This is a genomic window from Paenibacillus sp. FSL P2-0089 (assembly GCF_038595095.1).
GTDB lineage: Bacteria > Bacillota > Bacilli > Paenibacillales > Paenibacillaceae > Paenibacillus_AQ > Paenibacillus_AQ silagei.
Window position 1 is genome coordinate 6,284,271 of sequence record NZ_CP152006.1, and the last position, 230,686, is coordinate 6,514,956.

The following is a 230,686-nucleotide window of genomic DNA, read 5'->3' on the forward strand; positions in this document are numbered from 1 at the left end:
ACCGCCGAGGCCCAGGACGCGCTGAGCGTGGCTGCCGAAGACCCCGAATTCGAGGTAGGTCTCCAGGCCAAGATGGCGCTGGAGCGAATTCTGTCCGGCGAGGAAGCAGCGGGCACTGTCTGGCAGCAGATGTCAGAGCGCCGGCGGAGCTGACGTGAACCTGCCGTATTTTGTCATTGCCTGAGAAGCCGGTATGCCTTATACTGATTCCTGTTGTTCATATCGTTCAAAGATAGCCTCATCATACCTAGGATGAGGTAGAGGTCGCGGATAAGAAGAGTAAGCGCGTGGAGATGCCTAAGAGCCATCAGTGATACGCGCCCAAAGGAATATCCGCCGAAATCGTAACTGCTGCTCTTAGTCCGCAGCTACGATTGGGGCCGTTTGCCGAAAGGCGCGGAACTGTCACTGTGTATTGCCGCCTGTCAGGAGACTGCGGGAGCTGCACTGTGTTGCGCTATCTTAACAGGGAGTATGATGCGGAGCCTATAATCAGGAAACCGCAGCGTCCGTCTGCGGTTTTTTTGCGTGCAGCATGCCGGGAAGAAGACACCGGCACATGCAGGCAGCGGCACTCCCCCTGTGAACAGAACTATCAATCTAAAGGGAGTGTCTTATTCATGCAAGCACAGCAGCCTAAACGGCCGGCAGTACAGGCGGGCAACGCCAATACGCCGGGCCTGCGCAAATCCTTCAAAGCAAGACATCTGACCATGATCGCCCTCGGCGGCTCGATCGGAACCGGACTGTTCCTCGCCAGCGGCGGGGCCATCGCCTCCTCCGGTCCGGGCGGAGCACTGCTCGCCTACACGGCCGTCGGCATTATGGTCTATTTTCTGATGACCAGCCTTGGGGAGCTGGCAACCTATCTGCCCGATTCCGGTTCCTTCAGCACCTACGGTACACGGTTCGTCAGTCCCGCCTTCGGCTTCGCTATCGGCTGGAACTTCTGGTACAACTGGGCAGTAACCATTGCAGCTGAACTGTCAGCGGCCACCGTTATCATTAAGTACTGGTTCCCGGACAGTCCTTCGTTCCTGTGGAGCCTGCTCTTCCTGGCGCTCATGTTCGGCCTGAACTTCCTGTCTGCGCGGGGGTACGGCGAGTCGGAATACTGGTTCGCCATTATCAAGATTATTACGGTGGTCGTCTTCCTGACGGTCGGCGTCCTGATGATCTTCGGGATTCTGGGCGGCAAGGCGGTGGGCTTCAGCAACTTCCAGCTCGGAGGCAGCTCGTTCCATGGCGGCTTCTTCGCCTTCGTGGGGGTCTTCATGGCCGCCGGGTTCTCCTTCCAGGGAACAGAGCTGGTCGGCGTAGCCGCCGGAGAGAGCGAGAATCCGCGCCGCAACGTGCCGATCGCGATCCGCCAGGTGTTCTGGCGCATCCTGATCTTCTATATTTTCGCCATTGCCGTCATCGGTATGCTGATTCCTTATACGAATCCCGATCTGCTCCGCGGCGGTATTGATGATATCGGCGTCAGCCCGTTCACCATCGTCTTCAACAAAGCAGGGCTGGCGATTGCCGCCTCGGTCATGAATGCCGTGATTCTCAGCTCCGTGCTGTCTGCCGGGAACTCCGGGATGTACGCCTCCACCCGTGTCCTGTACGCCATGGCCAAGGATGGAATGGCACCGCGCGCGCTCGGCAAGCTGAACCGCAGAGGTGTTCCTGTAGGCGCATTGCTCGTAACTACCGCTGTCGGCATGCTCGCCTTCCTTGCCTCCTTCTTCGGAGACGGCGCGGTGTACAATTGGCTGCTTAACGCTTCCGGGATGTGCGGCTTCATCAACTGGCTCGGGATTGCCGTCTGCCATTACCGGTTCCGCCGGGCCTTCGTGAAACAGGGCCATTCGCTGGAGGAGCTGCCTTACCGGGCAAGATGGTTCCCGTTCGGTCCGCTGTTTGCCTTCGCTCTGTGTATGGTCGCCGTATTCGGCCAGAACATGGGCGCTTTCACCGGTGCGAAGATCGACTGGTACGGCATTCTGGTCTCCTATGTCAGCGTGCCGCTGTTCCTGCTGATCTGGCTGGGCTATGGCTGGTTCCGCAAGAGCAGCCTTATCCCGCTGGAGAAGTGTGATCTGAGCACCCACGCAGACTGATTCATTGCAGCAGCATATAAATTCTTATCTTTCAGCAAAAGACCGGTTTTGATCCCGCAAAAGTGGGCCAAAACCGGTCTTTTATATATTGCTAGTACCTTATCAGATTTAAAATAGTGGATCAGACGCAAGTCCCCTTCAAATAACATCTTTTTTCCAAGCGGGCCTTGTTCTTCAGGGCGTTTGGCTTAGCGTAACGGACTGAGGTGCGCTTATTTGGGAAGAAAGTCGCCTATTGGGCGAGTAACGGACTCCACAGGCCTTATCCTTTGCACTTCAGCTGCGAAACGTCTCATAGAGAGACTCTAAGGTCGCCTGAGTCCGTTACACTGCAAAAAGTGGCGTTTTCGCGGGGATAAGATCTCTCCGGTCCGTTAGATTTTGGGTTGTAACTCTGACGCTTTACTAGCTTAAATTTGCTTCTCTTCGTGGGAACCCCGGCAACTGCTGTTTATGCCCAGGTTGTGATCGTTTCAACCGGCAGACGGTAGGATGGATACCCCTCTTTGGCGGCTTTGCCTATCGAGATCAGCATGACCGGCTGGAACCGTTCTTTGTCCAGGCCGAACACTTCTGCAATATGCTCCTTGTCATAGCCGGCCATCGGGTTGGTATCGTATCCGTGGGCGCGGGCCACCAGCATTAACTGCATCGCTACAAGCCCCGAGTCAATCAGATTGACATCCCGCAATTCGGACGCGGAAATGTTCGCATAATAAGGCTTGACCTGCTGCAGCTGCATGTCCATCACTTCGCGGGGCATGTACCCAAGCTCCACAGCCTTGCCGAAAATTTCGTCAATATATTCAACGTTGTCCGTATCATAAAATACCGCAATCACAGCCGAGGAGGTGAGCGCCTGGGTCTGGTTGAAGGAGGCCAGCGGTGCAAGCTTCGCTTTGCCTTCAGCGCTGTCAATGACCAGGAAACGCCACGGCTGCATGTTAATGGAAGAGGGGGCGCGGGAAGCTTCCGCCAGAATCTCTGTCAGTTCCTCTCTGCTGATTTTCACCTCAGGATCATAGACTTTCACGGAACGGCGTTCCAGGACAATTTCATTGAAATCATTGGTTTTATGGTATTTCCCCATCATTGTGCTCATGTACATTTCTCTCCTTTTATATACGGAATGGTACGGATGAACGTGAACGTATCATCACTAGAAGAATTGTAAACTATAAAGTATACTTCATAGCAAGAACAATAAATGGGGGGATTGCCATGAAAACCAGTGAAGTTGCCAATAAGGCTGACCTTCCGATATCAACCCTGCGCTACTATGAGAAAATAGGCCTGATTACGGAGGAGTACATCCTCAGAGAAGAGAATAATTACCGGAATTATGCCCCGGAGATTATTCCGTATCTTGAAGTCATAAAGAATAGCTTAGCTGTTGGATTCTCAATCCAGGATATTAAATCGATGATCTCCAAGCAGGGAATATCGAAAGAGGAACAAAAACGGATCATCGCCGACAAAATTACGGAAATTGAAGCTGCGCAAAAAAACCTGGAGGCTTCCAAGCAGTCTCTTTACGAGCTTCTCGAAATGAATATTACCTGTGAGAACGGGTACGGAAAATACTAAAACCCCAGAGCTGTGCTCCAGGGAGTCGTATAAAGGCGCGGGGGCCGGGGGACGCTAACCTGTAATCCCAGTTCAAGGAGGCCTTTATGAAAAAAATATGGACAGTAGCCTTGTTGACGTTAGCCCTGGTCCTGAGCAGCCCGTTAAGCTGGAGCTCCGCTGCACCTGACTATGCCCGGTGGGGAACCATTGCCGTGAAGGAGACGCAGCAGAAATACAACGCCGAGATCATCGATTACAAGCACATCGGCCGGACCCAGATCAAGCCTAAGCTTGCAGAAGAGAAGTTCAAGCTGGTGGTCCGGAGCAAGGCAGGCCGGGAATTCGGCGTATTCGTGATGGTCCGCTTCAACCCTTCAACAAACAAGCTTCAGACCATCCAATTCCTGGAGACCAAGGCCTGAAGTGCACCCTGGCTGGTTCGCCGGGTAGCTGCACGCTTTTATTTCCAGGTCACATATACCTTAAGATCTCCTGTATTCTCGAACCGCGAACTGTTGAAGGCCAGGTTATTCAGTCCCAGCCCGTAGAGCACCTGCAGATCCTGCCTCAGCAGTTTGTCGCTTCCGCGATAGCGGAAGAGCAGCGACTGCTGTCCGGCCTCTGCCGCCTGCTTCGCAAGCTTCTCGAGCTGTTCCGCTGACGAGACCACCTGATTCTCCTCGTACAGCCAGTAATTCAGGTCTTTCTGCAGCCTCTTGTATGCCTCCACCCCTTGGCCCCCTTGATTGACCAGCTTAGTCAAGGTCTGGGCATAACTGGTGGAGGCCGCCGGATAGGACTTCGTCCAAGTGTGGTCAAGCCGCATCTGGGCATCGGTCCTCATATAATAGACCGTGCTGATTCCGCCCTCCGGACTCGGGTCCGGGTCATCCCAGGTGGTGTCGAGATGATACCATGCCCCGTTCAGAAGTACCAGATTCCAGGCATGCGACTGGGTCACACCGTCTGCCGCCCTGGCCGTCCCTTCCACAATTCTGTTCGGAATCCCCGCCCCCAGCAGCAGCTTATAGGTTAGCAGCGTATAGCCCTGGCAGACCGCACTCCCAGTCTGAAGTCCCTCATAAGCGGTGTATTTGCGGTGCGAGTGATCGTATTCCAGATTCAGCACGACCCAGTCGTGGATCGCTTTTACCTTCTGGTGATTGTTCATCCCCGGTGTTATGATCTGCTGCAGAATAGCCTTCACCTGCTTGTTCACATAGGCCGTCTGCTGCAGCGTCTCCCGGTATTCCACCTGAACCGTCACATGAACAGCGCGCGTGCTTCCGCGGTAGGAGAAGGCATAGCTGTCAATAATATAATACAGGTACGGATCGCTCCCCATCGCCTGATTAATTGCCGTCTGGATCTCACTCTTCAGCTTGGCGGTCTTGCCCTGATAAGTGAAGGTAATCGTCTCTCTGCGGTTACTCATCGCTCCGGCCAGCTTCTGCGTCATTCCTTGTGTCGTCTGCACCACCGCCGAATCCGCTGCAGCATACGCATGCTCGTATCCCCAGTACGTCGCAGGCGGTAAAGCAGCAAACACAAGCATAAGTCCAACCGCCGTCTTCAACAGCGATCCCTGTCTCTTCCCCATATGATCCGCGCGCCTCCTGCAATCTATATCATCGGCCGTAGCCGTATGTACTCTATAGTAAATGCCAATCATGCCATGTTTACAACTTCAACCTCAAGAACGTAAATTTGTGCCAGCCTGACCTATTCATTATATCATCTCTGACCGTCCAACTAGTACAGCATCAGATTTAAAATGGTGAAATCAGGGCCCTCTCTGCTGGAGGACTCAGTGTAATAGATGGAGGAACTCATATTTTGGATGGAGTAAAGAATGCACCCGGGTTGTAGCGAACCATCAGAGATTAGTGTATTCTGTGCAACTAAAAACAATGAAACGGATGGCTTTCCTCTTCTAACTGTATTTTGTACAACTAAATCTGCCACGTTGGGCAAAAATCCAGGTATAGAGACATTTTAATTGCACAAAATACAGCTAAACTGAGATTCGGAGGCACACCGGGCGATTTAGTTGTACAGATTGCAATTAAGCCGATCCCTTACACCCTAATCGGGGCGCGGCAAACCCTCAGCAAGCGATTAGTTAAAGTAATTTTCACAGGTTAAAATCTGATGCTCTACTAGGCGTGGATAGCACAAACAGGTCAATCATGGTGGTATCTGACCATAATCAACCTGTTCATTGTATCGGTATTGCGGGAATTGAGTTATGAAAATAAAGCTTTTAATGCAGGTACAACCGAAATGAACAAATCTTTATACAGGTATTACATGGGTTTTGGGTAGCCCCCACCAATAATATCGTCAGCTCTGTATCTTCTCCAGAAAAGCTTCAAATACTTTTTTTGTCGCTTCCCCTGAAATGGGAATTAACTCATGAATCTTCTGTAGAATTGAAGGGTTTTTTAATATCAGTTTTTTACTTTCTGAACTAGTAAAACTTCTTAATGCATCAATACAAATTTCGAATAACTCTTCATCATCAGTATTTAGCAGTATCAATAACATATTCAATTCATCCATGCTAGATTCATTATGCAAACAATATGCTAATTTTCTTTGCCACTCTACTGGCTTATTCAATACTCCATTTGATAATTCCCCCCAATCCCGTGGGGAGAATTTCAGCAGCATCTCCTGTGCAATTAAAAAACCTTCATCATACCAATAATCATCCGTAAAATATCCTGAAAGATAGTCATCAAATTCTATAAACATTAAAAATCTCCTTCGAATTAGATTACAAGTTAGGTGCTGTAAAACCACTTAAAAGTTGTGTAACTCCCCCACCTGTTGGATAGCCCGATACAACATTGTCACCTATTTTAATAACTTCAACTTGAACGCCATTAACCGTTCCTCTATGAAGAGTCGCACCATCCGAGGTACGAACTCCAACGGATGCTGTGTTACCAGTATCTTTTATACTATTAATAATTTGCGAATCACTCCATGAATCCGGGAATAAAGTACTCGTTTTAATATTAGATAAATTACCATCAGGATATTCAGTAGTAAACTTAACTTTTCTTGTTCCATCTGCATTAACTGTTATTTCTTGAACTGCATAATTAGGATTTGCATTATTGATGTTCGGAGAATGACCACCGATCAATTCATTTTTTGTAGGAACTTTTCTCTGTCCATCTAATATTTTCTTTTCCATTTCTATACTAATTATAGAAGAACCTACCCCTTCAATTGAAGGTACAGCCTGTTGGTGTCCTGGCTCACCTGACCGATCTTCGTCTGCAGGCGCCGGACTTCATCTTCGTTAAATACTAGCTTCGTTGATGCCATAGCCACCCTCCCCGCCGGACACTAGTAGAGCATCAGATTTAATTCTGTGCATAAGTTTAATCCCGGAAGTTCCAAAAACGGAACTACACCGGCTAGACGAGTGTGCTCCTAACGGACCTGAGGGACTCTATTCCCAGGAAAACGTCACTTTTTGCGGTTTAACGGACGGAGTGGACCTTACCGTCTCTCTACGAGAGGTTTAAGCGTAGAATTCCAAGAATAAGCGCCCTGCGGTCCGTTACGTTACCCAAGTGGTGACTTTCATCCGGAATAAGCGCGCCTCAGTCCGTTACGCCGGGCCAAATTCCCTAATGAACAACTCCCATCTTGATCTGGGAATGGCATCTGAAGGGGGTAGCCCACTCCTGTACTCCTTCAGGCATTATAGAGCCCCATCCACTTGTTTAAATCTGACTTTGTACTAGAACTCTGGCTTCCACTTAAACCAATAAATATCCCTCAGTTATACAGGTTTCCTCCTATTATTATCGGGTTTATTTCCCACTAGATTTATAGTTTTCCATTTTTCCTTCAATTCTCCTAATCATCACACCCCCACCGAGTAAACCCCGCCAGCCGTAACCTCAAGCGCACCGTTCAGCGCCTGGACACTCCCGTCTCCAAGCAGCAGCTTCAGTGCTTGAGCATAACTGAGCCGCAGCATCCCATCGCACTTCACTGTAATCCGCGCGGATACCAGAACCCCAGCCTGCCATTCGATGTCCACCTCATACCCGCCGCGCGCCTTAAGACCCCGGATGCGGCCATTCTTCCAGGCTCCCGGCAGCGCCGGAAGCAGCGTAAGCTCCCCCAGATGACTCTGCAGCAGCATCTCCGCAATGCCGGCCGCCGCGCCGAAATTGCCGTCAATTTGAAACGGCGGATGCGCGTCGAACAGGTTGGGATAGACGGAGCGGGTTAACAGCGCGCGAACATAGCCGTAAGCCGCATCGCCGTCTGCGAGCCGGGCATAGAGGTTAATTAGCCAAGCACAGCTCCAGCCGGTATGTCCCCCGCCGGAAGCAACCCGCTGCTCCAGCGTTAAGCGGCTGGCTTCCAGCAGCTCCGGCGTGTCCCGCCGATTAATCCGGCTGCCAGGATACAGGCTGTACAGATGGGAGACATGGCGGTGCCCCGGCTCGGCTTCAGCGAAGTCATAGAGCCATTCCTGCACCCTTCCATCCTTGTTAATCCTCAGCGGAGACAGCCGGGCAAGCGTCTGTTCCAGCTCCTCCTGTAGCTCAGCGTCCACGCCGAGAATGCGCGCAGCCTCCAGGCAGTGCTGCATCAGCTCAGCGATCAGGCTCATATCCATGGCCGAACCCATAGAGATACTGCATGCTCTGCCATCCTCCGTGATGAACCGGTTCTCCGGCGATGTAGACGGACTGGTAACCAGCCGGTCCTCCGGTCCTTCCACCAGCCAATCCAGGCAGAAGAGGACAGCTCCCTTCATTAGCGGATAAGCGGTCTCACTCAAAACCTTCATATCCGGGTTGAATTCGTAATGCTCCCACAGGTGACGGCATAGCCACACGCCGCCCATGGGCCAGAAGGCCCAGCTGGCATCTCCGCCGGACGGTGTGGAGGCCCGCCACAGATCAACATTATGATGGGCTACCCAGCCGTGCGCCCCGTAATGAATAGCAGCCGTTCTGGCCCCGGTCTCACTAAGCTCCTTAATCAACTCAAGGAGCGGCTCATGACATTCGCTGAGATTGCAGACCTCCGCCAGCCAGTAGTTCATCTGTGTATTGATATTGGTCGTGTAATTGCTGTTCCATGGCGGCTGAACATGGGCATTCCATATCCCCTGCAGATTCGCTGCCTGTGTTCCAGCCCGTGAGCTGCCCATCAGCAGATAGCGGCCATATTGGAACAATAGGGCCTCCAGCGCCGGGTCTTCTGCCCCATCCTGATATGCGGCCAGACGTTCATCGGTGGGCCGCTCATCCGCCTCGTGACCGCCAAGCTCCAGATCCATCCGGCGGAAGATCGCCTGATGATCTGCAACGTGGCGTGCGTACAGCTCCTCATAAGTCTTACCGGCCACAGCGCTTAATCTGCTCGCGCACAGCTCCGCCGGACTTAGCATAGCTGCGGAATACGGAGCTGACGCAGCGGATCTATGACTTGCTCTGGACCGCACCTCCTCATAGTCCGTTCCGGCAGCCAGCAGCAGCAGCACACGATCTACGCCGGATATCACCAGCTTGCCTGCGGAATACCGGACACTTCCCCCGGTTACCTGTGCGTGCAGGTGCAGCTCGAACGCAACTCCAAGCCCCTCTTCATAGAGCACCGCAAGCGGATGATCCTGGTGGTAATTATCTGCAATGTGCGAGGGGCAGCGCCCCTGCATTACCAGCCGAGTTCCCTCCCCCGGGCTAACCCTGTGCTGTAATTGGCTGTCCAGTTCCAGCTCTAACTGAATTCCCCCCGGCTGATCGCTTGTCAGATGCACGACTCCGACCTGGTCCGGGGTACTAATAAATACTTCACGGGTGCAGGCTCCGTGCCCGGTCTGATACGTCACTTTGGCAACTCCGCTATCCAGATCCAGCTCTCTTTCATAGGCCGTACCATTCTCTGCGCCCGGCTGCGTAAGAATCAGGTCCCCGAGCGGCATATAAGCCTGGGCGTTGACCCCCAGCATATGGGCATTCACCATATCCTCGGCCTCCCCATACTGGCCTGCAGCGATTAGCTCCCGGGTTCTTTTCAAATACCTGAGCGCTTCGTAATTATTGGTATCCCGGGGGAACCCGGACCATAAGGTATCCTCATTTAGCGAGATCAGCTCTTTATCCGTACCGCCGAATACCATAGCCCCCATATGCCCGTTCCCGAGCGGCAGCGCCTCTTCCCAGACAGCTGCGGGCTGACGGTATCTGAGCTTCCATGCGGATTTCCTTTGTTCAGTTTCCATATTCTCCTCACCCTTCGTGCTAAGTTCTGAATACAGCAAAAGGCCCTGACCTAAGTCGGGCCCTTCTGCCTTCTGCTGTACACTTGATCAACTACATCCCGTTAGAATTTACAGATTTTTTCCTGTCCACAGGGATACTCTCTTCTTCACCAGATCAGTGAATTCTTTTTCCATATCCTGAGCGCCGGCTTTGTCCAGCTCGGCCAGGAAGGCATCATAGACTTTATCGAAATCAGCCGGTTTGGACAGAATCGCTTCCGGGATACGTTTACGTACGATATCCTGGGTCTTTTTGAAGATGACCTGATATTTACCGTCTGTCGGAACCGGCAGGTTGTACAGGGCACCTGTTTCTTTTACAGGGAATTCATCCTCTTTCGGGAACAGGTCCTTCCAGGTAGTCGCCTTATATCCGGCAAGGGATTCCTTCTCAGCTTCGGAGTACGAAGCAACAATCTGCTCAGGGAAGCTTGTGGTGTAGTAGTTGTCTGTTGAATCCTTCACCCCGTCGCCATACCGTGCACCGAAGATCAGGTACTGGCCGATCCCGGTTGTTTTTTGAGTGTTCGCTGTATCATTGGCTAAGCCGTCACGGATCTCAGGCAGAACCTCGCGCTTGCCATTCGCATCCACAGTATAGTGCTTGTCTTTAATCCCCCAGGTTCTCAGCACCTGGCCTTCATCGGAGGACATCCAGTCCAGCCATTTGATGATCCGCTCAGGATCTTTGGCAGCCGTAGTGATTGCAATGCCGTAGCCGTCGATACCGGTCTGCATGAAGGAATGGTCCTTATACTCTTCGGTCAGGGTTACAGGGAAGTGTCCATAGGTATACTCGTCTTTGCCGGCAGCCTTCAGGGCATTCTCACCGTCGGAGTATTCCCATTCCTGGGAGATCAGACCGAGTACACGGCCGCTGGCCACTTTCGCTTTGTATTGGTCATCCTTTTGTACGAAGGTGTCCTTGTCGAGCAGGCCTTGATTGTACATGCCGTTCAGCCAGCGGAAATATTCCTTTTCTTCGGCGCGTTTGTAGTGAAGCTTCGCTTCGAAGGTCTCAGGGTCCACATAATATTCACCATCATCCGGTGCGCCGGTTGTAGTGAAGGCCGGGTTCGTCACGGTGATCATAATCTTCCAGTCATCGGCGTTCAGCGTCAGAGGAATGGTGGGCTGTCCATCGGTTTCCGGATGCAGCTTCACATAATCCTTAAGCACCTTTTCAAAATCAGCTACAGTCCGCACCTTCGGATAGCCAAGCTCTTTAAGCACACGATGCTGAATTTCAAATCCGCCTGTGGCATCAAAGGATTTTTGGCCGACACCCACATTCGTAGGGATCTGATAAATACTCTGGTCGTCCAGACTGTATTTCAGACGGTTCATGTTCTCGCCGTAGACTTTCTTGAGGTTGGGGCCATATTTGTCAATCAGGTCCGTCATATCAATGATCAGTCCCGCATCCACCAGGGTACTCAGACTTCCTTTAGCGAAAATAATATCAGGAACGTCGCCGCTCGCCGCCATCATCGCAATCTTCTGATCGCCGCCGCCGCTGCCTACATCGAATTCAGCTTCAAGGGTAACTCCTGTCTTCTCAGTGATCGCTTTACCTACATCATCCTGCATCTTGTTCCAGTTCGGACTGGCATCCGCACCGAAGAAAGTGAATGTAGCCGGTGAGGTATCTAGAGCCGTATCATCTGCTGCGGCAGTAGCGTCAGGTGTATTTCCTGAGTTGTTAGGAGTCGTATTGTTGGCTGCATTATTGCCGTTGCCTCCACAACCGGCGATCAGCATCGAGCTCATCAGCAGGAGTGTGAAGATCGTCTTGGTACTCTTGCGGTTCATTGTGTATCCCCCTTGTATCTTAGTATGTTGCCTCTATGCATATCAGGTGAGACCTGAATATACCATTGTGAACGCTTGCAAAACTACTATAAATATAAATTACCACTAATTAACACTTCACCCTAAGCGGGTTAGCTGCCCGGCTCTGCACTGAACCCGGCAGCTTCTCCCCCTGTCGCTCTGGGTTAAGGCCTAAGCCTTGACTGCACCCAGCGTCATCCCGCCGACAAAATACTTTTGCAGGAACGGATAGACCACGAGAATCGGCACCGTTACGACAATGGTAATCGCCATCTTGATCGACTCCGGTGAAATCTGCGCCATCTGTCTGGCCATATCATTCGCATTTGCCATGCCGCTGCCCTGATTGGTCGAAGACAGGACCTTCATCAGCTCGAACTGCAGCGTAGTAAGATGCGGCTTGTTGCCGTTGTAGAGATAGGTGGTGAACCACTCATTCCATTGCCCCACGGCCAGGAACAAGGCGATAGTCGCCAGCACCGGCTTACAGAGCGGAAGAATGATTTTGTAGAAAATCATAAAGTCATTCGCCCCATCCAGCTTAGCGGATTCCTGCAAGGCAAACGGCAGGCCGTCCATGAAGGAGCGGATAATGAAGACGTTGAACGCGGATACCATACCCGGCAGGATGTAGATCCAGAACGTTCCGATCAGATTCAGGTCCTTCATGAGAATGTACATCGGCACCATACCGCCGGAGAAATACATGGTCAGGGCCAGGAATACCGAGACGAATCTTCTGGCTCTGAACTCCGGACGGCTGAGCGTAAAGGCCAGCATGGAAGCACTGATCAGCCCCAGAAGAGTACCGGAAAGGGTACGCAGAATCGATATTTTGAAGCCTTGAATCAGCCCTGTATAGCTGAAGATCCGCTGGTAATTCTCAAGAGTCCAGACCCGCGGGAAGATATAGATGCCGCCCCGGACCGTATCTGTAGATTCATTGAAGGAAATCGCCAGCACGTTCAGAAAGGGATATAACGTCACAATCATAATCAGGATTAGAGCGATGTAGAGAAAAATATCGAAGACACGTTCACCTTTTGACATTTGGAATGCCTTGCCACCCATGGATGATCCCCTCCTTACATAATGCTTTCTTTGGCAAATTTCTTCATCAGACCGTTGGCGGTAAACAGCAGGATGACACTGACTACCGAGGTGAACATGCTTATCGCGGTACCGTAGGAGAAGCGTCCAATCTGTATCCCGTATTTAAGCGCATACAAATCCAGCACTTCCGAATAATCGGTAACCATGTTGTTCTGCAGCTGGAATTGCTTCTCGAAGCCGATGCCGACCAGATGGCCGATATTCATAATCAGCAGCACCATCACCGTTGTGCGGATACCCGGCAGCGTAATATTGAACATCTGCTTGACCCGTCCTGCACCATCGACTTTGGCCGCTTCATACAGCTCTTTATCAATGCCTGTAATCGCTGCCAGATAGATGATCGCGTTCCAGCCCGTTTCCTTCCAGATGTCAGCAGCCGTTAAGACTCCCCAGAAGTATTTCCCTTTGGCCATGAACTGAATCGGCTCATCAATCACATTCATCCAGAGCAGCAGATCGTTCACGATCCCTCCATCGATGGCAAGCGTCTTGTAGACAATCCCGCCTACAACGACCCAGGATACAAAGTGGGGCAGGTAAGATATCGTCTGAACCGATCTCTTGAAGATGTTCCCGCGCAGCTCGTTGAGCATCACGGCGAACAGGATAGGAACCACGAAGCCGAAGATCAGTCCCAGCATGCTCATCGCCAGTGTATTTCTTAATACGAGGTAGAAGCGTTCATCCTGGAACAGCTCCCTGAAGTTGTCCAGTCCGACCCATTTCTGCTCGCTGAACGACCTGACCGGCTTATAATTCTGGAAGGCCATTAGCCATCCCCATATAGGCACATAGCTGAATATAAATACCCAGATTACGAATGGAAGGGACATCAGGTATAAGTACTTTTGCTGGAGTACGCTTTTCCAAAATCCACTATTCCGTTTCGCAGGTGGGCGGGGGGTTACGCTTTCATTTGCTGTAACACCGCTTTCAGTGAGCGCTTTCACGATCATTATTCCCCCTTCGCTTTGATAGCTTTATCTTATCCCAGCGCCGGGGGCGAGAATACCCAACAGATTTCACGTAAAAACCTATAGAAATTAGACATTCTCCCCGCCTGTATCCCCTTAAGCCTTCAAACCACTGTCCTTAGGGATTGAAAATGTAATCCGGGTCCCCTCTCCCTCCCGGCTTGAGATGTTCAGCCCGTGCTCCGCTCCGTAATACAGAGTCAGCCTTTGCTGCACATTGCGCAGCCCGATCCGGCCCTGGTCCTCTTCCTCCGCCTTGGTAATGACCTCCATAATCTCGGCCAGCCGTCCTTCCTTCATGCCGATCCCGTCATCCATTACAATCACCTGAATCTCCTGATTCTCCGTGAGAGTGACGGCGATGCTGACATGCACCGTCCCTTCCTTGTTCTCCAGACCGTGAACGACGGAATTCTCCACCAGCGGCTGGATAATCAGCGGCGGAATCATCACCTCAGCGGCGGCGGGATCGAAGGCAATCTCATACTCCAGCCTGTCCTCGTACCGGAACTTCTGAATCTCCAGATAGGAGCGGATCATCTCAACTTCTTCCTTGATCGGCGCCCGTTCCCTGCCTACTTCCAGGTTCTTGCGCATCAGCTTGCCCAGCAGCCGGACAATATTGGCGATCTCCTTCTCTCCCCGCAGATGGGCGTTCATCCGGATCGACTCCAGCGCGTTGAACAGAAAATGCGGATGAATCTGGCTGGCCATCATCTTCAGCTTAATCTCCCGCTGCGCGATCTCCAGCGTACTGTTCTTCTCATTGCTCTCTATCACCTGGGTAATCAGCTGGTTGATGCTGGCTACCATGTAGTTGAACTGGCGCGACAGCTGGCCGATCTCGTCTGTTCCATCAATGTGGGAGACGATGTTCAGGTTCCCGAGGGCGACTTGATTGAGCTGGCGGCTCAGCCGCAGCAGACGGTTGCTCGTCAGCAGCGAGATAGTATAGACCAGTACAAGCGCAACCAGCAGCACCCCGATTACGATAAACAGGCCCAGCTGACTCACCTTATTAGCATCGCTAAGAATGCTTTTAGTCTCAAATACCGAGATAATCTTCAGCCTGCTGACACTCAGCTCAGGGATCATCTCATCGATGATAACGTAGGAATCCTTGTCCTTCACCTGCGTTGTGAACACGCCCTTGGACTGCGCTTGCACATCAATCCCTATATCAAAAGCATCCACCGTGCTGCCCACCAGCTGCGGATTTTTGGCGGATACAATATAGCCCTGCTCATCGATAATGATCGTCTCGAACGGCTCCTGGTGCAGCATCTGGTTCAGCTCATCCTGATTCACCTGCACCATCAGAATTCCTGACTTGCTGTATTCAGGGTAGGGAACCTGGCGGATCAGACTCAGCTTGTTGATGGTTCCTTTGGGGCTGTTGATATAAGGATCCTTGTCGTGGATATACATCCAGTAGATCTGATTGTTCTGCATAGCCTGTGTATACCAGTTTCTCGTACGGATCTCCGGCGTTACCGGCGCGATGGACATATCGTCCACCAGTGTGGGATTATCGATGAAAAAGCGGATATTGGAGATTTCCCGGTACCGCAGCACATATTCCTTGAGGTCGGTATAATTCAGATAAGCCTTGGTCAGCTCCAGAATACTCGGATAATGCGTATTGACCAGCCGCTCCAGATCCTCATCGAAATAGAGCAGATTCGAAATATCTGTAGGGACACGCAGCTTGCTGTACAACTGGCTTTTGATCTTTTCTACGTTGTTGGTGGCCTGATCAATCGCTCTGTTCAAGGCTCCCTCCCGAAAATAATTCGTCAGAATCACCCCTGCAATCAGCACAGGAATCATCACCACTATGATATAAAAGAAGATCAGCTTGTATTTCAGCTTCATGTTATTGACCATCCGCACCAGCTTCTTGATATCAATCTCCCCTCTCTATACAAACAGGCTGCTCCCGGATCTTCTGCAAGAAGGGGAACAGCCTGTATATCATAAGCCTCATACCTGAATCTCTGCAAGCTAACCGCGACCTACAGTTCCAAATTTCCCCTCCACCTCTTTTTGCTTTTCGTTAAATGCCTTAAGTCTAGTTCTCCTTGCGGTATGCGCTTGGGGAGACGCCGACATATTTGCGGAATTTGGCATTGAAATAATCGGAGTTCATGTACCCGACCTGCTCGGCCACCTCATAGACCTTCATGCCCTGGGTCAGCAGCTGCTTGGCCTTCTCGATCCGCACCTTATCCAGATATGTGTTGAAGTGCTCGCCCACCTGGTTCTTGAACATTTTACCCAAGTAGGCGCTATTGTAGTTAAAAATCTCCGCAAGTGTGCCCAGCTTCAAATTCTCCTTATACCGGCGCTGGATCAGATCCGTGATCCGCTTAATCTCATCGCCGCGTCCGCTTCCGCTGCCCGTCAGCCTGGAGAGCTGCTCCATATAGCCCGACACCAGCCGCTCTGCATCATGCAGGTATCTGCTGCTGTAGACCTCGCCCATCGGCGAGGCTTGTCCGGCAATCAGCGGGCGCAGCTCGGGACTCGCTGCCTCCAGCCGGGCAATCGTGCTGCTGACAATCCGCAGCAGCTGGTCCTTGATATAGGTCTCGTCCCGCTGGGTATGCACGAGCTTGCGGATAATCTGCAGCGTAAGCTCCCTGGCTACCTCGCTACTGCCAGCCTCTACTGCCAGCAGCAGCTGCACCTCGATATCACGCTCGGGGTCCAGCTCCTCCTCCGGTTCAACCGCGCCTTGTGCAGGCTCCTCCCACAGGTCCGGCATTCCACAGAGCAGTGTGTTCTTCTGCCCGAAGAAGGCATCCTCCAGCCGGGCGCGCGCAGCCCCGAAGGACTCTCCGGCCTCTTCCGGCCGGACAGCTGCTCCGCCCGCTGCGGCCACGAACTCCAGCCCCTCCTTCGAGATCAGGTGGTGCAGCTCCTGCCAGAGCGCCGCCCGGGCGCGTTCATCCGGGAGCGGCTCCTTCAGCAGAATTCCCATGTACGGGGGAAGGGTGAAGAAGAAGCCGTGCCCCTCCTGCTCCTGCCAATGCCGCTCCATCAGCCGCTTCACCACATCTTCGCGGGCATCCTCACCCTTGTTAAGCCCTTTCAATTCCAGCAGCACCACTTCGCAGCTGCTGTCAGTGAGGCCCAGTTCAGCCGCGGCTTCCCCGCCTTCCTTCGAATTCGACTGCAGCAGCTCCCGCACCAGCACCTCGGTAGTTCTTGCCGGCTCCAGAGCCTGCCATTCGTTGATCCGTTCCTCCAGGCTGATCTTCTCCCGCAGCTCCTGCAGATAGCTGATCAGCTCCTCCTCATCCACCGGCTTGAGTAAATATCCGTCAATATGATAGGAAATAGCCTGCTTCGCATATTCAAAATCGGCATAGCCGCTCAGAATCAGCACATGGCAGCCCGGACTTTCCTTGCGCAGCTCAGCGATTAATTCCAGTCCGGTCATTCCCGGCATACGGATATCCGCCATCACAAGTCCAGGTTGCAGCTCACGGAATTTGTCCAGCGCTTCATAACCGTTAGCCGCTGTCGCCACCACGGTATACCCCTCTTCCTCCCAGGGAATCAAGGTGCGCATCCCTTCCCTCAGCTTGGGCTCATCATCCACAATCAGTACTTTGATCAATTGGGGCCTCCCTTCATGCCGTACTCGAGCTTCCGAGCCGGAATTTATCTTACTAAATAAGGAACACTTAAAATTGTACTTGAAGCAGTGTCGTCACTGCGGTGAACATTTGGACTTCCGGCCGCTGTTGTCACCAGATAGTCTTCTTATATAGATCTTATACCCTAAAGAAAACAAGCTGCCACCCTTTACAGGATGGCAGTCATTCCGTGCGGATATTCTATTTACGGTAAGAAGCCAGCTTCTCATTCAGTTCGCGGGTCTGGCCGTATACATCCTGATACAAAGCGAAGATCCCGTCATATAGCGCCGCCTGATCTGCATTAGGGGTATAGGTCTCTGCCGGACGGATGAAGGCTTCCGCACATGCACCTAGGGACTCGAACCAGCCTGCGCCATAGGCTGCCAGCATAGCTGCGCCCATAGCCGGACCCTGCTCGCTCTCCAGCTTGATGATCGTAGCGCCGAAGATATCAGCCTGCATCTGCAGCCAGGCTTCATTCTTGGCCCCGCCGCCGATCGCCACGACCTCGGTAATCTCTTTGCCGGATTCACGCACAATCTCAATCGATTCACGCAGCGAGAACGTGATGCCTTCCAGCACAGCCCGGGTAAAGTGGGACAGGGTATGTCCGGAATCCATACCGATGAAGCTGCCGCGGATGCTCGCATCCGGGTGCGGGGTGCGTTCCCCGCTGATGTAAGGGGTGAACAAGAGACCGCTGCTGCCAGCCGGGATTTCGTTCACTCCCTGCAACAATTCGTCGAAGCTCTTGTCTGCCGCAAAGGTCTCCTTGAACCAGGTCAGGCTGTGTCCTGCTGCCAAGGTAACACCCATGATATAGAAGGCATCCTTCTCACTGTGATTGAAGAAATGCACCTTGCCTTCGAGGTTAAGATCCTTGTTGCTCTCGTAGGACAATACCACACCGGAAGTCCCGATGCTGCACATCGTCCGGCCTTCACCCAGAATGCCGGCACCCAGTGCGCCGCAGGCATTGTCTGCCCCGCCGGCGAACACCTTGGTGGTAGGAAGCAGGCCGGAGGCTTCGGCAACTGCCGGAAGCAGGGTTCCGGTCTGCTCGAAGGATTCCACGAGTCTCGGGCAGAGGGAGACCGGCAGATCGAACGCTCCGGCAATCTCTGCACTCCACTGCTTCGCGCCAACGTCGAGCAGCAGGGTTCCGGCGGCGTCGGAGTAATCCATAGCATAGTCACCTGTCAGGTGGTAGCGCACATAATCCTTCGGCAGCAGGAACAATTCAGCCTTCGCGAGCACCTCAGGCTCATGCTCCTGGACCCACAAAATCTTTGGAAGCGTGAAGCCTTCGAGCGCGCGGTTGCGGGCGATATCGATCAGCTTGCTGCCGAGCTTCTTCTCAATCTTGCGGCATTCCGCAGTCGTACGTGTATCATTCCATAGAATGGCGGGACGCAGCGCCTTGCCTTCGCCGTCAACGAGCACAAGCCCGTGCATCTGGCCGGAGAAGCTGATACCGTCGATCTGTCCAGGCTCTGCACCCGATACTTCCATCAGACGCTTCAGACTGGCGATGGTTCCCTTCACCCAATCCTCCGGATTCTGCTCACTCCAGTTCGGCTGGGGTCTGCTGAGCGGATACGCTTCAGAGTGCTCGAAAGCCACCTTGCCCTGAGGATCTACCAGTACAGTCTTTACCGCACTGGTTCCAAGATCGACACCAATTACATATTTCATAGTTATCCTCCTAAAAGTTATATGAAGCATTACTTCTCTTGGAACATCTCCGCAATATAACTCGCTTCGTAAGCATAATCTTAAGTTTTGCGGGGTTCCGCATCCTGTATTCTCTTCAAGCAAAACTCGCATCGTAAGCATCAGCCGTTCCAACGGTTTCAATCCACTGAAGATGCGGCCGCGATTGTATTTCCTGCAATAGATTCTCGTTAAATCGGCCGAAAATCGTAGGCAATTGCACTTTGTACACTAGAATTCCATGAAAAGGCTGTTTTGTACGGTATCCTCAAATATCTGTTGTACGGAATACAGCAGAATGCTATTTTCCAGCCAAATTAGAGCATTCTACTGCACAAAATACACTCACACAGTCCTAGTAGAGCATCAGAGCTAAACAAGTGAATTTATTCAATAAACAAGGTAATGTATGAAGATGCGTTTGAACCGAACCAATCGGTGATAGTTGTATTCTGTACATCTAAATAGAGTGAAAAGAAAGGTTCTCCTCTTCTAACTGTACTTTGTACAACTAAATCTGCCCGAATAGGCGAAAACCCGGGTACGGAGGCAGTTTAATTGTATGAATTACAACTAAACGGATATTCGGCGGTACATAAGATGATTTAGTTGTATAAAATGCATTTCCAGTATTAAAAAAGGGGCTGCCGAAGAATGCTCTCTTCAGCAACCCCCGTTGCGTGTCTTCTCTAATGAATCTGCGGGCAATCCCGTAAATTCGGCAGCGTCTTACTCAGCAGTCAGGATGTACTGGTTAAGTGTAGCTCTCAGCAGTTCCTGACGTCCGGATTTGTTCGGACGCGGGCTCTCATTGTTCAGCGCGTAGTCAGCCAGCGAAGCCAGTGTCGCTTTGCCGGATACGATGTCAGCGCCAACGCCTTCGTTGAAGCTGCTGTAACGCTCAGCGATGAAGTTCTCGAATACGCCGTCTTCCAGCAGCTTAGCAGCTACCTTCAGGCCCTTAGCGTATACGTCCATACCGGAGATGTGTGCCAGGAACAGATCCTCAGGCTCGAAGGAAGGACGGCGTACTTTGGAGTCAAAGTTGATTCCGCCTTTGCCCAGACCATCGTTCTTCAGTACTTCATACAGCGTCAGTGTAGCATCGTAGATGCTTGCAGGGAATTCATCTGTATCCCAGCCGAGCAATGGATCGCCCTGGTTCGCATCGAGTGATCCCAGCATGCCGTTGATACGGGCTACATGCAGTTCATGCTCGAAGGTGTGGCCAGCGAGTGTAGCATGGTTCGCTTCAAGGTTCAGCTTGAAGTGCTTATCCAGGTTATACTTCTGCAGGAATGCGATGCAGGTTGCTGCATCGAAGTCATACTGGTGCTTGGTAGGCTCTTTCGGCTTAGGCTCAATCAGGAACTGGCCGTCGAAGCCGATTTCCTTCGCATAATCCACAGCCATGCTGAACAGGCGGGCAATGTTGTCTTGCTCAAGCTGCATGTTGGTGTTCAGCAGTGTCTCATAACCTTCACGGCCGCCCCAGAATACATAGTTGTCAGCGCCCAGACGTTTACCCACTTCCAGACCTTTCTTCACTTGTGCAGCAGCGTGTGCGAATACGTCAGCGTTGCAGGTGGAGCCTGCACCGTGCATGTAGCGCGGGTTGGTGAACATGTTGGCAGTGTTCCACAGCAGTTTTTTGCCGGAAGCCTTCATGCCTTGTTCAAGGATGTCTACGATCGTATCGATGTTGCTGTAGAATTCACGCAGGGACGCGCCTTCAGGAGCGATGTCCACATCATGGAAGCAGTAGTACTGCAGGTCCATCTTCTCCATGAATTCGAATGCTGCTTCTGCACGGGCCTTAGCCTTGTCCAGCGTGCTCAGTTTGTCCCAAGCGCGGACTGCAGTTTCAGCGCCGAACGGGTCGGAACCGCCAGCTGTTAATGTATGCCAGTAAGCCATTGCAAATTTCAGGTGTTCTTCCATTGTTTTGCCGGCTACGATTTCTGTAGGATTGTAGAATTTGAATGCATAAGGGTTGGTGGAACGGCTTCCCTCGTAAGAGATCTTGCTCACTGTTTCAAAATAAGCCATTTGTAAAATCCTCCTCGATATTTTGCTTCGCCCGCAAGCGTTTACAGCATCATCTTAACACATCTCTTTGACTTTGTATATTGGTTAAACAAAGTTTTTTTATTTTTATTTTTCCCGCTGTTTCGCGTGTCTACCGGAGCTTATATTCACCTTCATAAGTTCCAGTTATTTAAAAATATGTAACGTTCGGACCGTCCAGCTCCAACGGATATAGTTGCATTTTTACGCTCTTCATTCTAGACTAGGGGGCATACCCGCGCAGCGGAGAGCGTCTTCACAGCCACCCTCTTCCCGCCTGTGCAAGGGCCCAGTAATCTACTCGGTTCTATTCTGATAAATTCTTATATTGTAAAAGGAAGTGTGCTGCTTGAAAGTTACCGGTGATCAGGCGCTGGTCAAAAAAATAAACAAATCGATTATTTTACATACCATCCGTATGCATTCCCCCATCTCACGGGCCAAGGTGTCCGAGGTGACAGGATTGAATAAAGCTACCGTCTCCAATCTGGTAGCCGAGCTATGCGGGCAGCAGCTCGTAACCGAGGCTGGACCCGGAGAATCCAGCGGCGGGCGTAAGCCGCTGATGCTGCATTTTAACGAAATGGCGGGAAGTGTGATCGGGATCGAGCTGCGCGTGAAACAGCTTAAGGCCGTACTCTGCAACCTGGGGGGCGGCATTCTTCATGAACGGGACAGTGTGCTGGAGAACCACGACTTCCCTTATGTGCTCGGGCAGATGCAGCAGATGATTTCGGAGCTAGTCGCTACGGCCCCGCCTTCACATTATGGACTCGTCGGCATTGGTGTCGGCGTCCCGGGAATGGTCGATGAGCACGGCGTTGTCCTGTTCGCGCCCAACCTGGGCTGGGAGATGGTAGACCTGCGTTCGATTCTGGAAAGCGCCTTCGCGGTGCCGGTCACCATTGATAATGAGGCCAACGCAGGGGCTCAGGGTGAGCTGAACTTCGGGGCGGCCCGCGATGTGCGCCATCTGCTGTATATCAGCGCCGGCTCGGGGATCGGGTCGGGGATTATTATCGGCGGAGAGTTGTACAAGGGCGCGCGCGGCTATGCGGGTGAGACCGGACATATGACGATTGAAGCGGAAGGCAAGCCTTGCAGCTGCGGCAGCCGGGGCTGCTGGGAGCTGTACGCCTCCGAGAAAACCTATGATAACCCCGGCCTCTCCCTCCCGGCCCGCACAACGACCGGACTGGTCAAGTATGCGCTTGAGGGGCAGCCCGATACGCTAAGCCATTTCAACTCCATTGGAGAGTATCTGGGGATCGGAGTTACCAATCTGATCAACAGCTTCAACCCAGAGCTGATCGTGATCGGCGGCGCTCTATCGGAGGCGGAGCCGTGGCTCGGCGAGCCGCTGCGCCGGGTGGTAGCTGAGCGTACCCTCCCCTACCACAAGCAGCAGCTCGAAATCACCTTCTCCAGGCTGGGAAGCCGGGGAACCATGATTGGAGCGGGTTTTTCAGCGGTGATGCATTTTCTGGGCAACATCCGCGTCACTCTATAGACCCTTAAATTCTTATATTTCTTAAAATCGCCGCATTTTTTTCTGCATTTCCTGCTCTATAAGGAGTGGCTATCCTATATAATAAGGATACTCGTGTGACATTTGTCACCACACCCCTTTTTCTGAAATGGAGAGAGAATCCATGACTTATGTTGATACGTCTGATATTTCGGCGAAGATGTTCATCGCAGTGCTGCTGCTGCTGCTCATCATTGCTCCGCTCGTCAGCCTCGGTGTCCTGCGTCTGTTCCAGTCGCGGAAGAAATCGGGATTCCTCCTTATCGCAAGCGGCATTGCCGTCTATGCTGTCTTTCAGATGTTCATGTCTCTTACCTGAGGTCTGCAAGCAGACAGAAATGACGTAAGCAAGTGGAGAAGCAGCATTTAAGATTGTTCATATTCGTTAAAGCAGATTAATGGGCAGATTTAAATGTTGTTTTTCCGCCGCCGCACGCAAAAAGCCGCCTCCCAAAGGGAAGCGGCTCTATATATTTCAGGACTGCCGGCTATTATTCCGTCGCAGCCAAAGCCTTGTCGAACTTGGTCTTGTTCATACCGACGATCTTCATATCCCCGATCACCGTAATCGGCACAGCTCTCATGCCCATATCCCACACCTGCTGGGCATACTCTTCATTCTGCTCGATGTTGCGTTCTTCGTACGCTACCCCTTTATCGCTCAGGAAGCTTTTCACCTGACGGCAATGCGGGCAATTCGTCGATGTGTACACAATTACATTCTCCATAGTATGATTTCCTCCTCGTATCTAAGTATTAGACTCTGAGCTCTATTGTAGCACCGGAATCCCTGCTTCTCCAACTGCCAGACTTACATAATTACTGCGCTGTGCTCCAGGCTCTCGATATATTTCTCGGCATCCATAGCCGCCATACAGCCGCTGCCCGCAGCCGTAATGGCCTGTCTGTAACGGGTATCCTGCACGTCGCCGCAGGCGAATACACCGGGAATGTTCGTCTCGGAGGTGCCGGGATTCGATACGATATAACCGTTGGCATCCGTAGTGATCTGTCCGCCCAGGAATGCCGTATTCGGATGATGGCCAACCGCCACGAATACCCCGCTGGCTTCAATGAACTCTTCTTCGCCAGTCTCGTTGTTGATCACCTTCAAGCCAGTTACACCCTTGTCTTCGGCAATCACTTCAACAGGGGTACGGTTCAGTCCCCAGGTCACTTTGGCGTTATCGCGGACACGGTCCTGCATAATCTTCGAGGCCCGCAGCTCTTCGCGGCGGTGCACCAGGGTTACCTTGGATGCAAAACGTGTCAGGAAGCCCGCTTCTTCAAGCGCGGAATCGCCGCCGCCGACCACCACGATCTCTTTGCCGCGGAAGAAAAATCCGTCACAGGTAGCACAAGTGCTGACCCCGCGGCCAATATTATCCTGTTCCCCGGGAATTCCGAGATACTTGGCTGTGGCACCCGTGGAGATAATCAGCGTATCCGTAATCAGTGTGCCCATACCCTCCACGTTAAGCTTGAACGGACGGTCGCCCAGCTCCACGCTGTTCACCCAGCCGGTCACGAACTGTGCGCCGAATCGCTCAGCCTGCTTGCGCATATTATCCATCAGATCGGGACCCAGAATGCCTTCCGGGAATCCCGGGAAGTTCTCGATCTCCGTTGTAGTTGTAAGCTGTCCGCCTGGCTGCGGACCTTCGATAACGAGCGGGTTCAGGTTCGCACGGGCCAAATATATAGCAGCTGTCAATCCGGCCGGTCCAGTACCGACAATAATTGATTTGTACATGATGATATCCCCCTTGAGATGGACGGAAAAGACGCCATTCCTTATTTAAAATAATTATAATCTAGTATTTATTATGATCACCTCAAGGGGAGTTGTCAATATGCCAGACCCGTTGTAAACGCTCCATTTTGTGAACAATTCAATTTTAAGCAATCTAAAGTGTTATCGCAAAAGACGCAGGCCGTTAAGGATGACGAGAATCGTACTTCCCTCATGCCCGACCACCCCGAACGGCAGCGCAATCCCCTGCACAAAGTTGCTGATCATCAAGGTGGCAATGACCGTTACCGCAAAAATCATATTCTGCTTCACAATCCGCTGTGTCCGGCGCGCCAGGGCAATCGTCCCGGCAATCTCCTCAATGTTGTCATTCATCAGCACCACATCAGCAATCTCCAGGGCAGCCCCGCTGCCCTTCATCCCCATGCCCATGCCAACCGTTGCGGTAGCGAGCGCAGGCGCATCATTCACCCCATCGCCTACCATGATGACATGCCCGTATTGCTCCCGCAGCGCTTTGATGTGTGATACCTTATCTTCCGGCAAAAGCCCGGCGAACACGAGATCGACGCCGCTCTCACCCGCAATGACACGGGCTGTAGCCTCGCGGTCACCGGTCAGCATCGCTACCTTGATCCCCAGATCATGCAGCTTGCGCACGGCAGCCGCCGCCTGGGGGCGAACGGTGTCCCGCAGGGCAATCATTCCGGCGATCGTCTCTCCGGCAAGGATCAGCGATACCGTTTTGCCTTCCTGTTCCAGCCTGCTGCGCAGAGCCTTCCAATTGTCCGTATCCCCCCCGGCAGCCGCCCCTTCCGCTTCATCCAGCAGATTCGACTTGCCGATCCGCCACAGCTGGCCGTCGATGACGCCTTCAATTCCCCAGCCGGTGACCGACTGGCTCTCTTCAATATCCCGCAGTCCGATCTGTTCCGCTTCCGCCAGCGCGACAATGGCCTCTGCCAGCGGATGCCCCGACAGCTTCTCAATAGAGGCGCTCACGGCCAGCAGCTCTTCCCGCACATAGCCTTCTCCGGCGATGAAGTCCGTGACCTGCGGGATGCCTTCCGTCAGGGTACCCGTTTTGTCAAAAGCAACGACCGAGGTCCGCGCCATATTCTCCAGATGTACCCCGCCTTTGAACAGGATGCCTTTGCGGGCGCTCTTGGAGATGGCCGACAGCATGGCGGGCATGATGGACGATACCAGCGCACACGGGGAAGCCACGACCAGGAACACCATTGCCTTGTAGAACGTATTGCTCCAGCTCCAGTCCAGCACAAACGGCGGCAAGGTGATCAGCAGGACCGTGGCAGCCACGACAACTCGGGCATATACGGATTCAAGCCGTTTGATAAAACGCTGCGAATCCGGCACCTCATTCTCAGCCTCTTCGACCATGCGGATGATTTTGGCGAACAGCGTATTCTCGGCCGTCTTCGTCACTTCTATATAGAGGGGGCCTTCTCCATTGACGGTACCGGCGAATACTTCACTGCCGGCAGCTTTGTCTACGGGAAGCGATTCTCCCGTGATGGAAGCCTGATTCACAGAGGATTCCCCCCGGCATACCTTGCCGTCAGCGGGAACCAGCTCACCCGGACGGATCAGCAGCAGATCTCCGAGCATGAGCTCATCAATCGTTACCTCACTCATCGCCCCCTGCTCAATCCGGACCGCAGTGGCAGGCTTGAGGGCCAGCAGAGCGGAGATGTCCTTTTTGCTGCGCTCCATCGTGTAGCTCTCCAGTGCTCCACTTAGGGCAAAGATGAAGATCAGCATCGCCCCTTCATTCCAGTAGCCGATGGAGGCGGCACCCAGCGCTGCAGCGATCATCAGCAGGTTGACATCCAGGTCACGTTCCTTGACCAGCGTCTCCACGCCCTCCTTCGCCTTCATCCAGCCGCCCAGCGTGTAAGAGATCACATAGAGGATGACGGATAAGACCTCCGACCAGCCGCTGGTGGCCCAGGCTATGAGCATAATCAGCCCGCTTCCCAGAGCGGCCTGCATTTCGGAGTTGCTGAGCATCGCCAGCGGATCGAAGCGGCGCGGTCCCGGAGTGCGGGGCTGCTGCGCCCCTCCTTGACGCGCTATGGATTTGGGCATTGATTTCGAGGTTGCTTGCATGAACAATCACCTTCCTGAATGGTTTTGGTTAAGCGCACACTTGAGAATGAGAGCCATTATTAACACCCTTAAAATGACACATGCTGCCCCGGCATCGCCGGGACAGCATGTTGAATGGGTATGGTAGTTGAGGATAATGACTGAGAGATAAATGAGAATGATAATCATTGTTGCAATAGAGCAACTATATTTCCTTCGTGCAACTTATAACTATACTATACCACGCCAGGCGTAAAAGTAAACCCGGGGGCAAGCCTGATTTTTGGGAAAGAGGGGGTTGCATCAACCGGCTGTCGTTGAACACTAACAAAAAGTCCCGCCGGGGCGCTGCTACAGCCGTTAGCGGGACACTTTTTATACACTGCTTATATACTCTGAATCTAACTTAGACACTCTGTCTATACAGAAAGCCTATCGTTATAATATGACCTCCACTTTCACTGATTGCTTGTGCGGATATGCGGGAATGACTGTTCCTTCGAGACGCTCGCCGTCCACCCGGATTTCTTGGACGCCTGAGCAGACATGGCTGTTGTTCTTCACGGTAATCTCATACTCGCAGCCACGGAACCGCCGGGTGACCGAGAAGCCCTCCCAGGCAGACGGGATGCACGGGTTAATGGACAGTCCGGCCAGCACCGGCTTGATGCCCATAATGTACTGTGTAGCAGCTACATACATCCACGCAGCCGTCCCGGTCAGCCAGGATACATTCGCCAGACCGAAGCGGTCGGACTCTGGCCCGAACAGGTTCGAGGCATAGACATACGGTTCTGCCTTGTAGCGCCAGATTCCGGCTTGCCCCATGGCGATGTTCGGGATCAGCTGGCGGTAATATTTGTACGCCTGATCCCCTCTGCCCAGCATGCACTCCGCAATAATGGCCCAGGTATTGGCGTGGCAGAAGACGGCCCCGTTCTCTCCGGTTCCTTTGTTATAGTTGGTTAACGGATCGGCGGGATCGGGGAAGGTGGTGATGGACGGATGCAGTTTTTTGATACCCAGCTCTGTATCGAGAATATCGCGCACACTGTCCATAGCCTTCAGTCCCTTGTCAGACTCGGCCATCCCGGACAGGGTCGCCCAAGTCTGGGCGTTGAGCCAGATCTGGGCCTCCTCATGCTCAGCGGTACCCAGATACCGCCCGTCATCCATCACCGCCCGCCGGAACCACTTCCCGTCCCAGCCCAGCGTGTTCACGAGCGACTTCTGCTCCCCGTAGAGCCGGTCATAGTACGCCGCATGCTCCGGGTAACCGGAAGCCGCCGCCAGATCCTTCATACGCAGCAGCACCGTCCCGAACTGCATTGCTGTCCAGATGCTCTCCCCCCTGCCCTCACGGCATACGCGAAAAAGCTGGTCATTCCAGTCCGAGCGCAGCATCAGCGGGAAGCCGTTCGGCCCCAGCCGGGAGACGGTGAAGTCCACCGCCCGTTTCAAATGATCATAGAGCGGCGCTTCACCGCCATCATAGAACGGAATATTTTCCTGAAGGAATGCCGCGTCTCCGGTCTCGGCAAGAATGTCCCAAACGGCCAGCGCCGTCCACAGGTGATCATCCGAATGGATGCTGGTGACCGGGTCCCAGCCCTCATTCGGGAAAAAGTAATGATTCACATGCCCGTCCTGATACTGCTGTCCCAGGAGCAGGCGGACTTTATCCTTGGCTGCTTCGGGATCGTACGGTACGACTGCCAGAATATCCTGAGCGGTATCCCGGTAGCCTACGCCCCGGAAGGTGCCGGTGGCATAGTACGAAATATTGCGCGAGAAAAGGAAATTCCGCTGCGACTGGTACGGATTCCAGGTGTTGAGCATACGCTGCGCATCCTGATCCGGCAGCTCACAGCTCCAGGCCCCGAGGTAATGCTCCCAGTTCTCCTGAAGCGCCGCATAGGAACGGGTGACGAAATCCGCCTCCCGCGAATGGCCGATGGCCCGTTCAATCTCGGCTTCGTTCATGGCTGTCCCGAGAAAAAAGTTCACGGTGCGGGTCTCACCGGGCGCAAGCCTTACCCGGACCTGAAGTGCGCCGCAGGGGTCGCCTCCCAGAATGGCCGAGCCGGTGCAGCCCCCCTGTTCTATAGCAGCCGGATTGGATTCGCTGCGGTAGCTGCCGATGAATTCTTCACGGTCGCCGTCATACCCGGCGAGCGGCGCATCGGACATCATATAGACGAGCGGAGTTTCGTCCGGCTTGGGCTGATTTTCCGCACCGTATTTGTAGATCAGCGCTTCCTTCTCATGATACTGCACCGACACCTGATGCTTGTTATAGCATTGCCATTGCAGCTCGCGCATGAATTCCATCATCCCAAATTCGGCATAGGCATACACGTTCAGCTCCTTGACCTTGCTGCTATTATTCGTCAGCGTCAGATTCCAGATCAGGGAATTCTCATAGGGCCCGACAAAATAAACCGTCTTCACCGCCAGCTCATCCGCCTGCGCTTCAAAGCGGGTATAGCCCATGCCATGGCTGCTCCGCCACTCCTGCGGCTTCCGGAAGGCCGGCTCATACGTGGGACACCAGTAGCTGCCTGTTCCGGCATCCTGCAAATAAATATACGGGCCGGAGCGGTCGGTCGGCAGATGGAAGAAACGGTAGCGGGTAATCCGCCAGATCTGCGGAGACTTATAGAAGGCCAATCCCCCGCCCGCATGGGACAGCATGGTATGGAAGGTTCCGTTGGATAAATAGTTCAGCCAGGGGGTCGGCATATCATGCCGCTTGAACTCTACCTCCCTCGCGTCATCATTGAAGGCGAAATACTGGTCCAGCTCTGTATCGCGGCCGGGAGGGCCTGCGGGTGGTGCGGATGATGTGGATGGTACGGATGATGTAGTTGATGCGGATGGTACCGGTTCATTGGCATTCATTATCGTTTTGCTCCTCTCCATTGATCTTGCTCACTTGGGCTCCACCTCATCCATCGTCAGGCGGAACTCCAGATCATTCATATACGTGCCGTCTGTATTCAGGAACACCATGCCGAAGGCAATATCCTCCTGCGCTCCCCGGACGATGGCGATCAGGCGGTTGATCCCGCTGGCCAGCGTAATCTCCTGTTCAGGATCTGCCACCAGCCTGCCATTCATATAGATCTCAAAAGCACAGGCCGAGTTCACCCGGAGTCTGCCGGTTCTCGTTCCACCCGGCTTCCCGCTGCCTGCGGCTGCTTCGGTTGCATCCCCCGTCTCCGGCAGATGCACGAAGCAGCTCAGGAACAGGGGCCGGCCCTCCGGTGCGGGGATGAGGAAGGTTCCGTCCGGGCGCCGTTCTTTTTTCTTCATCCAGCCGTATAGGCCTTCCCCCAAATTGTTCAGGGAGAATTCGGGGTCTGTATAGTAGTCCTTCATCGCCTCGTAGTCGATGTGCGGCGGACAGAACAGCGTCATTGCGGCCTCCACCGCCCACTGCGCGTCCCCCTTGTCATGGAGCAGCAGTTCATCTTCAAAAGCGGCTCCCAGATTAGCGAGCAGGCGGGTGTAGAGCCTGAGGCTCTTGTCGCTGTCCGGGTCGGCGAGCAGCTGCGAGCAGAGAATCTCTCCCGCTCCGGCCGCCTGCCGGATCACAAAAGCTCCCGGAGCAGCGGCCTGGCGGCGGTTCAGCTCGACCAGCGCCAGCCTGCTGTATTCCGCCGTATGCAGCCCGGCGAAATAGTCCTTCCAGGCTGTGCCTTCGACGCTGGTGCACAGCACCTCCGCATCTGGCACCTCCAGCCTGTACCCGGCCAGCTCCCGGTTGACGACATCCCGGGGCGAGAGATGCACCTTATCGAAGCCGAACAGGTCAACCGGGCTGATGCCGTGCACGGCGGCGTGCGCATAGTCCGCCGCCAGATGATACGTCCCGTGCGGCGCAATACGCACGGGAGCGTCCAGCAGGCGGGCGAGTGCCTCCTGCCCGCCGGGCTCTGCCGGCAGCACCAGCACGCTGCCGCCGGCCAGGGCTGCATGGCGCACGGCTTCCGCCGAGCCCGGCGCGCCCAGCAGTGCGGCCTCCACGACGAGGAGGCCAGGGGTCAGGCCGGACAAGCCTGCGGCGCTGTCCAGCCTCTGGCCCTTCAGGCGGAGCTTGCCGAGCAAGGCTGCCGCCGGACTGTCGCTGCGGACCCAGACCGCAGCGGATTGTGCCGCGGCCGGATCGCCTGCTGCGGGCTGCACCGCAGCCCGGGCTGGAGCAGTTACGGCTGCGGTAAGATCGGTGCAAGATGGAACGGTAGCGCATTGCTCCTCTACGACGGACCAGGCGGCGGTGGCAAGATCGGCTGCTGCGGTCTCCGGCGCGGCGGACCGCAGCGCAACAGCCGCCGGACCAGCGGCCGCGTGGACTGCGCGGCCCGCATACTGCAGCAGGCTGCGCAGCAGCAGCTGCGCCTGGGGAACCCGCTGGAGATGGTCCATAATCTCCAGCTGATTCGCCAGAAACATGCCTGCTCCGCTGCGGTATTCGAGCAGCGGCGACCACAAATCGCCGCCGTCTCCGAAGTCCCCTGCGCTGCATTCCAGCAGCAGGGTGAAGTCGCCGATTACCGGCTTCTCGAACGCCGCATGGATGATCGGCAGCGGCCCGTCCTCGCGCAGCTCCTCATGCCAGTACATCAGATCTTCCGGGCCTAATCCCCGGAGCACCGGATGCCCGTAATCCCCGGCATGTGCGCGGATGAATTCCCGGCGGGTGAGCGGCAGTCTGCCGCAAGAGAGATGAAGCTGCTCCAGCAGCAGCAGCCGGCCGCCCCGCTGCACGAATCCTCTCAGCCTCCGGTCAAGCGACCCATCCTTATCCTCCATTTTGCTGCCGGCAATCAGCAGGCTTCCAGCCGCAAGCTTATCTACCGCTTCCGGCTCTGCCCGGACCAGAGCGGGCACCAGCGCGTGAATCGCCTGGAAGTCCCGGTCAGAGCCGATGTATGCTGCGGACAGGGCAATCTCTACCGGCTCGGTCCGGCAGCTGCCGGACAGCAGGCGGTAGCTTACCTCAAGCTCATGCATCAGCTCTCCGGCATGGAACAGCCGGGCGGACAGCGTGGCTTCTCCTTCACCTAGTGGTGCTCCTACTGGTGCTCCTACTCCGGCCCCCTCTCCTCCTTTTGCCCCTTTTCCTACTCCTGCCCCATCTTGTACTGATGTCCCATCTCCTGCTCCTACCCTATCTCCTACTGCCACCCCCGCCCCTTCGCCATTGACCGGGTCCGGCATCCACTCCAGCCGGATGCTCCGGCGCTGAGCAGGCTCATGACGGAAGCGGAAGGTCTCGCTGTGTACCCTGCGCCCGCCCTGCATGACCTCACATTCGATCGTCACTTCCTGCGCGGACAACGTATCGTTATAGACATCGAAGCTGCGGGAGACCGGCGCATCATCGAAGAAGCAGCGGTTGTATTCGGCGGCAATCAGCGTTACCGGCTTGAAGGCCGCGGCCATAATGGCAAAAGCCGGATTAGGCCTGTAAACCGGATACTCCTCCGGCAGCAGCCCGTTATTCAGCGAAAGCGAGTAGGCCGGAATCACAGCAGGCTTGGGGCCGGGTGTGGTCAGATCAGCCTGCGGCAGCTTCAGCTCCTGCTCCGGCATCGCCCGCATGAAGTAATGGACAAAGTTAAAGGTAGAGATGCCTGAGACGCCCTGCCGCCGTGCATATTCCACGAACAGCCGCTCCTTGTGGGCCAGACCGGCAGCACTTGCGTCCGAATCCTTATATACATCCATTCCCGAGTACATGCTGCTGTTCTGCGGACAGATGTACCACCAGCCGCCATGCTCGCCGAAGGTGAGCGGAACCTGCCGGTCCCACTGCGCGATGGTGCCGTCAATGTTGTAATGACGGCTCTCTACCTCGGTCTGCTGCTTGGAGACCAGGCGGTTATCCCCTTCAACCATGACCGGACGGGTATCATCCAGTGCCTTCATCAGCTCAATCAGGCCGGGGATATGCTGCTTGTATTGATCGCGCCCGTCCACCCAGCGCATCTCGTTCTGCACACTCCACAGGATGACCGAAGGGTGATTCTTGTCCCGCAGCACCAGCCGCTGCACATGATCGCGGCAATTGCTGATGAAATCGGGATGGGCGGCATCCATGCTTTTGCTGGAGCCGTAGATGGCCGTCTCATCGACAATCAGCATCCCCTCCTCATCGGCAATCCGCAGATAGTCGGACGGATACGGCTGTGCGTGGAGCCGGATGCTGTTAATGCCTGCCTGCCGGCACATCCGGTACCAGCCCCGGATATAGTCCTCTGTCTGCTGGGCCGCCCCCTGAAAATGCCAAGAGTCCCCCCGCAGATTAACGGGAATCCCGTTCAGCATAAACTGCGGACCTTCGCACCAGAACTCCCGGAAGCCAAAGGTCTCGCTCCGGCGGTCCAGAATCTCACCGTCCGCTTGCAGCACAAGCTCCAGCTCATACAGGACAGGGGAATCCGGGCTCCACAGCAGGGCTTCCTGCCAGGGCAGACTGAATGCCGCTCCGCCCCACTCCCGGCTGCCGGTATTAACGCATAACTGTCTTCCTGCCGCAGCCTCCGCAGGGCGAAGCGCTACTGCGGCTTCCGCTTCAAGTACGGGCAGCGGATGGGCGGCCGCCAGCTTCTGCGACAGATGGGGCGGCTCTGCAAGCGAGGCCGGAACGCCAGTATTCCGCTCCCTGACCTGCAGGATCACCCGCAATCCTTCGGGTGGGGGGCCGTCTTCTGTGCCGCTGATCAGAGCGTCCACTTCCAGCCTTCCCTGCCGGACAGAGGTGCGGATCGTAAGATCCTCCAGCGATACCGGCGGATACGCCTCCAGGAAGACATCCTGCCAGATGCCACGGGCGATTCTGCCGAACCAGGAGCCGGAGAGTCCGGTGATTTTGGTCTCCCCGGAGGGAAGCACCGCCGTGTCGAAGCTGCCGCAGACCACGTGCAGCTGCTGCTCCCGGCCGGGCTTCACCAGCCCGGTGATATCCAGCCGCAAGGGCAGGAAGCCGTCCTCCCAGAGCGCAATCCGCTCGCGGTCCAGATAGATGGCCGCTTTTTGCATAATGCCATCGAACCGAAGTACGACCCGCTGCTCCAGCATTGTCTCCGGCACCTGAAAGCTGCGGTGAAGCACCCCGGCTTCGGCTGCATTCCATTCCTCCGGGTAGCTGTACACATCGAAGGGCTGAAAATTATGGTCGGCGACTTCGCCGAATTTGCTGCCAGAAGGCGCAGTATAGCTGTAGCGCCAGCTCGATGGAACCTGTATTTTACGGGCCACGTATTTCAATTTCTCCGGAAGGGCGCGAGTGCGCGGCTGGTCATAGAGCGGCATGAAATCCCACTCACCATTGAGACATATGGATGTACGTAGCATAATCATTCTCCTTTTTCCGCATAGGGGCGGGGGATGGTTAGGACGAGCGTAAGCTTTTTCCAAATGGCCTGATCCGGCGGCATCTCACTCCATTTCCTGAAATGCGGGTCCATCACCTCACCCCAGTTGTCCGGCCGGAGATTCGTGGCAAGCTTCCCGGCGTACGGGGCTGGCTCCACCGTTGCAGGCAGCTCGGAATAAAAAAACAGAAGGTTCTCATGCAGCCCGATAATCCCATATTTGTCGCCGTCCCCCGGATGCTCCTCCTGATACTGATAATGGTGATACACATAGCTTGCGACCTGCTCCGGCTTCAGCGCCGCCACTCTTCCGTAGGGGGTTCCCGCCGCATGACTGCGCTTCCAATGCTCTGCAGAGACCGGCTGCTGATAATGGAAAATATCCATCATAGGCACCCACAACCGGGGCTGCTCCCCTCCCGGCCATTCCTTGAGCATCTCTGCCGCGCCCTGAAATAGCTGCTCCGGCTCCACCTCCCGGCTGGTGCACTCATAGTACAGAAACAGCTCCTTACCATCCTGAAAAATACTAAGCCGTGCCAGGCCCAGCCTGTCCATGCGTTCATTCAGCAGTCCGGTCTGTGCGCCCCAGAACACTGACGGATTAGCACCCTCCCGGCACTCGGCTCTATATAAACAACGCTGCATCGTATCCCTCCAACCTTATGTCATCTCCCCTTTAGAGTACCGTATCCGGCGGGCCGATTCCTTGACGATCATGCCCTTCTTTAGCATAATAACGACATGCAAAAATGCAGCTATACGTGCACATGATGCGGCAACCGAATCCGGGCTTACTGTCAGCGCTGTGCAGACTACCCGCCGATGTTTCAGAATAAAGGAGAGGCTTGTTCCGGGAGAAAAATGCGAGGGGATAGTTACACCTGAGCGACTCGTGCGGCAACAATGCAATTCCAGTAAATATGGTGTATTTATCCCTTCATCCGTGCGCCAACGGTGAATTTGCGAAAATGTGGTGTATTTATGCACTTCATTCGTGCGCCGATGTTTTTTTCCAGAATGGCAGCGCCTCAGCAGCAAGCAGATGAACAAGACGGCCGGAAACCCCGGCCGTCTTGTTACACACCTATACCCCGTAGCTTCGCCAACTATAACCGGCTAATCGCTGTGCGCCCCGCTAACATCACATGGCCACATGAGCCTAACTCTCCCCATCACCCTCACTATCACCACCATGCAGGGGACTCCCCTGGGCTTTGCGGTATTCGCCCGGCGTGATGCCTTCGAGCTTCTTGAAGACGCGGATGAAGGACATGGGGTACAGATACCCCACACGCTCCGCGATGCTCTGCACTGGTTCGGAGGTTCCGGTCAGCAGGCGCTTAGCCTCCTCCATACGCAGGCGGGCCAGATAATCGACGAAGTTCTCGCCGATCTCCTCCTTGAAGATCCGGCTTACCGTCTTGGTGTTCATGGCGAAGCTGTCGGCAACATGGGTCAGGGAGAAGTCGGGGTCTGCGTAATTGCAGCCAATGTATTCGCGCACCTTATTGGCGAGTGTGTACTGCTCCCGGTTCATCCGCAGGCTGCTCAGCGCCTCCTCCATCTCCTCCAGCGAAGAGACCAGTTCCCCGTGCAGCTCCTCAATCCATTCAAAAGACTCCGGTGAATGCGGAATGCCCCGCAGCCGTCCGTTATTCCAGATCCCCTTCATCTCCGGCGGCAGCTCCTGCATCTCCCGGGACAGCCCGTTCTCCAGCAGCCTCAGCAGCCGGACGATATCCTCCTTGGAGTAGTTGCCGCCTGCCAGCAGTTCAAAAATCCGCTCGATCAGCGGCTTCCACTCTGCGTTCCCCAGCCGGTACAGCTGGGGAACGGCACCGATGGCCTGGACCAGCACATCCATTCCTTCAGCCGGAGGCAGCGGGCCGGCAGGCGCCGCATAGACGCGGCCTGGGCCAGCGGTTATTTTGCGGTCCAGCGCCCCCAGGGCCTGGCGGTACGCACCCGATAAGCCGCTGAGACCGGCGGCAGGTCCGCTGATGCCGAAGGTAGCCGTGAACTTGAGATGCTGCTTCACCCAGGACCGGGCAGATTCAGCAATGATCAGCGTCTTCTCTGTGATGTCCGCTTCCTCCTCATCCGCAGATCGGCGGAACAGCAGTCCCAGACGGACCGGTCCGATCCACTCAGTCCACAGGGACACTCCTTCCTTCTCGGAGATCTCCTGAATCACACTGCGCAGGGTGAATTTGAACAATGCCTGATCCCGTGCCGAGTAACCTGCGGCAAAAGCCTCATAGAAATCAATCTCGGCAATGCCCACCACCGCACCTGCGAATTCACCGTCCATCCCGATCCGTTCCGCTTCCCTGCTCCAGTTATCCGCCGACATCTGGCCGCTGTTCTCCAGCAGCTCCTTGAATAACTGATTCCGCCTGTGCAGAATCCCCTCGGCCTGCTGCTTCTCATAGCTGTTGGTCTGCTCGATCAGGCTCTCCAGCGCATGCCCGATGAAGGCAAATTCGTCGCCTTCCTTGCTCTGCGGCTTCCAGCCGAAGGCACGGTCCTCTCCGAACCTGTAGATCCGGCTCATGACCTGCTCAATCGGACGGTAATTCCGGTGGCTGATATAGGTCATGGCCGCAATCCCGCCAACGACAGCCGCAAAGCCCAGAATGGCCCAGATATTGGAGAAGGCCGACAGCAGCGAGAAGGCCTCCGCCCGCGCCATTCCAACCTTGATCGTCCAGCCGGTATAGGGGGACATCCGGCTAACCGCCCGATCCTGAACCTGCGGGTCAGAACAGGTATCCGCACCTGCAAAAGCAATTCCTCCGGCATCCTTCAGACAGATCTCCGTATTCGCCATGTTCATATCCTGAATCAGCGTCTGCAGAGATTCCTTGCGCACATTAATGACAATCAGTCCCTGCTCACCGGAGAAGTAAGGCACCTGCTCCACAAGTGAAATGACCGACTTCGGCTGGTCCTCCCCGGAGAAAAGCTGCAAGTCACGGATTCCGCTCCAGGTATAGCTCGGGGCATTCCCCATCGCAGTCTTAATAAAGCTGCGGTCCCCGAAGTCCGGCAGGCGGGAGGCGAAATGCTGCATCAGCACCTTGCCGTCGGCTGCGCGGTATAGATAGACCGAATCAATCATCGGCAGCGGCGACATGAAATCCAGCAGCACCTCCGCGACCCCGTAATCCTGATAAGGGTCAAGCTTCCCCGGCCGGTCGAAATAACTGCCAACCTTCTCATCCAGCAGCAGGCTTTTGATCGTGGTGTTCTCCAGGTTGCGCAGGGTGGTGTCCACAATCTGCAGCACATTTTCCGCGTACACGCCGTTTGCCTGAGCCGTCTGTCTCTCCATCGCTTCATTTAAGGTCAGGAAGAATAGAATAATGAGGCAAAATACTACGGCAAACAGAATCGGCAGGTAGGAAAGAATCAGTCGGTACAGCCATTTCTTATGCATCGGTGTCATCCCCTGTAAGTCCAGATGTTGGCTATCTCATTAATGATATGGGCTGCGCACCCGGATTCATAAGCTTATGCTGTCAATCTCCCAGCTCCGTGCTCGCATTGCGGGAGACCAGCCCGAAGTACCCCGCTTCGCCAATCGCCCCTGCGGCGGTATCCAGATAATTAAAGATCTGCACCCCGTCTACCTTCAGGATCAGACGCACACCCCCGGACTCTTGAAAAGCGCCCAGCTGAACGCGGCTCTGCACCCCGAAGGTAATGGCTGTATTCGGAATCGCCGGCCCGCCGAGGCTGGTCAGGCCGTCAATCTTGCCGTAGATCACAGTTCGTACCCCCTCGTTGAAGCGGTGCAGCTCGATGCCCGATGTCCCTATGACCACCAGATACATGCTGCCGGTGCTATAGCTCAGCTCCTTGCTCTGGTTATTGAGCATCAGGGCGTACCAGTTGGTAGAGGCTGCGCTGTCATTGATCTTCATCTTGAAATCCAGCAGCTCATTCTGGTACTTGCGGTTCTGGTAGATGACATGCCCTCCGGGGGCCCTCAGCGTAAGGCTGTCTTGCCCGGTCTCCTTCAGCCCGTTCGCCGTTGCCGATACATACCAGCCATCAGGGTCTTGCAGTTCCGCCGTCAGGGGATGTTCGTATTGGCTGGCCTCATTCCACACCTTAACTTCATATTGCCCCTGGGTCACGGTGCCCAGATATTTGGCCGATAACGTGAGGGTAGCCGAGCCGGTCTGTTGCCCCGTCAACAGGCCGGTGCCGCTGACGCTGACGATGGAAGGATTGCTGCTGGTATAGGTGACTTCCTCCAGCTCCTCGCGGTTGCCGAACAGCGTCTCGCCGTAAGGCTGCAATTGCAGGTCGGTGCCTTCACGGATATACGCCACATTGCCGTCATGCCCCTCCAGGCGGACCGTGGCTAAGGTATCGCCCACAAATACATCCGTTGTGATTGTCCGCAGAATGGAGCCGTTAATGATGTTCACGATAAGCTTCGTCTGTCCCTGGGTCAGTCCGGTGACCACGCCCGCGCTACTAACCGAGGCTACGGCCGGATCGAGAATGCTGTAATAGAAGCTGCTGGTTTCCTTGCCCAGCGGCTGGTCTTTGCCGTTCATGGCATGGACGGAGACCTGTCCGCTGCCGCCTGCGGCCAGCTTGAGCGGATCAAGCTTCCAGCGGCTGACCTGCCCTTCTGCTGCAGAGGCATATTCCGGCTCCAGCCCGGCCTGATCAATGATCGAGCGTGCCGCCTGAGGCCACTCTGCATCCGGCCGGACCGTATTGTTCTCAAACAGAACATTGCGCCCGTTGTTGGTATAGCCGTCTGTAGTTGTATAGTTGTTCACGAAATCCACATCATGGATGGTTGGCACATACGCCATCGCCCAACGGAGCGATGAATGCCATAGCGGAGCATCCTTCAGGTCGATCACATTATGCTCAAATTTCCAGTAGGCGGAGCCTTCATCCGTGTAAAGGGCGGAATTGCCGTCCATCTGGTTGCGGATGTAGTTGCCGCTGACCAGATTTTTGTCCTCTGCGGTGGCTCCGGTTGGTCCAAGACTGTAGATAGCGCCTCCGTCACGCAGGCCCATGCCCATGCGATCATAGATCAGGTTATTCTGAATCTTCACGTTCCGGGTAGCGGCATCGAACAGCTTATCCCAGCCATAACCGATATGGGTCCCGCTATAAGGCAGATTGTACATTTCATTATGGCTGATATCCATGTCCACCGGATACCCGGCAGATACGGCGGAAGCCGATTTGTAGTCAATACCGATGTCGTGGATCACATTGTTGAGCACATCATTATTCTTCATCAGCAGCCTGGGGTCTGCAGGATGGTAGATATTCCGGTCGGAGGAATTCGGCTGCCCCACATTCAACGCACTGCCAGAAATATCATAGAAGCGGTTGCCTTCAACCTGGCTGTTCTGAACCCCGTTCTGCATCCGCACCGCCGTAATGCCGAGCTTGGTGAACTCATTGTTGCGGAAATTCACCGTGTTGGCCAGCTCCAGCATTACCGCCGCATCGGTCAGCTCATCGGGGATGGAAGGATAACGCAGATGGTTATTCTGTGAATCGGAATGTCCCGCTGCCGTACTCGGGCGGTTCCAGGTGGTGTACATAAATTTCAGGCCTTCAAAATTCAGATTGCGCACCGGTTCGTCAGCAGATACACCATACACTGTGGCGAGCTGCTCCAGTACAGGAACCACAACCCCGGCCGTGGAGATATCCTCCCAGGCACGCGGTTTGTAATACAGCATACCTTCATTCCGGTTATAGTACCATTCCCCGGACTCATCCAGCAGCTCCATAGCATTCTCGTAATAGACGGGCACAGTCGCCGAGGTTAATCCCCGGTTAAAGACCGCGCTCCGGCCCGGCTCCTGCAGGACTATCTGTGCTTTGCCGCCTGAAGCGGTTACCGACTCTACCTTAATCCGGGAATTCGTCCACAGCTCATTGAATACCAGCTCCATATCGGACGTATTGCTCCACCCTGCCAGCTCCGTATTATCCGAGGTATAGCCGGTTGCCGTCTTCAGCGGATTCACGAGTCCCGCTGTGCTCCGGGCCCGGACTGCCCGGATACCATCCACGAACAGCTGCCTTGTCTGAAGGCCGGTTCCGACATTTGCCCGGTAGATGCCCTTGGCGCTGTCAAACACCGTCCAGCCTGTGACGGACCGCCCGCCGCTGATGGCCGCCTGCTCCCCGGGATAGCTGCGGTAGGTGACAAAATATCCGTTCGTCCCGGAATCCTCCGGTGTGAATTCCAGCGGTTCCGTCAGCGTGTAGGTCCCTTCCCGCAGATTGACGATGATGTCAGCGTCCATATCCTCATTCAGCTGCCGGACCTCGGCCTGCGCCCGGGCAATCGTCCGGAAGGGCGAGGCTTCCGTGCCGTCATTGTTGTTGTCGTCCCCGCCCGGAGCGACATACAGCTCCTGTCCGGTTGTCCGTCCGGTTACGGTAACGGATGTCTCGGCCCGGACGCTTCCGGTCTCATCCGTGACGAACACGGTAGTTGTTCCGGCGCTTACCCCCGTCAGCTCTCCGTAGCGGTCAATCACGGCGATGCTCTCATCCTCCGTTCCCCACAGGATGCCTGTATCCGTATTGTCTTCCGGTGTTACTGTTGCCTGTAACAGGACACGGGAGCCTGCGGGAACCGCCCGCTGAAGCGGAGCCAATACAATATCCGTGATCGGATCTTCGTAGACGGCTACCGTAGCGGTTACCGCCGGAAGCGCTTCGTTCGGCTCAGCCGTAACGGTCGTCACCCCCTCACGGATGCCGGTAACCAGACCGTTGGCGTCCACAGTTGCCACCTCCTCGCTGCCGGTGGACCAGGCTGCAGTCTGATCCGTTGCATCTGCAGGTGTGAACTGGAGCGGCAAGGACAGCTTCTCCCCTCTTCGCAGCCCGTAAGACTGCTGGGAGAAGGCTGCACTTACCGCCTGCTTGTATCCGCTTACAATAAAATTGTCAAAACCTATCTTGCCGATGCTGTCCTTATAAAAACCCATGTAGAATAAGGCTAACGCTCCTCCCTCGGCCATTGGCTCCTTCGTCAGCAGACGCTTGCCGTCAATGGACAGATCGAAGGTATGGCTGCCGCTGTCGAGGGCAACCCGTACGTCATACCACACCCCTGCCGATATTGGCAGTACGGAGGTCCATGATCCGGCACCTTTTTTCATATAACTGAACGCACCATTATTAATGGCGAATTTCACCAGCGTCACAGAACCGCTCTGCGGGGTGGGCAGGTAGATCACCGCTCCGGTCTGCTCCGCTCTGAACGAATAGCTTAACAGGCTTCTGTACGTAACATCCGTAACGGATCTGCTTATAATGTAGCTGCCCGCTGTTTTGGCTGCCTGCTGAATCTCCAGCAGCTTGCCGGCGTAGCCTTCCCAGGTCTGTACGGCAACGCTCACCCCCTGCGGCGGCGTCTTGATGGTCCAGCCGGCCGGCTTCGCACCGGGACTATAAGATTCAAAGGTCTCCTCCAGCTTATAATTACTATCCGCCCGGGCCACAGAACCAAGGTCTGCCGGGAGCAGACCCATCAGCAGAACCAAAATGATAGCGTATACAAAACACGGTTTCCGACTTGATTTTCTCATAATAGCCACCTTTCCGTATGGAAGCAAGTATAGTGTTACGGTGGAGCATCCGAAGTTAAGCAGTGAATTCATTCCATAGATGCAGCCCATAGATACGGAAATAATTAAATGCGGCCTCTATGGAGTTGCGTTCGACGCGAACATTCAGCGATAGTTGTAATTTGTACATTTAAAAACGGTGAACAGGCAGGATTTCGTCTTCTAACTGCAGTCTGTACAACTAAATTCACCCAAATGGGTGAGAAGCGGGGTATAGGGGGATTTTAGTTGTACGAAATACAGCTAAACGTATATTCGGCGGTACATTGGGCGATTTACTTGTACAAAGTGCAATTAAGTATGGTGCTCCCGCCCCCGTTTCCGCTTGCATCTCAATCGGGGCACGGCAAACCTTGCCGCTTGAACCGCGTGGTTAAGGGGCGTATGGATCAACGGTGAGCTGAACCGGGGGCTGGTCGCCCGCAGTCAGCACAATGCTGCGTATAGAGGCCCACGGCTCGCGCGGCACCTCCCGGTCATCCCTCACCGTATCCTCAATCGTCACCGTATCGAGCAACCTCTGGATATCCGCTGACTCCGCTGCTTCGTCGAGACATATCACGGCCCAGCCCGCTTCCAGGCGGGGCTGCGCCAGGACGGCACTGTCCCCGGAATAGAGCACCTGGCGGAGCTTGATCCTTCCCTCCTCGCGTACAACAGTGACGGGCAGCGCAGCTCGGGCATCTGCCCCGGCATCAATGCCTTTGAGCGCCGTGACCGCCACCGCACAGCCCGGATAACGCAGCACGAGCCATTCCCGGTCCCCCGCGGCATTCACTACCCGCTCCACCTCACCGTCATAGCGGTGGATGACCCATTCATCCGCGATCTCCGCGGCCCGGTTATGCAGCCGGGTCATAGAGCGGACCACCACCAGCGCATTCGCCTGCTGGGCCGAACGGGTCTCCACCTCCGGATAGAGCGGTTCGGCGAACAAGGCGGGCATCAGATAGGCGGTCCGGTAATCCTCCGCCGGATGCGTCCGCACGGCGGCGGAATCATCCACGTACCACCGCAGATAGGATACCTGCTGATCCTTCACGCTGAAGCTGACCGGAAAGCTCTGCCAGCCCAGACCCCAGGCGGGGTGCTGGTAGCTGCCCGGCATGACCGGAAAGCGGTTGATGCTGCCCAGCCGCGTATGCCGTCCGATCCAGGTATAGGAGCGGGCAGCATCGAATATCCGCTCCTCCAGCATCCGGGGCACGGGCAGCGCGGCCAAGGGGTCACCCCCTTGAAGCAAATCCTCTTCGAACAGGAGCAGTGCCGCCACATCATTAAGCGAGAATGTCTGCTCTGCCAGACGGTCCAGCCCCGTCACACCCGCAATCACCCACAGCAGGCTCGGCCGCTCCGTCTCTCCCCGGAAGTTGTAGCTGCGGATGGTCGGAACCAATTCCTCCCCGTCATGGAATACGAGAATGCTCTTCAGGGTATCCATCCGCTCTGACAGCTGCCCGGCCAGCTCCCGGTCATGCTGCTGAAGCACCGAACCGGCAATCCTCAGCGCATTCATCATCACTCCCTGGTAGACGAGGCTGACATTCTCCCCCCAGCCCCAGCCCCGGCGGGCCGTATATTCCTCCCATCTGGCGAAATATCCGATTGCGGTCTGCAGATACTCAGGTTCCTCCAGAAAGTGGGCGATGGCCAGCAGCATGGCGCCGTCGCTCATCGTCTTGTTCGGGTAAAACAGCTCTGGTGTCCGGCATTCTCTGGAGAACCAGGCTGCCGCATGACGGAACATCCGCTGCATCACCTCCAGATGACTGGCCGGGAATACATCCGGCTTGCAGAGGCGTACTGCCACAAGCGGCATAAGGATAAAGAATGCCGCATTCGAATCCTGAATGACGCTCTCCTCCCGGTACCAGAGGAACCCTCCGTAATCGGGATGCTCCGGATCGGTGAATTGCAGCCCGGCGATGGCTTCAAGCATCTCCAGTCCGGCCTGCTCCTCCAGCCGGCCCAACAGTGTACCATAAGCATAATAGCCTGCCGAGAAGCGGGCTTCATGGCAATACGCCAGCTGTGAGACCTGCCGGGTATGTCCGGGCCAGTTATAGCGCACCAGCCCTTCTTCCACCACAATATTCTCCGCGGCCGCCGCCCAGCTCTGCTCCAGAATGGCTCTAACCCCGTTGTTCAACTCTGCTCGCCCCCTAAGCTGTGACTCCATTTATTCAGCCGCATCCAGCTGCTTGCCCATCTCATAAATATCCTTCAGCATGATGGCATCCGCTTTATTGTCCTGATACCAGGCTGCGTAGAACTCATCGACCTTGGGTCCGCCCGCCTTCTCCCAGATGCCCTTGGCCTCCGCAATGAACTGGTCCACCGAAGCCGGATCGGAGCTGACAATGGCCTGCATGGCCCGGTCGAGAATCGTTTTATTCGCGTTCGTGTTGATCTGGGTCAGATCCTGCGGCAGCAGCGGCAGGAAGGCTTTTTGCGTAATGCCGACAATCGGGCGGTCAGGGTCCATGTACAGCTTCTCGGCCATTTCATAGATTTTGATTAAATTCTGCTCGGCAGGTGTAGGGTTGACCTTGTTCTTCAGCCCGTAATTCTTGCCGATCAGCGGAGTCAGCATCCCCATATCGCGGTTGTATTCCAGCTCCTTCTTGTTTTTCTCCGGATCAATCACCGCGGCGCGGCCGTCGGCGGTTTTGTTGTAATGCACCCCTTCCAGCCCGTTCTGAATGGTGGTGGTGTATGGGTCCGCAACCATGAAGTCGATCATCTTCATCACGGATTCCGGATCTTTGGCTGCAGCATTCACCATCCCCGTCATCTGGATCGGCGTGGTCAGGGTCGGGCTGAACTGCCCGAATTCCGTCGTCGGCAAGGCAATCGGAATGACCTCAGCTTCAGGAGAATTCTTCTTCAGCGTCTCATAGGTGCCGATATCGGCACCGTTGCCCCCGTAAATCCCCAGCTTGCCGGAGATCCAGTCCTGCTTCTGCTTCTCGCCGTTCTTATCGGTGACGAAATCCTTATCCGCCACACCGGCCGCATACAGCTGCTTCTGGAAGGAGAGCGCCGCCTGAATCCGGTCCCAGTCATGCACAACCTTGTCGTTCTCCAGCACCCACGGATACTGGTCTTCCCCGAACAGCGTGAACCCGGTGCCGAACATGTTGTTCAGAATAATGCCGGCCACGAAGCTGAGCCCGGTCCCGTACGTATCCGCCTTGCCGTTGCCGTCGGGGTCCTGCTCGGTGAACGCTTTGGCCACATTCAGCAGTTCCTCCGGCGTAGTGGGCACCTGCAAATTCAGCTTCTTCAGCCAGTCATTGCGGATAAACAGATAATGCTGCGGACCGAACTGAACCGGGCGGCCCACCGTGTACAGCTTGCCGTCCGCCATGGTGCCTGCCTTGCGCAGCGCCGGATACTTCTCCAGCATTGCCTTATATTCCGTACTGCTGCCTGCGATCAGATCATCCAGCGGAAGGAGCTGCTTCTGGTTGTAGAGCTGTCCCTGGTAAGCGGTATCAAATTCAAAGATCAGGTCGGGGGCCGACTTCGACGCGAACAGCACATTGAACTTCTGCAGGGATTCAAAACGCGGAACCGTAATGTATTTGACATTCACCGGCCCGTTCTCATTGACCCATCTCGTCCAGCGGTTGTCGCTCATCGTTCCTTCCTCTGCAGGTACTGTGCCCCGGTCATATAATGAGACGGTGATGGACCCGCGTTTCCCGGAGGTGCCTTCCTTGCCCCCGTCTGCGCCCTGCGTGGCGGCATTATTGCCGCCGCAGCCTGTGACAGCGATTGCGAGAATCAGTGTAGCTGCACCGGCAGCGCTTTTTTTGCTAAGCCAAAGTGGTTTGGACATATGAATGACCCTCCTATTGTGGTGTTCTTGTACATGCGGATATGAAGAATGATGGCTTAGCCCTTGATCGCACCGATCGTTACGCCTTTGACAAAATACCGCTGCAGCAGCGGATACACGATCAGCATCGGAATGACCATCACCATAATCCCGGCAGCCTTGATGCCCTCCGGTGTAATATTGACTACCTCCTGCGAGTTCATGGTATTCAGCTCCTGCAGGACGGCCTGGCTCTTCACCATCTGCTGGATCAACACAGTCAGATTGATTTTCTCCGGGCTGTTCATATAGATCATGACGTTGAAGAAGGAGTTCCAGTAATACACGCCGTAAAAGAGACCGATTGTCGCCAGCACAGGCAGGGACAACGGCAGAATAATGCCCGCCAGCAGCCGCCATTCGCCGGAGCCGTCAATTCTCGCCGCTTCCACCAGCTCCTCCGGGATGTTCTCAAAGAAGGAACGCATAATCATCATATTATACGTGCTGACCAGAGCCGGCAGCCACAGGGCTGCATAGGAATCGACCAGACCGAGACTGCTGACCACGAGATAGGTCGGGATCAGTCCGCCGGTGAACAGCATGGTGAACACAATCGCCAGCGTCAGCGTGCGTCTTCCGTAGAAATCACGGCGGGACAGAGGATACGCGGCGAAAATGGTGAACAGCATACTGGCCGCCACACCGACCAGGGTAATCAGCAGGCTGTTGCCGAAGGCGCGCACCACCGGCGTTCCTTCAAAGAGCATCGTATATGAGCTTAGCGTGAAATCCACCGGCCACAGGGTGACAAAACCGGACAGCACCGCATCCTTGCCGCTGAGTGACAGAGAAGCCAGATGGAGCAGCGGCAGCAGACACAGAATGCCTGCCAGGGTCAGGAGCAGATAATTGAAGCTATAGAATACTTTTTCACCGTTTGTACTTTGCATAGTGTCCCTCCTGTTACCACAAGCCTTTATTGAAGCGCCGGGCAATGGCGTTGGAGATCAGCACCAGAGTCAGCGCGACCAGGGAATCGAACATCCCCAGAGCAGCCGTCAGGCTGAACTGTCCGCCTTGCAGTCCAATCGCGTAGATGTAGGTGCTGATGACCTCGGAGATCCCCGATACAATCGAATTCTGCAGCACGTAGACATGGTCGAAGCCCACCTCCATCACCCGTCCCATGGCCAGAATCAGCATAATGACGATGGTCGGACTGATCCCGGGTAGCGTGATATGGCGGATCTGCTTCCATTTGCCTGCTCCGTCCATACTCGCCGCCTCATAGAGACTGGGGTCGATGGAGGTCAGCGCAGCCAGATAGATAATTGCATTGAAGCCCGCATCCTTCCAGATTCCCGAGCCGAGGAAGATCGAGACCCAGGACCACTCCTTGAACAGGAAGGGAAAAGCCTGGCCGGTCAGCTTCTCAACTACCGCATTGGCTACCCCGGTCTGGGCAAAGATCGTTACTACCAGCCCGCCGACAATGACCCAGGAGAAAAAGTACGGCAGGTAGACGAGGGTCTGGACTGATTTTTTGAACCACTTGTTCCTGACTTCATTCAGCATAATCGCCAGGGCTATCGGGAACGGAAAGCTGACCAGCACGGATAATATACTGAGCACAAGCGTATTGCGGATAATCTGCACCGACTGTGCCTGGGTGAACAGATTGGTGAAATTGTCCATGCCGACCCACTGGCTGCCCCATACCCCTTCATAGAAGGTATAGTTCTTGAAGGCGATAACCAGCCCCAGCATGGGGGTGTATTTGAAAATCATATAAAATGCGATAACCGGAACGAACATGACCCACAGGGGAACATTGTTCTTGAACCGCCGGGTCTGCCAGAAGCGCTTACGGCTGCTTCCGCTCTGCCGTGAAGTGTCCAGCCGCAGCACCGCTTCACTTCTTGTATTCGCTTTCATTTTCGGTGCCTCCTTTCGCTTGCATGTTGTGCGTGATCCTGCTCGTGCGTGATTAAGTCTTGCGATGGAGCTGAAATGGCCGATTTCATGTCCTCACCATAGCCGCTTCAGCGGGTTAGGGCAATATTCAGTTTTTCTGTTAATCGGCGCGGACCCTTATACCGCCTGGGGTTACAGAATTCCGACCAGCTCCCGGGCCAGATTCTCACCCATCCGTATATGTCCCTCATCCCCCGGGTGAATCAGGTCGCAGGACAGCCCGGCCAGATCATCCAGCACCCGGCTTCCCTCGATCAGGCTCAGCTTGGGGCGGGAAAGACGCTGCACATGACTTCGCAGAATGTCGTTGAACTGAAGATCCTTCTCCGCTATTCCACTGCCGAGGAACACCGCAAAGTTGGGATACATCGTGATCACCGCTACCGGCTTCCCGGGATGTCTGCTCACCAGCTGGTCAAGCAGGTAGCCGCTCCGCTCACGGAATTCATCCGGCGACAGGTGGTCACGCATATTCACGCCCAGCTCCAGCGTCATGAATGACCAGTCCTCCTGCGCCGCAAGATAGTTGCTCATCTCCCGTTCACAATGGCAGGAGCCGCTCATGCCGAGATTGAGTACATCGGCCGCCAGCCTTCTTGCCGCGTGGGCAATATACGGCAGGCTGCTGTTCTCTCCATACGTGATGGATGAGCCGTAAGCAATCCAGCGTGTGCGGGGAATCTCCCCTTCCACCGGCGGGCGGAGCGGATGGCCGAAGGTCTCGATGCCACAGACCACACAGGCATACCGTCCGAAGCAGATCCGCCATACCTCCGGCGCGAAGCCCGCTTCCATCAGCAGCTCACGCTCCGCCATCGCCAGACGCGGCGGTTCGCTTAGCTGGAGGGTGCGTATGCTCCCGGCCTGAAGCTCATGCCTGGAGTGGAACAACCCGCCCTTGTATACCGTTACGCTGCCACCCGTCTCCGGCAAGGTCAGCGTGACACGGATATTCGGAGCCGGTGTGACGAACCTGAGCTCACAGCCGCCCGCTTCCCCGGCGATGAACCGGCCCCGCTCGTTCAGATGCTCCCTGACGCTGCGGGGAATGCGGCGGAGGTGCACGCCGTAGCCCGCTGCCGGCTCCAGCTCGGCCACGTTATGGAAGGCAATCCGGTCCAGCCCCGGCAGCCCCTTGGTGGCGGAATTGATGCTGGCAGAATGGGTGCTGGCGGGATTATACATGCTTCATCGCCTCCACCAGCAGCAGCAGGGCCATGGATTGCCCGTAGGGCATCGGGCAGACCGGAATCTCCCGGTAGTCGTCAAGCGTAGCGCCCATCCCCGTGCCGTAGGAGACGCCCTGCACCACCCCTTCTTCATCGATCTGGCCCAGCACATAATGCAGTGCCGCCATTGCAGGCTTGCGGCAATCCTCAGGCAGCAGTCCTTGCCGCACCGCCTTCAGCATCCCGTAAGCAAAAGCGGCGGTGGCCGAGGTCTCCAGATACGAGCTGCTGTCGTCCAGCAAGGTATGCCATGCGCCTTCCGGGGCTTGCAGCTCTGTCAGCTTGCGTACCTGCCGCGCAAGGGAGGACAGCAGGAAGCTGCTCACCCCTGACGGCAGCTCCACCATCTCCAGATAATCCACGAGCCCGGCGGTATACCAGGAATTGCCGCGTGCCCACAGGGCCCGGGCAAAGTGATGGCCGCCCTCGAAGGTCCAGCCGTGGAAGAACAAGCCGGTCACGGGATCGGTCAGATACTTCAGGTGGACGAGAAACTGGCGGATGCTCTCCTGGATACACGCCTCCTCCTTCAGCACGATCCCCATCCGGGCCACAAACAACACCGTCATATACAGCGTGTCGTCCCAGAGCTGCCCGGTATTCGGACTGCCGGTCACTTCATGCTGAAGACCGCCTTCCTCCGTGCGCGGCATATCATGCAGCGCATACTCCAGCCATTCCCGGCACAGCTGCATATAATCCGCGCGCCCGGTCTCCTCTGCCAGATAGCTAAGGGTAAGCATCGGACACATCGTATTAACATTTTTCGCCGGAATGCCTCCGGCAAGCTTGCTGTCGAACCAGCCCGTCAGGTAGTGTAGAATCTCCTGCTCCCCGGTTTCCCGGTAATATCTGTATAAGGCAAATAATCCAACCCCCTGGGGCCACTCCCAATTGTCCATAGAGATGATGCCGATGGGTGCGGTTTCCTGAATGGAGCCTCTCATATCCTTCATCCGCTCAATGACGCGGGCGATATGGCCTTCGAGTACTGTCCGTGATACTGCTTCCATAATGCTCCTCCTTCTACAATGTCCTGTTCTGAACCGGAAACCTGTAGCCTGAAACCTCAAACCTCAAACCTGGAGTCTGGAGCCTGTTCCCGGCTGTTTAGCCCTGTTCGCAACCCCAGTGTAGTCAAGCGCCGCATTGCCGTCCATTAACAAGAATCTTGCTAATCGCTTTCACTTCTGGCATTGTTCATAATAGAGCTGTATTCCTCAGTTGGAGGAGTACATGAGTAGAAGGAGTACATGCTCACGTTCTAATTCTGTATAAAGAAATCTGGGAGGGTAACAGGAAATGAGAATTAAGTTTGATCTTTTTCCGGGCGGAGTTTCTAAAGCGCTAACAACGAGCTGGGATGATGGAAGAACCTACGACCGGAAGCTCGTAGAGATTCTGAATCAGCATGGGCTAAAGGGGTCTTTTCATCTGAATTCGGGGTTGTTCGGCAAGGAGGGATACATCTCACAGGACGAGGTGGCCGCGCTCTATGACGGGCATGAGATTTCCGCGCATACCAGCACACATCCTTTCCTCACCATGACTCCGCGCGAGGGGATCGCCGACGAGATTCTGACGGACCGCAAGGCGCTGGAGGCGCTGGCCGGTTATCCGGTCCGGGGCATGTCCTATCCGTTCGGCAATTACGATGATCAGGTGATCGCCTTGCTTCCGGCTCTGGGTATTGAATATTCCCGCACGGTGAATTCCCACCGCAGCTTCAGCCTGCCGGACAACCTGCTGGCCTGGCATCCTACCTGCCATCACAAGGAGATGCTGGCCCTGGGCAAGAAGTTCCTGGAGGAGAAGCCCCGCTTCTCATATATGCAGCTTCTCTATGTCTGGGGACACAGCTATGAGTTCAATGACGATGACAACTGGGGAGAGCTGGAGCAGTTCGCCGCCATGATGGGCGGCCATGAGGACATCTGGTATGCCACCAATATCGAGATCGTAGACTATCTGTCCGCGCTGCAGGGACTGCGCTTCTCCGCTTCGCAGGAGATGGTTTATAATCCGTCAGCTACGGAGGTGTGGGTCTCTGTGGGGGATGAAGCCCGCCGCATCCCGGGCGGGGTGACGGTGAAGCTGGGGTAGGATTGGAGTGAGACTCGGGAGCTGAATGAGGGCTAGAGAGCTGAATAGAGAGAAAATTCGGGGGAGACTGTGGCTAAACTTGGACGGTGGCTGGGCTGAGATTGGGGCTGGGCTGAGACTTGGGGCTGTCGTTGAAACTGAGATTATAGCTGTAACTGGGGCTGTGACAATGCAGTCAAATAGTTCCAATCCCGATCAGCTCCCACCGAGCCGCCACAAGAGCCCTCAGCACAGCCCCAGCTATAACCATAACCGTGCCGTGCCCGAGTAATGTGCATTCGGCATACTTAATTGCACTCTGTACATCTAAATCGTCTGTTGTACCGCCGAATATTCGTTTAACTGTATTTCGTACAATTATATTAACGCTATAGCTGGATTCTTGCTCATTCGGGCTAATTTAGTTGTACCAACTACACTTAGAAGAGAAAAGTCTTCCTTTTCGCTGGTTTTAAATGTACAGAATACAACTACCGCTGAATGATCGCTGCGAATGAAAACTTGGAGCTCCAAGCATAGCCGCATTACGCCGCAAAATGGAGTGAGCTTCCCTAATCATATGAATTTAAAACACATTACTTAAAACACATGAGATAAATCATACGACATAAAACACACCTATAAGTTAGTTTAAAAACCCGATTCCGCGCAGCCCCAGGGCTTGGCGAAATCGGGTTGTTGTGGGTTTTCGAGTGTTTTGCGGGTATTTCGTTGGCATACGTTTGTGCAGATGGTGGAGAATAGAGCGCTGTATCAGTCGTTGCCTGGCCGATCCCGCTACTCGCGGCAGACCAGACAGTGTAGTCAGGCCAGGCCGCCGCTACTTCCAGCTACCGCCAGATACTTCCACCTACTGCCAACCTCCGGCGGCAGCATCAGGATGCTCCTGCCTCGCTATCCAGGTGAGGCAGGCCGCCCGCAGCAGCGCGTCGGTCCGCTGGGCCGCGCCGCAGAAGACCCCGCTCAGGCCGATCTCATACAGATCGGCCAGCGCGTACGCCGCCGGTGCCCCCGCGGCGAGCACTGCCGCCGCCGGCCGCACCCGGCGCACGGCGGCCAGCACCCCAGCCGCCGCCTGCGCGAAGCCCTCGGCGGCGTTCTCCCCGGGCGCGGCCTCCTCCGCCGCGCCGTCCAGCACCAGGAAATCGGCGATACGCGCGATTTCCCCTGCGGCAGCCGGCCCCACATCGGGCGCGAGCAGCGCCCCGATGCGGCAGGCTGCCGCATAAGCGTGGCCGATAGTCTGCTCGGCCACGCCCTCAATGAATTCGCGCTGCGCCGCGAATTCCTCCAGGCTGGCGGGGTACGGCGCCAGCAGGTCAATGCGGCTGTCGCCGCCCAGCCGCTGGCTGTGCAGGGCGGCGGCGAACAGCGCGCCAAGCTGCGCATCCTGCAGCGTGGCCAGCCGGTCCGGGCGGGCGGCGAGCTCCGCCGTGTAAGGCAGAGTGACTGCGGCCCATACGCCGTCCGCCGACTCCAGGAGGTCGGCAGCAGCAGCCCGCAGCCGGTGATAGATCCGCTGCAGGATACGCTCAGCCTGCACCGGCTCCTCATCCCCGCACGACATCCAGCGCGAGTAAAGCGCCGACAGTTCCGGCTCGTGCAGCCATTCCTCGCCCCGGATCAGGCAGGGCCCCGCAGGGTAGACGCCGGGCGGCTCACGGCGGACAGCCCCGTCCCCCCTGCCCTCGCGCAGCACCAGGAAGGCCTGGCGCTCCCCGGGACGGCGGATATACGTGCGGCTCGTACTCACGTTACTCTTGCGCCGGTCCCCCTCAGCAAGAAATTCCGCTGCGGCGGAGGCTACAGATGCGGACTGGCTCATCTCTGCACCAGCCGCCCGGCCACCGGGGTCAGACTGGAACGGATGCTCCTCATACTTTGGACCCTCATTCTGCTGGCGTTCAACCTTCATCCTCGCACCCACCTTTTCTCACTAGGATTACTGCCGTGCTGTTCCTCTCAGGACTGCTGTCAACACCTCACATGCTTCATTCTATAGTTACGGGCAATGATGCTGAAATATGCAAACGGTATCAAATGAATGCGGCTGCGGCACCTTATCCGAATGGGTAGTGGACACGGTGGGGCGACGAGTTGAGGGAAGTACGCGAGTTGGAGTAGGCGGGCGAGTTGAAGTCGGTGAGTAAGCTGGAGTAAGTCGGGCGAGCTGGAGTGGGTGAGTAAGCTGAAGTAAATCGGGCGAGCTGAAGTGAGTGAGTAAACTGAAGTAAGTGGAGCGAGCTCAAGTGGGTAGGAAATAACTTTCACATATTTTGTTGTCAGTCTCTAATGGCTTTGAACTGGGGTTCGGGTTCGGGTTCGGGTTCGGGTTCGAGCTAGGCTTCGAGTTCTGCTTTTGCTTGGCGCGCACAGTGATCTAATGTATTTACTACAGCAGATCTTCTCTTTAGCGGTTGTAAAAAGCGATCTGTTGCAGTTTGTACAGCAGATTTTTGCGGGAGAGGTGTTTTGGGGCCGTATGCCGGAAATCTGTTGTATGGAATACATTAGAACGGATTTTAACGCCGAAAATGGCCTAATCCATTGCAGAAAGTACAATTGCCGTGCAACTTCAGCGCGAACACATACCTCACCAACCGTTTTACTCACAAACGATTCCCCCGCTGACACTCCTCTCTCTTCCCATTACTCCCAAACCCACCTCCTGCTCCTGCTAAAAAAACAAGACCACTGCCTAATGCAGAAATACGCTGCATCAAACAGTGGTCTGTAATTCCTCTTCCTATGCTGCAAGGAACAGCGCCTAAGCCTGCTGGCTGGCAGCGATCGCCTGCTCCAGATCATAGAGGATATCATCGATGGATTCAGTACCGATGGACAAGCGCAGCAGCTCCGGTGTAACACCGGCGGTAATCTGTTCTTCGTCCGACAGCTGCTGGTGAGTGGTGCTGGCCGGGTGGATGATCAGCGACTTGGAATCGCCGACATTGGCCAGATGGGAGAACAGCTTCACGTTCTCGATCAGCTTCACCCCTGCGGCGGCCCCGCCCTTAATTCCGAAGGTCAGAATCGCGCCCTGGCCCTTAGGCAGATATTTCTGTGCCAGCTCATACGAAGGGTGACTCTGTAGTCCAGCGTAGCTGACCCACTCTACCGAATCATGCGCCTCCAGATACTGGGCAACCTTGAGTGCATTCTGGCTGTGACGCTCCAGACGCAGGTGCAGCGTTTCGAGACCCTGCAAGAGCATCCACGAGTTAAACGGTGAAATGGCCGCGCCCAGGTCACGAAGCAGTTGAACCCGCGCCTTGATGATATAAGCAATCGGACCGACCGCTTCAGTGTAGACTACCCCGTGGTAGCTCGGGTCCGGCTCGGTCAGGCCCGGGAACTTGCCGCTGGCCTTCCAGTCGAACTTGCCGCCGTCCACGATGACTCCGCCGATAGAGGTACCGTGGCCGCCAATGAATTTGGTCGCCGAGTGTACGACGATATCCGCCCCGAATTCAATCGGACGCAGCAGATACGGACTTGGGAAGGTGTTGTCTACAATCAGCGGAATCCCGTGCTCGTGGGCGATGGCTGCAACCTTTTCGATATCCAGAACGTTCCCTTGCGGATTACCAATCGTCTCAGCGTAGAGCGCCTTGGTCTTGTCCGTAATAGCTGCCCGGAAGTTCTCCGGGTTATCAGAATCCACAAAATTCACCTTAATGCCCAGCTTGGGCAGCGTCGTGGAGAACAAATTATAAGTTCCGCCGTACAGGCTTGCGGAGGAGACAATCTCATCCCCTGCCCCGGCAATATTCAGAATAGAGAAGGAAATCGCTGCTGCTCCGGAAGCGGTCGCCAGTGCCCCTGCCCCGCCCTCCAGCGCGGCAAGACGCTGCTCAAACACATCGGTGGTCGGATTCATCAGCCGGGTATAGATGTTGCCGAACTCCTTGAGCGCGAACAGATTAGCAGCATGCTCCGCATCCCGGAAACCGTAGGATGTAGTCTGATACAGCGGCACGGCACGGGCTAAAGTAGTGGGATCAATCTCCTGGCCTGCGTGGATGGCGAGGGTTTCAAAGGACAGCTTGCGCTCTTCTGACATGGGTATTTCCTCCTCTAAAATAGGTAATGTCAAATGTTAACTCTATAAGATTGTACCTATTCTCTCACAAACCATGTCATTTGAAAAGATAAAATTCTTATTAATTCACTGTGTTTTATTAAGTTTAGTAAGCCCCGGCATAGCCTCATGGCTGCTGCGCTATCCCCTTCATGAAGCTCATGAATTTCTCCGCAATTTCTTTGGGGTGGGAACGGTACAAATAATGATTGGCATCCAGCAGCTCCATGTCTGCATGTACGGAATTCTGGATCAGCTTCTCATGCTCAGGAATCCATTGATCGGTTGCCGGATGCTCTGCTTGAACAAAAAGAAGGACAGGAAGATTAGGAGGGAACGTTACCCCTCGCTGTTCAGCCCCTCTAAAGCTGGAGTACATGTTTTCTGCCTCATTTAACAGAGTGGTGTTATACATATTTCTCTGTATCAGCAGTTTCAATTGTTCTTTGGTATGTTCATCATACGGCAGTCCCTCATAAGGGTCAGCACTCAGCTTCAATTGCAGCCGGGCGAAGCCCAGATTGCGGAACCATTTAACCATGCTTGTCTCTGAAGACTCTATTTTCTTCTCGCTCAGCGAGGGTACACTGCTATCCAGTCCGACAAATGTACTTACTTCATCTGAGTATTTATTCACATAATCCAGACTGTAAATTCCTGAAATAGAATGGCCCATAAGGATATAACGGTCAATATCGAGCTGCTGCAGCGCTTCATGGATTTCACTTACGATATTCTCTGAGGTTCGTTCTTTCTTCGTTGCGTCGCTTAAGCCGTAGCCGAAAGGCTCAACCACTACAACCTTGTAATGCGGAGACAGCTCATCGATGAGCAGCTTGAAATCAAGCGCCGGTGAAGCTGTTCCGAAGCCGGGAAGCAGCACGACCGTGTCCGGGCCATCTCCTTGAATGAACACATTCATATTCTTGCCGTCTACGGATACATGCTGGCCGTAAGGCTCTATCCTTTTGGCCTCCGCATTGCTGCTGATTACATTCGTGATATACACAATCCCCACAAAAATCACAATAGCGAGCAGGATGGCTCCCAATATTTTAAGCAGAATCTTGCGCAGTTTCTTGAGCCCCGTTTGATTTCCCATTATGTTATTCGCCGATGGTCTCATGTTCATCTTCCCCTATCTTAAATGGTAGTAAGCTTGCTTCATTGACGTTAATGCAAGCTTACCGAACGAAGATGTACTCTTTATGACGACAATATGAACAGAATATGAACCGAATATGTACTATCAGGCGGACGCTACCGCTCCTACAGTTCCAAAATTCCCCTCCGCCACTTTCCCTTTCCGTATATTTTCAAGTTCAATCTATATAAGCAAAAATGCTACAGTTACCTACAAGCGAGCTTGTGTGCAACCGTAGCATAGAATGAGAGTGACGAGCCTCAGGTGTCGTAGCTGACCAGATAATGATGGAGCTCCGTATTATAGCTGCCGATGCTGTGTTCGATCAGCCTGCCTTCCCCGTCATAGGAGTTGCGCAGGCGCTTCAGCACAGGCGTCCCCGGCGGAAGCTTCAGCAGCAGGCATACCTCGGGTGGTGCTGACTCGACAAAAAACCGGTCCCTGAAGTTCTCCAGCACGATGTCGTTCTCCTCCAGCGAGTCGTACAGGGACTGGATGTCCTCCCCCAGCTCTGCCGACCCTCCGCCCGGCAGGGCTGCTGCCGTCAAGAAGTGCACCAGATGGATATAAGGCTGTCCATCCAGAATATACAGACGTTCAATCCGCTGGCAATACGGCCCGTAGCGGCTGTATTCCTCTGTCCCAGTCTCATTGGTGACCAGACTTGTGCTCAGCAGCTTCTTTTCCAGCTTATGACCTGCTTCAACCAGCAGCTCTGTGAACCGTTTGCCCTTGGAGAGCTTCTGATAGGCGGTATTGCGCATGACAATGGTTCCGACACCGCTTTTCTTCTGCACATAGCCTTCCTGGGCCAGCTCCTGGACCGCGCCGCGGACCGTCATTTTGCTGACACCGAACTCTTTCTCCAGCTGCGGCTCGGAAGGGATAATGCTGCCGAGCGGGTATACCCCGTGCAGAATCCGGTCCTTGAGGATCTTCTGGATCTGCTGGTATAAGGGGCCTTGCTTGCGTTTCAGAGACACCTTACGTTCACTACCTTTCAACATCTGAGGTATGGCCATCCAGCGCGCGGAGCACCTCGCTCTCGGTGAACAACGCTGTATCGCCCGGGATGGTATGGGCCAGCATCGCTGCGGCCGCTGCCATATCCACCGTCTGCTGCTGCGGATAATCCTGCAATTCACCATGAATAATGGCACTGGCAAAAGCATCCCCGGCACCGATCCGGTCATACACCGGAAAGGTCAACTTACGGGAGAACGCGAACGTACCTTGACGGTACAGATATCCTGTAAGGGAATGCGTATTGTCTGCGTTAATCTCACGGTGGGTGCCCGCTGCCGCTGCAATTCCGAAGCGCTCCGCCACAGCGGGAACCGCTTGCTTCAACTGTGTTATTCTATCATAATCTCCGGCACTCTGGCCAAGAATGTACAGCGCATCCTTCTCGTTCATCAGCACCAGATCCGCAAGCGTGAGCAGCTCCTCATAATGCGGACGGGCCTTGGCATAACCCTCCTCACCCCATAACGCCGGACGGTAGTTGCAGTCGAATACCACCTTGCCCCCCGCACGCTTCACCTCCGCCGCAAGCTGCTTCATCTGCCCGCGCACCCCGTCATTCATTGCCAGCGTAATGCCGCATAGATGAAGCACATCCACCCGGGAAGCCAGCGCCGCCATATCATACTGACCAGCCTCAGCGGTATTGAAGCTGCTGCCCAGCCGGTCGGTATACGTGACTCTTCCGGGACGGGCACCGAACCCGTTCTCCAGGAAGTACATCCCGAGGTGCTTGCCGCCCCGGCGGATCAGTGACGTATCTACCCCAAGCTTGCGCAGATAAGCAATCGCGGCTTCCCCTACCGGAGTCTCCGGCAAGGTCGTGATTAATGCTCCGTTATGGCCATATCTGGCCAGCGCTGCCGTTACATTTACCCCGCTGCCCGAAAAAGAGTACTCCAGCCTGCTGCTCTGGGCCAGTGTCTCCACCCCCGGAACCTGCAGCCGCATCATCACTTCGCCAAATGCAGCGATTCTAGGCATAACGGTCCACCAGTGATTTCATCGCGCTGAGCAGCGTGCGGACATCCTGGATGTTCGTGTTCCCGGTCTGCGGATCGATGATCGAGGAATAGACATGCGGGATCACCTGCGGTACACCCGCCTGAAGCGCAATCTCCAGAATGGGCGCGAAGTTGTCCAGATCGATGCCGCCCGTAGGCTCAAGGGCAAATCCCTCTTCTCCGCAGGCCTTGGCTACCGCACGATACTCTTCTTCCAGCTCCAGCCCCTTCATCGGATAATATTTGAGCGCATTGCCGCCCATGTCCCGGACCAGGGCGATGGCAGCGTGCACCGGAACGATGGCCTGCGAAGCATTCCCCGCGCTGAACGGGCCGGTGGATATATTGACATAGCCCGGCTGTCCGCAGGGAGAGACCAGGCTGTTAATCCAGCTGTCCTTGGCTCCCAGATTGGCCCGGGTCGCGCCTACAGCCGGAAACACCTGATTGATATGGCTGCCCGCATAGCTTGAAGCAATCTCTGCGACTACCGCCGCCTGGCGGTTGTCCCCGGCTCCAAGCCCGATGGATACGGCGTCCTGAATCACCTGTCCATATTCCGTCATAGCGGCGGATGCTTCCCTGGCGTTGGCGTAATTTTTGGAGAGTACGCCTACCAGAACATGCCCTTCGGCAGCCTCGTAAATATCCTTGGCATTCCTGATACTGCCGGCCAGTACATTCAGTGCCGCTCTGTTCTTATAGAATCGCTCCTGAATCTTGCTCATTATGATCTGCCCCCTATAATCTCATGAATTCTGCTGACAATAACCTGGAGATCATCTCCTTGGAGCGGCCTTGGATCAATATCGAAATACCCCTGCTTCACCCCATAGTCCCGGGTATACACCGCAATCTCGCCTTCCCGCAGGCGGTCATTGACCTCCCTTGCATCCATTCCCGCAGCAGCGGCATCAATCTGGATGCGTCCCCGGTAAATCGCCCGGCCTGCTTCATCCTGCACGGTGCGGACCGACACTCCGGGAAGACCCGCCAGCGGCTGAAGCGCCTCCAGCGCCTGCTTCTCCTGCTGGCTGTTGTCCGCCTTGTCCTGATATTCGTCCAGAGCCTGGAGCAGTCCGAAGGTCGTCTCTTTGCCGACCTTCATGCTGCGGCCGATCCCGTGCAGCTGCACCTTCAGCCAGCCGATGTATTTTTTCCCGCCGGCTACAATGCCTGAAGTAGGACCTTCCACCGCCTTTGAGCCGCTGTAGATGGCCAGATCAGAATACTGGACATATTTGCGCAGATCCTCCTCCGCAGCCGCATCGACAATCATCGGCACGCCCCTGCGCTGTGCAACCTCCCAGGCTTCCTCTACTGAGATCATATTCTTCTGGACGGCGTGATGGGATTTCACATAGAGGATCGCTGCGGTACGTTCCCCGATGGCCTGTTCAATATGCTCTGCGCGGCCTTCGTTGGCATATCCTACCTCGACCACCCGGCCGCCGCCGAGGAAGACCATCGTCTCAACAGGCGCTCCATACTGCACATTATGGCCCTTCAGCATAATGATCTCATTCTTCAGCACCGGCTCCTGGTGCAGGCGCAGACTGAGGCGGGGATCTCCGGCGGTCACAATGGCTGCCACCGACAGCGCAATGCCGCTGGAGGCCGAATTCACGACAACAGCCCCTTCCGAGCCGAGCAGACGGGCGATGTACGCTCCCGATTTGTCCACCAGATCCGCAATCTCCACGTACTGCTGCCCGCCCTGCTTCATTGCCTCCATCACCGAATCTGTTGGCGCAGATACACCAAGGATGCTCATTCTTCCACTGGCATTAATCACACGCTTCAATCCATATTTAGCTTGTAATGAGTGATCCATTGATAAAGACTCCTTTTGCTTCAATATAGTGATTCGCGGTCCGGACATCGCCCTCCGAGTCCATAAGCTGCTTCTCTCCGGCTTCCATGGAGAATAAGGTCAGATTCGCCTGCTCCCCTACCCGGATCTGCCCAAGCTCCGGCTTGCCGAGCCACGCCGCGGCGCTGCTGGTGACTGCACGGATGACCTCTTCCAGGCTGTAGCCGAGATAGAGGAACTTGGTCAGTACATCTGCCATACTGTACACCGGACCGTTCAGCCGGTTGCCCCGGTAGATGTCTGTGCTGATCGTATTCAGCGCAATCCCGGCCCGCTTGGCCTGCTCCGCCACCCGGAAGGAGAAGCTTGCTGTGCCGTGTCCTACATCCAGCCGGACGCCCCGGGCCACCGCATCCAGCAGCTCCGGCAGCGGGGTGCCGTCTGCCCCGAACAGATTATTGGCTTTGCCGTTCAGGTAGTGGGTAATTACATCGCCTGCCCGCAGCAGCTCCAGCACTTCGGAGATCGCAGGCGGAGCGGAGCCGATATGCACCATGAGCGGGAGCTTCATCTCATCCGATAAGGTACGCGCCAGCTTAAGCGGCTGTATGCCGCTGTCTTTGACGACGCTTTGGCTGATGCGGGCTTTCAGGCCGACGATGAATTCAGGATAAGCCTCTACTGCTGCAAGTGCGCAGTTTCGGTCAATCCAGTCCAGCTTGGAGAGCTCATCGGTCCGCGTAAGGCCGATTCTTGAGATATTGAGCAGCGCGAATACCCGTGTATCCGCCAGAAGACTGGCACTATAAAAAGCCCCGATCCGGTCTGCCCCGCAGCTTCCGGCATCCACCACTGTCGTCACTCCCTGCTTCACCCCGATCTCGTCGATCACATCACCATAGGGGTCAAGCTCCGGCACAGCATGTACATGCAGATCAATCCATCCGCTGGAGCCGTATAACCCGGAGCAGTCCAGCAGGGTCCTGCCTTCTGCCTGGCCCGGCGGGGTAATCGCGGTGATGATCCCATCCTGAATGGAGATATCTACCGTCCGGCCGTCCACCAGCCGCAAATTGCGCAGCACGTTCTCTGTGCCCACTTGTCCCATCTCCTTTTTTCCAAATACAGATTTACAGGGGAATTACAAAAAATGATTAATGACATGAACTCCATACATCCTTATATTTAACAAGTAGTAACGGACATGCCGTCCTCTTAGAAAAATATAAAGCTGCTTCACTCCAAAGATTATAATGTTATAATGTTTATAGTAGCACAAGTGTAATCCAGAAGAGAACTGCAATTTCTAAGTCAAGAGGTTCCATCCTAGATTTCTAGTCCGAATATCTTAACACTGGAGGTACTGCTGTATGGCTAATTCCGCACCCAAGCCATCCTTGCTGAACCGGTTCCGGCTGACCTGGAATCATTTCAAGTCAAGGCTGCTGCTGAAATACGCTTTTTCCTATATCCTCATGTTCCTGATCCCGCTCACAGGTGTTACCATCTTCGTCTATGAAAACGCCGTCAAGGGCCTGCGGGTCGAAATTGAACAGTCCAATGTCAATCAGCTCAATCAGGTGAAAAGCACCATCGACGGCCGGATGAACGAGCTTCAGGAGATCGCCGGAAGAATCGCCTATGACAAGCATCTGACTCCTTATATGGTCCGGCATCCCTATTACAGTCTGGAGGCGATTCAGGCACTGGCCAATTACAAGGCCAGCAGCAGCATCGCGGAGGATCTGTTCCTCTACTTCCACGGTGATTCCAATATCTATTCTTATCGCGGCCTGGCTGATCTTCATGTCACCTTCGATACCCTCTATCAGTTCGAGCGCTGGACCTCGGAGGAGCTGCGGCGCGACTTGAACGAGACCCGTCAGCCGCTCGTCCGTCCTGCCGAGAATGTGACCGTCAATTCCCGGATGGAGCCGATGCTCGCCATGCTTGTCCCGGTGAAGCCGAATGACCCTTTCCCTTACGGGACGGTCGTCTATCTGATGAAGGAATCCAATCTTACCGGCGTTATGGATTCGGTTCTGAGCGATTTCTCAGGCAGCAGCTATATCTTCGGCCCCTCCGGCGAGGTGCTGACCGCGAACAGCCATGGCGTCAGCTTTCCCCAGAACGAGCTTCAGACCCTATCCGCCCTTGAGCCGGGGATACACAATCTGGAGCTGGACGGGGAACAGTACTCCGTCGTGTCCGTGCAGTCGGAGGAGAATGGCTGGACCTACGTCACCACGATGCCCAGCTTCCAGTTCTTCAGCCGGGTTGCCCATGTCCAGACACTGATTCTGATTGTCTTCTGTATTACAGTCGTTACCGGCATAGCGGCCGCGCTGCTGCTGGCCAAGCGGCAGTATCACCCGATCCGCGATCTGATGGAGTTCGCCAAGCCGAGAGGCAACAGCAATGAGGCTCCGAAGCTGCGCGATGAATGGGAGTCCATCCGGCAGACGCTTCATGACTACAGTGCCCGGATTGATCTCCAGGAGCCTTTTGTCCGCAACCAGTGCATGCTGCTGCTGCTCAAGCACGGCCAGCCGGATGATCCCGAGATTGAACAGATGATCCTGAGCGCAGGCTTCCGGCATCCGCAGGGACAGGGTCTCTACTTCTCGGCCATCCTGTCCTGGGATGATACCGCTCCGGGCGGCAAGTCCTGGCAGGAACGCCATCTGCTGCAGGAGATGCTGAGCAATATCTGCCTGCCGGGCCCGGATGCGCAGATCTTCGGGATTGAATTCTCGGTCAAGGACCAGTTCGCCCTGATCATCTCCCTTCCAGGGGAGGGAGAACTGCCCGTTCAGAGCCGGATGGAGCAGGTGATTGAAGCGATTCAGGATGTGATCCGTGAACACTCGCAGCTTGCGCTGAGTATCGGTGTCGGTATGGCCTACCGTGATCTCGCCCGGCTGAACCAGTCTTTCATTGAAGCCGCCGCCGCGTTGGAGCACCGGATGATCCGGCGCAGCGGCCAGGTCACCTACTTCGAGCAGCTTGCGGAGCTGAACCCTGCCGCTGCCGAGAGCTTCTGGATTCCGCGCAAAACCATGCTGAAGCTGGAGCAGAGTCTGAAGCAGGGCAACGAATCGGTAGCGGCCCAGATGATTACCGACACCATTGACACGATCAAGGACGAGCCGCTGCAGGTTCATCTGTTGCGGTGTATCTGCTTCGATCTGCTGAACGCTTTTCTGCGCACCGCCTCCGAGCTTGGAATGGATGAGGTGTTCACCAATATGCCGGAGCTGACCTCCTTCGAGACATTAGAGGAGCTGGAGAGCCGGCTGCTCTCGCTGGCTTCCGCCATTTGCGCGCAGGTCGAGCGGAACACAGAGACCAGTGAGTCTTCCCTGATGGATGACATTCTGGAGTATGTGGACCAGCAATTCGCAGACTACACCCTCAGCCTGGAGCATGTAGCGCTGAAGTTCGCCATCTCGACCTCTTATTTAAGCCGGAGCTTCAAGGAGAAGACCGGCAGCAATTTCTCGCAATATATCTGGCAGCGGCGTGTGGACGAGGTCATCCGGCTGCTGGAGAACACCAGCGCTCCGCTCAAGGAGATCATCGAGCAGGTCGGTTACCTGGATGCGCCCAATTTCATCCGCAAGTTCAAAAAAGAAACCGGTCTGACGCCGGGGCAATACCGCAAGGAACATGCCTTGAAGGGGGCCGCTGCGAAAAGACCGGTTTGAGGCGGGGCTTCCGCCCTGTGGATAGGCTGAACCGTGGATAGGCTGAACCTGAAATTGCGATGTCCAAGCAATTATTTATCCTGTGAATAGTTAATAGCCTGAACCCCTGAAATCTGGTGAGCACCCCTATAATTCTGCAACAAATGCAACATTTCCCGTATCGGTTTGGCCCGAATCCGCGATTGTTGCAAAAAGGGCAGGATTTCACCTTTTTCAGGCCGCTTAGCAGGCAGATTGTTGAATTCTATGCAACAATCCGCCTGTACACCTGGCTACGTACGAACCGAAGCTGCAAAAAGTGCAACATTTATGTCCTCAATGCCTTATAAAGGAGTTCCCTGGCAGTTGGGAGTGAACCCCTCGCCCGTAGGGGAACTGGGACTGGTTGCTCCACTTCATTGCCTACTCCGATTTCTGAAGCTGCCGCCTACTCCGCTTCCTTCAGAATATGCTCCACCAATTCATCCAGCGGCACCGTGGCGAGCGCGATCGCTGTGTCCGTTACGCCGTAGTAGATATAGAGCAGACCGTCCTTGACCACATTGCCGGTCGGGAAGATGACATTTGGAATCTGGAAGCCGAATTTCTCGTAATACGTCTCCGGCTCCATAATGAAGTTATGGGTCCGGGCAATGATCTTCTCCGGCTGCTCCAGATCCAGCAGCATCGCCCCCACGCGGTAGACGATCTCTTCATCTACGCCGTGATAGAGCACCAGCCAGCCCTTGTCTGTACGGATTGGAGGCGTAGAGCCGCCGATCTTCCGCGATTCCCAGGACAGGTTCCCGGCGGTGGCGAGCAGCTTGGGCTCTTCCCAATTCACGAGATCCTCGGAATAGGTAATCCACATGGCGGCTTTCTCCGTTCCGTAAGCCTCGCCCACATATTCTTCGGGGCGGCGGAGCAGCACGAATTTGCCGTTTATTTTCTCAGGAAACAGGATGTTGTCCCGGTCGTTAATGTCCAGCGGCGTGGTGTCCGCGACGAACTCCCAGTCCAGCAGATTGGTTGACTTCAGAATCGAGGAGCGGGTCAGCCAGTGGCCCTCCTCTTCCCCCCAACCGTCCGGGTAGGTCGGAATGGAGCGCTCAGGGACGCCGCGCCCGGTAGGATAATAGCTCATGGCGCAAGGGCGCAGGGCGTAGTTGAGGTAGAAGGTTCCGTCAATCTTCACAATACGCGGGTCCTGCACGCTACCGTACGGGAAGCCTAGCATATCCGGGGTGACAATCGGCTCATCCTTCACATGGGTGAAGTTCACGCCGTCCTCGCTCTCCAGTAGACCCAGAAAGTTCTTGCACGGAGTCAGGGACCCGGCTGTACGCTCAATCATATAGAACTTGCCGTTATCGATGATAACCGCAGGATTGAACACGGTCACCTTGCGCCACTCATAGCCGCCCGGGACGACAATCGGATTATTGGGATGTCTTGTAATTTGCATGTCTATTCCTCCTGCGAATGATGTTCGTGGTATATAGGAAGCACTGTGGTATACAAGAAATACTTAGGATTTGAACTTGAAGCTTGATCGTCACTGCGGTGAACATTTGGACTTTCGGCCGCTGCCCGTATACAGATTTCTTGATTCAAGCCGCTGGTCGCGGTTGAAATCCGGTGACAGCTTATGCTTCCGATGCTAGCTTTCCTACGGAAAGCTTTCAGGCGGACGCTACCGCTCCTTCAGTTCCAAATTTCCCCTCCGCTTCTTTGCTTTCAGTTAATTTCATTCGTGCTTCTTATATAGCTTAAGCGTCTGGACCTCATAAGGCCGGAAGGACAGCGGAATCACACCGCCGGATGTCTCCACAGAGCCGGTCTTGCTCTCCAGCAGGTTGACCCTGCAGGCGAGGACGTCCTCGTCCTGCCAGTCCAGCGTGGCTGTCTCTCTGCTGCCTGCCGCCTCATACAGCCGGACAATCGTGCCGCTGCCGTCCTCGGCAGGCTTGATCGTGTCGAGCATGACGTGCTGGCTCTGGAAGGCAAGCCAGGCATGGGTGCTTGGATAGCGGCCGGAATGTGCAGCTTCGCTAATGGCCAGCAACGGCTCATTCAGCTCCGCCGCTTCCCGTACCACATCGGCCTGACGCCATTCTCCGCTGTGCGGATAGAGCGAATACGTGAATTCATGCTCCCCCTGGTCGGCATTACGGTCCGGCCAGCGCGGGGAACGCAGCAGCGAGAGCCGAAGCACGCCGTCATGGATGTCATAGCCGTATTTGCAGTCGTTCAGCAGGCTGACGCCATAGCCGCCCTCGGACAGATCAGCCCAGCGGTGTCCGCAGACCTCGAATTGCGCCTGCTCCCAGCTGGTGTTGCGGTGGGTCGGCCGCTCCAGCGCGCCGAACGGGATCTCATACGAAGCCTTCGCGGCCACAATGTCCACCGGAAAAGCGACCTTCAGCAGCTTATGCTGCTCCCTCCAGCTTACGCTGGTGCGGAAATCCACTCTCAGGCTGTTCCGGGGCAATACAATCTCCTGCTCAATCTGTGATTCACCGAGCTGCCAGCGGAACTTCAGCACGGTCTGCACGAGTCCGCTGCTGACCACACAGCGGTCCAGCAGCTTCGCCTTGCCCGCAGGCTGCTGCTCATAACGCGGGTCTATATCCCAGGCATCCCACAGCGGCGGGGTGTCATGATAGAACTGAAGCTGGTTGCCGGTCTGGCCGGGCTGGAGCAGCTCGCGGCCCGCGCTTGTGTCATACCAGCGGCTGATCTCGCCGTCTTCATTGAACTTCAGGATATAATGGTCCGTCTCCCATTGCTCCGGGAAGCCGTCTCCCGCGGCTGAATCAACCTGCCGCTCAAGCCTTACTCCGGCTGGTTCCCCAGCCTCCCGCAGCCAGACCGTCCGGCAGCCGAAGGCCGGGACCTTACGGACCTGCACAGCCAGCGTGTAGCTGTCTCCTCCAGCCTCCGTGTTCCAACACTCACTCGGCAGCAGGCCGTCTTCATCGAAGGCCTGCATAGCAGCCAGCTCAGGACCACCCTCCAGCCGGATGACCTCCGTCCGCTCCCAGCCCAGGCTGTTGAAGACCACATAAGGACGGCCTTCGCCCGAAGTATTCACCCGGCCTGCCAGAGTGTGCAGAGCAGTGTCCAGCACCTGCCCGCCCAGACGGAAGATCTCAGCGTATTCCTCACGCGAGGTTGTATACACCTCCGGGATGGAAGTCCCCGGAATGATATCATGGAACTGGTTGAGCAGCAGTAGCTTCCAGCCCTCGGCCAGCTCCCCGGCGGGCAGCAGACGCTGCACATCCGGCTGATCCGGTTGCTCCAGCTCCAGCGCACCGTCCTTCTGCGCCAGCACACTCCAAATCTCCGCCTGCCGGTACAATATCTCCGCCTTGCGGTTGCTGCGCTTATTGAAGGCATGGGTCGTGAAGGTGCCCCGGTGCAGCTCCAGATAGAGGTCGCCGTGCCACGCCGGAAGCTCCGGCTGACACGCACCGATCTCCGAGAAGAAGGCTTCGGCCGTAGAGAATCCGCTGACCGGCTGGCCCGGCGCGAGATCAGTACGGGCCACATATTCCAGCATCTCATGAGTGACTCCGCCGCCTCCGTCTCCGTGGCCGTAGAGCAGCATCAGCTCATCATGCTCTTCCTTCTGGGCGTAGGCCTCCCAGTGCTCCTGCACATCCTTCGGGTGGGTATGCTCGTTCACCCCATGGTTCTGATAGGCCACAATCTTCGTTCCGTCTATGCCGACCCAATGGAATAAGGTATGCGGGAAGGGATTGGTATCATTCCAGCCCAGCTTGGTGGTCATGAAATAATCGATGCCCGCCTGCTTCAGCAGCTGCGGCAGGGAGGCGCAATAGCCGAAGGTATCCGGCAGCCATTCAATCGTAGAATGCTTGCCGAATTCCTTCATATAAAAGCCCTGGCCGTACAGCATCTGCCGGACCAGCGACTCCCCGCCGGGAATGTTCAGATCCGGCTCTACCCACATGCCTCCGACCAGCTCCCACCGGCCTTCAGCGATCCGCTCCTTGATCCGCCCGTACAGCTCGGGATAATGCTCCTTGGCGAAGGCATAGAGCTGGGGCTGGCTCTGCGAGTACCGGAAGTCCGGGTACTTGTCCATTAGGGTGCAGACGGTGGAGAAGGTCCGGCTGACCTTGCGCACCGTCTCCCGGACCGGCCACAGCCAGGCCACATCAATATGCGACTGGCCGACCATATGCATCGTCCCGGGGTTCAGCCCTGCGGACCGTTCCGCAGCCGCAGCCGACCTTAGCTGCTGTTCCGCCGCAGTCACGGCCTCAGAGTCCAGCAGCAGCTCCTCCTTCATATAGAGCGCGTCCATCACCCGCTCCAGCGCCTTAAAGCTGCGGATGCGGCGCATGTCACCCTCCGGCAGCAGGAGGGCTGCTTCGTGCACGATTCGCACCGTATGCAGCAGGCTGTATACCGGGCGATTGACGCGCACAAGCTTAATTTCAATGCCCGTCAGAGGCGGCTTAATCACTGCCTGCCGGTTCAGCGGGTCCTCCGGCTCAGGCACCGGATCATACAGCTCGATGTCCAGATTCAGCCGTTCACCCGGAGCATAAGACGGCAGCGGAATGAACCAGTGATTGCTGTCCAAGCCATGATACGGCGCTCCGCCCAGCTTCAGGAGGCCTTCCCCGCGTCCCAGATAGAGCAGCGCTGCTTCTTCCGGTCCCCAATCCCCCGGAACCGTAATCTCCCGCTGAAGGAAATACGTAGTACCATACCCGCCATCCAGCCGGGAAATGTTGTACTCCTGATGCAGTTCCTCCTCATGCTCATAGCAGCCCGGAGTGAGGTAACGGGATTTGCGCATCGTCCATTCCGCAAGCTCTATTTTCTCAGCCCACTGCCGCTTGGCCAGCCATCCGGTGAACCGCTCCATTCGCTTCATGACTTAGCCCTCCTCTCTGACCTGGAGCGGCGCGCTCAGATACTCTGCGGAGTGAGGGCCTGCCATCACCGCGAATTCTCCCGGCTCGACGATCCGCGTCAGATCCGCTGATACATATTCCAGCTCCTCCCGGCCTACACGGAACGTTACCGTCTGCGTGTCTCCCGGCTGAAGGCTGATTTTGCGGAAGCCCTTCAGCTGCTTCTCGGGCCGGGTAATGGAGGAGACCAAGTCAGAGATATAGAGCTGTACCACCTCACTGCCCGCCCGGTCACCCCTATTAGTCACATCCACGGAGACAAGCGCTTCTTCATCCGCAGAGATTACAGGAGGTTCCACCTTCAGGTTGCTGTACCCAAATTCAGTGAAGCTAAGACCATAGCCGAAGGGATATTCGGCGTGGAAGTCTGTCTCCAGATACCTTTTGCCTCTCGTCCGCCGCTTATAGTAATACACAGGAAGCTGGCCGACATGCTTCGGAACGCTGATCGTCAGCCGCCCCGAAGGATTCACCTCGCCGAACAGGATATCGGCAATTGCATGTCCGCCCTCCTGGCCCGGATACCACGCCTCCAGAATGGCGTCGGCGTGCTCTACAATCCAAGGCTCGGCAATCGGACGGCCGTTGATATAGACCACAATCAGCGGCTTGCCCAGCTTGTGAAGCTCCTGCGCCAGCTCAAGCTGCACACCCATCAGATTCAATGTGGACCGGTCGATGCCCTCCCCGCTTTCCATATCGCTCCAGGAATGTTCCGTCACGACAGAAGCGCCGGTGAGCAGATCAATCGTCCCCTCACCGAAGTCTCTGGCGCTAGAGCCGCCGATCGCCAGCACCACCGCATCGGCTTCAGCCGCACAGGCCAGCGCAGGGGCGAAGCCTTCGCGGGAATCGCCCTTGATCCGGCAGCCGGGTGCGTACTGGACCTTGTCCGCTTCGCCGCCCAGCGCCTGCCGGATGCCGTCCAGCACGGTAACAATCGCGCCTGCGGGCTGTGGCGAGGTGTAGTCGCCAAGCTGGTTGTACGGCGCATCCGCATTGGGACCGATTACGGCAAGCTTGCGAATCTCCTTGCTTAGCGGCAGCGCTGCGTTCTCATTCTTCAGCATGATGATGCTCTCACCGGCGATACGCCGCGCCAGCTCCCGGTGCTCCGGCTTGCCGATGATTTGCTCTGCCTGCTCAGGATCGGCATAGGGACGGTCGAATAACCCGAGCTTGAACTTCAGCTCCAGAATCCGTGCTGCCGCGCGGTCCAGATCGGATTCCTGCATCCGTCCATGCTCGATCGCGGACGCGATATGCTGCTCGAACATCTCGCCCGACATCTCCATATCGATGCCGGCCAGCAGTGCCTGGGCTACAGCCGTTTCTCCGCTATCTGCGGTGTTATGACCATTCGTCAGCATGCCCAGCGCTCCGCAGTCCGTGATCACGAACCCGTCAAAGCCCCATTGCTCCCGAAGCACATCCTGCAAAAGATAACGGTTCGTCGTACAAGGTACGCCGTCAATCTCGTTGTACGCTGTCATAATGGACAGCGCCCCGGCCTCTACCGCCTTACGGAACGGCAGCAGATCGACCTCATGCAGCTCGCGCAGTCCCATATGCACAGGCGCGGAGTTCCGCCCGCCTTCCGAGCTGCCGTAGGCGGCGAAGTGCTTCAAGGTGGCCAGCACGGAATCCTCCGCGTCCAGCCGTTCCCCCTGCAAGCCCTTCACGGCTTCTACACCCATCGCCGCGATCAGGAACGGATCTTCGCCGAAGGTCTCCTCCGTCCGGCCCCAGCGCGGATCACGCACCACATCAAGCACCGGCGAGTAGGTCGCCGCTCCGCCTTGGCTGCGGGTCTCGAGCGCCACCACCCGGCACATCTCCCGGTACAGCTCCGGGTTCCACATGCTGCCCAGCGCAAGCGGCACCGGAAATACAGTGGCGCCGATAGCCATATGCCCGTGGGAGCATTCTTCCCCGAACAGAATCGGTATCCCGAGCCTGCTCTCCTTCATCGCGTAAGCCTGAATTGCATTAACAGCCTCCGCCCCCTCCTTCGGGGACAGGCCGGTCTCCAGCGTGACCCCGGTCCACGGGTCGGCACGCAGCGTCCCATACAGGGAGCCGACGCCTCCGGCAGCAACCTGGCGCTTGAAGGCTTCCGTCATGCCTGTGGTTCCGTCCGCGTGCTTCTCATAGCACTGCCAGCCGAAAGGCTGGACTAATTGTCCAGCCTTCTCTCCAATCGTCATGCGCTGCAGCAGGTCCTGTACCCGATCCGCCACAGATTGTGTTTTATCCTTATAGATCATTTTTACAGCACCTTTCTGCCGGGCCTGATTTAGTTGGTTTTCCAGCGGTCATAGGCAGCCTGGTTAATCTCGGCTACACGTTCTCCGCCCATCTTCTTGACAGTGGCCACATAGTTATCCCAGCCGGTCAGCGGCTCGGCTCCGGTAATGAATTTCGCTTCCATCTGCTTCACATAGGTGCTCAGGTCCGAATTCAGACTGCTGATTTCCGTCTGCTCTTCCACCGTGAGGAACAGGGCCGGGAATGGAATCCGCGCGCCTTTATCCAGCAGCTTCTGCTTCGTCTCCTGCTCTACCCAGAGGTCGAAGTCTGTCTTCAGCCCCTTGTTAATGTCATCCATGGACAAGGTTGGGGCAGGAATACCGTAGTTCGGCGTCAGGGTGGCCCGGAAATCCTCCATTTCCTTGCCGTCCGGTACAGGCAGATATTGCTTCACGCGGTTCTCTTTGTCAGTGTACTCCCAGAGCGTACCCTCCGGCCCTTTGTTGAAGAACAGAGCGCCTTCATAGGAATAGAGGTAATCTACCCAGCGCAGTGAGGCTTCCGGTGCAGGATTGCTGTTCGTAATGGCGAATGCGCCTGTCGTAATTCCTCTGTTCTTGGCAATCGCCGGAGCGGACACCGATTCACTGCGCACCGGGGCGAACATCGGATCTGACGTGGACGGCTCTCCACCCTTCGTCATATAAGCGTGCCAGTCGGAAAAGAGCGCCACGCGGTTATTCTGCGCCTTGGCCTTCTTCTGCTCCGCTGTCTGTGAGAAGCTCTCATGATCCAGCAGCTCCTCGGACCACAGGCGGTTCATATACGTCAGGTACTCCTTATAGCCTTCTTCAAGCGGTGTATAGTGGACCTTGTCCGCATCGTCTACATAGATTTCTTCTTCATAGATGCCAAAAGCGCCCAGCAGCCAGGTGCGGATATCGCGGAGGTTCGCGGCCGTTGTCGTCACTGAAGAGATCGGAATTTCATCGGCGGTTCCGTTGCCGTTCGGATCTTCCTCCTTCACGCGCTTCAGGTAGGTGTACAGCTCCTCGGTCGTTTCCGGCAGCTTATCGATGTTCAGCGCCTTCAGGAAGTCGCCGTTATACCACATCGGGTTGCGGTACCAGTGCTGGCTCATTTCCACCACCGGCAGGGAGTAGATATGACCGTCCGGGGCGGTAATCGATTTGCGCACATCCGGGTTCTCTTCCAGCAGCGCCTTGAAGTTCGGGGCATACTCTTCGATCAGGTCCTCCAGCGGGATCAGAATCCCCTGTTCGCCGTAATTCATCTGCTCGGCAGTCGTCAGACCGGCCGCGTAGAAGATATCAGGGTAATCGCCGCTGGCGAACACCAGATTCTTTTTGGTATCGAAGCTGTCCTTCGGCGCATTTTTATATTCCATCGTAATCCCGGTCTTCTCCTTCATCTGCTGGAGCACCGGCATGTTCTCCCAGTTCTGGATGCCCACATCCGGGGCCATCATGGACAGAGTGATCGGCTCACTCACAATCGGGAAGCCCTCTTTGTTCACTGTAGCCTCTCCGGTACCCTTGTCCGTTTTACCTTCATTTGCCCCCGAGCTCCCGCAGCCTGCCAGCAGTCCAACAATCACAGCCGATGACAGCAGAATCTTCCATGGTTTACGTGTGATCTGCATTAATAATTCCTCCCTTAGGTTCATTACATTTTAACCTTTAGCCTTTCACAGAGCCAATCATGACCCCTTGGACAAAATAACGCTGCAGGAACGGGTAGACCGCTACAATCGGCAGTGTCGACACAACGATAACTCCGTATTTGACCAGCGAGGCTGTCTCTGCCTTATTATTCATGGCCATAGCTACCTCGCCGTTGATCGCAGCGCCTGTAGTTTCGGCCGACATCTCCTGCAGGACCAGGATCTGGCGCAGCACCATCTGCAGCGGATATTTGGCTTCATCGTTCAAGTAGATCAGGGACGGGAAGTAACTGTTCCAGTGTCCAACCCCGTAGAACAAGGCCATCACGGCGACAATCGGCGCAGACAGCGGCAGGATGATGCGGATGAACAGCTTCAGATTCGTACAGCCGTCAATGTGGGCCGCTTCCTGTAGTTCTTTTGGAATGGTGGACTGGAAAAAGGTGCGGGCGACCACGATGTTCCACACCGATGCGGCCACCGGCAGGATCAACGCCCCCATGCTGTTAATGAGGCCAAGGTTCTTGACGAGCAGATACGTCGGCACCAGCCCGCCGCTGAAGAACATCGTGAACAGAATGAGGCCCATGAACAGCTGGCGTCCGACAAAATCAGACCGGCTGAGCGCATACGCAGCAGGCAGTGTAACCGCCAGATTAAGCAACGTGCCCACCGCTGTGTAGATGATGGTATTGAGATATCCGTTCCAGATCTTCGGGTTCTCGAACACCAGCTTGTAGCCGTCCAGCGTCACATTCTTCGGGAACAGCCACATGGCGCCCGAATTGACATCCTGCGGCGAACTGATGGACGCGCTCAGGATGTAGATCAGCGGATAGAGGACCACTACCAGCGCAAGGCACAGATAGATGTAGGTGCTGATCAGAAACAGCTTATCTCCCCTGGATTCTTTCATCGCAGTAACCATAGACTTCAACTCCTTTCTACCAGAGGCTGTTCTCACTGGTGCGTTTGGCAATCCGGTTCACGGTAACGAGCAGTATTACATTGACTACCGAGTTGAACAATCCGACAGCTGTCGAGAAGCTGTATTGGGCGTTCACCAGACCGGCGCGGTAGACATAGGTGGATATGACATCGGAGGCTTCCATGTTGAGCGAATTCTGCAGCAGCAGGATTTTCTCGAAGCCCAGGCCCAGAATGTTACCCATGTTCAGAATCAGCATGATCGTAATCGTGGGTATAATCGTCGGCAGATTGATATGCAGCACCCGCTTGATCCGGCTCGCTCCATCCACGATGGCCGCTTCATGCAGCTGTGGATCTACGCCGGACAGCGCTGCGAGATAGATAATCGTCCCCCACCCGGTGCTCTGCCAGACGCCTGAGAAGACGTATACCGTCTTGAACCAGGCCGGGTCGGTCAGGAACTGTGCGGGCTGGAAGCCCAGGAATTCAATCGCCCGGACAATCATTCCGCTGGAGGGCGACAGGAAGGTAATAATCATCCCCGCCATGACGACCACTGAAATGAAATGCGGCGCATAGGTAACCGTCTGGACCGACTTCTTGAACGGGCCGTTGCGGACCTCATTGAAGGCCAGGGCCAGAATGATCGGCAGCGGGAACCCGATGGCAAGCTCATAGAAGCTGATGCTGAATGTGTTCCACAGCAGATCCCAGAAGAAATAAGAATTGAAGAACCGTTCGAAATGGTCGAAGCCTACCCAGTCGCTGCCCGTAATTCCTTTAGAAGGTACGAAGTTTTTGAAGGCAATCTGAATGCCGTACATCGGACCATAATGAAAGATGAAGAAATACAGTAACGCGGGAAGCATGAACAGATAGAGCTCCCAATTCTGCCAGATTCGTTTGCCAAGGGACTTGTTCCCCTTCATTCTCCCACTCCTCTCTATGTTAGTTTTCATTACACATAAATCTGTATCCGCTTCGCATTCTTGCAATGGCCTTGCCTGCTAACGCTTACATCCCAAATTGTAGTGAAACTAAGCTGACACCGTAAATATGTAGGTTGTGCATTGTCATGTTAACGGAGTGTAAAACCGCGCTGTTACGGGGCTTACGGGCTTAATAGCTTGTATGTGCCGCCGCTGGCTGTCTGCCGTAAATGTGTGAATTATGAACCCTTCTCCCCCCTGCAAAAGTTACATATTGTGATCCCCGGGCAGGTATGCAAACATTTGCTACGAATGCCGACACTACAACACCCTACTGAAGATATAGGAGGTTTCTGTCATGACCCGTACAACTGCCCACCTGATCTCACACACCCACTGGGACCGGGAATGGTATATGCCTTATGAGCGTCACCATGTGCTGCTGGCGAAGCTGATGAACGAGCTGCTGGAGACGCTGGAGCAGGACGAGCGCTACCGGTATTTCCACCTGGACGGACAGACCATTATTATTGAAGATTATTTGCAGGTGCATCCTGAGAAAAGAGAGCAATTGGAGCGGTTCATCCGCGAAGGCCGGATTGTCATCGGTCCCTGGTATGTGCTCCAGGATGAATTCCTGACCAGCTCCGAGGCCAATGTGCGCAATCTGCTGATCGGCCATCAGGACGCCGCGAAATATGGCGTGATCTCGAAGCTCGGGTACTTCCCCGATTCCTTCGGCAATATGGGACAAGCCCCGCAGCTGCTCAAGCAGGCTGACATCGAGACTGCGGTGTTCGGCCGCGGCGTGAAGCCGACAGGCTTCGATAACATGGTCGGCGAGCTGAACAGCACCAGCTATGAGTCGCCATACTCGGAGATGTACTGGGAATCCCCGGATGGCTCAGCCCTGCTTGGACTACTGTTTGCGAACTGGTACAGCAACGGCAATGAGGTGCCTGTAGATGCTGAGGATGCCAAGGTCTTCTGGGACCGAAAAATCGCGGATGCCGGCAAATATGCCTCCACCCCGGAGCTGCTGTTCATGAACGGCTGTGATCATCAGCCGGTGCAGCGTGATCTCGCGGATGCGCTGGAGACAGCCCGGAAGCTCTACCCGGACACGGACTTCGTCCATTCCAGCTTCGAGCAATACTTGAAGGCGCTGGCCCCTTCGCTGCCCGAGGATCTGGTTACCGTGCACGGCGAGCTGCGCAGCCAGCATACGGACGGCTGGGGGACGCTGGTGAATACCGCTTCCGCCCGTGTCTATCTGAAGCAGCTTAACCAGCAGGGCCAGACGCTGCTGGAGAAGGGCGCCGAGCCGCTGGCGGCACTCGCTTATCTGGTCAGCGGGCAGGCCTACCCCCATGCCCTGCTGACCTACGCCTGGAAGACTCTGATGCAGAACCACCCGCATGACAGCATCTGCGGCTGCAGTGTGGATGAGGTTCACCGGGAGATGATCAGCCGCTTCGAGAAGAGCCGCCATGTTGGCGAAGCTATTATTGAAGAGAGTCTGAAGGCGGTATCCGCACAGATCGGAACCGGGAAGGTTGCGGCCTGGGGCGAATCGGCCCGGCCAGTGACGGTGTTCAATACTACCGGCTGGGAGCGCAGCGGAACAGTTAGCGTGGAGGTGATCTTCGCCAAACGTTATTTCAAGGAAGGGCCGAATCCGGCGGCGATTGCCGAAGCGCTGGATCAGCTTACGCTTGAGCTTGCGAACGGACGGCTGCTCGACGCTGAAGGGCAGACTGTGGCTTGCCGGGCGGAGGATCTGGGCACCCGGTTCGGCTATGAGCTGCCGGACGACCAGTTCCGCAAGCCTTATATGGCTCGGATGGTCCGGCTGACCTTCGAGGCTGCACAGGTGCCGCCGCTAGGCTACAGCACCTACGCCTGGGTAGAGTCGGCGGATGAGTCCGCCGGGACTGCTGCTGAAGGTCCGCTTAAGCTGCTGGAACGTGGGATGGAGAATGAATTCCTGGCCGTTCAGATCCGCGAGGACGGTTCTTACGATGTGGCTGACAAGCGGACGGGCCGCAGCTTCACCGGACTCGGCGTCTATGAGAACTGCGGCGATATCGGGAATGAATACGTGTTCCGCCAGCCCGAGGGCGATGCTGCACTGACGACCAAGGGCCTTGCCGCCCGGATCTCGCTGGCTGAGCATAAGCCTTACCGCATCACGTATGAAATCGTGCATGAATGGGCGATTCCCGCTTCCGCCGATGCTTCGTTCGAAGATGAGAAGCGCAGAATGGTGCCGTTCCGGCAACGTAAGGCCGGACGCTCTGCGGAGCAGGTACCACTGCGGATCGTGACCCGGATCAGCCTGGAGACCAGCGGGACCGGCGTTCAGATCTCTGCCACGTTCAATAATCAGGCTAAGGACCACCGGCTGCGTGTGCTTGTCCCTACCGGGCTGGCGGCTTCCACCCTGCGGGCCGATTCTATCTTTGAAGCTGCTGAACGCGAGATTGAGCCGGCAGCGGACTGGATCAATCCGAGCAATGCCCAGCACCAGCAGGCTTATGTCAGCGTGTCAGACGGCCGCGCCGGACTGCTGGTGGCCAACCAAGGGCTGAACGAATACGAGGTGCTGCGGGACGGCAGCAATACGATTGCTGTCACCCTGCTGCGCAGCGTATCGGAGCTTGGTGACTGGGGCGTGTTCCCTACACCGGAAGCCCAGTGCCTTGGTGAGCAGACCGTAGAGTTCGCGGTCCGTCCCTTTGCCGGGGATGCGGAATGGACGGAGGCTTGTGCCTGGGCCTATCAGTACCAGGTGCCTTGGTTCGCGGTCCAGACCGGCTGGCAGGAGGGCTCCCTCCCTGCGGTCTATCAGCCGCTGGAGTGGCAGGGCCGCACCCTGGCGCTGTCGGCCTTCAAAATGTCCGCAGACCATGAGGACATCATCCTGCGCTGGTACAATCTGGCGGGCGCGGAGCAGGAGCTCGCGCTGACGCCGCATTTTCCGGTGAAGGCTGTCCATGCCAGTGATATTCTGGAACGGCGCAAACAGCGGGAAGTCCTGGATGAAGGTACTCTCCGCCGCTCTGTCGGTAAAGCTCAAATCGTCACCTATGCCCTGCAAACCGTACAACCCTAAATTGACTATGCCAGGAGGAGTTACACCATGAATCTGCCAGCTTCCATTACCGCCTATCTGAATGAGGCCGATGAACGGCTAGCGCATCACCCGAAACTGCAGCAGTTGTTCCGCAACTGCTTCCCGAACACTCTGGAGACTACAACCAAGCTGCTGGATGACGGCACGACCTTCGTGTTCACCGGCGATATTCCGGCCATGTGGCTGCGCGATTCGACGGAGCAGGTGCGGCATTATATTCCTTTTGCCAAAAACGACCCTGAATTGCAGCGGATTCTCCGCGGCCTGATTGCCCGCCAGATGTTCTATGTGAATATTGATCCGTACACCAATGCCTTCAACGAGACGGCAAATGACAAGCATTACCGGGACACGGACGACTGCAACCTGAACCCGTGGATGTGGGAACGCAAATATGAGCTGGACTCCCTCTGCTTCGTCGTTCAGCTCGCTTATATGTACTGGAAGGAAGCGGAGCAGACCGATATCTTCGATGCCGCCTGCTACCAGGCGCTGACCTCCATCGTGAACACGATCGAGACCGAGCAGCACCACGGGGAGAAATCCCCTTACCATTTCATCCGCCAGACGCTCCAGGATACGGAGACGCTGCACAATAACGGACGCGGGATGCCGGTCAACTACACGGGGATGAGCTGGTCGGGCTTCCGTCCGAGCGATGACAGCTGCGAATTCGGCTACAATATTCCCTCGAATATGTTCGCTGTGGTCATTCTGGGGTATATCAGCGAGATAGCGAGCGAGGTCTACCAGGATGAACGGCTGGCAGCGAGAGCGGCGAAGCTGCGCAAGGAGATCGACTTCGGCATCCGTACCTATGGCATCGTGACCCATCCGAAATACGGCAGAATCTACGCCTATGAGACGGACGGCTACGGCAATTACTCACTGATGGACGATGCTGGTACTCCAGGGCTGATCTCTATTCCTTACATTGGTTACGTGGGCGTAGAGGATGAGATCTATCAGAACACCCGCCGGTTCGCGCTCAGCTTCGATAACCCGTTCTATTTCGAGGGCAAGCACGCCAAAGGCATCGGCAGTCCGCATACACCGGGCGGATATGTCTGGCATATGGCGCTCTCCATGCAGGCGCTGACGGCGGATAACGATGAGGAGATCAAGGAGCTGATCGATATGCTGATCCGGACCGATGCCGATACAGGCTACATGCACGAGGGCTTCCACCCGGATAACCCGGCCGACTTCTCGCGCGAATGGTTCGCCTGGTCCAACAGCCTGTTCGCTACGCTGATCGGTAAGGCGATGGATAAGGGGCTGGTTTAGGGGATTGGTCTAGGGGGGCTGGTCAAGAGCATGGCAGCCTCGTCATCCGCGCGGACTCTAACTGTAGTTTGTACAACTAAAATGGCGCAGAATCCGGCTTGAATCGGTTTAGTTGCAGTTTGTACAGCTATAATTCCCTACTTTCCACAAAAGACGGCTAACCGCTGTTTTTAATTGTACGGAATACAGTTAAACCACTAAATCGGAGGTTTCAGCACAGTTTAGGTGTATGGAATACAATTAAGCATACGCTCCAAGGTAGCCGCCTGCTCGAATAAGCGGGTAAGATCGCCATATCCCCAGGAGAACCCTAAGCGGATAGCTTATCCTGCAACAAGCAAGTGGAATAACGTATCTTAATTCGCCCATTGGGCTGGAGTTACCGGCAACAGGTGGACAAACAGCAACTAATATAATTAGTTTATGCTACTTTGGATGAATCGGGAGAATTTAAGTGTTGTTTATCCAATTGCTGGTTCGGCAGCGCTCATTCACTCAACAGCAGGTGGAGGAAATCCATCTATTATACTTCTCTCAGCAGAAAACGGCTGCGGCTCCTTAACATCAAGGAGGCCGCAGCCGTTTCTATGTGTTTAACTCACCTCAGCTTAGTAGCCGCTCTGGCTCTGCTCGCCCTTGGCAATCGCTACGCCGCCGCTGGTGCCGATCCGGCTGGCGCCTGCGCCGATCATCACGAGCGCGTCTTCCGCGCTGCGGACACCGCCGGAGGCCTTCACGCCGATCTCAGGGCCGACGGTCGCCCGCATCAGAGCGATATCTTCCTTCGTTGCCCCGCCGGTCGAGAAGCCGGTTGAGGTCTTCACGAAGTCTGCGCCCGCTTCTACAGCAAGCTTGCAGGCACGGACCTTCTCCTCTTCAGTCAGCAGGCAGGCTTCAATAATAACCTTGGTCAGCGCTTTGCCGCGCGCGGCTTCGACTACTGCAACCATATCGCGCTTCACCAGCTCGTCATTGCCGTCCTTCAAAGCGCCGATATTAATGACCATATCCACCTCACCGGCACCATTCGCAATGGCATCCTTCGTCTCAAAAGCTTTCGTCTCAGGCGTCGATGCCCCCAGCGGGAAGCCGATTACTGTACATACCTTCACTTCCGGGGTATCCTTCAGCACGGCATGCGCCGTAGCCACCCAGGCCGGATTTACGCACACAGAGGCGAATTTGTAGGCTTTGGCCTCTTCGGCAAGCTTGATAATATCGTCTTTCCGGGCATCCGCCTTCAGCAGCGTATGATCAATAATCCCGGATATTGTAGTTTCACTCATGTTCAATTCCTCCATATAATCGGTAATAGATGTTCACATCCCTTGTATCATACCAATAGTCGGACGCTTTTGAAAGCTGGAGGGCATAACCGCTGCTAATCCTGTATCCGCTCCGGGCAGTATAGATCAAGCGCACCGAACCCTTAGCCCTATACATTCACCTGCCGGATGGCCTCCCGCAGATCGCCTGTACTCGCGCTGACGCTCAGCGAAGCCTCGTAGACTTCTTTGATTCGCGCCAATTGCAAATCAGTCAGCTCACGGATCTCCCGGGTCTGCTCCGAGACCTCTCCGGCAATATCGGCCATGCTGCCCACCGCTGCCGCAACCTCCTCCGAGCCGGCGGAGAGCTGCTCGGCGGTCGCCGACACATCAATGATCTGTCCGGCTACCTCACGGAAGGCAGTGGAAGCCTCCAGCAGAGCAGCCTCCGCTTCGGCTGACATCCGCACCCCTTCCTTCACTTCAGCGGACGCTTCCGTCATCTGAACCCCGATGCTTGCCGAAGCCTGGCTGATGTGCAGCAGCAGCTCGGTCACCCGCTCGGCCGAGGCTGCGGAGCCTTCCGCCAGCTTGCGTACTTCACCGGCTACGACAGTGAAGCCTCTGCCGTGCTCCCCCGCACGCGCCGCCTCAATGGAAGCATTCAACGCCAGCAGCTTCGTCTGATCCGCAGACTGCCTGATCGCAGCCAGCGCACCTTCAATCTCATCCGTGTACCCTTGCAGCCGCAGCACAATATCCAGCGTCTCCCCGGTGGATACAGAGATCGATTTCATCTGCTGATTGGTGTGGTTCATCGCCGTCTGTGACGCCTCTGCAATGTCCAGCGCCTTGACTGCGAATTCCGAGACCGCAGCCGAGGCCTCCGAGATGCGCGAGATGCCCAGCGCCATCTCATCCATGGCTACTGCGCTGCTCTGAGCGCCTTCCGTCTGCGAGTTAGCCCCGGCATGGATATTGCTGATTCTGCCGCTCACCGTCTCACTCATCTTCAGCACATCATCGGCATTCCTGGCGAAGGTCTCGGAGGAGCCGTAGAGACTGTCAGATGCGGTAGACACCCCGGATACCATCCCTTTCACTCTGGTATTCAGATCCCCTGACATCTGGAGCATCGCCTGATAAGCCCTGCCAATCTCATCCCGGGAGTTGACCGGACGGGCATGCAGGATACGGGCTGCCCCGGCGAGATCCCCTTCAGCCATCGTGCCCGCACTTTCTGTAATCGTCACCAGCGGACGCAAGGACCGGGAGACGAACCAGGCCAGCACCGCGAGTGCGCCCAGAGACAGAGCTAGAATAATACTATAGAGCGGCAGGCTCTCCATCAGCACATCACGGGTCAGCGTACTCAGCACAGCAACATCGGTATCAATGCCCAGCGCCCCGACCAGCTTCCCGCCGCTGTCCTTCATAGGAACGAATGCTGAGATATAATCCCCGTATTCGGGATTGCTGATCAGCGGCGTGCTGGCATTCTCTCCGGCAAGCACAGCTGTAACTGCGGCCGCTGGCATATCAGTACTCTCATTAATCCCCGAAGCCAGCGGGTCTCCCTCCGGCCTGCCGTCAATCATCAGCTGCGGCTGGCGGGCATCATCAATCCGCACAAAATATACATAACGGGCACCAATCGACTTCCGGAACTGATCCAGTTCATTGCGGAGCGACCAATACAGGTCCGACTCCTGCGGATCGGCCAGGAATTCACTGTAGCGCCCGGCATCAATCTGCGTCACATAATGGCTGGCAATACTCATGTTGTAGCTGCTGATCGTCCCTTTGACCGCTGATCCGGTGTTCACCCACTGAATGGCGGCATTGCCTGCTGTAATGCAGAGAATCACTACGGTCATAACACAGAGAATGCGGGCAATCAGTCTGGTTCGGATAAAAGAAAACATGGAGGCCTTCCCTTTCGCGCATCACAATTGCGTGGTTATAGTAGGGCCATCCGAAGAAGCAATGACAAATGTCCCTCTACCGGAAAATTTCGACAAACTTTTCAAAAACCCTTTTCCAAAGACGGCGTAGACGATTAAAATTTGTAGGATGAATCCTTTACATTATTATATTGTCAAAAAAAGACTGCTTCTGAAGCCTAATCGCTCCAAAAACAGCCTTCTGTCCTTGATCCGTCAATGGCCGCCCGAAGACGACAATCCAACCCGCTGCACCAGCCGGGCACTTTCTTCATTTAGACCCGTGAGAGTGACCTTAGTACCCAATGCCGCGTATTTGTCCATCGTCTTGGCAATGGCCCCCACTGCCGACTGATCCCACACATGGGAACGGCTGAAATCGATAATGACCTGCGCCGGATCACTGTCATACATGAATTCATTCACGAAATGGCTCGTGGTTCCAAAGAACAGCTGGCCCGATACCCGATAAGTCGTTACAGATGCCGTAGTATGAACATTCAGCTGAAGGGAAGCGATTTTCCAGGCAAAAGACAAAGCACTCAGCAGCACGCCGAACAGCACGCCGATCGACAGGTTATCGGTAGCTACTACTGTAACCACAGTGACCACCATGACCAGGGCATCGCTTAGCGGAACTCTCCGCAAGGAGGTCAGGGACTTCCATTCAAAGGTGCTGATGCAGACCATAATCATTACACCGACCAGTGCGCCCATAGGAATCTGCTTAACAACATCACCCAGCACAAGAATCAGGAACAATAGGAAGATCCCGGAGACAAAAGTGGACAAGCGTGTCCGTCCGCCCGATTTCATATTGACCATCGACTGGCCGATCATCGCACAGCCAGCCATGCCTCCGAAGAAGCCGGTCACGATGTTGGCCAGCCCCTGCCCCTTCGCTTCCCGGTTCTTGTCGCTGCCGGTGCCTGTGATATCATCAATCAGCGTGGCTGTCATCAGCGATTCCAGTAATCCGACGACCGCGAGTGAGAGCGAATACGGCAGTATAATCAGCAGTGTATCCAGCGTCAAGGGAAGGCTCGGCAGATGGAATACCGGCAGCGCTGAAGTAATAGTCCCCATATCGCCCACGGTTCTTACATCCAGACCCAGCACAATGCTGAGGACCGAGACTACGACAATGGCGACCAGCGCCGATGGCACCGCCTTGGTGATCCGGGGAACCGTATAGATGATGACCAGCGTAAGAGCCACAAGTGCGTACATGATCCAGCCCTGTCCCTCAAAATGCACGAGCTGAGCCATAAAGATCAGAATCGCCAGCGCGTTGACAAAGCCGGTCATGACCGGCTGCGGCAGGAAGGTGATGAACCGGCCCAGCTTCAGCAGCCCCATCACAATCTGCAGGATGCCAGCCAGCACCGTAGCCGCGAACAGATACTCAATGCCGTGCGACAGCACCAGACTGCCGACCAGCAGCGCCATCGCTCCTGTCGCCGCCGAGATCATCCCCGGCCGCCCGCCGGCGAAGGCTGTTACAATAGCGATACAGAAGGAGGCGTACAAACCAACCATAGGGCTTACGCCAGCAAGGATGGAGAAAGCAATCGCTTCAGGAATTAAGGCAATAGCCACGGTCATGCCCGATAAAATATCACTCCGTGTGTTGGAGAACCAACCGTTGTTGTATGAGACGATTTGCTTCAAAATTTCAGTTCCTCCTGTTACCTGAATTCACCCTGTTTCACTTAACGGTATAATCCGGAGGCCTTCACCTCATTGAAGAAGGTGTTGAACTCCTCAATATTAAGCTGCTGCGCCGCATCAGACAAGGCTGTAGCCGGATCAGGATGCACCTCCACCATAATACCGTCGGCTCCGGCAGCAAGCGCAGCCTTGGCACACGGGATCAGAATGTCCTTGCGTCCGGTGGAATGGGTGACATCGACCAGCACCGGCAGATGGCATTCCTGCTTAAGAATCGGCACCGCCGAGATATCCAGCGTATTGCGCGTCGACCGCTCATAGGTGCGGATACCGCGTTCAATCAGCATAATCTCCATATTGCCGCGGGACATAATATATTCTGCCGCATGGACGAATTCATCCAACGTGGCGGATAGTCCGCGCTTCAGCAGCACCGGCTTGTTCACTTCCCCTACCGCCTTAAGCAGCTCGAAGTTGTGCATGTTCCGCGCGCCGACCTGAATGACATCCACATAATCCAGCGCTTCTTCAATATGCCGGGGATCGACAATCTCACTGATCGTCAGCAGCCCGTATTCATTCGCCGCTTCACGCAGAATCCGCAGCCCATCCATGCCCAGTCCCTGGAAATCATAAGGGGAGGTCCGGGGCTTGAAGGCGCCGCCGCGCATAACCTTGACGCCCGCCTTCTGCAGGGCCGCAGCCACCGTACGGGTCTGCAGCTCGCTCTCCACCGAACATGGGCCAGCTACCATCAGGGAGGATAACCCGCCTACTGTAACGCCGCCCGGCAGCTCAATAACTGTATCCTCCGCATGGTCTTTACGCGCTACCAGCAGGGTCTTCTTATGCTCCGTACTTTGCAGATCAAGCGAAGCTGAGAAAATCTGCTTGAACAGCGTACGGATGGTTCCATTCGTGAACGGCCCCTTATTGCCTGCGACCATTTTCTCCAGCATCGCCTTCTCCCGTTCAGGATCGAACTTCGGCACGCCTTGCTTCTCTTTGAGCACCCCAATCTTCTGAACGATTCCGGCACGCTCCGAGATCAGCTCCAGCAGCTGACCGTTAATCTCATCCAATCTTGCTCTCAGATCATCCAATTCCACATTACTCATTCCAAGACACTCCTTTGTGTAGTTAATAGTTAAAGCTATGAACGAACGCAAAAAGACCCCCCGCCGCAAGGGACGAGGAGCCGTGGTACCACCCTTATTTAGAACTGAATCCTGCTGACGCATCAGCACATGACGGCATACCTGAAGGATACCGGCCAGTCGATTCATTCTGTCTTACATCCGTTAACGCAGGAAGCGGGCCACCCTACCCATAACTGCTGCAGCAGTGTACTTCAGGGACCGACTCGGAAGTGAACTTCGGCACTAAGCGTCTAATGGGGGTGCTCTCAGTCTCCGGCACGCCTTCCCTGTTAAAATACGCTATGAAGTGCTTACTCTCTTCGTCATTGTCATTACAAGGTATATCGGTGCTGCTTATGCACCAGTTTCTGCTATCTTAATCAAAAAGACTTCCATATGCAAGACATCACAGCACTGCATTGCAGCTTTAACTCAGCATTGTGATTATTTTATGAAGAGAGGTCTGCTTATTCCTGTTCCGCAAAAAATTTCCCGATTACTTTGGCAATGCTGTCGCTTCTCAGCGGCTTGCTGATATACTCATCCATCCCTGCTTCAAGGCATAGCTCCCGGTCGCCCTTGAGCGCGTTGGCCGTCACTGCAACAATGACCGGCTGCTGGTCTGCCGGCTGCTCTGCCCTAATGGCAGCTGTGGCCTCCAGGCCGTTCATCCCGGGCATCTGCACATCCATGAAGATCAGATCATAGCCATGCCGGGCCGTCATATCGACCGCCTGCCGCCCATCCTCGGCCACATCGACGGCGAAGCCGCGCTTCTCCAGGATTTTGCGCAGGACGATCTGGTTGATCACATTGTCCTCGGCTACCAGAATATGCAGGGACCGGCCTTCGGATTGCGGCTCCGGCAGGTTCCCCTCCGGCCCGTCAGCCGGAAGCGACTGCGCTTGCGTCCGGAGGACCACGGTGAACACAAAGGTCGCCCCCTGCCCGGCTGCTGTATCCAGATAGATCTCTCCGCCCATCCGCTCGACCAATTGCTTGCTGATCGCCAGCCCCAGACCGGTGCCTTCACCCTGGCGGCCCCTGAAATGCTCCATCTGATAGAACGGCTCGAACAAGCGGCTGCGGGCCTCCTCGGGAATCCCGCTCCCCGTATCCGCCACGGTGAACTGGAGCGTTACACCTGCCAGGCCATCGGCAATGCGCTTCACGCTTACCTTTACCCCGCCGGTACAGGTGAATTTGACGGCATTGCCGGCCAGATTGAGCAGCACCTGCTTCAGCCGCTCCCCGTCCCCGATCAGCCGCTGCGGCACATCCGGCTCCGTCTCCACGCTGAGGGTCAGCCCTTTGCGCTCCGCCTTGAGCTGAAGCAGCTCCAGTGCGGAATCCATACAGTGCTGGAGGATGAACGGCTCGTCTTGGAGTGAGATTTTGCCTGCCTCAATCTTGGAGAGATCGAGAATGTCGTTGATGATATTCAGCAGGGATTCACCGCTCTGGCGGATAATCTCCAGGAACTCCCGCTGCTGCGAACCCGGCTCACTGCTCTCCAGCAGCAGGTCGGTCATCCCGATCACCCCGTTCATCGGAGTACGGATTTCATGGCTCATCATAGCCAGGAACTCACTTTTGGCGCGGTTCGTATTCTCTGCGGTCTCCTTGGCAATCAGCAGCTTCTTCTGCTCGGTAATATCCTTGACGATAATATAAAAGCCTACGGTAGACTGGTTGATAATAATCGGCGCAAGGGTAGTCAGGACCTCCACAGAATGCCCGTCCTTATGCCAGATCAGGTTGATATCCTGTCCCACGGAGCCGCTCCGCCGGCGGGGACCGAGTACATTCTGCAGCTGCCGCTCGCCGATGATCCGGCTGACACTCATGCCCACTATCTCAGAGATCGTATACCCCGTCAGCCTTACCGCCTGTTCATTCCCGTTAATAATATGGCCTTCCAGGTCCAGCGATATGATCGCGTCATGATTATATTTCTTTAGCGAGGTATAACGCTCGACCGATTCCTGAAGCTTCTGCTCCACAATCTTGCGCCGGGTCACATCGCGGCCGACAGCCAGCACCCCGCGCTCCCCGCCGTCTTCCACCGTTCTCAGAGAGAATTCAATCCAGATATATTGGCCGTTCGCATGTAATATCCGCAGCTGGACATCAGGCGAGTCAGCCATCTGCTGCGCACTGATTAAGGCCAGATCCTTAGGATGAACCAGTCTGCTGTTATCCCGGCCGATCAGCTCCTCCGGTCTATACCCGAGCACCTCCTCCACAGAAGGGGAGCAGTAGCGGCAGACTGAACCGGGCGCAGCATAGTACACAATGTCCCTGATGTTGCCGGCAATCAGCTGGTACAGCCGCTCAGACGTCCCGGGAAGTGCCTCCACCCGTGCTTCAAGCGGCCTTCCAGCCAAGTGAACGATATAATACAGCCCCTCTCCCGTCGAAGGCTCGCTCACCCTCGCCACATGCAGCAGCACCGGAACCGCAGAGCCATCCGCATGGCGCAGCTTAATTTCGGCTTCAAAAAAAGGGGCTGCTCCTGTCCTGAGGCTCCCCATCCTGTAACTATGTATGTGCAGGCTATCTTCATCCCAGAACGCTTGGAAGCTGCGTCCCAGCAACTGCTCTTCGGAATATCCGAGCAAGAGGGTTACCGCCGGATTCACTTTCATCCATTCTTCAGCCATGGAGAGAAAGGCTACTCCGGCAGTTCCTGTCTTAAATGCCTGTTCAAATGGAGAAGACGTCTCCGTATGCTGCCCTAGCATAAGATCCACCGCCCGTTTGTGAAGTATTAGATGCAATTCCTTTATATTAAATCTGCAATATAAATATCTTGCATAATCGGGCGAAAGTCAAATCATTATGTCGAATACAGACAATTCCTTATTCAGCGGATTACAGCAGCCCGTGAACCCGCCGCCAGACAGAGATCTCCCCAGCTCCCCACCTTAATGAATCCCCTGTTGCTATTTCAAGCTAAATCTTCTGCAGGTCTTCTCCGTAGAGCAGCCTCTTCACGGTTTCGGTGAACGCTTTAACCTGAAAGGGCTTGGTGATATATTCGGCAAAGCCCTTCTTCCGGGCCTTCTCAATATCCGAGCTTTGCGCAAACGCACTCGTCGCCAGCACCGGAATATGACAAGTTGCCTGATCCTGCTGCAGTATTTCCAGAGCTTCATACCCGTTAAGTCCGGGAAGCCCGATGTCCAGGATAATCAGATCCGGCAGAGCTTCCCGCGCTATTTGCAGTCCAAGCTCTGCCGTTTCAGCCTTCAGCAGCAATACGGAGGGCAGATTTCTTTTGAAGATATGGTGTACTAAGGCCATATTGAGCTGATTATCTTCTACATATAATACCGTCCACTTACACTCCTCCATCCAGCTTATCCTCCTAAAAAGTCTCAGCACCCCTAACGGCAGATGGGCAGAAAATAAAAAAACCGAAGAAAGGGACGATTCCCCCTTCTTCGGCTCATGTTCGGCTCATTTGCATGTCCGACTCATTTCCACCTCATATATGGTTAGACTTTAGTGAAAAGTATAGGCTATCACGCTGGTATCTTTGTCGAAATCCCAATCCACATAAATATCCGCCAGCTCTTTGCCGAGCATCTGGGCTATAGTGGTGGTATCATCCAAATAACGCTTCTCCATCTTGCGCTTGGTAGTCTTAAGCGTATTCTCATAGCCGAGGCCAATCAATTCCTTCTCCAAAGGAATCATGATGCCTTCACGCTTAATAATCAGAATGCGGGGTCCCAGCCACCAGGAGTCTGTATGGACCGGTTCCTTTTGGACCTTCCTGGTCACCTCGTTAATCTGGGTATGGACTTCTTCGCGCCCGGCATAATCATCAATCGGTACGTCGTCATTCTTGATGAGCGCCACGATCATCCCCGATGCGTTATGAATGCCCCAATCATAAAAAAGCTCGCCGACCTCAATAGCCAGGCTCTCCTTCAGGTACGCTGCAAGCTCGGGAAGCAGGGACTTCATCAGAAGCTCCCGTGTATAACGAAACGCCTGTTCTTCTTCCTTATTCAATAAAAACCTCTCCACAGGTCCGATGAAATTACGGATATGCAGTGCTATACATTGCTCCCCGATAGAGGCATGTATCGATTCAGGTCCCTTCCCGAAGCGTTCCCGCAGTAGCCTTCCTGTGAAACTGGAAAGTTGGCTAGTAAGTTCTGTAATGCTCATTCAATTTCCTCCAGCATAATATTGTAGTGTCTATGTGTAGATTTGGGGAGACGCTCCGCCTGCTGAAGAAACGGTTCGTTCAACTTAGTATAATCGGTAGCCGCCCAGTTAGTATATATTAAAATAATTTATATTTTTCTGCAGCAGCTTAGCCTGCTTCTATATGTATCGGCGTGCTCCTAGTATTACCCAAATTATGTCATATTACTTAGACACGGCCGAAACGTACAAGAACATGCACCCGTCAGTCAGAAGCGATTATATACAAAAAGGTGTTCCGCTGCCGGCATGGCTGCGGAACACCTGTGAATTCACTTGCTTATCTCTTGCTACTTGCCGCGGTAAGCTTCGGTGAAGACCTCGAAGAACGGTGTCGTGTCCCGCTCTGCCATCGTGTCCTCCGCCCCCGGATTCCAGCCGATCTCCTTCCGCCAGCTGCCCAGCCGGCCGGATTCAATCAGCTCCTGCTCATCCGGGTTCGCAGACTTATCTGCCTGCGGTGCCACATACAATGCATCGACAGGACAATAAGCTTCGCACATGAAGCAGGTCTGGCAATCCTCCTGGCGGGCAATGACGGCAAGCTTGCCCTCCATCGCGAAGACATTCGTCGGACAGACCTTCACGCACAGCCTGCAGCCGATGCAGCGGTCCTGGCTAACCAGCTCAATCATATGGCCCGCTCCTCTCCCGGAATCCGCAGCTCATGGGCATGAGGCACACTTTCCGTGCGGATACCGATCGTATTAACGCCGGAGAGAATCAGGCGGTGGGTCTGGCGCGGGTCCAGCGCCGGATACTCGGCCAGGCGCTGCAGGCCGCGGCTCTCCTTGCGGGCCAGCGCAGCGGTGTAAATCCAGCGGCCGACATTCAGCATAGCGGCCGCTTCACGTGACTGCACGATGCCCTGAACCGTGGCAGGCACCTGCCCGCCCAGCTCGGGCATCAGGCGGTTCAGGCGCTGCAGGGCGGCAGCGACTACGGGCTCGCTGCGGAAGTAATTGATCCGCAGCGGCAGGATCTCCTGCTGGACCGCCGCGATCAGCGGCTTCGCGTCCAGCGTCCGTGAGGTGCCGGCGCCAGCCGGCATCCCGTAGCGGCCCGCCGCGCGGAGCATCCGGCGCTCCGCCGGATGCGGCTGCTGCAGAGCGAGCCGCGCCGCGCTTCGTCCTGCCCAGCTGCCGCTGCAGATGGCCCAGGATGCATTGTAGGCGCCGCCGCCGGAGATGGCGCCGGTCACTTTCTCGCGGGAGGCGGCGTCGCCTGCCGCATACAGCCCCGGCACCGAGGTTTCACACCCGGTGCCGGTCAGGCGCAGGCCGCCCGTTCCGCGCATCGTGCCTTCATAGCGGAGCGTAAGCGGAAATTTATCCTTGAACGGATTAATCCCCGCCCGCTCCAGCGGCATGAAGAAGATCGGGTGGGCATTGCGGAGGAATTCCTGCTTCTCGTTCGTATCAGCCAAATCCAGAGAAGCATAGACCGGGCCCTTCAGCATCAGCTCGGGAATGCTGCCGAAGGTGCGGTCGCCCCGGTGCAGCGGCCTTCCCGCAGCATCATACAGCGTGGCCCAAGCCAGCATGCGCCCGCGGGTGACCGTTCCATCCGCGAAGCTCGGAGCATATTGCCGGGTGAATTCCATGCCCGACAGCTCGGCACCGGCTTCGGCTGACATCAGCAGCCCTTCACCGGTAAGCACATTACAGCCCAGCCCCTTGCTGAGGAAGGCGCAGCCGCCCGTAGCCATAATCACCGCATTCGCCTTCACTTCCCAGCTCTCTCCGGTCAGGCGGTTGATTCCGCGGGCGCCACCCACGCCGTGCTGATCATGGAGCAGCTCCAGCGCCGGCGATTGATCCCAGATGCGCACTCCCGCCTTGCGCACCACTCTGCGCATAATCTTCATGTATTCGGGGCCATGCAGATGCGTCCGCAGCGGCCGGCCCTCCTCATCCTTCGGGAAGGGATACCCCCATTCCTCTACCAGCTGCAGATTCTCCTCGACCTGATCCAGCACACGGTATATCCAGGCATTCTCTGAGAGATAGCCGCCGGCCTTAAGTCTGTCCTGCACGGCCTGCTCCCGCAGCTCGGCTACCGGCGGAATCACCAGCAGCGTCGTTCCCCCCGGCGCGGTAGCCCCGCTGGTTCCGAGATATCCCTTATCGGCCAGAATCACCTTCGCTCCCTGAGAAGCTGCACTCCATGCCGCCCATGCTCCGGCCGGGCCTCCACCCAGCACTAGAACATCTGTTGTAGCCTGCTGTTGCTGCGGCATTCCGCTTCCTCCTCTTCACGGTTCTTTGAAATGTAGAAATAAGCTCAGGCCAGCTTCTCCTGCAAAAATGCTATCGTCGAGGTGACAGCCTCATTCAGCGCAGAGGTGGAGCCTTCGTACGGATCTACCGTTCCGAAGGTATGGTCTGCACCCCGGATGCTCAGGTACCGGTGCTGCGGCGCTTGCTCCCTGAAGACTGCATGCTGCAGCAGCAGGGCATCACGGTCCTGATCACCCTGAATCAGCAGCGCAGCAGCCGATACTCTGCTGAGCGCTTCCTCCAGATTGAAACGCTCCTTATTCCGCAGCTGATCCTCCCTGACCGCCTGCTCCTGCGGCGTAAGCGCCACAGTACCTTCACCCTGCCGTGGCTGCGGTGCAGCACCGCCGTTCCAGACTGCCAGCGCCTTCACCTCAGGATGCTCTGCCGCGAACAGGATGTTGCTCCCGCCTGCACGGCTATGCCCCAGAACCGCTATCCGCTCCGTGTCGGCTAGCCCGGCAAGCGGCAGCCTGCCTTCAAGCAGGCTATGGAGCAACTGCTCCAGATCCGCCAGCTCCCTGCTCAGCGTGGCCGCTTCGGCTGCTTCCTCCGGGCTGATCCCGTCAGCATCACGGGCAGCGATACGCGAGAAATTGAAGCTTACAGTGTAGAACCCGCTTCCGGCAATTCTGCCGGAGACCTCCGGCCAGAACGCCCAATCTTTATGCCCTCTGAAGCCATGGCTGATCAGGAGTACGGGCTTCGGTGCCGTTCCCGCAGGGACCCGTACCTCACCTTCCAGATACAGCCCATTCTCCAGCGGCAGCTTGAAATGTTCAATAGTTAAGGTTTCATGAGACATCGGCATTCCCTCCGTTTCCCTATGTTGAATTACTTGAGCTGCCAATCGCTGATATTGAAATCCTTCTTGGCCAGCTTCTCATCGACGAGGAAGTTCTTGGTGCCCTCCAGCAGCTTAATGCCGTCATCTGTGAAGGCTGTATCCTTGATATCACTGATTGGATTGACCTGCTTCGCGAGTTCCGGGGTGGTATCTCCGATCTCTGCCAGGAATGCATAATATTCATCTTCATGCTGCTTCAGGTCGGCCAGTGCCTTCTCCCGGGCCGCATTCCAGACCTTGGGGAAATCCGGGAATTTCGCAAGGTACTCCTCTGACACTACGGTAGCGCTGCTACCGAGCAGATCCGGATGCTGCGAGGCATCATCCAAATGGGTGTACCCCTGCTCAATCTGCTTAAGCGCCGCCACACCGTTATTGGTGGTCGCGTCTACATCGCCGCGGGCCAGTGCTGCGCTTGCATCGGGAATCAGCATGTGAACCAGCTTATAATCAGTTACGCCCTCCTGCTTCAGCAAGCCGACTACATAACGGTGCATAAACGAACCTTTTTGGATGGCAATCGTCTTGCCCTTCAGGTCCTGCACCGTCTTCGGCCCGTCCTTCTTGCCGATCAGATAACCGACTGTATGCGCTGAAGTCTGGGCGATCAGCCGGGTCTTGGCTCCTGAGGCGTAGGCGATAATCGCCGGGGTATCCCCGAGGCTGCCGAAATCAAGTCTTCCGCTGATTAAGGATTCCGTCTGATCCGGCCCGTTCGGGAAGCCTGTCAGCTTGATTTCGGTAATTCCGTATGGTTTCAGCTCTTCCTGAATAATGCCCTTGTAAAGGCCCCAGCCTTCCGCGCCTCCCGGCAGATTCAGCTTATTGGAGCCGATGTAGCCGAAATTCAGCACGGCCGGAACATTGCTTGCAGCCTTACCTCCAGCCGCTTCAGCGGTATTGGTACCTCCACTGCCTGCTGCCGAGTTGCTCCCCGAGCCTGTATTATTGCCGCAAGCCTGTAGTACCAGCATGATCATCACCACACCTGTAATCAGCGTGAGGCGCCCCCTTTTGTTCCATACACCCTTAATCTCTCTGTACAATCTGCTCATTGCTGTATTCTCCCCTCAGTCGTCTACTGGATGTTGTTCACGCATATCTGAAATCAGAATCCTGCCCGGGCCGCCAGCTTCACCATGAAGTCATGACTAGCCACCGGCTGTCTGCCCTTGCCCCAGCCCACCTTCTCGCGGTAGCCGCCAAGCAGGCCTTGCTGCTCCAGCTCCGCCTCTGTAATGCCGGTAATCTCCTCGGAATCCGGAGCGACATACAGCGCGTCCACCGGGCAATACAGCTCACACATGAAGCAGGTCTGGCAGTCGCTCTGCCGGGCTATCACGGGAATTCCGTTCTCTACCCGGTCGAATACGTTGGTCGGGCAGACGGATACACATTGGTTGCATTCTACGCACCGCTCAGCGCTGATGACTTCAATCACAACAATACACTCTCCTTCGCTACCTCTTCTGGCTTCACCCATACCTGATCCAGTCCGCCGCTGATTAAGCGGTGATGCTGGCTGTCATCACTTCCCTTGAAGTCCTCCCGTTTGTGCATTCCCCGGGTCTCGGTGCGGGCCAGTGCAGAGTTGTACATCCAGCGTGCCGTTGCCGTCATCGCTTCAGCTTCACGCGCCTTCACGCCTTCCGGCGTGCGCTGGATTTCCCGGCTGCGCTGCTCTTTCCATAGTCCGTCCAGACGTTCCAGCGAAGACGCCAGCCCCTGCTCTGTACGGAACAAATTGATATCGTACGCTTTGACTTCTGCCTGCACAGCCTCCACATATTCTGCAGTTCTGGCCGCCGCTCCCGCCTTCACCTCCTGGTGAACCAGCGGTGAAGAGGATAACCCGACAGGTGCGCGGTGATCCGCATGCCGGCCGAGTCCGGCTGCATAGGCGGCTGCCCCTTCTCCGGCAAAGGAGCCGGAGGACATCGCCCAAGCTGCATTATGGCTGCCGCCTCCGGTGAATCCGCCGCAGATCAGCTCGCGGGTGGCGGCATCCCCCGCTGCGTACAGGCCGGGAACGCCTGTACCGCATTGCTCATCCGTTATTCTGATGCCGCCTGTCCCCCGGACGGTCCCCTCCAGCCGCAGAGTTACCGGGAAGAGGTCCTTGAAGGGATTGATCCCCCGCCGGTCAAACGGCAGGAAGAAGTTGGTCTGCGCCACCCGCAGCAGCGGCTGCAAAGCCTCGTCAGCTCCGTCAAGCTTCGCGAACACCTGGCGGCCCGCCAGCAGATTCCTGGCAATTACCGAGCGGCCCTTCTTAGAGCCCGCTCCTTCCACCACGCTGCCGTCCTCGTAATAGAAGCTGGCATAGCTGTAATACGCCGTCTTCGTCACCGAGGAGAAGGTCGGGCAGATCGCATAGGCATTGGAGAACTCCATGCCGGACAGGCTTGCCCCTGCTTCAGCAGCGAATAAGTAACCATCACCCGTCAGGACGTTGCAGCCCAGCGCCTTACTGAGGAAAGCGCAGCCCCCGGTAGCGATAACTACCGCCCCGGCATGCACACTCCAAGCTTCTCCGTTCTGGGTCTGCACGCCGGCCGCTCCGGCTACCCCGTGCTCATCGGCGAGCAGCTCCAGCACGGGACTGTGGTCCAGAATCTTCACACCTGCCTTCTTCACCAGCTTGCGCATCAGACGCATATATTCAGGTCCCTGCAGGCCCCGCCGGTATGGATTGCCTTCCTCATCCACCGGGAACGGATAGCCGCTGACGCCCAGTCTGTTCATATTCTCATAAGTACGGTCCAGCACCCGGTCCATCCAGCGGTGCTCTGCCAGCTTACCGCCCATAGCATAACGGCTGGCCTTCGCGGCCTCGCGCAGCTCCTCCTCCGGCTTCACGTACCATACTCCTGTGCCCGACGGGGCAGTCGCGCCGCTGGAGCCGCAGTATCCTTTATCGGCCAGAATCACCTTCACTCCCTTGGCTGCGGCTGTAAGTGCAGCCCATGTTCCTGCCGGACCTCCGCCGATTACCAGTACATCTGCCGTCAGTTTCAATGCTTCCTTCAGTGCCGGTTGGCTCATGTGTTGTTGCCCCCTTGGTTTCATTAGCGTTAGCGTTTCATTAGCCCGTCTTCAACCTTGATAGCTGTCACGCCAGTACAGGAATTTGCGTTCGATGACGCGGAATAGAGAATCGATTAGCTTCCCGACCACGGCGAAAATAAGTATTCCGACAAAAATCACTGCCGTATTGGAATTCTGCTTCGCTTCATTAATGAGAAATCCAACCCCGGACTGTGATCCGATCAGTTCAGCAACCACCAGACCGATCCAGGCCACAGCCATCGACAGGCGCAGTCCCAGGAGAATGCCGGGCAGCGCAGCCGGCAGGATCAGCCGCCGCACCTTCTGCAGTGGACTGAAGCCCAGTACCCGGGCCACTTCGAACAACTTGTTATCCACTCCCCGGATGCCCATGAAGGTATTAACATAGAGCGGGAAGAAGGAGCCGCTCATGATAATCACCACCTTCGAGATCTCGCCGAAGCCAAACCACAGAATAATTAGCGGGGCAATCGCCAGATGCGGAACCAGCCGCAGAATCTGAACACTCGGATCCAGCAGATAGGCTGCGCTGCGGAACAGGCCGGTCAATGTCCCCAGCAGCAAGCCGAGAATACCTCCAATCAGGAACCCGACGCCCGCCCGTCCAATGCTGACACCCACATGATGGACGAGTTCTCCCTTAACGGTCAGATCCGCAAATGCAGAGAGGATCGTCAGCGGTGCCGGAAGAAACTCCGGCGAGATCCAGCCTGCGCTCCCGGCAAGCTGCCACACGGCCAGCACCGCTACGGGAATGGCTGCCCCGGCTCCCCAGTCATACAGAAGCTTTTTCCAGAATACTGAATCTGTCTTTCTCTTGTTGTTAGCCGTAGTAATTGAAGCAGTTCCGCTATAATCACGGGCTTCCCTTACCCCCTTGGCTGTCTTGATTATGGCTTCGATCCCTTCACTCATGCTGTTCTTCCCCTCCTATCCCTGATAACTGTCCCGCCACCGGAGCAGATGCTGTTCAATCAGGCGGACAATCGTGTCACTCAGCAGTCCGACAGCGGCAAATACAATAATTCCGACAAATACAACAGGCGTATCGGCAAACTGGCGGGCATCTGACATCATGTAGCCGATCCCCGAGGTAGAAGCAATAAGCTCCGCAACCACCAGTCCCAGCCAGGAGAGTCCCAGCGACAAACGTACGCCGAGCATAATATTCGGCACCGCCGCAGGCAGCACCAGCCTTACAATCTGCTTCCCTCTGCTGAAGCCAAGCACTCTGGCTACCTCAAACAGCTTGTTATCCGTCCCGCGTATACCGATAAAGGTATTGATATAGACTGGGAAAAACGCCCCTTTGGCAATCAGCAGCACCTTGGATTCTTCGCCGATGCCGAACCAGAGAATGAACAGCGGCACCACGGCAAGGCTCGGAATCATCCGGATCATTTGCAGCGAGGGGTCCAGCAGCTTCTCCGACCGGCGGAATAATCCGACCAGGATGCCGAAGAACAGACCGAGCCCGCCCCCAAGCAGAAATCCTGACAATGCCCGCACGACACTAATTCTCAGGTTGCTCCATAAATCCCCGGTAGACGCCAGCGTAATGAACGACTGGGCAATCGTATAAGGTGTCGGGAACAGCATCTCCGAGATCACTCCGTAATAGCCCAGAATCTGCCACAGGATCAGCACCCCTGCCGGAAGCAGCAGCCCCAGACCGGCAATGACCACTTTTCCAGGTCCATCAGGCTGTCCGGTTTTTCCGGCATTCCCTACAGCTACAGTCCGCTCTGCCATGGCTGTCCCTCCTTCTGAATTAATTAATATATTCGCATGGATTAAGTCGGATATAAATCAACACTTACCCTCACTTTTCCATAATAAGCATTTGGATTCACTTTATATTCCGGCCCCGTCCTTCAGCTCAAGCTCCTCCACCTTCTCGAAGTAATTCAATACCTTGAGCCGCAGCTCTTGAAAGGAGGTTGTTGTTTTGGAGCGCGGATACGGCAGGTCTATGGGAACGATCTTACGGATTCGGCCGGGACGAGGCTCCAGAATCACCACCCGGTTCCCCAGGAACACGGCTTCATCTATATCATGGGTCACAAAAATCATCGTCGTCCGGTTCCGCTGCCAAATGTCGAGCAGCACCGACTGCATATGCGCCCGCGTAAAAGCATCCAGCGCACCAAAGGGCTCATCCAGCAGCAGAACCTTGGGACTGCGCAGCAGCGCCCGGGCAATCGCTACCCGCTGGGCCATCCCGCCCGACAGCTCACGGGGATAGGACTTCTCGAAGCCGCCGAGCTTCACCAGCTCAATCAGCTCATCTACCCGCTGCCGGATATCCGGCCTGCCCAGCGGCAGATCCGAGGCAATATTCTTCTCTACCGTAAGCCAGGGAAACAAGCGGTGCTCCTGAAAAATAAACCCCTTATCGATTCCCGGCCCGCTGATCGCTTCCCCCTCCAGGGTAACACTGCCGGTATAGCCGGTATCCAGACCGGCAATGATGCGCAGCAGGGTGCTTTTGCCGCAGCCGCTGGGTCCAATCACCGTGATGAACTCCCCCTCCTGCACCTCCAGCTCGACATCCTCCAGCGCCTGCACCTTGCCTCCAGCGGTATCAAAGTGCTTATTCAGTTCTGTGATAGACAACAAAGCCTCTCCCATCTCTGCTCCTCCTTCTGGCTGAATTCCCTTAGCAACAAAAAAACAGAGGGACCTCGCGCAACAATCACGCAGGCACCTCTGTATGAACAGTCGGTAAAATATAATCCAAAGTAAGTTGATTGGAATTTGTAAATTTAAAATATCATCCATCAGGTAATCTGTCAATAAAAATACACAATATCCAGGCGGATTAATTTGATTTACTGCTGACATTCTTCTGAAACTATGAAACAGTAACGATGAACCAGACAATGTTAATAGCTAATCGCAAACTTCCACTCATATACTTACAATTAGTAAGTAATTGTGATATACTGGGCTATATCCTTGCACTAACGGACAAGCTTAAAAGATAACTGCTGCTCACCATTCTGGATGATAAGGGGTCTGTACCATGAACAATCAAGGGAATACACAAGCTAATGCGCAAGCAAATACACAAGCGGATGCTCAAGAAAAAGAAGCAAGCCTGCCGGAGTTTGAATTCGGCATTTATACATTGGGCGATATTGTTACCGACTGCCATACAGGGCAGCGGATCAGCCCCGCCCAACGCCTGCAGGAAGTCATTGCAGCCGCGAAGCTGGCCGATGAAGCCGGACTGGATGTATTCGGCGTAGGCGAGCATCACCGGCTGGATTTCGTAATCTCATCGGTGCCCGTTGTCCTGGCAGCTATTGCCCAGGTTACACAGCGGATCAAGCTTACCAGCGCTACGACCGTGCTAAGTACCATTGATCCGGTCCGTGTCTTCGAGGATTTCGCCACCCTGGACCTCTTGTCTGGCGGTCGGGCCGAGATCATTGCCGGACGCGGCGCTTTTCTGGAATCCTTCCCGCTGTTCGGCTACGAGCTGGAAGATTACAAGCAGCTGTTCAGCGAGAATCTCGACCTGCTGCTCACACTGAACCAGCATGAAGTCATGAACTGGAAGGGCAAATTCCGCTCCCCGCTGCATAACGCCGAGATCGCTCCACGTCCGCTGCAGCAGAGACTGCCGCTCTCGGTCGGCATCGGCGGTTCAGCCGAAAGTGCTGAGAAGGCCGGGGCCCTTGGCATAGGCATGGCTATCGCTATCCTGAGCGGCAGCCCGGAGCCCTTCCAGAATCTGGCCGGCACCTACCGCCGCGCCGGGGCAGCCGCCGGCCACCAGCCGGAGGACCTGAAGATCGCCATCACCAGCCATGGCTACATCGCCAAGACCTCTCAGCAGGCACTGGATGAGTATTACCCTTATTACTACAGCTACCGTAATGCGATCAGCCCGCGCCCCGGTCAGGAGTACCGGATCTCCCGCAGCGAGTTCGGCCGGTTCACCTCGCCGGACAACACCCTGGCCGTGGGCAGCCCGCAGCAGATTATCGAGAAGATTCTCTATCAGCATGAGCTGTTCGGCCATAACCGCTTCATGACCCAGCTCGACATCGGCGGCCTGCCTTACGCCAAAGTAGCCGCCGCTATCGAGCTGCTCGCCACCGAGGTCGCCCCGGTGGTGCGCCGCGAGGTTGCGAAGAAGCAGCGCGGAATTTCCTCCGCGCAATAGGGGCCATTGCGCTGGATGGGGCGCCGCCTAACTGATTGGCTCATTTAACTAACATCTGTTGGATTCAGGGGCACTTGTGCTCCTGATTCGCTCATTTAGCCAACTTTTGCTCGATTCAGGGGCACTTGTGCTCCTGATTCGCTCATTTAGCCAACTTTTGCTCGATTCAGGGGCACTTGTGCTCCTGATTCGCTCATTTAGCCAACTTTTGCTCGATTCAGGTGCACTTGTGCTCCTCATTCGCTCATTTAGCTAACTTGCACTCCTCATCCAGCCCACTTTCGGCGCCACCAATGGGATTTATCCCTCTAATTTCCTCGTCCGCCCCACTTTCAGCACCACCAAAGGGATTTATCCCTTTAATTCCCCCATCCAGCCCACTATTCAGCGTCATCAATGGGATTTATCCCGTTAATTCCCCCGTCCAGCCCACTTTTCAGCGTCATCAATGGGATTTATCCCTTTAATTTCCCCGTCCAGCCCACTTTTCAGCGTCATCAATGGGATTTATCCCTTTCATTTCCCCATCCAGCCCACTTTCAGCGCCACCAATGGGATTTATCCCTTTCATTTCTCCATCCAGCCCGCTCCCAGCGGAGTCCACATATCACCCTAATTCCTTATATTAGTTTGAGTTCAAGACCCGGCTGACGGAGGATGCCACGGATGTGAGTGAGCAAGCCCATCAGGAGAGCGCATAACTTCGCATTCCCTAAGTCGTTGGCCGCCGTTCCTCAAACAGCAAAAAAAGCCCCCAGCGATTGCTGGGGACCTGTTCAATAGTATGATTTAGCCAATGTTCAGGCAAATGAAGGCTTGTTATTATCCACTTTACCGCTGACCAGCTTCTTGTACTCGTCGTCTCCACCCTCCACGGATGGTGCCAAATAGACGCTTGACGCTGAGGGCGTAAGCTTGGGGCCGGATTTGCGTCTGGAGCGGCCTTTGCCTCCCGCGCTGTTGCCGTCACCGCTTGCAGACCGGCGGACAGTACTGGATACACTAACGGCATTCTTCATATTCTTCATCCTGTTAGTCCCCTCCCACTAAATGATTGACGGTGCGGAACAAATCCCGGTTATAGGCCACGACTGCTGTAATATCCTCTCCCGATAATCTCTGATTTCCCGAGAAGTGCACGGACAGCACATGGTTCTCCCCTAAAGGATAGCATAGGATATATACCTCCGCAACTTCCGTACGCTGTAAAAAAGTCCATTCTTTTGCCAGAAAAGCATCCAGCACCCCCGGCTTCACACTTCCGTCCTCGAAGGCGGCGAACGGATACATCTGCCCGCGTCCCACATTGCCGCCGACCTGCTTCAGGCCCGCTTCCGCTTCGGCCCGCCACATGGCGGCTCCGATGACCCGGCAATCCTCCGGGGGCAGGAATGAATTGCGGACGGCTTCGCTCAGTGCCTGATATTTCTCGGCTGCCTGGGGTGGCGTTACATTATTATTATATTGCCAAAAGAAGTGAAGGATACTTTCTTTTCGCCTAAGCTCTGCCCGAAGCTGCAACATCTCTACAGCCGGGTCGTGGTACATCCCCTGCGCCTGAATACTGTCGATGATCTTGCCGCAGCTCACATCCACCGCTGCTGTAACATTCTCGTGCTGCCACTCATATTCCAGCGGGGTTAGTCCCGACAGATCCGACAGCAGATGATACTCTTCCACATTCTCACCCGGAATCAGATCACTGCGCGCGGGTACCTGATCCGGCAGCAGGCAGAAGACCCGGCCGCGCCGCAGCCGCGCCCAGAACAGGCCCATTTCGAACTGGGTGTTGTCCCGGGTCACATAATAATATTTACCCCTAATCCGGGCTACATCATCCGGCGAGAACACAAAGACGGCAAAATCGCTGATATCCAGATTCCGCTCCAGCGCTTCCATGGTGTATTCATTCGGCCGGAAAGCAGCGGCATACCACGGATGGACCTCAGCGGTCCGCTTCAGCTGTTCGTGGATAGCCCTGGCATAGCGGATAGATTCTCTGGAAGAACCAATGAATAATCTAGGTCTGATCACGGCGGCACTCCTTTGTCTGTTTCCCCAATATGTAATAATTATACAGACATTTCCTGCCAACGAATAGGGCTTCAAGCGATATTCAACAGCCGTATGGGAAGATGAGAGTACTGTAATCATCATCGTTGTTATCGGTAGTTGGAATAGGTATTTATCTTCAATTTTAAATTTTCGGTATTCTCCTGCCGATGAAACGGGTAATAGATTGTTATCTCTCCGGGAAATGAGGATTTATTTGTATGCGACAAAAATTACATACTGCAGTCCTGTCAGCCTGTCTGCTGACTTCATCCATACTGGCACCTGTCCTGCCGTCTTCTACCGCTTATGCTGCAACTGCTTACACGGCCAAAGTGTTCGCCAGCTCTCTGAATGTACGCAGTGAGCCTGCTGCAAACGCTGCGGTCACAGGCTCTCTGGCTGCCGGAGCCACCGTTACCGTCACTGAAGAGCAGCATGGCTGGCTCAAGGTACGGGCCGGTGCTGTCTCCGGCTGGGTAGCCGGTTATTATCTGAAGCGTACCAGCGGAAGCTCGTCCACCAGCACTTCTTCCGCCAGCACCTCTTCCAGCTCCACCGCCTCCAAGGCATCTGCCAAGACGGCGGTTAAGACCACCTCGGCCTCCAGCGGAACGGCTGTCGTGACCGCGTCTTCCCTGCGCATCCGCAGCGGGCCGGGAACCGGCTATGAGGTGGTCGGTTCCCTGCAATCCGGCAACAAGGTGACACTCCTGCTCCGGCAGGGAGAGTGGTCGCGGGTCCGCACCGCCGGAGGAACGGTCGGCTGGGTATCCTCCGGGTATCTGTCAGGCGGAACCGTCCGCAGCGCAAGCACGGTCAGCTCAAATAGCCAGACTCCGAGTGTGGTACGGAAATCCGGCAGTATCCGGGGCAAGCTGATCATAGTGGACCCCGGCCACGGCGGCACCGATCCGGGCATGCTCGGGACAACCTATAACACGATGGAGAAGGATCTGACGCTCCAGACCTCCCTGTATCTGCGGGATTATCTGACCGCCAAGGGAGCCAGAGTGGAGATGACCCGGACCCGCGGGGACCAGAAGCCTGCGCTCTCCCAGCGGGTGCAGCTTGGGCGGCAGCTCGGTGCGGACGCTTTTGTCAGCATTCATTATAATTCATCACCGAAGAATGTCTCCGGCACGCTGACCTTCTTCTATTCGCAGCAGAACGACCTGCGGCTGGCCCGGGCAGTGGAGACCCGGCTGGGTGAGGGCATCGGCCTGCGCAGCAACGGCCTCTCCTTCGGCGACTATCATATTCTGCGGGAGAACCCGCTGCCGGCCACCCTGGTAGAGCTGGGCTTCCTGTCGAACCCGTACGACGAAGCAATTGTACGCAAGGCGTCTTATCAGCGGAAGGCGGCTCAGGCGGTCGCTGAGGGAGTGGCCGATTATTTCAACAAGTAGATTGGAATCAGAGACTGATCTCCCGGATGTTAAGCTCCGTTCTTTTGCTGAGGTCAATATATTCATCCCCGATGCGGATCAGCGGAGTCTCGATGTCATGCGGGTTCAAGTAGACAATCTCGCCGACCCGGCCATCGGTTAGGACCACTTCACGCCCAACAGACCGCTTCACGATATTTTCCAGAAAAACGGTTACAATATGCGGGTCCAGCGCGCCGAAGCTGCCTCTTCTCATCTGATCCACAATCATATGGAACGGCGTCGGTTCATGATACGGGCGCTTGCTGGACATCGCATGAAAAATATCCGCCACGGCCACAATTTTGCTGTACGGATCGATCTGTTCGTCCTTCAGCCCCAGCGGATACCCCTTCCCGTCATTTCGCTCATGATGCTGAAGCGCCACCAGGGCAATGCGTGAATTGGCTCCGGTGGTTTCTTTGAGGATCTCGTAGCCGTAGACCGTGTGCTTCTTCACCTGGGTGTATTCCTCGTCCGTCAGCTTGCCGGGCTTATTCAGCAGCTCTGAGGGTATCTTCAGCTTGCCGATGTCATGCAGGGTTGCAGCCATGGAGAGCACGGACAGCTCCGCTTCACTCATCTCCAGCCATCTGCCGATCAGGGTAGAGAGCACTGCAACGCCGATGTTATGCTCATATGTATAATCATCCTTGCCCTGCACCGAATGGAATAAGGCGAAGATATCCGGGTTGCGCGAGATCTCCTGGATGACCGGAAGCACCTCCTTGCGGATATCCGCCAGCGGGATTTTGCGGGAGATTCGGTAAGATTCGAATAATTCCTTGGACAGGTCCACTGTACTGTTGACCATCTTCTGATAGGGGGGCGCCTGGTCAGCCTCATCTGCAAAAAGAATGTCGAACCTGTCGATTTTTTGTTTGCGGATAAGCTCCAGATGCTCGGCATTCAGCCGGCTTCCCGCCGGAATTACAGTCACTCCGTAGGCATTAATCAGGTCATTCTTAATCGTTCTTCCCAGATCATTGTCCATACTATCCAGCCCTCCCCAATAACCGCAGCTATGTATTTATTGCCCATATAGCTATTATCGGTTGCAGGCCGGGAAATGCTGACAGGCAGTCCGTGAACCTTACATACTCAGGCTTCTTCCTCCTGCTTGCGGTATTCTCTTGGCGTGATGCCGGCGTTTTTTTTGAAGACACGGCTGAAATACTTCTCATCCTCATAGCCCACTAGCTCCGCGATCTGCGACAGCCGCAGATTCGTATTCAAGAGCAGCGTCTTCGCCTTATCCACCCGGAGGCCGGTCAGATAATCCGACAGATTCTCCCCGGTGATCTGCTTGAACTTGCGAGATACATTCTCCCTGCTGATGAAAAAGCGTTCCGCAATATGCTGCAGCGTCATCTCCTGCGCATAGTTCCGGTCCAGGTACTCCCTGATCTCCTGGACGAGCCGGCTATCCGGCGTCTGCGGGCTGCCCTTGGACAAGTGGTGAAGCAGCGTTTTCAGCCGGCACTGCCAGTTCTCCACCGAGAACAGCCCTTCAGCGTCATAACAGCACTCCAGGCTAATCTCTGCCTCCGGCCGCCAGCGCTTCAGAACGTCCAGCATCTCCGTCTGCTGATGCAGCAGACTGCTCTCCGTGAGCAGCGGCAGCCCTGCCAGATGTCGGGCCCACTCCTCCGCCACCCGCTCCATCCGCTCCAGATCGCCGGACAAGACGGCGACTCTAAGCTTGTCCAGCCGTTCCTCCAGGCCGTAGTCGTTTACAGGTCTACTCCCTTCCCCACGCTTCCTGAAGAGATGAATACGCCCGTCCCGCTGCAATAGATTCCGCTCCGCAAGCGCCTGGCCTGCCTGTTCCAAAGCTGGCCGCAGCCCCTCCGGCAACGGGTTCAGCGGACTAAGCCCGATATCCAGCTGAACACCGAACGCCTGGGCGATAGCTTCATTCATGCGGTTAAGTATCTCCTCCGCCTGCGCTACAGCGCTCCACAGCAGCACTACAAGCTCGCCTCCGCCCTGCCAGTTGCGGAAGGCGTAGCCGCTCTGGCCCTCTGCCATCACTTCATTGCAGACATTGGCCAGCACGAAGGCCGTCAAGGCTACATCTCCATGGAATCTCCGCAGCAGATGACAATCTGCGCCTTGCAGCGGGATTACAGCGATTCTGCACTCCTGCGCCCCAATCGGCATTCCCAGCTCTTCACAGAGGGCCAGCTTCAGCTCATGGAACGAGGCCTGCCCGCTCACCAGATCGGACAGCATCTTGTCCCAGTAGAGCGGACGCAGCGCGTTCAGCTGCATGTTCTGGCGCTGGCGCCGCTTCCGTTCCGCCTCCTCCTCCATCCACAGCTTGAAGGCATGCTCCGCAGAGGCAATCAGCTGCTTGCTGTTCAGCGGCTTCAGCAGATAATCCGTACCGCCATATACGATAGCAGGCTTCACATAATTGAAATCCTGATACCCGCTGATGACAATCGTCTTCGTATGCGGATAATGACGGTGCAGCCATTCCAGCAGCTCCGCCCCGTCCATCAGCGGCATCCGCATATCCGTGAAGACGACAGCCGGCTGATGCTCCTGCATAATCCGTGTCGCCTCCTGCCCGTTGGTTGCCTCATAGATCCCAGAGATGTTATAGCTGTCCCACGGAACAAAATACCGGATGGCCTCCCGCACATGCTTCTCATCATCTACAATCAGCACCTTCATCTCAGCCGCTCCTTCAAGAAATAGTCTCTATTCGCAAAAGCCGCCGGAATTAACCGTCGATCTCCTCCAGCGGAATAATCAGCGTAACAGTAAGCCCCTGGCCGTCTTCATTATTCTTAAGCTGCATCTCCGCTGCGCTGCCGAACTGCAGCCGCAGGCGGGCCAGCACATTGTACAGGCCGATCTCCTCCTGGCCTTGCTGGCTGCTGCCTCTGAGGCAGGCCGTAATCTCCTCCAGCCGCTCCGGGCTCATGCCCCGGCCGTTATCCTTCACGGCAAGCACCAGCCTGGCCGCCCCGTCCAGCCTGCACTCTATCTGGATCAGCCCCCCGCTTATCCCGTCAGCGAAGGCATGCTTGAAGATATTCTCTACAATCGGCTGCAGGATCATCTTCGGCAGGATCAGCTCCAGAGTCTCCGGCCCCGCCTCGACCGCAAGCTGCAGATTCTCTTCGCCGAACCGCTCCGTCTGCAGAATCATATAGTTCTGCACATGCTCAATCTCATCCCGCAGCGGCACCTGGGTCCGCTCGGTATTCATCGAATAACGCATCATACTGCCCAGGGAATAGATGAGATCATACACCTTCGGCGCATTATAGCGCAAGGACAGGCTGGCGATGGATTGCAGCGCATTGTACAGAAAATGCGGGTTCACCTGGGCCTGGAGCGCCTTCAGCTGATTCGTCTTGTTCGCCAGCTCCAGCCGGTATTCCTTAACGATCAGCTCATTGATCGTGCGGGTCATGCCGGTGATCTTGCGGGTGAGGAGCCCGAACTCGTCCTCCCGCTCGGCATCCATATGCGCATCCAGCTGGCCGGTCTGCACCTTCTGCGTGAAGTGAATCAGCTTCTTGATCGGACGGGTGAAGCCGATCGAGATCAGCACGGCACTGATGCCTCCGATCAGCAGGAACAGCAATCCGATGCCCATATTGAACCGGGTAATCACTCTCGCGTCTGTGTACAGATCCTCATAGGGCACCAGCTTGATAATGCTTCCGCTGAACAAAGGGGCCTTGATCTGCTTGTACATTACGATTCCCTGGAAGCCGTCCTTCTTCCAGGCGAAATGCCCGCTGTCCTGCTCTGCGGGGAGACGGCTCCAGCCCGCTGCGACCGGCTTCCCGATCCAGTCCGGATCGGAAGCGAACAGCGCCTCGCCTTGCTCATTCAGCACATACAGGCGCTCTGTGTCCGAATTGTACATCGACTCCACGATCCCCTCCAGCTCCCCCAGCGTATAATCGATCGACAAATCTGCCAGTACGCTGTCACTAGGGGTCCGGTAGATGGGAAAATGGGCCGTGAAGACCGGCACGCTCCCCGGCTTCAGATTGGGGAAGCCAGACTTCACTCCGTATTGATGATCCATATGCGTCACTTCGAGATATGGGCGGTAAGTGCCTCCGGCCTGCCCCTCCGCAGCATAGCTGGCATTATCCTCACGGCGGAAAAATCCCTTAAGCAGCAGATTAGACTGCCTGGCGGCCCTCACATACAGATGAATCTGATACGTATTGCGGTCGGAGAGAAACAGATTGTACAGCTGGGTGGAGATGATGGCCCGGGTGTCCGGCAGAATCGTGCCGGGCGGGGCCTGGGCAGCGCTTTTGGCGGTAAGCAGGGTGGTATAGAAGGAGCTGGGAACATTGATCCCGCTGTAGAGCGACATCGCCTGCTGGTTCATGCCGCTGAAATAGCTCCGGAGATTCGCCTCCCCCAGCGTCAGCAGCTTCGTATTCTGCTTCACGGACTGGTCCGTAACCGACTGCCTCGTATAGAGATAAGAGAAGGTCACAGAGATGCCTGACGGGATCACTGACGCCAGCAGCACTAAGGCCATCAGCCGTGTCCGGATGCTGTTCTTGAACATGGGGGAACCTCCTACAAGTTGTGTGAGCCGTATGGCCTGCAATATAATCCACTTTTCCCGGCATGAAATGAAGTGTTAGCGGTGGCCCGGGCTTTCTATAATCAAGCTGTGAACCCGTAGATATCTTACCCAAACTTACCCAAAGGAGAGTCCATATGAGAAAAACTCTAGGTATACAGCGCGGCTGGGGACAGCAAATCGTATTTCTCGGCCCCTGTCTGCTCTTTTTCCTGACCATTGTGGTCACCCCGTTCTTCCTCGGCTTCTACTACTCCTCCACGGACTGGAACGGGCTGGATCTGGACAAAGCAGTCTGGACCGGCGCGGCCAACTGGAAACGGATTTTCATGAATGACGATAAGTTCTGGGAGTCCCTGGTCTTCACCCTGCGCTTCACCGTGATCTCGGTTGTGGCTGCCAACGTGCTTGCACTGCTGCTGGCCTTCATTCTAATGACGACGCTGAAGACGAAGAAGCTGCTCCGTACCGTCTTTTTCATGCCCAATGTGATCGGCGGTATTCTGCTGGGCTACATCTGGCAGTTCATCTTCACCAAGGGCTTCGCTACAATCGGCGAGCTGACCGGGATTTCGTTCTTCCAGCTGCCCTGGCTGGGCACGCCAAGCACCGGGTTCTGGGGTCTGGTAATCGTGTTCGTCTGGCAGACAGCCGGTTATATGATGGTCATCTATATTGCCGGGCTGGCCGGGATTCCGAAGGATCTCATTGAAGCTGCCCGCATAGACGGTGCCCGCGCTCCGCAGCTGTTCAAGAGCGTCTACATCCCGCTGATTATGCCGGCGATCACCATCTGCCTGTTCCTGACGACCTCCAATGCCTTCAAAATGTTCGACCTCAACCTGTCGCTGACCAAAGGCGGACCCGGCACCTCGACTCAGTCGCTGGCCTATAACATTTATGCGGAGGCACTGATCAACAACCGGTATGGCCTCGGTACAGCCAAAGCGCTGCTCTTCTTCGCCGCCGTCTCCCTGATTACCGTCACCCAGGTCTGGCTTACCAAACGAAAAGAGGTGTCCGCCTAATGAACAGCAGCCGCTACCGCCCGGGCAACTTCATCCTCGAAATTGCCGCCATTCTGTTGGCTATTGTCTTCCTGTCGCCGTTCTATCTGGTCCTGAGCAACTCGGTTAAGGGGCTGAAGGACATCCTGATCGATGCCGCTTCCTGGCCGCAGGTGTTCCACTGGAGTAACTATTCCAAGGTCTGGGATGCCATCAACTTCCCGCAGGCCTTCTTCAATTCTCTGACCATTACGATTCTAAGCGTAATCTTCATCGTCCTGTTCAGCTCGATGGCCGCTTACCAGATTGTGCGCAAGCCGACGCGCTTCAATTCCTTCGTGTTCCTGCTGCTGGTCTCGGCGATGATCATTCCGTTCCAGTCACTCATGCTGCAATTGGTCCGGGTGACCAGCCTGCTGGAGCTGCGCGGCGAGCTGTACGGCATTGTGGCCTGTTATCTCGGCTTCGGGATGCCGCTGTCGGTCTTCCTGTTCCACGGGTTCATCAAGACGGTGCCGCTGGAGCTGGAGGAAGCCGCGCGGGTGGACGGCTCGAATCCGTACGGCGTGTTCTTCCGGATCGTCTTCCCGCTGCTGCTGCCGATTATTGTAACCGTCATTATCCTGAATACGCTATGGATCTGGAATGACTATCTGCTGCCTGTCCTGGTGATCGGCGGGAATAAGGATCTGACGACCCTGCCCGTAGCTGTGACCAAGTTCTTCGGACAGTACACCAAGAAGTGGGATCTGGCCCTTGCGGGTCTCGTCATGGCGATCACGCCTATTCTCTTGTTCTTCCTGTCGCTCCAGCGTTATATTGTGGAAGGCGTGACTGCAGGCTCCATTAAGGGATGATCACTCGGCCAGCTTTCCTTTGCAGCAATAATATCCACTTTTTCGAGCAACATATGAAGTGTAAGTCATCTATCCATTCCTTTACGCTCTAAGAGCAAGAACCACAGACCAGGGAGGTTATTCTATGAAAAGAAAGTTCGCGTTCATCATGGCAACCGTTTGCACCCTCATTATCGCAGGTTGCGGGAACAGCGGCAATACGAATTCCGCAGGCAATGGAAGCGCTACGAATGCTCCTAACGCGTCAACCGAATCCGCAGCACCGGAAGCCGGCAAAGCGCCTGCCAAGGATGTCACGATCAAGATGTTCCAGTTCAAGGTGGAGATTGCCGAGCAGCTGAATGCACTCGCCGAAGAATATGAGAAGGAGACGGGGGTGAAGGTGGAGGTCGAAACGCACGGCGGCGGTGAGGATTATGGCGCGCTGCTGAAGGCGGAGATTGCCTCCGGCTCTGAGCCTGAGATTTTCAATAACGGCGGGTATACTGCTCTTGTTCCTTATATGGACCGTGCCACTGACCTGAGCAATGAGCCTTGGGCCGCCCAGTTGATTCCGACAGCCAAGACACCGGCAACCGTAGACGGCAAGCTCTATGGTATGCCTATGAATGTAGAAGGCTACGGGCTGATCTACAACAAGGATCTGTTCGCCAAAGCCGGCATAACGGAAGAGCCCAAGACGCTCCCGCAGCTCAAGGACGCTGTAGCCAAGCTGAAGACCGCCGGCATCACGCCGTTTGAAGCGACCAATGAGTGGTGGTCGATGGGGATTCACCTCGTTAACGTGGGCATGGCGCACCAGCCTGATCCGAAGCAGTTCATTGATGATGTGAAGGCGGGCAAACAGACCATTAAGGGCAATGCCGTCTTCAAGCAATGGCTGGATCTGGTCGATGTGATCTTCGATAATGCCCAAGACAACAAGATGACTACCGATTACGCGACCCAGGTGGCTGAATTCGCCTCCGGTAAGGCCGCTATGATGCTGCAGGGGAACTGGACGCAAGGCGATATCGACAAAATCGATCCGGCTCTGAACCTGGGCCTCCTCCCGCTCCCGATCAATAACGAAGAAGGCACCATCCTGGTAGGCGTGCCTAACAACTATATCGTGAACAGCAAATCCGCACATCCGGAGGAAGCCAAGGCCTTCCTGAACTGGATGGTCAGCTCGGAAACCGGCCAGAAGTATCTGACCAAGGAGTTCAAGTTCATCCCGGCGGAAGCAAATATCACCGCAGACGCCGCTGATATCGGCCAGGTTGCCGTTGCCGTGCAGGAGAAATCCGGGAATGCGCTGGGCTGGAACTGGGATATGTTCCCTGACGGCGTGACCCAGGGCTTCGGCGCTGCCATGCAGGAATACCTCGGCGGCCAGCTGAACCATGACCAGCTACTGGAGAAGCTGGATAAAGCGGTGCAGGATATTGTGAAGCAATAGGGGGCTAATCCTTTAACAGAAAAGAGGTGTCTTCAGAAGCCGGCAAACGGCAATTGAGACACCTCTTTTCACCGACCGATTGTATGGATAGCATTGTTGCACATCTTGCAGGATTCCTCTATTAATAGTACTGGCTGCGATACAATGTTGCATTATTTGCACAAATTTCGGTTTTTATAGCAAGTTAGCGCTGAATTTGTTGCATTTGTTGCAGGATTTCAGCATCAGCCGCTTCTATGGGGCAGTATTGTTGCACTTCTTGCAGGATTTCTCTATAAATGTTACTGGCTGTGGAGCATGGAGCCCATACTTCATCGCAGCAGCACCGATTGTATTCGGATTTCCGCATACATTTGGCCGCTTACCTTAGCGGTAGCATATTGTGTTCAGTTTTTCGCATACATCCAGCCTCTGACCAGTAATATCAGGGACACCTCCTGCTCCTCCCGGCGATCCTTCAGCCACGTTCAGCAACAAAGTCACTCTACGAATCCTTCACCCTTTACTGGGATTAGGTTTGTTCAGAATCCGCTCTATTCATAACAGCGCACTTCATACACCGCCGCAGAGGGGTCGCCGTTCGTAGCTTCGATCACGATCCGCAGCTTCTCCGTCCGAATAGCGTCCGGCAGCTTGTGGCGCACCTGGCGCTGATAATTGTCCACGGCATGAATAACATCGCTCCACGCTCCGCCAGTCCATGCCTGGATACGGTACTCCTTCACACACTGCGGATCACGGTAGAAGGGCCCGTAGGCATGGTACTCACGGAATATATGTCCGGCGAAGGTGATCTCCACCGTACCTATCTGTTGTTCTTTTTCCCAGGATAGCTGCACCCACTGCGGCAACGGCTGCACAGGATCGGAGCGCCAGAGGTTGGTGTAGCGGTAAGGACGGGTAACCCCGCTCACAATATTCTCTGCGCCGAACGGCTGCTGCGGTGGAGCGATGCGGTAGCTCATCGTCATGCCCTTCTCGAAGCGCCGCATTCTGCCGCCGCCCATCTCGAAGGCGCTGATATGGCCGGGGATAATCGTGCTTGCCGCATGCCAGATGACATGCGGATTGGCGGTCAGGTCCAGCCGGACATACCTGCCCGGCTTCAGCCCCTCTGCAGCTCCGGCCGGGCTGGTCCATTCGATCCAGTGCCTGCCTCCCGGCGGAACGGTCAGGGTGCAGGAGGCCAGCCGCCCCTCCTCGGGCTCCAAACGGTAGTCCCATATATGGTCCACCTGGAGCAATACAGCTTCCACCTCCTGCGGCTGGTCCGTAATGTTGCTCAGGCAGACCGCCAGGCTGTCGAGCTGCGGGGAGGACACGGCGATCCATTGGCCGCGTCTTCGAAGCAGCAGCTCATCCTGCCCGCTCCAGTCCTTGCGGTCATTCCATTCGCTCAGCTTCGGCAGGTAAGTCCCGGTCTCCGGCCCTGCGCCGTAGACCGCTACCTCGCTGCTGGCCGAGACCGCAGCCTGCCGGGCCAGATCACCCGCATCGCGGTTCTCCGCATTCAGCAGGAAGCAGCCATCGCGCAGCAGCGTCTGCTGCAATTCCTGCATCGCTCCCGTGGTAACCGCCTTGATCCCTATGCCCTTCTTCAAGGCGATGGCCGCCGCTGTCCCCGCAGCCTGGCCCATCAGGGCGCCGGTGGCCATGACGCGCACGGTCCCCAGCGCGGCGTGCGTCACGCTGACATTGCGGCCGGCCATCATCAGATTATCCACATCCCGGGCCAGCATGATGCGGAAGGGGATGCCATAGGGGCCGCAGTAGCTTTTGACCGCATAGTCGGAAGTCTCGTTGTAGCCTTCGGAGCTGGCATGCTCACTGGTCGCGGCCAGCAGGCCACCCGGGGTATGCAAATCCAGGAACCAGCCGCCGTAAGCGATCTCGTCCTCGAACACCTTGCGGTTCACCGGATCATGCTCGGTCATGAAATATTCGCCCATAATCCGCCGGCTCTCCCGCTTGCCCGGCACCTGCCCGATCCAGTCCAGCGCGTAGTTCGCCGCAAGCTCCTTCGTCCGGGGATCACGGTTTTTAATCCAGTCCCAGATGCCCAGCGTATGCTTAGTCAGCTCATGCCGGATATCCTCGGCTTCCGTAATCGTATGCCAGGGCACGCCGATCTCGATCCACCAGTATCCGCTGCGGATATCGTAGGGTATGCGACCCTGGTCGTAGAAATACGCCGCATCCTCATATTTGGTGGCCCAGTCCGGGGCTGTGTAGGGCACCGGCCGCCCCATATCCTTGGCCTTGAAATGTATCGAGTTCCCCATCGTGTCCCCGCTCGCCTGCTCGGGCGCATGAGGCTCGTTGAACTCGTCCCGCCCTTCGGTGCCCATTCTCCACTCACAGCCGGCGAGATCGGCAATCACGCCATCCCCGGTGCAGTCAATGAACAGATCCGCCGTGATCTCCAGATTCGTCTCCGCATTAGCAACCCGGGCCAGGATGGACTGGATGGTCTTGTCATCCTTCATCACGACCTCATGAACGGAGGTATTCAAATGAAAGGACAGATTCGGCGTGCTTAAGGCCATATCATACATCGTCATATCCCAGACGCTGTTCGTCCAGCCGTTCTCGGTAATCTCCTCATGGTTGCGCGCCCGCTCCTCGATGAACAGCTCGGAGATGATCCCCGTCTCCCTCGCGTACGTATGAAAGGCCGCTGCCCCGTGCAGCGTCACCCGGATCTCCGACGAGCTGTTGCCACCGAATACCGGCCGGTCCTGAATCAGGCAGGTCTTCGCCCCGTGCCGGGCAGCAGCAACGGCTGCGCAGAATCCGGCCATTCCCCCGCCGATCACTGCGAACTCATACTGTTCCTTTTTGTGCATCATAACGTCATCCCTCTCCTGTTTGTAACTGCAAATTTGCGGCACCTCAGTTCCTCATCTCTTAACTCTCCAACGCTCCTCTTAGCTCCAGCTCCCTAGTCCTCCAGCTCTCCAACTCTCTAACGCTCCAACGCTCCTACCCTCCAGCTCCTCAGCCTTTAAGCCCCGTACTGGCAATCCCCTCAACGAACCAGCGCTGGAAGACGGTAACCACGAGCACAAGCGGTGCCAGTGCCGATACGGAAGCGGCCATAATCAGGGGATAATCCGTGCCGTTCTCATCCGTGAAGGTGGTCAGTCCAAGCGGGATGGTGAACAGATTGCGGTCCCGCAGCAGAATCAGCGGATTCTCATATTCATTCCAGTGCCAGGTGAACGTCAGGATCAGCAGGGTGACCAGCGCCGGCTTCGTCAGCGGAAGACAAATCTGCCAGAACATCCGCCAGTACCCGACCCCGTCTACCCGGGCTGCTTCCAGCAGCTCGCCGGGCAGCGTGCTGAAGAATTGCCGCATGATGAAGGTACCCAGCACCGTGAACATCCCCGGCAGAATAATCGCCAGATGCGTATTGACCATACCCAGGCTGTCGAACAATATGAACCGCGGGACAAAGAACACCTGGGCGGGAATAATCATAGTTGCCAGATACAGCAGGAAGATCGTCTCCTTGCCGCGGAACCGCAGCTTCGCGAAGGCATAGCCGGCCATCGAACTGGTTACCAGCGAGCCCAGTACCTGAAAGAAGGTGATTTTGACTGAATTCTTGTAATACACACCGAAGGAAACGGCCCCGTTCCAGACCTTCTCATAATTGGCGGTGTTCAGCGTATCCGGAATCCATTCGATCGGATAGCGGAACAGCTCCGAGGTGTTCTTGAAGGATGCCGAGAGCATCCAGATAAACGGCAGCAGCATCACAATTCCGATCAGAAGGAATCCAGCTGTAATCGATATTTTTGCGGCCACCAGATAAGTACTGCGCTTGTTCAACTACCTCACCCTTCCTCCCTAGAATTGATCCTGCCAGTTTTTCTGCGAGCGCCACTGCACCAGCGTCACAACGAAGATGAAGAGGAACAGCAGCCAGGACACCGTGGCTCCGTAGCTCATGTTCCGCAGCTCAAAGGCCTGCTCATAGATATACAGCGCAAGCACGCTGGAGGAGCGCATCGGCCCGCCACCCGTCATCACCTGCACAGAGGCGAATACCTGAAAGGATGAAATAATCAACGTAACCGCTGTCAAAAAGGTTGTCGGCTTCAGCATCGGTACGGTGATGTACAGAAAGCTTTTCAGACTGCTTGCTCCATCAATCTCTGACGCTTCGTACAAATCCTTGGAAATCCCCTGGATACCGGCCATATACAGAATCATTGCATAGCCGATATACGTCCAGATGGTCATGATTATGATTCCCGTGAGCGACCAGTCCGGACTGGACAACCAGCCCGGCGGATGGTCTATTCCCAGCGCCTTCAGCACCGAGTTGACCGGGCCCTGGGAAGGATTGTAGAGTACCCTCCAGACCACGGAAATGGCCACAATGCTGCTCATATACGGCAGAAAAATCATGGTACGGATCGCTGTCTTCATATATACGAACCTGTTCAACACCACGGCCAGCAGCAGGCCCAGCACCAGCGCCACAGGCACACTTGTCAGGGAGAACACTACGTTATGCAGCAAGGATCTCCAGACAATGGGATCTCCCCCAAGCTTGAGGATATTGTCAAGACCGGCGAAGCTGAAGCCGTCCATTCCTTTGAGGTAGTCCCAGTCCGTGAAAATAAGGACGAAGCTGAACACCATAGGGAAGAGGATGAAGGCGGCAAAGCCCAGCAGGTTCGGAAGAATAAACAGATAACCGGCAATATTCTCCCTCGTTTTTTCTCTCATACACTCAACTCCTTTTACCAGTATTATAGAGGCGGGGCCCCGCTCCCTGAATGTCATAAACTGTGCTTAAACCGTGATATTCTTTGGAGTTGCCTGCTGCTGAACCGGTGGTTCAAAAAAAGCCGCTCCCCGATATTCAGGGAACGGCCATGTATCGTATTCATCTGTCTCAGGGACTGCACCCGGGACTACTTCGCTGCGGCAATTGCCTCGTCGGCCCGTTGTTTAATCGTCTGTACGGTAGTATCCAGATCCTGCGCATCCATGAAGTATTTCTCGGCTTCTTCCATGAAGGCCTTGCGCATCTCGGTCAGCCCCGCCGTCTGGGTGATCTCTGTGTTCGTATACTGGGTGTTCAGCAGCTTCACGAAGGATTCCTTGTCAAAATACTGGGCCTTGTCGCCCATAATGGCTTCCGCCACCTGCGCGACATCGGCCTTCTTGCTGGAAGGAATACGTCCGCCGGGCAGCATTTCGGTATTCCCCCCGGTGAGGAACCAGCTCAGAAACTTCATCGCCGCCTCCTTGTTCGGACTCTTGGCATTGATCGAGGTCATATCGTTCAGCTTGCTGTTGTTGATATTGCCCCCTGCCGTCCACTGCGGCATTGGCGCAAAGGCAATCTGGTAATCGCGGTTCGGGTACGCGGTGTCATCCTTGATGTAGCGGACAAAGTAAGCGGAGGTATAGGTGGAAGCCGCTCTTCCGTTCAGCAGCTCATCCTGCGGCTGGGCTTTGTTCGCTACCCCTTCCGCATAAGGCATCACATTCTTGCCGTCAATGAGCTTCTTCTGCAGCTCAAGCCCCTTGCGGAATGCTTCATGCCCGAAGTTGGATGTGCCGTCTGCGGCATAATAAGCATCCTTCGGCTGGGCAGAATTCAGCACATCGAAGGCAATCGGCTCCCAGGTCGGCGTGAAGAACGCCCCGTACTGTCCGTCCCGGGTCAGCTTCCCGGCCAGTGCTGCGTAGTCATCCCAGGTCCAGCCCGGCTCCGGGACGCTCTCTCCGATAGTATCCAGCGAAGCCTTATTGAAGGCGATGAACTTCACATCCCTGGACCCCGGAAGGTTATAGATGGTACCGTCGACCTTCGTGATGTTCTCCGAGCCGATGATTCCCTCGAGGTCGAACCCGCTGGACTGGATCAGACCCTCCAGCGGCTCTACCATTCCGGCCTTAATGCGCCGTTCCAGATGGGCGTCCGCGTAGCTGACAAATAAGTCCGGAGCATCCGTATTCGACAGGAGCGCCGTCTCCAGCTTCACATTGCCCGGATCATCATTCACGAACCGGACATATTCCACCTGAATGTCAGTGTTCTCCGCGTTCCAGCGGTCTACAACCGCCTTGGGCCCGTTCTCTTCAGGCACGCCGCCCCACCATTTCAGTGTAACCGTTTTCGAATTCCCGGAGGTCTGTGCGCTCTGCTGCGGCGCATTGCCCGGTTCGCCGGCCTGATTCCCGTTATTGCCTCCGCAGCCGCTTAGCAGCACACTTGCCAGCAGGACAGAGGACAGGCTTAATGTGAATCCACGCTTCATTATGATTTCCCCTTTCGTTAGTTGAACAGTAAGCACACCTTAGTTATAACAAAGCGCTGCCCAATAACGAACGGCTTATTCTTTGGTCTTCGAGGGATTTTCCAAGCTGGCCGGTTTGCGGCCGATCACAGTTTTGCGGTATTCCAGCGGAAATAATCCCTCTATCTTCTTGAAATACTTACTGAAATGATTGGAATCGGCATAGCCGACCATTTCCGAAATTTCATAGATTTTATAGGTGGGATTGCGCAGCAGCTCCCGGGCCTTCTGCATGCGGATCTGCGTCAGATAATCCACAATCTTCACACCTGTCTCCTTCTTGAACATGACACTGAGATAATTCTCGGCAAACCCCGTCCTTCTGGCCAAGTCGGCCACCTTCAGTGAACTGGCGTACTCCTCCTCCATGATGGCGATCATCTGCTTCACCTCATCACGGTATACCGGCTGGCTGTTCTGTCCCGTCAGGGTTAAGGCTTCCGGAAGCCAGCCCAGAAACCAGCTGCCGATCTCCCCGAGCGTCTCCGCGTTGCGGATCACATCGAAGGGGTATCTTCCCTGATGCTCGGGCATGACATACAGAATATCCCCGGACTGCCCCATATGCCGGAAGACCAGATGCAGCCACTGTAGCCACTGCTCCCTGACCCAGGCGGCCCCCATCGCCTCTTCCGCCTGCAGCCGGGCAGTCCAGTGCCGTAATTCCTCCAGAATCACAGCCTCTTCCGCCGTTTCCAGCAAGGTATCCCAGTGCCCGCTTCTCAGAATACTCACCTTGGGCTGAACTTCCCCCGCCTCGGCCAGCGGGTATAAGATATGACGGTCTTCATGAAAAAACCGCCGCCCGAGCGCCAGCTCCGCCTGCCGGAAGCCTTCATTTAACTGATACGGGCTGCAGCTGTCCCCAGACACGCCGAAGCTTACATTGACCTTGGCAAAGGTGCTGCCTGCAGCCTTAAGCTCATCCAGCATCCCTTCCGCATAGGAGCCGGCCAGGATCACCAGCTTGCGGTTATGCATATCCACCAGCTGGCACTTTTCATATTTTTTCAATATTTCCGCAAAAATATTGCTGACCGTATAGATGAGCAGCTGCTCACTCTGGAACCGGTTCTCCTCCAGGACCTGCCGGTAATGGTCGACACCCGCCACAATCACCCGGCAGCCCTCCAGGACGAACGCCGGAAGGTTCCCGTCCCGCTGCAGATGGTCCACCTCCAGCCTCGACCTTTGCTTCACAAGCAAATCAAGCAGCGTCAGCTCGGCGGATTTCGACTCCAGCACCTTGATCCGGTAATCCAGCTTATGCTTCTCCGAGCGCTCCTGCTGTTCACTGTGGAAGGACTGCTGAAGCCGCTTGCATTTATCAAGCAGCTCTTCCGGCGTATAAGCCAGCTTCAGCGTATAATCGGCAGCCCCCAGCCGCAGCGCCTTCTGCACATATTCAAAGTCATTATGGTTGGACAAAATAATAAACTTTATATCCGGCCACTTCACCCGGACATGATTCATGAGATCCAGACCGTTCATCTCCGGCATCCGGATATCGGACAGAATGATATGGCAGGCTTCGCGTTCCAGCAGCTCCAGAGCCTCCACGCCGTTCGCGGCTTCCCCTATAATCTCAAAGCCGTGCGCCTCCCACGGAATCAGCGTCTTGAGCGCCACCCGCACCAGAATTTCATCATCCACAATCAACACGCGTGTTGTCATCCTTCCAGCTCCTTCCGATAAGGAATCCGCACGGTCACCTGAAGTCCGCCCCCGTCCGGCCGGGACAGGAGGATGCCGCAGGCCTGCCCGAAGTGGATTTTGATTCTCCTGTCCACATTCAGCAGCCCGATGCCGCTCGTCTTCACATGATCCTGCTGCAATTGATTAGAGATTACCTGCATGGTCTCCTCAGAGATCCCCTTGCCGTTATCCCTAATATGAATGAGCAGGTAGGGACCGGTGCATTCCGCCTTGATGCGGATATGCAGCGGCAGCTGCGAGCCATGGATAATACTGTTCTCCACCAGCGGCTGGAGCGTGAATTTCAGCACCGTGCAATCCAGCAGCTCTTCCGCAACCTGAATAGAGACGGTGATATTGTCGTGGTACCGGATCTTCTGCAGTGACATATACAGCTCCAGATATTCCAGCTCCTGCCCCAGCGTTACGAATAGCGTATTCTGCTTCATGGAGAACTCCATCAGCTTACCCAGCGCGGTGATCATATCGCTGACATTGCGGTTGGTCCCCGAGAGCATGGCCATCAGCTTGATGGAATTGAGCGTATTGAACAGGAAGTGGGGATTAATCTGTGCCTGGAGCGCCTGAAAATGCGCCTCCTCCTTATGCCGCTGCTCCTCTGCCACATGATGGACCAGTTCCTCCAGCTGCGCGACCATTTTATTGAAATGGCTTCCGAGTACAGCGATCTCATCCTTGCCGCGCACCTCAACCTTGGTGCTGAAATTGCCGCTCCCCACCCTGCTCATGGAGCGCACCAGTGCATAGAGCGGCTTCGTCAGGCGCAGCAGGATGTAGATCACGATCATGATCCCCACGCCGAAGAACAGCAGGAAAAGGGCAATGGACTTCGTCCGGGAGTTATCCAGCTGGGCGGAGAAATCCCCGATCCGCTGCAGGGAGACAATGGATATGCCCACCTGCGGGACTGAAGCCGCATTCATTAGATAGGTTTCCTTGCCCAAGGACAGCTTCCTCGTTACAGACGGACTTTTCCTTAAGTCTTCCAGCTGCTCCGGCGTCAGGGAATACTGCTGCTTGCCGTATATATCATAGAGGGCCCCAGCTGTGTCCATCACCAGCAGTTGCGTATTATCGGGCAGCCCTTTGGCGGGGATGCCATAGAATTGACTCACTGGAATGGCTACTACACTTAATCCCCAGTTACGGATGGAGGATTCGAACGCAAAGGAACGCGACAGCAGCATGAACTCCTTATCCGGCGCATTCTCGGTATACCCCAGGGCTGCGGGCAAGCGGTAGACCCGCTCCCAATAGGGATAGCCCTTCTGCTCCATCCCCGCCTTGAACCAGGGTTCGCGGATAATCGTACCCGTTGCCTGGCGGTTGAAATTGTATAAGGTCGTCACCACACTGCCCTCCGCATCGACAAGTCCGATGAAGGCGCTGTTATCCAGCAGGATATCCCTTAAATAGCCCATCTTCTTCTGGATTTGAAAAATAGCCCCCATCGCCTCAGCATTCCCGTAGTCCCAATTGAAGGTATTGGAGCCGAAAGACTGGGCCATATCCGCCTCCAGCAGATAAGTCGCCTGAATCATCCGTTTGGCTTTATCATTAATCGTCAAGGCTGCCTGCTCGATCAGGCTCTGATTGGCAGCATACACTTCCTGCTCCACCACGCTGACCGATGTTGTGAAGTAGCTGTACAGCACGATCAGCGTCGGCAGGGCAATCACGATGAGTACGGTAGCGATCAGCTTGCTGCGGATCGAACGCAGCCCTCTCCAGCTTCCGGTTATGGCGGCTTCCTCCCTGGATCTGCGACCTGTAATCCCGAAATATCTTAAACACATTAATTATAGCAAAGGATAGGCCGTGCGATGAATGGGATATACTGTTTAAAAACAGGGGAATTCTGTTTTGGGTCAGGCACATCACCTGTGTTCAGCAGCGCCTGCAGCAAACAGAGCAGCGACCCTCTTAGGAGGACCGCTGCTCTGTTACAATACACATGCTTCAGGTTCAATGCTTTACACAAACATCTCCACAACCAGGAACAGGTTCAGCGCGACCACCAGGGCGGAGATCATCCAGCCGAGGATGGTGGTGATCCGGTGATTCACCAATCCCTTCATGATCTTGCGGTCGCTGGTGAAGATCACGAGCGGAATCAGGGCAAAGGCAATCCCGAAGGAGAGGACGACCTGGCTCATGACCAGTGCGCTGGTAGCATTAATGCCCATGGCGATGATAGCCAGCGGAGGGATGATTGTAATCGCCCGCCGGAGGTAGAGATTAATTTTTTTATTAATGAAGCCCTGCATGACCACATCACCGGCCATCGTGCCGACCGACGAGCTCGACAGACCTGCGATCAGAAGGCCCAGGCCGAAGGAGACTGCAGTCACGGGACCGGCCAGATTGCGGAACTGCTCGAAGGCGACATCCAGATCCTGCACCACCAGACCGTTCTTGAAGAACAGCGCGGCCGCCACAATGACCATCGCCATATTGACCGCACCGGCAATCAGCATCGCGATAAGGATATCGATGAATTCCAGCCGGAAGATCTGCTTCTTCTCCCGTTCATCAATCCCGACGACCCGGCTCTGGGTCAGCGAGGAATGCAGATAAATCGCATGCGGCATCACCGTCGCGCCGAGAATCCCGGCCGCCAGCAGGATGCTGTCGACACCTTCGAATCTTGGGGTGAACATCCCGGTAAGGATACTGCCTGCATCCGGCTTCGCCATGATGACCTGGAACGCAAAGGCCAGCACAACAATCATCACCATCCCGGCAATGCCGGCCTCAAGAGTACGGTAGCCGCGCCGCTGAAGCTCCAGAATGGCGAATGAACCGACGGCGGTAATCAGTGCGGCCGGCAGCATCGGTATCCCGAACAATAGATACAGTCCGAGCGCTGCCCCGATAAACTCCGCCAGATCGGTAGCGATAATGACCAGCTCACTCTGTATCCACAGGAAGATGGATACGCCCTTCGGGAATTTCTCCCGTGCGACCTCCGGAAGATTCTTGCCGGTCGCAATACCCAGCTTGGCGGATAAGGATTGTATCAGTACAGCCATCAGATTCGAGGCAAAGATGACCCATAATAACAGGTAACCGTATTTCGAGCCTGCCGTAATATTGGTGGCGAAATTGCCGGGGTCCAGATAAGCTACGGAAGCTATAAAAGCCGGGCCCAGAAAAGGAAGAAGTCTCTTCAGTCCTTTGACATCTCCATTAAGCACGGATTGTGCCGAATGTGTATTGATATGACCTTTTAGTATAGGGGATGATTCTACTGCGGTATTTTGCTCCATCATGTTCTGTCCTCCTCTTGCCCGGAAAAAGTTGTCTATACACATGAAAGTTTCCCTGGTGCAACATTTGATCTGGTTTTATTATAATCCTCAAGTTGAGAATTGTAAATGTATTTTCATTGGGTTTTCATGTAATGCCTCGACCCATATTATGTAAGTCCACTCTGTTAAGTGAGGCTCTTGCCTTATGTTATTACCCGCTCCCATTATCGAGTTGACTCCTCTGCCGGGGGTGATTGTACTTTGTGCAGTAGATTACACAATAATTTGCGATAAAACTCACTCTGTTGTATTTCATACATTTGATTTTCGGGTTTTTGTTTTCAATGGCCATTTTCCCAATAATCTGCTGTATAAGCTACAATAGAAGCTGCTTTTTGGTCGATTATAATGAAATCTAATGTACAAAGTGCAGCCAACGCTTTACTCCCAACCCGATATTTCTCCCACTTGTCGACCATTAGCCTGGCAGACGCATACGCAAATCAGCGATCCTCCAGTAACAGGAGCACCGCTGCTTGTGTAACATTCTAAACTTTTTAAGAAGTTAGCCTGGCATAGCCCGCACAACCCGCCAAATTCTAGATTCATCCACTACTTATCCGCTGCTGCTTACGTGTCCTGCGTTGCCCTTCCAGGTGTCCTTAAGCGGAACGATTCGGTTGAACACCAGCTTCTGAGCTGTGCTATGCTTGCTGTCGATGCAGAAATAGCCGTGACGCAGGAACTGGTAGGCATCCCCAGGCTGAGGGTTGCCCGCAAGCGGCTCCAACAGGCAATCTGTAAGCAGGGTCACGGAACCCGGATTGATGTATTCCTCCCAGCTCTCTCCTTCCTCCTTCGGCCCGTTGTTATCCGTCAGCAGCTGCTCATACAGGTATACGTCACTCTTCAGCGCATGAGCAGCCGAGACCCATTGCACAGTCCCCTTCACCTTCCGGCCGCTTAGAGGGCCGCCGCTGCGGGTCTCCGGGTCGTAGGTACACCGCAGTTCGAGGATTTCTCCCGTCTCTGCGTCCTTCATGACTTCATTGCAGCGGATAATGTATCCGCCCTTAAGGCGCACCTCGCCGCCTGGAACCAGTCTGCGGAAGCCCTTCACAGGCACCTCCATGAAATCTGCCCGCTCGATGTAGAGCGTGCCGGAGAACGGTACTTCTCTTGAACCCAGTTCGGCATTCTCAGGGTTGTTAGGGATCGGAAGCAGCTCAGAGGCCCCGGCGGCGTAATTGGTAAGCACGACCTTCAGCGGGTCCAGTACTGCCATCACCGCCGGCACCTTCGCCTTCAGGTCCTGTCTCAGGCAATGCTCCAGCAGCGAGAAATCCACCATCGCCGTATTGCGGACCATGCCGATCTCCCGCACGAAGGCCTTGATGCTCTCCGGCGTGAATCCCCGTCTGCGCAGCCCGCTGAGCGTAGGCAGGCGCGGATCATCCCAGCCGTCCACGAAGCCTCCGGCTACCAGTGCTCGGAGATGCCGCTTGCTTGTAACCACTCCGGTCAGGTTCACCCGGCCGAATTCCCTCTGTCTCGGCGGTTCCGGGGTGCCCAGCTCGTTCAGCACCCATTCGTACAGCGGCCGGTGATCCTTGAACTCGATCGAGCAGAGCGAATGCGTCACCCCTTCCAGCGCATCCTGAATCGGATGGGCGAAATCATACATCGGGTAGATGCACCAGGCAACGCCCGTGCGGTAATGCGCGGCATGAATAATCCGGTACAGCACCGGATCTCGCAAATTCATGTTCGGCGAGGCCATGTCAATCTTGGCCCGCAGCACTTTAGCGCCATTCGGATAGCTCCCCGCACGCATCTCCCGGAACAGCCGCAGGTTCTCCTCCGGCGTTCGGCTGCGGTAAGGACTGTCCTTCCCCGGCTCGGTTAAGGTCCCCCGGTAAGCCGTTACCTCCGCTGCCGTCATATCACAGACATAGGCTGTCCCCTTCAGAATGAGCGTCTCTGCCCTGCGGTAGATCTCCTCCGAATAATCGGAGCCGTAGTAGATGTGTTCCCCCGGACTGCAGCCCAGCCATTCAAGGTCACGGATGATCGCTTCCACATACTCCTTATCCTCTTTGAGCGGGTTGGTATCATCGAAGCGCAGATGGAAGCGGCCGCCGTATTTACGGGCAATTTCCACATTCGTATGGATGGCAAAAGCACTCCCGATATGCAGATAGCCATTGGGTTCCGGTGGAAACCGGGTGCAGATCTCCCGGCTGAATACTCCCGCCTCCACGTCTTCTCTAACCAGCTTATCCATATAATTCTCCGGCAGAGCCGGTCCATTATTGTCCGTCATTCCAATCTCCTCCTGTTCATGGGTGGTACGCCGCCTTATCTGGATACAACAAAAAAGAACCTCACCTCCAAGACCGTAAGTCTTGGGGACGAAATTCTCGCGGTACCACCCCAGGTTCATTAATATGTCACCATATTAATCTCATCAAGTACGGCGCTGCCGTCCGGCAGGGCTTATACTCTAGCTCTGTAACAGGAGCTCCTGTCGTACCATCCCCGGCTGCTGCCTGGTTCCGGTAAGCCGCTCAGAGGCTTGTTTCCATCCAGTCTTCCCTGCTCCTTCACACCAGCCGGAGCTCTCTGTGAGGGAAGAACCTGAATGTACTCTTCTCGTCATCGCGTTTGCGTTATTGGATACAGAATAACAAAACTCACAACGGGTGTAAAGGGCTGCACCGGACTGCCGGGAGCAGCAGCCTAAGCCTCTGCCGGGTCCTGGCTTAGCGCCGCGAGCAGCTCCAGCGCTTCCTCATGCTCCGGCTCAATCAGCAGCGATCTGCGCGTATAATCCAGCGCCGCCTCATCATCCTCCTGCTCGTAGCTGCAGATCGCCAGGCAGTACAGCACGGTAATTACCGGCTCCTCCTCACTGGTCGCCAGCGAATACTCCAGGAATCGGCGGGATTCCCCGTACTGCTCCATCTCGAACAGCAGCAGGCCGCAGTCCAGCGCCAAATCATACTTTTGCGGCATCGGGTAGAAGCCCCTCCACATCCGGTCGATCCCCCGCTGAAGGTCCAGCAGCTCCTCGTCGCTGGCATCCGGCAGCAGCGCAGAGATCCGCTCGGCACTCTGAATGAACAGCTCCGCGTCATAGCCCCCCAGCCGCCAGAAGGCCAGGATCTGCTGCATGCCGATGGTGTCGTAATTCTTGTCGATCCACACCTTCAGGCTGAAGAAATCATCCGGCCCGAACCGCTCGACAAACCGCCGGTAGGCCAGCCGGGTATGCGGATGCAGCATCGGCTCCTCCAGCATCAGGATGCAGCCCACATTGAGATTTTTATAATGATGCTGGGTGAACTGAGACTGTGCACCCCTCCGTTCAAAATAATGCACCAGCGCATGATAATTCGCCGTAAGCGAGATACTTCCGTGATGAATCAACTTCGGCGGCTCGGCGAACTCCCAGTTCTCCAGCCGGTGGTCTCCCTTATCGGCAGTGAGCAGCAGGAAGCTTCCCCGGGAGAGTGCACCCAGACGCTCCATACAGGACAGGGCTGCCTCCGGGAACAACACATGTGAATCCTCCAGCTTGTCCAAATAGAACGAGATCACTTCATGATAAGGATACGAGCTGTCCTCATAGCCCGCTGCACGCTTGTAATGGTATTCCGGCACCAGATCACGGAGCACCTCGGACGGCCCCATGGTAGCAGACTGCTCAGGATATTTCAGCGAGACCTCACATTCATAGATCTTGCCTTCATCCACATAGAGCAGCTCCTGAGGGATACTGTCGAAGAAGTAGTTGGCGATCACCATCAGCGGCTGCCCCAGCTCCCCAGGCTTAATCACCAATCCGCTCTGCGTTAAGCTCAGCTCCGTATCCCGGACCGCATCGAAGCGGGCAAAGTCCAGCATTCCCTGCTCTACAAAAGGCTTCAGCCCCTCATGCTGCTGCCAGCCCTCAATGTTCTTCCACGGCAAATCGCTCATCACGTAACGGAACGGCGGCAGCGGCACGCCAGCATACTGGATCAGCTCACACAGCTGCTGCAGTACATGGAACGCCAGACGCCCCACACCTGCACCCAGCTCCAGTACCACTACCGGCTCTGTAGTGAATCCCTTCTGCGCACGGTCCTGAAGAAAGCCGAAGATGATCTCCGCATACGCTGTTCCAATCATCGGATTGCTTGTAATATACTGCGGAACCTGGTCATTGGCCCAAGCCTGGAGACCCAGCTGTTCATAATAGGTGCGCTGCAATTCCCATATAGGCGCTTCGCTGAAGCGGTAGCGTCCTTGTCCACTTAATGTCATTGGTTCTAACCCTGCTCTCTGATTATCGTACGGATCTTTGTCCGGTAGTCAAATATTATCACATTTGCGCATATATTTTCTTGAAATGCTGTGCGTTCCAGAAAGGAGCCTATGTGATGAATCCTGAGCATCCCCGTTCTCCAGGCCAGCCCGTCATCCCCCAGCCCATACGCAGTGACGGTGCAGGCAATATCGACCTGGGTCCACGTGACGTCATGCGTGACCGGGAGAATCCCGACATGTTCGTTCCTCCGGTCACGGACAACGGGCTGATCCCGAATCTAAAGTTCTCGTTCTCCGACGCCCATATGCAGCTGAATCATGGCGGCTGGTCCCGTGAGGTGACGGTCAGGGAGCTGCCGGTGGCCACTACGCTTGCGGGGGTGAATATGAGCCTGACGCCGGGCGGCGTACGTGAGCTGCACTGGCATCAGCAGGCGGAATGGTCCTACATGCTGCTGGGCAGCGCAAGGATTACAGCTGTGGACCAGAATGGCCGCAACTTTATCGCCGATGTCGGCCCCGGCGATCTGTGGTATTTCCCTCCAGGCATCCCGCATTCCATTCAGGGTCTGGCTGAGGGATGTGAATTCCTACTTGTGTTCGACGACGGAGGCTTCTCGGATCTGAACACCCTGTCCATCTCCGACTGGTTCGCCCATACGCCGCGTGAAGTCCTGTCCGCGAACTTCGGCGTACCTGAATCCGCCTTCGCCTATCTTCCCAACGAGCAGGTATACATCTATCAGGACCAGGTGCCAGGTCCAATTGCGAGCCAGCGGATCGAATCGCCTTACGGGGAGATTCCGCTGAGCTTCAAGCATCGGCTGATGGCCCAGCCGCCGCTCAAGACCCCGGGAGGCAGTGTGCGGATTGTCGACTCCAGCAATTTCCCCGTCTCACGGAATATCGCCGCAGCCCTGGTAGAGATTGAGCCTGGGGCGATGCGGGAGCTGCACTGGCATCCGAACAATGACGAGTGGCAGTATTACCTCAGCGGGCAAGGACGAATGACCGTCTTCGGAGGCAACGGCGATGCGCGCACTTTCAATGTAAGGGCCGGGGATGTCGGCTATGTGCCTTTTGCCCAGGGGCATTATGTTCAGAATACCGGCACAGAGACGCTCTGGTTCCTGGAAATGTTCAAGAGCGACCGGTTCGCCGACGTCTCGCTCAACCAGTGGATGGCGCTCACGCCACAGGAGCTGGTCAGCAGCAATCTTCATGCCGGGCCGGAGCTGATGAACGCCCTGCGTAAGGTCAAATGGCCTGTGGTGAAGTACCCGGAGCAGCAGGAGCAGGGACAGGGAAAGAAGAAGGAATGATCTGCCTTAGATGTCGAAAAAAGAGCGGTCAGACTAGGTCTGCACCGCTCCTTCTATATTATGAATTGCACACGGGATCGTGGCCCCCGGTTCGATTACCAGGTCTCTGATTAGAGCCACTTCAGCTCCAAATATAGACCGAGCAACGTGATGAACAGTGTGGGAACCGTCAGGATAATCCCTATTTTGAAATAGGAGCCCCAGGAGATCTTCACACCCTTGCCGGACAGCACGTGCAGCCACAGCAGCGTGGCCAGTGAACCAATCGGTGTAATCTTCGGACCCAGATCCGAACCGATAACATTGGCGTAGATCAGAGCCTCCTTCACCAGACCCGCGGCATGTGCCGTATCAATGGCCAGCGCCCCGATCAGCACGGTCGGCAAATTATTCATCACCGAGGAGAGCAGCGCGGCCAGGAAGCCCATCCCCATCGTGGCTGCGAACAGCCCGTGCTTCGCAATTTCGCTGATCATCTCTGCGAGCACATCCGTCAGTCCCGCATTACGCAGGCCATACACCACTACGTACATGCCAATGGAGAAGAAAACAATCGCCCAAGGCGCCCCCTTGACCACTTCCATCGTCTTCACGTAAGGACTTCTGCGGGCCATCAGCAGGAAACAGATTGCGATCACTCCCGCTACCACGGATACCGGAATGTCCAGGAATTCACTGACGAAATATCCGGCTACCAGAAGCGCGAGTACGAACCAGGATAGCCGGAACATCCGCTGGTCCTTAATGGCATCCCCCGGAAGCTTCATTCCGGCGGTGTCATACTCCTTCGGAATGCTGCGGCGGAAGTAGAGATATAAGACCAGAATGCTTGCTCCAAGCGAGAACAGGGTAGGCAGCCACATGTGTCCTGCATACTGCATGAAGGTGATGCCGAAGAAATCGGCAGAGACAATATTCACCAGATTGCTGACGGTCAGCGGCAGCGAGGTGGTATCGGCAATGAAGCCGCTGGCAATAATAAAAGGAAAGACTTTGCGCTCGTCTAGATTCAACGCCCGGACCATCGCCAGCACAATCGGCGTCAGAATCAGCGCTGCCCCGTCATTGGCGAACAGCATCGCCACGACTGCACCCAGTACAATCACATAGATGAACATCAGCGTGCCGTTGCCGCGTGCCGCCGCCGCCATATGCAGCGCCGCCCACTCGAAGAAGCCGACACGATCGAGAATTAAGGAAATTAGAATAATCGCTACAAAGGCAAGCGTTGCATTCCATACAATCAGAGTCACATCACGGACATCCCCGAAACTGACCACTCCTGCCGCAAGCGCGAGAATCGCCCCGCCGCAGGCGGACCAGCCAATTGATAAATTCCGCGGCTGCCAGATCACAAAAACCAAAGTCACAACAAAAATCAGGCAGGCTATCACAACCATAATTCAGCCCCCCATTTGATCTGCAGCATTCCCTGATGCACTCCTTACAGTAGATATAAATATAAGCCAATTTATATATACTAAAGCAGCCTCATCCGAAGTACAAGATAAAAATTGCTGGAAGGTTCACCTGCGCTACGCAAGCCTGTTCAGAGACATTGCCGCCCGACCGGCAGCCGTCTGCTGCAATAATATTTATATGCTTAAGTACTAAGTGTATGTATGAATACATAGGCTGGATTATGGGGAACGAAGCAGCTTCTTGGAGAGGAGATGCAGGTCCGTAAAGAGCCATCCTTGTTACGGGATTGGAGGTTCGGACTACCATGAGTACAGACCAGCTCATCGCACTGCTCGTTCTTGTTATTATGATTGTACAGCTTGCCGTCAAGAAGGATAAATCCTGAATCCTGAAGACAGCAGGCCGCCAAAGAGGCCGGGGCAACCCGGTCTCTTTGGCGTGAGAACAAGTATGGACCGCACCCTCGTACGTGCCCAATGTGTTAGGTTTTTCGCCTACATTGGTTGTCATGCTAATCACGGAGTCTTCCGTATACAATAATAAAAAAACAAAAATCGCTTTTTTCACTTACTAAAGTTGAGAAACATTAAAAAGTATAGTAGAATGATGACATGAAGAAAGGGGCGGATGAACATGGCCGATGATAAGAAGATTATGGAAATAGGGATAAGCACGTTTTTGGAGACTACACCTGACCCGGTGACGGGGCAGACGATCAGCCATGCAGAACGGCTGCGGGAAGCTGTCGAGGAGATTGTGCTCGCTGACCAAGTGGGCCTGGACGTATATGGAATAGGTGAGCATCACCGTAAGGATTATGCAGGGAGTGCCCCCGCTGTAGTCCTCGCCGCAGCGGCAGCGACAACCAAGCGGATCAGACTGACCAGTGCGGTCAGCGTCTTGTCTTCGGATGACCCGGTGCGGGTCTATCAGGCGTTCGCTACGCTGGACGGCCTCTCGGACGGCCGGGCAGAGATTATGGCCGGACGCGGTTCCTTCACTGAGTCCTTCCCGCTGTTCGGTTACAGTCTGGAGGATTACGATGAATTGTTCGAGGAGAATCTGGAGCTGCTGCTGGCGATCCGCGCCTCCGAGAAGGTCACTTGGCGCGGTGGGCACCGTCCGGCTATAAATAATCTGCCGGTCTATCCCCGTGCCGTTCAGGACCCGCTTCCGGTCTGGATCGCCAGCGGCGGTAATCCTGAATCCGCTGTACGGGCTGGAACCCTTGGTCTGCCTATCGCCTTCGCGATTATCGGCGGAATGCCGGAGCGGTTCGCTCCGCTAGTGAACTTGTACAAGGAGGCCGCAGCACGCGCCGGACATAATCCGGACAAACTGCAGATCGCCACACACTCCCACGGCTTCGTAGGTGAAACTAACGAACAGGCTGCGGCCTTGTTCTACCCGTCCACCCAAGCACAGATGAATGTCATCGGCCGCGAACGGGGCTGGGGCGGAACCTACAACCGCGCAGCCTTCGACGATGCCCGCAGCTTACGCGGAGCACTCTATGTCGGTGACGCAGAGTATGTCGCCGAGAAGATCATTCTGCTGCGTAAGAATCTCGGCGTAACCCGGTTCTTCTTGCATGTGAATGTCGGCTACATGCCGCACCGCGAGGTCCTGCGTGCCATCGAGCTGCTAGGCACCAAGGTTGCCCCTATTGTGCATGCGGAGTTAGCCCGTACTGAGGGGAAATAACTGCACGCAAGCACAGCAAAGCATACCAAAAACACCTCAAGGCCCATTCGGCGCCGGAGGTGTTTTTTTGACGTCATCTGAAACTTTCTATCTTATCTTCGTATCGTCCGGCGTTCCTTCTCCAGCTAAGATTGCACCAGGGCCTGAATCACAGGATACGAAACCAGATTCCGGTCCCTGTACGCCGCCGTGATTACATCCTGATGAGAGCTTAGAATCCCATTTTGCAGCAGCACCGCCTTGATTCCCCTTTCGGCAGCCCCGTTATAGGTGAACAGAACGCAATGCTCGGCGGCATAGCCGGAGAGAATCAGCAGATCGATGCCTTGCTCCCGCACAATCTTTTCCAGATCCGTCTTCCAAAAGGCATTCGAGTATTCCTTCTTCACGTTGAAATCCGTCTCCTGAATCTCAATTCCGGGGATGATCGCGAACTTCGCTTTCTCAGAGGGCTGCATCCCTTCAATGTCCTGAATATGAATCACGGCATGGCCCTTGGCCCGCAGCAGCCCGGATACATAATTGATATACTCGCAGGCGCGGTCAATCTCCTTCTGCTCCACCCCGCTGACATGGACCTCTTGCAGATCAATAATTAACAGTCCGATTTTCACTCCTGCTTCCCCCTATCCGCTGATCCTTCCACCTTACCTGATGCCGGATGTTCATTCAACCGGCCGTACACAAAAAACTGCAGTAGAATGATCCACCGGAATGGACCTTCTCTGCAGTATGGTTTGTCTTCACAGCTATCCTGATCCGGTTATTCTTTGACTCCGCCCAGTGCTACACCTGCGATAATATAGCGGGACAGCAGGAAGTAGACTATGAACAGCGGCAATGCGGTCAGCGCCAGCCCCATATAGATGGAGCCGAATTCCGTCTTGTAGATGTCCCCGCGCAATAAGCTGACCATGATAGGCATCGTATATTTCTCCTTCTGAGTAAGGAGGATTAACGGCATGAACAAGTTGTTCCAGTTGGCTACAAAAGCAAAAATGGCTTGTGTCGCAATGGCCGGCATCATCAGTGGCATAATAATCCGGTTAAAGGTACGGAACTCGCCAGATCCGTCTACACGGGCTGCCTCTACGATCTCAATGGATAGTGTAGCGAGCAGGTATTGACGCATGAAGAATACCACTGCAGGCGCTGCAATGGCCGGCAAGATCAGTGGAAGGAAGTTGTTGGTCCAGTGCAGCTTATACATGAATTGATAGAAGCCGATCGCACTGGCTTGGGAAGGAATCATCATCACGCACATAATGAAGGTGAAGAACGCGCCCCGCAGCTTCCAGCTGTAGGTTACCAGTCCGTAAGCAGCCAGTGAGGAGAAGTAGACCGTACAGAGTGTTGCACCGCTGGCAATAATGAAGGAGTTCATGAAGCCTTGCAGTGGATCAAAGCTCTTGTCGAGCAGCACCTTCAGATTGCCCATCATGTGGCTCGAAGGGAGCAAGGAGAGTCCGCTCTGAATCTCCGGTGTAGAGCGTGTAGCGTTCACGAACATAATCCAGAACGGCAAAATGCTGAGTACTGCCAAAGCGATGCAAACCACGTAGATAATCGTCTTGTTGACAGTTTGGGTGACTTTACTGCTTTCCCGATTCTTCTCCATGGATTACACCTCCCTAGCCGCTGCCTGGGCAGCATTTCTGTGTGTTTGTTTTTGGATCTTCTTCAACTTGGCTGCGTCCCGGTCACGCATCACGTAGAACAGGAGGCCGGACAGTACAGCAGATATCAGGAACATGATCATACTCGCGGCTGCAGCACGGTTATACATGTAGCTGCCCTTGAACGCCTGCCCGTAGATGAACATGGACGTAGTAAGCGTAGAGTCATCCGGTCCGCCCGCCAGGAATAATTGCGGAATATCGAACATGGTCAGACCGCCGACCATCGAGGTAATCAGGGTGAACAGCAGGATGGTACGCAGACTCGGCAGGGTGATCCGGAAGAAGGTCTGGAACCCGTTCGCGCCGTCAATCGCCGCCGACTCGAACAGCGCCGGGTTAATCCCCATTACGCCTGCAATCAGGACGATCATCGTGTTCCCGTACCACATCCAGAACTGGATGAAAGCGATAATGCCGCGGGCTGTCGTCTTATCCTGCAGGAAGAAGATTGGAGAATCACTCCAGCCCAGCATCTGAAACAGGCTGTTGACCGGACCCATAGGATATGCGAACAATGTACTGAACAGCACGGCAATCGTACTTGCAGTGATGATATTCGGCATATAGAGCAGAACCTTGAACAAGCCTTGTCCTTTGACGTTCAGACGCTTGTTCGTGAACCAGGCGGTCAGCAAAAGCGCAAGGGCCATCTGCGGAATAAAGTTGGTAATCCACAGGAGGAAGGTATTGATCAGGGACTTGCGGAATGAAACATTATCGAACAGGAGATCCTTGAAGTTCTGGAACGGGTTATCAAGGATATGTATAGGCTTCGGAATGAGCCCCTTCATATCCGTGAACCCGATGACTGCTGTATACAGAATCGGGTACAGCGAAAAAATCAGAAAGGCAAGTACAAATGGAAAAGTAAAGATATAGCCGAATTTCGCATAGCTGACATCCTTGCGGCGCATGCTCTCACCTCTTTAGTTGATTATAGGGGCGGGGATAATCCCCCGCCCCCTTCGAATTCCTCTTATTCGCTTTCAATACCCAATTGGTCTTTGACTTGCGACTTGAAGGTTTCGATTGCTTTTTCCTTGGTCTTATTGCCTGCAGTGTACTCACGTACCTGTTCGCGCCAGGCTTTGTTAATCGTTTCGTCGAATTGGGTCAGGTTCTTACCTGAAGCATTCGCGTTGGCCGGAACGAAGATGTCGAACATGTTCTGTCCGCCGAGCAATGGAACTTCACCATTGGACTTGGACATCACCACAGAGGAAGCTACGCTATCCTTCGTGCCTTGTTCGCCCGCTTTCATCGTACCGTTAGCCCAGTAATACTGAAGGCCCGTCTCAGAACTGTCGAGTGTAACCCATTTAACGAAGTCTGCAACGGCTTGCTTCTTCGCTTCATCCTTGGTTACTTCGGCATTGGCCAAGAGCCAAGTACCGCCCCAGAAGAAGCCTGTGGTTGGTTCAGTTACAGCCCAGTCGCCGTTGGTATCCTTCACCTGACCGTTCATCACGTAGTTGATGAGCCAAGCCGGACCGAAGAATCCGAAGATAGGTTGAGCGCCTGCACCGGACATATCGGCATACCATGCTTCTGTCCAGTCTGTTGTATCGTTATGATAGCCGTTGTCTTTCAGCTTTTTGGAGAGATCCATGAATTCTTCACGCTTCGGATCGATGTGCAGCTTGCCGTCCACGATCCAGCCCTTGTCCGAGCTATTCTCGATCGGGTGCCAGATATCGCCGTCGCCGGATACGATACCATAGCCTTTAGCCTTCAGCTTCTTCGCTGCATCGAAGAATTTATCCCAGCCGGGCCCAACCTCTGTTTTGATCTTAGCCGGATCATCGGTTCCGAAGACATCCTTGGCAATGGAGCGGCGATAGATGAAGGCACCGCCTGTAGCCTGGTAACCGAGGCCTTTCAGATGACCGTCAAGGCTGCTGCCGATATCTACAGAATACTGGGCGATGCCAGCATCTTTTACCATTTGATCATCAAGTCCGAGGTCTGCATAATTTGCAGCATAGGTGGATGCATCGCCTTGCGTGTATTTAAGTACAAATGCGGATTCCGCTGCGTAAATATCCGGGGCATCCTTCCCGCCGCCTGCCAGCGCCTGGTCAAGTGCAGGCTGATAAGCACCGTCTGTAGTTGCAATTACCGTAGTTTTGAATTCCACATTCGCATCAGGATGCGCTTCCATATACTTCTTGGTCATGTTCGGAATTTCGTCGGTGAAGCTCCACAGATTGATCGTTACCTTCTCACCGCTACCCGCTTCCGGAGCTTTGGTTGCCTCTGCAGCATTCGATGCGGCCGGAGCCGTTGTCGCGGCTGCGCCGGATGAGCTGGAATCCGAATTCCCGCCGCCGCATCCTGCCAGAGCAGATGACATCACGAGTACTGTTGAGAGCCCCGTTAAAACACGCTTCATACTTTTCATACTTTGCCTCCCCTTTTATATTCATCCTCGGTTTTTTGTAACCGCCTTCATATTATAGTGCTTGTCTCTCCCCCGCATAAGGAACCCCTCATTGGGAAAAATACCACTATTTATGGGTTCTGCTCTAAAAAGTACAAAAAAGACGCCTGGGCTATAGGCCGAAGCGTCTTAACACGCAGGAGAAGAATCAATCGTGATGGATCTCTCTACTCTTCATAATTCTTGCCAGAAGCAGGCCGTCGCTAAAATAGTATGCCTCATTCCTGGCAATGATAGATGGGTATAGGTTGACTGCAATGGTCCAGCCGTTCAAAACGAGGAAAATCAGCGGAAGGAAATAGTTGTCTTCGTTGCCGATTCCCATTGTAATATAAGCCAAAGACACTGCAGCAAGCTGGAACAGTACCCCGCCAAGAGCAAATATGGAAGAACGCAGCCTGCTGACCTTGTCACTGCTCCCCATAAGCGTTAACCCGCCGAAGCCATAGCAGAAAATAAATAAAGTTCCGCAAAAAGATACACGCCAGAACGGCTTTCGTTCTCCAATGGTTACTAATGGTACAGGATAGCCCACGAGTTTCCCAGCCAAATAATGCCCAAGTTCATGAATCAATGTGACCAGATATTTTAACAATGTCACCATAACCGTAAGGAACACCGTATTCACCACTGACGGCTCCTTAATGGATAACAGGAGAATAAAGACGATAAACAGCATCACATATGCAAATGTCCGATTCAAGCAGAACCCTGCCTTTACGAAATATTTTTCACCATTAATGAATAATTATCTGCATTCATTCTATCTAACTATGGCCTATTGGGGTATAAGTAATTAGCCGCCCGAGCTGAGAATAATGAAACTTGTCGTACTATTTAACGTAAATTTGGACCATACAGACAAAAGATAACAAACGGGAGAGGAGCTTGTACCTGATGGAGTATTACCGCCGCAATAGTTCAGACACCCTGGAAGAAGTCAACAGTTCCGCAAGCGGGCTTACGTCTGCTGAAGTAGACAACCGGCTGGCCAAGGAAGGCTACAATGAGTTGAAGGGCAAAGCAAAGGACCCGCTATGGAAGCTATTTCTGGAGAATTTCAAAGATCCTATGGTCATTGTGCTGCTCATCGCGGCAACCGTTCAGATCGTAATGGGACATATTATGGAATCCGTCATCATCTTCGTGGTGCTGATTCTGAATGCTGTAATCAGTGTGGTGCAGACCCGGAAGGCAGAGAGCTCACTGGACGCCCTGCGCAAAATGTCCGCACCTGAAGCCAAGGTCATGCGGGACGGAGCCTTACTGTCGATTCCCGCAAGGGAGCTGGTCCGGGGAGACATCGTCTTCCTGGAGGCTGGCGATTATGTGCCTGCGGATGGACGGATTATTGAATCCGGGAGTCTGCGGATCGATGAGGGCATGCTGACCGGCGAATCCGAAGCCGTGGATAAGCATACCGATCCTATCCCGCAAGAGGCTCCGCTGGGCGACCGGCGCAATATGGCCTTCAGCGGCTCACTGGTCGTCTATGGACGGGGAACACTGGTCATTACAGGAACGGCACTCGGCACCGAGCTCGGGAAGATAGCCGGGCTGATCGAGAGTGCCGAAGCCAAGCAGACGCCCTTGCAGCGCAAGCTGGAGAGCTTCGGCAAAAAGCTGGGGATCGCCGTCCTGTTGCTGTCGGTGCTGATCTTCGGCATTCAGGCCGCACGCGTCTGGCTCTCGAATGATACAGTGGATACCACCGAGGCTATTCTGAATGCCCTGATGTTCGCTGTAGCAGTAGCCGTTGCCGCTATTCCCGAGGCGTTGTCTTCTATCGTAACCATTGTACTCTCCGTGGGCACGAACAAGATGGCCCGGCAGCATGCTATTATCCGTAAGCTGCCTGCTGTAGAGGCACTGGGATCAACGAGTGTCATCTGTACGGACAAGACCGGGACGCTGACCCAGAATAAAATGACGGTTGTGGATTATTTCCTCCCCGGAGGGCCAGAGGAGCAGTTCAAGCTGAAGGCCGATGACTGGTCGGAGGAAGCCCGCAAGCTGCTGCATATTGCCGTGCTCTGTAACGATTCCAATATTAATGAGGAAGGCAAAGAGCTCGGCGACCCGACCGAGGTAGCACTGATTGCCTTCAGCAACAGCAAGGACAGGGATTACCGCGAGATCCGCGATAACTTCCCGCGCGAGGCCGAGCTGCCGTTCGACTCTGAACGTAAGCTGATGACTACGCTGCATACGTTCGAGGGGCAGAAGGCCCTGCTGACCAAAGGCGGCCCGGATGTTCTGTTCAGCAGATGCTCCCATGTCCTGCTGGAGGGCCAGGAGGTTCCGCTGACGGCGGAGGTCCTGGAAAACTTCAATGAAGCGAACGAACAGTTCTCCGGCAGAGCGCTGCGCGTGCTTGCTTATGCCTATAAGAACGTGCCGGATACGGTGACAGAGGTGGGGCTTGACGATGAGCAGGATCTGGTGCTGGTCGGCCTGTCGGCGATGATTGACCCGCCGCGCGAGGCTGTATATGGCTCCATTGCCGAGTCCAACAAAGCCGGTATCCGCACAATTATGATTACCGGGGACCACAAGACTACGGCCCAGGCGATCGGCCGCGACATCGGACTGATGGCGGAGCATGAGATCGCCGTCACCGGCCAGGAGCTGGATGCCATGTCCGACGAAGAGCTGGACAGCAGACTGGAGCAGATCGGCGTGTATGCCCGGGTCTCCCCGGAGAACAAGATCCGGATCGTCAGGGCGTGGCAGCGTAAGGGCAAAATCACCGCCATGACCGGGGACGGCGTCAATGATGCCCCGGCACTGAAGCAGGCCGATATTGGGGTTGCGATGGGCAGCGGAACCGATGTCGCCAAGGATTCGGCGGCTATGATCCTAACGGATGATAACTTCGTATCCATCGTCAATGCAGTGGCCGTTGGCCGGACAGTGTTCGATAACATCAAGAAGGCAATCGCCTATCTGTTCGCGGGCAATCTGGGTGCGATTATCGCCATCCTGTTCGCCCTGATCTTCGACTGGATCAATCCGTTCACGGCCATTCAGCTGTTATTCATTAACCTGGCGAACGACTCCCTCCCGGCGATTGCGCTGGGCATGGAAAAGGCCGAGCCGGATGTAATGAGCCGCAAGCCGCGGGACATCAGCGAGGGCATTTTTGCAGGCGGAATGATGCAGGCAGTGATCACCCGCGGTCTGCTGATCGGGATTGCCGTGATTATCTCCCAGTATATCGGGCTGCAGCATTCGGATGAAATGGGGATTGCGATGGCCTTCACCACGCTGATTCTGGCGCGCACCCTGCAGACCTTCGCTGCCCGCTCCAACAGCCAGACCTCTGTGGAGGCCGGCTTCTTCAGCAACAAATATGTAATCGGCGCGGTCTTGATCTGCTTTGCCTTCTACGGCATTGCGGTCCTGCCAGGTGTCAGAGAGATCTTCTCGATCCCTGCCACCTTCGGGATGAACCACTGGCTGACCGCCACCGGACTCGCCCTAGGCGCAGTCATTGTGATGGAGCTGGCGAAGCTGATCCGCCGTCTGCTGCCTGCGAAGCAGGCTGCTTAAGCTAGGCTAAGTTAACGAACTTAATAACAGCAATAAGCCTGCACTCCCGGCATGGGGGTGCAGGCTTTTTATACTCAATCACTTCTTCAAATGATAAGGCACTGTAGTGACAATCACATCGCTGCGGAACAGCAGACGGGCGCGTATCAGCAGACTCGATTGATTATGAAGGATATTATGCCAGCCTTTCTTCGGAATGAACTGTGGAATAATTACCGTTACCCTATGGTTCAACTCTGCGGCCTTCCAATTCACTTTATCAATAAACTTGGTCAACGGCTGTACAATGCTTCTATAAGGAGTATATAGGGTTACTAACCTTACGTCCGGCTGCCACTTTCTCCACTTCTCCTCGAACACCGCTTCATCTTCCCGCTCGAAGGGCACGTAGACGGCTATAATCTGCTGCGGAGACAGCGACTTGGCATATTCCAGGGAGTTCATCACGACATGAGTGATTCCGGCGACCGGCACGATAATCACATTGCCTTCAATCTTGATCGTTTCCTCACAGGTAGTAATTCTAAGCTGGTCCGCAATGGCCTCATAATGTTTATGAATCCGGTGGAACACCAGGAGCAGAATCGGCAGAAAGACAAATACCGGCCATACCTGAGTAAACTTGGTCATGAAGAACATCATCGTCACAACGAAGCTGATTAGAGCGCCAACGGTGTTGATGATGAACTTTTGCACCCAGCCTGCTGGCTTTTCCCGGAGCCATTTCACCATCATCCCGCTCTGCGACAACGTAAAGGGAATGAACACACCTACAGCATATAAAGGAATCAGCTGCTCCGTTTTCCCCTCAAAGACATAAATCAGAACCATGGACAGAACACCTAATATGATAATACCGTTGGAGTAACCCAGCCGGTCCCCCCGCATGGTGAACATTCGCGGAATGAATTTATCCTTGGCAAGGTTCACAGCCAGCAATGGGAAGGCGGAATAGCCGGTATTGGCAGCCAGTATCAGGATTAATGCAGTCGTTCCCTGGATAAAATAGTACATCGCATTCCGGCCAAAGGTTTGCTCGGCAATTTGCGATACCACAGTGACGTCAGCACGGGGAGCAATCCCGTAATAATAGGCTAACACCACAATGCCTGAGAACATCACGGCCAGTAACACTCCCATGGCGATTAAGGTTTTGGAGGCGTTGGACGCTTCCGGGCTTTTGAAATTCGGTATGGCATTGGAGATCGCTTCGACCCCCGTTAACGCAGAGCTCCCGGAAGAAAATGCGCGCAATAATAGAAATAGGCTGATCCCCGCTACCGGAGTACCCAGTGAGGTATGCAGTTCTGCCGGAACGTTACCTGACAAGATGTTGTACAGACCTGTACCAATCAGGATGAATAAGGCCAGGACGAATAAATAGACCGGATAAGCGAGGACGGAGGCAGATTCCGTGACCCCTCTTAAGTTCAAAATCGTGATCAGAAGCACAAAAGCAATGGCAATCACCACTTTATGCTCATGCAGGCTTGGAAACGCTGAGGTGATGGCATCCGTACCCGCCGAAATACTTACAGCCACCGTTAAAATATAGTCAACCAGCAGCGAACCGCCGGCTATTAACCCCGGATACTTGCCCAGGTTCTCCTTGGACACCACATAGGCGCCCCCGCCGTGGGAATAAGCAAAAATAATCTGCCGGTAGGACAGAATGAGCGCGGTCAGCAGGATCAACACACCCAGCGCAATCGGGATCGAATACCAGAAGGCGGCTGCCCCAATCGTAACCAGAACAATCAGAATCTGCTCCGGCCCGTAGGCAACGGATGACAGCGCATCTGAAGACAGTATAGCCAGCGCTTTCTTTTTATTTAACTTTTGCTCTCCCAATTCACTGGACTTTAAGGGCCTGCCAATTAAAAATCGTTTTAAAAATGAAATCACTCGGTTTCACCACTCGCTTATTATTTGTAGGATCTTGTTTGTACCCCATCTGCTCCCATTCTCGGACACAACAAAAAGACCACAGAAGAATGTTCTGTGACCTTCAACATATCATGTCCGGCATTAATATAGCGTTAAGGATTACGCAAAGACATTAAGATTGCATTAAGATATTGAGGCTGGCTGATGGACCCATAGCCTCCGCTTGTTCAGCTTCAGGTGTGTCCCAGTCCAGCTTTTGAATAAGTGCTTGAATGTCCTCCACGCGCTCCCCCTACTTTGCAATAGTCTATTCCCTCTGTTCTTCCACCCAAGTTCCATCCCTATAGATGAAATAACGGGGATTCCCCTCCCGGTCCCGTGCAACAATCTCTCCGGCAGGCCCTTCCCCGCTCTCCTCCATCACTTCAAATGAAGCCTCATCCCCGGCAGGGAGCTTCCGGTAAACTTGCTCCAGCCCGTCTTTTCCCGTTTTGCTGCGGACAACGTCACTCTTAACGGCAAAGATCATATTCAAGTCTAAACGGATCTCTCCGCCCAAGACAGGCAACACCCCAAGCACCCTTCGCTGGGAGTCGATGACGTCAAACCCCATTTTCCAAAAATCACTCAGCTTGTGAACCTGATAATCCCCGAGCGGATACACCTGAACGGCTGCCTGTGGAGTGAGTGTGAATTTACGCGGAAGCCCTTGTTCCAGTTGCATTAGCATGGCAAGCTTAAGACTGAGATACAGGACAATAAACACAGCACAGCCCGTACTTAGCACCCGTCTCCTGCCCAACGACACCGGAAGCACAAAACTCATAACCCCCACTAACATAGGCATCCAAACCGTAGGATCACCGAGATAGATCAAGGGCAGCGTATAAGCTTCGCTGGACAGCGGATAGATCAAATGGACCCCATGTCCCAAATAATCCACAAGAATATGCCCCAGCACACCCCCCGCTAGACACAGATATAACTGGGTATACGAATATTTTTTCAGCAGCAGCCTGAACAGGAACACAGTCGGAACCATAACCAGCCCCATGACTATAATGGAATGCGACCAAGGAGATACATACCTGTTCCCCAACAGATCCGGCACAATGCCCAGGAACGAGCTCAGTCCGAGCAGAACCACTTTTTCCTTAAAAGAAATCGCCTTGCGCATAAGCACAATCGATACAATAAAACTGCCCGTAAGCAGATGTGTAGCAATATGCATAGCCAATATCATAGACACCTTTAATCCCCCCGCTTTGGTTGCTAAGCCTCACTACTCAGAGCCTGACAAGTTATAAACAAACGGAGCGGGGAAAAGGTTCATTTGCTTAGTTTATTCTTATATGTTTGTACCTTTATATTCATTCTGTACGGTTAGCTTAACGAAGCCCCCGGACCTTCAACCCCTCTAAAGCATCCAGCGTCACTTCACAGACATCTGTCCTGATCGTTAACGGATGCGGATAAGCTTCCTCCTGGTCAGACATGAACCAGACCCGGCCTTGCTTCACAGCAATAATCAGCCCATGCTCGTCACCTGCGGCAGCGAACTGGCTATCGTAATCCTGCCAAGGAACGATCCCTACCCGCGATAGCTTGAGCAGTGCCTCCTCCACATCGGGTACAGGCAGACCAATCTCACTGACACATAACAGACTGGCTGGGGAGAATGCTTCATTGGCGGAATTGTTCAGATTGTGCCGGGCAATCAACTCCACAATATTACCGGCCGGGTCATAGAAATAGATGGAGTCGGCATTCCAATCCTCGAAGTGTACAATCTCCTGTCCTTGGCTTGGAATAATTTGGACCTTCGGAGTAATCCAGCACAACGCTTCATTAATCTGATTCTCAGGAATGTTGAAGGCAAAATGATATTTCGGCTGTCTGCTTGGGTTAGACTCATTGAAGGTTAGACTGGACTCGCCCGCTCGTACACTGAAGGATGCCCGATGTTCCTGGAATACCGCCAGCCCAAGGTTATTCTCATAAAAGTCTTTCATTTCTTTCAAGGAATGAGTCTGCATCTCTACTTCTCTTATCATCTAGGATCACCTCTAATTATGGCTTATCAGCCAAAGCTTTGCTTCCATGGTAGCCATGCAGAGAATGGAAGTCAAACCCGCATCTGCAACTTCTGTGCAACATCCGCGTCCATAACAATATGGAAAATCTATCTATTCTCTGAAAACAATAGGACAATCGAACATTACAGGAGGTTTCTATATGCGCTATACGGCAGCAATTGTGCTGGCGGCAGCTCTGCTCTCAGGGTGTCAGGGGGCAGACAAGGCCGGTGTGAACGGCTCTTCCCCGTCCCCATCCTCACCCGCAGAAGGGTCACCCACGGCTATGTCAGCCACACCTACCACTTCAGCACCTTCAAGCGAGGAGGAGCCGCTGCTCTATATTGAGCAATTGAAAGTGATCGGCGGCGGTGGACAACTGATACAAGTGAAGTCGAACAGCGATATCGATAAAAAATCATTGGAGCAAGCGATAAAGAATAGTCTGCAGACCAGTGATCCCGAGACTGAATTCCGTTACACGCTGGAATGGGAGTCCCCGCGGTTTGTGCAAATCCGCCTGCATCTCGATGAGGGCAGCGTCTGGTCCGGGACGTTCAATCTGGATGAAGCCGTTACCGCAGACGGGCGGAAGTATGCCAGTACAGAGCAGCCATACCGTAACACGGTAGTGGTTAGAGCCCAGGCTGGTCAAGGCAGTCTGCTATTCCAGGGCATCACCTCCGGTACCCGGCGCGTAGTACCTGCCTGGAACACGGGCTGGATCAAGTCCATTCAGACCCGGGAATCGGTTGCCCCTTCCTATCTTTTCTACGGACAGGAGAAGCATCATCTGGTGCACGCCCTGACAGGTGAGGCGCTGGAGATTCCGGTTTTTGCTCAGGAGAAGGGTGCCTACGGCAATGACTATGGTTACCATGAGATGTATTCTGACCGCTTCTATGGGGATTTCACTTATATGATTTCGGGCAATAAGACGCTGTATCGCGTAGACCTGAAGGACTTCACCCGTACGAAGCTTCATGTATTCAGCAAGCCGGTCTACGGCATGTCCTCCTCGCCTGACGGCAAGCGCATAGCAGTATTAACTGCTCATGACGAATACATTGGACCTGGGGCGGACCTGACGGTGCTGGATCAGCAGGGGAAAATACTGCATTCGCAGCAGAACGCCGCCTTCATCTCCCATAGTGACGGCTTCCTGTTCGTCTATTCTTTGACTTGGGAGGACGATTCAAATCTGATCCTTCCCGCAGACAGAGGTGAGCATAACCCGCTTGGACAAGTCCGTTACAACACCGGAAGCGGAACGTCCACGGTGATGCAGGATCAGCGGATCACGGACCAGCTAAAGAAGGATCTCGCAGAGCATGAGCGGCAACCGCATAATGACCTGTTGCTATCCGGGCTGAATTGGTCACCCGACAACCGATTCGCAGCCTTCAAATCCGGCACAGGCGCCATTCAGGTGTACGACACACAGGAGCGAACCTTCACGTTCGTGGCCGCAGGCACACTGCTGGGCTGGATGCCGGATGGAACGCTGGCCTGGGCGGATGCCGGGGATCATGTATATACCTTTTGACTATACTTCTCCCCAATAAATCTCAGTTTCATATTCAAATGGAACCATTCCGTCCTGATTATGCCGGTCAAATATATTCTGCAGTTCTGTCATCATCGGATTGTAATTCGGATGTCCCGGAACAGGGCTATAGGAAGAGGATAACAGCCGGCCGCTCAGACCCTCGAAATCGAACTCCTGAGTCATTTCAAACCGGCTTGTATACATAGTATTCTCTTTGAAAAAAGAGCGAAGCATCGCCGGAGAAATATTTTTATGATTCACTTGTTCATAGTCGGTTCCGTAGGTGTGAAGCAGCTGATCGTACTCTTCACGAAATGAAGTACCGTTTGTAAGCCGGGAATTCCATATGAGTATGACTTTCCCGCCAGGCTGTAGTATTCTGCGGAACTCCGTTTGCGCGGCTACCTGGTCGAACCAGTGAAATGCCTGAGCACAGACAATAAAATCAACCGACTGCTCCGGTAACCCGGTAGCTTCCGCAGACCCTGATTTACTTTGAAAGTTCGGATTGCTGTTGAGCCTTTGCTCTGCGGCTTCACGCATGGCCTGATTGGGCTCGACCGCGATTACCTCGCTGCCGCGTTCCAGAAGCAGCTTGGACAGGCTCCCTGTGCCTGAACCGATATCTGCTATTTTACTGTTCGGGCGCAGACCAATATTTTCGTACAAATAATCAATAGCCTCTTGTGGATAGCTTGGGCGGTACTTCAAATAGGAATCGACCCGGTTCGAAAACCTTTCATCACTGTTCATCGCTGTTCACTCTCCTATTTTGTTTTCTTCGGAAAACCGTATACGAATAGTATCACACCAATTAACGTAAGGATTGGCACAAAGAGATTATCGAAGAAGCCTGCGATATGAGTATTAGGCTGGACATCGTACATTTGCGCTTGGTATAACGCAGAAATTTCATAATTTCGAGCGATTAATGTACCTACACGCTCGATAGTGTAGATTAGCGCGGCCGTAATCAGAAAGGCAGCCCCTAGTTTTCTGTATAAGTCGTTGCCCATGGAATATTATTGCCTCCTCTACCCTTGATTGATTTAGTTACGGTTTCACCACTCCGCCCGGAAGCTCGGAAGCCGGCGGCCAGACGATGGTTCCGCTGCGGTTCATGTACCCTCTGATTTCCTCGCGAGTATCTGGAACCAGCAGGGTGATTTCTGCCAGTTCGCCTTTAAAATCAGCGGCCCAATAGAGTTGCGGCTTAACCACGAAGCGGCCGGAGGTATTAATATAGCCGTACCTCTGCCCCGGGCTGGCCGGAGCCAGACCGCCCTTGAACAAACCTCCAGCCGTGAATCCCTGAATGACCTTGGCGCCCTTCTTATTAATATAGAAGGTGGCTCCATTGCGCTCGACGAACGCCAGCCCTTCCGAGAACGGTTGGGCCATGCTAAACTGCGGCTTAATCAGGTAATTGCCTGTTTTGTCGATGTATCCGTATTTGCCGTTCACATACACAACTGCCGCCCCGCCGGAGAACGGTGTGGCGTAATCATACCGTGGGGTGATGCGAAGCTTGCCGGTGGTGTCGATATAGCCGTATTTGCCGCCAACGGCAAGTGTAACGGCTGCCATGCCTTCCGAGAAATCAGAAGTAAAGCTATATCTGTAAGGAACGATAAGCTTGCCCTTCGTGTTAATGTAACCCGAGGCTTTACCCATATTGACCCGGGCCAGACCTTCGGAGAAATTAAATGCCCGGACATAGATTGGCTGTATGGCCACCTTGCCTTGGCTATCGATATACCCGTACCGGGTCGCCGTGGCCCCGCCGGCGAGTTGAACCTTCGCTGTATACAGCGCGCGGTCATTATACAGAATACCGGCATCTCTCAGCTTATATTCGAACAGCTTCGTACCGGCCGAACTGAAATAATATTGCTTTTTGGCTGCATGGTCCTCGACATACACCGTCCCTCCGGGCATTCCTGAGTAACCATAACTATCATACACCGCTTCAATAACCACCTTGCCCTTGCCGTTGATGAAGCCGTATTTCCCGTTCACTTCAATTGGATATAATTGCTCGGCCGTCTTGGCCTGTACTGCGCCCGCACCGGCGGCCTGAGCCTTGTCCTGCGATGGACCCGCTACGCCTGCACTGAACACCATCGTCGTCATAAGTAGGGTTATAGCCAGTTTCTTTAACACTTGCGGTTCACACTCCTTTGAGACTATTTTCCATTCTTTATGTATAGACGGCGATTGTAGCGGTTTTGTTGTGCATGATTTGGAAGAAAAAAATAGGGTTGCCCCAAGCAGCCTCTCGTGGCTATCGGGACAACCCTGTGTAATTACAATCAGCGAATCTCGCCTCTGGACGCAATCAGCTTCTGATACCAGTAAAAACTCATCTTACGGATGCGGCGCAGCTCCTTCAGGTCGAACTCCTCGCGGTCTACATAGATGAAGCCGTAGCGTTTACTGGAGCCCTGATGCGTGCTGACCAGATCGATCGCTGACCAAGGACAGAAGCCGAACACCTCTACCCCATCGGTAAGCGCGAGCTGAATTTGCTCAATATGCTTGCGGAAGAAGTCAATCCGGTACGCATCATTTACCGTTCCGTCTTCTTCCAGCTTGTCGAATGCTCCCAGCCCGTTCTCCGTAACAATAAGCGGCAGGTGGTAACGGGAATAGATCTGGCGGAGCGTTGTCCGGAAGCCCACCGGATCGATCTCCCAGCCGAATTCTGTGGTCTGAAGGTTAGGGTTCACCGACCCCCGGTATGCTCCTGGCTCGCCAACGATTTCGTGCTGATCGCCTGTGTGGGAGAAGTCGTTGCCGTCATTTTTACTCTCCCCAACGGTCTGCGAAGTGTAATAGTTGAAGGCGATGAAGTCCGGATGGCCTTGCCGGAGGATATCCATATCCCCTTCCTCAATCTTCGGCTCATAGCCCTTCTCCACTAGATAACTCCAGGCAATATGGTTATAACGTCCATAGACCGCCATATCTAGATAGAGCCAATTGCGGATCGCTGCATAGTTATCTGCGGCCAGCATATCCTCTGGCTTGGAGCTTGCCGGATAGATCACTCCGATGTTGGGCGCAGGACCAATCTTTGCGCTAGGCAGCATCTGATGGCATAGCACCATAGCCTTCGCCTGCGCAACGAGCATATGGTGATTCTGCTGGTATAGCTCTTTTTGCGGATCGGTCATATTCTCATTCAAGGTTCCGATCGATCCCGGATGCAGAATCAGCATATTCTGTTCGTTAATGGTCAGCCACCACTTTACGCGGTCCCCGTAATTCTCATACAATGTCTTGGCATATTGTTCAAAAGCATCGATCGTCGCCCGATTGGACCACCCTCCACGCTCTTCAAGCCCGTAAGGCAGATCGAAGTGGTACATCGTGACGATAGGCTCAATGCCGTATTTGAGCAGCTCGTCAATTAGATTGCTGTAGAATTCAAGCCCCTTCGGATTGACAGCACCGTCTCCTTGCGGATAGATCCGGCTCCAGGCGATGGAGAAGCGGTAGGCTTTGAAGCCCATCTCTGCCATAAGGGCCACATCCTCTTTGTACATATGGTAGTGGTCACTGGCTACCTTGAAGTCCGTCACCCCTTCCACATGGTTGGCCAGATCAATCACCGAAGGCCCTTTGCCGTCCTCATCCCAGGCACCCTCCAGCTGATAAGCCGAAGTGGACCCGCCCCACAAGAAATTCTCTGGAAAAGCGTGAAGTTGTTTGTGCAGCATACCTTATTCCTCCTCAGTCTTGTATTAATCCACCAATGTCAAAAGCACTTCATTCTGCTCAATCTGCTGCTGGTTCGTTTCGAAAATCTCGACCTCTTTGGGGGTCAAGGTTACGATCACTGGCGTAATCGTCTGATACCCGGCCGCCCGGATCTGCTCCAGATCGAAGCGGATCAGCAGATCACCTTGGCTCACCCGGTCACCTTCCTTGACCACTGGTGTGAAGTGCTTGCCTTTCAGGCCAACCGTATTAATTCCGATATGAATCAGCACCTCTGTTCCGGCTGCGGACGTGATGCCAATGGCATGACCTGTCGGGAAAATGGAGGTCACCGTCCCGTCCACAGGGGCTACCGCTTCTCCAATTACAGGATCAATCGCCAGCCCTCTGCCCATGGCCCCGGTGGAGAATGCATCATCCGGCACTGTGCTAAGCGGGAAGGCTGCGCCGGTCAGCGGGCTGAAGATCAGTTCCTTTTTCAAGTCCACCACTGGTGCTGCCGGCTTGTCCGGCTGAATCTGTTCAGTTACTGTTGCTGGAGCGGAAGCCTCCAATTTGTTCTTACTCTCATATCCGAACAGCCAGGTCAGCAGCAGCCCGGTCCCCATGGAGACCACCATCGAGACAATAAAGATCGACATCGGCTGCTCCACCGGAATCGAGAAAATATTATGGAACACATACGCCGTATACAGCACACCGAAGTGTCCGTTAATCGCACCGCCCAGCGCCCCGGCAATAATGACGATCGGAATCACACGCTTGTAGCGGAGAATCAGGCCGTACACAATCGGCTCGCTGACACCGGCCAGCAGTCCGGTAATCCCGGAAGAGGCGGCGATACTCCGCAGGTTCCGGTCTTTCTTGGCTCTCAGGAAGATCCCGAAGGCCACCCCGATCTGGGCGAATACCGCCGCTGAAGCCATCGCTTCAATCGGGTCACCGCCGTTCGCAATATTTTGCAGCGTGATCGGGGTGAAGCCCCAGTGGAGTCCGAACACGACCATGAAGGTCATTCCCCCGCCAAGTACAACGCCCGACAGGATGCCGCTTACGCCAATCAGCCAGGTCACACCGGAAGCAATCCAGTCGCCGACACTTGTACCGAATGGACCGAAGGCGATCACCGACAGCGGTACCATAATCATCAGGGAGAGCATCGGGACCATGAAGATTTGCAGATCCTTGTGGATGATCTTCTTCAGCAACTTATCCAGTAAGGCATAGATGCTGATCGCAATGAAAATCGGGAAAACGCTGGAGGCATAACTGACCATCACCACCGGAATTCCGAGGAAGGAATGTCCGCCATCCCCCTCCAGCATCGCCGTAAAGTTCGGTTCCATTAGCGCTGCGCCGATTGCTCCTGCTACGTACGGGTTCGCTTTTAACTTGATGCCCAGGGTAATTCCCAGGAAGATCGGCAGGAAGTAGAAGACGGCATTGCCGGCCGCAGACAGAATCTTGTAGGCATCGCCTGAATCAGACATCCAGCCCAGCAACGTAAGTACCGTCAGCAGTGCCTTCAGCATCCCCGATCCGGCCATTACAGGAATCAGCGGGGAGAAGCTCCCGGAGATAACCTCGAACACCTTCGATACCGCCGAGGTCTTCTGGCCGGAATTCTGCGTATCTGTGGAGGTGCTGGACAGGAAGCTGGTGCTTTTGACAATTTCGGCATATACATTCGCTACGTTGCTTCCCACGACAACCTGGAATTGCCCTCCGCTCTCCACCACGGTAATGACGCCCGGATGCTTCTCCAGCGTCTCCCGCTCGGCCTTCTTGTTATCCTTGAGGCTGAATCTCAGCCGGGTGGCACAATGGACTAGGTCGTTAATATTCTGCTCTCCGCCTACTAGACGGATGATGTCTTCCGACATTTTTCGGTTATCCATGCTGATTCTCCTTTGCTTTACCGCCAAAAATGGGCATAAAAAAAACCTAAACGAAAGTTGTGAGATCACACCGGTGTGATCCACATCTCGTTTAGGTATCGCCTGCTGTAGCAGTAACAATCCTTAGATTTAAGTTGTGACTCCAATATAGCGAATTAAGTAATCGTTTGCAAGCCCTTTTTGACTTCCTTTTTAATCCAACGGGTTCATATCTCTTGAGGTTACCCGCTGAATATGAATCGTCAGATAGACCTTCTCGTCAATGGACATGGCATTCCCGTACGTCTGCTCCAGGTAGCGGTTGATCTTGCCCGTACACGCAAAAGCCTTAGGAAACTTCACCTTAATCTGGTCATACAGGAAGTTGTCGCCCGATGCAGACCGCTCCTGTTCCCCGCTGATCATGCGCTGGAGGAAGTATTGGAGATGGGTTAAGAACCTGGAGTAATTAAACGAATTCTCATTCAGCTTGACCTGATATTCGTCCGCCAGAATGCCAAAAATATCGCTCATCGCCTTGGTCACCTCGACCGTCCGCTGCATCTCCTGTCCATCCTGACGGGCATTCACGAAGTGCATCGCAATAAAGCTCGCCTCATCCTGATCCATCTCAATGTCAAAATGCTTGCGGATCAGGCTTAGCGCCTGCACTCCGATAGCGAACTCCTTGGGATAGAACTTCTTGATCTGCCAGAACAGCGCGTTCTTCAGATTCATCGACTTGCGGTAGCGGGCAATCGCAAAATGAATATGGTCAATTAACGTGATATAGATATTGTCGTTGAAAATGTCGCCCATCTCCGCCTTAGCGTGAGCTATAATCTCATCGGCCAGCGAGAAATATTCAGCAGACGTCTCCCCGATCAGATCAATCAATTTGCGCGGAACCTTCTCAGGTTTGAGCATGAAGGTCTTCTCGATCCGTTCCTCTTCGACCCGCTGCCCCGCCTTCTTCTTAAAGCCTAATCCGTTCCCAATGACAACGTATTCATGTCCGACCTGATCCTCAGCCCGAATCACATTGTTATTGAAAATCTGCCGGATGATCATTGGTGCTTCACCTCTTCTGTATGACTCCCTGAAAATATATCCTAAGATAACACAGTGGTGTTAGAAAAGACAAGGGGTGGGGGCTTCTGTTCATTTGGAACGTATTGGTACTACAATGGTAGCTACGAATTGAACCAATAGAATCAGGAAAAATACGTTCCAAATGCTCGGAATGGATGCCATAGCCAAGTAGAATGAATAGGGTGCCAGCCAGATCAAAGAAATGGCCATGAACACGCGAAGACCACGCCAGATTGAAATGGCCATGACGGCTGAAGGTACAATGAGCATGAGGACCACAATCACTTGGGTGCTGCTGGATACCGCCTGATCACTGTATGGGTTATCAAACAGAAACAGAAAACTTAGTCCAATACCCAGTAGGGATAAGAAAAAGGCCAACCACTTCACCCCTGGACTCAAATGCCTCACCTCCTGTTCAATGTGGATAATAATCAGAGAATCCCGAAATCAGAACTCTAGACCCCTTGGTGACGCTATCCACCTTCCAAGTTCCGTTCGCGAATATTAGCGAGACTGTCCGATCTTCTGCATATTGATCTTCACCTGTAAGACCATTTGCTATTATTACAGATTGTGAAAGTGTGGCAGAATTCTTACTAGTATAAATAGGTGAAGTGACAGGCGTTTCATAAGTACCCGCTGTTTTCAATCCTTTGTTCTGAGTAATAGACTTAATTAATTTATCCGTGAAGTACGGTTTAAAGGTTGAATTTACATTCTTAATTGAAGATACATTTGAGGCTTGATTTAATTTATCAGATAATAGTTTCAAGCGCGCTTCAGAAATTTTATTCTTTTCCGGAATTTGAATAGATGGGGTCTCCATATTAACAACCAATCCTTTATTGCCCATTGTTACTGTCGCTTGTTTAGAGAGTTGGTTCCACACTACCGTTGCTCCTAACGACTGACTAACAAAACGAAGAGGAACATAAGTTGTTCCATTGATGACTTGTGTAGCAGTATCCAAATCAACGTATTTCCGCGATGGTGTATCTGGAGCTTCACTCGATGGAGCAGATTCAATAATCACACGTTTGAAATTTGCTGCAAGCCAAATCGTCGAATTCCCGTTTTTGATTTTAACAACTTTATCTGTTTGAAACCATTCCAAACTTGCGCCAAGATTTTCGGAGACAGCACGTAGGGGGATTAATACTCGACCATTGTTTATTTGACCATTGTTAATCGTTGTAGATGTTTGTATCTCAGCCGCATAACTAGACCCAGTTGTTAAAGATAGCATAAGAAATGCTGATGAAAGCAATGCAATTGTCCATTTTTTTATCATAATATTTCCTCCTCTTAAATAATTCACCACAAATTACTCTCACGCATCTGATTTCTCTATAAAATACAATTCGGTCAAACAGAAACTCCCCACAAAGTATCAGGCCTTATCTCGCCTGTCTACCATATGGGGAGCTAATCAGTACAGAAACACTGTCTTCTTGTGGTGCGAATCAGCCTTTACTATGAAGAGTTATCAGGTAACCGTCCGGATCGGCGAAGGTAAAGGTACGTCCGAAGGGGCCGTCGATGGGAGCGGATGTGATTTTCACGCCTGCTGCTGCGAGTTTATCGTGAATGGATTGCGTATCCGGGGCATAGAGCCATAGCGCAACACCAAGTCCAGGCTGAGTCCCCGTACTGAGTTCGACTCCCGGCATGAGGTCACGAAGTGCAAATGCAATGGGCTTGGTGTCAAAAACCACCGCATGAGGCGGGCCCGCCTGTGAACGGACGAGTCCAAGATAGTGTTGATAAAATTCAGCAGAGCCTTCAAGATCGCTTACCTGAAGTGAGATGAAATCGGGTCCAATAGCTGACATAATATAGCCTCCTAATATTCGCGTTTGTAGGTTAACGTTGTCTTCATTATACTTCCCCTTCCTGACAACGTTATGTCAGTAGCTGATGTTATACATTATTGCACTATACAGAAAATCTGCTGCCCCCTCTTTGAATTGATTGAAATAGTTGTTGAACCGGGCATCGTATTTGTAATTATGGGCAATACAAGCTAGCAACTCCGCATCACACGGCATGAATTGCATTAGAATTATTTTCCACTCTTCAATCAATTGCTGGACTTCATCAGAGGAAGGTTCCTGACCGGAACAAGCCACAATTCGCTTGAATATTTCCTCAAAACTGGAGAAGTATCTCTCTTGATCCTCTGCCGACATCTTGGCTATCACTTCATCATAGGCTTGGTACGCCTCTGTTTCTCCATAAATAATCTCCGCCTCATTCGCATACTGTTCCTTCAAGGGCAGGATCGAAGAATGGTCGAAAATACGCAGAGTACTGACATCACTCCCTGACACATATTCATCCAGAGCCGTCATGATATTTTCCAGTCTTTGTTTTTTTGCTAATAACGTTTGTCTGTGCTTCTTCAATACTTGCTTCTGTTCTTCCCGGGTCAGCTTTACAATGTCCGCAATTTCTTTCAGGGAAAAATCCATTTCCTTCAAGATCAGGATGGTTTGCAGTTTCTCCAGACCGCTGCGGTCATATAAGCGATATCCTTTTTCCGTTAGCTGTGCTGGTTTAAATAAACCGATTTTATCGTAGAAATGCAGAGACCGCGCCGTAATGCCTGTAATCTGAACGATCTCTTTAACCGCTAATAATGGTTTCTTCATCCCAATATCCCTTTACTTCTTCCAGTATTTGCGCAGCAGGCATTATGGTGGCCTCCCAAATTGTCTTGCCTGTTTTTCTCAAGTAATACTTGATTAGATGATACCCGCATGCGTAACCAGCACTGTAAGGCATATTGACCGGCTTAAAGTTCTGAAGCTCCGCAAGCTCGTCACCGTAAAGATACGGGGCAAAATGATGAAATCCGGTTAGTTGAAGCTGCTCGCGGAGCACGGGCTTAATACGCCTGTTAAGGGTTTCCGTATCAGTTCTCGTTACCCAAGGCCCCAGCAATTCTTCACCAAACAGGAAGGTGGCATAATTCTCCGCTAATCCTTCACTTACAATAAGCTCGCCCAGATCAACAGTATGGTCCCACTGAATGTATTGATAGCGGACATTATGGTTGCATTCATGCGCCAGCGCTGTCTTCATCCGGGCAATGGTATGCTGATTGGGCAAGAGCGTAATCCAGATAAACCCGGGAATCCCCCCAAAGCCGCTATACCCTTCGTTTATAGTCAAGGCACGATTCTCTGGATCTCCCAGTTGAACAGTGAATAAATAGTCAGATACAGGAAGACTTATTCCATGTTCGATAAATAGACGGAGGCTTGTGGTTACGGCTTGCTCACACTCGGACCAGAACGAATCCGAAGAGATCCATTCTACCTCAGGTAAAATAATCCGGGTCATCTGATCAGGTGCCCGGTTCATCATACTATTAAACGAAATCACGTCGAAACCTTTTGCTTCTTCAGCTCTAAAAGGAATCTGTTGGATTTGCCATTGTTTCATAAAGGGAGCCAACATTTCGTGTCGGAATAACTCCAGCTTGTCTTCCGGCGAGGCTTGAATCACCTTTTGATAAATGTGGTCTGAACGCAATGCTGTTATATTCATCTTAGTCACTTCCAGTCATCTATTCTTACAGTGAATTATGCACTATGACGCAACGTCATAGTCAAGCACATAGCAAAAACTCCCCATACCGTGAACAGGTTAACCTCTCACCTGCCTGCCATGTGGGGAGCATTCACTTATAGAAGCCTGTTGTTCATGCCGTTAATTAGACTCTTTTGCGCAATTTCTGAAATGCCGAGAATTCCTGATTGGACTTAATATAGTTAAGGATCTGTTCAGCACATTCTGCCGGAGTCAGCTCTTCCGTGTTCACTTCGAGGTCATATTCATCAAAGCTATAGACGCTGTCGAACTGCGCATCCGCTAGTCCAATCTGCCGGTCGCCTCTGGCCTGCTCTCTTCGGATAAGCTCTTCCCGGGAGCATAGGACACCAACAAATAACGTAGTCCGGTCGGCAAAATGATCCCAAAACTCATTAAATCTCTTATCGTTGTCGAATACGGTATCCACGATGACATTGAAGCCCATTTCCGATAACAGCTTAATCGTCGAATAGTACACGGAGATTATGGAGTCATCCAGTATTTGCGAGACCACCTGATGGTCGATTTCGCGTACAGGCTCATCCGGATATTTATGATTAATGAAATCATTGTAATTCATGAAAAAATCATCAATCGACACATGATAAAACGGAATCTCTTTCTGTTTCGTAAGTTCAGCCGAGATGGAGCTCTTCCCGGAGCTTGAAGTTCCATTTAGAACAAGCAACATGCCTTTATTCAATTTGTCCCCTCCTTTTCATCCATTATAAACCATAGACGATAGAGGCAGGAACTCATCATCTGGATCAGTTGAATCCGCCGTTGACGCGAATCGTCTGTCCGGTAATCCAGCGGGCCTTGTCACTGACAAGCAAGTCGATCACATTCGCAATATCCTCAGGCTCGCCAAGCCGTCCAAAAGCATTCATCCGACGGAAGGAATCCACCAGTTCCTCAGATTTCCCGTTCAGGAATAACTCCGTCGATACTTGCCCGGGTGCAACGCAATTCACAACGATATCCTTCGCTCCGAATTCCTTCGCTAACTGGCGGGTTAACTGCTCGACTGCCCCTTTGGTTGCAGCATAGACACTATAGGTTGGCAGCATTGCACCCGATACAGAGGTCGAGAAGTTGATAATTGTTCCGCCCCGCTCCATATGCTTCATCGCTTGCTGGCAGGCGAAATAAGTGCCTTTGACATTGACAGCAAATTGCCGGTCGAACATCTCCTCCGTTACGTCTGTGATAGGCACACATTCCATAACTCCGGCATTATTCACCAAAATATCAATGCGCCCGAATTGCCCGATTGTCTCCGAGAACAGTGCTTCGACCTCACTCACCTTGCTTACGTCACCTTGAATGGCTATCGCTTCCCCGCCAGATTCCTTAATAGTTTGCACGACCTCGTCCGCTTTTCCCCGGTTAGATGAATAATTGACAGCCACTTTTTTTCCTAACCCGGCCAGTTGAATGGCGATTTGTCTTCCAATACCCCGTGACGCACCTGTAACGATGGCTACTTTTCCGTTCTGACTCACTTAGACCACTCTCCTTAAGTTTGCTTAGGCCGGATGATGATCTGTTGGCCTTATGGATATATTGTAAAGCAATCGAAGAGTATTTCGTTATAACAGACCTGTTCACTTCTTGCCTATTTCTCTTCTACTCGCTATGATTAACAGCAAACCCTACGTATATGTAAAAAGGAGGATACTAACTTGAACGATACATTGCGGACCGGCCCGCTTTTACAGCAATTGGCTGCGCTGATCCTTCGCCATGCTCCATCGGCAGGCACCCACCAGACGCATATCCCTTCCTTGCAGTTGATGCACGCCACGGATGCAGCGGAACCGCTGGAGTCTGTCTATAAGCCGTCGATCTGTGTCGTTGCCCAAGGAGCCAAAGCAGCCACCCTGTCCAGCGAAACTTATCATTACGATCCTTCCACTTACCTGGTCACTTCGGTTGAGCTGCCGATCAACGGGAGAATAACCGGAGCTTCGCCTGATCATCCGTTTCTGGGCATCAAGCTAAGCTTCGATCCTGGCACCATCCTGGACATTGTAAAAGAAATGGCGGACTCCACCCTTGTTGCGGGTGAAACATCTCTTGGCATCACCGTGGCCCGAACCTCTGAGCACTTACTCGAAGCCATTGTAAGGCTTATCCAGTTACTCGATGCGCCACAGGATATCCCTGTTCTGGCACCACTCATTATCCGGGAAATTCTCTATCGCGTTCTTCAGAGCGACCAAGGCGCACACCTGCATCAATTCGCCATCATCGGCAGCCATGCGCACCGGATTGCTCAAGCTATCCAAGTGATCACTAAGCAGTACGATCAATCCCTTGTCGTTGAACAGCTTGCAGAGTCCGTAAATATGAGCACCTCCGCCTTCCACAAGCACTTCAAGCGCGTCACTGCCATGAGTCCGCTGCAATACCAGAAGGTCATCCGCTTGCAGGAAGCCCGCCGCCTCATGCTAACCGAATCCCTCCAAGCCTCCGATGCCGCCTTCCGCGTAGGCTATGAGAGCCCCTCCCAATTCAGCCGCGAATATGCACGCCAGTACGGGAGACCTCCGGTGACCGATGTCCAGGGCCTGCTGGGCTCAGCGAAATAGCGAAGTGGCAAGTGAAATTATCCGGTATCTCAACTTATCATAATAATGGAAGGATGAGCTAAATGAACCCCTTTTTAAAAGAATTCGAGGACCATTTTAGAACAGGTTTTCTATCCGATTTGGAACAAACGTTGGCTAAGGTGCAGCATGAAAAAGTGTATGCTTGTGCTTTTGGGACAGACAGTGATTGGGTTACTCTATTTCTGGCGGTAAATACAGAGGAATCCCTGGCCAGGCATATCTCGGATATGAAAGAGCAAGGATTGTATGACAGTGAGGAAGATATGATCTATTACAGATGGGGCTGTTCCGAATACCAGTATGGCGATGACTCGCACTTTAACCACATCAGCCGGCTATTATATGTTACAGAAGATGTTTATAAGTATAAGGATGATATCATTCGAATCATCGCCAAAGTGGTGAATGAGACTGCCGACGATGTTTTTGCCCGCTATGGACAAACCAAAGCAGACATTACGTTCTTCGTGTCGTTAACCGATGACGAACTGGCAGAGGACACCGAGAATCAATCGGTCCGTCTAATGACTCAACCCGGCTTGGCCAATGAATTCTTAAAACGATACGATGGTATGATCTAGCGCGTGGAAACGTAAAACAACGCTCCTTTACAAAATAGGGGCGTTGTTTTCTTATCTAATCCTCAAGGTTCGCTACTTCTGCGTTCAAACTGTATATGATATAAAAATGATTCCATTGCTGTGTAGTGACGATTTCTTCCCTACCGTCTTTCTTAAAAAAATAACCTGATCCCTCCTGCTGACTATATACCCAGCCTTCTCGTTCCATGCGTGACTTTAACAATTCCTTTGGATTACCCTTTTCTTTCGTGAGATAGCGCTCTCGGCTAGGCATCTCGCTATCTATCCGAATAACAGATTTACCGGCTGATTCTAAACGATACATGTGTTTCACATTATTATATCCAATGCTATTGACGTATAATGCTCCTAACACGCCTAAAAGCACACTGGCCCCAATAAAGCTAAATAAAATGATCTTCCATTTCTTCTTCATCCGTTCCCTCCCTTAAATAATACAGCCTTCCCAACTCAGCCGGCCTCTGCGTTTCCAGTCGATGGCATAGAGGACATAATAGGCATGTTGTTCTGATTGTTTGGCAGCAATAATCCTGGTGGAAGGAATAAACTTTTCCCGTTGTCTTCGATTCATTTGAATTACGCCCCTCTTAAGTTTAAGTCAAATATTACTTTATTAATTGGTTAATCTTATGAATTGCTATTTTCATGCCCTCATACAATTCTGTTACTGACCGGTATTCTTCTTTTAATACCGGGTTGTCCCATTCTGTGTCCTTGATAATGTATATAATAAAAACACCGTTAAGAGTAAAACATCTGCCATACCATCCGACATCAATTAAATATCCCTTTGGATATTCGACCATAAACATATCTTCACTTAACCATCTAATATCAGTCATGTCATCAGGACTTAATCTATAAGAGTTCCATTTAACAATGCCTGGTCTGAAATCAAAGCCTTCAAACATATTTAGACCTCCATAGCGTTTCCCGATAGCTTAATCATTTTTCGCTGTACAGAGCATCCGTTATATAGCTTGCTGTGAAGTGAGCGATAGGTGAGTTGATTTCAATGCAACCTTCTGCCCAACCAACTCCTGTTAGTTCATATTTAAACTTCATAACGCCTCCGCTTAAGTATGAAATTTTCTTATCAATAATTCGGAGCAAGCAACACGCAACCCTTCCCGATACTTCAACGAGCAACAGCAACCGGTCGTTTGGTCGGCTGCTGTCATGTCGTGGTGCTAACTTTTCCTGTTAGTTGAATAAGCACGCTTTCTTTTATTACACAATATCTTCGTACTGTTCAACAATCACTATGACGCTCGATGAAAATGCTTCATTAAGCTGACGGGCAGGATTGCTTCATTTAATTGACGAATACTTTATTGTGAATATTTTAATAACGGAGGCAGGGTATGGAAATTAAGATACGAGAAATTATAGCAAACGATTATACTGAAGTTGTTTTCTTATGGAACAATGTACTTGGCGTTCATACTGTTACGGATGAGAACTTTCGCGTTAAGATGGAACAGATGAGAATGGCAGGCAATTACAAAACGTTTGTAGCGTTACTTGAGAACCATGTTGTTGGTTTTATATCTAGCGTTCATGCATTAGCTGTAGGGTCTGCGAATGATTATCTGCATATAACCGGACTTGCTGTACATAATGATTTTCAGCGACATAAGGTAGGCACTAAACTGTTAAGATACACTGAAAATTATGCGAAAGATTGCGGAATATCCAGTATAATTCTATGCACAGGGATGAAGCGAACCGAGGCTCATGCTTTCTATGAACAAAATGGCTATGACAAAGATTCATACTGCTTTGATAAGTTTATTAAACTTGACTAATGAATAACTATTTTGCGTTTAATTAAATCGGCAGCCATTTGCTAATTAGATTGTTTTATGTGCTCTTCACTATTAACTGTTCACGTCTTGGCCCTACTGAAACGTATGTGATTTTTACATTAATTGCTGATTCAATAAACTCAACGTAATGCTTTGCGGCATCTGGCAGTTCATCATAAGATCTCGCATTAGATGTATCACATTTCCAACCTTGAAAGTGCTGCAGAATCGGCTTTACTTTATCTAACTTAGCACTCACTGGAAATTGGTCAGTTATGGTTCCATCTTCTAATTCATAACCCGTGCAGACTGGAATGGTTCCCAAATATCCAAGTACGTCAAGATTCGTTAATGCGACTTCCGTTGCACCTTGAACCATACAGCCGTAACGAGTTGCGACAACGTCAAACCAGCCAACACGGCGAGGGCGGCCAGTGGTTGCGCCATACTCCCCCGCATTCCCCCCGAGCTGTCTTAATTCATCTGCCGCCACTCCATCTAATTCAGATACAAAGGGCCCCGTGCCAACGCAGCTTGAATACGATTTCACTACTGCCAGTACCCTCTTAATCGCAAATGTAGGCAAACCAGCACCTACTGGAGCAAAACCTGCGAGTGTTGAAGAAGAGGTAGAAAAAGGATAAATGCCGTGGTCAGGATCCCGAAGTGCGCCAAGTTGGCCTTCTAACAGTATTGAATCACCGTTTTCGTATGCTTCGTGAAGCATTGAAGTGGTATTGCAAACAAATGGACGAAGCTGCTCTCCCTGGCTTACTAATTCCGGCATCAACTCTTCGGGTTGAACTGGTTGCCGCCCGTACATATGCACAAGCAGCACATTTTTAATCTCCAGCGATTGTTGTAAGCGTGAATAGAGCCGCTCCTCATTGTACAAGTCCGACACTTGAATTCCAAGCTTTGCGTATTTATCAGCGTAAAAGGGCGCGATTCCGCGTTTTGTCGATCCAAAACTGCGTGAACCTAGCCGCTCTTCTTCCAGTTCATCAAATAAACGGTGGATTGGAAGAACGATTTGTGCACGATCTGATACACGTAAACAAGGTTCTGGGACACCTCGGGCAAGCAGTTCTTCCTTTTCTCTCATAAGAGACTCTACATCAAGCGCTACTCCAGGGCCAATTACATTCGTAACGTTTGGATAGAAAACCCCCGAAGGCAGCATGTGTAGCGCAAATTTTCCGTAATCGTTGATAATCGTATGCCCCGCATTGCTTCCGCCTTGATAACGGACCACATAAGATGATTTTGCGGAAAGCACATCCGTCATTTTTCCCTTTCCTTCATCTCCCCAATTCGCTCCTACAATCGCTGTAACCGTCAAATCCACTCGCCTCCACCGCTTGTAATCCTTTACAGCGATTATTATAATTTGAAGGACAGGCATTAGTAAAATTGATTTTGATAATGACTGACATAAATTGAGGTAATGACTATGGAATTCAATATGGAATGGTATCGCGTTTTTTATTGGACGGCAAAGCTTGGGAGTTTGACCAAGGCTGCAGAGAAACTCCATATCACCCAGCCTGCGGTCAGCCATACACTTAAACAACTAGAAGGGGGCCTCGGCGGGCAACTATTTTTCCGTACGACAAAAGGGGTTACGCTAACCGCTGAAGGTGAAGTGCTGTTTAATTTTGTGGAGCAAGCCATGCATTTTATCGAAAGTGGCGAGAAGAAAATTGCTGAGATGCAAGAGTTGTCTTATGGGGAAATCAACATCGGAGCAAGCGATACACTATGCAAGCATTTTCTGTTACCGCACCTTGAACAATTCCACAAACTATATCCAGAAGTCAGAATCCGCGTCACTAATCGAACAACACCGGAGACCATCACACTTTTGAAGGAAGGTAAAATTGACTTCGGAGTTGTGAACTTGCCTGTGTTTGATTCTAAGATCGATTTCCGCACCAGTTCAACGCAGCAGGATTGCCTTGTTGGTAATCAAGAGTATGCAGCTTTAGCAGAAATCCCATTACCTCTGGAGGAACTTCATCGTTACCCTTTGTTGCTGCTTGAACCAGGAGGAAGCACGAGAAATTTCCTCGATGAGTATGCTGCATCTAACGGGATTACGTTACGTCCTGAGTTTGAATTGGGAAGCCTTGATCTCCTTATACAATTTGCACAAAGTGGGTTTGGCCTTACATTTATCGTGCGGGAATACGTTACCACTGAATTAAATACCGGTAAGCTAATTGAAATTCCCCTAACGCCTCCAGTTCCAAAACGCCATGTCGGGATTGCGACACTCAGAAGTGTTCCACTTTCTGCTGCTTCGAGACGATTCCTTGAATTTTTGCCATGAAATTTTAAACTGGGCTATTTATATCACAAGGTTTAAAAAGAGAGCAGCCTGAAAGAATATTCAGGCTGCTCTTAATTGAGTTTTCTTGGATATTAATTTATACAGCTTTAGTTTCCCCTATCCCTTACTCCACAGTAACACTCTTAGCCAGGTTTCTTGGCTTATCGACATCATGACCCAGGGCCAGAGACGCATAGTAAGCCAGCAGCTGCAGGGTAACTACAGACAGTGCAGCAGTCAGCAGCGGCAGGGTCTGAGGGATCACGAATACCTGGTCAACGGAGCGGAGCAGGTCGTCTTTGTGCTCTTCGTGGGTGATGGCCATGACATGGGCGCCACGGGCCTTAACTTCTTTGATGTTGCTGACGGTCTTCTCCAACACGGATTCCAGGGTAGCCAGAGCGATGACAGGAACGCCTTCTTCGATCAGTGCCAAGGTACCATGCTTCAGTTCACCCGCAGCATAGGCTTCGGAGTGAATGTAGGAGATTTCCTTGAGCTTCAGCGAGCCTTCCTGAGCTACAGCGTAATCTACGCCGCGGCCGATGAAGAACAGGTGCTTGTGCTCAGCGATTTGCTCAGCGTAGGCTTTGATCGCGTCTTTTTGACTCAGAATGACTTCTACTTGCTCCGGCAGAGACTGCATAGCGGCCAGAATCTTGGTAACCTCAGACTCAGACTGTGTGCCGCGTACTTCAGCCAGATACAGACCCAGCAAAGTGAATGCGATCAGCTGGGAAGTATACGCTTTGGTCGAGGCTACAGCGATCTCTGGACCAGCCAGCGTAACCAGTACACTGTCTGCTTCCCGGGCGATAGAGCTGCCTACTACGTTGGTGATCGCCAGCACATGGGCTCCGTTCGCTTGACCTTCACGAAGAGCAGCCAGTGTATCAGCAGTTTCACCCGATTGGCTGACTACAATAACCAGTGTCTCCGGAGTTACGATTGGCGAACGGTAACGGTATTCAGAAGCAATATCATTCTCTACAGGAATGCGTACCAGGGACTCAATCAGGTTACGTCCAACCAGACCGGCATTATATGCAGTACCGCAAGCTACCACTTGGATATTGCGGATGTTCTTGATTTGTTCTTCTGTCAGGTTAAGCTCAGGCAGAATGACTTTGTTGCCTTCCGCATTCATCCGTCCGCGCATGGTATCACGGTATGCCTTAGGCTGCTCGTGGATTTCTTTCAGCATGAAATGCTCATAACCGCCCTTTTCTGCGGTAACGGCATCCCAATCGACAGTAATCATTTCCCGAGAAATAAAGTTGCCTTCAATTGTCATCAGTTCGACAGCATCCCGTGTCAATACAGCCATTTCGCCGTCGTTCAGGATATATACGTTCCGGGTGTATTCCAGCAATGCAGGAATATCGGACCCGATAAAGTTCTCGCCTTCTCCAAGACCGATGATCAGCGGGCTGGCTTGACGCACAGCTACCAGCTTATCCGGTTCATATTCAGTCAGTACACCCAGGGCAAACGCTCCGCGCATGTAAGAAATCGCCTGCTGTACAGCCTTAACGATATCTCCCTTGTATTCACGGGCAATCAGGTGGGAGATGACTTCTGTATCTGTTTCCGAGGTGAAGTGGCATCCTCCGGCAATCAGTTCTTCCTTGAGATCCAGGTAATTCTCGACAATCCCGTTGTGTACTACCGAGAATTTGTGGCTGTTGTCAGTGTGAGGATGAGAGTTCTCATCGGACGGCTTGCCGTGTGTTGCCCAGCGGGTGTGGCCGATGCCGGCACTTCCTGTCAGCGGAGTCGCATCCAGACGGGATTCCAGGTTCGCCATACGTCCCTGTGCTTTTACCACCTGCAGACCATCCTTCGTGAATACGGCAATCCCTGCGGAATCGTACCCGCGATACTCCAGCTTCTTCAGACCCTCTACCAAGATCCCCTGCGAATTCTGATTACCAATATATCCTACAATACCACACATTATAATTTCCTCCGTCCAATTTATCGTAATTAGGCGCGCATGAGGAAAGAAACGTGCCGTGCGGCATGTTTTGAAGAAAAGCAAATATGATGTTGTCCATTACAACCAACATGATAACCTGTCAAATCCATCGTTAGTCACGATTATGCACAGTCTTCTCCTCTGCCGTGGCAGAACCGTCTGCGTTCCTGCAAATGCGCATACCCATGATTTGTACATCTTTAAGTTAGCACCCACAAAAGCGTTGTGTGCAAGGTCGCCCTCGCATTTTCCGCTTCCATTTACGGCTCTGGTGCATCACCGGGAGGTCCCCGCCGAACATTTCGAACACCTCCACCTCGTCAGCTTACATCTGCCGTGATCCGTTCAGACCTTCCTGTACTGCTTACGCAGCCACCGGTCCTCCCTTCTCTCCCGCGCAAGATCAAGCTCTGGCGCTTGTGTTGCAATAACCTTACGATCCCCGCTTTCCTTCTGGAATGACACTTAGTCTATTATATGCACCTCAACCCGTTTTTGCAACGATGTGGCGAAGAAAACCTTTTTCATCCATTTCACACTTTTTCCAAACAGCCATGACCACATTAATCATTCAGCCGGTGAACGAATCAGATTGATCCATCCACCGGCTACCCGTTCCTGCTACTTCAGTGAGTGATTACACCAGCTCGCGCTGAACCACTTCAACAATCTGCCCTACAAAAAGATCCAGCTCCGCCTTATCCGGCCCTTCGGCCATTACACGGATCAGCGGCTCGGTTCCCGAAGGACGCACCAGGACACGCCCGTTGTCGCCCAGCTTGCTTTCCACTTCTATGATCGCGGCCTCAATGGCCGGATTGTTCGGATAATTGGTTTTGTCCTGAACACGCACATTGACCAGCACCTGCGGATACTTAGTCATCATGGACTTCAGTGTGCTTAGCTTTTTGCCGGAAGACTTCATGGTATTCACCAGTTGAATCGCAGTCAGAATACCGTCACCTGTAGTATTATAGTCCAGGAAAATCACATGGCCGGATTGTTCCCCGCCCAGATTATAGCCGCCGCGGCGCATCTCTTCCATCACATAACGGTCACCGACCGCAGTCTTCGCCGTATTCAGCGACAGCTTCTCTGTTGCCTTGTAGAAACCGATGTTGCTCATTACTGTAGATACAATGGTGCCATCCTTCAGCTTCCCTGCACGGTTCATTGCATCCCCGCAAATGCAGAGAATGAAGTCGCCGTCCACCTCGTCGCCGTTCTCATCGATAGCGATCAGGCGGTCCGCATCCCCGTCAAAAGCAAGCCCAAGATCCGCACCATGGCGCAGCACCTCTGCACGCAGAGTCTCCGGGTGTGTGGAGCCGAAGCCGTCATTGATATTAAGCCCGTCCGGCTCTGCCCCAATGGAAATTACTTCCGCGCCCAGTTCCTTGAATAATCGTGGTGCCAGCTCATAGGCTGCGCCGTGTGCGCAGTCGAGCACCACCTTCGTACCCTTAAAGCTCTGGTCGATGGTGGTCTTCAGATACTCCAGATAGAGGTATTTCGCTTGATCATCGACCCGCAGCGTGCCCAGACCCGATCCTACCGGACGCGGCAGCTCATCGTGCTCGGCATCCATCAGCTCCTCGATGCGCAGCTCCGTTTCGTCTGTCAGCTTGAAGCCGTCTCCGCCAAAGAACTTGATTCCGTTATCCTCCACCGGATTATGTGAAGCAGAGATCATCACTCCGGCATCCGCCTGGAGCAATCTTGTGATATAAGCAACAGCAGGTGTAGAGACTACACCCAGACGGATCACATCTGCCCCAATGGACAACAAACCCGCAATGAGTGAAGATTCCAGCATTGGACCCGAGATTCGTGTATCCATGCCGATGACCACTTTAGGCTTTTCCACATTTCCTGCCAGCACATATCCCCCGCAGCGTCCAATACTGTAGGCCATTTCTGCTGTTAATTCACGGTTAGCCACCCCGCGTACGCCATCTGTTCCGAAATACTTACCCATCTTTTTTTCTCCTTTAGAATACGCTGCTTCAGCTTAATAAATTATAGTATGAATGATTCGATATTTCGTGTATGTCAGGTGCATATAAATAGACTTTTACATGCCCGGAAGGTTACGTTCCGCCCGTACTGTCGGCATTATTGCCGCTTGCGGGCGGCGTTGGTTCCGCAGTCTCCGGCGGAATATGTGTCGGCGTCGGAGTCTCCTCTATAATCTCGGTGGTGTGCTCCGGGGTTGGCTCTACGAGCGTCTCGTCCCCGGATGCAGGCTCAGCACTGGGCTCCGGCGTAGGCGTCGGGATAGGGCTACTGTCCGGCACGGCAGTCGCGGCCGGAGCAGCAGGCGCTACCAGCTCCACCTTCGCAACAAGCTGCGAGGCGGCATTCTCCAGGGTAATGAACCGGGGGAGCGACACCTGCAGCGTAATATCGTAAACACCGGCCGTAAGCCCCACGACATCTGCAACCACACTGATGCTATCCTGGTCGAGCTGGTCCAGCAGTGTTGGCGCACCTGATAGGGTCAGATCCATAGTGGCGCTTTCAGGGTCTATGACACGGGCTGTCAGCCCGCTGCTGACGCCCTCCAGCTTAATGGGGATAGCAGAGAGGGTCCGCTGGGTAATCTCCGCCGCAGAGACCGCTACGGTCATTGCCGCAGGTTCAATCTTGCCTGTGCCCTCCGGCGGCTTAAGCTCCAGCTTCATCTGCTCAGTACCCGCATTCTTGATAGCGCTCAAATCCAGGACAGCCTCATACGAGGATAAGGTCTTAAGGGTCTCTGCACTGCCGTACACCGTTACCATATCCTGTTCAGGCGTTACCCTGGACAGCACCAGGGAACCGGGCAGACTGCCGGTGAAGCTGATGTCTAGCGGCAAGGTTTTGGACGGGAGGGTAACAGGCACTTCTACCGCTACTGTAGAGGGTTCAATGACCGCATCCTCCAGCTCATTCCCCTTACTGTCCAGAGCAAAGAGCTTCAGCCTCTTCTCGCTAAAAGTCTCATTCTGCCCCTCCAGCTCCACCTTCCCCTGCACCTTCGCTACCCGTCCAAGATCACTTGCCGGAAGAGTAACCTCCACGGATACCGGGTCAATCACAGGACTGCCTACTTCATAGCCTGCTGCCGGCTCTCCCGTAATATTCAGCGAGACGGGAAAAGACTTCGTCGTCCGCGCCTCGATATGCACATTCACCTGATTCGGGACCATATCATCCAGGGTTACACCGCTTGGAGTCGAATACATCAGCGGAAGCGTGTTATCACCGGGCTTCACATCCTTCAGATCCAGCCATACCCGATAGGCATCGGAGAACTTGTAGGTCAGATCGGACTTCTTGCCCCTTACCTCCATCCTGACGCTGTCCACATCCTTGGTCAGTACATAATTCTCACTGTCGAAGCCTTCAATCTCCACTTTGACATTCTCAATCGTCTTCGATTCGGTATTAACCGTAGTCTGGTACGTTGGCGCTGTATCCACATGCACAATGGTCCACAGAATAATCCCCAGAGCCAGGGCAAGGATCTTGTTGAAGTTATTGTTCTTCATCCATTTATCCATTGTCTTTATTCCCCCTCCGTTTCCAGAAAGCGGAGCTCTTCTCCATCAGGGGCGAGCTGGTTGCGCTCAGCTCTTGGTGCAGCTTCGAGATCAGGGACTCTTCCTTGATATCCCGGACAATTTGCCCATTGATGGCCAGCGAGATCAGGCCGGTCTCCTCAGAGACAACCACAGACACCGAGTCTGCCACCTCACTGATACCGATTGCGGCCCGGTGCCGGGTTCCCAGTTCCTTGCTGATGAACGGATTCTCCGAGAGCGGCAGGTAACAGGCTGCCGCAGCGATCTGGCCTCCCTGCATAATCAGCGCTCCGTCATGCAGCGGCGTATTGGGGATGAAGATATTAATCAGCAGCTCGGAGCTGACCTCAGAGCGCATGGCGATCCCGGATTCCGTATATTCATTAAGCCCCGTGGCCCGTTCGAATACGATCAATGCCCCGATTTTGCGGACAGCCAGATAATTCACGGCTTTAATCACTTCACCGATTAATTTACTGATCTCCTCATCATTCTCCGCATTCCGCCCGAAGAACTTGCCCCGGCCGAGCTGTTCCAGCCCCCGCCGCAGCTCCGGCTGAAAAATAATAAAAATCGCGAGTATCCCAAAAGTAAACACCTGGTTCATCAGCCACCTCAGGGTATACAGATCCAGTAGAGTACTGCCGCCCCAGATGACGACCAGGACCATAATCCCCTTCAGCAGTTGAACCGCCCGCGTTCCGCGCACCATGTTGAGCACTTTATAGATAATGTAGCTGACAATTAGAATATCAATTATATCTTTAATGGATTCTTTCCATGTAAGGTCTGTAAAGTAGCTCATGGCCGAAAACCCCCGTGATTTCAAATTAACTGGGTTTATGTAAATTGTCTGTTAAGCTTGAATCTTATTCTAGGTTATAACGTTACGCCTCCGGTTGCAAGTTTGGCGGCTGGTAAATTGATGAACCTGTCATTTCAGGCAACAAAAAAGCGCCATCTTTCCGGAAAAAGAGGCGCAAATGAGTTATCTGCTACAAGCGACCAACATTTAGCTATCGGTAGGCAACTTCAGAGAACATGTTCGTCACTTTATACCAGATCCAGCTTACGGCTTGGTCTATACTTTTGACTTGCCCGGAGATATGGGCGGTTGAAGCCTGATACAGCGAGCCGTCGATTACCGTTACGTTCCCGTTGACTTCCCCGTAGACTTGAGTCTTACCGTTCTCCACCGTCAGATCGCCGGAGATAATTTTGCCGGAGGGTACAATCACCGTATTCCCCTTGATCACAACCTGGTCGAGGTCTGCCCCTCTAACCACAAGCTGCCGATCCTGATTCCAAAAGGTTACGGAGCTCATCAGCATCACAAGAATGAACATAGACGCCGCCGTCAGGGCCGGATGTCGCTTGATCCAGGTGATGAAGGCTCTTTCCTTCTTGGGTTTCGGTAATGAATCCATAATCCGGCCAACCAAATCCTCCGAGGCCACAGGTGTCTGGTGCATCAGGGAAAACATCAGCATATCGGTCTGTTCCAGTTCTTTGAACCTCGCACGGCACTCCGTACAGGATAAAAGATGCTCCTTCAATTCCCTCTGCTGCAGGTCGGGCAAGTCGTCATCCAGGTAGTCGTGCATCATAGAGACGGCCAGTTTGCATTCCATAGGAGCCAATCCTTTCATACGTGCTAATTTAGTGCATAAGACTTGCTTAACTTACATACGTCCCTGCAATGCAGGAGTTTCATAAAAAATAATCTATTTTTACAATTTGGGTCCTAACTTCTTACGTAAAAACTCACGGCCACGATGCACCCGGGTCTTGATCGTCGTTACAGGCATATCCAGCACATCGCCGATCTCCTGAAGCGACAAATCCTGCAGATAGCGCAGAATCATAACCGACCTGTACTTCACGGGCAGGCTGTCGATGGCTTCATAGATGAGTCTCTGTGTCTCAGAGAGCAGCAGCTCCGTCTCCGGGGTCACATTATCACTCGGAATCATCGAATACCCGTCTATCCCCTCCTGGTCGTTCATCTCGGCATCCAGGGAATAGGTCGGGCGACGCTTACGCAGCCGGTCAATGCAGAGGTTCGTACCAATCCGGTAGATCCATGTCGAGAACTTCTGCTTATCATCATACCTGTCCAAATTTCTGTAGACGCGCAAAAAAGTCTCCTGAACAACATCCTCCGCCTCATGGCGGTTATTCAGCATACGGTAAGCCAAATGATAAATTTTGTCTTTATATAGTTCCACAAGCTCGGCAAATGCCCTTTGGTCACCCTTCAGGGCGAGCTTTGTCAGTCTGCCTTCCAGATTCTCCACCTGTTAACTCCCCCAGACTTGCCGCCCTTGGACTTTCAGCTCTTCGAAGACCACGGTACAAGCATTTAAATCGTAAATCATGTGCTTGCAAAAATCAAGGTTTGTATTGTTACCTTCTATATAATGTGCTGGAAAAGCTTGCTGCCGGGTTGCTGGCGGCTGATCGCTGAAGGAACCCCCTAGCCCCCCTGGCGGCTGATTAGTCGGGGGCTGCGCAGAACATTTGGACTTCCGGTCGCTGTTATTGGCAGATTTCCTGATTGGAACCGCTAGCTGCGGTTGAAATCTGCCAATAAAGGCGAACGCTATCGCTCCTACAGTTCCAAATTTCCGCTCCGCCCCTCCATCAGCCTGGTTCCCCCCACTACTTTTCTTGTTGCCCAGGTATATCTCAGGCAACAATGGGGTGGGGCATGGGCTCAGCCGGGTCTGCGACTCCCGGCCTCCCTGAAACGGCAAAAACCTCCTAGCAGATGAAGCATGCCCGTGCCTTATGCCACTCTTAGGGCAGCACCTCACTTGTTTGCATCCACCTGTTTCATCCTCATTCTATTTCTATTCGGTTTTTCGCATACATTTGGCCCGTGTGCCTTCGTGACCTTCCAATGTATTCGGTTTTTCACATACATTGGCTCATATGCCTTCGTCACTGCCCATTGTGTTCGGTTTTTCGCATATAATGTGCCCCTGTGCCTTCGTGACCGCCAATTCCTATAAAAAAATGCCCACCTCCGGTTAGGAGGTGGGCGGGGAATTCTGAAGCGGCTTAGGGCTTGCTTCAAAGATTCAAGACCGAAAGACCAGGGCCTAAGATCGGAAAATCAAAACCTTAAAGCGGCTTCGCCGACTTTTTAGAGCAACTGCAATAAACCAACCGCTACAGACAAATCAGCCGGTATTCCGAAGACCGGCGGCAATACCATTGATCGTGAGCAGTACCTCACGCAGCAGCTCAGCGTCATCCCCCTCAGCCTCACGCAGGGCGCGAAGCTCGGCGAGGAGCTGAACCTGGAGGTAGCTGAGCGGATCAACATACGGATTACGCAGGCGGATAGATTCCTGAATGACCGGAACATTATCCAGAATATCCTGCTGGCCGGTGATCTGAAGGATCAGCTCGGAGGTCAGCTTGAACTCAGCCTCGATCTGGCCGAAGATTCGCGCACGTGCTTCCTCGTTCTTGCCCATCCCGGCGTATTCCTTGGCGATGACAAGATCCGCCTTCGCAATAGCCATCTGCAGCGTATCGATCAGGGTCGTGAAGAATGAGAAGTTCGCATACATATGCTGCATGATCTTCATATTCTCTTCCTTGCCCTCATAGAAGCTCTGCAGACCGGTTCCGGCGGCATACCATGCTGGAAGCAGATAACGGCTCTGCGTCCAAGCGAATACCCAAGGAATCGCACGAAGGTCCTCGAAGCGCTCGCTATTCTTCCGCTTCGAAGGACGTGAGCCGATATTCAGCTCGCCTACCTCCGGCAGCGGGGTTGATTCTTTGAAATACGTCAGGAAATCTGGATCACGGAAGATCAGATCCTGATACTTGTTCAGCGAGACTTCAGAGATACGGGCAATAATCTCATCCCACTTGGCTTCGTACAGATCCGCTTGCGGCGATCTGGCATGAATAGCGGCCGTAATCAGAGCGGATGTCGCCTGCTCCAGACTGCGGTAAGCAATGCCTTTCATCGAATACCGGGAGGAGATAACCTCGCCCTGCTCGGTAATCTTAATCCCGCCGCCGATGGTGGAAGCCGGCTGGGCCAGAATGCTCCGGTTGAGCGGCATACCGCCGCGTCCGAGGGCGCCGCCCCGTCCGTGGAAGAACTTCAGCTTAATGCCGAACTCATCGGCAGCCGCTGTGATCTGCTTCAGGGCCACACGCAGCTCCCAGTTCGCTGTAACCACGCCGCCGTCTTTATTACTGTCGGAATATCCCAGCATGATCTCCTGCAGATCATTCATCGCACGGACCGCATCGCGGTAGATCGGCATACTCAGCAGCGTACGCATAATCTGCGGCGCATCATGCAGGTCGTCAATCGTCTCGAACAGCGGCACAGCCTGCAGAGTACAGACTACCGTACCGTCGTTGTCTTTGCGGAACAAGCCGACTTCCTTGGAGAAGACCATAACCTCCAGAATATCGCTTGCCGCCTCCGCCATACTGATCAGATAGCTTGTAATACACTGCTTGCCGTATTCCTCCTGCGCCTCATAGATCGCACGGTATACCGCCAGGCACTCCTCTGTCCCTTCACTATACGACTGGTAAGGAGAAGTCAGCGGACGCGGATCATTCAGCAGCTTCTCCAGCAGCACAATCTTCTCTTGCTCCGACAGCTTGGAGTAATCCGGTGTAATATTCATCTTGGCCAGAACCTCTGTCATCGCATTCTCATGCTCTTGGCTGTGCTGGCGGACATCCAGCGTAGAGGTGTGGAAGCCGAAGAGCTCCACCTGACGAATCAGCTTCTTAATGTAGGTATCAGCTACATAATCGGCATAGTGATGCCGCAGGCTGCGGTCAATCACATTCAGGTCGTCGATGAATTGCGCCGGGGATGAGTAGCGCTCTGGTGTTCCTTTTTTCTCATCGTCCAGCACATTCTGTGTCTTGGAGATCATATAGCTGAGCTTAATCCGGTAAGGCTCGTTATCATTACGCCAGGCATCAACCCGGTTAAGATTGATAATATTCCGGTCTGCCTCAATGGATTCCAGCAGCTCCGGCGTCACATTCACAATGCTTGTACTAAAGCTCAGGTACTGCATCAGCTCGCGCATAATACGCTGGTATTCACGAATAGCCAGCTTGCGCTGCAGACGGAGGGTCTGCAAGGTAACAGATGCCTTCACTGAAGGGTTGCCGTCGCGGTCTCCCCCGATCCATGAACCGAAACGCAGATAGGTCGGCACATGCCAGTTCTGGCCCGGATAATACTTGCTCAGACAGCGCTCAAGCTCCTGATATACATCCGGCAGCACTTCAAAAATCGTCTCATGGAAGTAATACATCCCGTTACGCACTTCATCCAGCACCGTTGGCTTACGGTCACGCAGTTCATCGGTCTGCCACAAGGTAATAACCTCGTTCAGCAGCTTCTCCCGAAGCTGTTCGCGTTCGCGGAACGTTAGCGTCGGATTATCCAAGCCCATGACGTCGTCGGAGATCCGTTTGTGGATATCGAGAATCGCACGGCGCATAGCTTCAGTAGGGTGAGCGGTCATAACCAGCTCGAGTGACATGCCGCTCATGATCTCAAGAACCTCTTCGTGGGAGAAATCCCGTTCGCGAAGGTCCTGAACCGCGCTCTCAATCGACCCCGGCTGTACCGTCTCCCCGGCAGAACGCTCGTAGTCGCGTTTCCGGCGAATCCGGTGGTTCTGCTCGGCGATATTCACCAACTGGAAATAAATCGCGAAGGCACGGATCACCTGATGGCGATTCTCCGGGTCCAGTGAGCTGATCAGCTCTTTAAATTCGTTGTGCAGTTCAGGCAAAAACAATGAGCGCAGCGATTTGCTGGTCTCCCGGATTTTCTCCACAATATCCAGCAGTTCGTTGCCGCCTTGGTGTACCAAGACTTCGCCCAGTATGTTCCCCAGGAACCGTACGTCCCGCCGCAGCAGATTGTTGGAGTTGCTTTTGCTAACGGTAGTCGTAAGTTCGGTCATGCTGCTCCCCCCATCCTCTTCCGGATCAATGCTCTTAACATTGTCTATTTGAAAAGCTTCCTCATATCATACAATAAAACCGCCCGGAAATCTTCAACTTTATTGCGCGGTAAAGCAGTGCAGTGATTTCGATTATACACCAAACCGGCCATTTATGCAGTCCCAAAAAATTATGTATTTCTTCCTGGTATATTCTCTCTTTGATATGTACTTTATGCAGTGTTCATGTGAAGTTATATGACGTAAAACGACAAAAACAGCCAGCTCCTCAGAGCCGGCCGTTCATCGCAGGTTAACTTTTATTTCATTGTGTGCCCTGAGCGATTGTTGAATGCCAATTCGAATAATCCGGTAGCCGATAACCCGGCCAATCCGCCTGCCCATAGACGCAAGGTCAACTCCAGCTCTGTAAAAGGATACGCCGCCGCTCCAACCAGCAGCCCGATGCCAAGTCCGATAAAAGGGATGCTGTTACGCGGCAAATGGGTATTATTTTTGATCAGCTGCACCAAGGCAAGAATAAATACGGCCAGGATGGAGGCAAAAGCCAATACATGGTCCAGCAGTTCGCGGTTCATCATGAGATTGCTCCTTTCTGCGGGATGGTGGTGATTTCAACGGTGTTGGCAGCCGGATGGTAGGCAATCTGAGCGCCGAGTGCCTCCGAAATTTTACGTGCAGGAACATAGGTAACCCCATTCTCCAGCCACCCGTCCGCAATCTTCCTCCCATTCACCTGTACTGCAACTTTCATCTGAGTCCTCATCGCTTGTTCCTCCTTGGGCTTGATGCGTTCAACCACCGCCTCCACGGCCGCAGCCGTAGGCTTTTTCCCGGTCCGCAGATCCGCAAGACTTAATCCGAAGCTCATCTGCAGATGCGGGTAATCCTTGAAGCTAGTCCAGTCGCCGCCCCATTCGAACCCGATGGCCTTAGCGTGCTGCACCACCTCCAGCCAATCCCGGGTCCCATTCTGGTTCTCATCCCTGTTCATATCCCAAGAGACACTTGAACCATCCGGAAGCAGCAGCGCAAAATCCGCCGCCAATCCATAATTGTGATAGCTGTACCCGCCGCGCGCATTCGTCACGATTGCTCCCGGCCGGGTTCGCCCCTGGGCATAGAGCGCATCCTGTTCGGCAATCGTCCGCAGGCCTTGCGTGATCAGAATGGGAACTCCAACAGCATAACTGCGTTCAATCAGTGCAGTCGCTGCGGCAAGGACGGCGGGATGAAGCCCGGACAGGCGGGCAGCGGATTTATTCAGGACCTGAGCCAGCGTCAGCATGCGATTCCTCCCCTTTCCTGATTTCAGAGAGGACCACGAACAGATCCTGGCGTCTGGTGTACATCAAGAGGGTTAGGATGACTAGCCCTATGGTCGTTCCCGTCTGGGCAATAGCCCAGGCATCCGATTGCAGCGAGCTTCGTATAGCGTCCGGGACGGGAGCGGAGCTGAATCTGATCCAGAAGGCCACCGCCATTTTAACCGTATACGCCCCGAGGAAAAAAAACGCAGCCAGCATAAACAGACTGACCACGCGCACCCGGAATCTTCGGCGGAAATACAAAAAAAGCGCAGCCATCAGCAGCAGCGCACAGATAAAGGATATAGAATAGGCCAGTAACAACACAATATCAATGCTGCTCATCTTCTGCCCCCCGATCATAGATTAGGAACTCGGCGAACCCGTTGTTCCTGATTTCTTCCTGAATGTCTTTAGAGACATTCTTATACCTGCGGATAGAGAGCGATACTCGGTGTCCTGCCAGCGCCAGCCTCCGCTCTCTGTCCCGGTGCAGGGGCGATAGACGCTTGATCCACGCACTCAGCACGTTATCCCCCCCTGTCTTCTTCATTAGTACTGGTACTACCCGTATGGCTGCCTGCGGAATGGTCTATCTTCAAGCGCTGTAAGACTTCAAGCGTGGGTGCCATGAAGTCTGACCGCTCTTTGTCGAGGATATTCTGCAGCCTGTCCCGGTCTTCCTCAGCACGCTCCAGCAGTTCACGCGGCACCAGATTCCCCTTCACAATTGACCGCAAAAGCACAAGCATAATCATGAGCAGAATCAGAGCGATGATATAAGCCAGTCCATACTTATCCGCAAGCGGCAGCAGCTTCTCCAGATTCGCTACATCGTTGCTGTCCATTGCTTCACTCCCTTCTGTGTGGTTATTAAAGTAGTTATATAAGACGCACTTAAGATTTAAACTTGAAGCTTCATCGTCACTGCGGTGAATATTTGGACTTAGCCCCCGGACGGGTCCGAGGGCAAAATAAAAACGCCCTGAGCGGCGCCTGTGGCAATCTACTCTTCAGTTACAAGAAACGTAAGTCCGTTCTCCACCAGAATCTGCTTGACGGCAGGCTTCAGCGTAGAGGGGATCTCGCTATACTTCGTCTTCCCCAGCGTAACGCGTTGTGCGAAAAATAATGCCATTGCTCTCACCACCTTTCTATTATAGAGGTAATGCGCAGGTTAGACCCGCTGAACGATTACGTGTAGACTTGCGTGGCCATCTCCGCAATGAGATCCTCAATGAAATCCGCCCGTTCGCTGAGCGCGTTATTCTGCGCCTTTAGCCACAGATTCTCTTGCTGCAACTGCTCCAGCTCTGTCAGTACCGGCGGCTTGTTGGCCTCAGCCTCCTGGTACGCTTCCCACGCTACCTGCAATTCAGCCTCTGTCGGCTGTGGCGCGTCCAGATTCCAGACGGCGATATGCGGCCCGCGTTCTACGAGATCATAATCCTCGCCTTCGGTCAGCAGATTATAGTCAATGCCGTGGCGGTAGTGGACGCCCTCTACGGGTTGTTCGTCGATTTCTGGCGGCTTGATCTCGTAGCGTACCCAGCCTTTGGCTTCGGCTCCCGGCCGCAGGACGGGTTCTGGGCCGTTGTTCCATATTTCGAAGTCTTTTAAACTATCAATATCAGGGTAAATATATTTAACTGCATTAGATAAATCCATCTAGATGATCCCTCCTTTAAGCTACTCTAACTATTTCAAGCCTAGATATGTCGTTACCTCCGGTAATAGTTGCTGAATTGGAACTCCATCCTTGAATGATGAAATAATCTCCTAATGGCAGGTAGAGCAATATCTCTCCCGCTAACAATAAATGCATACTAACAGAACCCGCATTTTTCACATCAATCGCGTAAGCCGAAACACCGGCCTGAAGAACTCTTAATTGACATTGAACTGTAGCCGCAACATTAGCAACTAACCCGGAAGCTCTGACTTTGTACCATCCCGTTTGTGGCGAAGTAAACACTCCTGTTGTTCCGCTGTATCCCCCCATTTGATTAGTCGATACGCCGGCATATTTTATCATTGTCCAAGCATTAGCAGATAAGGATTGATCTGCAGCCATCCCTGCCCATACGATCGGTCTTGAGGCGTAGGTATTATCTCCCCAAGGATTGACAACCCCAGACGTTACGCTCCCACTATTTTGAGAAGCTATATCACTGAAAGTTGAACTGGTTGGATAAGTGCCATTGTAAGATAACACCCCACCCTCAGCACCCATTAAAGCCACCTTATTTGCCGTTCCATCTGTACTCCACACCAAGACGTTTGAATTTTGTCCTGCGTAGAATCCAACATATTTATTAGAGACCCTACATGCGTATGAATACAGCTTAGAAGAATGGGCCACAAAACCATGATATGTGGTTGTAGCTGCTGTAGCTTGGCAGTAATAAAACTCTACGTTAGAACAATTTTCAACCATGAATGCATGTGCCGTTGCCGATTGAGCATTTAATCCATAAACAGACACGACCACACCACAATTAATGATACGTAGTGAGTGTATATTGTAACTTGCGCTTAGCGCACGGACTCCACTGTTAATTTGAATTTTACCTGATCCTTTAAAACCGCCCATGTTCAGTACTTCGTTGTATGTCCCAGGTGCTATATTAATAGTAACAGCATGGTTGACAGTCGAGGGTATAACTGAGAATGCCTTCCCAATCGTCCGAAACGCTCCACCCGCCGTATCTGCCGTTCCCGTATTCCCATCATTTCCATCAGTCCGGACATAATAGGTAATATCCGTAATAGTCTGCTGCGGTGTAGTCACCAGATTCGCCTTGCCATTCCAGGCCGTCTTCTCCGCATCGGTTACGAAACGGTTGGACGAGTCCAGTACAATAATCGATGGCGAATGCGTGGAAGGATGCACATAATTATTAGCCCCCTGTGCCACGCTATCCAGCTTCGACTTGTCCCCTGCGGCCATTAGCCCGGCAGCGGTCGTGGTCGCAACCGCAGTAGATGCCTTGGCGTTCCATGCCGTGCGCTCCGCGGCTGTGATGTGTTTGACCGCATCCGCGGCGTGATCCTGCGCGGCCTTGACGGCGGTGTCCAGAATATCCATATTGCCGTTCAGATCGGTGATATCTACAATGTCTGTACCATCGGGCTTTTTCAGCCCCAGATTACCCGTTGTTTTCATCGCTCACACTCCTATTCATATACTCTTAGTTCATTCCAGGTCTTGCCGTGCGCACCGTTCCAGGTGAGGGACTTCAAGGAATCCCACCAGGTGTAGCTGTACACGAAGCTGTAATCCAGATGGGCCGGCTTAATCTCTTCCATGATCTGAATCAGACCTGCCATATTGGCCGGGATGCCCAGCGTGCCGACGAAGCGCACCTCGAAGCTGTACGCTTCGGGCACCTCGACTACCTCCACATCTCCCCCGGAAAAAGCAGACGCCGTCCGCCTAATCATTTCCGGCGTAGTTGTTCCGCTGCCTCGCAGCTTGGCCTTGATCATCTCCCGCCTGGTGGCGTAGGACTTGTTCGGATCTGAGGCCAGTCCCAGCATCCGCTCCCAGCGGGACAGCCCCCAGGTAGCCGACTCCAGCGTCTTCTGATCGTCACTGTCGGCCATGGCGTATGCCACTTCACCGCAGGCTCTACCTGCGCTGGCCTGCACAGCCTCCATCTCAGGCACGCCCTGATAATACTCGGGCAGGTATTTCATTAGATCGGGAGCGGTAATCTCCGGCCCTTCCCCTGTCACATCATCTGCCGAATATGCCACAACGCCATATATACTGTCTCCATAAGCCACAGCTACACCCCCTTCAGCTGGTTCCAGGTCAGCGGACCCTTCGGCATATAATCATGGGTATGTGCAGCTGCCGGATAGACGGAAGGCTTGCCGTCCACACCTGACCACGGAACCGTATCCGCAGCCTGGGCATAATCAACCTTGCCGTTGTTATTCGTGTCGTAGATGCTTTTCAGCATATCGCCTGTGCTTTGGCCTGCCGCCAGCAGCATATTGCTGCTGCCGCTGCCGATGAACAGCTTACCGCTATCCGTGCAGTAGCCCAGCTCGCCTGCGGCCAGCGTACCCAGCGCGCTCTCCAGGCCGCGGCGGATTTGAATCAATGTCTTCCGTGCCATGGTCACCGCCTCCTAGAATGTTCCGCCGTCGATAGTGCTTACCGTGAGCTGGTTGCCATTGGCCGAATCGTAGACGATACTCGAACCGTCGATGTTGACCTCGATTCCCGTCGAGTTTACCAGAACTCCCTTACCCGGCTTGGCCGCAACGCTGGTTGAACCGACAATGATCCCATTGCCTGCCCCGACGGTCAGTGTGACACTGTCCGCCTGCCCGCCGCCGGTAAGACCATTCCCAGCCGTGATCGTCTGTAGCGCGCCGCCCGTCCGCACCCAGGCACTCCCGTTCCAGCTGTAGATTTTCTGCTCATCGTCCACATAGGCCGTCCAGCCGACAGCCGGAACATAATAGGCCCAGCTACCTGCGGCATACTCCGCAATCTGACTGGTTTTACCCGCCCAGACGCCGGTTGCGCCAGAAGGAATGATATACCTGTCAGCTTCCACGGGACTTCCTGGCGGAGCCGTCAGGTGCTGATCCTTCACCGAAGCCTGCGGCTCAATATTATGCTTGGCCAGCTCGATTTCGTTTTTGATTTTTTGCGCGGACCACAGATCTGTAATCGTCGACCCGCCGTCGTTGATAACCCTGTGCTTCGCGGTATCGTTAAGGTGCGTTGCAATTTCTGCGGCAGTCTTCGAATTCGTGCCGTCCGACACTTTATTGGGATGCCCTGCTGTAAGATCCGCCTTGAGCACCTTGGCATACGTGGAGCCGTCAGCGATATCGTCCACCGTTCCGCTCACATCTGTTAATTTCTGCGCGTTAACCCGGCGCCAGGCGGCCCCGTCATCGAAATACAAATACCCGCTGTTACTCCCGCTGCTCACATAGTATAGACGCCCAACCGAGGCTGCCGCAGGACGCGAAGCTTCGGGACCGGACAAGGCCCGGCCCACCATGGAGTTGGAGCTACCGTCTCCGATATAGACCTCCTTCGTATCTGTACAGAAGCCCATTTCGCCCGCCTTCAGCATCCCGTAAGTGGACAGCTCGGCCCGGGTACCGCGTTTGACCTGAATGGTCTGTGCCATATTACACCTCTCTTCTAAAAGATCCGCCGTCAATCAGACCGGCCTGTTTATACCGCTCCAGTTCACGCTGCGTAGCCGTAAGCCCGCCCTGTAACTGGTTCACATCATCCGCTTCCACAGTGTCTCCCGGTGTCTCGTAAGTCACATAGACTTCGGGCACATCCGCATAGATGTTAATGAGCCGCCGCCAAGGAGCCTCGTCCGGGAAAGAGACCGAGTAATTGCGCACCTCTGTCCCGCTGAAGCGTGAGCCTGTGTACACGGCCAGCGTCTGATTGTTAATATTGTCGTGGGCCAGCAGTCCGCTGAATGCACCACCTGTAAGCCGAAGCTTCTCCTCTACAACATGACTGCCGCCGTTTGCCTTTTTGTTCAGCTTATCCTGAAAGACATCGATCTGCTCCGGATATCCCATGCTACACCTCCAGTACGACATTGCCGAACAGCGGCACTTCTGTCTCCAGCAGAGGGATATTTGCCGTCCCGCCGTTCAGCTTCAGCCCGCTATAATCCACAACGCCCTCCGTATTCAGCAGCAATGCGCCAATGACCGATTGACTGATATAGGTAGCGGCAAAAGCCTTCTCCTTACGATACTTCTCCAGGAGCGCCGTAAAAGCTTGAATAACCGGCTGCAGCGCATAGCCGGCCGCCAGCGTAACCTTAGCTGAGACATCAACCACCTTGCCTGTGGCCGATGCCACCGTTACCACCGCTCCCACCGGAGCCTGGCCCTCGCCAAGACCCGGCGCAGGATCAATGAACTGCTGCACCTGGGAGACCAGCAGCGGGGAGGCGGGCTGATGCTCCGCGTTCACAATGACCACCTTGACCGTCTTCGGTCCGGCCCACAGCGGGAAGACCCGCGCTCCCCCTACGCCCTGAATCTGCTGCGCCCACTCCATATAATGATATTTATTGCCGCTCGTTGCAGGCCGCCGGGCCGAATCGAAGTACCGCTGCCGCAGCGCTTCATCCGTCTCCGCATCCGTCCCCGGAACCAGCAGGCCCGTAATCTCCCCCCGGGCCAGTCCCGGGATATAATCAATCGGCAGCAGCGCGCCTGAATACTGATTCCCCTCAGCCCCAGCAGTTTCGCTCTCCAGGCGGTACGTCCCGGGAGCCAGCTTCTCCGCCGCACTATAATGAAGCAGTCCCAGGGAGAAACGGCTGCCCAGCGGAATGTCCAGAGGCTGTTCGCCGCTGGTATAGAACCTCGCGCCCAGCTGCGCTTTGCCTGCCGGATGACGCTTCAATCCCGTCCAGGCAATGGTTCGTTCCAGATATTCGCCATCTGCCGTATCCGGGAAGAACAGATTATTGCTGACCTCAAGCTCCAGATACATCTGGGCCATTTCAGCCGCCGCCGGCGCAAGCGCATCATAGATAATACTTCCCTCGCGCTTATCCAGCCCCTCTGGCACACGATCCAGCATGCGTTCCAGAAGAACCTCGTACGTCTGATCCTCATACATTGCCAATCCCCTCCTTTCTCAGCTCCACATCACCATATATCGTGACAGCGGTACAGCTGAAGCTAACCGTATCTCCGTCAAAAAAAATCTCCACATCCTCAAGCGCCTGAATCCGCTCATCCTGGAGCAGCGCATCGCTGATCAGGCGGCGCAGCTCCGGCCGGGCCAGCAGCCTGTCCTGACCCAGCACCAGCTTCCACTCCGTTCCGTAGTCTGTGCTATAGATCAGGTACTCATATCGGCTGGTCTGCAGCACCTTAATTGCTGCCTGCTTCACCGCTTCAAGCCCGTCTACCTGCCCGCCGATCCGCCTGCTCTCCCAGTCCATCTGGTACGTCAGGCTCGGGGCATTCCCCGGAGCGGTCACATTCCCTTCCAGCGCTCCTGTCACCGGACCGGATTTGCCTATCGCCGGAATCATAGGTCCACCAGCCGATCGAGGACAATATAGCTCTGTCCGCCTTGCATCCGCACGAGCAGCACGCGGTCTCCCGCTTCAAGTCCACGGCGCAGCAGGATCTCCCGGCCTTCGATCACAGCCTTGCTCTCCATCACGGATTCAACCACCACCAGTGCGGCTCCTGTCAGCAGCAGCCGCTGCTCCACCTGAATCTGCAGCGGCTGTGCCAGAACCACTGTCCCATAAGCCAAAGCCACCGGATTCGTATTCGATACGGCCCCGAGGCTTGCCTGTTTAATAATATCGAGCATGTTGTCTACACCACCTTAATGTCTAGGGACATCGTATGCTCCCCTCCGGAAATTTTATGGCTGCATTGATCCACCAGGAACAGCTGCGTCTGGAATTCATCCAGCAGCACATAGATGAAATTTCCCGCCCTCACCCGTATATCGCCAATAGCCTGCACAGAGAGACTGACCTTCTCACGGTTATGCTGCTTAAGCAGATTGCCTGCCTTTTCCTGAATCTGCGCAGCATTCGCATTATCGTCCGCCTTCTGGTAGAGATGCAGGATACCCCAGCGCTTTACATTTTCTTTATCTGTGACCGGATAGAACTCGCGTTTGCCGGTCTTTTCGTTGTCCTGGTAGAGCAGAATCGTATTGTACGTATTATCGTCGATGCTTCTTTTCAGCGAATAATCATACAGGTAATGGCCTGCCCCCAGAATCACCTTCAGCAGCATGGACTGCGGACTGCGCAGCGTCAGCTTGCCAAAATCATCATAGAACGCCATCAACTGGCCTTTATATTGCAGCTCACTGCCGACCGCACCCATAATAATATCGAGCAGCTTTTTGCCGTCTTCGATCAGCGAGGGGATCTTGTACTCCGCCGGTTCCAGTAATCCAAGCCGCAAGCCGCGGTCTTTGGCAATGGTGCTGATCACCTCAGCCGCAGTAACGTCCTGAAGCACATAACTGCCATTGCCCAGCAGATAGCGGATCTGATCGTACGCCGTCAGCTTGATCTCCTGATTCGCCCCCGTGTCGATGCTGAAAACGAAGCCGTAGAATACATCGACTCCGTCTCTGCGGAACTGCACAATATCCCCGTTGCTGATCGCGAACTTTTTATGCTGATACATACCGCTGTCCACCAGCGTAAGCTCAAGCGTCGCAGGCTTGCCGGTCCGGGTGGTTTTCCACGTGATATCCGTAACGATTCCGGCAATATTCCAGATGGCGCCTTCCTTATTAATTATGATTAATTCCATCGCCACGGCCTCCTAAGACAGCTTGATCACTCGGCCAATTTTGAGCTTCTTCAGTTCACTGTCCGTGATATTGTTCAGCTTTTGCAGCGTTTTGGATTTACTGCCGTCACCGAGCAGCTTTTGGGCCACCGACCAGAGCGTATCCCCAGCTTTGAGTGTATAGGTAGCAGGTGCTGCCTTTTCGCTTGCCCGCTTCTGCTGCTTCTTCACTTCACCGGTGCTGCCCACCTTCACAGCTAGAGCCTGATAGAACACATACTTTTTGAGTCCAAGTGTATAATCGATATCCCCCGAGGATCCAGCACTCAGCTTCCAGGAGAAGTTCTCGATGCTGACCGCCATATTAATGCCAATATCCCCGGTAAAAGCCTGCTGCGCCTGCGCCCTGGCCTGCTTCAGCCAATCGGGAGTCTGCGTATTCTGCACGTTCGCCGATTTCAGCCCTGAGAAAACAAACCGGACCGGCCTGCGGCTCAGCATCCACTTGCGGATCAGCTCTACATACTCATAGGGCTTCAGCAGCTTACCGGCATTCTCGCCGGAGTACACCACGAACGGATAATATTGTGCCGGGAACATACTCTCAATCGTAATCTCCGTCAGCTTCGGATAAGCGATCGCATTGATTTCACCGAAATCCACTATGGTATAGCTTTTGCCATCGCTGTTCTCCTTGATCTCCAGCGTCTCAGGGTTCACCGGAAGCCGGATCACCTCTTCATAATTATTGAAGCTAAGATAGAATCCATACTCCTCCATGTTACGTGTACACCCCCTGCGCCGTAGAGACGAACTCCTCTTTCAGCTTTTGTCCGATCTTCGTGATGATGGAGTCAATATCGCCGGAATTATTAATATTTCCGGTTGTTACCTGCACCGTCGGCGTCAGCTCGACAAAATTCTGAATCGCCTGAATCTCCGCCAGCTCCCGCAGCATATCCAGATCATCGCTGGAGACATCGACCTTTTCATTGATCTTGCCTACCTCGCCTACCTTGCCGATATTACTCATGTTCGTGGCAGCAGTCTGGGCATTATTCGGAGAGGTATCCTCCTTTTGCTTGGCCGGCTCCAGCTTGGTATTAAATTTAGTAACGAGATCGTTTGCTTTACCCTTGTATTCCGCCACACTCTTGGAGGTATCCACGAGTTCCTTCTTCGGTGTATTGTATACATCCTTAGTCGATTTAGGTTCTACCAGAGTGCCTTGAACATTCTTGATCATATCACTGAAGACATGCGGGTTCTCCGTCTCAAGGAAGTTAGGCTTGAAATCAGCCAAGAATTCAAAGCCTGGAACTTTGCTTAACCACCCTGCCAGCGTTTGAACTCCTTTAAGCACGAAGTTTATACCCTCGGCTATGGCCTTGACGAAACCGCCTGCAAAGCTTTCAACACCTAATGCCATTTGATACATGAAGCCCAGGAAGTTCGTGGCCAGGTCATAAAACAGCTTTTGCACCGCATACGTCGGATCAATAAATAAGTTACGGAAGAAGTCTGCAAAGGAGACAAAGTTATTGTACAGACCGATTACAAAATTCTCTATGGTTGCCCTCAGCCAGCCAAATGCTCCCCCGATAAAAGCTACTACTGCGTCTACGGATACCCCCGCTTGCTGCAAAATATAAATTAGCAGTGCTACAGCAGCAACTATTAAAAGGATTGGCCACATGCCTACAAGCCACGCGGCAGCAAGACTATACAACTGCACAATCATCGCAGCTATGAAGACAATGGCAATGGCCGCAAGGATCGGCCCTACAACATCCCAATTCTCCTGAAAAGCTGTGAACATATACATGATGCCGTCCACCACTTCGCTAATCACCGTAGCAATGACCAAGAAGCCGTTCGCGATCAGATTTAGCGCCGTAGACATTCCTTCAGACTGAAACGCATTGTTCAAGGTATCCAGAATCGGACGCAGCGCAACGATCGCTTTTTGCCCCATCAATTCAACTGCGTTGTCCATATTGCCCTGCAGCTTGCCCCATTTCGCCTTATCTTCGTCAGAGGCATTGGCTACTACTGCCTTCGTGCCCAGTTCTTTGACCTTATCAAATACGCTTCCAAGGTCCAGTGCACCTAAGGAATCCTTTGCTTTGGAGAGAAAGCCGGGCTCCGCTGCTTTTTTCTCCTTCTCGGCCTTTTCTTTTTCCTTCTCTTCCGCCTTTTCCTTCTTCTTGTCCAAAATATACCCTACTGCTTTTTCACCCACGTACGTGATTAACTCGAACCCGCTGACATCCAGCGCCTTCATTATTTTTTGCACTTTTCCCATGAACCCGTTTTTTGCATCCCGGACATCATTATCACCTGGACCATCACCATCCGAACTGTCAGCAGAGCGGCGGGATCTTGACGAAGCACCTTCCTCGGACAGGCGTCTGGCTGCTTCCTGCGACTGCATGAATCCTTCCATAAAAGACTTGTTCTTCTCTTCATACACCCGCTCCAGGATCTGCTGCAGACCACTGAGCGAGTGACTGGCCCGGTTGAAATTCTGGTTCAGCCGGTCCCACTGTGAGTTTACATTTTGCCAGACTGTTAGTGCCGTTACAGGAACCAGCGCTGTACTTGTAATTTCCATTCATTCACCCCCTTCATCTCTTCTTCCCCTTGCTCCGTGCACGCTCCCGCTTCTCCTTGTCCACGCGTACGGAGATCATGGCATAGATCGCCGCGCGTTCGCGGACGGAGAGCTTCATCAGCTCATGCGGGAGAATATGCAGCTCATGGAGGGCGTAGTAGGCCAGATTCGCCTCACCATCGCCCTCGTTGATTAGTTTTTTACGTCATCCACCAGCTCGTTCATATCTGTGGCGAAGCCGTTCAGCGCCTGTACCCGCTCCCCAAGCGCCGCGAATTCTCCGGGCAGCAGCATTTTTCGCAGCAGCGATTCGGCGCCCATCACCCCGTAGGAGCGTTGAAGCTCTGTGTTCTTCAGATCCGGATGCACAATGCTTGCCGTCATCAGCTTCGCCATATATTCATTGGGATCAATGTCCGTCGTGTAGGTGCCGTTCTTTCCTTTGACCTTGCGGGTAGCCGCCTTACGGCATTCCTGGTTCTCTTCCTCATTCATACTGCGCAGCTTCCAGACGGCAGGGTTACCTTCCTTGTCCTTGAACCGCAGCGAGACCGCAAATTCCTCTGTTGTATCACAAGCCGCATTTTGCGCAAAAAACAAACTTAATTCACTCATGTCGTTCCTCCCGGATTCTTATTTTGTTAGGGCAACGAAGAGGCCCGTCGCAGAATACCGCCGCACAACGGCTATGGCTCCAATGATTATCCGGATACTTTGCGGGGCCTCCCGAACCTATTCATTCAATTACTCTTTTACAAACTGCGGATAGCCCGCTTATGCTTTATTGACCGGCATTTGCCGGAGCCGCGAAGGGCTGCACCAATTCCACATCCTCGAAGGTAAAAGCAACCTCTTCCTCCAGCGCATCCGACTCCGTATCCAGCGAAGCCATAATGACACTGTCCAGGTTGACATCCTTCAGCATGATGCGCTGGGCGCCCACGGTTGAGGACGGATCTTCATTGGTCACGATAATACTGAAGTATTGGTCAATCCCGGTCTTCATGTATTCCAGCATCATCTGGCGGAAACGGCTCGTCATATAAAAAATCGTCATCGTACCGCTGCCCGACCAGCCGGTCGCCTTATGCTGCACCCCGCGGCGTCCAAGCGTCTTCACTTCCGCCTTCTGCTTCTCTACTGTGGCTTCCAGGGTTTTGACATAGAACATCTCTTCTGTCTGTCCGTTAATTGTGGCATAGGCCCGGCCTTCCTGGCCGGACAGCGTATCGCTGGCTCTCAAGAATGTCATCTTAGACCACCTTCACTTTCATATATACTTTTTCTACGGAATCTACCGGCTTCACAGCTACCTCCAGCACTACGCTGTCACTGTCCGCTCCAGGAGTCACTACAATATCGCTCTGTGCATTGAAGTTCTCAATCGCACCAAGGTTCTGCAGATCATTCATATAAGTGACGCACTGCGACCAGAACAGCGCACGCCCGTCCTCATTATTCGGCAATTTGCCAATGAAGTAGCTCTCAAAAATCCGCTTCAAATCACCAGCGATCCCATCCAGCACCCGCAGCACGCGGTTCTTGGAGAAGGCCTTGCCTTTGTCTGTGGAGAAGGAGGTGAACGTGTTAATGTCCTGCTCCACTACTGCACGGCCTCCGCTATAGGTGAACAGCAGCTCTCCGTCTGTAAGTGCTTCTACAGTCTCGGAATGGCTGAAACGCACATCCGCATCTACAGCATCGTCATAGGCCTGATAAGTCAGAGATTCGTTCACAGCAGCGGCGGCAGTTGCACCGGCTACCCATGCCACGGCATGGGCTTTATCCACTACCGTCCCATCGCTCAGAATGACACCGTTCGCCACACTGATGATGCCTTCATGGTCAGCCGTAGCGTAATCGGACAAGACCGCCTGCACCTTCTTGCCCTCTGTATTACGCAGACGCTTCACATAGGCGCTATACAGCGACTTCAGCGTGTTATCCTGCGATACCAGACCTACCGTCTGGAAATCCTGAACCTCCAGCGCCGACAAGAACGCACTATGCTCCGCATTCGTAACCGTACCATTCGCCCCGCCTGCCAGCGGTAGTCCAGCGGTCACCGTCAGCGCACCGGCTTCATTCGGCTTAAATTCTACATAAGCGTTCGCAGCCAGACCGGAAGCAGCGTTTACCGTCTGCTTGTCCACTTCTGTCCCGTCCAGCAGCGTCCGGACATCGAACTTAGTAGCGTCATCGATATTTTTCTCGATCACTACCTTAAGCGCATTCCCGCGTTCCCCGCCATACCGCGCAGTCGCCTGAATTCCGTTATTGGTCACAGCAGCCTTCACACCCTGATTCAGACGATAGAGCAACAGTGTGCCTGCCCGCTTCAGCACCTCTCTTACCGGCAGCAGCTCTGCTGCCGTGAGATCGTAGCCCAGCTTTTGCTGGAAATCATCCTGTGCCGTAAGCTTTAGAATGACTCCCGCAGGCCCCCAAGGCAGTGCAAGTGCCAAGGCAGCCGTACCGCGTTCTCCCATTTTCCCTGCCACAATACCGTTCGAGGCCACATTTACGTATACCCCCGGACGCACCTTGTTTTGTGTTGTCCATGTTCCTCCAGCCATTAGATAACCTCCTTATTTAGATAACGCTCCATTAAGTGCTTAGCCTCTTCCAAGGTGTAGCTCCCGTCCTCTTGCAGAACTACCTCCAGTACATCCTTTTCCTTAGGGCCGAACAGGGCCGAGTTCCTGATCTGCTTTTTCCCAAAAACATCCGGTCCCCCGCTCCAGCGTCCCTGCTCACTTGCCGTCATTTCCTTAGAACTCATTTCAGCCGCGCCCCTTCTGTGAAGTGTCCCATCAGCTCTGCCTCTTCCTCCGGCTGCTTCTGCTTCTGGAGATAAAGCATATAGTCCACGGTGAACAGCGCGCCCCGTTCCTCTGCTCCGGCAACCCAGGACTGGCGCACCACCCGATAAGCGGGATTCACACTTTCTCTTGCGTCCAGCGCCTCACAGAGCCCGTCAGCTATAGCCTCTGCATCCAGCAGACTGCCTTGCTCATAGCGGATACCGAAGCGGTAGACCGCCATGTATCTTCCTTCACGCTGCCTGTCGTAGGTTGCCGAGAGCAGCTCCAGCCTGAAGTAGGCTGACTGCGGCTTATCCCCTTCCACATAGACAGGAATATCCGGGAAAAACTGCTCCAGCGCAGCAGTGATATTCCCCCGTAGATGTTGTACCGTCATGATTTCATTCCTCTCATGATTAGATGTGGTAATCCCTCCTGCCTTTCTTGAAGTCACCCGCGGATTCGATTCAGGAAGAATAGGACCCGTCTTGTATCCGGCAATGACCGAAGGAGCTTTCACCGCGCTTGTCTGCCGGCCTGTCTTAGGCTTCGATGAGGTGGAGCATTCATGCTCCTGCGGTGTCCTTCTGCTTCATTTGCCATGTTATAATCATAGACCCCCTGAGACCTTGCGCAGACGCTATTACAGAGGAATTAGCGATAACTTCCGGTGGTACTAGGGATGGTAAAAGGCGGTCCCCTCATCTGAAACAAAAAGCCGCATCACCCAAAGCGGGCAATACGGCCATGTCGATTACATATGGTAGCTGCATGTTGTCAAAAGGATTTCTGCTCCTTAGGCAGGTTCCCTCCAACCGGGGTCTTCGTGAGCGTAGCCAGAGACAACAGCTGCAGATCAGCAAGTGCAAGCGCCATCTTATAGAACGCCTTCGACCTTATTTTCACATAAGTATCCTTGCTCACCGGAGGATCGAACACATGATTGTATATCGTGTAGTCGTAGCTCTCCTCTCTGCGCATGTATCTCTCCCGCACCAGTTGTTGTTCCCTCTGGGTAAGCCGCTCTACAACCGAATCAATCACAGCACAGTACGCCCGTCTTGCAGCAGGCACATCTACATTATGCGTGGCAATCGCTGCTGTCTGATCAGTAACCGTATGGGTTGCGCCATGGAACCGTTCCGTATAGGAGTACGTAATCCCGGCCTCTTTAGCCTCAAACGTTACAGATTTGAAAATCCGGTACTTCTCCAGCATATTCTCTATAGTGACCTGAGTTCGGCGGCGGTCAAGCTCGGGCAGCGAAGATAGAATCATCATTTATACCACTCCTTAGATGTTATACAGATTTAAGAACTTTGTTGCGGACCTTTCCGGCCAAATGTGTTAAAATTCTACTTGTTCGTATACTGTTCGCCTTTTTTCATAATATACCACTTATCTACCAATTCAGTAAAACCTCATTTTAGCCCGTTTTGCAGCACAAACAAGCTAAATGCATGCCCATTCTTACCTTTTGGCAATAATAGACTCTTTATTGTTTACCTATTGGCATAAATAGCTTATAGTAAGTACAACAGCTTTTTAGGTGATTAGGGATAAGGAGTGGTTATCGATGGCAGAGGAATTCGGATACTATCTGAGACAGCTTCGGGAAGGAAAGGGATTGACCATTAATCAGCTGGCAGCGCTTGCCGGTATCAGTGGAGCCCAAATCTCACGAATCGAGAATGGATTACGGGGTGTCCCCAAGCCGGCTACCCTGCGTAAGATTGCTGAAGCGACCGATGTGTCGTACGAGGAGCTGATGGGCCATGCCGGTTATTTAACCGAGACTGAGAGCAGTACAGAGGGCGCTGTGCCTGCCTGGGCCACCAGCAAGGATAAGCGGGACTTCCGCCAAATGCTGGAGGATGATGGTGAGCTGATGTTTGACGGAATTCCCCTGAACAAGGAGGATAAGCAGCGGATCAAGGACGTATTAACCGGCTTGTTCTGGGAGGCAAAGCAGATGAACAAGCGGACCAAGCCCAAGCACGATCCAGGCAAGGAGTAAGTACCAGGCAATCCAACTACTATTAACATGCTGCGGGTGAAGAATATGGATGAGCTAATCAAGCGTTTGGTCAAAAAATACAATACCAGCAGCCCCTTCGAGCTGGCTGAAGCACTGGGGATTCACATCCGGTTCATGCATCTGGGTGACGGCACCAAGGGCCTCTACTATCGGAAGTTAAGAAGAAGGTTCATCGTCATTCATAACCAGCTGCCGCTGGAGTGGCAACGATTCGTATGCGCCCATGAACTCGCGCATGACCGTCTGCACAAAGGGGTCAACCGTTTTTTTCTGGAGGAGAATTCGTATTTCTCGCCAGGCAAGCTGGAGCGGCAGGCTAACCTGTTCGCGGTTAAGCTGCTATCGGTCGGCACTGCCATTGAGCAGGATGAGTCCCTACAGAGCTATTATGCAAGGATTGGCATCCCGGCTGAGGTTGTCTTTTTTTTAGACGATTAAAGGAACATACGTTCCTTTAATGACGCAACAAAAAACTCTTACCGCAGTAAGAGTTCATTAGCCAGCCATAAGCTGTTCGATCGGGATGACACGATTTGAACATGCGACCCCCTGGTCCCAAACCAGGTGCTCTACCAAGCTGAGCTACATCCCGAAACTATGAGATTATTATGGAGCGGGTGATGGGAATCGAACCCACGCTATCAGCTTGGAAGGCTGAAGTTCTACCATTGAACTACACCCGCAAAGGTGAAATATCGGGATGACACGATTTGAACATGCGACCCCCTGGTCCCAAACCAGGTGCTCTACCAAGCTGAGCTACATCCCGTTAATAATTAATGAAGTAATAATGGCGCGCCCTGAGAGATTCGAACTCCCGGCCTTTTGATTCGTAGTCAAACGCTCTATCCAGCTGAGCTAAGGGCGCAAAAAATTTGGAGCGGACGACGGGAATCGAACCCGCGACCCTCGCCTTGGCAAGGCGATGCTCTACCGCTGAGCCACGTCCGCAAATAAGTGGTGCGCGTGAAGGGACTTGAACCCCCACGTCTTACGACGCCAGATCCTAAGTCTGGTGCGTCTGCCATTCCGCCACACGCGCATGAAGCAATAAAAGTGAGCCATGAAGGACTCGAACCTTCGACACCCTGATTAAAAGTCAGGTGCTCTACCAACTGAGCTAATGGCTCATATTTGGCAGGGGATATAGGATTCGAACCTATGATGACGGAGTCAGAGTCCGTTGCCTTACCACTTGGCGAATCCCCTACAATAGATACCTATATAATGCCCACAATCTCCCTCAAATATCAAGAACATTATGGTGGAGGCTGAGGGGTTCGAACCCCCGACCCTCTGCTTGTAAGGCAGATGCTCTCCCAGCTGAGCTAAGCCTCCATATGTATGGTGACTAATAAGGGTACTAGTTAAAAATGGTGACCCGTATGGGATTCGAACCCATGTTACCTCCGTGAAAGGGAGGTGTCTTAACCCCTTGACCAACGGGCCTTAAAAAATTTGTGGAGCTCTCAACCGGATTCGAACCGGTGACCTCTTCCTTACCATGGAAGCACTCTACCTGCTGAGCTATGAGAGCATGGCTCCCCGAACAGGACTCGAACCTGTGACAACTCGATTAACAGTCGAGTGCTCTACCAACTGAGCTATCAGGGAATATTGTCCGCTTGGCAACGTCCTACTCTCCCAGGACCCTTCGGTCCAAGTACCATCGGCGCTGGAGGGCTTAACGGTCGTGTTCGGGATGGGTACGTGTGGAACCCCTCCGCTATCGCCACCAAACGGGCATTTACAGCGTAAATGCTTCAGGAATTTGATTCCTGAAAACTGAATCCGAAACGAATCTGCGTGTTAAAAGTTTGGATAAGCCCTCGACCGATTAGTATTGGTCAGCTCCATGCATTGCTGCACTTCCACCTCCAACCTATCTACCTCGTCGTCTTCAAGGGGTCTTACATACTGGGAAATCTCATCTTGAGGGGGGCTTCACGCTTAGATGCTTTCAGCGCTTATCCCGTCCGTACGTAGCTACTCAGCCATGCTCCTGGCGGAACAACTGATGCACCAGCGGTACGTCCATCCCGGTCCTCTCGTACTAAGGACAGCTCCTCTCAAATTTCCTGCGCCCACGACAGATAGGGACCGAACTGTCTCACGACGTTCTGAACCCAGCTCGCGTACCGCTTTAATGGGCGAACAGCCCAACCCTTGGGACCTACTTCAGCCCCAGGATGCGATGAGCCGACATCGAGGTGCCAAACCTCCCCGTCGATGTGGACTCTTGGGGGAGATAAGCCTGTTATCCCCAGGGTAGCTTTTATCCGTTGAGCGATGGCCCTTCCATGCGGTACCACCGGATCACTAAGTCCGACTTTCGTCCCTGCTCGACTTGTAGGTCTCGCAGTCAAGCTCCCTTATGCCTTTGCACTCTGCGAATGATTTCCAACCATTCTGAGGGAACCTTTGAACGCCTCCGTTACTCTTTAGGAGGCGACCGCCCCAGTCAAACTGCCCGCCTGACACGGTCCCCGTACCCGATGAGGGCACTAGGTTAGAACCTAGATACGATCAGGGTGGTATCCCAACGGCGCCTCCGCAGAAGCTTGCGCTCCTGCCTCCACGGCTCCCACCTATCCTGTACAGATCGTACCCAAATTCAATATCAAGCTGCAGTAAAGCTCCATGGGGTCTTTCCGTCTTGTCGCGGGTAACCTGCATCTTCACAGGTATTAAAATTTCACCGGATCTCTCGTTGAGACAGCGCCCAAGTCGTTACGCCATTCGTGCGGGTCAGAATTTACCTGACAAGGAATTTCGCTACCTTAGGACCGTTATAGTTACGGCCGCCGTTTACTGGGGCTTCGGTTCACAGCTTCGGATTGCTCCTAACCGCTCCCCTTAACCTTCCAGCACCGGGCAGGCGTCAGCCCGTATACTTCGCCTTGCGGCTTCGCACAGACCTGTGTTTTTGCTAAACAGTCGCTTGGGCCTTTTCACTGCGGCCCCCTCGGGCTATTCACCCTACCGAGGCACCCCTTCTCCCGAAGTTACGGGGTCATTTTGCCGAGTTCCTTAACGAGAGTTCTTCCGCGCGCCTTAGAATTCTCTTCTCGCCTACCTGTGTCGGTTTGCGGTACGGGCACCTTCTCCTGGCTAGAGGCTTTTCTTGGCAGTGTGAGATCATGACCTTCGCTACTATAATTTTCGCTCCCCATCACAGCCTAGCCTTACGATGTGCGGATTTGCCTGCACACCAGCCTCACTGCTTAGACGGACATCCATCAGTCCGCGTCACTACCCTCCTGCGTCACCCCATCGCTCATAGCGGATTACGGTGGTACAGTAATTTCAAACTGTTGTCCTTCGACTACGCCTGTCGGCCTCGCCTTAGGTCCCGACTTACCCTGAGCGGACGAGCCTTCCTCAGGAAACCTTGGGCTTTCGGCGGATCAGATTCTCACTGATCTTTTCGTTACTCATACCGGCATTCTCACTTGTATGCTGTCCAGCGCTCCTTACGGTACACCTTCAACCTACATACAACGCTCCCCTACCCCAGATGCAAAGCATCTAGCCATAGCTTCGGTGGTGTGTTTAGCCCCGTTACATTTTCGGCGCAGAGTCACTCGACCAGTGAGCTATTACGCACTCTTTCAATGGTGGCTGCTTCTAAGCCAACATCCTGGTTGTCTGTGCAACTCCACATCCTTTCCCACTTAACACACACTTGGGGACCTTAGCTGATGGTCTGGGCTGTTTCCCTTTTGACAATGGATCTTAGCACTCACTGTCTGACTCCCGGCAAGAAGTAAATGGCATTCGGAGTTTGACTGAGCTTGGTAACCCTTGCGGGCCCCGCACCCAATCAGTGCTCTACCTCCACCACTCCATTCACCGAGGCTAGCCCTAAAGCTATTTCGGGGAGAACCAGCTATCTCCGAGTTCGATTGGAATTTCTCCGCTACCCCCACCTCATCCCCGCATTTTTCAACATGCGTGGGTTCGGGCCTCCAGTGCGTGTTACCGCACCTTCACCCTGGACAGGGGTAGATCACACGGTTTCGGGTCTACGTCCACATACTCAGTCGCCCTATTCAGACTCGCTTTCGCTGCGGCTCCGGCTTCTCACCTTAACCTTGCATGTTAAACGTAACTCGCCGGTTCATTCTACAAAAGGCACGCCATCACCCATAGAAAGGGCTCTGACTTTTTGTAAGCACACGGTTTCAGGTTCTATTTCACTCCCCTTCCGGGGTGCTTTTCACCTTTCCCTCACGGTACTGTTTCACTATCGGTCGCCAGGTAGTATTTAGCCTTAGCAGATGGTCCTGCTGGATTCATACGGGGTTTCACGTGCCCCGCACTACTCGGGATCCGTCTCGGAGAGAACACAGTTTAGGCTACAGGGCTTTTACCTCTATCGCGGGCCTTTCCAGACCTCTTCGCCTACCATATTCCTTTGTAACTCCATGTGAGACGTCCCACAACCCCAAGAGGCAAGCCCCTTGGTTTAGGCTGTTCCGCGTTCGCTCGCCGCTACTGACGGAATCACTATTGTTTTCTCTTCCTCAGGGTACTTAGATGTTTCAGTTCCCCTGGTCTGCCTCTGCATTTCCTATGTATTCAGAAATGAGTAACTGCGAATTACCACAGCTGGGTTTCCCCATTCGGACACCCCCGGATCAAAGCTTGCTTACAGCTCCCCGAGGCAGTTTCGTTGTTCGCCACGTCCTTCGTCGGCTCCTGGCGCCTAGGCATCCTCCGTGTGCTCTTAGTAGCTTAACCAATGCGTTTTCCCTAAGGAAAATCGCTAGTATCGCCATTAATATGAAACTTGTTTACACAAGTTCAGCTTAAAGGAATGTTCTAAAACGCAAATTCGTTTCGGTATCCAGTTTTCAAGGATCAAGTTGCTGTTATTATGAAACAATCACGACTGTGATGTTCGGAATAACAGACAATGTGCATATACTGTTGTAAAACATGATTGGTGGAGCCAAGCGGGATCGAACCGCTGACCTCCTGCTTGCAAGGCAGGCGCTCTCCCAGCTGAGCTATGGCCCCATATAATCACCCCAAAAAGTGAGGTGTAGCTTCGAGGTTAATTCCGATTACTTTTCGGGGACCCCGGTACTTGCTATTCAATTCCAGATTGTTATATGGTGGGCCTTGGTGGACTCGAACCACCGACCTCACCCTTATCAGAGGTGCGCTCTAACCAACTGAGCTAAAAGCCCATATAACAAAACTTGCATTAGTGAAACAATCAATGAATTGATTGTTCGCTTGGCGGCGTCCTACTCTCCCAGGACCCTTCGGTCCAAGTACCATCGGCGCTGGAGGGCTTAACGGTCGTGTTCGGGATGGGTACGTGTGGAACCCCTCCGCTATCGCCACCAAACGCATACGAAAGAGACTTGCTCTTTCAAAACTGAACACGAGTGAGTGTTCGAACCCGAAGGTTCTATTGTGGAAGCAAAGCTTCCGATTTGAATGTCTTCATTGCAGAAGACGATTCTCCATAGAAAGGAGGTGATCCAGCCGCACCTTCCGATACGGCTACCTTGTTACGACTTCACCCCAATCATCTACCCCACCTTCGGCGGCTGGCTCCCTTGCGGGTTACCCCACCGACTTCGGGTGTTGTAAACTCTCGTGGTGTGACGGGCGGTGTGTACAAGACCCGGGAACGTATTCACCGCGGCATGCTGATCCGCGATTACTAGCAATTCCGACTTCATGCAGGCGAGTTGCAGCCTGCAATCCGAACTGAGACCGGCTTTGCTGGGATTGGCTCCACCTCGCGGCTTCGCTTCCCGTTGTACCGGCCATTGTAGTACGTGTGTAGCCCAGGTCATAAGGGGCATGATGATTTGACGTCATCCCCACCTTCCTCCGGTTTGTCACCGGCAGTCACTCTAGAGTGCCCAGCTTCACCTGCTGGCAACTAAAGTCAAGGGTTGCGCTCGTTGCGGGACTTAACCCAACATCTCACGACACGAGCTGACGACAACCATGCACCACCTGTCTCAACTTTCCCCGAAGGGCACCTGATGCATCTCTGCTTCGTTAGTTGGATGTCAAGACCTGGTAAGGTTCTTCGCGTTGCTTCGAATTAAACCACATACTCCACTGCTTGTGCGGGTCCCCGTCAATTCCTTTGAGTTTCAGTCTTGCGACCGTACTCCCCAGGCGGAGTGCTTACTGTGTTAACTTCGGCACCAAGGGTATCGAAACCCCTAACACCTAGCACTCATCGTTTACGGCGTGGACTACCAGGGTATCTAATCCTGTTTGCTCCCCACGCTTTCGCGCCTCAGCGTCAGTTACAGCCCAGAAAGTCGCCTTCGCCACTGGTGTTCCTCCACATATCTACGCATTTCACCGCTACACGTGGAATTCCACTTTCCTCTTCTGTACTCAAGTCACCCAGTTTCCAGTGCGACCTCAGGTTGAGCCCAAGGTTTAAACACCAGACTTAAATAACCGCCTGCGCGCGCTTTACGCCCAATAATTCCGGACAACGCTTGCCCCCTACGTATTACCGCGGCTGCTGGCACGTAGTTAGCCGGGGCTTTCTTCTCAGGTACCGTCACTCCGGCAGCAGTTACTCTACCGGACGTTCTTCCCTGGCAACAGAGCTTTACGATCCGAAAACCTTCATCACTCACGCGGCATTGCTCCGTCAGGCTTGCGCCCATTGCGGAAGATTCCCTACTGCTGCCTCCCGTAGGAGTCTGGGCCGTGTCTCAGTCCCAGTGTGGCCGTTCACCCTCTCAGGTCGGCTACGCATCGTCGCCTTGGTGGGCCGTTACCCCACCAACTAGCTAATGCGCCGCAGGCCCATCCCCAAGCAGCAGATTGCTCCGCCTTTCATTCTTCTCTCAGGAGAAAAAAGAAATTATCCGGTATTAGCTACCGTTTCCGGTAGTTATCCCAGGCTTGAGGGCAGGTTGCCTACGTGTTACTCACCCGTCCGCCGCTAAGTCTGAAAGGAAGCAAGCTTCCTCTCAAACTCCGCTCGACTTGCATGTATTAGGCATGCCGCCAGCGTTCGTCCTGAGCCAGGATCAAACTCTCCAAATTGGTATTTAGAAAGAGCGATTGCTCACTTTGAAACATCTGACGAGAATTTACATTCTCATTTTTGGATCTCGCCGAAGCGATTTCCCACTCACTCGTTGTTCAGTTTTCAAAGATCAATGTCTCATTTTAGCTCTTCACCGCATCTCAGCGGCGACCTTCATAATATATCATAGTGTTTCGTTGTTTGGCAAGCTTTTTTTTGAAAAAGTTATTTTTCATTATTTCTTGCCTGCGTCTTCTCTTTAAACATTCAAAAGGAGCGCGAGATATAATGTATCATGTCGGCTCCCTTTTCGTCAAGCTATTTCATTCATTTTATTTATTCCGGTTATCAGCCTGCTTCAGCCTAGTGCTTGAACTGAGAAGAACGTCCACCCCATGCATACTTAGACAGCTCTTTCTGTGGAGCAAATCGTGCATACATACGGAAAACTGTTTTATATCGATTGGCAATCGCATGCCTAATGTTCTGATCTAAACGCTGATCACTCATATCCAGCAGCATCTCATCCAGCTCTTTGCGCAAAACATAGTCCAGCTCCTTGCATTCCTTCTCATTGAATAACATCCCCAACATATGCTTGGCCTCCTTCATGAAATTCATAGTTATCCAAAACCATCAAACGCCGTTTCATCTCAATCAAAAAAGCCATTTGATGTGGGAAGCTCTATTGAAGTGCTTACACTAAATTAACCGGAGTATTGAACCTATAACCATTATCATAAGAAAATTCCATTTATGGACTCTCTTTATTCAACCTGGCAGCAGATCCAAATGTTTCGGCTTTACTGTTATGCACAATTCCCCAAGATTTTATGATAAAAGCCAAAATGTAATTGTGCTCTCGATGATTGCTGCCACAAATAACAGAATCACAATCCAGACCGAAGCGGTGAAGGTCTGCCGCATAAAGGCCTGCCAATTCATTGCCCCTTCCCCGCTCCGCTTCATCGCTCCAAAGAGTGCAGAGAGCACCTTACTGCCGAACTTCAGCCCAAAGGCGCAGGCAATGATGATGGCCGGAATCTCAATGATGCCATGCGGCAGCAGTCCTTTTACAATCAGCGTGAACAGATCCTGTCCCTGTATCGCGGACAAATGAATCAGATAGCCGATAACCGCACCGTTGATGAGCAGGAAGAATGCCGGCAAGAGGCCGAATAAGGCGCCCAGATAAATGATGACTACGCTTTTGATACTATTGTTCAGAAAAATGAATACAAAAAAGCTCCACTGCGGATTGGACGACTCTCTAAGGTTCCCGCTAATCTTACTGATCCCCTTCAATTGCTCATTCAGCAGCTGCTGAAGACTACCTGTGCCGAGCCAGCCCAAGATTCCCCCGGCTATGAACAGGATTGTGGCCATTAGGAGCGCGGTGCGAATTGTCCTTAGATCCTTGATAAATGTATTAAAAGATAACATGCGTACCTCCTGATTTGGACTCTGCCGAATTGCATTTCGTATGGAATGATTCATATCTGAGGTCATAAGCGCCCTGTACGAGCATACATTTAGAACAAACAAGCATTTCGCATGGGAGAGGAGCGCTGACATTATGAATTCTTTTTATGTATTTAGCGGCAAAAAGATCAAACGGTTCCTGTACATTTTTGCTGCTGCGCTTCTTACCGCCGGCGTTGTCTATGTGGAGAGGGGCAATATCACCGTATTCTCTGAAGCTGCCCCTTCTGCCATTTACAGTGTGCCGACGGAAAAGAAGCTGATCGCCTTAACCTTCGATATCAGCTGGGGAGAGAAACGGCCTGAGCCGATTCTGAAGGTGCTGGAAGACAAAAAGGTGGATAAAGCGACATTCTTCCTGTCCTCGCCTTGGAGCAAAACCCATCCTGAGATCGTTACAAGCATCAAAGACGCCGGGTTCGAGATTGGCAGCCACGGTCACAAGCATGTGAACTACAGTACGCTAAGCAATGATGAAATCCGCACGCAGATCAGTACTGCCCATACAGTATTGACGGAGCTAACCGGTTCTCAGCCCAACCTGATCAGAATGCCTAACGGTGATTTTGACAAAAGAGTCCTGCAGGTGGCCACCGATCTCGGCTATAAAGTCATTCAATGGGACACGGACTCACTGGACTGGAAGAACATCGGTGTGGATAACATCGTTAACCGTGTAACGAGCAAAGCCCATCCCGGAGATATTGTGCTGCTGCATGCCAGCGACTCCTGTAAACAAACGCATGAAGCCTTGCCTCAGATTATTGATAAGCTCCGCAGTCAGGGGTATGAGTTCGTAACCGTCTCTGAGCTAATCAGCCAAAGCAGTGCAAACGGTAAGGAAGTCCGCGATTCAGCCTTGCTGAATAATGGCCTGGAAGACGCTGCAGGAATGTAACTCCCTTACCTGTGTATGGCATCAGTGACGCGGTGAGATCAGCTGAGAGATATCAGGCGTCGGTGTATTCAGCTTCGGGTAGCTCAGGTCAAGCCCCTCCAGCGTTTTGACCACAATCTTCAGGGCCAGATAGTTGCGGTACCAGCGGTGATTCGCCGGAATCCAGTACCATGGAGCCTTATCTATACTGCTCTCCTGGAAAACGTCCTCATACGCCTTTTGATAATCGTCCCAGTATTCGCGTTCCTGCAGATCACTGGCATCGAATTTCCAGTGCTTCGCCGGATCTTCAAGCCGCTCCTTAATCTTCTCCAGCTGCTTCTCTTTGGAGATATGCAGAAAGAGCTTAATGACCGTCGTTCCCTCTTCCGCCAGCATCTCCTCGAACTGGCGGATGTAGCGGAACCGCCGCTTGGCATCCTCCTTGCTAAGACTGCCATGCACGCGGGGCACCAGCACATCCTCATAATGCGAACGGTTGAATGCGGCAATATAGCCTTTGGGCGGGGTCTTCATATGAACTCTCCACAGGAAATCGTGCGCTTCTTCCTCCAGTGAAGGCTTCTTGAAGCTGGTTACGATGAACCCCTGCGGATTGATGCCGGAGAAGATGTGTTTGACGGTTCCGTCCTTACCGCTTGAATCCATTCCTTGCAGGATGACCAGCAGCGAATGCTTTTTCTGTGCAAAAAGGATATCCTGCAGCTTGACCAGCCGTTCCTTCAGCTTCTCCATTTTGGCTTCGGCTTCTTCTTTGGATTTGAAGTCTCCCCGTTCATCAGGATCGAGGTCCTTCAGGCGTGTTTCACTGGTGTCTTTTATCATATAGCACTTGATGTTCATATATTCCCTCCTCCACTCTGTTCTTTAAGATTAACCTCTTCATCTTCATTCTAACCGCTCCCCACAGGCAATGCCAAAACCCCGCCTCCCTGGTTGTATACAGAGGGGCGGGGTTTTGAGCATGATTGCTATGGTCCGATTGTGGCCGGCTTCAGTACACGGTGCAGCATCAGAATCTGGAAGGCATTACAGGCGATAAGCGGTACAAGAATAAAGATGGTGGCGCTGTCCACGCCGATCCGCAGCACACCGATAATCTCCACTATAGTGATGGCTGTCATGAAAAAAAAGGTCGGGACCCAGGCTGACGCGTTCGTGCTGCGAATTTTGAGCCAAGATACAATAAGTGCAGTGAACAGAATTGCCACGCCTAGCGTCAAATCCGTCCGGGCGCTCTGGTCTCCGCTGACAAAGGTGCGCAGGAACATCAGCTCAAACAACGCCAGCACGGCCAGCACCAGCTGTATGTAACGCCACGCCTTGCGCGGGAACACCCCGATGCCCGTATAGTTGAGGATCAGATATGCAAAAAATCCGAGCTGGGCGTATACGCTTACAAGCACTCCGTAGCCCAAAAGAATGAGGGAGTACAGGAGAAGATCGGCAGTGCCTTTAAATTGTATACCGCCATTCCCTATCTGCAGAGCAAGTCCAGCAATGACAGCCCCGCCTGCACCGATCAAAAGCGTGGTCCAGAACAAATAAAACCATTTTCTCAAGCTCAGCGCTTCCACCTCCCCGTGTCAGATTTATTTTACCAAGGTTACCGTCAAAAAACCATTCCGCTTCAACATAAATGTGCCCTGGCGCGGCATACTACAATCAGTAATTCTATAAAGGAGGGCAGCGCCAATGAAATGGAGGGCTATCTGGTCTGGAGGCTTGGCACTTGGCTTGATAATCACCTTGACGGCCTGCGGGGGCGAACAGAGCAGTTCTTCTTCGGGACAAGGCGGATATAAGGAAATGAAGACGATGGTTGTCGATATATTGAAAAGTGATGAAGGGAAAAAGGCTGTAGAGGAGGCCTTATCTACTCCAAGCTCAGAAGAGGGCGGCAGCGCCGCCAGCGGCTTAAGCATGAAGATGATGCCTATGCAAACCACGGAGCAGATCCGGCTTGCTGTTAAAGATACCCTCACCGCGCCGGAGTATCAGAAGGAAATTGAAAAAATCATGACTGATCCGCAGTTTGCCGGCGATTTCGCCAAAGCGATTAATAAACAGAGCAAGGAACTTCATCTTCAATTGATCAAGGACCCCACTTATCAGAAGTCAGTTGGAGAAATTATGAAGTCGCCCGAAATGACGAAAATGTTCCTCGATCTTACGAAGACTCCGGATTACCGCAAGCAGTCCATGACGATTATGCAGGAGGCTATGCAGAACCCGCTATTCCGTATGGAAGTACTTACGCTTCTCAAATCCGTGGTCCAGGATGAACTGCAGCCTAAGGTTGAGAAAAAGGATGGGGGTAAAGGCGGCAGCGGCGGGGAGGACAAGCAGGGCGGTGACAGCCAGAAGCAGGAAGGCGGAGACGATTCCGGTTCGGGTTCTTAACCAAGTGGAAACGGCATTGCCGTCCTTCTTATATTTTAAAATAAGGCCTTGCCCCGTGGATGGGACATGGCCTTATTTGTTTATGTGCATGGCAAAGCCAAGGATGATTATTGCTCGTACTTGGCAATCAGCTTGTCTGCAATGTCTGCGAACAATATTCCGGTAGCCGTATCCGCCTTATATACTGACGGTGAGAAGTCCGGCTCGGAAATATGGTTGTCCGGGGCACCCAGCGGCACCTGGGCCAGCAGCTCTGTATGCAGCGTTTCCGCCAGACGGGCTCCGCCGCCTCTGCCGAAGATATAATCCTTTTTGCCGCAGGAGGAGCATTCGTAGTACGCCATATTCTCAATGACGCCAAGAATCTCATGCTCGGTCTGCAGAGCCATAGAGCCTGCTCTCGCTGCCACAAAGGCAGCTGTAGCATGAGGGGTAGTGACAATGATCTCCTTGCTGTGCGGCAGCATCTGGTGGACATCAAGGGCCACATCGCCCGTACCTGGAGGCAGATCCAGCAGCAGGTAATCGAGTTCCCCCCAGCCGACATCGGCGAAGAACTGGCGCAGCATTTTGCCAAGCATCGGTCCTCTCCAGATTACCGGACTATTCTCCCGGATGAAGAAGCCCATCGACATGACCTTGACACCGAAGCGTTTTACCGGAATAATCGTTCCTTCTTCCACGATCGGCCCTTCTTCAATTCCCATCATGTCCGGGATACTGAAGCCATAAATATCTGCATCGATCAGGCCGACTCTCTTACCCTTACGGGCCAGTGCCACCGCCAGATTCACGGTTACTGTTGATTTTCCGACCCCGCCCTTGCCGCTGGCGATCGCGATGAAGTTCACCCCTGAGTTCTCGTTAATCAGCTCATGCCCCTCAAGGCCTGCTGCGTGTCCTTTGAGCTTCTCCCCTTCATCTGAATCCGGCTCGTCCCCGCTGCCCTCTCCGCGAAGCATAGCCCGTTCATAATCGGTGGCATCACGCAGGCGGATATGAATCTGTTCTGCCCCGCCCGCCGTAAGCAGGTCACGTACCTGCTGCTCCAGCTCCATCCGCTTCTTCTCATCCGAATCCAGACATACGATGGATAACGAAATACGGTCCTCTTTGATCATGATATCGCGGATTAACTGTAGTTCGATCAGGCTTTTTCCGGATTCCGGGTCTGTAAGCGGCTGTAAAAGTTCCTGAATTTGTTCCCTGGTCTGCATGGAAAGCACCTCTGTTCCTATCCGGCGGTAAGCCCCGGTATTTGTACCTATTATAGCATTACCCCCGGAGGGAAGAGTAGTCCCACCCTATGCTGCTATGGCTGCTCGGAGCTGTACCGCAGGATGCCCCGGTAGATGCTGGTTGCCACCTTCCGCTGATACAGATCATCCCCTAGGAGCAAGGACTCCTGAGGATGTGACAGGAAGCCTACCTCAACGAGCACAGACGGCATCTTTAACACTTTTAACAAATAAATGGTATTCGCTGTCTTCGCCACGCGGTCCGTATTCTCAAGTGTAGCTCTCAGCTCATCCTGAACCAGCCCGGCCAAGGCCTTGTTCCTCTCGCTGCTTGGATAATAGAAGGTCTGCGCCCCGCTCCAGCGGTTGGAGGGAATACTGTTCATATGTACGCTGACAAACAGATCGGCGCCCTTCTCTTCAATGCTCCGCACCCGCTGCTTCAGATCCTCCGTCTTGCGTCTTGCGTACCCCTTGGTGCTGCCCTGGGCCAGATCATAATCGCCTTCACGGGTCATCACCACAATCGCCCCAGCCTGCTGCAGATAATCGCGTAGATACAGCGACACGGAGAGATTGATATCCTTCTCAATCAGGCCTGAGCGGCTCACTGCTCCCCCGTCCGGTCCCCCATGACCTGCATCAATGGCAATCACCTTGCCGGAGAGCGGCAGGCTCCAATAATTGACCGTCTTGGCAGTCGGCATGTCGTAGGCGATGATTCCGATCATTATCGTGAGCAGCACAGCGCCCAGGATACCTTTTTTGATGCTGCGCCAAGAGATCCAGACCGAGACTTTATGCTTCTGCCCTCCAGACATAACAAAGACCCCCTCGTCCCGATAGATTCTACTCATCTATATGGGACAAGAGGGCCAAATAGTACTGGCTCTCAGGAGTTTACAGAGACTTCCGGTGACATACCTTCAATCAGAATCTGCGCCACCTCAGGGCGAGTGAATTCAGGAGGCGGACACTGTCCGTCACGCAGCAGCGCACGTACCTTCGTACCGGAGAGCGTCAAATGCTGGTCTGCCGGGTGCGGACAGGTTTTGCTGGAGGCCATGTTGCCGCACTTCACACAGAAGAAGCTGTGCTCGAAGAATAGCGGTGTAATCCCAAGCTCCTCGGCGGTGAAGTTAGCAAAGATCTCCTGTGCTTCATACGTACCGTAATAATCTCCCACACCTGCATGGTCACGCCCGACAATGAAGTGTGTACAGCCGTAATTCTTGCGCACCATGGCATGGAAAATGGCTTCACGAGGGCCCGCATAACGCATCGCTGCCGGGAAGACGCCTAGGAACGTACGGTTCTCCGGGTAATAATTCTCCAGCAAGGCCAGATAACTCTTCATCCGCACGTTGGCCGGAACATCATCCGACTTGGTCTCCCCTACCAGGGGATTGAGGAACAGGGCGTCTACAACCTCCATAGCGCACTTCTGGATATACTCATGCGCACGATGTACCGGGTTACGCGTCTGGAAGCCTACAACAGTTCTCCAGCCTTTATCTGCGAAGATCTGGCGGGTCTCGGCGGGGTCAAAATAGAATTCAGCAAATTTCTCCGGCTGCGGGCGGTTCAGTACCGTTATAGGTCCGCCTACATAGGTCGCTGGACGGGACAGCAGCTTGCTGACTCCGGGATGTGCGGGATCGGTTGTTTTGAACACATTGTGTGCCTCAACCTGTTGGTCTACTGCGTAGATGCTCTCGATATCCATTAAACCGTAGATGATATCATCGTGTTCGCCTTTGAGTGCCACTCTGTCGCCTATTGCAAGAGTCGCTGCCTGCTCGTCACCTATAGCCAGCGTAACCGGTATACTCCATACGGTTCCGTTAGCCAGGCGCATATTGCTTACTACCGAGTGATAATCCTCTTCGTTCAGGAATCCGGTGAGCGGCGAGAAGGCACCTACACCAATTAAATCCAAGTCAGATAAGGTCCATGTATTGAGGGCAATCGATTGATGGCCTGAAGCTTGCTTCAGCAGTTCTTCTCTCTCTTCACCGTCTGCGATGCGCCGGATCAGCGTTCCTCCGTGAGGAAGTATTGAAGTCATCCCTGTTCTCTCCTCCTGTGCAATGCCTGTGTGTGCTGTATAGAGTGCTGGTAACTTAGTGCGTGCGGGTAAATAAGTTCGGATAAATTAGTGATCATATCTGAGCGATATTTATTTAGGCGTATCTTATTTGTGTAGTCCGCATTCTGTCTTGTCCGAACCAGACCATCTGCCGGCACGCGGATCTTCACCAGGCATAACAGCCCGGGTGCATTGCTCACAGCCGATACTCGGGAAATTGCGGTCATGCAGCGGATTGTAGACTACATCATTCTCGCGGATATAATTCCACACATCCTCTGTAGTCCAGTTCGCAATCGGATTGAACTTGACCAGCCCGAACTTATTATCATATTCTATCTTCTTCGCATTGGCCCGGGTAGGGGCTTGGTCCCGGCGAATCCCGGTAATCCAAGCGTCGTATTGTGAGAGAATACGGGTCAGCGGTTCTACCTTACGGATCGCGCAGCACTGGTTAGGGTCAGTATTCCATAGGGCCTCCCCATACTGCAAGGCCTGCTCCTCCACCGTAATCTGCGGCGACACCCGGACGAATTCCATCCCGTACTTATCAGCCATAATATCTCTAGTCTCATAGGTTTCCTTGAAATGATAATCCGTATCTAAATAGAATACATCTGTCGAAGGACTCACCTTCTGAATCATATCCACCAGCACAACATCCTCTGCCCCGAAGCTGCAGGCAAAGGTTATATTAGGAAAGGTCTCTACCGCCCAGCGGATAATCTCCTCAGGAGAAGCATTCTCCAGCTCTTCCGCTTTCACTTTGATTAAATCCTCTTTCTCGAGCAGGTTCATCTTAGTTTCCTCCATCCGGATATCGTCAAGATCGAAACCTACGAGGTTAATCCCGACTAATTCTATAAGATATAGTATATCCGTTTATCAGGCGAAGTCAATGGGTTTTGTTCAATTTGGAAGAAAGTATTTGTGAACATTAGTATTCTGGAGAAAAACAAAAAAGCTCCCAGCCATAAAGGCCAGGAGCTTCCATTCCTTGAGAACAAGGGAATCTTAACGTTTCGAGAACTGTGGAGCGCGACGAGCAGCTTTGAGGCCGTATTTCTTACGTTCCTAAATAACACAATACGATTAGTTCCGATTCCCGCATATAATAGGTAGTTTTTCGTTTTTAGTTCCGATTAATTCCGATCATTTCTGATACAAATAGAGTCAAAATAGAGTCACGGACTCAGGCTCAATAAGCTGGGTCCTCCACTTTCAAAATGTCTCGGAACGGTACCTTTACAGTATCATTATAACCCTGTCGAATGTGAATTAACTGCTTGTCACCGTCAAGTTTTTCAACAGTCCCCTGAACAGCCCCTTGTTTGTAAACGAGTAAAATTAATGGCTTATCCGTCTGCTTTGCTTCCTGAAGTCTTTCAGCGATTTCCTGCTGTGTGAATTCATCCAACTTGGGGCGGTCGTCATTTTTTCGTTTGCTCGATGGCTTGGGTATAGCTGTCATTTCTCATCACCCTTTCGAACATTTGTTCCTGTATTATATACAAATAAACGTTCGCATATCAATAGCTTGGAGGAATTAATATGAATATAGAATTTATGACGCTCCTGCAGTTTATTGACATCTTTTTTGATCCAAAGGACTACGGAAGCTGGCGTTACTATGATCGCCCCGTTCTCAATCCCCAGCAAGCCGTAGAGGTCGCGCAATGGTATCCTATCGGAATCCCTCATGCTATCGCCTTATACCGGTATGCTGACATATGCCGCTGGGAAGAAGCCGGTGAGTCGTACGGTAGGCCAGTAATTGTAATCAAGCACAAGCCGTATGACATGCTGAGGTAAGGAAAATTTTCCCGAATACTCTGACACGCATAGATAATGCGCAATTATTTGTTGACGCGCATAATCTATGCGTGTTATAATATAATAGAAGGGGGGGGAGATAATGGGGAAGCAAAGAACATTACGGCAAGTACTTAAGACCTTGAGAAAAGAAGGCTTCGCACCTTCACCGAATCACGGTCATGGCGGCAGCCACCAGCGCTGGATACACAAGGAAGACCCTACCCGGTATGCGGACGTAAGCAGCCACAGCAGCGGGGACGTGTTAGCCAAAGGTACTTTAAAGAGCATGGAACGAACTTCCGGGGTTGAGTTTTAACCCCGGGGGTTTCCCCTATCCCCTCCCCAAGAAGCCCACATAAAGTGATATTGATTAAAAGTTTAAAGGAGGTAAAGCGAATATGAAAAACCACTATATCTATCCTATCGTAGTGGAGCGAACAGAAAGCAATCTAAGTATGTACTTTCCGGATTTCCCCGGAACGGCTGTAACCGCAGTTGAATTGACAGAAGGTTTAGGACGGGCGAAAGAATTATTAGCTTTCCGCGCGCAAGAGCTGGAGGAATCCGGGCAGCCCCTCCCTACTCCCTCCGAGCCAGATCAAATCGAGCTGGAGGATGAGAGTGACAAGATTGTTTTCGTCGAGGTGTATATGCCGCCCTACCGGGATGCCGCAGCCAACAAGGCCGTAACAAAGAACTGCACGTTGCCAAAATGGTTACGTGATGCTGCCGATGATGCTGGTTTGAATTTCTCCCTGGTACTGCAGAGCGGATTAAAAGACGCTTTGGGGATTGATAAGCAAGGCCGGTTGTGAACATCTGCCCTGCTTCCTTGTCAGGTCGCATTACCCTTAAACAGCGTGAGATAAAAAGAGCCGCCCGGGATCACTCCTGTGGCGGTTCTTTAACATGCTTAATTGCAGAGGTTATAGGGTAAAGCAATTTTCCCTGAGCAACATCTATTTCATATTATCACTTGTAATACGTATCAATACGTGTTATAATATTATTAGGAGGTGAGGGAAAGGATGAAGAGTTACTCTTCAAGAGAGGTGTTAAGGATACTGAACGAAAATGGATGGTACAAAGTACACTCCGTGGGCGATCACTTCCAATTCAAACACCCGACCATTAAAGGGAAGGTTACCATAACCCACCCGGTCAAAGATGTTGCAATACATATCCTTAAGGATATAGAGAAAAAGACGGGGCTGAAATTCTAGCCCCTCCCTTTTTCCCTTTTAATAAATAAATATATAATGATTTTGATTTTTAAAAATCAAAAAAGGAAGGTGTACACATTGAAGAAAAGCTATACGTATCCTGCGGTCTTGAACTTTACAGATAAACACATTGAAATTTCCTTCCCTGATCTGGAGGAAGCACTCTCCCAAGCCGATAATGTGGAACAAGCCGTTAGACGCGCGAACGAAGTGTTAAAGCTCACAATTGAAAGCCGCCTAGAGGATAAAGAGGAAATTCCGTTGCCTACTCCATTAAATGATCTGCAGCTCGATCCTAACCAGCGGACAATCGTTGCTACAGCGATTTTGAATGAAAAGGTGACTTACGTAAAAAAGACACTTACTATCCCCAGCGATTTAAACGAAGATGCAGAAGTCGCTGGTTTGAATTTTTCTCAAGTGTTACAGCGTGCGCTCCGCGAGGAACTGAGTGGAAAATAAACCGCCCAGTAATGACCGAAAATTATTGAAAATAAAAAGAGCCGCCCAGGATTATTCCTGTGGCGGCTACTTTATGGAACAATATACAAATTTCTATTGAAAAATGATACTATATATGATATTATTAATATATAGAAAGGAGGTCAGACATGGCAAGGGTCGAAAAGCTCATTGAAAAAATGAGAAACCGCCCTAATGGGATATCCTTCGCAGAAGCTGCTAAAGTTCTTGAATCTCACGGATACATACAAGTGAGACAGAACGGAAGCCACTGCCATTTCCGAAACAACGCTGGTGACGTTATAACGGTAAAAAAGGAAAACCCACTCAAGGCGGTCTACGTAGTGGATGTACTGAAACGAATCGGGAGGTAACTCCCGGTTCTTCCCACATCCATCTAAAATTATATCATGACCCTTGTTAAATTACATGGCCGATAAAAACCTAGCGTATTACATGTCTCTGCCCTATACGGCAATTGTGCGGGAAATGGACGATGAAAGCGGACATTACTATTATGGCTCCTATCTGGAATTGGACGGATGCCAATCGGACGGGCAAACTGTGGAAGAGTTGTTTTCCAATCTGGAAGAAGCTCGGGAGGGGTGGCTTTCGGTGAAATTGGAACACGGTGACCCAATTCCTGAGCCGCAAGGCGAATACAGCGGAAAGGTCTTGGTGAGACTACCCAAAACTCTTCACCGCAATTTAGCTGCTGCCGCCGTTCTGGAAGGGATATCACTCAATCAATACATGCTCTACAAGCTCAGTAGGTGATTACGCTACCGCCTGATGATAGCCTGCCGCCCAGGATTAATCCTGTGGCGGCTCTTCCTTATCTCGCTTCATTTTCTCTTCAATGGCTGTAATGATGTAATCATTCAAACTCATGCCGGCCGCTTTCGCCGCTGCTTCATAAATCGCCTTTTGCCCCTTTGGTACAAATGGATATAACCGGTCATAATTGGCTGAATTGTACTTGTTCTTCGCTCGTGTTGAAGATTTCCCTTTTTTATCGTCCAAGGCTTGTCCCTCCTTTTGCATTATCATAGCAGTAAATATATACTTTCACAAGTATAAAAAAGTATTGACTATATAGTTACGTAAGTATATAATAAAGATAAGAAAGGAGGTGAACAACATGAAAGATTGGGCGAACTTAGCAGTCTCCGTAGTGAACTTGGCAACAGCGCTAGTCCTTCTAAGAAAAGCAACGAAGGAGACAAAAGAAAAAGGAACCAAACGCCGCCGGACAGGCAAACGTAAATAGGTTCCCAGAGAGCAGGAGGCGCAACTCCTGCTCTCACCCCAATCATAGCAAAGTGGGAATCAAATAGCCAATACAATAAACGGGAGGAAATAATCATGCTGAATGTAATCACCTGGATTGTTATCGGGGCCGCACTGGTCGTGTCTGTGGTTGCGCTGATTAAAGCCCGGAGGAATCTCTAATGCTGTCCATACACCTGCAACTTGCAGAGCTATACCATTCCCAGCCGTGGACCATGGAACAACTGGTAGAGCTGCAGCAATGCTTACAGATCAACGCCCGGTACTGCTGGGATACACTTAAACTGCGGCAGCTCTCTAATCTTGCAGCAGCTACCCAGGACACTGAATGGCTTAATGAACTGCGCATCCGGGAAGATGCCTTGCGGCTGACCGGGAGAGCGCCCCTCCTATGAGATTAGAGGAGCTGAAGGCGGGGCTGCCTGTGAGGATCACAACGGGCATTCACGCAGGAAAAAAAGGAACGGTGCTGTCTGTTGGTACTTTTGAGGGCGGCCCAAAGCGGATCGGTGCGCTGGTGGATCTCGGACAATCACTGTTGATTATTGTAGAGCCGGAAGGAATTGAAAAAGATGCTTCACCCGCCTGAAGATGGCCGGATGGGAACCGGCCGAAACTTTTCCCCCGAGTTGGGGAGAAGTCGCGGGAACCCGCTACGAGCTGGCCATGCAAGGCTGGCCTTCACATATATTGTTCTTTGTAAAATACATAGATTGATTTTCCTAAATCTGCTAAACTGATTCATAGATCATTTTAGCGGAGGGAATATGATAAAACTAAAATTTTTGGCCTCGGCCTCTATTGTCGTTGCTCTGATCTTGGGTGGTTGTTCAAATGATAAAAAAGAGAACGTTGCACCATCTAATAAAGCGCAAGAAACCAAAATAGCTGATTTTTGGACAGTTGTTGAAGGTGCTACTTGGACTGATGATTTTGACGGATTAAAGACCACGATAAAGCATATTGTTGTTTCGGATAAGGTCCCAATGAATGATGGAAGCTTAGCTTCTGCTGTTGGTGTAAAGTTTAAAATTGAAAATACCACGAATGAGACATTCAACACTTTTCCTGATCAAGCTGAGTTAGTAACATCAACAGGCGAACAGATGCGCGCTGACCTTCAAAATGACGATATTGGCGGGGATATTTATGAAGGTGTTACGAAAGAAGGGAACGTTGATTTCATCCTAAAAAAGGGTCATGCGGAAGACATAAAATGGATTACCTTAAAGTGGTTTGCTAAAAAAGGTGAATCAATGGGAGATGGAGAAAGAAAGAATTACGATGTGAAAATAGAATTTTAATCATTCCCCCGCCAGCATCAACCGGCGGGGCTTTTCATATTCCAAAACGCTTGGGAATCTACTCTTTAGTTGATCCCGGCCGGTTACTCAGCACCAGCTCAAACAGCCCGGTTGCCGATAGCCCGGCCAGCCCGCCGCCCCACAGCCGCAGCGTCAGCTCAAGGTCACTAAACGGATAAGCAGCCCAGCCGATCAGCAGGCCGATGATTAAACCGATCCACGGCAGCAGATTACGCGGTACGTTAACGGTGGTCTTCACGAGCTGGACCAACGCCAGCACGAACACAGAGATTAGAGTTGCAAACGCCAATACGTTGTTTAGGACCTCCATTATTTAGCCCCCTTTGTGGTCAGTGTGACCGTCTTCGTTACGTTGTTCCAGTTCACCGATGCACCTAGCGCCTTGCCGACCGCCGCCAGAGGTACATATACCCGACCCTCGATCAGCACGCTATCATCACCTAACCGATTACCGTTGATTACGGTGGATGCCTTATCTACCCTCATATCCCTTTCCTCCTCATTAAGCTTTAGATTAACCAGTGCCTTGAACTGCGCCCAGCCGGTCCATTTTCCGCCATCGTACATCAGACGCGGGCAGATTTTGCCTGACCAGTCATAATGCCGCCTGAGCCGGTCCACGCCCCAGCCGCGCTCTTTCAGCATTCCCGCTACCAACGTCACCGCATTTTCCAGCGTCTGCGCGTAGTTCCCGCTCTCACAGATTTCAATGCCGATACTTGTCCGGTTGCCGGACCTACTACCGCTGCCGTCTCCAGAGTGCCAAGCAGACTCATTAAGAGGTAGACACTCTACCGCCTCCCGCTCATCCACGACAATGTGATAAGATGCCTGCCGGACATTAAACGGATTCGTTAGCCATGAGCGCTCCCCTGCGGCGTTGCTGGACTCGTTCCCCGTGTTGTGTATGGTAAGCGTAGTGGCGGCCATGGCGTACCCTGGACGGCGCTTGTGTGGTGTATTGCGCGGTATGTGATCCTTACGGTAGATCATTTTATTTCCCTCCTAAAAAGATGTATCCGATAATGACGAATATCGTCCCTCCAAGCACATATTTAAGCAGATCCATCCAGAATTTCCGTTCGGTTTGATTATCCTTACCGGACTGCTGCAACAGCATGAATATCCGGTTTTCTAACTGGTCAAACTTCCCCATGATCGCATTAAACTGGACCTTCATTTCGATTGTGGATTCTTTGATCTGCTTGATGTTCTCTTCATGCCGATGATCGCTCTCCTCCAGTAACCTCAGCTTTGTATTCGCGGTGACATTCTCAGCAGATAGCCGGGTAAACTCCGCAGCCAGCCCCTGCAGTTGTTGCTCGACCTCTTCCAGCCGTTGCATTGGCATCACACCTCCGCTCCCTCCTCTGTGTTGCTCTCCCCCGTCTGATATAATGACAGCTCCCCTTTACCTAAATTCAAATAGCCCCCGGGGATCCGAGGGCCAAAATAAAAACGCTGAGCGGCGCTGATGAAATATCTATTTCTCCATTTCACTAGAAGTGGTCATATTTTATCCCACTTCCTTTTACGCATTTCATAGCGGTGCGGTGTCGTTTAAATTGACGTTCCTTTTATTGTCCATGAGCCCGACATACCGACTGAATAAGTGTTAGTAAATGTAACTGTTTTAGCAGTAAGATTTACATTGATTGCGCACTGCCCAGTATTCATGACAATCGGATTTCCGTCACCAGCAAGGGTCCAAGAACCCATTGGTGAGTAGTTTGTATCTGAATAAAACGCCGCTCCTGTAATCGTCGCAAAGTTCGCGATCGAAATGACTAAAGGAGTGCTCGGAGCAACTTGCACCGAACCTAGTTGGCTGAGTGTTCTGTATACCCCTGCTGTTCCTGTTACTTTGTTGCCGTTAACGTAAGCCGTTTTTCCAGTTTTTATATCTGCAGCTACTGCTGTTGCATCGGCTGTAGAGAAGGTACCCCAGACCTTAACACCATTAACATAGGCAGATTTGTTTGCGGCTATGTCGGCTGATGTTGCTGTAGCGTCTGATGTAGCTGTCCCTGCAACACCAAGAATATACTCATTGGCTAATATACTCTTTGAAAATATATATTCTGCAGTTTGAAAGCGGGTATCCGCATCTATAGCCTGCGGCCCCCCTCCACGAATACCCACTGTCAGATAACCATCATCATTTAACCAGGAAACAGACTCTACTTCTTCACCTCTACTGTCTTCCAAAGTTCCAGATTTCAAGCCTTCCTCAGTCCCTAACGAATAACCTTCAATAACTTGTGCTGCTGTGGCTGTGCCGTACTCACCTCCCTCACCCTGTAAGATAAAATTTACGCCATCATACACAACCGTGTAGACACCGTTCAGCGCAAGGGTAGCGGCATTGCCGTTCAGCTTCTTGATGGGCTTGGCTCCTAAGCTGCTCGGGTTAAATGTCGGGTTGGAGCCGCTGGCTACATGCGCCTTAAAGGTTAACCGCAGACCCGCACTCAGTACCGCCGGAGCAGCAGCGTAGCTCGCTGTGTACGCCGTAGCTGTCCCCGCTGTCACAGCGTACGCCAGCGTGCCCATTGCGACCGTTGGCAGGTCAGACCCGCCCAGCTTCTCTACGTTCATACCAGTCACTACAAGAGCGCTGGAAACCTTAAGCGGCGGACCGTCTGTGTATGTCGTGGTAATCGGTCCAGTTGTTGCTACTCCACCATTTGTAAAGGTCAATATAACGGAGGTGTAATCAGTAGGAATAACTGCTGGTACGGAGGAAATTGTAGGCGTCCATCCTTCCGGGTTTAGTAACTTAACTGTGAAATTGACGAGGGCAACCCCCGCTTTAAATACTTCGATAAATGCCGCATTGCCTTTGGTTATTGGATGATAGACAACGCGAGCCTGTACCAATCCCTGATTCGACGCGGTTGAGCTGGCAACAATCTGTGTAATCACTGGACTAACGTTGTCATTGATGGATACGACAAAAATTGTTTGCCCGGAAGCTCCTCCTGTATTTGACCAGTCTATAATCATAGTAGTTTGACGCTTGACTACTCCAGCAGTGCTTTCAGCGATTCTTCTCCACCCGTTTCCCGCACCCCATGCGGACTGCGCACCAATATCCACAAGCGGAGCCTTGGCATTCCATGCTGTGCGCTCTACTGCCGTGACATGTTTGGTTGTATCGGCAGCATGATCCTGCGCAGCCTTGACGGTCGTATCCAGAATATCCATATTGCCGTTCAAATCATTAATATCAACAATATCCGTTCCGTCCGGCTTCTTCAGCCCAAGATTCCCTGTTGTCTTCAACCCTACGCCCCCCTCTTCCTGAAATAAAATAACCCTCGGGGTCCGAGGGCAAAATAAAAACGCCTCAATCGGCGCCAGCGTATATCTATTCAGCCAGGTATTCCAAGCCACTATCCTCCAGGATCTCCATGACTCCCGGTTGTAGCGTCTTGGGCACATCCTTATAGGCTGTCTTGCCCAAGATGACGCGCTGTGCAAAAAACATAACTACCATGATATCACCTCCCCTCCAGGCCAGCAGCAAATATACTAACCGCCGGATCATTTGTACAGTTGGGTAGCCAATTCGGTTATGACGTCCTCGATGAAATCGGATCGTTCCGATTGTACGCTGAGTTGTGCCTTAAGTAATTGGTTTTCTTTCTCCAGACTTAAAATGCGAATCTCAGGGGATTGGGGAATCTGTCGATAATCGTAATACAGTTTATGCTCTGATACATCAATCATCAATATAGGAAAAGTTCCTGCAGGTGATTTTGCCTTAGGCATCTCATCATCAGCAAATTCTTCTATCAAAACATCTTCAAAATTATAGCCTTCGATTGAAGTGTAAATAGCTGTTATAAGCCCCGTAGTCGCTGTAGTTAATTGATATTGAACGTACACAATGTTCCCTCCTTAGCCATAGACAATCTCACCATTAGCACTCATATATGTGTATCCGCCGCCAAGACTATTCTCAATATAGCAGTAGAATATGATTTGTCCGTTGGTGTTGAAGCCTCCTGGAATCGCTCCATTATTTCCGATATCGGTATACCAACGAGACCAGTTACCGGTATCAGGCGTAACACTATACATAGTGGCATAAGTGGTAATACGGCGTTCTGCCTTATCCAAATAAAAGCCGCTATAGGTTATTTCATCATGATAGTTACCTGTTACATTGCCCCCATGTAATTTGACATTCATACCAGCTTCGTCACGCATATAGAAAAACACCCCTTGTTTTGCTTGCCCGTTTCCAGATATCCCCCAGTTTATGGTGCCCATCATATTAGCATAGCGCCCTCCGCCTGGGAGCCTGAACAGTTCATACCAGCCTCCAGCAGGTGCCCCGGCCCCCGGAGTTGAAGCATTTATAGTGGCATGGCCTACGGGCATCAGGGCACCAACTTGGCCATAAATCCAAACGCCAGAACGGATATTACTTGGAGTGATATTCCCGTCTGCGCGGGCCTGAGCGGCAGTTAAGACAATCTCAGGATATCCAGAACCACTAGGGTTTTGATATGCCCCCTGCGGTATACGCACATACACCTGATTTCCATCCCAAGCGGTAGTAACAGCATAGGTGTATGTTCCCTGCCTTGGCATACTTCCTTGTACACCTAAAATATTTTTGTCAGTAGGAATATTGTAGGGCTGTAAATCAGTTGCCGAGGTAACGACCCAGGATTCCCCACTATACCATCCATTAGGTGGCTGCAAAAAAACTTTATCGCCTGCCCAAGTGGTGGATTGCACAGCAGGCATATGATGATTTTCCGCGGACCGGTTTGGCATTGTGCCGACAGTTCCAGCGATGGTTGTTCCAGCCAGTACGTTAGCTGCTGGAACCGGCACGCCCGCCACCGTAATAGCGGTGTCATAAATTCCTGCTGCCTTAACTTGTGAGTTAGGTCCCGGTGTTACCGTTCCTCCGGTTTGTACGGGCAGTGTGCCGGTTACATCTCCGGCATCCGTTGCCGCCGTTTTTCCCGCGCGGATATCCCCAGCTACTGCATTACCGGAGCCACCCGCGCTATCTGCCAAAAAATCCGTACCCACCCGCCGGAACATATACGGCTTGCCTGCAAGGAGCTTCCCTTGTCCATAGGCCACGCCCTTCTGATCTTTCAGCGCAACAGCTCCAAGTCCATTAATGTTCAACGTAGGATTAGGCCCGTTTGTTATGTTAGGGACGATCGTAATCCCGAACCCCTCTGCGATACTGGCTGGAGCTGGAGTGAGTGTAACCGTGTAAGCCACGCCATTACCTGCCGTTGTCGCATAAGCAGGTTGACGAACATAATCAATAATTCCAGATTTTGCGTCCAACTGCCCCTGAATATTTCCAGTCACTCCGTCAAGGTATCCAAACTCAGTATTGGTAATCCCTGCGGTCCCGATCTTTGTAGCATTGATCTGTGCCGCACTATTAACGTCAGCATCCACAATAACTCCTGGAGTAAGTGTAAATACATTACTACCCGCAGGAGAAGTTACATCACCTGTGGATGCCGGAAGTCGCGCTGCTGGAAGTGTCCCACTGGTAAGGTCTGCGGCAGAACGTGTCGGGAGGTCTGCAAGGGATGCTCCCGACTTATTAAGTTTGCTCCAGGCAATGGCGGCGGCGCTGTTAACGTCAGCATCTACGATAACCCCCGGAGCAATGGCAGTCACCCCATCCCCCGTACTGGTTATATCCCCGGTGTGGTTGGGATGCACATATTTATTAGCTCCCTGCGTGACACTATCCAGCTTCGATTTATCCCCTGCGGCCATTAGGCCGGCAGTAGTCGTAGTCGCAACCGCCGTAGACGCCTTGGCATTCCATGTCGTGCGTTCAGCCGCTGTGATGTGCTTGACCGTATCGGCAGCGTGATCCTGTACATCCTTGACAGCAGTATCCAGGATGTCCATATTTCCGTTTAGATCAGCAATGTCAACGTTATCTGTACCTTCCGGTTTCTTTAGTCCAAGATTACCGGTTGTTTTCATTTGCTCACACTCCTATTCGTATACTCTTAGCTCGTTCCAGGTCTTTCCATGAGCGCTATTCCAGGTGAGAATCTTCAGTGAATCCCAGAAGGTGTACGTGTATGCAAACTCATAGGCTAGGTGAGCTGGTTTGATTTCATCAAGGATCTGAATTAGCCCTGCCATATTGGGCGGGATACCCAGTGTGCCAATGAAGCGAACAACAAACCGGTATTCGCCCGGAACCTCTTCAACCAGTACATCCCCGCCCGAGAACGCGGAGGCTGTTCGCTGAATCATCTGCGGGGTGGTGGTTCCAATTCCGCGTAGCTTGGCAGATATCAATTCCCGTCGAGTCGCCAGAGACTTTGCTGTGTCAACGCTTAGGCCCAACTCCTGCTCCCATCGTCCAAGGCTATAGGTCGCCGTCTCCACGGCATTCTGCGCCCTGATTTCTTCTGCTCGAATATTAAAAAAGGTGATCTCTTCAGACAAAATGTCAAGAAGCTGCCGGAGTTTACCGGCTTTGTTATACACATCGGGGAGTTGCTTACTGATATCCGGGACCAGTATTCCGCCGGGCTGGTCTGTGTCAGAGGTTCCAGAGTATAGCAAAGTACCATATTTGGATTCACCGTAGGCCACGGTTACACCCCCTTAAGCTGGTTCCAGGTAAGCGAACCTTTAGGCATAAAGTCCAAATATTGAAATACAGTTGCAGCCTCTGGGTGACAAAAGAATATTTCACTAATACCTATTCTCCTATTTCCGTTAGCATCTGCTTGACCAACCGAACTATCATAGATGGTTATCCGAAACTGCGTAAAAACACCTTGAAAGTTGGGATATAGGGGAATAAGCAATTCCTTTGAGGGTAAATCATTAACACTTTGATCTTTCAGAACCCGCCAGCCTGCGTTATTATAGCTATCGTAACCCTCTATTTTATATTTGGAAGGATACCAATACCTGCATGTCCAGCCAAAAACGCCGCCCGTCTGTGTGTGTACGGCAGGAAGCCCGGAAATGGTAATGACTGTTGGTGTTGAAGCAGGCACACCCAGCGTTGTATATGATGGCTCCAGTCTTCCATTAAACAAAGAGGGTAAATCAAACAAAGCCACACCAGTCTGAGTAAGTGTAATTTCACTGCGCTTCCCTGCATTGAGCAATATATTATACTCGTGTCCCACCATAGTATTAGATGTTGAGGGAAAGATACCATATATACCGCCATTAGTTATCTGAGGGTATCTCTCATCATGTGTATGTGCTGATGGAGCATAGGTAGAAGGCTTTCCCGCCACACCTGCCCACGGGACACTATCAGCTATCGCAGCAAAATCCACCTTACCGTCATTGTTCGTGTCATAGATACTTTTGAGCATATCACCTGATGTCTGCGCAGCCACAAGCAACACATTCCCTGTTGTAGTACCGATATACAGCTTGCTGGTGTCCGTGCAATATCCCAACTCTCCCACAGCCAGCGTGCCAATGGCGGATTCCAGGCCGCGCCGAATCTGTATTAACGCTTTTCTCGCCATATGACCCGCCCCCTAGAATGTTCCGCCGTCTATGATACTAACCATGAGTTGATTGCCATTGGCCGAATCGTAGATGATGCTCGAACCGTCTATATTGGCCTCTATGCCTGTCGCATTGACCAGGATACCCTTGCCCGGCTTTGCTGCTACGCTTGTTGCTCCTACTGTAATCCCGTTGCCTGCTCCCACGGTCAGCGTTACACTATCCGCCTGCCCGCCGCCGGTAAGACCATTACCTGCCGTAATCGTCTGCAGCGCTCCACCGGTCCGCACCCAGGCGCTCCCATTCCAGCTATAAATCTTCTGCTCATCATCTACATAAGCCGTCCAGCCGACAGCCGGAACGTAATAGGCCCAAGCTCCTGAAGCATATTCCGCAATCTGATTTGTTTTTCCCGCCCAGACACCGGTTGCACCGGAGGGAATGATATACCGGTCTGCTTCCGCAGGGCTTGCAGGTGGCGCGGTGAGATTTTGATCCTTCACGGAAGCCTGCGGTTCGATATTATGCTTTGCCAGTTCAATTTCGTTTTTGATTTTTTGAGCGGACCATAAATCTGTAATGGCTGTTCCGGTATCATTGATTAACCGGTGCTTGGTTGCATCATTGATATGCGTTGCTATTTCTGCCGCGGTCTTCGTATTCGTGCCATCTGACACCTTATTCGGATGCCCTGCGGTAATGTCTGCCTTAAGTACCTTGGCATAGGTTGCACCGTCTGCAACGTTATCGAGGGTACCGGTTAGATCCGCCAGAGAGAGAACATTAATGCGGACCCATGCGGAGCCACTGTCAAAGTACAAATAGCCTGTATTGGTTCCGCTCGTGACATAATATAGGCGGCCCACCGATGCAGCCGCCGGGCGTGAGGCTTCGGGACCGGATAGCGCCCGACCAACCATAGAGTTAGATGTGCCATCTCCGACATAAATTTCTTTTGTATCTGTACAGAAGCCCATCTCCCCGGTTTTCAGTGCCCCGTAAGTGGTCAACTCTGCCCGTGTACCGCGTTTAATTTGAATGGTTTGTGCCATTCTTACACCTCTCTCTCAAATGATCCGCCGTCAATGACCCCAGCCTCTTTATAACGCTCCACCTCGGTCTGCGTGGCCGTGATAGCAGTTTGCACAGCGTTAATGTCGTCGGCTTCTACGGTGTCCCCTGGTGTCTCATAGGTCACGAACACTTCAGGCGCTGTCGAGAATATCTTGATTAGTCGCCGCCATGGTGTTGCATCGGGAAATGAAACACTATAGTTACGTATTTCCTCACCTGTAAAGCGGGGGCCGGTGAACACACGAATCGTCTTATTGTTAATATTGTCGTGCCGAAGCGGACCATCATAAGAACCGCCTTTCAATGCAATCCGCTCTTCGATAACATAATCGTATCCAGTTTGGCTTTTATTCAGCTTCTCATTAAAAACATCCACACCATTTGGATAAGCCATATCACACCCCCAAGTTCACAGTACCAAGCAACGGTACCTCTTCGTCAGCAAGCGCGATATTCGCGCTGCTCCCGTTCAGGGTTAAGGCAGAATAGTCCACTACGCCATCTGTGCCTAATAGCAGCGCACCAATCACGGCATGACTGACATATGACACCGCAAAAGCCGCCTTTTGTCGCCATTCCTCGACCCTAGTACGGAAATGGTCTATGACATCCTGCAGCGCATACCCAGCAGCTAAGATTACTGTAGCTGTGATATTAATAGTCTTGGCAATAGCCGCCGCCACTGTGACCACCGCGCCAATGGGTGCTTGACCCTCACCGCGCCCCGGGTCGGGATCAATGTAATTCTGTACCTGCTGAACAAGCGTGGCAGAGGCGGGCTGTTTATCGGCGTTTGCAATAACCACCTTGACCGTCTTCGGTCCGGCCCATAATGGGAAGACCTTCGCCGCCCCTACGCCCGCGACCTCGCGACTCCAACGCATATAATCGGCTTTGTTGCCGCTTGTGCCGGGATTCTGTCTACGTTGCAGCACGCGCTCCCGGAAAGCTGCATCCGTCTCCCGATCTCTTCCGCCTTGCGTCTGCTGGGCATTAGTGACGGATACGACATCCGGGTTAGGGTTGACGACTACGGTTACAGAACCGGCCGACACATTGCCTGCCGCCCCCATCTCCGTGGCCATAATCTCCACGGTCCCGGTTCCAGCAGTAGAAAGCTTGACCGCTTCTGTTGTTTCAAACCGTACGCCGGTATCTGTAGCCATCAGGAACCCTGCAAGCAGCTCATAGCCCGGCGTACCCGTTACCGTAATGTGACCCAATGCGTATTCCTCGCTATAGACCGAAAGCCCGTCATTGCCGCCCAGCTTGTAGAGGTTTGCCCCAGTAGCCGCATTTAGAGAAGCAGAATTGTACACATCCTCTAGGCGCTCATCAGCCTTGCCTAAGTGCCACGCGAACAACCGGAGAATCATACCCATGGGCGACTTTTCGGATGTGTCTAGCTCTTGGCCGTACACCTCCTTGGCTTTATCTGTAACATCGGTAAAAATCTCCGCGAATCGCTGCCGTTTAAAACCTTGTTCATCCACCAATTTCCACCCCCTCTACTGCGATAATCTCACCATTGGTGCCCGTTGCGGTAAACGAGACGACAAGCTGCCGGAGTTGCCGGTTTAAGCTAAAATCTATCGTGTTCACGGTCTGTATTCTCGGCTCCTGGAGTAGCCCGGACATGATTTCATCTTGCATTTCATCGCGGGACACGCCTTTACCCAAAAACTTCTGATGATCGATCCCCAGCTCCGGGTTTAAAAACCACTCGCCTTTTTGAACACCCAAGATCAAACGGCAGGATTGGGCGATTTCTTCCGGGCCAGAAACCAGCTTGAGTTGTCCGGCCTGCACTAAGATATCCCCACTTTCGTCCAGCTTTAAAGTGAACATGGCATTACCCCCACAATGACGGCATCCATGCGGCTGTGTCGCCTGCCGGAATCCGGTGCAGCCACACGGCCAGACAGTGTATTTTTAATCTCAGCATCCGCACAGACGACATACACGGTGTCACCTGGAGATAAGACCGGGCGCATGACGGTTTCAAACTCCTGCAAGACTTTCCCTTTACCCGTGTCGATGTCTAATTTGAATTTGAATTTTTGTCCCGCTACTGGTACGGACATAATCTGTGCCGGATCGCTGGCCGATAACTTAAGCAGCGGCTGCACGGAGGCGGTCAGCGTCGCCGGATCAAAGGTGACCACCTTGCAAGGCAGAGCCACGTTGATACCGTCCGCCTGCTTGGCCCCATGACCGCCCAGCATACGGGCCAATGCTCCAGTCGGGTCTGTTTTACTCACATGATCGCCTCCACTTCGGTCACAAAATCGCCTGTGTTTGAAAACTTATGGCTCCCGCTGCGGACATGCAGCTTACCGGTAAACTCCCGGCAGGTCAGATTAATCACGGATGCCGTGGTAATCCGGCGCTGTAACTGTGCCTGTATTTTAAAGCCCTTAATGCCGTTATCCTCGAAATACTCCGGGCTACCAATCAACCCGGTCGCCGGAGACAGCGCAAAGACTGCATCCGCGCCGCTGCGCAGGTTGCGGACATACAATTTGCTTTGGTTGATATAAACCGATGTGCCGCAGTCCTTGCAGACCTCCGTGATGATGTCGGTGACCTTGCCTTTGGCAGTATATCCGTCCTGGTAGCGATAATCCTGATTCAAGGTCATTTGCGCCACCGGCAGGCCGATATATCCGGCCATCTGCTTGATGATCGCACTGGCCAGCGTCCCTTTAGCGAAAGCAATCTCTGTTACCTCTCGCTTGCTCAGATCCTCACTGTCCAGAACGTTAATGGTCGTCACCTTATCCACGCCTTCCCAACGCGTTCGCACCGCCGATATACGTCCGTGCAAGATCAGGCCAATATCCCCGGTATAGCCCGCATTGACCATCAGCACACCGTTACGCTTGATATTGTTAATGGTGGTCTGCGCCAGATTCCATAGCCGTAATTCCGATTCATTGGGCAGCGCGTCCGCATCAAATGGAATGTTCCCTTCCATCGTGTACTTTGCCAGCGGAAACGACATATTGCCCGTCATAATCTCCGCTACACGGCCAAAGTTAGTTTTAGCCATCGGAACCATCCTCTTCAATCAGCAAATATAAAAAGACGCTCACGCCGAGCGTCTCCCAGGTTACAGCACTGCTATGCTCTGACAGATCAAACGGGACGATAGGGATTTTAGGAAACCTATTATCCTGGACATCATAGAAGAGCGTCTGACCGTAAACCAGTTTCTCCCCATAAACCAAAGTCTCACCGTCCTTGAACAAGTCCACCGTAAAAAAGTCATAATCCGGGTTGTAGTGGACTTCCCAAGTGAACATTTCGTCAGCAATAGAGAGATCAAACCGGTATGGAATTAGGTCCTTCTCAATTTCAATGTACTCCATTCGCTCGGATCACCTCACTTGTTCCACTTACTGCCGGGCTTAAATTTGACCTGTTGAACCTTGTCTTTATCCTTGTCCTTATCTTTGTCCTTATCCTTGCCCGTTCCCTTCCCTTTGTCTTTTCCAGCGTCTTGGCCTTTGGTCTGCTTGGTTCCGCTGTTGACGATAGGCGCAGCCTGGGCCTTAACCGGCGGCGGCAGCGTATCGACATATGAGGCGGCAGCAACACGGATTTCGCGCAGTTCCATGCTGAATGTCATGCCGTCCGCCGTGGTATAATCAGTCGCCGTCGAAAAGTCCGTAATCACGCCCACGAAGGCATTCCGACCAACATAGCTGACAATCTGGCCTTTATCCTTGACCGATATGATATCTGCCCGCGTCTTCGCTGCCTTTGGCCCGGCAATAATTCCGGAGATAGACAGGGTCCGGGCCTGGGCCTGCACATGGTCAATCAGGTTGATTCCCTTTTCAACCGGCTGCTCCGTGACTGATACGGGGAAGCTGGGCGACTCACTCTGAACAGTGATGTACATGCCGTTAATTAGCGCCATTATGCACCATCCAATCCACCGCTACGCATGTAAGATTCAAAGACTTCCTGCATCTCTCTACGAATCGTTTCCCGGAGATTAGCAAGAGTCTGATTATCGGCACTACCCTGGACAGAGATATTAAACACCGGGTTAAACTCCGTTTTGCTTCTGTTGTTAGTTGTTCGGGCCGGGGCCGTCTCAGGAGTGTAGCGGGAGTATTCTTCGTTCTCTTCTGCTGTTAAGACACGTTCCCCTTTGTGCAGTTGAGCTATATAACCATCCCATGGAACCTTAGCAAGTCCATTAGCGTGACTTCCATTGATGGGTGAAGCCCCCAATACCGCATCAGTAGTTTCAACACTTACACTAGCGGAGGCTTTGAATCCAAAGAACTCCTTGACCTTTTTACCGAAATTGACCCCCATTTCCTCGACTTTACCCATAAGGTCCGAAGCCATTGACCCCACACCATTAATCAGTCCTTGAATAATATCTGCACCAATCTGATACAGGTTGATACCACTGAAAAAATCCGTCACAGTACCCCACATGTCAGTAACAGCCTTCAGGAGTTTGGTGCCTATGCCGGTGATCCCGCTGACAATCTGCCCCCATATGCCGGTGATCTTGTTCCAGACCTTCGTCATAAGGGAATTGGTTGTATCAAACACCCGGTTCCAGGCTCCCTTGATGGCACCCCAAACATTCGACACCGCGCCGGACACTGAGCCGGTAATGCTGCCCCATATTGACTTGATCTTGTTCCAGACCGCAGTGAAGATATTGGTGGTCGTAGACTTCACTTTTTCCCAGGCTCCCTTAATGGCATTCCAGATCCCGGACGCTGCACCAGATACGGTACTGGATATCCAGCCCCAGGCGGATTTAAGCCAATTCCAGATAGCCGTAAATACAGCTACGGTTACAGCCTTGATCTTGTCCCAATTTTTGTACACCAGGAGTGCAATCAAGGTAATAGGGCCACCAATGACAGCCAGGATCGTAACGCCCCACTTTTTAAGGAATCCCGTTACCGCATTGAAGGCAATCATAAAGTACTTCGGCACCGTCACTTTGAAGAAATTAAGGGTTGCCATGGTCGCCGTTTTGATCCCGGACCACATTTTGTCTATGAACGCACGGAACTTGTCTGAACGCTTGTAAGCCACTGTCAGCGCCACTCCCAGCCCCACCAGGGCCAATACGACAAGAGCAATTGGGTTCATAGCTATTACCGCGTTAAATGCCGTCTGCACGGCTGTGAACGCCTTGGTGATTCCTGACCAAACTTTTGTTGCAACCCCGGCTATCTTGGTTGCCGTCGATACCGCAATCATCGCTGTTTTGTAGGTTAAGAGTATGGCAGCAATACCGGATATGATAGGGATAAACGGTTCCCACTCCCATATTGCTTTCCCCACTTCAGCCATTTTCCCAGCTATGTTCTGGATCTCGGGCCAAAGGGCAACGGCCGCCGCGACGAGTTGAGTCCCGATTAAGGTGACTATCGGCTGAATGGATGTCCAAAGTTCTTTACCTTTATCCACAAGATAAGTGAACGCCTGCGTTGCCTGAGTACCAAACTCCTGCAGATAAGGTATGGCAGCCTTTACCCAGCCGCTTACTTTTTCAATGGCCACGCCTAAGCCGTTGCCGATCATAGCTCCAAAGGCAGCGATTTCCGACTGATGGCTGGATATCCAAGAACCGAACATGTTCAAATACGGCAGCAGCTTTTGCCCAATGGGGATCAATATTCCCGTTTCAATATGGCGTTTGAAGTATTGGAATGAATCCCCGATGCTGGTAAAAGAATTGAACAGATTGGCAGCCGAATCCTTGTTTTGGTCAAAACTTGTGTTGACATCGTCCAGCGCGGAGAATGCTTTCACGCCTAATTCCTCAAACATCGTGCCAAATAGGCCAACCCCGATGGTATTTTGCTGCACCGGGTCCTCGATGTCCGATATCATAGATACGATATCCCGGAAGGATTGTTTAGCTGCTGGACCGCCTTTGGAAAAGGTCTTCATCATCTTATTTGCATCTAACCCCAATGCCTGGAAGGATGCTTCCGCCGTCCCTCCTGCTTCGATGGATAGGATGCTGAACTCATTCATGGCGTCTCCGAGCAGATCCGTATTACGCGCACCAGCCGCTAAACCATTTTGCAAATAGCCCATGGTATCTTCCATGGTAAAGCCCATACTCGCAAACGCTTGAGAATACTCATTTATCGAATCCAGCAGGTCGCCCTGCGTGTTGGTGCCGTTGGTCTGCCCTTGAGTCAGTAAGTTAAACGCCTGAGTGCTGGTTACACCAAAGTTTTTCATAGCGACAGACACGCCAGCGATTGACTCCGCAACATCCCCGTCAAATTTATCTGAGTACAGCATCGCCTCGCGGGAAGCCGTTTCCAAGGCATTACCTGTAAGCCCCGTTGCCCTTGCTACATCGGATATTTTACCGCCAAGGTCTTCCCAGTTCTCGCCAAAGTTATCATTGTATAGGTTCATGGCGATTCCCCGCGTGGCTTCCATCTGATCTGTGGTTTGCCCGGTTGTGAGCTGTACCTTGGACATCGCGCTCTCGAAATTAGATGCTGCGCTGATTGCAGCAGCTCCGATTCCAACCAGTGCAGCACCGCCGGCCGCCCCCAGCCCAATTACGCCTTTGGTTAACTTTCCAACCTTGGAATCTGCATCATCAATGCCCTTGGAATTAAACTTGAATCCCACGGCATACATAAGTGACCCAATAATTCCGCCTGCCATATGCCCCCTCCTTTCCAGAAGAAAAAAGACGCCCCGAAGGACGTCTATTTCTTGCTCTTATTCAGTTCCTTTTGCTGCTTAATATGAATATCCAGAGCTGCGTTTGCCTCTGCCACATCTTCATCATCCATAATCAATAAATCCGCATAGGTGATGCCCATGTCTGATAGCAGCAAACGCCAATGACTCCAGTTCGCTTCTGCGCGGCGCTTCGCTTCGGTCTTACTGATCCTCGGCATCGTCTTCCAAATCATCGTCTTGGCCCGTAATGAAGGCAAAGGCTTTGCCGACAATCTCCGTCATTTCTCCGTAAGACTCGAAATCATCCAGTCGCATCTTAGGTTCAACAACGACATGTTGCAGCATTTCCTCTGCAAGCCGTTCATCAGATGGAATGCCATGTTTGTTCTTGACCCTGTCCGTGATTTTGGTTACATTGCGGACTCCGGGATGCTGCAAGGTATAGTCCTTGCCGGACTTGGTTGTTACCTTCTTTTGCTGAAATGTTGCCAATTGAATTACCCCTCTCGGATTTCAAATGATTAGTTCATAGACAAATCAAGGCACTGGAACTCATACGATTTATCGCCAGCCTCGCTGCCATATTCCCGGTCCGCAGGCTTTTTGAGATAAGCCTGAGTCGCAATGTTTGTTTCCTTTGGCGTCCCCGAAAAAATAACGGACACTGGAACCAGTTTGCCGCTATTCGCAAGTCCATCCAGATAAGGAACCTGCGGGCTGGTCCGCTGCAGGGTGACGGTGATAGTTCCCAGGGGATTATTCACCTTGTTACGAACCACATCCCCCTGAGCGCCTACCGCTGTCGTAAACTGTTCTTCATCCTTGGCAACCGTCACCAAATCCTCACCATATCCCGTTAGAAAGACGCCATCCACAATCGTGGTGACGTCCATCGAATCGTATGTTTTAACTTCTCCTGCCACTTGTACCGCCTCCTATGCAAATTTAATTGTACCGCGAATGGCGGCCTTGTGAATCGCTCCAGCAATAACAAACTCAAACTGCCCATCTGGATAGTTTCGGGCGGCAACATTGGCTGGATCAACCTGTGAACGCGGCGGGAATGTCGTATTGTACAACGGTACGTTATCATCGTCCGCCGCAATCATGCCCTGCAAGTAAGCCCGCTGCAACACTGTGCGGACCGCGCTCTCAATCTGCGCGATGCCGCGGTTATCGTAAGGGATTTTGCTAAGGGCTGCTTGTGCCTGATTGAACAGGTCTTGAACAGCGTACTGGATGGAAAACACAATGAAATCCTGACTATGAATAAAGTCGATGAACTCCCCGCTGACCGCCCGGCCGTCGCTAGTAACATTGGTTCCGGCCTTGGTCACATAGGTGTTGGCGCCCAGCGTATGAATCGCATTAAGCTCCGTGGCGTCGATGTCCATCGGTGCAATACCCACCAGTGTCCAGCCCTTCCAGGTCACCGATCCCACCGGCAGGCTGCCGACAGCTCCCACCCACGCTGCATCAGGGTAGTTGTTGACGGTTGAATGGTAGATTACTGCTGTCCGGTCATAGACCTTTGCCTTAATCGTCGCAAGGTCCGCCTTGCTGCTGGTCCGGGCGACAAACTGCCGGGATTTATCGGCTTCTACCGCGTCGGCAATCAGGATTAGGTCTTCAACCGTTGTTGTAGTGGTGAGCAGAAAGTGCCAATCCTTTAGAAACAAGGTCGGCAGCAGATCCGCCAGCGCTACCGGGCTTGCTCCGGTCTTGCGGGAGATAATTGCCACCTCTGCAGGCGGATTTTTCTGGGCAAACAGGGCGAAAGCCGCCTTGTATTCCTCTGTGCTGGCCGGATAATCCGCCTTCACCGCATCGATGTCCGCGTAATTCTTGAAGTCTTTACCTGCCGTGCTGCTGCCCAAAATCAAGGGCTTACCGAATCCACCCAGGATAGGCGTTGGCTTAAGTACGGCAATGGTTACTGTAACATCACTAATGCTCAACATAATCACTCCTTTGTATTGGTGCTGTCTCAATCCAGCCGGATAAATCAGAAATCACTAGATCCGTTGCCCGAAGCTCGACATCAAACCCCTGCCGCCGCTCCCATTCTTCGCCTATATTGATATCACGGTTCTGTATTTCCCCGATCTCGATCACAATCACATCCAGTTTGTCTTTCAGCAGCTCCCGGCCTATCGCCTTGAACCAATCCCGCGCCCGCATGGCATTAACCATAGCGACGTCAGAATCATCGGCATAACAGTTAAACGAGGCGGTGAAGGTCACCGTCTCCCGCCTGTGCTGCTGCCCGGCCTGCTGGGTTATGATGGGCTGCCCGCCGGAGGACTCAAATCCACCGATAAAGCTGTAAGTCAAAAAATCACCGGGAGGGATATCCCCGCCACCGTTCATCTCGATCACCAGCCCGCCGGTGGCCGCTTCCACCCCCTCGACAATAGCAACGCGAATATCTTCAAATGGGAGCATTTGCAACCACCTTTCTGAGCAGGTATTGATTGACGTCGCTATACTCACGGTCCGGTGACTCTGCAACGGTGTATTGAACACCCAGGTACTCAATACGCTCCCCGGTAGCATGTATAGCCGTTGTGTAGAGCATGCGGTCCGTCTCGGTGTAGTCGCCGCCCTCTGTGGCCCGCAGGCGGGCGCTGACCGGCTGGATACTCCCGCTCCGCTGCACACGCTCCGCCGGGGATGGAACCCATTTTCCCTTGACCCATGTGCCGCCACTGTCTCGCACCAGGGTATATGGATGGAAATACTTCCGGACCACGCCAGCAAACCTAAAGCTACGCATCCCTATTCCCCCTTTGGTACAACGTCATAGGTCAGAGAGTCGTGCAGTTCTTCTTCACGCTGCAACAGCTTCCGGGGGCCGGTCTTGCGGACTGCATACCGGGCGGACAATGGTGGCTGTTTGATTCGCTCGAAATTCTTCTTCATCCGGTCAAGCCCCGTCTCGCCAATCTCCGTAAAAAGGGATTCCACCGACTTACGGCCGTGAGCGATTTCTGTCACACCGGCGCGGACCAACTTGCCGATAGGCGTTTGGCCTTTCTTTTTGCCGGTCCCGATAAAGGAACGCGCTGGGATATTCATTTTAATACTCCCGTATTCATGGACACCCGCAATCATAGCCAGCTCTGCGTCACCCTGCATCCCAATACGGACCTTCTTTTTCACAAGTGGCTGCAGACGCTCGGCCAGCTCTCGCAGGTTATCTTCGCCGCTGATCTGCACGCCGACCCGCCGCGCTCTTGCTCTTGGACTTGCCATAGCTCCACCTCACAATTCTGGCCTAATATGGGGCGCAATTAGCGCTTTAACGGCCATGGGCATATCTGCTTCCGCCGCTGCATATGCAACCGAGATATCCCCGACCCGCTCCGATGTGACCCCCGGTTCCCGCTGAAGGTGTTTTGCCATCAGTATACAGGCATATTCCAGCGTTTCGGGAAGCGTGGACGGGTTATCCTCGGTTGCATCTTCTGGCAGCACGTAACCGGCGGTGTAGGTCGCTGACAGCCCGCGCTCCCCGCCCGGCCAGCCGCAGTGCCGGAAGAAGATGCCGTTATCCAGTGTCTCCACATCGGTAAAGGGCAGGTCCGGCTTTTCATAGATAGAAATGGAGTGAACGGGATAGTTTGGCAGATACAAATACTGCCCGCGCATCCCATTGACACGGCCGGTGTACTGCTGGAGCTTGAAACTCCGGCGGCACTTCTCCTCAATCGCTGTGGAAGCCACGGTAAGCAGCGCCGTCAGCTCCGCATCTGGCATATCGCCTGCCGGATCAACGCCCAGGAGCCTAGCTTTTTCCAGCGTCGTTAGCATCCGGCGTCACCTCGCCTGCTTTCCCCTTCTTCTCAGCGGGCTTCGGGGCATCCGGTGCCTGCGGTTCAGCCGCCAAATAGCCCGCCCCCTGCAGCTCTGCAATCCGCTCCG

The 230,686-nt window shown here is 53.4% G+C and carries 202 protein-coding genes, 14 tRNA genes, 4 rRNA genes, 1 riboswitch and 1 other annotated feature (2 of these 222 only partly in view); of the genes, 38 read left to right on the plus strand and 182 right to left on the minus strand.

The window, feature by feature from the left end; translation table 11 throughout:
• Both NST69_RS26525 and NST69_RS26530 read left to right on the plus strand, forming a co-directional pair.
• Positions 1-153, plus strand: partial view of a conserved virulence factor C family protein gene (locus NST69_RS26525; RefSeq protein ID WP_342547533.1) — the 3' portion only. It extends 981 nt beyond the left edge of the window; only the last 153 of its 1,134 coding nucleotides appear in the window; the start codon falls outside the window, past its left edge; it ends in the stop codon at positions 151-153.
• 97 nt (positions 154-250) lie between these two features.
• A riboswitch (Lysine riboswitch) is annotated at positions 251-468 on the plus strand.
• A gap of 152 nt (positions 469-620) precedes the next feature.
• Complete coding sequence (locus NST69_RS26530; RefSeq protein WP_339251321.1) at positions 621-2,108, plus strand: amino acid permease; 1,488 nt, start codon at positions 621-623, stop codon at positions 2,106-2,108.
• Positions 2,109-2,559: 451 nt separating this feature from the next.
• Here NST69_RS26530 and NST69_RS26535 read toward each other — a convergent pair whose 3' ends face one another.
• Complete coding sequence (locus NST69_RS26535) at positions 2,560-3,210, minus strand: nitroreductase family protein (protein ID WP_342547534.1); 651 nt, start codon at positions 3,208-3,210, stop codon at positions 2,560-2,562.
• A 119-nt stretch (positions 3,211-3,329) separates the two neighbouring features.
• Here NST69_RS26535 and NST69_RS26540 point away from each other — a divergent pair, with 119 nt between their 5' ends.
• Both NST69_RS26540 and NST69_RS26545 read left to right on the plus strand, forming a co-directional pair.
• Positions 3,330-3,695, plus strand: a complete 366-nt coding sequence (locus NST69_RS26540) for a MerR family transcriptional regulator (RefSeq protein ID WP_342547535.1) — start codon at positions 3,330-3,332, stop codon at positions 3,693-3,695.
• A gap of 86 nt (positions 3,696-3,781) precedes the next feature.
• Complete coding sequence (locus NST69_RS26545; RefSeq protein ID WP_342547536.1) at positions 3,782-4,099, plus strand: DUF3889 domain-containing protein; 318 nt, start codon at positions 3,782-3,784, stop codon at positions 4,097-4,099.
• A gap of 38 nt (positions 4,100-4,137) precedes the next feature.
• Here the strand turns inward: NST69_RS26545 and NST69_RS26550 are convergent, their stop codons facing one another.
• The 11 genes from NST69_RS26550 to xylA all read right to left on the minus strand — a co-directional run bounded on the left by NST69_RS26550 (position 4,138) and on the right by xylA (position 21,316).
• A complete protein-coding gene (locus NST69_RS26550) occupies positions 4,138-5,277 on the minus strand; it encodes a transglutaminase domain-containing protein (RefSeq protein ID WP_342547537.1) in 1,140 nt (379 codons plus the stop codon).
• A gap of 743 nt (positions 5,278-6,020) precedes the next feature.
• Positions 6,021-6,434, minus strand: coding sequence for a hypothetical protein (locus NST69_RS26555; protein WP_342547538.1), 414 nt, complete (start codon positions 6,432-6,434; stop codon positions 6,021-6,023).
• A gap of 22 nt (positions 6,435-6,456) precedes the next feature.
• Positions 6,457-6,882, minus strand: coding sequence for an EndoU domain-containing protein (locus NST69_RS26560; RefSeq protein WP_342547539.1), 426 nt, complete (start codon positions 6,880-6,882; stop codon positions 6,457-6,459).
• 681 nt (positions 6,883-7,563) lie between these two features.
• Complete coding sequence (locus NST69_RS26565; RefSeq protein ID WP_342547540.1) at positions 7,564-9,945, minus strand: glycoside hydrolase family 95 protein; 2,382 nt, start codon at positions 9,943-9,945, stop codon at positions 7,564-7,566.
• A 108-nt stretch (positions 9,946-10,053) separates the two neighbouring features.
• Positions 10,054-11,796, minus strand: coding sequence for an ABC transporter substrate-binding protein (locus NST69_RS26570; protein WP_342547541.1), 1,743 nt, complete (start codon positions 11,794-11,796; stop codon positions 10,054-10,056).
• 192 nt (positions 11,797-11,988) lie between these two features.
• Positions 11,989-12,888, minus strand: coding sequence for a carbohydrate ABC transporter permease (locus tag NST69_RS26575; protein WP_036730353.1), 900 nt, complete (start codon positions 12,886-12,888; stop codon positions 11,989-11,991).
• Between the two features lie 14 nt (positions 12,889-12,902).
• A complete protein-coding gene (locus NST69_RS26580; protein ID WP_339251338.1) occupies positions 12,903-13,889 on the minus strand; it encodes an ABC transporter permease subunit in 987 nt (328 codons plus the stop codon).
• A gap of 114 nt (positions 13,890-14,003) precedes the next feature.
• Positions 14,004-15,794, minus strand: coding sequence for a histidine kinase (locus NST69_RS26585; RefSeq protein WP_342547542.1), 1,791 nt, complete (start codon positions 15,792-15,794; stop codon positions 14,004-14,006).
• Positions 15,795-15,978: 184 nt separating this feature from the next.
• Positions 15,979-17,532, minus strand: coding sequence for a response regulator transcription factor (locus NST69_RS26590; RefSeq protein ID WP_340957934.1), 1,554 nt, complete (start codon positions 17,530-17,532; stop codon positions 15,979-15,981).
• 220 nt (positions 17,533-17,752) lie between these two features.
• Entirely contained in the window at positions 17,753-19,249 is a 1,497-nt protein-coding gene (gene xylB / locus NST69_RS26595; protein ID WP_342547543.1) for a xylulokinase, read from the minus strand.
• Between the two features lie 747 nt (positions 19,250-19,996).
• Positions 19,997-21,316, minus strand: coding sequence for a xylose isomerase (xylA, locus tag NST69_RS26600; protein WP_036730361.1), 1,320 nt, complete (start codon positions 21,314-21,316; stop codon positions 19,997-19,999).
• 367 nt (positions 21,317-21,683) lie between these two features.
• Between xylA and NST69_RS26605 the strand changes: the two genes are divergently transcribed.
• Together NST69_RS26605 and NST69_RS26610 are read left to right on the plus strand one after the other, a co-directional pair.
• Positions 21,684-22,844: an ROK family transcriptional regulator gene (locus NST69_RS26605; RefSeq protein WP_342547544.1), complete on the plus strand. Its 1,161-nt coding sequence runs from the start codon at positions 21,684-21,686 to the stop codon at positions 22,842-22,844.
• Between the two features lie 142 nt (positions 22,845-22,986).
• Positions 22,987-23,181 (plus strand): hypothetical protein, encoded by a 195-nt coding sequence (locus NST69_RS26610; RefSeq protein WP_036694925.1) that lies wholly within the window; start codon positions 22,987-22,989, stop codon positions 23,179-23,181.
• 172 nt (positions 23,182-23,353) lie between these two features.
• Here the strand turns inward: NST69_RS26610 and NST69_RS26615 are convergent, their stop codons facing one another.
• From NST69_RS26615 to NST69_RS26680, 14 genes are all read right to left on the minus strand, one after another.
• Positions 23,354-23,590, minus strand: coding sequence for a glutaredoxin family protein (locus NST69_RS26615; protein WP_036694922.1), 237 nt, complete (start codon positions 23,588-23,590; stop codon positions 23,354-23,356).
• An 83-nt stretch (positions 23,591-23,673) separates the two neighbouring features.
• A complete protein-coding gene (gene trxB, locus NST69_RS26620; RefSeq protein WP_036730365.1) occupies positions 23,674-24,615 on the minus strand; it encodes a thioredoxin-disulfide reductase in 942 nt (313 codons plus the stop codon).
• A gap of 162 nt (positions 24,616-24,777) precedes the next feature.
• Positions 24,778-26,745, minus strand: coding sequence for a heavy metal translocating P-type ATPase (locus NST69_RS26625; RefSeq protein ID WP_342547545.1), 1,968 nt, complete (start codon positions 26,743-26,745; stop codon positions 24,778-24,780).
• Positions 26,746-27,162: 417 nt separating this feature from the next.
• Positions 27,163-29,625 (minus strand): glycosyl hydrolase family 65 protein, encoded by a 2,463-nt coding sequence (locus NST69_RS26630; RefSeq protein ID WP_342547546.1) that lies wholly within the window; start codon positions 29,623-29,625, stop codon positions 27,163-27,165.
• Positions 29,626-29,655: 30 nt separating this feature from the next.
• On the minus strand, positions 29,656-34,086 hold the full coding sequence (locus tag NST69_RS26635) for a glycoside hydrolase family 2 TIM barrel-domain containing protein (RefSeq protein WP_342547547.1): 4,431 nt from the start codon (positions 34,084-34,086) through the stop codon (positions 29,656-29,658).
• A gap of 2 nt (positions 34,087-34,088) precedes the next feature.
• Positions 34,089-34,754 carry a hypothetical protein gene (locus tag NST69_RS26640; RefSeq protein WP_340957927.1) on the minus strand — a complete coding sequence of 222 codons (666 nt, stop codon included), beginning with the start codon at positions 34,752-34,754 and terminating at the stop codon, positions 34,089-34,091.
• A 514-nt stretch (positions 34,755-35,268) separates the two neighbouring features.
• A complete protein-coding gene (locus NST69_RS26645) occupies positions 35,269-37,548 on the minus strand; it encodes a helix-turn-helix domain-containing protein (protein WP_342547548.1) in 2,280 nt (759 codons plus the stop codon).
• A gap of 82 nt (positions 37,549-37,630) precedes the next feature.
• Positions 37,631-41,710, minus strand: a complete 4,080-nt coding sequence (locus NST69_RS26650) for an Ig-like domain-containing protein (protein WP_342547549.1) — start codon at positions 41,708-41,710, stop codon at positions 37,631-37,633.
• Positions 41,711-42,122: 412 nt separating this feature from the next.
• Positions 42,123-43,898 carry a hypothetical protein gene (locus NST69_RS26655; RefSeq protein WP_342547550.1) on the minus strand — a complete coding sequence of 592 codons (1,776 nt, stop codon included), beginning with the start codon at positions 43,896-43,898 and terminating at the stop codon, positions 42,123-42,125.
• A gap of 30 nt (positions 43,899-43,928) precedes the next feature.
• Positions 43,929-45,593: an extracellular solute-binding protein gene (locus NST69_RS26660; RefSeq protein WP_342547551.1), complete on the minus strand. Its 1,665-nt coding sequence runs from the start codon at positions 45,591-45,593 to the stop codon at positions 43,929-43,931.
• Positions 45,594-45,649: 56 nt separating this feature from the next.
• Positions 45,650-46,525: a carbohydrate ABC transporter permease gene (locus NST69_RS26665; RefSeq protein WP_209991818.1), complete on the minus strand. Its 876-nt coding sequence runs from the start codon at positions 46,523-46,525 to the stop codon at positions 45,650-45,652.
• Between the two features lie 13 nt (positions 46,526-46,538).
• Positions 46,539-47,510 (minus strand): ABC transporter permease subunit, encoded by a 972-nt coding sequence (locus NST69_RS26670; protein WP_342547552.1) that lies wholly within the window; start codon positions 47,508-47,510, stop codon positions 46,539-46,541.
• Positions 47,511-47,681: 171 nt separating this feature from the next.
• A complete protein-coding gene (locus NST69_RS26675) occupies positions 47,682-48,734 on the minus strand; it encodes an SGNH/GDSL hydrolase family protein (RefSeq protein ID WP_342547553.1) in 1,053 nt (350 codons plus the stop codon).
• Positions 48,727-49,791 (minus strand): glycoside hydrolase family 88 protein, encoded by a 1,065-nt coding sequence (locus NST69_RS26680; RefSeq protein WP_342547554.1) that lies wholly within the window; start codon positions 49,789-49,791, stop codon positions 48,727-48,729. Before NST69_RS26680 ends, NST69_RS26675 begins: the two co-directional genes overlap by 8 nt.
• 289 nt (positions 49,792-50,080) lie before the next feature.
• Here NST69_RS26680 and NST69_RS26685 point away from each other — a divergent pair, with 289 nt between their 5' ends.
• Positions 50,081-50,881 carry a polysaccharide deacetylase family protein gene (locus NST69_RS26685; RefSeq protein WP_342547555.1) on the plus strand — a complete coding sequence of 267 codons (801 nt, stop codon included), beginning with the start codon at positions 50,081-50,083 and terminating at the stop codon, positions 50,879-50,881.
• A gap of 850 nt (positions 50,882-51,731) precedes the next feature.
• Here the strand turns inward: NST69_RS26685 and NST69_RS26690 are convergent.
• From NST69_RS26690 to NST69_RS26725, 8 genes are all read right to left on the minus strand, one after another.
• Positions 51,732-52,796: a hypothetical protein gene (locus tag NST69_RS26690; protein ID WP_342547556.1), complete on the minus strand. Its 1,065-nt coding sequence runs from the start codon at positions 52,794-52,796 to the stop codon at positions 51,732-51,734.
• 852 nt (positions 52,797-53,648) lie between these two features.
• Positions 53,649-54,944 (minus strand): homocysteine synthase, encoded by a 1,296-nt coding sequence (locus NST69_RS26695; protein ID WP_076084569.1) that lies wholly within the window; start codon positions 54,942-54,944, stop codon positions 53,649-53,651.
• A 145-nt stretch (positions 54,945-55,089) separates the two neighbouring features.
• Complete coding sequence (locus NST69_RS26700) at positions 55,090-56,064, minus strand: alpha/beta hydrolase (protein ID WP_340980392.1); 975 nt, start codon at positions 56,062-56,064, stop codon at positions 55,090-55,092.
• 302 nt (positions 56,065-56,366) lie between these two features.
• Complete coding sequence (locus NST69_RS26705; protein WP_209876752.1) at positions 56,367-57,113, minus strand: GntR family transcriptional regulator; 747 nt, start codon at positions 57,111-57,113, stop codon at positions 56,367-56,369.
• Positions 57,100-58,113 (minus strand): sugar kinase, encoded by a 1,014-nt coding sequence (locus NST69_RS26710; RefSeq protein ID WP_342547557.1) that lies wholly within the window; start codon positions 58,111-58,113, stop codon positions 57,100-57,102. The genes NST69_RS26705 and NST69_RS26710 overlap by 14 nt, the downstream gene beginning before the upstream one ends.
• Complete coding sequence (locus NST69_RS26715; protein ID WP_342547558.1) at positions 58,106-58,861, minus strand: KDGP aldolase family protein; 756 nt, start codon at positions 58,859-58,861, stop codon at positions 58,106-58,108. Before NST69_RS26715 ends, NST69_RS26710 begins: the two co-directional genes overlap by 8 nt.
• Positions 58,861-59,967, minus strand: a complete 1,107-nt coding sequence (locus NST69_RS26720) for a DgaE family pyridoxal phosphate-dependent ammonia lyase (RefSeq protein ID WP_340980395.1) — start codon at positions 59,965-59,967, stop codon at positions 58,861-58,863. The genes NST69_RS26715 and NST69_RS26720 overlap by 1 nt, the downstream gene beginning before the upstream one ends.
• A complete protein-coding gene (locus NST69_RS26725) occupies positions 59,945-61,054 on the minus strand; it encodes an amidohydrolase/deacetylase family metallohydrolase (protein WP_342547559.1) in 1,110 nt (369 codons plus the stop codon). The genes NST69_RS26720 and NST69_RS26725 overlap by 23 nt, the downstream gene beginning before the upstream one ends.
• A 262-nt stretch (positions 61,055-61,316) precedes the next feature.
• Here NST69_RS26725 and NST69_RS26730 point away from each other — a divergent pair, with 262 nt between their 5' ends.
• Positions 61,317-63,653 (plus strand): helix-turn-helix domain-containing protein, encoded by a 2,337-nt coding sequence (locus tag NST69_RS26730; RefSeq protein ID WP_339251406.1) that lies wholly within the window; start codon positions 61,317-61,319, stop codon positions 63,651-63,653.
• Positions 63,654-64,080: 427 nt separating this feature from the next.
• Here the strand turns inward: NST69_RS26730 and NST69_RS26735 are convergent, their stop codons facing one another.
• From NST69_RS26735 to NST69_RS26760, 6 genes are all read right to left on the minus strand, one after another.
• A complete protein-coding gene (locus NST69_RS26735) occupies positions 64,081-65,097 on the minus strand; it encodes a glycosidase (protein WP_339311641.1) in 1,017 nt (338 codons plus the stop codon).
• 282 nt (positions 65,098-65,379) lie between these two features.
• Entirely contained in the window at positions 65,380-68,547 is a 3,168-nt protein-coding gene (locus tag NST69_RS26740; protein WP_339311643.1) for an alpha-mannosidase, read from the minus strand.
• Between the two features lie 3 nt (positions 68,548-68,550).
• A complete protein-coding gene (locus NST69_RS26745; protein ID WP_342547560.1) occupies positions 68,551-70,854 on the minus strand; it encodes a glycoside hydrolase family 3 N-terminal domain-containing protein in 2,304 nt (767 codons plus the stop codon).
• Between the two features lie 29 nt (positions 70,855-70,883).
• Entirely contained in the window at positions 70,884-72,500 is a 1,617-nt protein-coding gene (locus tag NST69_RS26750; protein ID WP_339311645.1) for an extracellular solute-binding protein, read from the minus strand.
• A gap of 37 nt (positions 72,501-72,537) precedes the next feature.
• Complete coding sequence (locus NST69_RS26755; protein ID WP_036694906.1) at positions 72,538-73,449, minus strand: carbohydrate ABC transporter permease; 912 nt, start codon at positions 73,447-73,449, stop codon at positions 72,538-72,540.
• Between the two features lie 16 nt (positions 73,450-73,465).
• Positions 73,466-74,380, minus strand: coding sequence for an ABC transporter permease subunit (locus NST69_RS26760; protein ID WP_235192024.1), 915 nt, complete (start codon positions 74,378-74,380; stop codon positions 73,466-73,468).
• 358 nt (positions 74,381-74,738) lie between these two features.
• Here NST69_RS26760 and NST69_RS26765 point away from each other — a divergent pair, with 358 nt between their 5' ends.
• Both NST69_RS26765 and NST69_RS26770 read left to right on the plus strand, forming a co-directional pair.
• Entirely contained in the window at positions 74,739-77,495 is a 2,757-nt protein-coding gene (locus NST69_RS26765) for an alpha-mannosidase (protein ID WP_339311646.1), read from the plus strand.
• Between the two features lie 27 nt (positions 77,496-77,522).
• Positions 77,523-78,803 carry a glycoside hydrolase family 125 protein gene (locus tag NST69_RS26770; RefSeq protein WP_342547561.1) on the plus strand — a complete coding sequence of 427 codons (1,281 nt, stop codon included), beginning with the start codon at positions 77,523-77,525 and terminating at the stop codon, positions 78,801-78,803.
• Between the two features lie 608 nt (positions 78,804-79,411).
• Here the strand turns inward: NST69_RS26770 and deoC are convergent.
• From deoC to NST69_RS26850, 16 genes are all read right to left on the minus strand, one after another.
• Complete coding sequence (gene deoC, locus NST69_RS26775) at positions 79,412-80,089, minus strand: deoxyribose-phosphate aldolase (RefSeq protein WP_339311648.1); 678 nt, start codon at positions 80,087-80,089, stop codon at positions 79,412-79,414.
• 149 nt (positions 80,090-80,238) lie between these two features.
• A complete protein-coding gene (locus NST69_RS26780) occupies positions 80,239-81,996 on the minus strand; it encodes a methyl-accepting chemotaxis protein (RefSeq protein ID WP_342547562.1) in 1,758 nt (585 codons plus the stop codon).
• 234 nt (positions 81,997-82,230) lie between these two features.
• Positions 82,231-83,688, minus strand: a complete 1,458-nt coding sequence (locus tag NST69_RS26785) for a SulP family inorganic anion transporter (protein WP_036730417.1) — start codon at positions 83,686-83,688, stop codon at positions 82,231-82,233.
• A gap of 38 nt (positions 83,689-83,726) precedes the next feature.
• Positions 83,727-84,803 (minus strand): bifunctional 3-deoxy-7-phosphoheptulonate synthase/chorismate mutase, encoded by a 1,077-nt coding sequence (locus NST69_RS26790; protein WP_342547563.1) that lies wholly within the window; start codon positions 84,801-84,803, stop codon positions 83,727-83,729.
• Positions 84,804-85,291: 488 nt separating this feature from the next.
• Complete coding sequence (locus NST69_RS26795) at positions 85,292-87,568, minus strand: PAS domain S-box protein (protein WP_342547564.1); 2,277 nt, start codon at positions 87,566-87,568, stop codon at positions 85,292-85,294.
• A gap of 211 nt (positions 87,569-87,779) precedes the next feature.
• Positions 87,780-88,181: a response regulator gene (locus NST69_RS26800; RefSeq protein WP_076084640.1), complete on the minus strand. Its 402-nt coding sequence runs from the start codon at positions 88,179-88,181 to the stop codon at positions 87,780-87,782.
• A gap of 150 nt (positions 88,182-88,331) precedes the next feature.
• A complete protein-coding gene (locus NST69_RS26805; RefSeq protein WP_076084642.1) occupies positions 88,332-89,006 on the minus strand; it encodes a Na-translocating system protein MpsC family protein in 675 nt (224 codons plus the stop codon).
• A gap of 329 nt (positions 89,007-89,335) precedes the next feature.
• Positions 89,336-89,680, minus strand: a complete 345-nt coding sequence (locus NST69_RS26810) for a ferredoxin family protein (RefSeq protein ID WP_076084645.1) — start codon at positions 89,678-89,680, stop codon at positions 89,336-89,338.
• The gene (locus tag NST69_RS26815) at positions 89,677-91,284 is read right to left on the minus strand and encodes an FAD-binding protein (RefSeq protein ID WP_342547565.1); all 1,608 of its coding nucleotides are present in this window, start codon (positions 91,282-91,284) and stop codon (positions 89,677-89,679) included. The genes NST69_RS26810 and NST69_RS26815 overlap by 4 nt, the downstream gene beginning before the upstream one ends.
• Positions 91,285-91,328: 44 nt before the next feature.
• Entirely contained in the window at positions 91,329-92,129 is an 801-nt protein-coding gene (locus tag NST69_RS26820) for a dienelactone hydrolase family protein (RefSeq protein ID WP_342547566.1), read from the minus strand.
• 29 nt (positions 92,130-92,158) lie between these two features.
• Positions 92,159-93,226 (minus strand): ABC transporter substrate-binding protein, encoded by a 1,068-nt coding sequence (locus NST69_RS26825; protein WP_342547567.1) that lies wholly within the window; start codon positions 93,224-93,226, stop codon positions 92,159-92,161.
• A gap of 53 nt (positions 93,227-93,279) precedes the next feature.
• On the minus strand, positions 93,280-93,612 hold the full coding sequence (locus NST69_RS26830; RefSeq protein WP_342547568.1) for a ferredoxin family protein: 333 nt from the start codon (positions 93,610-93,612) through the stop codon (positions 93,280-93,282).
• Complete coding sequence (locus NST69_RS26835) at positions 93,609-95,216, minus strand: FAD-binding protein (RefSeq protein WP_342547569.1); 1,608 nt, start codon at positions 95,214-95,216, stop codon at positions 93,609-93,611. Before NST69_RS26835 ends, NST69_RS26830 begins: the two co-directional genes overlap by 4 nt.
• A gap of 51 nt (positions 95,217-95,267) precedes the next feature.
• The gene (locus NST69_RS26840) at positions 95,268-96,155 is read right to left on the minus strand and encodes an ABC transporter permease (RefSeq protein ID WP_342547570.1); all 888 of its coding nucleotides are present in this window, start codon (positions 96,153-96,155) and stop codon (positions 95,268-95,270) included.
• Between the two features lie 15 nt (positions 96,156-96,170).
• Entirely contained in the window at positions 96,171-96,992 is an 822-nt protein-coding gene (locus tag NST69_RS26845) for an ABC transporter permease (protein ID WP_342547571.1), read from the minus strand.
• A 102-nt stretch (positions 96,993-97,094) separates the two neighbouring features.
• The gene (locus NST69_RS26850) at positions 97,095-97,871 is read right to left on the minus strand and encodes an ABC transporter ATP-binding protein (protein WP_342547572.1); all 777 of its coding nucleotides are present in this window, start codon (positions 97,869-97,871) and stop codon (positions 97,095-97,097) included.
• A gap of 394 nt (positions 97,872-98,265) precedes the next feature.
• Between NST69_RS26850 and NST69_RS26855 the strand changes: the two genes are divergently transcribed.
• Positions 98,266-99,414: an LLM class flavin-dependent oxidoreductase gene (locus NST69_RS26855; RefSeq protein WP_209876710.1), complete on the plus strand. Its 1,149-nt coding sequence runs from the start codon at positions 98,266-98,268 to the stop codon at positions 99,412-99,414.
• Between the two features lie 800 nt (positions 99,415-100,214).
• Here NST69_RS26855 and NST69_RS26860 read toward each other — a convergent pair.
• The gene (locus NST69_RS26860; protein ID WP_036730425.1) at positions 100,215-100,442 is read right to left on the minus strand and encodes a hypothetical protein; all 228 of its coding nucleotides are present in this window, start codon (positions 100,440-100,442) and stop codon (positions 100,215-100,217) included.
• A gap of 4 nt (positions 100,443-100,446) precedes the next feature.
• Positions 100,447-101,448 carry a TIR domain-containing protein gene (locus NST69_RS26865; RefSeq protein WP_342547573.1) on the minus strand — a complete coding sequence of 334 codons (1,002 nt, stop codon included), beginning with the start codon at positions 101,446-101,448 and terminating at the stop codon, positions 100,447-100,449.
• 239 nt (positions 101,449-101,687) lie between these two features.
• Between NST69_RS26865 and NST69_RS26870 the strand changes: the two genes are divergently transcribed.
• Positions 101,688-102,875, plus strand: coding sequence for an N-acetylmuramoyl-L-alanine amidase (locus NST69_RS26870; protein ID WP_342547574.1), 1,188 nt, complete (start codon positions 101,688-101,690; stop codon positions 102,873-102,875).
• A 7-nt stretch (positions 102,876-102,882) separates the two neighbouring features.
• Here the strand turns inward: NST69_RS26870 and NST69_RS26875 are convergent, their stop codons facing one another.
• The 3 genes from NST69_RS26875 to NST69_RS26885 all read right to left on the minus strand — a co-directional run bounded on the left by NST69_RS26875 (position 102,883) and on the right by NST69_RS26885 (position 107,451).
• A complete protein-coding gene (locus NST69_RS26875) occupies positions 102,883-103,887 on the minus strand; it encodes an HD-GYP domain-containing protein (RefSeq protein WP_036730433.1) in 1,005 nt (334 codons plus the stop codon).
• A 107-nt stretch (positions 103,888-103,994) separates the two neighbouring features.
• Positions 103,995-105,575, minus strand: a complete 1,581-nt coding sequence (locus tag NST69_RS26880) for a response regulator (RefSeq protein WP_342547575.1) — start codon at positions 105,573-105,575, stop codon at positions 103,995-103,997.
• Between the two features lie 49 nt (positions 105,576-105,624).
• Positions 105,625-107,451 carry a sensor histidine kinase gene (locus tag NST69_RS26885; protein WP_342547576.1) on the minus strand — a complete coding sequence of 609 codons (1,827 nt, stop codon included), beginning with the start codon at positions 107,449-107,451 and terminating at the stop codon, positions 105,625-105,627.
• A gap of 155 nt (positions 107,452-107,606) precedes the next feature.
• On the opposite strand from NST69_RS26885, the gene NST69_RS26890 reads away from it, so the two are divergent.
• The 3 genes from NST69_RS26890 to NST69_RS26900 all read left to right on the plus strand — a co-directional run bounded on the left by NST69_RS26890 (position 107,607) and on the right by NST69_RS26900 (position 110,774).
• Positions 107,607-108,497, plus strand: a complete 891-nt coding sequence (locus NST69_RS26890; RefSeq protein ID WP_036730439.1) for a sugar ABC transporter permease — start codon at positions 107,607-107,609, stop codon at positions 108,495-108,497.
• Positions 108,497-109,333, plus strand: a complete 837-nt coding sequence (locus NST69_RS26895; protein WP_036730441.1) for a carbohydrate ABC transporter permease — start codon at positions 108,497-108,499, stop codon at positions 109,331-109,333. Before NST69_RS26890 ends, NST69_RS26895 begins: the two co-directional genes overlap by 1 nt.
• Positions 109,334-109,457: 124 nt before the next feature.
• On the plus strand, positions 109,458-110,774 hold the full coding sequence (locus tag NST69_RS26900) for an ABC transporter substrate-binding protein (protein ID WP_209876700.1): 1,317 nt from the start codon (positions 109,458-109,460) through the stop codon (positions 110,772-110,774).
• 533 nt (positions 110,775-111,307) lie between these two features.
• Here the strand turns inward: NST69_RS26900 and NST69_RS26905 are convergent.
• From NST69_RS26905 to NST69_RS26945, 9 genes are all read right to left on the minus strand, one after another.
• Positions 111,308-113,623 (minus strand): FAD-dependent oxidoreductase, encoded by a 2,316-nt coding sequence (locus NST69_RS26905; protein ID WP_342547577.1) that lies wholly within the window; start codon positions 113,621-113,623, stop codon positions 111,308-111,310.
• A 148-nt stretch (positions 113,624-113,771) separates the two neighbouring features.
• The gene (locus NST69_RS26910) at positions 113,772-114,611 is read right to left on the minus strand and encodes a carbohydrate ABC transporter permease (protein WP_342547578.1); all 840 of its coding nucleotides are present in this window, start codon (positions 114,609-114,611) and stop codon (positions 113,772-113,774) included.
• Positions 114,612-114,629: 18 nt separating this feature from the next.
• Positions 114,630-115,517 carry a sugar ABC transporter permease gene (locus tag NST69_RS26915; RefSeq protein ID WP_342547579.1) on the minus strand — a complete coding sequence of 296 codons (888 nt, stop codon included), beginning with the start codon at positions 115,515-115,517 and terminating at the stop codon, positions 114,630-114,632.
• A 188-nt stretch (positions 115,518-115,705) separates the two neighbouring features.
• Positions 115,706-117,061 carry an extracellular solute-binding protein gene (locus NST69_RS26920; RefSeq protein WP_342547580.1) on the minus strand — a complete coding sequence of 452 codons (1,356 nt, stop codon included), beginning with the start codon at positions 117,059-117,061 and terminating at the stop codon, positions 115,706-115,708.
• A gap of 75 nt (positions 117,062-117,136) precedes the next feature.
• On the minus strand, positions 117,137-118,774 hold the full coding sequence (locus NST69_RS26925) for a response regulator (RefSeq protein WP_342547581.1): 1,638 nt from the start codon (positions 118,772-118,774) through the stop codon (positions 117,137-117,139).
• The gene (locus tag NST69_RS26930) at positions 118,771-120,612 is read right to left on the minus strand and encodes a sensor histidine kinase (RefSeq protein ID WP_342547582.1); all 1,842 of its coding nucleotides are present in this window, start codon (positions 120,610-120,612) and stop codon (positions 118,771-118,773) included. The genes NST69_RS26925 and NST69_RS26930 overlap by 4 nt, the downstream gene beginning before the upstream one ends.
• Positions 120,613-120,789: 177 nt before the next feature.
• Positions 120,790-122,085, minus strand: a complete 1,296-nt coding sequence (locus NST69_RS26935; protein ID WP_342550225.1) for an Nramp family divalent metal transporter — start codon at positions 122,083-122,085, stop codon at positions 120,790-120,792.
• A gap of 598 nt (positions 122,086-122,683) precedes the next feature.
• Positions 122,684-124,390, minus strand: coding sequence for a glutamine--tRNA ligase/YqeY domain fusion protein (locus tag NST69_RS26940; protein WP_342547583.1), 1,707 nt, complete (start codon positions 124,388-124,390; stop codon positions 122,684-122,686).
• An 81-nt stretch (positions 124,391-124,471) separates the two neighbouring features.
• Positions 124,472-124,735: a binding site (T-box leader), on the minus strand.
• Between the two features lie 71 nt (positions 124,736-124,806).
• A complete protein-coding gene (locus NST69_RS26945; RefSeq protein ID WP_342547584.1) occupies positions 124,807-126,375 on the minus strand; it encodes a tetratricopeptide repeat protein in 1,569 nt (522 codons plus the stop codon).
• A 116-nt stretch (positions 126,376-126,491) separates the two neighbouring features.
• On the opposite strand from NST69_RS26945, the gene NST69_RS26950 reads away from it, so the two are divergent.
• Complete coding sequence (locus NST69_RS26950) at positions 126,492-127,700, plus strand: oxalate decarboxylase family bicupin (protein WP_342547585.1); 1,209 nt, start codon at positions 126,492-126,494, stop codon at positions 127,698-127,700.
• A gap of 110 nt (positions 127,701-127,810) precedes the next feature.
• Here the strand turns inward: NST69_RS26950 and NST69_RS26955 are convergent, their stop codons facing one another.
• Positions 127,811-129,100, minus strand: coding sequence for an arsenic transporter (locus tag NST69_RS26955; protein ID WP_340957885.1), 1,290 nt, complete (start codon positions 129,098-129,100; stop codon positions 127,811-127,813).
• Between the two features lie 655 nt (positions 129,101-129,755).
• Here NST69_RS26955 and NST69_RS26960 point away from each other — a divergent pair.
• Positions 129,756-130,826, plus strand: a complete 1,071-nt coding sequence (locus NST69_RS26960) for an LLM class flavin-dependent oxidoreductase (RefSeq protein ID WP_342547586.1) — start codon at positions 129,756-129,758, stop codon at positions 130,824-130,826.
• Positions 130,827-130,951: 125 nt separating this feature from the next.
• Here the strand turns inward: NST69_RS26960 and NST69_RS26965 are convergent, their stop codons facing one another.
• The 5 genes from NST69_RS26965 to NST69_RS26985 form a co-directional block, all read right to left on the minus strand.
• Positions 130,952-131,440, minus strand: coding sequence for an isochorismatase family cysteine hydrolase (locus tag NST69_RS26965; protein ID WP_342547587.1), 489 nt, complete (start codon positions 131,438-131,440; stop codon positions 130,952-130,954).
• Between the two features lie 149 nt (positions 131,441-131,589).
• Positions 131,590-132,444, minus strand: a complete 855-nt coding sequence (locus tag NST69_RS26970) for a carbohydrate ABC transporter permease (RefSeq protein ID WP_076081779.1) — start codon at positions 132,442-132,444, stop codon at positions 131,590-131,592.
• Positions 132,445-132,447: 3 nt separating this feature from the next.
• A complete protein-coding gene (locus tag NST69_RS26975; RefSeq protein WP_036730473.1) occupies positions 132,448-133,419 on the minus strand; it encodes a sugar ABC transporter permease in 972 nt (323 codons plus the stop codon).
• Between the two features lie 62 nt (positions 133,420-133,481).
• Positions 133,482-134,906 (minus strand): carbohydrate ABC transporter substrate-binding protein, encoded by a 1,425-nt coding sequence (locus tag NST69_RS26980; RefSeq protein ID WP_342547588.1) that lies wholly within the window; start codon positions 134,904-134,906, stop codon positions 133,482-133,484.
• A gap of 187 nt (positions 134,907-135,093) precedes the next feature.
• Positions 135,094-135,573, minus strand: coding sequence for a site-2 protease family protein (locus NST69_RS26985; RefSeq protein ID WP_342547589.1), 480 nt, complete (start codon positions 135,571-135,573; stop codon positions 135,094-135,096).
• A gap of 269 nt (positions 135,574-135,842) precedes the next feature.
• Here NST69_RS26985 and NST69_RS26990 point away from each other — a divergent pair, with 269 nt between their 5' ends.
• Entirely contained in the window at positions 135,843-138,497 is a 2,655-nt protein-coding gene (locus NST69_RS26990) for a cation-translocating P-type ATPase (protein WP_342547590.1), read from the plus strand.
• Between the two features lie 78 nt (positions 138,498-138,575).
• Here NST69_RS26990 and NST69_RS26995 read toward each other — a convergent pair whose 3' ends face one another.
• The 3 genes from NST69_RS26995 to NST69_RS27005 all read right to left on the minus strand — a co-directional run bounded on the left by NST69_RS26995 (position 138,576) and on the right by NST69_RS27005 (position 142,438).
• A complete protein-coding gene (locus NST69_RS26995) occupies positions 138,576-140,402 on the minus strand; it encodes an APC family permease (protein WP_036730481.1) in 1,827 nt (608 codons plus the stop codon).
• A gap of 289 nt (positions 140,403-140,691) precedes the next feature.
• Entirely contained in the window at positions 140,692-141,627 is a 936-nt protein-coding gene (locus tag NST69_RS27000; RefSeq protein ID WP_342550226.1) for a metal-dependent hydrolase, read from the minus strand.
• A 145-nt stretch (positions 141,628-141,772) separates the two neighbouring features.
• Positions 141,773-142,438, minus strand: a complete 666-nt coding sequence (locus NST69_RS27005) for a glyoxalase/bleomycin resistance/dioxygenase family protein (protein WP_342547591.1) — start codon at positions 142,436-142,438, stop codon at positions 141,773-141,775.
• Positions 142,439-142,619: 181 nt separating this feature from the next.
• Between NST69_RS27005 and NST69_RS27010 the strand changes: the two genes are divergently transcribed.
• Entirely contained in the window at positions 142,620-144,005 is a 1,386-nt protein-coding gene (locus tag NST69_RS27010; RefSeq protein ID WP_342547592.1) for a hypothetical protein, read from the plus strand.
• On the opposite strand, the gene NST69_RS27015 is transcribed toward NST69_RS27010, so the two are convergent.
• The 13 genes from NST69_RS27015 to NST69_RS27075 all read right to left on the minus strand — a co-directional run bounded on the left by NST69_RS27015 (position 144,006) and on the right by NST69_RS27075 (position 155,805).
• Positions 144,006-144,761 carry a class I SAM-dependent methyltransferase gene (locus tag NST69_RS27015; RefSeq protein ID WP_342547593.1) on the minus strand — a complete coding sequence of 252 codons (756 nt, stop codon included), beginning with the start codon at positions 144,759-144,761 and terminating at the stop codon, positions 144,006-144,008.
• 14 nt (positions 144,762-144,775) lie between these two features.
• Positions 144,776-145,024: a hypothetical protein gene (locus NST69_RS27020; protein WP_342547594.1), complete on the minus strand. Its 249-nt coding sequence runs from the start codon at positions 145,022-145,024 to the stop codon at positions 144,776-144,778.
• Positions 145,025-145,061: 37 nt separating this feature from the next.
• Positions 145,062-146,171 carry a WG repeat-containing protein gene (locus NST69_RS27025; protein WP_342547595.1) on the minus strand — a complete coding sequence of 370 codons (1,110 nt, stop codon included), beginning with the start codon at positions 146,169-146,171 and terminating at the stop codon, positions 145,062-145,064.
• 149 nt (positions 146,172-146,320) lie between these two features.
• Positions 146,321-147,730 carry a glycoside hydrolase family 1 protein gene (locus NST69_RS27030; RefSeq protein WP_342547596.1) on the minus strand — a complete coding sequence of 470 codons (1,410 nt, stop codon included), beginning with the start codon at positions 147,728-147,730 and terminating at the stop codon, positions 146,321-146,323.
• 24 nt (positions 147,731-147,754) lie between these two features.
• Positions 147,755-149,629: a beta-glucoside-specific PTS transporter subunit IIABC gene (locus tag NST69_RS27035; protein WP_342547597.1), complete on the minus strand. Its 1,875-nt coding sequence runs from the start codon at positions 149,627-149,629 to the stop codon at positions 147,755-147,757.
• Between the two features lie 192 nt (positions 149,630-149,821).
• Positions 149,822-150,679, minus strand: a complete 858-nt coding sequence (locus tag NST69_RS27040; protein ID WP_342547598.1) for a PRD domain-containing protein — start codon at positions 150,677-150,679, stop codon at positions 149,822-149,824.
• Between the two features lie 90 nt (positions 150,680-150,769).
• A complete protein-coding gene (locus NST69_RS27045; RefSeq protein ID WP_342547599.1) occupies positions 150,770-151,102 on the minus strand; it encodes a hypothetical protein in 333 nt (110 codons plus the stop codon).
• Positions 151,103-151,118: 16 nt separating this feature from the next.
• A complete protein-coding gene (locus NST69_RS27050; protein ID WP_342547600.1) occupies positions 151,119-151,994 on the minus strand; it encodes a copper amine oxidase N-terminal domain-containing protein in 876 nt (291 codons plus the stop codon).
• A 172-nt stretch (positions 151,995-152,166) separates the two neighbouring features.
• Entirely contained in the window at positions 152,167-152,535 is a 369-nt protein-coding gene (locus NST69_RS27055) for a VOC family protein (protein ID WP_342547601.1), read from the minus strand.
• A gap of 75 nt (positions 152,536-152,610) precedes the next feature.
• Entirely contained in the window at positions 152,611-153,354 is a 744-nt protein-coding gene (locus tag NST69_RS27060; protein WP_342547602.1) for a MerR family transcriptional regulator, read from the minus strand.
• Positions 153,329-154,255 carry a DUF2268 domain-containing protein gene (locus NST69_RS27065; RefSeq protein WP_342547603.1) on the minus strand — a complete coding sequence of 309 codons (927 nt, stop codon included), beginning with the start codon at positions 154,253-154,255 and terminating at the stop codon, positions 153,329-153,331. The genes NST69_RS27060 and NST69_RS27065 overlap by 26 nt, the downstream gene beginning before the upstream one ends.
• Before the next feature lie 166 nt (positions 154,256-154,421).
• Positions 154,422-155,003 (minus strand): AAA family ATPase, encoded by a 582-nt coding sequence (locus NST69_RS27070; RefSeq protein ID WP_036730519.1) that lies wholly within the window; start codon positions 155,001-155,003, stop codon positions 154,422-154,424.
• Between the two features lie 64 nt (positions 155,004-155,067).
• A complete protein-coding gene (locus NST69_RS27075) occupies positions 155,068-155,805 on the minus strand; it encodes an SDR family oxidoreductase (RefSeq protein ID WP_036730521.1) in 738 nt (245 codons plus the stop codon).
• A 180-nt stretch (positions 155,806-155,985) separates the two neighbouring features.
• Here NST69_RS27075 and NST69_RS27080 point away from each other — a divergent pair, with 180 nt between their 5' ends.
• Positions 155,986-156,894, plus strand: coding sequence for an AraC family transcriptional regulator (locus NST69_RS27080; protein WP_036730523.1), 909 nt, complete (start codon positions 155,986-155,988; stop codon positions 156,892-156,894).
• A gap of 62 nt (positions 156,895-156,956) precedes the next feature.
• Positions 156,957-157,496 (plus strand): DUF4303 domain-containing protein, encoded by a 540-nt coding sequence (locus NST69_RS27085; RefSeq protein WP_342547604.1) that lies wholly within the window; start codon positions 156,957-156,959, stop codon positions 157,494-157,496.
• 55 nt (positions 157,497-157,551) lie between these two features.
• On the opposite strand, the gene NST69_RS27090 is transcribed toward NST69_RS27085, so the two are convergent.
• The 3 genes from NST69_RS27090 to NST69_RS27100 are packed head-to-tail and all read right to left on the minus strand — an operon-like array spanning position 157,552 to position 158,428.
• On the minus strand, positions 157,552-157,932 hold the full coding sequence (locus NST69_RS27090) for a type II toxin-antitoxin system HicA family toxin (RefSeq protein ID WP_342547605.1): 381 nt from the start codon (positions 157,930-157,932) through the stop codon (positions 157,552-157,554).
• A 12-nt stretch (positions 157,933-157,944) separates the two neighbouring features.
• Positions 157,945-158,088, minus strand: a complete 144-nt coding sequence (locus NST69_RS27095) for a hypothetical protein (protein ID WP_342547606.1) — start codon at positions 158,086-158,088, stop codon at positions 157,945-157,947.
• Positions 158,089-158,122: 34 nt separating this feature from the next.
• Positions 158,123-158,428: a hypothetical protein gene (locus NST69_RS27100; protein ID WP_342547607.1), complete on the minus strand. Its 306-nt coding sequence runs from the start codon at positions 158,426-158,428 to the stop codon at positions 158,123-158,125.
• Positions 158,429-158,881: 453 nt separating this feature from the next.
• Between NST69_RS27100 and NST69_RS27105 the strand changes: the two genes are divergently transcribed.
• Positions 158,882-159,325, plus strand: coding sequence for a GNAT family N-acetyltransferase (locus NST69_RS27105; RefSeq protein ID WP_342547608.1), 444 nt, complete (start codon positions 158,882-158,884; stop codon positions 159,323-159,325).
• Positions 159,326-159,380: 55 nt separating this feature from the next.
• Here NST69_RS27105 and NST69_RS27110 read toward each other — a convergent pair whose 3' ends face one another.
• Entirely contained in the window at positions 159,381-160,667 is a 1,287-nt protein-coding gene (locus tag NST69_RS27110; protein ID WP_342547609.1) for an adenylosuccinate synthase, read from the minus strand.
• 111 nt (positions 160,668-160,778) lie between these two features.
• Between NST69_RS27110 and NST69_RS27115 the strand changes: the two genes are divergently transcribed.
• Positions 160,779-161,657 (plus strand): LysR family transcriptional regulator, encoded by an 879-nt coding sequence (locus NST69_RS27115; RefSeq protein ID WP_342547610.1) that lies wholly within the window; start codon positions 160,779-160,781, stop codon positions 161,655-161,657.
• A 124-nt stretch (positions 161,658-161,781) separates the two neighbouring features.
• On the opposite strand, the gene glmS is transcribed toward NST69_RS27115, so the two are convergent.
• The 31 genes from glmS to NST69_RS27270 all read right to left on the minus strand — a co-directional run bounded on the left by glmS (position 161,782) and on the right by NST69_RS27270 (position 189,477).
• Entirely contained in the window at positions 161,782-163,614 is a 1,833-nt protein-coding gene (gene glmS, locus NST69_RS27120; RefSeq protein ID WP_036724505.1) for a glutamine--fructose-6-phosphate transaminase (isomerizing), read from the minus strand.
• 658 nt (positions 163,615-164,272) lie between these two features.
• A complete protein-coding gene (gene glmM / locus NST69_RS27125; RefSeq protein WP_339251523.1) occupies positions 164,273-165,613 on the minus strand; it encodes a phosphoglucosamine mutase in 1,341 nt (446 codons plus the stop codon).
• 112 nt (positions 165,614-165,725) lie between these two features.
• On the minus strand, positions 165,726-167,180 hold the full coding sequence (locus NST69_RS27130) for a CdaR family protein (RefSeq protein WP_342547611.1): 1,455 nt from the start codon (positions 167,178-167,180) through the stop codon (positions 165,726-165,728).
• Entirely contained in the window at positions 167,173-168,006 is an 834-nt protein-coding gene (gene cdaA / locus NST69_RS27135; RefSeq protein ID WP_036724507.1) for a diadenylate cyclase CdaA, read from the minus strand. The genes NST69_RS27130 and cdaA overlap by 8 nt, the downstream gene beginning before the upstream one ends.
• Before the next feature lie 211 nt (positions 168,007-168,217).
• Entirely contained in the window at positions 168,218-168,832 is a 615-nt protein-coding gene (locus NST69_RS27140) for a zf-HC2 domain-containing protein (RefSeq protein WP_036724508.1), read from the minus strand.
• 99 nt (positions 168,833-168,931) lie between these two features.
• The gene (sigW, locus tag NST69_RS27145; protein WP_036696241.1) at positions 168,932-169,498 is read right to left on the minus strand and encodes an RNA polymerase sigma factor SigW; all 567 of its coding nucleotides are present in this window, start codon (positions 169,496-169,498) and stop codon (positions 168,932-168,934) included.
• Positions 169,499-170,386: 888 nt separating this feature from the next.
• The gene (ppc, locus tag NST69_RS27150) at positions 170,387-173,179 is read right to left on the minus strand and encodes a phosphoenolpyruvate carboxylase (RefSeq protein WP_342547612.1); all 2,793 of its coding nucleotides are present in this window, start codon (positions 173,177-173,179) and stop codon (positions 170,387-170,389) included.
• Between the two features lie 299 nt (positions 173,180-173,478).
• Complete coding sequence (locus NST69_RS27155) at positions 173,479-173,757, minus strand: holin (protein ID WP_340757619.1); 279 nt, start codon at positions 173,755-173,757, stop codon at positions 173,479-173,481.
• Complete coding sequence (locus NST69_RS27160) at positions 173,757-174,467, minus strand: M15 family metallopeptidase (protein WP_342547613.1); 711 nt, start codon at positions 174,465-174,467, stop codon at positions 173,757-173,759. The genes NST69_RS27155 and NST69_RS27160 overlap by 1 nt, the downstream gene beginning before the upstream one ends.
• The gene (locus NST69_RS27165) at positions 174,439-174,831 is read right to left on the minus strand and encodes a hypothetical protein (RefSeq protein ID WP_076160710.1); all 393 of its coding nucleotides are present in this window, start codon (positions 174,829-174,831) and stop codon (positions 174,439-174,441) included. Before NST69_RS27165 ends, NST69_RS27160 begins: the two co-directional genes overlap by 29 nt.
• The gene (locus NST69_RS27170; protein ID WP_036724517.1) at positions 174,818-175,015 is read right to left on the minus strand and encodes a hypothetical protein; all 198 of its coding nucleotides are present in this window, start codon (positions 175,013-175,015) and stop codon (positions 174,818-174,820) included. The genes NST69_RS27165 and NST69_RS27170 overlap by 14 nt, the downstream gene beginning before the upstream one ends.
• Position 175,016: 1 nt before the next feature.
• Complete coding sequence (locus NST69_RS27175) at positions 175,017-175,334, minus strand: hypothetical protein (RefSeq protein WP_036724518.1); 318 nt, start codon at positions 175,332-175,334, stop codon at positions 175,017-175,019.
• 158 nt (positions 175,335-175,492) lie between these two features.
• Positions 175,493-175,624, minus strand: coding sequence for a hypothetical protein (locus NST69_RS27180; protein ID WP_268748445.1), 132 nt, complete (start codon positions 175,622-175,624; stop codon positions 175,493-175,495).
• Between the two features lie 56 nt (positions 175,625-175,680).
• A complete protein-coding gene (locus NST69_RS27185) occupies positions 175,681-176,154 on the minus strand; it encodes an XkdW family protein (RefSeq protein ID WP_342547614.1) in 474 nt (157 codons plus the stop codon).
• Positions 176,155-176,170: 16 nt separating this feature from the next.
• Positions 176,171-177,652 carry a hypothetical protein gene (locus NST69_RS27190; protein ID WP_342547615.1) on the minus strand — a complete coding sequence of 494 codons (1,482 nt, stop codon included), beginning with the start codon at positions 177,650-177,652 and terminating at the stop codon, positions 176,171-176,173.
• Positions 177,653-177,663: 11 nt separating this feature from the next.
• Complete coding sequence (locus tag NST69_RS27195) at positions 177,664-178,275, minus strand: YmfQ family protein (RefSeq protein WP_036724522.1); 612 nt, start codon at positions 178,273-178,275, stop codon at positions 177,664-177,666.
• 2 nt (positions 178,276-178,277) lie between these two features.
• Entirely contained in the window at positions 178,278-178,613 is a 336-nt protein-coding gene (locus tag NST69_RS27200) for a hypothetical protein (RefSeq protein WP_081751111.1), read from the minus strand.
• A 12-nt stretch (positions 178,614-178,625) separates the two neighbouring features.
• Positions 178,626-179,648 (minus strand): DUF2793 domain-containing protein, encoded by a 1,023-nt coding sequence (locus NST69_RS27205; protein ID WP_342547616.1) that lies wholly within the window; start codon positions 179,646-179,648, stop codon positions 178,626-178,628.
• A gap of 1 nt (position 179,649) precedes the next feature.
• Positions 179,650-180,063 (minus strand): phosphoglucomutase, encoded by a 414-nt coding sequence (locus tag NST69_RS27210; RefSeq protein WP_209879667.1) that lies wholly within the window; start codon positions 180,061-180,063, stop codon positions 179,650-179,652.
• Between the two features lies 1 nt (position 180,064).
• The gene (locus tag NST69_RS27215) at positions 180,065-181,123 is read right to left on the minus strand and encodes a baseplate J/gp47 family protein (protein WP_342547617.1); all 1,059 of its coding nucleotides are present in this window, start codon (positions 181,121-181,123) and stop codon (positions 180,065-180,067) included.
• Positions 181,116-181,544: a DUF2634 domain-containing protein gene (locus NST69_RS27220; protein ID WP_342547618.1), complete on the minus strand. Its 429-nt coding sequence runs from the start codon at positions 181,542-181,544 to the stop codon at positions 181,116-181,118. The genes NST69_RS27215 and NST69_RS27220 overlap by 8 nt, the downstream gene beginning before the upstream one ends.
• Positions 181,541-181,834: a DUF2577 domain-containing protein gene (locus tag NST69_RS27225; RefSeq protein WP_036724530.1), complete on the minus strand. Its 294-nt coding sequence runs from the start codon at positions 181,832-181,834 to the stop codon at positions 181,541-181,543. Before NST69_RS27225 ends, NST69_RS27220 begins: the two co-directional genes overlap by 4 nt.
• Before the next feature lie 5 nt (positions 181,835-181,839).
• Positions 181,840-182,802, minus strand: a complete 963-nt coding sequence (locus NST69_RS27230; protein ID WP_036724531.1) for a hypothetical protein — start codon at positions 182,800-182,802, stop codon at positions 181,840-181,842.
• Between the two features lie 12 nt (positions 182,803-182,814).
• The gene (locus NST69_RS27235; protein WP_209879681.1) at positions 182,815-183,561 is read right to left on the minus strand and encodes a LysM domain-containing protein; all 747 of its coding nucleotides are present in this window, start codon (positions 183,559-183,561) and stop codon (positions 182,815-182,817) included.
• Position 183,562: 1 nt separating this feature from the next.
• Positions 183,563-185,395, minus strand: coding sequence for a hypothetical protein (locus tag NST69_RS27240; RefSeq protein ID WP_342547619.1), 1,833 nt, complete (start codon positions 185,393-185,395; stop codon positions 183,563-183,565).
• A gap of 192 nt (positions 185,396-185,587) precedes the next feature.
• Complete coding sequence (locus NST69_RS27245; protein ID WP_036696211.1) at positions 185,588-186,010, minus strand: phage portal protein; 423 nt, start codon at positions 186,008-186,010, stop codon at positions 185,588-185,590.
• Between the two features lie 166 nt (positions 186,011-186,176).
• The gene (locus NST69_RS27250) at positions 186,177-186,647 is read right to left on the minus strand and encodes a phage tail tube protein (RefSeq protein WP_036724540.1); all 471 of its coding nucleotides are present in this window, start codon (positions 186,645-186,647) and stop codon (positions 186,177-186,179) included.
• A gap of 1 nt (position 186,648) precedes the next feature.
• Complete coding sequence (locus NST69_RS27255) at positions 186,649-187,971, minus strand: phage tail sheath family protein (protein ID WP_342547620.1); 1,323 nt, start codon at positions 187,969-187,971, stop codon at positions 186,649-186,651.
• Positions 187,971-188,177, minus strand: coding sequence for a hypothetical protein (locus NST69_RS27260; protein ID WP_342547621.1), 207 nt, complete (start codon positions 188,175-188,177; stop codon positions 187,971-187,973). The genes NST69_RS27255 and NST69_RS27260 overlap by 1 nt, the downstream gene beginning before the upstream one ends.
• A complete protein-coding gene (locus NST69_RS27265; protein WP_342547622.1) occupies positions 188,174-188,596 on the minus strand; it encodes a DUF6838 family protein in 423 nt (140 codons plus the stop codon). Before NST69_RS27265 ends, NST69_RS27260 begins: the two co-directional genes overlap by 4 nt.
• A 380-nt stretch (positions 188,597-188,976) precedes the next feature.
• Positions 188,977-189,477 (minus strand): ArpU family phage packaging/lysis transcriptional regulator, encoded by a 501-nt coding sequence (locus tag NST69_RS27270; protein ID WP_342550227.1) that lies wholly within the window; start codon positions 189,475-189,477, stop codon positions 188,977-188,979.
• A 298-nt stretch (positions 189,478-189,775) separates the two neighbouring features.
• Between NST69_RS27270 and NST69_RS27275 the strand changes: the two genes are divergently transcribed.
• Both NST69_RS27275 and NST69_RS27280 read left to right on the plus strand, forming a co-directional pair.
• The gene (locus tag NST69_RS27275) at positions 189,776-190,216 is read left to right on the plus strand and encodes a transcriptional regulator (protein WP_036724549.1); all 441 of its coding nucleotides are present in this window, start codon (positions 189,776-189,778) and stop codon (positions 190,214-190,216) included.
• A 45-nt stretch (positions 190,217-190,261) separates the two neighbouring features.
• Positions 190,262-190,675, plus strand: a complete 414-nt coding sequence (locus NST69_RS27280; RefSeq protein WP_036696270.1) for an ImmA/IrrE family metallo-endopeptidase — start codon at positions 190,262-190,264, stop codon at positions 190,673-190,675.
• 80 nt (positions 190,676-190,755) lie between these two features.
• Here the strand turns inward: NST69_RS27280 and NST69_RS27285 are convergent.
• The 20 genes from NST69_RS27285 to NST69_RS27380 all read right to left on the minus strand — a co-directional run bounded on the left by NST69_RS27285 (position 190,756) and on the right by NST69_RS27380 (position 198,707).
• A tRNA-Pro gene (locus tag NST69_RS27285) sits at positions 190,756-190,829 on the minus strand.
• A 17-nt stretch (positions 190,830-190,846) separates the two neighbouring features.
• Positions 190,847-190,920 (minus strand) — tRNA-Gly (locus tag NST69_RS27290).
• Positions 190,921-190,932: 12 nt separating this feature from the next.
• A tRNA-Pro gene (locus NST69_RS27295) sits at positions 190,933-191,006 on the minus strand.
• 22 nt (positions 191,007-191,028) lie between these two features.
• Positions 191,029-191,105, minus strand: a tRNA-Arg gene (locus NST69_RS27300).
• Positions 191,106-191,113: 8 nt separating this feature from the next.
• Positions 191,114-191,188: transfer RNA gene (locus NST69_RS27305), tRNA-Gly, on the minus strand.
• A 7-nt stretch (positions 191,189-191,195) separates the two neighbouring features.
• Positions 191,196-191,279: transfer RNA gene (locus tag NST69_RS27310), tRNA-Leu, on the minus strand.
• A gap of 15 nt (positions 191,280-191,294) precedes the next feature.
• Positions 191,295-191,367: transfer RNA gene (locus NST69_RS27315), tRNA-Lys, on the minus strand.
• A 5-nt stretch (positions 191,368-191,372) separates the two neighbouring features.
• Positions 191,373-191,446: transfer RNA gene (locus NST69_RS27320), tRNA-Gln, on the minus strand.
• Between the two features lie 53 nt (positions 191,447-191,499).
• A tRNA-Val gene (locus NST69_RS27325) sits at positions 191,500-191,575 on the minus strand.
• A gap of 36 nt (positions 191,576-191,611) precedes the next feature.
• Positions 191,612-191,686: transfer RNA gene (locus tag NST69_RS27330), tRNA-Glu, on the minus strand.
• Positions 191,687-191,698: 12 nt separating this feature from the next.
• A tRNA-Thr gene (locus NST69_RS27335) sits at positions 191,699-191,774 on the minus strand.
• A gap of 1 nt (position 191,775) precedes the next feature.
• Positions 191,776-191,851 (minus strand) — tRNA-Asn (locus NST69_RS27340).
• Positions 191,852-191,860: 9 nt separating this feature from the next.
• Positions 191,861-191,977 (minus strand): 5S ribosomal RNA (gene rrf, locus NST69_RS27345).
• Between the two features lie 77 nt (positions 191,978-192,054).
• Positions 192,055-194,980: ribosomal RNA gene (locus tag NST69_RS27350) — 23S ribosomal RNA — on the minus strand.
• 203 nt (positions 194,981-195,183) lie between these two features.
• Positions 195,184-195,259: transfer RNA gene (locus NST69_RS27355), tRNA-Ala, on the minus strand.
• Positions 195,260-195,355: 96 nt separating this feature from the next.
• A tRNA-Ile gene (locus tag NST69_RS27360) sits at positions 195,356-195,432 on the minus strand.
• Positions 195,433-195,479: 47 nt separating this feature from the next.
• Positions 195,480-195,596, minus strand: a 5S ribosomal RNA gene (rrf, locus tag NST69_RS27365).
• Positions 195,597-195,720: 124 nt separating this feature from the next.
• Positions 195,721-197,281, minus strand: a 16S ribosomal RNA gene (locus NST69_RS27370).
• Together the 16S, 23S and 5S rRNA genes with 14 tRNA genes alongside form the textbook arrangement of a ribosomal RNA operon.
• A gap of 346 nt (positions 197,282-197,627) precedes the next feature.
• Positions 197,628-197,858 carry a hypothetical protein gene (locus tag NST69_RS27375; protein ID WP_036692450.1) on the minus strand — a complete coding sequence of 77 codons (231 nt, stop codon included), beginning with the start codon at positions 197,856-197,858 and terminating at the stop codon, positions 197,628-197,630.
• Between the two features lie 237 nt (positions 197,859-198,095).
• Positions 198,096-198,707, minus strand: a complete 612-nt coding sequence (locus NST69_RS27380; protein WP_036721766.1) for a stage II sporulation protein M — start codon at positions 198,705-198,707, stop codon at positions 198,096-198,098.
• 133 nt (positions 198,708-198,840) lie between these two features.
• Here NST69_RS27380 and pdaB point away from each other — a divergent pair, with 133 nt between their 5' ends.
• Entirely contained in the window at positions 198,841-199,644 is an 804-nt protein-coding gene (pdaB, locus tag NST69_RS27385; protein ID WP_036721768.1) for a polysaccharide deacetylase family sporulation protein PdaB, read from the plus strand.
• A 21-nt stretch (positions 199,645-199,665) separates the two neighbouring features.
• Here pdaB and NST69_RS27390 read toward each other — a convergent pair whose 3' ends face one another.
• Entirely contained in the window at positions 199,666-200,487 is an 822-nt protein-coding gene (locus tag NST69_RS27390; protein WP_342547623.1) for a PPK2 family polyphosphate kinase, read from the minus strand.
• Between the two features lie 128 nt (positions 200,488-200,615).
• Positions 200,616-201,212 carry a KinB-signaling pathway activation protein gene (locus NST69_RS27395; protein WP_339314997.1) on the minus strand — a complete coding sequence of 199 codons (597 nt, stop codon included), beginning with the start codon at positions 201,210-201,212 and terminating at the stop codon, positions 200,616-200,618.
• 127 nt (positions 201,213-201,339) lie between these two features.
• Here NST69_RS27395 and gerD point away from each other — a divergent pair, with 127 nt between their 5' ends.
• The gene (gerD, locus tag NST69_RS27400) at positions 201,340-202,047 is read left to right on the plus strand and encodes a spore germination lipoprotein GerD (protein ID WP_342547624.1); all 708 of its coding nucleotides are present in this window, start codon (positions 201,340-201,342) and stop codon (positions 202,045-202,047) included.
• 107 nt (positions 202,048-202,154) lie between these two features.
• Here gerD and NST69_RS27405 read toward each other — a convergent pair whose 3' ends face one another.
• The 5 genes from NST69_RS27405 to NST69_RS27425 all read right to left on the minus strand — a co-directional run bounded on the left by NST69_RS27405 (position 202,155) and on the right by NST69_RS27425 (position 206,845).
• The gene (locus NST69_RS27405) at positions 202,155-203,264 is read right to left on the minus strand and encodes an Mrp/NBP35 family ATP-binding protein (RefSeq protein WP_342547625.1); all 1,110 of its coding nucleotides are present in this window, start codon (positions 203,262-203,264) and stop codon (positions 202,155-202,157) included.
• 95 nt (positions 203,265-203,359) lie between these two features.
• Positions 203,360-204,106 (minus strand): N-acetylmuramoyl-L-alanine amidase CwlD, encoded by a 747-nt coding sequence (gene cwlD, locus NST69_RS27410; RefSeq protein WP_036721779.1) that lies wholly within the window; start codon positions 204,104-204,106, stop codon positions 203,360-203,362.
• A gap of 71 nt (positions 204,107-204,177) precedes the next feature.
• A complete protein-coding gene (gene sat / locus NST69_RS27415) occupies positions 204,178-205,353 on the minus strand; it encodes a sulfate adenylyltransferase (protein ID WP_342547626.1) in 1,176 nt (391 codons plus the stop codon).
• 126 nt (positions 205,354-205,479) lie between these two features.
• Positions 205,480-206,172, minus strand: coding sequence for a phosphoadenylyl-sulfate reductase (locus NST69_RS27420; protein WP_036721783.1), 693 nt, complete (start codon positions 206,170-206,172; stop codon positions 205,480-205,482).
• A 400-nt stretch (positions 206,173-206,572) separates the two neighbouring features.
• The gene (locus NST69_RS27425; protein ID WP_342547627.1) at positions 206,573-206,845 is read right to left on the minus strand and encodes a YolD-like family protein; all 273 of its coding nucleotides are present in this window, start codon (positions 206,843-206,845) and stop codon (positions 206,573-206,575) included.
• 80 nt (positions 206,846-206,925) lie between these two features.
• On the opposite strand from NST69_RS27425, the gene NST69_RS27430 reads away from it, so the two are divergent.
• The 7 genes from NST69_RS27430 (at position 206,926) to NST69_RS27460 (ending at position 209,651) form a co-directional block, all read left to right on the plus strand.
• Positions 206,926-207,186 (plus strand): hypothetical protein, encoded by a 261-nt coding sequence (locus tag NST69_RS27430; protein WP_342547628.1) that lies wholly within the window; start codon positions 206,926-206,928, stop codon positions 207,184-207,186.
• Positions 207,187-207,289: 103 nt separating this feature from the next.
• The gene (locus NST69_RS27435) at positions 207,290-207,505 is read left to right on the plus strand and encodes a type II toxin-antitoxin system HicA family toxin (RefSeq protein WP_342547629.1); all 216 of its coding nucleotides are present in this window, start codon (positions 207,290-207,292) and stop codon (positions 207,503-207,505) included.
• A gap of 82 nt (positions 207,506-207,587) precedes the next feature.
• Positions 207,588-208,004, plus strand: coding sequence for a type II toxin-antitoxin system HicB family antitoxin (locus NST69_RS27440; RefSeq protein WP_342547630.1), 417 nt, complete (start codon positions 207,588-207,590; stop codon positions 208,002-208,004).
• 213 nt (positions 208,005-208,217) lie between these two features.
• Entirely contained in the window at positions 208,218-208,412 is a 195-nt protein-coding gene (locus NST69_RS27445) for a type II toxin-antitoxin system HicA family toxin (RefSeq protein WP_342547631.1), read from the plus strand.
• Between the two features lie 78 nt (positions 208,413-208,490).
• The gene (locus NST69_RS27450) at positions 208,491-208,874 is read left to right on the plus strand and encodes a type II toxin-antitoxin system HicB family antitoxin (RefSeq protein ID WP_342547632.1); all 384 of its coding nucleotides are present in this window, start codon (positions 208,491-208,493) and stop codon (positions 208,872-208,874) included.
• A 149-nt stretch (positions 208,875-209,023) separates the two neighbouring features.
• On the plus strand, positions 209,024-209,248 hold the full coding sequence (locus NST69_RS27455) for a type II toxin-antitoxin system HicA family toxin (RefSeq protein ID WP_342547633.1): 225 nt from the start codon (positions 209,024-209,026) through the stop codon (positions 209,246-209,248).
• Positions 209,249-209,303: 55 nt separating this feature from the next.
• Complete coding sequence (locus NST69_RS27460; RefSeq protein WP_342547634.1) at positions 209,304-209,651, plus strand: toxin-antitoxin system HicB family antitoxin; 348 nt, start codon at positions 209,304-209,306, stop codon at positions 209,649-209,651.
• A 36-nt stretch (positions 209,652-209,687) separates the two neighbouring features.
• On the opposite strand, the gene NST69_RS27465 is transcribed toward NST69_RS27460, so the two are convergent.
• Positions 209,688-209,897 carry a transcriptional regulator gene (locus NST69_RS27465; RefSeq protein ID WP_342547635.1) on the minus strand — a complete coding sequence of 70 codons (210 nt, stop codon included), beginning with the start codon at positions 209,895-209,897 and terminating at the stop codon, positions 209,688-209,690.
• A 118-nt stretch (positions 209,898-210,015) separates the two neighbouring features.
• On the opposite strand from NST69_RS27465, the gene NST69_RS27470 reads away from it, so the two are divergent.
• From NST69_RS27470 to NST69_RS27485, 4 genes are all read left to right on the plus strand, one after another.
• Entirely contained in the window at positions 210,016-210,144 is a 129-nt protein-coding gene (locus NST69_RS27470) for a hypothetical protein (protein WP_342547636.1), read from the plus strand.
• Positions 210,145-210,325: 181 nt separating this feature from the next.
• Positions 210,326-210,559, plus strand: coding sequence for a hypothetical protein (locus tag NST69_RS27475; protein WP_342547637.1), 234 nt, complete (start codon positions 210,326-210,328; stop codon positions 210,557-210,559).
• Positions 210,556-210,753, plus strand: coding sequence for a hypothetical protein (locus NST69_RS27480; protein ID WP_342547638.1), 198 nt, complete (start codon positions 210,556-210,558; stop codon positions 210,751-210,753). Before NST69_RS27475 ends, NST69_RS27480 begins: the two co-directional genes overlap by 4 nt.
• 178 nt (positions 210,754-210,931) lie before the next feature.
• Complete coding sequence (locus tag NST69_RS27485; RefSeq protein ID WP_342547639.1) at positions 210,932-211,468, plus strand: hypothetical protein; 537 nt, start codon at positions 210,932-210,934, stop codon at positions 211,466-211,468.
• Positions 211,469-211,526: 58 nt separating this feature from the next.
• On the opposite strand, the gene NST69_RS27490 is transcribed toward NST69_RS27485, so the two are convergent.
• From NST69_RS27490 to NST69_RS27620, 27 genes are all read right to left on the minus strand, one after another.
• Positions 211,527-211,799 carry a holin gene (locus NST69_RS27490; RefSeq protein WP_342547640.1) on the minus strand — a complete coding sequence of 91 codons (273 nt, stop codon included), beginning with the start codon at positions 211,797-211,799 and terminating at the stop codon, positions 211,527-211,529.
• Positions 211,799-212,482: an N-acetylmuramoyl-L-alanine amidase gene (locus tag NST69_RS27495; RefSeq protein ID WP_342547641.1), complete on the minus strand. Its 684-nt coding sequence runs from the start codon at positions 212,480-212,482 to the stop codon at positions 211,799-211,801. The genes NST69_RS27490 and NST69_RS27495 overlap by 1 nt, the downstream gene beginning before the upstream one ends.
• 1 nt (position 212,483) lies before the next feature.
• Positions 212,484-212,843, minus strand: coding sequence for a hypothetical protein (locus NST69_RS27500; RefSeq protein ID WP_341348583.1), 360 nt, complete (start codon positions 212,841-212,843; stop codon positions 212,484-212,486).
• 206 nt (positions 212,844-213,049) lie between these two features.
• Positions 213,050-214,774 (minus strand): hypothetical protein, encoded by a 1,725-nt coding sequence (locus tag NST69_RS27505; RefSeq protein WP_342547642.1) that lies wholly within the window; start codon positions 214,772-214,774, stop codon positions 213,050-213,052.
• An 85-nt stretch (positions 214,775-214,859) separates the two neighbouring features.
• The gene (locus NST69_RS27510) at positions 214,860-214,988 is read right to left on the minus strand and encodes a hypothetical protein (protein ID WP_342547643.1); all 129 of its coding nucleotides are present in this window, start codon (positions 214,986-214,988) and stop codon (positions 214,860-214,862) included.
• A 47-nt stretch (positions 214,989-215,035) separates the two neighbouring features.
• A complete protein-coding gene (locus tag NST69_RS27515; protein ID WP_342547644.1) occupies positions 215,036-215,380 on the minus strand; it encodes a hypothetical protein in 345 nt (114 codons plus the stop codon).
• Between the two features lie 12 nt (positions 215,381-215,392).
• Positions 215,393-217,477, minus strand: a complete 2,085-nt coding sequence (locus NST69_RS27520) for a hypothetical protein (RefSeq protein WP_342547645.1) — start codon at positions 217,475-217,477, stop codon at positions 215,393-215,395.
• 12 nt (positions 217,478-217,489) lie between these two features.
• Entirely contained in the window at positions 217,490-218,101 is a 612-nt protein-coding gene (locus NST69_RS27525) for a putative phage tail protein (protein ID WP_342547646.1), read from the minus strand.
• Between the two features lie 2 nt (positions 218,102-218,103).
• The gene (locus tag NST69_RS27530) at positions 218,104-219,003 is read right to left on the minus strand and encodes a hypothetical protein (protein WP_342547647.1); all 900 of its coding nucleotides are present in this window, start codon (positions 219,001-219,003) and stop codon (positions 218,104-218,106) included.
• A gap of 12 nt (positions 219,004-219,015) precedes the next feature.
• Positions 219,016-220,038, minus strand: a complete 1,023-nt coding sequence (locus tag NST69_RS27535; RefSeq protein ID WP_342547648.1) for a DUF2793 domain-containing protein — start codon at positions 220,036-220,038, stop codon at positions 219,016-219,018.
• A gap of 2 nt (positions 220,039-220,040) precedes the next feature.
• Entirely contained in the window at positions 220,041-220,454 is a 414-nt protein-coding gene (locus tag NST69_RS27540; RefSeq protein ID WP_342547649.1) for a phosphoglucomutase, read from the minus strand.
• A 1-nt stretch (position 220,455) separates the two neighbouring features.
• Positions 220,456-221,553, minus strand: a complete 1,098-nt coding sequence (locus tag NST69_RS27545; RefSeq protein WP_342547650.1) for a baseplate J/gp47 family protein — start codon at positions 221,551-221,553, stop codon at positions 220,456-220,458.
• Positions 221,546-221,908 carry a DUF2634 domain-containing protein gene (locus NST69_RS27550; protein WP_342547651.1) on the minus strand — a complete coding sequence of 121 codons (363 nt, stop codon included), beginning with the start codon at positions 221,906-221,908 and terminating at the stop codon, positions 221,546-221,548. The genes NST69_RS27545 and NST69_RS27550 overlap by 8 nt, the downstream gene beginning before the upstream one ends.
• The gene (locus tag NST69_RS27555; protein ID WP_342547652.1) at positions 221,896-222,321 is read right to left on the minus strand and encodes a Gp138 family membrane-puncturing spike protein; all 426 of its coding nucleotides are present in this window, start codon (positions 222,319-222,321) and stop codon (positions 221,896-221,898) included. The genes NST69_RS27550 and NST69_RS27555 overlap by 13 nt, the downstream gene beginning before the upstream one ends.
• The gene (locus NST69_RS27560; protein ID WP_342547653.1) at positions 222,318-223,112 is read right to left on the minus strand and encodes a hypothetical protein; all 795 of its coding nucleotides are present in this window, start codon (positions 223,110-223,112) and stop codon (positions 222,318-222,320) included. The genes NST69_RS27555 and NST69_RS27560 overlap by 4 nt, the downstream gene beginning before the upstream one ends.
• Entirely contained in the window at positions 223,105-223,431 is a 327-nt protein-coding gene (locus NST69_RS27565) for a hypothetical protein (RefSeq protein WP_342547654.1), read from the minus strand. The genes NST69_RS27560 and NST69_RS27565 overlap by 8 nt, the downstream gene beginning before the upstream one ends.
• Positions 223,432-223,445: 14 nt before the next feature.
• Positions 223,446-223,985: a phage baseplate protein gene (locus tag NST69_RS27570; protein ID WP_342547655.1), complete on the minus strand. Its 540-nt coding sequence runs from the start codon at positions 223,983-223,985 to the stop codon at positions 223,446-223,448.
• On the minus strand, positions 223,985-226,741 hold the full coding sequence (locus tag NST69_RS27575; RefSeq protein ID WP_342547656.1) for a phage tail tape measure protein: 2,757 nt from the start codon (positions 226,739-226,741) through the stop codon (positions 223,985-223,987). The genes NST69_RS27570 and NST69_RS27575 overlap by 1 nt, the downstream gene beginning before the upstream one ends.
• 44 nt (positions 226,742-226,785) lie before the next feature.
• Positions 226,786-226,995 (minus strand): hypothetical protein, encoded by a 210-nt coding sequence (locus NST69_RS27580; protein ID WP_342550250.1) that lies wholly within the window; start codon positions 226,993-226,995, stop codon positions 226,786-226,788.
• Positions 226,964-227,254: a hypothetical protein gene (locus tag NST69_RS27585; RefSeq protein WP_342547657.1), complete on the minus strand. Its 291-nt coding sequence runs from the start codon at positions 227,252-227,254 to the stop codon at positions 226,964-226,966. Before NST69_RS27585 ends, NST69_RS27580 begins: the two co-directional genes overlap by 32 nt.
• Before the next feature lie 29 nt (positions 227,255-227,283).
• Positions 227,284-227,685 (minus strand): phage protein, encoded by a 402-nt coding sequence (locus NST69_RS27590; RefSeq protein WP_342547658.1) that lies wholly within the window; start codon positions 227,683-227,685, stop codon positions 227,284-227,286.
• Between the two features lie 12 nt (positions 227,686-227,697).
• Positions 227,698-228,723 carry a DUF3383 family protein gene (locus NST69_RS27595; protein ID WP_342547659.1) on the minus strand — a complete coding sequence of 342 codons (1,026 nt, stop codon included), beginning with the start codon at positions 228,721-228,723 and terminating at the stop codon, positions 227,698-227,700.
• Entirely contained in the window at positions 228,710-229,207 is a 498-nt protein-coding gene (locus NST69_RS27600) for a hypothetical protein (RefSeq protein WP_342547660.1), read from the minus strand. The genes NST69_RS27595 and NST69_RS27600 overlap by 14 nt, the downstream gene beginning before the upstream one ends.
• Complete coding sequence (locus NST69_RS27605; RefSeq protein WP_342547661.1) at positions 229,194-229,538, minus strand: hypothetical protein; 345 nt, start codon at positions 229,536-229,538, stop codon at positions 229,194-229,196. The genes NST69_RS27600 and NST69_RS27605 overlap by 14 nt, the downstream gene beginning before the upstream one ends.
• A 2-nt stretch (positions 229,539-229,540) precedes the next feature.
• On the minus strand, positions 229,541-230,017 hold the full coding sequence (locus NST69_RS27610; protein WP_342547662.1) for a hypothetical protein: 477 nt from the start codon (positions 230,015-230,017) through the stop codon (positions 229,541-229,543).
• A gap of 9 nt (positions 230,018-230,026) precedes the next feature.
• Positions 230,027-230,575, minus strand: a complete 549-nt coding sequence (locus NST69_RS27615; protein ID WP_342547663.1) for a hypothetical protein — start codon at positions 230,573-230,575, stop codon at positions 230,027-230,029.
• A protein-coding gene (locus NST69_RS27620) for a hypothetical protein (RefSeq protein WP_342547664.1) crosses the window boundary here: on the minus strand, positions 230,550-230,686 show its 3' portion. The gene runs 100 nt beyond the window's last position; only the last 137 of its 237 coding nucleotides appear in the window; the start codon falls outside the window, past its right edge; its stop codon occupies positions 230,550-230,552. The genes NST69_RS27615 and NST69_RS27620 overlap by 26 nt, the downstream gene beginning before the upstream one ends.

What these genes read in the sequence shown, in the direction of transcription:
- NST69_RS26530 (WP_339251321.1), top strand. Translation starts at nt 621, where the DNA reads ATGCAAGCACAGCAGCCTAAACGGCCGGCAGTACAGGCGGGCAACGCC.
- NST69_RS26535 (WP_342547534.1), bottom strand. Translation starts at nt 3,210, where the DNA reads ATGAGCACAATGATGGGGAAATACCATAAAACCAATGATTTCAATGAA.
- NST69_RS26540 (WP_342547535.1), top strand. Translation starts at nt 3,330, where the DNA reads ATGAAAACCAGTGAAGTTGCCAATAAGGCTGACCTTCCGATATCAACC.
- NST69_RS26545 (WP_342547536.1), top strand. Translation starts at nt 3,782, where the DNA reads ATGAAAAAAATATGGACAGTAGCCTTGTTGACGTTAGCCCTGGTCCTG.
- NST69_RS26550 (WP_342547537.1), bottom strand. Translation starts at nt 5,277, where the DNA reads ATGGGGAAGAGACAGGGATCGCTGTTGAAGACGGCGGTTGGACTTATG.
- NST69_RS26555 (WP_342547538.1), bottom strand. Translation starts at nt 6,434, where the DNA reads ATGTTTATAGAATTTGATGACTATCTTTCAGGATATTTTACGGATGAT.
- NST69_RS26560 (WP_342547539.1), bottom strand. Translation starts at nt 6,882, where the DNA reads ATGGAAAAGAAAATATTAGATGGACAGAGAAAAGTTCCTACAAAAAAT.
- NST69_RS26565 (WP_342547540.1), bottom strand. Translation starts at nt 9,945, where the DNA reads ATGGAAACTGAACAAAGGAAATCCGCATGGAAGCTCAGATACCGTCAG.
- NST69_RS26570 (WP_342547541.1), bottom strand. Translation starts at nt 11,796, where the DNA reads ATGAACCGCAAGAGTACCAAGACGATCTTCACACTCCTGCTGATGAGC.
- NST69_RS26575 (WP_036730353.1), bottom strand. Translation starts at nt 12,888, where the DNA reads ATGGGTGGCAAGGCATTCCAAATGTCAAAAGGTGAACGTGTCTTCGAT.
- NST69_RS26580 (WP_339251338.1), bottom strand. Translation starts at nt 13,889, where the DNA reads ATGATCGTGAAAGCGCTCACTGAAAGCGGTGTTACAGCAAATGAAAGC.
- NST69_RS26585 (WP_342547542.1), bottom strand. Translation starts at nt 15,794, where the DNA reads ATGGTCAATAACATGAAGCTGAAATACAAGCTGATCTTCTTTTATATC.
- xylB (WP_342547543.1), bottom strand. Translation starts at nt 19,249, where the DNA reads ATGAAATATGTAATTGGTGTCGATCTTGGAACCAGTGCGGTAAAGACT.
- xylA (WP_036730361.1), bottom strand. Translation starts at nt 21,316, where the DNA reads ATGGCTTATTTTGAAACAGTGAGCAAGATCTCTTACGAGGGAAGCCGT.
- NST69_RS26610 (WP_036694925.1), top strand. Translation starts at nt 22,987, where the DNA reads ATGACTTATGTTGATACGTCTGATATTTCGGCGAAGATGTTCATCGCA.
- NST69_RS26615 (WP_036694922.1), bottom strand. Translation starts at nt 23,590, where the DNA reads ATGGAGAATGTAATTGTGTACACATCGACGAATTGCCCGCATTGCCGT.
- trxB (WP_036730365.1), bottom strand. Translation starts at nt 24,615, where the DNA reads ATGTACAAATCAATTATTGTCGGTACTGGACCGGCCGGATTGACAGCT.
- NST69_RS26625 (WP_342547545.1), bottom strand. Translation starts at nt 26,745, where the DNA reads ATGCAAGCAACCTCGAAATCAATGCCCAAATCCATAGCGCGTCAAGGA.
- NST69_RS26630 (WP_342547546.1), bottom strand. Translation starts at nt 29,625, where the DNA reads ATGAATGCCAATGAACCGGTACCATCCGCATCAACTACATCATCCGTA.
- NST69_RS26635 (WP_342547547.1), bottom strand. Translation starts at nt 34,086, where the DNA reads ATGCTACGTACATCCATATGTCTCAATGGTGAGTGGGATTTCATGCCG.
- NST69_RS26640 (WP_340957927.1), bottom strand. Translation starts at nt 34,754, where the DNA reads ATGCAGCGTTGTTTATATAGAGCCGAGTGCCGGGAGGGTGCTAATCCG.
- NST69_RS26645 (WP_342547548.1), bottom strand. Translation starts at nt 37,548, where the DNA reads ATGCATAAGAAATGGCTGTACCGACTGATTCTTTCCTACCTGCCGATT.
- NST69_RS26650 (WP_342547549.1), bottom strand. Translation starts at nt 41,710, where the DNA reads ATGAGAAAATCAAGTCGGAAACCGTGTTTTGTATACGCTATCATTTTG.
- NST69_RS26660 (WP_342547551.1), bottom strand. Translation starts at nt 45,593, where the DNA reads ATGTCCAAACCACTTTGGCTTAGCAAAAAAAGCGCTGCCGGTGCAGCT.
- NST69_RS26665 (WP_209991818.1), bottom strand. Translation starts at nt 46,525, where the DNA reads ATGCAAAGTACAAACGGTGAAAAAGTATTCTATAGCTTCAATTATCTG.
- NST69_RS26670 (WP_342547552.1), bottom strand. Translation starts at nt 47,510, where the DNA reads ATGAAAGCGAATACAAGAAGTGAAGCGGTGCTGCGGCTGGACACTTCA.
- NST69_RS26675 (WP_342547553.1), bottom strand. Translation starts at nt 48,734, where the DNA reads ATGTATAATCCCGCCAGCACCCATTCTGCCAGCATCAATTCCGCCACC.
- NST69_RS26680 (WP_342547554.1), bottom strand. Translation starts at nt 49,791, where the DNA reads ATGGAAGCAGTATCACGGACAGTACTCGAAGGCCATATCGCCCGCGTC.
- NST69_RS26685 (WP_342547555.1), top strand. Translation starts at nt 50,081, where the DNA reads ATGAGAATTAAGTTTGATCTTTTTCCGGGCGGAGTTTCTAAAGCGCTA.
- NST69_RS26690 (WP_342547556.1), bottom strand. Translation starts at nt 52,796, where the DNA reads ATGAAGGTTGAACGCCAGCAGAATGAGGGTCCAAAGTATGAGGAGCAT.
- NST69_RS26695 (WP_076084569.1), bottom strand. Translation starts at nt 54,944, where the DNA reads ATGTCAGAAGAGCGCAAGCTGTCCTTTGAAACCCTCGCCATCCACGCA.
- NST69_RS26700 (WP_340980392.1), bottom strand. Translation starts at nt 56,064, where the DNA reads ATGGGAAATCAAACGGGGCTCAAGAAACTGCGCAAGATTCTGCTTAAA.
- NST69_RS26705 (WP_209876752.1), bottom strand. Translation starts at nt 57,113, where the DNA reads ATGTTGAAAGGTAGTGAACGTAAGGTGTCTCTGAAACGCAAGCAAGGC.
- NST69_RS26710 (WP_342547557.1), bottom strand. Translation starts at nt 58,113, where the DNA reads ATGCCTAGAATCGCTGCATTTGGCGAAGTGATGATGCGGCTGCAGGTT.
- NST69_RS26715 (WP_342547558.1), bottom strand. Translation starts at nt 58,861, where the DNA reads ATGAGCAAGATTCAGGAGCGATTCTATAAGAACAGAGCGGCACTGAAT.
- NST69_RS26720 (WP_340980395.1), bottom strand. Translation starts at nt 59,967, where the DNA reads ATGGATCACTCATTACAAGCTAAATATGGATTGAAGCGTGTGATTAAT.
- NST69_RS26725 (WP_342547559.1), bottom strand. Translation starts at nt 61,054, where the DNA reads ATGGGACAAGTGGGCACAGAGAACGTGCTGCGCAATTTGCGGCTGGTG.
- NST69_RS26730 (WP_339251406.1), top strand. Translation starts at nt 61,317, where the DNA reads ATGGCTAATTCCGCACCCAAGCCATCCTTGCTGAACCGGTTCCGGCTG.
- NST69_RS26735 (WP_339311641.1), bottom strand. Translation starts at nt 65,097, where the DNA reads ATGCAAATTACAAGACATCCCAATAATCCGATTGTCGTCCCGGGCGGC.
- NST69_RS26740 (WP_339311643.1), bottom strand. Translation starts at nt 68,547, where the DNA reads ATGAAGCGAATGGAGCGGTTCACCGGATGGCTGGCCAAGCGGCAGTGG.
- NST69_RS26745 (WP_342547560.1), bottom strand. Translation starts at nt 70,854, where the DNA reads ATGATCTATAAGGATAAAACACAATCTGTGGCGGATCGGGTACAGGAC.
- NST69_RS26750 (WP_339311645.1), bottom strand. Translation starts at nt 72,500, where the DNA reads ATGCAGATCACACGTAAACCATGGAAGATTCTGCTGTCATCGGCTGTG.
- NST69_RS26755 (WP_036694906.1), bottom strand. Translation starts at nt 73,449, where the DNA reads ATGGTTACTGCGATGAAAGAATCCAGGGGAGATAAGCTGTTTCTGATC.
- NST69_RS26760 (WP_235192024.1), bottom strand. Translation starts at nt 74,380, where the DNA reads ATGAAGGGGAACAAGTCCCTTGGCAAACGAATCTGGCAGAATTGGGAG.
- NST69_RS26765 (WP_339311646.1), top strand. Translation starts at nt 74,739, where the DNA reads ATGACCCGTACAACTGCCCACCTGATCTCACACACCCACTGGGACCGG.
- NST69_RS26770 (WP_342547561.1), top strand. Translation starts at nt 77,523, where the DNA reads ATGAATCTGCCAGCTTCCATTACCGCCTATCTGAATGAGGCCGATGAA.
- deoC (WP_339311648.1), bottom strand. Translation starts at nt 80,089, where the DNA reads ATGAGTGAAACTACAATATCCGGGATTATTGATCATACGCTGCTGAAG.
- NST69_RS26780 (WP_342547562.1), bottom strand. Translation starts at nt 81,996, where the DNA reads ATGTTTTCTTTTATCCGAACCAGACTGATTGCCCGCATTCTCTGTGTT.
- NST69_RS26790 (WP_342547563.1), bottom strand. Translation starts at nt 84,803, where the DNA reads ATGAGTAATGTGGAATTGGATGATCTGAGAGCAAGATTGGATGAGATT.
- NST69_RS26795 (WP_342547564.1), bottom strand. Translation starts at nt 87,568, where the DNA reads ATGCTAGGGCAGCATACGGAGACGTCTTCTCCATTTGAACAGGCATTT.
- NST69_RS26800 (WP_076084640.1), bottom strand. Translation starts at nt 88,181, where the DNA reads ATGGAGGAGTGTAAGTGGACGGTATTATATGTAGAAGATAATCAGCTC.
- NST69_RS26805 (WP_076084642.1), bottom strand. Translation starts at nt 89,006, where the DNA reads ATGAGCATTACAGAACTTACTAGCCAACTTTCCAGTTTCACAGGAAGG.
- NST69_RS26810 (WP_076084645.1), bottom strand. Translation starts at nt 89,680, where the DNA reads ATGATTGAGCTGGTTAGCCAGGACCGCTGCATCGGCTGCAGGCTGTGC.
- NST69_RS26815 (WP_342547565.1), bottom strand. Translation starts at nt 91,284, where the DNA reads ATGCCGCAGCAACAGCAGGCTACAACAGATGTTCTAGTGCTGGGTGGA.
- NST69_RS26820 (WP_342547566.1), bottom strand. Translation starts at nt 92,129, where the DNA reads ATGTCTCATGAAACCTTAACTATTGAACATTTCAAGCTGCCGCTGGAG.
- NST69_RS26825 (WP_342547567.1), bottom strand. Translation starts at nt 93,226, where the DNA reads ATGAGCAGATTGTACAGAGAGATTAAGGGTGTATGGAACAAAAGGGGG.
- NST69_RS26835 (WP_342547569.1), bottom strand. Translation starts at nt 95,216, where the DNA reads ATGAGCCAACCGGCACTGAAGGAAGCATTGAAACTGACGGCAGATGTA.
- NST69_RS26840 (WP_342547570.1), bottom strand. Translation starts at nt 96,155, where the DNA reads ATGAGTGAAGGGATCGAAGCCATAATCAAGACAGCCAAGGGGGTAAGG.
- NST69_RS26845 (WP_342547571.1), bottom strand. Translation starts at nt 96,992, where the DNA reads ATGGCAGAGCGGACTGTAGCTGTAGGGAATGCCGGAAAAACCGGACAG.
- NST69_RS26850 (WP_342547572.1), bottom strand. Translation starts at nt 97,871, where the DNA reads ATGGGAGAGGCTTTGTTGTCTATCACAGAACTGAATAAGCACTTTGAT.
- NST69_RS26855 (WP_209876710.1), top strand. Translation starts at nt 98,266, where the DNA reads ATGAACAATCAAGGGAATACACAAGCTAATGCGCAAGCAAATACACAA.
- NST69_RS26860 (WP_036730425.1), bottom strand. Translation starts at nt 100,442, where the DNA reads ATGAAGAATATGAAGAATGCCGTTAGTGTATCCAGTACTGTCCGCCGG.
- NST69_RS26870 (WP_342547574.1), top strand. Translation starts at nt 101,688, where the DNA reads ATGCGACAAAAATTACATACTGCAGTCCTGTCAGCCTGTCTGCTGACT.
- NST69_RS26875 (WP_036730433.1), bottom strand. Translation starts at nt 103,887, where the DNA reads ATGGACAATGATCTGGGAAGAACGATTAAGAATGACCTGATTAATGCC.
- NST69_RS26880 (WP_342547575.1), bottom strand. Translation starts at nt 105,575, where the DNA reads ATGAAGGTGCTGATTGTAGATGATGAGAAGCATGTGCGGGAGGCCATC.
- NST69_RS26885 (WP_342547576.1), bottom strand. Translation starts at nt 107,451, where the DNA reads ATGTTCAAGAACAGCATCCGGACACGGCTGATGGCCTTAGTGCTGCTG.
- NST69_RS26890 (WP_036730439.1), top strand. Translation starts at nt 107,607, where the DNA reads ATGAGAAAAACTCTAGGTATACAGCGCGGCTGGGGACAGCAAATCGTA.
- NST69_RS26895 (WP_036730441.1), top strand. Translation starts at nt 108,497, where the DNA reads ATGAACAGCAGCCGCTACCGCCCGGGCAACTTCATCCTCGAAATTGCC.
- NST69_RS26900 (WP_209876700.1), top strand. Translation starts at nt 109,458, where the DNA reads ATGAAAAGAAAGTTCGCGTTCATCATGGCAACCGTTTGCACCCTCATT.
- NST69_RS26905 (WP_342547577.1), bottom strand. Translation starts at nt 113,623, where the DNA reads ATGATGCACAAAAAGGAACAGTATGAGTTCGCAGTGATCGGCGGGGGA.
- NST69_RS26915 (WP_342547579.1), bottom strand. Translation starts at nt 115,517, where the DNA reads ATGAGAGAAAAAACGAGGGAGAATATTGCCGGTTATCTGTTTATTCTT.
- NST69_RS26920 (WP_342547580.1), bottom strand. Translation starts at nt 117,061, where the DNA reads ATGAAGCGTGGATTCACATTAAGCCTGTCCTCTGTCCTGCTGGCAAGT.
- NST69_RS26925 (WP_342547581.1), bottom strand. Translation starts at nt 118,774, where the DNA reads ATGACAACACGCGTGTTGATTGTGGATGATGAAATTCTGGTGCGGGTG.
- NST69_RS26930 (WP_342547582.1), bottom strand. Translation starts at nt 120,612, where the DNA reads ATGTGTTTAAGATATTTCGGGATTACAGGTCGCAGATCCAGGGAGGAA.
- NST69_RS26935 (WP_342550225.1), bottom strand. Translation starts at nt 122,085, where the DNA reads ATGGAGCAAAATACCGCAGTAGAATCATCCCCTATACTAAAAGGTCAT.
- NST69_RS26940 (WP_342547583.1), bottom strand. Translation starts at nt 124,390, where the DNA reads ATGACGGACAATAATGGACCGGCTCTGCCGGAGAATTATATGGATAAG.
- NST69_RS26945 (WP_342547584.1), bottom strand. Translation starts at nt 126,375, where the DNA reads ATGACATTAAGTGGACAAGGACGCTACCGCTTCAGCGAAGCGCCTATA.
- NST69_RS26950 (WP_342547585.1), top strand. Translation starts at nt 126,492, where the DNA reads ATGAATCCTGAGCATCCCCGTTCTCCAGGCCAGCCCGTCATCCCCCAG.
- NST69_RS26955 (WP_340957885.1), bottom strand. Translation starts at nt 129,100, where the DNA reads ATGGTTGTGATAGCCTGCCTGATTTTTGTTGTGACTTTGGTTTTTGTG.
- NST69_RS26960 (WP_342547586.1), top strand. Translation starts at nt 129,756, where the DNA reads ATGGCCGATGATAAGAAGATTATGGAAATAGGGATAAGCACGTTTTTG.
- NST69_RS26970 (WP_076081779.1), bottom strand. Translation starts at nt 132,444, where the DNA reads ATGGAGAAGAATCGGGAAAGCAGTAAAGTCACCCAAACTGTCAACAAG.
- NST69_RS26975 (WP_036730473.1), bottom strand. Translation starts at nt 133,419, where the DNA reads ATGCGCCGCAAGGATGTCAGCTATGCGAAATTCGGCTATATCTTTACT.
- NST69_RS26980 (WP_342547588.1), bottom strand. Translation starts at nt 134,906, where the DNA reads ATGAAAAGTATGAAGCGTGTTTTAACGGGGCTCTCAACAGTACTCGTG.
- NST69_RS26990 (WP_342547590.1), top strand. Translation starts at nt 135,843, where the DNA reads ATGGAGTATTACCGCCGCAATAGTTCAGACACCCTGGAAGAAGTCAAC.
- NST69_RS27000 (WP_342550226.1), bottom strand. Translation starts at nt 141,627, where the DNA reads ATGATATTGGCTATGCATATTGCTACACATCTGCTTACGGGCAGTTTT.
- NST69_RS27005 (WP_342547591.1), bottom strand. Translation starts at nt 142,438, where the DNA reads ATGATAAGAGAAGTAGAGATGCAGACTCATTCCTTGAAAGAAATGAAA.
- NST69_RS27010 (WP_342547592.1), top strand. Translation starts at nt 142,620, where the DNA reads ATGCGCTATACGGCAGCAATTGTGCTGGCGGCAGCTCTGCTCTCAGGG.
- NST69_RS27015 (WP_342547593.1), bottom strand. Translation starts at nt 144,761, where the DNA reads ATGAACAGTGATGAAAGGTTTTCGAACCGGGTCGATTCCTATTTGAAG.
- NST69_RS27020 (WP_342547594.1), bottom strand. Translation starts at nt 145,024, where the DNA reads ATGGGCAACGACTTATACAGAAAACTAGGGGCTGCCTTTCTGATTACG.
- NST69_RS27030 (WP_342547596.1), bottom strand. Translation starts at nt 147,730, where the DNA reads ATGCTGCACAAACAACTTCACGCTTTTCCAGAGAATTTCTTGTGGGGC.
- NST69_RS27035 (WP_342547597.1), bottom strand. Translation starts at nt 149,629, where the DNA reads ATGGATAACCGAAAAATGTCGGAAGACATCATCCGTCTAGTAGGCGGA.
- NST69_RS27040 (WP_342547598.1), bottom strand. Translation starts at nt 150,679, where the DNA reads ATGATCATCCGGCAGATTTTCAATAACAATGTGATTCGGGCTGAGGAT.
- NST69_RS27050 (WP_342547600.1), bottom strand. Translation starts at nt 151,994, where the DNA reads ATGATAAAAAAATGGACAATTGCATTGCTTTCATCAGCATTTCTTATG.
- NST69_RS27055 (WP_342547601.1), bottom strand. Translation starts at nt 152,535, where the DNA reads ATGTCAGCTATTGGACCCGATTTCATCTCACTTCAGGTAAGCGATCTT.
- NST69_RS27060 (WP_342547602.1), bottom strand. Translation starts at nt 153,354, where the DNA reads ATGAAGAAACCATTATTAGCGGTTAAAGAGATCGTTCAGATTACAGGC.
- NST69_RS27065 (WP_342547603.1), bottom strand. Translation starts at nt 154,255, where the DNA reads ATGAATATAACAGCATTGCGTTCAGACCACATTTATCAAAAGGTGATT.
- NST69_RS27085 (WP_342547604.1), top strand. Translation starts at nt 156,957, where the DNA reads ATGAACCCCTTTTTAAAAGAATTCGAGGACCATTTTAGAACAGGTTTT.
- NST69_RS27090 (WP_342547605.1), bottom strand. Translation starts at nt 157,932, where the DNA reads ATGAAGAAGAAATGGAAGATCATTTTATTTAGCTTTATTGGGGCCAGT.
- NST69_RS27095 (WP_342547606.1), bottom strand. Translation starts at nt 158,088, where the DNA reads ATGAATCGAAGACAACGGGAAAAGTTTATTCCTTCCACCAGGATTATT.
- NST69_RS27100 (WP_342547607.1), bottom strand. Translation starts at nt 158,428, where the DNA reads ATGTTTGAAGGCTTTGATTTCAGACCAGGCATTGTTAAATGGAACTCT.
- NST69_RS27105 (WP_342547608.1), top strand. Translation starts at nt 158,882, where the DNA reads ATGGAAATTAAGATACGAGAAATTATAGCAAACGATTATACTGAAGTT.
- NST69_RS27115 (WP_342547610.1), top strand. Translation starts at nt 160,779, where the DNA reads ATGGAATTCAATATGGAATGGTATCGCGTTTTTTATTGGACGGCAAAG.
- glmS (WP_036724505.1), bottom strand. Translation starts at nt 163,614, where the DNA reads ATGTGTGGTATTGTAGGATATATTGGTAATCAGAATTCGCAGGGGATC.
- glmM (WP_339251523.1), bottom strand. Translation starts at nt 165,613, where the DNA reads ATGGGTAAGTATTTCGGAACAGATGGCGTACGCGGGGTGGCTAACCGT.
- NST69_RS27130 (WP_342547611.1), bottom strand. Translation starts at nt 167,180, where the DNA reads ATGGATAAATGGATGAAGAACAATAACTTCAACAAGATCCTTGCCCTG.
- cdaA (WP_036724507.1), bottom strand. Translation starts at nt 168,006, where the DNA reads ATGAGCTACTTTACAGACCTTACATGGAAAGAATCCATTAAAGATATA.
- NST69_RS27140 (WP_036724508.1), bottom strand. Translation starts at nt 168,832, where the DNA reads ATGGAATGCAAACTGGCCGTCTCTATGATGCACGACTACCTGGATGAC.
- ppc (WP_342547612.1), bottom strand. Translation starts at nt 173,179, where the DNA reads ATGACCGAACTTACGACTACCGTTAGCAAAAGCAACTCCAACAATCTG.
- NST69_RS27155 (WP_340757619.1), bottom strand. Translation starts at nt 173,757, where the DNA reads ATGAACCGCGAACTGCTGGACCATGTATTGGCTTTTGCCTCCATCCTG.
- NST69_RS27160 (WP_342547613.1), bottom strand. Translation starts at nt 174,467, where the DNA reads ATGCTGACGCTGGCTCAGGTCCTGAATAAATCCGCTGCCCGCCTGTCC.
- NST69_RS27165 (WP_076160710.1), bottom strand. Translation starts at nt 174,831, where the DNA reads ATGAGCAGCATTGATATTGTGTTGTTACTGGCCTATTCTATATCCTTT.
- NST69_RS27175 (WP_036724518.1), bottom strand. Translation starts at nt 175,334, where the DNA reads ATGGACAGCAACGATGTAGCGAATCTGGAGAAGCTGCTGCCGCTTGCG.
- NST69_RS27180 (WP_268748445.1), bottom strand. Translation starts at nt 175,624, where the DNA reads ATGGCATTATTTTTCGCACAACGCGTTACGCTGGGGAAGACGAAGTAT.
- NST69_RS27185 (WP_342547614.1), bottom strand. Translation starts at nt 176,154, where the DNA reads ATGGATTTATCTAATGCAGTTAAATATATTTACCCTGATATTGATAGT.
- NST69_RS27190 (WP_342547615.1), bottom strand. Translation starts at nt 177,652, where the DNA reads ATGAAAACAACGGGTAATCTGGGGCTGAAAAAGCCCGATGGTACAGAC.
- NST69_RS27200 (WP_081751111.1), bottom strand. Translation starts at nt 178,613, where the DNA reads ATGGCACGGAAGACATTGATTCAAATCCGCCGCGGCCTGGAGAGCGCG.
- NST69_RS27205 (WP_342547616.1), bottom strand. Translation starts at nt 179,648, where the DNA reads ATGGCACAGACCATTCAGGTCAAACGCGGTACCCGGGCCGAGCTGTCC.
- NST69_RS27210 (WP_209879667.1), bottom strand. Translation starts at nt 180,063, where the DNA reads ATGGGATATCCGGAGCAGATCGATGTCTTTCAGGATAAGCTGAACAAA.
- NST69_RS27215 (WP_342547617.1), bottom strand. Translation starts at nt 181,123, where the DNA reads ATGTATGAGGATCAGACGTACGAGGTTCTTCTGGAACGCATGCTGGAT.
- NST69_RS27220 (WP_342547618.1), bottom strand. Translation starts at nt 181,544, where the DNA reads ATGATTCCGGCGATAGGCAAATCCGGTCCGGTGACAGGAGCGCTGGAA.
- NST69_RS27225 (WP_036724530.1), bottom strand. Translation starts at nt 181,834, where the DNA reads ATGCTCGATATTATTAAACAGGCAAGCCTCGGGGCCGTATCGAATACG.
- NST69_RS27230 (WP_036724531.1), bottom strand. Translation starts at nt 182,802, where the DNA reads ATGGAATTAATCATAATTAATAAGGAAGGCGCCATCTGGAATATTGCC.
- NST69_RS27235 (WP_209879681.1), bottom strand. Translation starts at nt 183,561, where the DNA reads ATGGAGGAGTATGGATTCTATCTTAGCTTCAATAATTATGAAGAGGTG.
- NST69_RS27240 (WP_342547619.1), bottom strand. Translation starts at nt 185,395, where the DNA reads ATGGAAATTACAAGTACAGCGCTGGTTCCTGTAACGGCACTAACAGTC.
- NST69_RS27245 (WP_036696211.1), bottom strand. Translation starts at nt 186,010, where the DNA reads ATGAGTGAATTAAGTTTGTTTTTTGCGCAAAATGCGGCTTGTGATACA.
- NST69_RS27250 (WP_036724540.1), bottom strand. Translation starts at nt 186,647, where the DNA reads ATGACATTCTTGAGAGCCAGCGATACGCTGTCCGGCCAGGAAGGCCGG.
- NST69_RS27255 (WP_342547620.1), bottom strand. Translation starts at nt 187,971, where the DNA reads ATGGCTGGAGGAACATGGACAACACAAAACAAGGTGCGTCCGGGGGTA.
- NST69_RS27260 (WP_342547621.1), bottom strand. Translation starts at nt 188,177, where the DNA reads ATGAGTTCTAAGGAAATGACGGCAAGTGAGCAGGGACGCTGGAGCGGG.
- NST69_RS27265 (WP_342547622.1), bottom strand. Translation starts at nt 188,596, where the DNA reads ATGACGGTACAACATCTACGGGGGAATATCACTGCTGCGCTGGAGCAG.
- NST69_RS27270 (WP_342550227.1), bottom strand. Translation starts at nt 189,477, where the DNA reads ATGATTCTATCTTCGCTGCCCGAGCTTGACCGCCGCCGAACTCAGGTC.
- NST69_RS27275 (WP_036724549.1), top strand. Translation starts at nt 189,776, where the DNA reads ATGGCAGAGGAATTCGGATACTATCTGAGACAGCTTCGGGAAGGAAAG.
- NST69_RS27280 (WP_036696270.1), top strand. Translation starts at nt 190,262, where the DNA reads ATGGATGAGCTAATCAAGCGTTTGGTCAAAAAATACAATACCAGCAGC.
- NST69_RS27375 (WP_036692450.1), bottom strand. Translation starts at nt 197,858, where the DNA reads ATGTTGGGGATGTTATTCAATGAGAAGGAATGCAAGGAGCTGGACTAT.
- NST69_RS27380 (WP_036721766.1), bottom strand. Translation starts at nt 198,707, where the DNA reads ATGTTATCTTTTAATACATTTATCAAGGATCTAAGGACAATTCGCACC.
- pdaB (WP_036721768.1), top strand. Translation starts at nt 198,841, where the DNA reads ATGAATTCTTTTTATGTATTTAGCGGCAAAAAGATCAAACGGTTCCTG.
- NST69_RS27390 (WP_342547623.1), bottom strand. Translation starts at nt 200,487, where the DNA reads ATGAACATCAAGTGCTATATGATAAAAGACACCAGTGAAACACGCCTG.
- gerD (WP_342547624.1), top strand. Translation starts at nt 201,340, where the DNA reads ATGAAATGGAGGGCTATCTGGTCTGGAGGCTTGGCACTTGGCTTGATA.
- NST69_RS27405 (WP_342547625.1), bottom strand. Translation starts at nt 203,264, where the DNA reads ATGCAGACCAGGGAACAAATTCAGGAACTTTTACAGCCGCTTACAGAC.
- cwlD (WP_036721779.1), bottom strand. Translation starts at nt 204,106, where the DNA reads ATGTCTGGAGGGCAGAAGCATAAAGTCTCGGTCTGGATCTCTTGGCGC.
- sat (WP_342547626.1), bottom strand. Translation starts at nt 205,353, where the DNA reads ATGACTTCAATACTTCCTCACGGAGGAACGCTGATCCGGCGCATCGCA.
- NST69_RS27420 (WP_036721783.1), bottom strand. Translation starts at nt 206,172, where the DNA reads ATGAACCTGCTCGAGAAAGAGGATTTAATCAAAGTGAAAGCGGAAGAG.
- NST69_RS27425 (WP_342547627.1), bottom strand. Translation starts at nt 206,845, where the DNA reads ATGACAGCTATACCCAAGCCATCGAGCAAACGAAAAAATGACGACCGC.
- NST69_RS27430 (WP_342547628.1), top strand. Translation starts at nt 206,926, where the DNA reads ATGAATATAGAATTTATGACGCTCCTGCAGTTTATTGACATCTTTTTT.
- NST69_RS27435 (WP_342547629.1), top strand. Translation starts at nt 207,290, where the DNA reads ATGGGGAAGCAAAGAACATTACGGCAAGTACTTAAGACCTTGAGAAAA.
- NST69_RS27440 (WP_342547630.1), top strand. Translation starts at nt 207,588, where the DNA reads ATGAAAAACCACTATATCTATCCTATCGTAGTGGAGCGAACAGAAAGC.
- NST69_RS27445 (WP_342547631.1), top strand. Translation starts at nt 208,218, where the DNA reads ATGAAGAGTTACTCTTCAAGAGAGGTGTTAAGGATACTGAACGAAAAT.
- NST69_RS27455 (WP_342547633.1), top strand. Translation starts at nt 209,024, where the DNA reads ATGGCAAGGGTCGAAAAGCTCATTGAAAAAATGAGAAACCGCCCTAAT.
- NST69_RS27460 (WP_342547634.1), top strand. Translation starts at nt 209,304, where the DNA reads ATGGCCGATAAAAACCTAGCGTATTACATGTCTCTGCCCTATACGGCA.
- NST69_RS27470 (WP_342547636.1), top strand. Translation starts at nt 210,016, where the DNA reads ATGAAAGATTGGGCGAACTTAGCAGTCTCCGTAGTGAACTTGGCAACA.
- NST69_RS27475 (WP_342547637.1), top strand. Translation starts at nt 210,326, where the DNA reads ATGCTGTCCATACACCTGCAACTTGCAGAGCTATACCATTCCCAGCCG.
- NST69_RS27480 (WP_342547638.1), top strand. Translation starts at nt 210,556, where the DNA reads ATGAGATTAGAGGAGCTGAAGGCGGGGCTGCCTGTGAGGATCACAACG.
- NST69_RS27485 (WP_342547639.1), top strand. Translation starts at nt 210,932, where the DNA reads ATGATAAAACTAAAATTTTTGGCCTCGGCCTCTATTGTCGTTGCTCTG.
- NST69_RS27490 (WP_342547640.1), bottom strand. Translation starts at nt 211,799, where the DNA reads ATGGAGGTCCTAAACAACGTATTGGCGTTTGCAACTCTAATCTCTGTG.
- NST69_RS27495 (WP_342547641.1), bottom strand. Translation starts at nt 212,482, where the DNA reads ATGATCTACCGTAAGGATCACATACCGCGCAATACACCACACAAGCGC.
- NST69_RS27510 (WP_342547643.1), bottom strand. Translation starts at nt 214,988, where the DNA reads ATGGTAGTTATGTTTTTTGCACAGCGCGTCATCTTGGGCAAGACAGCC.
- NST69_RS27520 (WP_342547645.1), bottom strand. Translation starts at nt 217,477, where the DNA reads ATGAAAACAACCGGTAATCTTGGACTAAAGAAACCGGAAGGTACAGAT.
- NST69_RS27530 (WP_342547647.1), bottom strand. Translation starts at nt 219,003, where the DNA reads ATGGCGAGAAAAGCGTTAATACAGATTCGGCGCGGCCTGGAATCCGCC.
- NST69_RS27535 (WP_342547648.1), bottom strand. Translation starts at nt 220,038, where the DNA reads ATGGCACAAACCATTCAAATTAAACGCGGTACACGGGCAGAGTTGACC.
- NST69_RS27540 (WP_342547649.1), bottom strand. Translation starts at nt 220,454, where the DNA reads ATGGCTTATCCAAATGGTGTGGATGTTTTTAATGAGAAGCTGAATAAA.
- NST69_RS27550 (WP_342547651.1), bottom strand. Translation starts at nt 221,908, where the DNA reads ATGTTCACTTTAAAGCTGGACGAAAGTGGGGATATCTTAGTGCAGGCC.
- NST69_RS27560 (WP_342547653.1), bottom strand. Translation starts at nt 223,112, where the DNA reads ATGGCTAAAACTAACTTTGGCCGTGTAGCGGAGATTATGACGGGCAAT.
- NST69_RS27565 (WP_342547654.1), bottom strand. Translation starts at nt 223,431, where the DNA reads ATGGAGTACATTGAAATTGAGAAGGACCTAATTCCATACCGGTTTGAT.
- NST69_RS27570 (WP_342547655.1), bottom strand. Translation starts at nt 223,985, where the DNA reads ATGGCGCTAATTAACGGCATGTACATCACTGTTCAGAGTGAGTCGCCC.
- NST69_RS27575 (WP_342547656.1), bottom strand. Translation starts at nt 226,741, where the DNA reads ATGGCAGGCGGAATTATTGGGTCACTTATGTATGCCGTGGGATTCAAG.
- NST69_RS27580 (WP_342550250.1), bottom strand. Translation starts at nt 226,995, where the DNA reads ATGATTTGGAAGACGATGCCGAGGATCAGTAAGACCGAAGCGAAGCGC.
- NST69_RS27595 (WP_342547659.1), bottom strand. Translation starts at nt 228,723, where the DNA reads ATGTTGAGCATTAGTGATGTTACAGTAACCATTGCCGTACTTAAGCCA.
- NST69_RS27600 (WP_342547660.1), bottom strand. Translation starts at nt 229,207, where the DNA reads ATGCTCCCATTTGAAGATATTCGCGTTGCTATTGTCGAGGGGGTGGAA.
- NST69_RS27605 (WP_342547661.1), bottom strand. Translation starts at nt 229,538, where the DNA reads ATGCGTAGCTTTAGGTTTGCTGGCGTGGTCCGGAAGTATTTCCATCCA.
- NST69_RS27610 (WP_342547662.1), bottom strand. Translation starts at nt 230,017, where the DNA reads ATGGCAAGTCCAAGAGCAAGAGCGCGGCGGGTCGGCGTGCAGATCAGC.
- NST69_RS27615 (WP_342547663.1), bottom strand. Translation starts at nt 230,575, where the DNA reads ATGCTAACGACGCTGGAAAAAGCTAGGCTCCTGGGCGTTGATCCGGCA.